200 protein-coding genes, 2 tRNA genes, 2 pseudogenes and 1 riboswitch (1 of these 205 running past the window's edge) are annotated in these 229,984 nt (G+C 70.0%); of the genes and pseudogenes, 118 read left to right on the top strand and 86 right to left on the bottom strand.

What is annotated here, in order from left to right; all coding sequences use genetic code 11:
* The 4 genes from J7357_RS01555 to J7357_RS01540 form a co-directional block, all read right to left on the bottom strand.
* Positions 1–1,286, bottom strand: partial view of a SulP family inorganic anion transporter gene (locus tag J7357_RS01555; protein WP_209244877.1) — the 5' portion only. The gene continues 280 nt to the left of window position 1, outside the view; 1,286 of the gene's 1,566 nt are visible here — the first part of the coding sequence; it begins with the start codon at positions 1,284–1,286; its stop codon lies beyond the left edge, outside the window.
* A gap of 19 nt (positions 1,287–1,305) precedes the next feature.
* Positions 1,306–1,995 (bottom strand): carbonic anhydrase, encoded by a 690-nt coding sequence (locus J7357_RS01550; protein WP_019801843.1) that lies wholly within the window; start codon positions 1,993–1,995, stop codon positions 1,306–1,308.
* A gap of 106 nt (positions 1,996–2,101) precedes the next feature.
* Positions 2,102–2,419, bottom strand: a complete 318-nt coding sequence (locus tag J7357_RS01545) for a hypothetical protein (protein ID WP_209244355.1) — start codon at positions 2,417–2,419, stop codon at positions 2,102–2,104.
* Positions 2,420–2,618: 199 nt separating this feature from the next.
* On the bottom strand, positions 2,619–3,869 hold the full coding sequence (locus J7357_RS01540) for a porin (protein ID WP_209244353.1): 1,251 nt from the start codon (positions 3,867–3,869) through the stop codon (positions 2,619–2,621).
* 258 nt (positions 3,870–4,127) lie between these two features.
* Here J7357_RS01540 and pstS (J7357_RS01535) point away from each other — a divergent pair, with 258 nt between their 5' ends.
* The 13 genes from pstS (J7357_RS01535) to J7357_RS01475 all read left to right on the top strand — a co-directional run bounded on the left by pstS (J7357_RS01535) (position 4,128) and on the right by J7357_RS01475 (position 14,599).
* Complete coding sequence (gene pstS / locus J7357_RS01535) at positions 4,128–5,141, top strand: phosphate ABC transporter substrate-binding protein PstS (RefSeq protein WP_010343974.1); 1,014 nt, start codon at positions 4,128–4,130, stop codon at positions 5,139–5,141.
* A gap of 277 nt (positions 5,142–5,418) precedes the next feature.
* Entirely contained in the window at positions 5,419–6,516 is a 1,098-nt protein-coding gene (pstS, locus tag J7357_RS01530) for a phosphate ABC transporter substrate-binding protein PstS (RefSeq protein ID WP_209244351.1), read from the top strand.
* A gap of 237 nt (positions 6,517–6,753) precedes the next feature.
* Complete coding sequence (gene pstC, locus J7357_RS01525; RefSeq protein ID WP_209244349.1) at positions 6,754–7,728, top strand: phosphate ABC transporter permease subunit PstC; 975 nt, start codon at positions 6,754–6,756, stop codon at positions 7,726–7,728.
* Positions 7,725–8,594, top strand: a complete 870-nt coding sequence (pstA, locus tag J7357_RS01520; protein WP_209244876.1) for a phosphate ABC transporter permease PstA — start codon at positions 7,725–7,727, stop codon at positions 8,592–8,594. Before pstC ends, pstA begins: the two co-directional genes overlap by 4 nt.
* A 19-nt stretch (positions 8,595–8,613) precedes the next feature.
* Positions 8,614–9,441 carry a phosphate ABC transporter ATP-binding protein PstB gene (gene pstB / locus J7357_RS01515; protein WP_209244347.1) on the top strand — a complete coding sequence of 276 codons (828 nt, stop codon included), beginning with the start codon at positions 8,614–8,616 and terminating at the stop codon, positions 9,439–9,441.
* A gap of 130 nt (positions 9,442–9,571) precedes the next feature.
* Positions 9,572–10,282 (top strand): phosphate signaling complex protein PhoU, encoded by a 711-nt coding sequence (gene phoU / locus J7357_RS01510; RefSeq protein ID WP_209244346.1) that lies wholly within the window; start codon positions 9,572–9,574, stop codon positions 10,280–10,282.
* 179 nt (positions 10,283–10,461) lie between these two features.
* On the top strand, positions 10,462–10,836 hold the full coding sequence (locus tag J7357_RS01505) for a hypothetical protein (protein WP_209244344.1): 375 nt from the start codon (positions 10,462–10,464) through the stop codon (positions 10,834–10,836).
* Positions 10,823–11,674 carry a DUF692 domain-containing protein gene (locus tag J7357_RS01500; RefSeq protein ID WP_209244343.1) on the top strand — a complete coding sequence of 284 codons (852 nt, stop codon included), beginning with the start codon at positions 10,823–10,825 and terminating at the stop codon, positions 11,672–11,674. The genes J7357_RS01505 and J7357_RS01500 overlap by 14 nt, the downstream gene beginning before the upstream one ends.
* A complete protein-coding gene (locus tag J7357_RS01495; protein ID WP_209244341.1) occupies positions 11,671–12,417 on the top strand; it encodes a putative DNA-binding domain-containing protein in 747 nt (248 codons plus the stop codon). The genes J7357_RS01500 and J7357_RS01495 overlap by 4 nt, the downstream gene beginning before the upstream one ends.
* 41 nt (positions 12,418–12,458) lie before the next feature.
* Positions 12,459–13,112 carry a ribonuclease T gene (gene rnt / locus J7357_RS01490; RefSeq protein WP_010343983.1) on the top strand — a complete coding sequence of 218 codons (654 nt, stop codon included), beginning with the start codon at positions 12,459–12,461 and terminating at the stop codon, positions 13,110–13,112.
* 105 nt (positions 13,113–13,217) lie between these two features.
* Positions 13,218–13,550, top strand: coding sequence for a low molecular weight protein tyrosine phosphatase family protein (locus tag J7357_RS01485; RefSeq protein WP_209244339.1), 333 nt, complete (start codon positions 13,218–13,220; stop codon positions 13,548–13,550).
* A gap of 94 nt (positions 13,551–13,644) precedes the next feature.
* Positions 13,645–14,154, top strand: a complete 510-nt coding sequence (locus J7357_RS01480; protein WP_209244338.1) for a hypothetical protein — start codon at positions 13,645–13,647, stop codon at positions 14,152–14,154.
* 16 nt (positions 14,155–14,170) lie between these two features.
* Positions 14,171–14,599 carry a hypothetical protein gene (locus J7357_RS01475; RefSeq protein ID WP_209244337.1) on the top strand — a complete coding sequence of 143 codons (429 nt, stop codon included), beginning with the start codon at positions 14,171–14,173 and terminating at the stop codon, positions 14,597–14,599.
* A 69-nt stretch (positions 14,600–14,668) separates the two neighbouring features.
* Here the strand turns inward: J7357_RS01475 and J7357_RS01470 are convergent, their stop codons facing one another.
* The 5 genes from J7357_RS01470 to J7357_RS01450 all read right to left on the bottom strand — a co-directional run bounded on the left by J7357_RS01470 (position 14,669) and on the right by J7357_RS01450 (position 22,799).
* Positions 14,669–17,581: a two-component regulator propeller domain-containing protein gene (locus tag J7357_RS01470; RefSeq protein WP_343237384.1), complete on the bottom strand. Its 2,913-nt coding sequence runs from the start codon at positions 17,579–17,581 to the stop codon at positions 14,669–14,671.
* Between the two features lie 931 nt (positions 17,582–18,512).
* A complete protein-coding gene (gene rlmB, locus J7357_RS01465) occupies positions 18,513–19,259 on the bottom strand; it encodes a 23S rRNA (guanosine(2251)-2'-O)-methyltransferase RlmB (RefSeq protein ID WP_010343988.1) in 747 nt (248 codons plus the stop codon).
* Between the two features lie 339 nt (positions 19,260–19,598).
* On the bottom strand, positions 19,599–20,069 hold the full coding sequence (locus J7357_RS01460) for a GFA family protein (RefSeq protein ID WP_209244334.1): 471 nt from the start codon (positions 20,067–20,069) through the stop codon (positions 19,599–19,601).
* Positions 20,070–20,135: 66 nt separating this feature from the next.
* A complete protein-coding gene (gene rnr / locus J7357_RS01455; protein WP_209244332.1) occupies positions 20,136–22,574 on the bottom strand; it encodes a ribonuclease R in 2,439 nt (812 codons plus the stop codon).
* 140 nt (positions 22,575–22,714) lie between these two features.
* Positions 22,715–22,799: transfer RNA gene (locus J7357_RS01450), tRNA-Leu, on the bottom strand.
* A gap of 318 nt (positions 22,800–23,117) precedes the next feature.
* On the opposite strand from J7357_RS01450, the gene J7357_RS01445 reads away from it, so the two are divergent.
* Both J7357_RS01445 and J7357_RS01440 read left to right on the top strand, forming a co-directional pair.
* Positions 23,118–23,573 carry a VirK family protein gene (locus tag J7357_RS01445; RefSeq protein WP_209244330.1) on the top strand — a complete coding sequence of 152 codons (456 nt, stop codon included), beginning with the start codon at positions 23,118–23,120 and terminating at the stop codon, positions 23,571–23,573.
* A 93-nt stretch (positions 23,574–23,666) separates the two neighbouring features.
* Positions 23,667–23,751 (top strand) — tRNA-Leu (locus tag J7357_RS01440).
* Positions 23,752–23,825: 74 nt separating this feature from the next.
* On the opposite strand, the gene J7357_RS01435 is transcribed toward J7357_RS01440, so the two are convergent.
* Complete coding sequence (locus tag J7357_RS01435; protein WP_010343993.1) at positions 23,826–24,023, bottom strand: hypothetical protein; 198 nt, start codon at positions 24,021–24,023, stop codon at positions 23,826–23,828.
* A 251-nt stretch (positions 24,024–24,274) separates the two neighbouring features.
* Here J7357_RS01435 and J7357_RS01430 point away from each other — a divergent pair, with 251 nt between their 5' ends.
* On the top strand, positions 24,275–24,622 hold the full coding sequence (locus tag J7357_RS01430; RefSeq protein ID WP_029562242.1) for a helix-turn-helix transcriptional regulator: 348 nt from the start codon (positions 24,275–24,277) through the stop codon (positions 24,620–24,622).
* 171 nt (positions 24,623–24,793) lie between these two features.
* Here the strand turns inward: J7357_RS01430 and J7357_RS01425 are convergent, their stop codons facing one another.
* The 5 genes from J7357_RS01425 to J7357_RS01405 form a co-directional block, all read right to left on the bottom strand.
* Entirely contained in the window at positions 24,794–26,326 is a 1,533-nt protein-coding gene (locus J7357_RS01425; RefSeq protein ID WP_209244329.1) for a GDSL-type esterase/lipase family protein, read from the bottom strand.
* 189 nt (positions 26,327–26,515) lie between these two features.
* Positions 26,516–28,093, bottom strand: coding sequence for a DHA2 family efflux MFS transporter permease subunit (locus J7357_RS01420; protein WP_041500323.1), 1,578 nt, complete (start codon positions 28,091–28,093; stop codon positions 26,516–26,518).
* An 8-nt stretch (positions 28,094–28,101) separates the two neighbouring features.
* On the bottom strand, positions 28,102–29,283 hold the full coding sequence (locus J7357_RS01415) for an efflux RND transporter periplasmic adaptor subunit (RefSeq protein WP_209244327.1): 1,182 nt from the start codon (positions 29,281–29,283) through the stop codon (positions 28,102–28,104).
* Between the two features lie 10 nt (positions 29,284–29,293).
* Positions 29,294–30,778 carry an efflux transporter outer membrane subunit gene (locus J7357_RS01410; RefSeq protein WP_209244325.1) on the bottom strand — a complete coding sequence of 495 codons (1,485 nt, stop codon included), beginning with the start codon at positions 30,776–30,778 and terminating at the stop codon, positions 29,294–29,296.
* A gap of 10 nt (positions 30,779–30,788) precedes the next feature.
* Positions 30,789–31,238, bottom strand: a complete 450-nt coding sequence (locus tag J7357_RS01405; RefSeq protein WP_209029804.1) for a MarR family transcriptional regulator — start codon at positions 31,236–31,238, stop codon at positions 30,789–30,791.
* Positions 31,239–31,460: 222 nt separating this feature from the next.
* On the opposite strand from J7357_RS01405, the gene J7357_RS01400 reads away from it, so the two are divergent.
* From J7357_RS01400 to J7357_RS01390, 3 genes are all read left to right on the top strand, one after another.
* Complete coding sequence (locus tag J7357_RS01400; protein ID WP_209244875.1) at positions 31,461–32,264, top strand: helix-turn-helix transcriptional regulator; 804 nt, start codon at positions 31,461–31,463, stop codon at positions 32,262–32,264.
* Positions 32,265–32,321: 57 nt separating this feature from the next.
* On the top strand, positions 32,322–34,565 hold the full coding sequence (gene parC, locus J7357_RS01395) for a DNA topoisomerase IV subunit A (protein ID WP_152245920.1): 2,244 nt from the start codon (positions 32,322–32,324) through the stop codon (positions 34,563–34,565).
* A 63-nt stretch (positions 34,566–34,628) separates the two neighbouring features.
* Entirely contained in the window at positions 34,629–35,522 is an 894-nt protein-coding gene (locus tag J7357_RS01390; RefSeq protein WP_010344002.1) for a hypothetical protein, read from the top strand.
* A 196-nt stretch (positions 35,523–35,718) separates the two neighbouring features.
* Here the strand turns inward: J7357_RS01390 and J7357_RS01385 are convergent, their stop codons facing one another.
* Positions 35,719–36,591, bottom strand: coding sequence for a helix-turn-helix transcriptional regulator (locus tag J7357_RS01385; protein WP_209244323.1), 873 nt, complete (start codon positions 36,589–36,591; stop codon positions 35,719–35,721).
* 97 nt (positions 36,592–36,688) lie between these two features.
* On the opposite strand from J7357_RS01385, the gene J7357_RS01380 reads away from it, so the two are divergent.
* Positions 36,689–37,579: an SDR family oxidoreductase gene (locus J7357_RS01380; protein WP_209244321.1), complete on the top strand. Its 891-nt coding sequence runs from the start codon at positions 36,689–36,691 to the stop codon at positions 37,577–37,579.
* 70 nt (positions 37,580–37,649) lie between these two features.
* Here J7357_RS01380 and J7357_RS01375 read toward each other — a convergent pair whose 3' ends face one another.
* From J7357_RS01375 to bfr, 10 genes are all read right to left on the bottom strand, one after another.
* Positions 37,650–38,354, bottom strand: coding sequence for a TetR/AcrR family transcriptional regulator (locus J7357_RS01375; RefSeq protein ID WP_209244319.1), 705 nt, complete (start codon positions 38,352–38,354; stop codon positions 37,650–37,652).
* A gap of 145 nt (positions 38,355–38,499) precedes the next feature.
* Positions 38,500–39,942 (bottom strand): aldehyde dehydrogenase family protein, encoded by a 1,443-nt coding sequence (locus tag J7357_RS01370; RefSeq protein WP_209244318.1) that lies wholly within the window; start codon positions 39,940–39,942, stop codon positions 38,500–38,502.
* 122 nt (positions 39,943–40,064) lie between these two features.
* Complete coding sequence (locus J7357_RS01365) at positions 40,065–41,216, bottom strand: MFS transporter (RefSeq protein ID WP_209244874.1); 1,152 nt, start codon at positions 41,214–41,216, stop codon at positions 40,065–40,067.
* A gap of 84 nt (positions 41,217–41,300) precedes the next feature.
* Positions 41,301–41,939: a hypothetical protein gene (locus tag J7357_RS01360; protein ID WP_209244316.1), complete on the bottom strand. Its 639-nt coding sequence runs from the start codon at positions 41,937–41,939 to the stop codon at positions 41,301–41,303.
* Positions 41,940–41,942: 3 nt separating this feature from the next.
* Positions 41,943–43,391 (bottom strand): aminotransferase class III-fold pyridoxal phosphate-dependent enzyme, encoded by a 1,449-nt coding sequence (locus tag J7357_RS01355; protein ID WP_209244314.1) that lies wholly within the window; start codon positions 43,389–43,391, stop codon positions 41,943–41,945.
* Positions 43,392–43,434: 43 nt separating this feature from the next.
* Entirely contained in the window at positions 43,435–44,076 is a 642-nt protein-coding gene (locus tag J7357_RS01350) for a class II aldolase/adducin family protein (RefSeq protein ID WP_209244312.1), read from the bottom strand.
* Positions 44,063–45,706, bottom strand: coding sequence for an FGGY-family carbohydrate kinase (locus J7357_RS01345; RefSeq protein ID WP_209244310.1), 1,644 nt, complete (start codon positions 45,704–45,706; stop codon positions 44,063–44,065). The genes J7357_RS01350 and J7357_RS01345 overlap by 14 nt, the downstream gene beginning before the upstream one ends.
* Before the next feature lie 3 nt (positions 45,707–45,709).
* Positions 45,710–46,603, bottom strand: coding sequence for a TorF family putative porin (locus J7357_RS01340; protein ID WP_209244308.1), 894 nt, complete (start codon positions 46,601–46,603; stop codon positions 45,710–45,712).
* 116 nt (positions 46,604–46,719) lie between these two features.
* Positions 46,720–47,163: a DUF2147 domain-containing protein gene (locus J7357_RS01335; protein WP_209244306.1), complete on the bottom strand. Its 444-nt coding sequence runs from the start codon at positions 47,161–47,163 to the stop codon at positions 46,720–46,722.
* Between the two features lie 534 nt (positions 47,164–47,697).
* Positions 47,698–48,189, bottom strand: coding sequence for a bacterioferritin (bfr, locus tag J7357_RS01330; RefSeq protein WP_026143459.1), 492 nt, complete (start codon positions 48,187–48,189; stop codon positions 47,698–47,700).
* Between the two features lie 190 nt (positions 48,190–48,379).
* Here bfr and J7357_RS01325 point away from each other — a divergent pair, with 190 nt between their 5' ends.
* The 3 genes from J7357_RS01325 (at position 48,380) to J7357_RS01315 (ending at position 53,303) form a co-directional block, all read left to right on the top strand.
* A complete protein-coding gene (locus J7357_RS01325) occupies positions 48,380–50,764 on the top strand; it encodes a penicillin acylase family protein (protein ID WP_209244304.1) in 2,385 nt (794 codons plus the stop codon).
* A gap of 81 nt (positions 50,765–50,845) precedes the next feature.
* The gene (locus J7357_RS01320; protein WP_209244296.1) at positions 50,846–51,892 is read left to right on the top strand and encodes a right-handed parallel beta-helix repeat-containing protein; all 1,047 of its coding nucleotides are present in this window, start codon (positions 50,846–50,848) and stop codon (positions 51,890–51,892) included.
* 334 nt (positions 51,893–52,226) lie between these two features.
* The gene (locus tag J7357_RS01315) at positions 52,227–53,303 is read left to right on the top strand and encodes a GGDEF domain-containing protein (protein ID WP_209244294.1); all 1,077 of its coding nucleotides are present in this window, start codon (positions 52,227–52,229) and stop codon (positions 53,301–53,303) included.
* A gap of 150 nt (positions 53,304–53,453) precedes the next feature.
* On the opposite strand, the gene J7357_RS01310 is transcribed toward J7357_RS01315, so the two are convergent.
* From J7357_RS01310 to map, 9 genes are all read right to left on the bottom strand, one after another.
* Positions 53,454–53,699: a hypothetical protein gene (locus J7357_RS01310; RefSeq protein WP_209244292.1), complete on the bottom strand. Its 246-nt coding sequence runs from the start codon at positions 53,697–53,699 to the stop codon at positions 53,454–53,456.
* Entirely contained in the window at positions 53,696–55,387 is a 1,692-nt protein-coding gene (asnB, locus tag J7357_RS01305; RefSeq protein WP_209244291.1) for an asparagine synthase B, read from the bottom strand. Before asnB ends, J7357_RS01310 begins: the two co-directional genes overlap by 4 nt.
* Before the next feature lie 249 nt (positions 55,388–55,636).
* Entirely contained in the window at positions 55,637–56,767 is a 1,131-nt protein-coding gene (gene dapE, locus J7357_RS01300) for a succinyl-diaminopimelate desuccinylase (protein WP_209244290.1), read from the bottom strand.
* A 160-nt stretch (positions 56,768–56,927) separates the two neighbouring features.
* Positions 56,928–57,386, bottom strand: coding sequence for a GNAT family N-acetyltransferase (locus J7357_RS01295; protein WP_209244288.1), 459 nt, complete (start codon positions 57,384–57,386; stop codon positions 56,928–56,930).
* Positions 57,383–57,739 carry an arsenate reductase gene (locus J7357_RS01290; protein ID WP_010344024.1) on the bottom strand — a complete coding sequence of 119 codons (357 nt, stop codon included), beginning with the start codon at positions 57,737–57,739 and terminating at the stop codon, positions 57,383–57,385. Before J7357_RS01290 ends, J7357_RS01295 begins: the two co-directional genes overlap by 4 nt.
* Positions 57,740–57,969: 230 nt before the next feature.
* Positions 57,970–58,491, bottom strand: a complete 522-nt coding sequence (locus J7357_RS01285; RefSeq protein WP_343237380.1) for a hypothetical protein — start codon at positions 58,489–58,491, stop codon at positions 57,970–57,972.
* A gap of 901 nt (positions 58,492–59,392) precedes the next feature.
* Positions 59,393–60,403, bottom strand: a complete 1,011-nt coding sequence (gene dapD, locus J7357_RS01280; protein WP_019802465.1) for a 2,3,4,5-tetrahydropyridine-2,6-dicarboxylate N-succinyltransferase — start codon at positions 60,401–60,403, stop codon at positions 59,393–59,395.
* Entirely contained in the window at positions 60,403–63,003 is a 2,601-nt protein-coding gene (locus J7357_RS01275) for a [protein-PII] uridylyltransferase (RefSeq protein WP_209244872.1), read from the bottom strand. Before J7357_RS01275 ends, dapD begins: the two co-directional genes overlap by 1 nt.
* A gap of 29 nt (positions 63,004–63,032) precedes the next feature.
* Positions 63,033–63,809, bottom strand: coding sequence for a type I methionyl aminopeptidase (gene map / locus J7357_RS01270; protein WP_244667219.1), 777 nt, complete (start codon positions 63,807–63,809; stop codon positions 63,033–63,035).
* 227 nt (positions 63,810–64,036) lie between these two features.
* On the opposite strand from map, the gene J7357_RS01265 reads away from it, so the two are divergent.
* From J7357_RS01265 to J7357_RS01155, 23 genes are all read left to right on the top strand, one after another.
* Positions 64,037–64,540: a spore coat U domain-containing protein gene (locus J7357_RS01265; protein WP_209244285.1), complete on the top strand. Its 504-nt coding sequence runs from the start codon at positions 64,037–64,039 to the stop codon at positions 64,538–64,540.
* Positions 64,541–64,554: 14 nt separating this feature from the next.
* A complete protein-coding gene (locus J7357_RS01260) occupies positions 64,555–65,295 on the top strand; it encodes a molecular chaperone (RefSeq protein WP_209244284.1) in 741 nt (246 codons plus the stop codon).
* Entirely contained in the window at positions 65,246–67,615 is a 2,370-nt protein-coding gene (locus J7357_RS01255) for a fimbria/pilus outer membrane usher protein (RefSeq protein ID WP_209244283.1), read from the top strand. Before J7357_RS01260 ends, J7357_RS01255 begins: the two co-directional genes overlap by 50 nt.
* The gene (locus tag J7357_RS01250; RefSeq protein WP_209244282.1) at positions 67,612–68,634 is read left to right on the top strand and encodes a spore coat U domain-containing protein; all 1,023 of its coding nucleotides are present in this window, start codon (positions 67,612–67,614) and stop codon (positions 68,632–68,634) included. Before J7357_RS01255 ends, J7357_RS01250 begins: the two co-directional genes overlap by 4 nt.
* 82 nt (positions 68,635–68,716) lie before the next feature.
* Positions 68,717–69,037 (top strand): hypothetical protein, encoded by a 321-nt coding sequence (locus tag J7357_RS01245; protein WP_209244281.1) that lies wholly within the window; start codon positions 68,717–68,719, stop codon positions 69,035–69,037.
* A 17-nt stretch (positions 69,038–69,054) separates the two neighbouring features.
* Positions 69,055–69,768 carry a fimbria/pilus periplasmic chaperone gene (locus J7357_RS01240; RefSeq protein ID WP_209244280.1) on the top strand — a complete coding sequence of 238 codons (714 nt, stop codon included), beginning with the start codon at positions 69,055–69,057 and terminating at the stop codon, positions 69,766–69,768.
* A 275-nt stretch (positions 69,769–70,043) separates the two neighbouring features.
* Positions 70,044–70,841, top strand: a complete 798-nt coding sequence (gene rpsB, locus J7357_RS01235; protein ID WP_017908839.1) for a 30S ribosomal protein S2 — start codon at positions 70,044–70,046, stop codon at positions 70,839–70,841.
* Between the two features lie 151 nt (positions 70,842–70,992).
* Entirely contained in the window at positions 70,993–71,871 is an 879-nt protein-coding gene (gene tsf, locus J7357_RS01230; protein WP_019801311.1) for a translation elongation factor Ts, read from the top strand.
* Positions 71,872–71,989: 118 nt separating this feature from the next.
* A complete protein-coding gene (locus tag J7357_RS01225) occupies positions 71,990–73,486 on the top strand; it encodes a GGDEF domain-containing protein (protein ID WP_209244279.1) in 1,497 nt (498 codons plus the stop codon).
* 81 nt (positions 73,487–73,567) lie between these two features.
* Entirely contained in the window at positions 73,568–74,290 is a 723-nt protein-coding gene (pyrH, locus tag J7357_RS01220; protein ID WP_010344040.1) for a UMP kinase, read from the top strand.
* Between the two features lie 190 nt (positions 74,291–74,480).
* Complete coding sequence (frr, locus tag J7357_RS01215; RefSeq protein ID WP_152237379.1) at positions 74,481–75,038, top strand: ribosome recycling factor; 558 nt, start codon at positions 74,481–74,483, stop codon at positions 75,036–75,038.
* Between the two features lie 38 nt (positions 75,039–75,076).
* Positions 75,077–75,817, top strand: coding sequence for a polyprenyl diphosphate synthase (gene uppS, locus J7357_RS01210; RefSeq protein WP_209244278.1), 741 nt, complete (start codon positions 75,077–75,079; stop codon positions 75,815–75,817).
* Positions 75,814–76,638, top strand: coding sequence for a phosphatidate cytidylyltransferase (locus J7357_RS01205; protein ID WP_209244277.1), 825 nt, complete (start codon positions 75,814–75,816; stop codon positions 76,636–76,638). The genes uppS and J7357_RS01205 overlap by 4 nt, the downstream gene beginning before the upstream one ends.
* A 5-nt stretch (positions 76,639–76,643) precedes the next feature.
* The gene (locus J7357_RS01200) at positions 76,644–77,849 is read left to right on the top strand and encodes a 1-deoxy-D-xylulose-5-phosphate reductoisomerase (RefSeq protein ID WP_209244276.1); all 1,206 of its coding nucleotides are present in this window, start codon (positions 76,644–76,646) and stop codon (positions 77,847–77,849) included.
* A 26-nt stretch (positions 77,850–77,875) separates the two neighbouring features.
* Positions 77,876–79,234, top strand: a complete 1,359-nt coding sequence (gene rseP / locus J7357_RS01195; protein WP_209244275.1) for an RIP metalloprotease RseP — start codon at positions 77,876–77,878, stop codon at positions 79,232–79,234.
* An 80-nt stretch (positions 79,235–79,314) separates the two neighbouring features.
* Complete coding sequence (gene bamA, locus J7357_RS01190) at positions 79,315–81,735, top strand: outer membrane protein assembly factor BamA (protein ID WP_209244274.1); 2,421 nt, start codon at positions 79,315–79,317, stop codon at positions 81,733–81,735.
* A 513-nt stretch (positions 81,736–82,248) separates the two neighbouring features.
* Positions 82,249–83,271: a UDP-3-O-(3-hydroxymyristoyl)glucosamine N-acyltransferase gene (lpxD, locus tag J7357_RS01185; protein ID WP_209244273.1), complete on the top strand. Its 1,023-nt coding sequence runs from the start codon at positions 82,249–82,251 to the stop codon at positions 83,269–83,271.
* Positions 83,268–83,738, top strand: coding sequence for a 3-hydroxyacyl-ACP dehydratase FabZ (fabZ, locus tag J7357_RS01180; protein WP_010344048.1), 471 nt, complete (start codon positions 83,268–83,270; stop codon positions 83,736–83,738). Before lpxD ends, fabZ begins: the two co-directional genes overlap by 4 nt.
* 19 nt (positions 83,739–83,757) lie before the next feature.
* Positions 83,758–84,549 (top strand): acyl-ACP--UDP-N-acetylglucosamine O-acyltransferase, encoded by a 792-nt coding sequence (lpxA, locus tag J7357_RS01175; protein ID WP_010344049.1) that lies wholly within the window; start codon positions 83,758–83,760, stop codon positions 84,547–84,549.
* 23 nt (positions 84,550–84,572) lie between these two features.
* Entirely contained in the window at positions 84,573–85,856 is a 1,284-nt protein-coding gene (lpxB, locus tag J7357_RS01170) for a lipid-A-disaccharide synthase (RefSeq protein ID WP_209244272.1), read from the top strand.
* Positions 85,853–86,548 carry a ribonuclease HII gene (locus J7357_RS01165; RefSeq protein WP_209244271.1) on the top strand — a complete coding sequence of 232 codons (696 nt, stop codon included), beginning with the start codon at positions 85,853–85,855 and terminating at the stop codon, positions 86,546–86,548. The genes lpxB and J7357_RS01165 overlap by 4 nt, the downstream gene beginning before the upstream one ends.
* Positions 86,549–86,705: 157 nt before the next feature.
* A complete protein-coding gene (gene dnaE, locus J7357_RS01160) occupies positions 86,706–90,293 on the top strand; it encodes a DNA polymerase III subunit alpha (RefSeq protein ID WP_209244270.1) in 3,588 nt (1,195 codons plus the stop codon).
* Between the two features lie 198 nt (positions 90,294–90,491).
* Positions 90,492–91,451, top strand: a complete 960-nt coding sequence (locus J7357_RS01155) for an acetyl-CoA carboxylase carboxyltransferase subunit alpha (RefSeq protein ID WP_209244269.1) — start codon at positions 90,492–90,494, stop codon at positions 91,449–91,451.
* A 170-nt stretch (positions 91,452–91,621) separates the two neighbouring features.
* Here J7357_RS01155 and J7357_RS01150 read toward each other — a convergent pair whose 3' ends face one another.
* Positions 91,622–92,077 carry a CopD family protein gene (locus J7357_RS01150; protein ID WP_209244268.1) on the bottom strand — a complete coding sequence of 152 codons (456 nt, stop codon included), beginning with the start codon at positions 92,075–92,077 and terminating at the stop codon, positions 91,622–91,624.
* An 81-nt stretch (positions 92,078–92,158) separates the two neighbouring features.
* Here J7357_RS01150 and J7357_RS01145 point away from each other — a divergent pair, with 81 nt between their 5' ends.
* Together J7357_RS01145 and phaZ are read left to right on the top strand one after the other, a co-directional pair.
* On the top strand, positions 92,159–92,764 hold the full coding sequence (locus tag J7357_RS01145; RefSeq protein WP_010344055.1) for a class I SAM-dependent methyltransferase: 606 nt from the start codon (positions 92,159–92,161) through the stop codon (positions 92,762–92,764).
* Between the two features lie 63 nt (positions 92,765–92,827).
* Positions 92,828–94,138 carry a polyhydroxyalkanoate depolymerase gene (gene phaZ / locus J7357_RS01140; RefSeq protein WP_209244267.1) on the top strand — a complete coding sequence of 437 codons (1,311 nt, stop codon included), beginning with the start codon at positions 92,828–92,830 and terminating at the stop codon, positions 94,136–94,138.
* Between the two features lie 51 nt (positions 94,139–94,189).
* Here the strand turns inward: phaZ and J7357_RS01135 are convergent, their stop codons facing one another.
* The gene (locus J7357_RS01135) at positions 94,190–95,119 is read right to left on the bottom strand and encodes a sensor domain-containing protein (RefSeq protein WP_209244266.1); all 930 of its coding nucleotides are present in this window, start codon (positions 95,117–95,119) and stop codon (positions 94,190–94,192) included.
* The gene (locus J7357_RS01130) at positions 95,116–95,481 is read right to left on the bottom strand and encodes a PadR family transcriptional regulator (RefSeq protein ID WP_017908804.1); all 366 of its coding nucleotides are present in this window, start codon (positions 95,479–95,481) and stop codon (positions 95,116–95,118) included. The genes J7357_RS01135 and J7357_RS01130 overlap by 4 nt, the downstream gene beginning before the upstream one ends.
* A 169-nt stretch (positions 95,482–95,650) precedes the next feature.
* On the opposite strand from J7357_RS01130, the gene J7357_RS01125 reads away from it, so the two are divergent.
* Positions 95,651–97,429 carry an XVIPCD domain-containing protein gene (locus J7357_RS01125; RefSeq protein ID WP_209244265.1) on the top strand — a complete coding sequence of 593 codons (1,779 nt, stop codon included), beginning with the start codon at positions 95,651–95,653 and terminating at the stop codon, positions 97,427–97,429.
* 101 nt (positions 97,430–97,530) lie between these two features.
* Entirely contained in the window at positions 97,531–98,451 is a 921-nt protein-coding gene (locus J7357_RS01120; protein WP_244667177.1) for a peptidylprolyl isomerase, read from the top strand.
* Positions 98,452–98,481: 30 nt separating this feature from the next.
* Here the strand turns inward: J7357_RS01120 and J7357_RS01115 are convergent, their stop codons facing one another.
* Together J7357_RS01115 and J7357_RS01110 are read right to left on the bottom strand one after the other, a co-directional pair.
* A complete protein-coding gene (locus J7357_RS01115; protein WP_209244264.1) occupies positions 98,482–98,994 on the bottom strand; it encodes a DinB family protein in 513 nt (170 codons plus the stop codon).
* 92 nt (positions 98,995–99,086) lie between these two features.
* Complete coding sequence (locus tag J7357_RS01110) at positions 99,087–100,013, bottom strand: DMT family transporter (RefSeq protein WP_244667176.1); 927 nt, start codon at positions 100,011–100,013, stop codon at positions 99,087–99,089.
* 213 nt (positions 100,014–100,226) lie between these two features.
* On the opposite strand from J7357_RS01110, the gene J7357_RS01105 reads away from it, so the two are divergent.
* Positions 100,227–101,168 carry a LysR substrate-binding domain-containing protein gene (locus tag J7357_RS01105; protein WP_209244263.1) on the top strand — a complete coding sequence of 314 codons (942 nt, stop codon included), beginning with the start codon at positions 100,227–100,229 and terminating at the stop codon, positions 101,166–101,168.
* Positions 101,169–101,267: 99 nt separating this feature from the next.
* Here the strand turns inward: J7357_RS01105 and J7357_RS01100 are convergent, their stop codons facing one another.
* The gene (locus J7357_RS01100) at positions 101,268–101,612 is read right to left on the bottom strand and encodes a hypothetical protein (RefSeq protein ID WP_209244262.1); all 345 of its coding nucleotides are present in this window, start codon (positions 101,610–101,612) and stop codon (positions 101,268–101,270) included.
* Here J7357_RS01100 and J7357_RS01095 point away from each other — a divergent pair.
* The 5 genes from J7357_RS01095 to J7357_RS01075 all read left to right on the top strand — a co-directional run bounded on the left by J7357_RS01095 (position 101,611) and on the right by J7357_RS01075 (position 106,084).
* Positions 101,611–102,933, top strand: coding sequence for a histidine kinase (locus J7357_RS01095; protein ID WP_244667175.1), 1,323 nt, complete (start codon positions 101,611–101,613; stop codon positions 102,931–102,933). The genes J7357_RS01100 and J7357_RS01095 overlap by 2 nt on opposite strands.
* Entirely contained in the window at positions 102,930–103,709 is a 780-nt protein-coding gene (locus tag J7357_RS01090; RefSeq protein ID WP_209244261.1) for a LytTR family DNA-binding domain-containing protein, read from the top strand. The genes J7357_RS01095 and J7357_RS01090 overlap by 4 nt, the downstream gene beginning before the upstream one ends.
* A gap of 236 nt (positions 103,710–103,945) precedes the next feature.
* Positions 103,946–104,260, top strand: a complete 315-nt coding sequence (locus tag J7357_RS01085; protein WP_209244260.1) for a metalloregulator ArsR/SmtB family transcription factor — start codon at positions 103,946–103,948, stop codon at positions 104,258–104,260.
* A 30-nt stretch (positions 104,261–104,290) separates the two neighbouring features.
* A complete protein-coding gene (locus tag J7357_RS01080) occupies positions 104,291–105,724 on the top strand; it encodes a DUF2867 domain-containing protein (RefSeq protein WP_209244259.1) in 1,434 nt (477 codons plus the stop codon).
* Between the two features lie 66 nt (positions 105,725–105,790).
* Positions 105,791–106,084 carry a hypothetical protein gene (locus J7357_RS01075; protein WP_209244258.1) on the top strand — a complete coding sequence of 98 codons (294 nt, stop codon included), beginning with the start codon at positions 105,791–105,793 and terminating at the stop codon, positions 106,082–106,084.
* A 376-nt stretch (positions 106,085–106,460) separates the two neighbouring features.
* Here the strand turns inward: J7357_RS01075 and J7357_RS01070 are convergent, their stop codons facing one another.
* Positions 106,461–107,288: a DUF4349 domain-containing protein gene (locus tag J7357_RS01070; protein WP_209244257.1), complete on the bottom strand. Its 828-nt coding sequence runs from the start codon at positions 107,286–107,288 to the stop codon at positions 106,461–106,463.
* A 221-nt stretch (positions 107,289–107,509) separates the two neighbouring features.
* Here J7357_RS01070 and J7357_RS01065 point away from each other — a divergent pair, with 221 nt between their 5' ends.
* Positions 107,510–109,324, top strand: a complete 1,815-nt coding sequence (locus J7357_RS01065; protein ID WP_209244256.1) for a DUF885 domain-containing protein — start codon at positions 107,510–107,512, stop codon at positions 109,322–109,324.
* Between the two features lie 186 nt (positions 109,325–109,510).
* On the opposite strand, the gene queA is transcribed toward J7357_RS01065, so the two are convergent.
* Together queA and J7357_RS01055 are read right to left on the bottom strand one after the other, a co-directional pair.
* Entirely contained in the window at positions 109,511–110,560 is a 1,050-nt protein-coding gene (queA, locus tag J7357_RS01060; RefSeq protein WP_209244255.1) for a tRNA preQ1(34) S-adenosylmethionine ribosyltransferase-isomerase QueA, read from the bottom strand.
* Between the two features lie 126 nt (positions 110,561–110,686).
* Complete coding sequence (locus J7357_RS01055; protein WP_010344072.1) at positions 110,687–111,118, bottom strand: Lrp/AsnC family transcriptional regulator; 432 nt, start codon at positions 111,116–111,118, stop codon at positions 110,687–110,689.
* 128 nt (positions 111,119–111,246) lie between these two features.
* Between J7357_RS01055 and J7357_RS01050 the strand changes: the two genes are divergently transcribed.
* The 4 genes from J7357_RS01050 to J7357_RS01035 all read left to right on the top strand — a co-directional run bounded on the left by J7357_RS01050 (position 111,247) and on the right by J7357_RS01035 (position 117,470).
* Positions 111,247–112,743, top strand: coding sequence for an aminotransferase class III-fold pyridoxal phosphate-dependent enzyme (locus J7357_RS01050; protein WP_209244254.1), 1,497 nt, complete (start codon positions 111,247–111,249; stop codon positions 112,741–112,743).
* A gap of 586 nt (positions 112,744–113,329) precedes the next feature.
* On the top strand, positions 113,330–115,624 hold the full coding sequence (locus tag J7357_RS01045; protein ID WP_209244253.1) for a catecholate siderophore receptor Fiu: 2,295 nt from the start codon (positions 113,330–113,332) through the stop codon (positions 115,622–115,624).
* A 63-nt stretch (positions 115,625–115,687) separates the two neighbouring features.
* A complete protein-coding gene (locus tag J7357_RS01040; protein ID WP_209244252.1) occupies positions 115,688–116,380 on the top strand; it encodes a Fe2+-dependent dioxygenase in 693 nt (230 codons plus the stop codon).
* Between the two features lie 169 nt (positions 116,381–116,549).
* Complete coding sequence (locus tag J7357_RS01035) at positions 116,550–117,470, top strand: FAD:protein FMN transferase (protein WP_209244868.1); 921 nt, start codon at positions 116,550–116,552, stop codon at positions 117,468–117,470.
* 303 nt (positions 117,471–117,773) lie between these two features.
* Here J7357_RS01035 and xopAW read toward each other — a convergent pair whose 3' ends face one another.
* From xopAW to J7357_RS01015, 4 genes are all read right to left on the bottom strand, one after another.
* A complete protein-coding gene (xopAW, locus tag J7357_RS01030) occupies positions 117,774–118,520 on the bottom strand; it encodes a XopAW family type III secretion system calcium-binding effector (protein WP_244667173.1) in 747 nt (248 codons plus the stop codon).
* Between the two features lie 334 nt (positions 118,521–118,854).
* Complete coding sequence (locus J7357_RS01025) at positions 118,855–119,562, bottom strand: response regulator transcription factor (protein WP_209244251.1); 708 nt, start codon at positions 119,560–119,562, stop codon at positions 118,855–118,857.
* A 117-nt stretch (positions 119,563–119,679) separates the two neighbouring features.
* The gene (locus tag J7357_RS01020) at positions 119,680–120,288 is read right to left on the bottom strand and encodes a HutD family protein (protein WP_209244250.1); all 609 of its coding nucleotides are present in this window, start codon (positions 120,286–120,288) and stop codon (positions 119,680–119,682) included.
* A 240-nt stretch (positions 120,289–120,528) separates the two neighbouring features.
* Positions 120,529–120,861: a ComEA family DNA-binding protein gene (locus J7357_RS01015; protein WP_010344081.1), complete on the bottom strand. Its 333-nt coding sequence runs from the start codon at positions 120,859–120,861 to the stop codon at positions 120,529–120,531.
* Between the two features lie 205 nt (positions 120,862–121,066).
* On the opposite strand from J7357_RS01015, the gene J7357_RS01010 reads away from it, so the two are divergent.
* The 4 genes from J7357_RS01010 (at position 121,067) to murU (ending at position 124,931) form a co-directional block, all read left to right on the top strand.
* On the top strand, positions 121,067–122,557 hold the full coding sequence (locus J7357_RS01010; RefSeq protein WP_209244249.1) for a M20 family metallopeptidase: 1,491 nt from the start codon (positions 121,067–121,069) through the stop codon (positions 122,555–122,557).
* Between the two features lie 274 nt (positions 122,558–122,831).
* Complete coding sequence (locus J7357_RS01005; RefSeq protein WP_010344083.1) at positions 122,832–123,101, top strand: GlsB/YeaQ/YmgE family stress response membrane protein; 270 nt, start codon at positions 122,832–122,834, stop codon at positions 123,099–123,101.
* A gap of 73 nt (positions 123,102–123,174) precedes the next feature.
* Complete coding sequence (locus J7357_RS01000) at positions 123,175–124,203, top strand: phosphotransferase (RefSeq protein WP_209244248.1); 1,029 nt, start codon at positions 123,175–123,177, stop codon at positions 124,201–124,203.
* Positions 124,200–124,931 (top strand): N-acetylmuramate alpha-1-phosphate uridylyltransferase MurU, encoded by a 732-nt coding sequence (gene murU / locus J7357_RS00995; protein ID WP_209244247.1) that lies wholly within the window; start codon positions 124,200–124,202, stop codon positions 124,929–124,931. Before J7357_RS01000 ends, murU begins: the two co-directional genes overlap by 4 nt.
* Positions 124,932–125,102: 171 nt before the next feature.
* Here the strand turns inward: murU and hda are convergent, their stop codons facing one another.
* Genes hda through J7357_RS00980 form a run of 3 tightly spaced genes read right to left on the bottom strand, consistent with a single transcriptional unit; the run spans position 125,103 to position 128,088 of the window.
* Complete coding sequence (gene hda / locus J7357_RS00990; RefSeq protein ID WP_209244246.1) at positions 125,103–125,822, bottom strand: DnaA regulatory inactivator Hda; 720 nt, start codon at positions 125,820–125,822, stop codon at positions 125,103–125,105.
* Complete coding sequence (locus J7357_RS00985; protein ID WP_209244245.1) at positions 125,819–126,988, bottom strand: AI-2E family transporter; 1,170 nt, start codon at positions 126,986–126,988, stop codon at positions 125,819–125,821. Before J7357_RS00985 ends, hda begins: the two co-directional genes overlap by 4 nt.
* The gene (locus tag J7357_RS00980) at positions 126,985–128,088 is read right to left on the bottom strand and encodes a DUF2066 domain-containing protein (RefSeq protein ID WP_010344088.1); all 1,104 of its coding nucleotides are present in this window, start codon (positions 128,086–128,088) and stop codon (positions 126,985–126,987) included. The genes J7357_RS00985 and J7357_RS00980 overlap by 4 nt, the downstream gene beginning before the upstream one ends.
* A gap of 106 nt (positions 128,089–128,194) precedes the next feature.
* Between J7357_RS00980 and purM the strand changes: the two genes are divergently transcribed.
* The 6 genes from purM to J7357_RS00950 all read left to right on the top strand — a co-directional run bounded on the left by purM (position 128,195) and on the right by J7357_RS00950 (position 132,597).
* On the top strand, positions 128,195–129,253 hold the full coding sequence (gene purM, locus J7357_RS00975; protein WP_209244244.1) for a phosphoribosylformylglycinamidine cyclo-ligase: 1,059 nt from the start codon (positions 128,195–128,197) through the stop codon (positions 129,251–129,253).
* 5 nt (positions 129,254–129,258) lie between these two features.
* Positions 129,259–129,888, top strand: coding sequence for a DUF2238 domain-containing protein (locus tag J7357_RS00970; protein WP_209244243.1), 630 nt, complete (start codon positions 129,259–129,261; stop codon positions 129,886–129,888).
* Positions 129,889–129,896: 8 nt separating this feature from the next.
* Positions 129,897–130,343 carry a hypothetical protein gene (locus tag J7357_RS00965; RefSeq protein WP_209244242.1) on the top strand — a complete coding sequence of 149 codons (447 nt, stop codon included), beginning with the start codon at positions 129,897–129,899 and terminating at the stop codon, positions 130,341–130,343.
* The gene (purN, locus tag J7357_RS00960; RefSeq protein WP_209244241.1) at positions 130,340–130,993 is read left to right on the top strand and encodes a phosphoribosylglycinamide formyltransferase; all 654 of its coding nucleotides are present in this window, start codon (positions 130,340–130,342) and stop codon (positions 130,991–130,993) included. Before J7357_RS00965 ends, purN begins: the two co-directional genes overlap by 4 nt.
* A 63-nt stretch (positions 130,994–131,056) precedes the next feature.
* Positions 131,057–131,911 carry a DUF3108 domain-containing protein gene (locus tag J7357_RS00955; RefSeq protein WP_209244240.1) on the top strand — a complete coding sequence of 285 codons (855 nt, stop codon included), beginning with the start codon at positions 131,057–131,059 and terminating at the stop codon, positions 131,909–131,911.
* 2 nt (positions 131,912–131,913) lie between these two features.
* Positions 131,914–132,597 carry a DUF3108 domain-containing protein gene (locus J7357_RS00950; protein WP_010344095.1) on the top strand — a complete coding sequence of 228 codons (684 nt, stop codon included), beginning with the start codon at positions 131,914–131,916 and terminating at the stop codon, positions 132,595–132,597.
* A 408-nt stretch (positions 132,598–133,005) separates the two neighbouring features.
* Here the strand turns inward: J7357_RS00950 and J7357_RS00945 are convergent, their stop codons facing one another.
* Genes J7357_RS00945 through J7357_RS00935 form a run of 3 tightly spaced genes read right to left on the bottom strand, consistent with a single transcriptional unit; the run spans position 133,006 to position 134,879 of the window.
* On the bottom strand, positions 133,006–133,320 hold the full coding sequence (locus J7357_RS00945; protein WP_019799405.1) for a hypothetical protein: 315 nt from the start codon (positions 133,318–133,320) through the stop codon (positions 133,006–133,008).
* Positions 133,317–134,591 (bottom strand): UDP-N-acetylglucosamine 1-carboxyvinyltransferase, encoded by a 1,275-nt coding sequence (murA, locus tag J7357_RS00940; RefSeq protein ID WP_209244239.1) that lies wholly within the window; start codon positions 134,589–134,591, stop codon positions 133,317–133,319. Before murA ends, J7357_RS00945 begins: the two co-directional genes overlap by 4 nt.
* 45 nt (positions 134,592–134,636) lie before the next feature.
* Positions 134,637–134,879: a BolA/IbaG family iron-sulfur metabolism protein gene (locus J7357_RS00935; protein ID WP_160970872.1), complete on the bottom strand. Its 243-nt coding sequence runs from the start codon at positions 134,877–134,879 to the stop codon at positions 134,637–134,639.
* Positions 134,880–134,931: 52 nt separating this feature from the next.
* Here J7357_RS00935 and J7357_RS00930 point away from each other — a divergent pair, with 52 nt between their 5' ends.
* From J7357_RS00930 to J7357_RS00845, 18 genes are all read left to right on the top strand, one after another.
* On the top strand, positions 134,932–135,933 hold the full coding sequence (locus tag J7357_RS00930; protein ID WP_209244238.1) for a KpsF/GutQ family sugar-phosphate isomerase: 1,002 nt from the start codon (positions 134,932–134,934) through the stop codon (positions 135,931–135,933).
* Between the two features lie 88 nt (positions 135,934–136,021).
* Entirely contained in the window at positions 136,022–136,570 is a 549-nt protein-coding gene (locus J7357_RS00925; RefSeq protein WP_209244237.1) for an HAD hydrolase family protein, read from the top strand.
* Positions 136,567–137,133: an LPS export ABC transporter periplasmic protein LptC gene (gene lptC, locus J7357_RS00920; RefSeq protein WP_019797526.1), complete on the top strand. Its 567-nt coding sequence runs from the start codon at positions 136,567–136,569 to the stop codon at positions 137,131–137,133. Before J7357_RS00925 ends, lptC begins: the two co-directional genes overlap by 4 nt.
* On the top strand, positions 137,111–137,695 hold the full coding sequence (gene lptA, locus J7357_RS00915) for a lipopolysaccharide transport periplasmic protein LptA (protein ID WP_029562261.1): 585 nt from the start codon (positions 137,111–137,113) through the stop codon (positions 137,693–137,695). Before lptC ends, lptA begins: the two co-directional genes overlap by 23 nt.
* Positions 137,695–138,414, top strand: coding sequence for an LPS export ABC transporter ATP-binding protein (gene lptB, locus J7357_RS00910; protein ID WP_019799410.1), 720 nt, complete (start codon positions 137,695–137,697; stop codon positions 138,412–138,414). The genes lptA and lptB overlap by 1 nt, the downstream gene beginning before the upstream one ends.
* 43 nt (positions 138,415–138,457) lie before the next feature.
* Positions 138,458–139,921 (top strand): RNA polymerase factor sigma-54, encoded by a 1,464-nt coding sequence (locus J7357_RS00905; protein ID WP_209244236.1) that lies wholly within the window; start codon positions 138,458–138,460, stop codon positions 139,919–139,921.
* A gap of 47 nt (positions 139,922–139,968) precedes the next feature.
* Positions 139,969–140,286 carry a ribosome-associated translation inhibitor RaiA gene (gene raiA, locus J7357_RS00900; protein ID WP_010344105.1) on the top strand — a complete coding sequence of 106 codons (318 nt, stop codon included), beginning with the start codon at positions 139,969–139,971 and terminating at the stop codon, positions 140,284–140,286.
* Positions 140,287–140,307: 21 nt separating this feature from the next.
* A complete protein-coding gene (locus J7357_RS00895; RefSeq protein ID WP_209244235.1) occupies positions 140,308–140,760 on the top strand; it encodes a PTS sugar transporter subunit IIA in 453 nt (150 codons plus the stop codon).
* Positions 140,757–141,707: an HPr(Ser) kinase/phosphatase gene (gene hprK / locus J7357_RS00890; protein WP_209029729.1), complete on the top strand. Its 951-nt coding sequence runs from the start codon at positions 140,757–140,759 to the stop codon at positions 141,705–141,707. Before J7357_RS00895 ends, hprK begins: the two co-directional genes overlap by 4 nt.
* Entirely contained in the window at positions 141,704–142,582 is an 879-nt protein-coding gene (rapZ, locus tag J7357_RS00885; protein ID WP_209029728.1) for an RNase adapter RapZ, read from the top strand. The genes hprK and rapZ overlap by 4 nt, the downstream gene beginning before the upstream one ends.
* A gap of 145 nt (positions 142,583–142,727) precedes the next feature.
* Positions 142,728–143,120, top strand: coding sequence for a sugar transporter (locus tag J7357_RS00880; RefSeq protein ID WP_010344109.1), 393 nt, complete (start codon positions 142,728–142,730; stop codon positions 143,118–143,120).
* Positions 143,113–143,382: an HPr family phosphocarrier protein gene (locus J7357_RS00875; RefSeq protein ID WP_010344110.1), complete on the top strand. Its 270-nt coding sequence runs from the start codon at positions 143,113–143,115 to the stop codon at positions 143,380–143,382. The genes J7357_RS00880 and J7357_RS00875 overlap by 8 nt, the downstream gene beginning before the upstream one ends.
* 58 nt (positions 143,383–143,440) lie before the next feature.
* The gene (gene ptsP, locus J7357_RS00870) at positions 143,441–145,159 is read left to right on the top strand and encodes a phosphoenolpyruvate--protein phosphotransferase (RefSeq protein ID WP_209244234.1); all 1,719 of its coding nucleotides are present in this window, start codon (positions 143,441–143,443) and stop codon (positions 145,157–145,159) included.
* A gap of 608 nt (positions 145,160–145,767) precedes the next feature.
* A complete protein-coding gene (gene mgtE / locus J7357_RS00865; RefSeq protein ID WP_209244233.1) occupies positions 145,768–147,126 on the top strand; it encodes a magnesium transporter in 1,359 nt (452 codons plus the stop codon).
* A gap of 175 nt (positions 147,127–147,301) precedes the next feature.
* Entirely contained in the window at positions 147,302–148,120 is an 819-nt protein-coding gene (locus J7357_RS00860; RefSeq protein WP_209244232.1) for a prolyl oligopeptidase family serine peptidase, read from the top strand.
* Between the two features lie 92 nt (positions 148,121–148,212).
* Entirely contained in the window at positions 148,213–148,953 is a 741-nt protein-coding gene (locus tag J7357_RS00855; protein WP_244667172.1) for a hypothetical protein, read from the top strand.
* A 315-nt stretch (positions 148,954–149,268) separates the two neighbouring features.
* Positions 149,269–149,721: a hypothetical protein gene (locus J7357_RS00850; protein WP_209244231.1), complete on the top strand. Its 453-nt coding sequence runs from the start codon at positions 149,269–149,271 to the stop codon at positions 149,719–149,721.
* Between the two features lie 259 nt (positions 149,722–149,980).
* Positions 149,981–151,249: an arsenic transporter gene (locus tag J7357_RS00845; protein ID WP_209244230.1), complete on the top strand. Its 1,269-nt coding sequence runs from the start codon at positions 149,981–149,983 to the stop codon at positions 151,247–151,249.
* 383 nt (positions 151,250–151,632) lie between these two features.
* Here J7357_RS00845 and J7357_RS00840 read toward each other — a convergent pair whose 3' ends face one another.
* Entirely contained in the window at positions 151,633–153,009 is a 1,377-nt protein-coding gene (locus J7357_RS00840; protein ID WP_209244229.1) for an amino acid permease, read from the bottom strand.
* A gap of 503 nt (positions 153,010–153,512) precedes the next feature.
* On the opposite strand from J7357_RS00840, the gene J7357_RS00835 reads away from it, so the two are divergent.
* Positions 153,513–153,995 carry a hypothetical protein gene (locus J7357_RS00835; protein ID WP_041500367.1) on the top strand — a complete coding sequence of 161 codons (483 nt, stop codon included), beginning with the start codon at positions 153,513–153,515 and terminating at the stop codon, positions 153,993–153,995.
* A gap of 323 nt (positions 153,996–154,318) precedes the next feature.
* On the opposite strand, the gene J7357_RS00830 is transcribed toward J7357_RS00835, so the two are convergent.
* The 7 genes from J7357_RS00830 to J7357_RS00800 all read right to left on the bottom strand — a co-directional run bounded on the left by J7357_RS00830 (position 154,319) and on the right by J7357_RS00800 (position 165,796).
* Positions 154,319–156,574 (bottom strand): methyl-accepting chemotaxis protein, encoded by a 2,256-nt coding sequence (locus J7357_RS00830; RefSeq protein ID WP_209244228.1) that lies wholly within the window; start codon positions 156,572–156,574, stop codon positions 154,319–154,321.
* A 791-nt stretch (positions 156,575–157,365) separates the two neighbouring features.
* The gene (locus J7357_RS00825) at positions 157,366–159,624 is read right to left on the bottom strand and encodes a methyl-accepting chemotaxis protein (protein WP_209244227.1); all 2,259 of its coding nucleotides are present in this window, start codon (positions 159,622–159,624) and stop codon (positions 157,366–157,368) included.
* 461 nt (positions 159,625–160,085) lie between these two features.
* Positions 160,086–161,150, bottom strand: a complete 1,065-nt coding sequence (locus J7357_RS00820) for a polysaccharide lyase family 1 protein (protein ID WP_010344122.1) — start codon at positions 161,148–161,150, stop codon at positions 160,086–160,088.
* Positions 161,151–161,560: 410 nt separating this feature from the next.
* Positions 161,561–163,561 carry a M1 family metallopeptidase gene (locus J7357_RS00815; RefSeq protein ID WP_209244226.1) on the bottom strand — a complete coding sequence of 667 codons (2,001 nt, stop codon included), beginning with the start codon at positions 163,559–163,561 and terminating at the stop codon, positions 161,561–161,563.
* Between the two features lie 211 nt (positions 163,562–163,772).
* The gene (locus J7357_RS00810) at positions 163,773–164,720 is read right to left on the bottom strand and encodes an aspartate carbamoyltransferase catalytic subunit (protein WP_048490393.1); all 948 of its coding nucleotides are present in this window, start codon (positions 164,718–164,720) and stop codon (positions 163,773–163,775) included.
* A 19-nt stretch (positions 164,721–164,739) separates the two neighbouring features.
* Complete coding sequence (gene ruvX, locus J7357_RS00805; RefSeq protein ID WP_209244865.1) at positions 164,740–165,222, bottom strand: Holliday junction resolvase RuvX; 483 nt, start codon at positions 165,220–165,222, stop codon at positions 164,740–164,742.
* Positions 165,223–165,229: 7 nt separating this feature from the next.
* Positions 165,230–165,796 (bottom strand): YqgE/AlgH family protein, encoded by a 567-nt coding sequence (locus J7357_RS00800; RefSeq protein ID WP_010344126.1) that lies wholly within the window; start codon positions 165,794–165,796, stop codon positions 165,230–165,232.
* A gap of 105 nt (positions 165,797–165,901) precedes the next feature.
* Here J7357_RS00800 and J7357_RS00795 point away from each other — a divergent pair, with 105 nt between their 5' ends.
* The 3 genes from J7357_RS00795 (at position 165,902) to J7357_RS00785 (ending at position 169,243) form a co-directional block, all read left to right on the top strand.
* Complete coding sequence (locus J7357_RS00795; RefSeq protein ID WP_209244225.1) at positions 165,902–167,695, top strand: DUF4153 domain-containing protein; 1,794 nt, start codon at positions 165,902–165,904, stop codon at positions 167,693–167,695.
* 14 nt (positions 167,696–167,709) lie between these two features.
* A complete protein-coding gene (locus tag J7357_RS00790) occupies positions 167,710–168,249 on the top strand; it encodes a DNA-3-methyladenine glycosylase I (RefSeq protein ID WP_209244224.1) in 540 nt (179 codons plus the stop codon).
* A gap of 85 nt (positions 168,250–168,334) precedes the next feature.
* Positions 168,335–169,243 carry a DUF72 domain-containing protein gene (locus J7357_RS00785; RefSeq protein WP_209244223.1) on the top strand — a complete coding sequence of 303 codons (909 nt, stop codon included), beginning with the start codon at positions 168,335–168,337 and terminating at the stop codon, positions 169,241–169,243.
* A gap of 270 nt (positions 169,244–169,513) precedes the next feature.
* Here the strand turns inward: J7357_RS00785 and J7357_RS00780 are convergent, their stop codons facing one another.
* The 9 genes and pseudogenes from J7357_RS00780 to J7357_RS00740 form a co-directional block, all read right to left on the bottom strand.
* Entirely contained in the window at positions 169,514–170,650 is a 1,137-nt protein-coding gene (locus J7357_RS00780; protein WP_244667171.1) for an FAD-dependent oxidoreductase, read from the bottom strand.
* A complete protein-coding gene (locus tag J7357_RS00775; protein WP_209244222.1) occupies positions 170,643–172,754 on the bottom strand; it encodes a LodA/GoxA family CTQ-dependent oxidase in 2,112 nt (703 codons plus the stop codon). The genes J7357_RS00780 and J7357_RS00775 overlap by 8 nt, the downstream gene beginning before the upstream one ends.
* A 37-nt stretch (positions 172,755–172,791) precedes the next feature.
* Positions 172,792–173,952, bottom strand: coding sequence for a hypothetical protein (locus J7357_RS00770; protein ID WP_209244221.1), 1,161 nt, complete (start codon positions 173,950–173,952; stop codon positions 172,792–172,794).
* Between the two features lie 733 nt (positions 173,953–174,685).
* Positions 174,686–175,402 (bottom strand): YitT family protein, encoded by a 717-nt coding sequence (locus tag J7357_RS00765; protein WP_209244220.1) that lies wholly within the window; start codon positions 175,400–175,402, stop codon positions 174,686–174,688.
* Positions 175,403–175,536: 134 nt separating this feature from the next.
* Complete coding sequence (locus J7357_RS00760) at positions 175,537–176,136, bottom strand: MFS transporter permease (RefSeq protein ID WP_209244219.1); 600 nt, start codon at positions 176,134–176,136, stop codon at positions 175,537–175,539.
* 421 nt (positions 176,137–176,557) lie between these two features.
* Positions 176,558–178,057, bottom strand: a complete 1,500-nt coding sequence (locus J7357_RS00755; RefSeq protein WP_209244218.1) for a diguanylate cyclase — start codon at positions 178,055–178,057, stop codon at positions 176,558–176,560.
* Positions 178,054–179,334, bottom strand: a complete 1,281-nt coding sequence (locus J7357_RS00750; protein ID WP_209244217.1) for a PQQ-binding-like beta-propeller repeat protein — start codon at positions 179,332–179,334, stop codon at positions 178,054–178,056. Before J7357_RS00750 ends, J7357_RS00755 begins: the two co-directional genes overlap by 4 nt.
* A gap of 155 nt (positions 179,335–179,489) precedes the next feature.
* A pseudogene (locus J7357_RS00745) lies at positions 179,490–180,620 on the bottom strand (PilT/PilU family type 4a pilus ATPase).
* A gap of 127 nt (positions 180,621–180,747) precedes the next feature.
* The gene (locus J7357_RS00740) at positions 180,748–181,785 is read right to left on the bottom strand and encodes a type IV pilus twitching motility protein PilT (protein WP_010344138.1); all 1,038 of its coding nucleotides are present in this window, start codon (positions 181,783–181,785) and stop codon (positions 180,748–180,750) included.
* An 86-nt stretch (positions 181,786–181,871) separates the two neighbouring features.
* Here J7357_RS00740 and J7357_RS00735 point away from each other — a divergent pair, with 86 nt between their 5' ends.
* The 4 genes from J7357_RS00735 to J7357_RS00720 all read left to right on the top strand — a co-directional run bounded on the left by J7357_RS00735 (position 181,872) and on the right by J7357_RS00720 (position 185,351).
* Positions 181,872–182,564 (top strand): YggS family pyridoxal phosphate-dependent enzyme, encoded by a 693-nt coding sequence (locus J7357_RS00735; protein ID WP_209244216.1) that lies wholly within the window; start codon positions 181,872–181,874, stop codon positions 182,562–182,564.
* Positions 182,565–182,881: 317 nt separating this feature from the next.
* Complete coding sequence (locus tag J7357_RS00730; protein WP_209244863.1) at positions 182,882–183,910, top strand: hypothetical protein; 1,029 nt, start codon at positions 182,882–182,884, stop codon at positions 183,908–183,910.
* Positions 183,911–184,038: 128 nt separating this feature from the next.
* Entirely contained in the window at positions 184,039–184,884 is an 846-nt protein-coding gene (gene proC / locus J7357_RS00725) for a pyrroline-5-carboxylate reductase (protein ID WP_209244215.1), read from the top strand.
* Between the two features lie 14 nt (positions 184,885–184,898).
* A complete protein-coding gene (locus J7357_RS00720) occupies positions 184,899–185,351 on the top strand; it encodes a DUF4426 domain-containing protein (protein ID WP_209244214.1) in 453 nt (150 codons plus the stop codon).
* 440 nt (positions 185,352–185,791) lie between these two features.
* Here J7357_RS00720 and soxR read toward each other — a convergent pair whose 3' ends face one another.
* Positions 185,792–186,229 (bottom strand): redox-sensitive transcriptional activator SoxR, encoded by a 438-nt coding sequence (gene soxR, locus J7357_RS00715; RefSeq protein WP_017909921.1) that lies wholly within the window; start codon positions 186,227–186,229, stop codon positions 185,792–185,794.
* A 101-nt stretch (positions 186,230–186,330) separates the two neighbouring features.
* On the opposite strand from soxR, the gene J7357_RS00710 reads away from it, so the two are divergent.
* On the top strand, positions 186,331–187,716 hold the full coding sequence (locus tag J7357_RS00710; RefSeq protein WP_209244213.1) for an MFS transporter: 1,386 nt from the start codon (positions 186,331–186,333) through the stop codon (positions 187,714–187,716).
* Between the two features lie 166 nt (positions 187,717–187,882).
* On the opposite strand, the gene J7357_RS00705 is transcribed toward J7357_RS00710, so the two are convergent.
* Complete coding sequence (locus J7357_RS00705) at positions 187,883–188,683, bottom strand: cobalamin-binding protein (RefSeq protein ID WP_209244862.1); 801 nt, start codon at positions 188,681–188,683, stop codon at positions 187,883–187,885.
* Between the two features lie 70 nt (positions 188,684–188,753).
* Positions 188,754–189,353 carry a pyridoxamine 5'-phosphate oxidase gene (gene pdxH, locus J7357_RS00700; protein WP_160946412.1) on the bottom strand — a complete coding sequence of 200 codons (600 nt, stop codon included), beginning with the start codon at positions 189,351–189,353 and terminating at the stop codon, positions 188,754–188,756.
* A gap of 133 nt (positions 189,354–189,486) precedes the next feature.
* On the opposite strand from pdxH, the gene J7357_RS00695 reads away from it, so the two are divergent.
* A complete protein-coding gene (locus tag J7357_RS00695) occupies positions 189,487–190,029 on the top strand; it encodes a shikimate kinase (protein WP_010344147.1) in 543 nt (180 codons plus the stop codon).
* Complete coding sequence (gene aroB / locus J7357_RS00690; RefSeq protein WP_209244212.1) at positions 190,026–191,135, top strand: 3-dehydroquinate synthase; 1,110 nt, start codon at positions 190,026–190,028, stop codon at positions 191,133–191,135. The genes J7357_RS00695 and aroB overlap by 4 nt, the downstream gene beginning before the upstream one ends.
* 58 nt (positions 191,136–191,193) lie before the next feature.
* On the opposite strand, the gene J7357_RS00685 is transcribed toward aroB, so the two are convergent.
* On the bottom strand, positions 191,194–192,012 hold the full coding sequence (locus J7357_RS00685; protein WP_209244211.1) for an AraC family transcriptional regulator: 819 nt from the start codon (positions 192,010–192,012) through the stop codon (positions 191,194–191,196).
* 111 nt (positions 192,013–192,123) lie between these two features.
* Here J7357_RS00685 and J7357_RS00680 point away from each other — a divergent pair, with 111 nt between their 5' ends.
* Positions 192,124–193,149, top strand: coding sequence for an alpha/beta hydrolase (locus tag J7357_RS00680; protein WP_209244210.1), 1,026 nt, complete (start codon positions 192,124–192,126; stop codon positions 193,147–193,149).
* A gap of 69 nt (positions 193,150–193,218) precedes the next feature.
* Here J7357_RS00680 and J7357_RS00675 read toward each other — a convergent pair whose 3' ends face one another.
* The 5 genes from J7357_RS00675 to J7357_RS00655 form a co-directional block, all read right to left on the bottom strand.
* The gene (locus J7357_RS00675; protein ID WP_244667169.1) at positions 193,219–194,664 is read right to left on the bottom strand and encodes an efflux transporter outer membrane subunit; all 1,446 of its coding nucleotides are present in this window, start codon (positions 194,662–194,664) and stop codon (positions 193,219–193,221) included.
* Positions 194,664–197,864, bottom strand: coding sequence for an efflux RND transporter permease subunit (locus tag J7357_RS00670; RefSeq protein WP_209244208.1), 3,201 nt, complete (start codon positions 197,862–197,864; stop codon positions 194,664–194,666). The genes J7357_RS00675 and J7357_RS00670 overlap by 1 nt, the downstream gene beginning before the upstream one ends.
* Positions 197,861–199,036, bottom strand: a complete 1,176-nt coding sequence (locus J7357_RS00665) for an efflux RND transporter periplasmic adaptor subunit (RefSeq protein WP_244667168.1) — start codon at positions 199,034–199,036, stop codon at positions 197,861–197,863. The genes J7357_RS00670 and J7357_RS00665 overlap by 4 nt, the downstream gene beginning before the upstream one ends.
* 380 nt (positions 199,037–199,416) lie before the next feature.
* Entirely contained in the window at positions 199,417–199,740 is a 324-nt protein-coding gene (locus J7357_RS00660) for a cupin domain-containing protein (RefSeq protein ID WP_209244207.1), read from the bottom strand.
* Entirely contained in the window at positions 199,737–200,360 is a 624-nt protein-coding gene (locus J7357_RS00655; RefSeq protein ID WP_209244206.1) for a cysteine hydrolase family protein, read from the bottom strand. Before J7357_RS00655 ends, J7357_RS00660 begins: the two co-directional genes overlap by 4 nt.
* 91 nt (positions 200,361–200,451) lie before the next feature.
* Here J7357_RS00655 and J7357_RS00650 point away from each other — a divergent pair, with 91 nt between their 5' ends.
* From J7357_RS00650 to mdtD, 4 genes are all read left to right on the top strand, one after another.
* Entirely contained in the window at positions 200,452–201,405 is a 954-nt protein-coding gene (locus tag J7357_RS00650; RefSeq protein WP_209244205.1) for a helix-turn-helix domain-containing protein, read from the top strand.
* Between the two features lie 63 nt (positions 201,406–201,468).
* Positions 201,469–201,723 carry a WGR domain-containing protein gene (locus tag J7357_RS00645; RefSeq protein ID WP_010344159.1) on the top strand — a complete coding sequence of 85 codons (255 nt, stop codon included), beginning with the start codon at positions 201,469–201,471 and terminating at the stop codon, positions 201,721–201,723.
* 9 nt (positions 201,724–201,732) lie between these two features.
* Positions 201,733–202,800, top strand: coding sequence for a uroporphyrinogen decarboxylase (gene hemE / locus J7357_RS00640; RefSeq protein WP_209244204.1), 1,068 nt, complete (start codon positions 201,733–201,735; stop codon positions 202,798–202,800).
* Positions 202,801–203,106: 306 nt separating this feature from the next.
* The gene (gene mdtD / locus J7357_RS00635) at positions 203,107–204,537 is read left to right on the top strand and encodes a multidrug transporter subunit MdtD (protein ID WP_209244203.1); all 1,431 of its coding nucleotides are present in this window, start codon (positions 203,107–203,109) and stop codon (positions 204,535–204,537) included.
* Between the two features lie 158 nt (positions 204,538–204,695).
* On the opposite strand, the gene J7357_RS00630 is transcribed toward mdtD, so the two are convergent.
* Together J7357_RS00630 and J7357_RS00625 are read right to left on the bottom strand one after the other, a co-directional pair.
* Positions 204,696–208,250 carry an ATP-binding protein gene (locus J7357_RS00630; RefSeq protein ID WP_209244202.1) on the bottom strand — a complete coding sequence of 1,185 codons (3,555 nt, stop codon included), beginning with the start codon at positions 208,248–208,250 and terminating at the stop codon, positions 204,696–204,698.
* A 93-nt stretch (positions 208,251–208,343) separates the two neighbouring features.
* On the bottom strand, positions 208,344–211,907 hold the full coding sequence (locus J7357_RS00625; RefSeq protein ID WP_209244201.1) for an ATP-binding protein: 3,564 nt from the start codon (positions 211,905–211,907) through the stop codon (positions 208,344–208,346).
* A 231-nt stretch (positions 211,908–212,138) separates the two neighbouring features.
* On the opposite strand from J7357_RS00625, the gene J7357_RS00620 reads away from it, so the two are divergent.
* The 3 genes from J7357_RS00620 to J7357_RS00610 are packed head-to-tail and all read left to right on the top strand — an operon-like array spanning position 212,139 to position 213,952.
* On the top strand, positions 212,139–212,807 hold the full coding sequence (locus J7357_RS00620; protein WP_209244200.1) for a YceI family protein: 669 nt from the start codon (positions 212,139–212,141) through the stop codon (positions 212,805–212,807).
* Positions 212,804–213,370: a cytochrome b gene (locus tag J7357_RS00615; protein WP_017907780.1), complete on the top strand. Its 567-nt coding sequence runs from the start codon at positions 212,804–212,806 to the stop codon at positions 213,368–213,370. The genes J7357_RS00620 and J7357_RS00615 overlap by 4 nt, the downstream gene beginning before the upstream one ends.
* 12 nt (positions 213,371–213,382) lie before the next feature.
* Positions 213,383–213,952, top strand: a complete 570-nt coding sequence (locus tag J7357_RS00610; RefSeq protein ID WP_209244199.1) for a YceI family protein — start codon at positions 213,383–213,385, stop codon at positions 213,950–213,952.
* Between the two features lie 77 nt (positions 213,953–214,029).
* Here the strand turns inward: J7357_RS00610 and J7357_RS00605 are convergent, their stop codons facing one another.
* Complete coding sequence (locus J7357_RS00605; RefSeq protein WP_029562272.1) at positions 214,030–214,269, bottom strand: glutaredoxin family protein; 240 nt, start codon at positions 214,267–214,269, stop codon at positions 214,030–214,032.
* An 87-nt stretch (positions 214,270–214,356) separates the two neighbouring features.
* Here J7357_RS00605 and J7357_RS00600 point away from each other — a divergent pair, with 87 nt between their 5' ends.
* The 6 genes and pseudogenes from J7357_RS00600 (at position 214,357) to J7357_RS21485 (ending at position 222,644) form a co-directional block, all read left to right on the top strand.
* Positions 214,357–215,739, top strand: a complete 1,383-nt coding sequence (locus J7357_RS00600) for an L-serine ammonia-lyase (RefSeq protein ID WP_010344168.1) — start codon at positions 214,357–214,359, stop codon at positions 215,737–215,739.
* 195 nt (positions 215,740–215,934) lie between these two features.
* Entirely contained in the window at positions 215,935–218,943 is a 3,009-nt protein-coding gene (locus tag J7357_RS00595; RefSeq protein WP_343237379.1) for a diguanylate cyclase, read from the top strand.
* Between the two features lie 68 nt (positions 218,944–219,011).
* Positions 219,012–220,022 (top strand): alpha/beta hydrolase, encoded by a 1,011-nt coding sequence (locus J7357_RS00590; RefSeq protein ID WP_209244198.1) that lies wholly within the window; start codon positions 219,012–219,014, stop codon positions 220,020–220,022.
* 429 nt (positions 220,023–220,451) lie between these two features.
* A pseudogene (locus tag J7357_RS21290) lies at positions 220,452–220,913 on the top strand (Ig-like domain-containing protein); the annotation flags it as partial.
* A gap of 297 nt (positions 220,914–221,210) precedes the next feature.
* Positions 221,211–222,503 carry a glycoside hydrolase family 18 protein gene (locus J7357_RS21285; RefSeq protein WP_343237383.1) on the top strand — a complete coding sequence of 431 codons (1,293 nt, stop codon included), beginning with the start codon at positions 221,211–221,213 and terminating at the stop codon, positions 222,501–222,503.
* Between the two features lie 6 nt (positions 222,504–222,509).
* The gene (locus J7357_RS21485; RefSeq protein ID WP_019801750.1) at positions 222,510–222,644 is read left to right on the top strand and encodes a hypothetical protein; all 135 of its coding nucleotides are present in this window, start codon (positions 222,510–222,512) and stop codon (positions 222,642–222,644) included.
* A 22-nt stretch (positions 222,645–222,666) separates the two neighbouring features.
* Here J7357_RS21485 and J7357_RS00580 read toward each other — a convergent pair whose 3' ends face one another.
* The 3 genes from J7357_RS00580 to J7357_RS00570 are packed head-to-tail and all read right to left on the bottom strand — an operon-like array spanning position 222,667 to position 226,000.
* Positions 222,667–223,752 carry a homoserine dehydrogenase gene (locus tag J7357_RS00580; protein ID WP_209244197.1) on the bottom strand — a complete coding sequence of 362 codons (1,086 nt, stop codon included), beginning with the start codon at positions 223,750–223,752 and terminating at the stop codon, positions 222,667–222,669.
* Positions 223,749–224,966, bottom strand: coding sequence for an O-succinylhomoserine (thiol)-lyase (locus tag J7357_RS00575; RefSeq protein WP_209244196.1), 1,218 nt, complete (start codon positions 224,964–224,966; stop codon positions 223,749–223,751). Before J7357_RS00575 ends, J7357_RS00580 begins: the two co-directional genes overlap by 4 nt.
* Entirely contained in the window at positions 224,963–226,000 is a 1,038-nt protein-coding gene (locus J7357_RS00570; protein ID WP_209244195.1) for a homoserine O-succinyltransferase, read from the bottom strand. The genes J7357_RS00575 and J7357_RS00570 overlap by 4 nt, the downstream gene beginning before the upstream one ends.
* 70 nt (positions 226,001–226,070) lie before the next feature.
* Positions 226,071–226,189: riboswitch (SAM riboswitch) on the bottom strand.
* Between the two features lie 148 nt (positions 226,190–226,337).
* On the opposite strand from J7357_RS00570, the gene J7357_RS00565 reads away from it, so the two are divergent.
* From J7357_RS00565 to J7357_RS00550, 4 genes are all read left to right on the top strand, one after another.
* Positions 226,338–227,168: a M23 family metallopeptidase gene (locus tag J7357_RS00565; protein WP_209244194.1), complete on the top strand. Its 831-nt coding sequence runs from the start codon at positions 226,338–226,340 to the stop codon at positions 227,166–227,168.
* Positions 227,169–227,235: 67 nt separating this feature from the next.
* The gene (locus J7357_RS00560; protein WP_209229600.1) at positions 227,236–227,631 is read left to right on the top strand and encodes a GntR family transcriptional regulator; all 396 of its coding nucleotides are present in this window, start codon (positions 227,236–227,238) and stop codon (positions 227,629–227,631) included.
* Complete coding sequence (locus J7357_RS00555) at positions 227,624–228,535, top strand: ABC transporter ATP-binding protein (RefSeq protein ID WP_209244193.1); 912 nt, start codon at positions 227,624–227,626, stop codon at positions 228,533–228,535. The genes J7357_RS00560 and J7357_RS00555 overlap by 8 nt, the downstream gene beginning before the upstream one ends.
* Entirely contained in the window at positions 228,532–229,920 is a 1,389-nt protein-coding gene (locus tag J7357_RS00550; RefSeq protein ID WP_209244192.1) for a hypothetical protein, read from the top strand. The genes J7357_RS00555 and J7357_RS00550 overlap by 4 nt, the downstream gene beginning before the upstream one ends.
* Positions 229,921–229,984 lie beyond the last annotated feature (64 nt).

Below are 229,984 nucleotides of genomic sequence, written 5' to 3'. Positions count from 1 at the left end.
TCATGCGCATGCACCCCGACCGTCAGCCGCGACTGCTGCAGCGCCAGCCGCAACAGCGACAACGCAAAGCCGATCAGCACGCCGGTCAGCAGGTCGGTGGCGACGATGGCGAAGGTCGTCGCCAGGTAGATGGCGGCGGTGCCGCGACCGTAGGCGGCCAGTTCGCGCACCTGCCCCAGCTTGACCATCTTCAGCCCGGTGTAGACCAGGATGCCGGCCAGGCACGCCACCGGCGTCATCCGCAGCAGCCACGGCAGCAGCAATGCGAACACCAGCAGCCACCCCGCGTGCAGCATGGTCGACACGCGCGTCGCCGCGCCGGCCTGCACGTTGGCCGCGCTGCGCACGATCACCCCGGTCATCGGCAACGCGCCGAGCAAGCCGCACAGCATGTTGCCCACGCCCTGCGCGGCCAGTTCGCGGTCGTACTGGGTGCGCGGCCCCTGGTGCATGCGGTCCACCGCCGCCGCCGACAGCAGGGTCTCGGCGCTGGCGATGAAGGCGAAGGTGAGCGCCGACAGCAGCAGCGTGGCATCGAGCACGCCGAGCATGTCGTCCAGGCTCGGCACGCGGATCGCCGAGAGCAGGTTGGCGGGCACGTCGACCTTGCGCACGTCCAGCGCCTGCACCTGCACCAGCGCGGTCATCGCCACCACCGCGAGCAAGGCGCCGGGCACGAAGCGCAGGCGCTGCGGACGCAGCCGTTCCCACGCCAGCATGATCGCGATGGTGCCCAGGCCGACCAGCAGGGCGGCGCGGCCCACGCCGGCGTCCAGCGCGCGCCACAGCACCGCCGGCAACGCGGCGAAGTTCTCCAGGCCGCGTGCCTTCGGTGCCGCGTCCAGCAGCACGTGCGCCTGCGAGGCGACGATCAGGATGCCGATACCCGACAGCATGCCGGCGACCACCGCCGGCGAGGTCATGCGGAACCACACGCCGGCGCGGCACAGCCCGGCCAGCAACTGGATCGCGCCGGCCAGCAGGATCACCGGCCCCAGCGCCGCCACGCCGTGCGCGCGGACCAGTTCGAACACCAGCACCGCCAGCCCCGCCGCCGGGCCGCTGACCTGCAGCGGCGAGCCAGCGATCAACCCGACCACCAGGCCGCCGACGATGCCGGTGATCAGGCCGGCAGCCGGCGGCATGCCCGAGGCGATCGCGATGCCCATGCACAGCGGCAAGGCGACCAGGAAGACCACCACCGAGGCCAGCAGGTCGCGGCCGAAGGCGCCGCCGCGCAGGTAACGGGCCAGCGCGGAGGCGCCGGCCGGAGCGTGCTCTGTCATGGTGTGCATGGGCGGCTCCTCAGACGGCGACGTTGCGCAGGACCGGCGCCAGGCGCGGCGGCGGCGTGGCATCGGGCGGACGTCGGCCGGCCTCCGGCAGCAGCGGCAGGAACCGCCCCTGCTCGGCGTCGAAGGCGCGGATCTCGCCATGGCCGATGTCGTAGATCCAGCCGTGGATGCGCAGCGCGCCACGCGCCAGCCGCGCCGCCACCACCGGCTGCGTGCGCAGGTGGTCCAGCTGCGCGACCACGTTCTCCTCGGTCAGGCAGTGCAGCGCGTCCTCGGCATGGGCAGCATGGCCGTGCTGCGCGGCGACCTGGCGCGCGCTGTCGGTGTGCTTGAGCCAGGCCGCCACGGTCGGCACGTCCTGCAGCGACGCGGGATTGAGCACCGCCTTCATCGCGCCGCAATCGGTATGGCCGCAGATCACGATGTGCTCGACCTGCAGCACCGCCACGGCGTACTCGATCGCCGCGACCACGCCGCTGACGTGCTGCGAGTACGGCGGCACCACGTTGCCGATGTTGCGGTAGACGAACAGCTCGCCGGGCTGCGCGGCGAACATCAGTTCCGGCATCACCCGCGAATCGGCGCAGGTGATGAACAGCGTGTGCGGGGTCTGGCCGGCGGCGAGTTGCCGGAACAGCCCGCGCTGGCGCGGATAGACCTCGTTGCGGAAGTGGCGAAAACCGTCGAGCAGACGTTGCATGGGGATATCTCCAGGCACGGGGGGAGAGAGGCCGCACCGCAGTAGGTACGACGCAGACGCAAGCAGCAGAAGCGAAGGATCGGCATCGCCAGCGGCTATGCGGGCGTCAGACGACGGCGGGAGGACGCAGCGCGGGACGGCGATAGCTGCGGCAAGGCGCGGCCGCGCGCACGGGCAAGACCGGCCCGATCCGCAGAGCCGGCGGAAACAACGCGGATGCGACCGCGAGCGGTGCGTCGTGCGGATCGGGATCGGCGGCCGGCGCCTCCAGTTCGGGCGGCACCCCATCGAGGTCGGCGTCGACATCGCTGGCGCAGACGCTCGCGCACAGCGCTGCCGGTGCCGCCGCTGCAACCGATCCTGCACGGATCGCGGACAGCGCCAGCAACGCGGTCAACATCAACATGGACAGACGGGCGAGCATGGGTCGACAGTAGGAAGGCGCATCGGCGATGACAAGTGCTGCGCCGCACAATTCATCGCATCGTCCACGGCTGTCGACGCGAACCGTGAAGGGCACCCCGGCATGCGCCCCATCGCGTGGGCCTTGGCGAGCATGCCGCAAAAAAAAAGAAGGCGGCGCAATGCGCCGCCTTCCGTACACCGTGCGGAACGTCCGCGAATCAGAACGACAGGTCGCCCCAGACGCCGAATTCCTTGGTTTCCACGTCGGTCTTCTTGCTGGCGTTGTCCTGGTGCGTGTACTTGTACACGGTGGCCAGCTTCAGGTTCTTCAGCACCGGGAACTCGACGCCGACGTTCCAGTACTTGTCGGCCAGGGTCGGGTCGATGGTCTTGCTCAGGTCGGTCTTGTCGTAGCGGGCGAAGGCGTTGATGCCGCCGTCGGTCAGCGCCACGCTGCCCCACACCGACCAGCCGCTGGACTTGTCGGTGGCCGGCGTCAGCACGTTGTTGAGGTTCTTGGCCTGGAAGTACTCGCCGCCCAGACGGAAGTTGGAATCGGCGTAGGCGACCATCGCATCGGCGCGGGTGTAGTCGTGCTGCGCGTCGAGGATGTCGGTTTCCTTGCCCAGCTTGCCCGAGTAGGCGCCGACGGCGATGGCCAGGTTCTGCATCGGCATGTAGGCCACGCGGCCTTCCACGTCCATGCCCTTGCCGCGCGTCGGGTTCTTGTAGCCGGCGCCGTTGACCACCGACATCGCGTAGTTGACCTGCGAACCCAGGTCGCCGAAGGCGTGCAGGCCCCAGTCGGAGGAGTTGGCGTACTTCAGGCGGTCGGTCAGGGTGTTCTCGACGTAGCGGTAGCCGTAGAACTTCTCGACGAACGGCACCCACGGCATGTCGGCGGCACCGATGCGCAGCGCGAAGGCGTCGTCGAACTTGCCCTGCACGTAGGCCTTCTTGACGAACAGCTGGGTGTTGGACAGCGCCGAGCTGTACTGGAAGTCGGTGGTCAGGTTGGCCGACCAGATCTCGTTGAAGCTGTGGTCGACGGTCAGGTAGAAGCGCTTGACGTCCAGGCCGGTGCCGCTGGCCGCGGTCTTGGCGCCGCCGCTGGTGCGGTCGATGTTGGTCAGGTCGAAGAACATGCGGCCGCCGATCTTGTTGTCGTTGACCAGCTTGGCGAGCTTGTCGACCTTGGCGGCGCTGGCCTGCGCCGTTTCGGTCGCCTGGGCCTGCACGACATTCACTTCCGACTGCGCGTCGGACTGCGCCTGCAAGGCCTCCGACTGCGCCTGCAGTTGCTGGACCTGGGTCTGCAGCGCTTCGATCTGGGCCTGCAGCTGCTGCAACTGGGCAGCGCTGACGGCGGGCGGGTTGCTGCTGGCCTTGGCCTTCGCCGCGAACGCCTGCGGCGCGGCCGCCAGGCCGAGGCTGGCGAGGATCGCCGTGGCGAGAACATGAGAACGCATTAGGATGTCTCCGATGGGTGGTGGCAGGGTGGGATGGGTGCGGTGCGGCCCCAGTGCGACGGCCCGACCATTTGTAAAGATTCCGTCAAAGACATGACGGTTTTGAGTCAGCTTCGTGTCGGAACGAAGGCATCCGCGCCCGGTAAGGCTGTCACCGGACTGACATCTGTTTTTCTTCAGACGTTCATGAAAAAGTCTTGGAATGCACTCGATGCCGGCAGGGGTGCCGGCTTCCCACCTATTCCAGGAGTTCTCCCGATGCGTTCCCTCAAGCTCCGACTGCTGGCAGCCGCCGCGGTCGCTACGTTTTCGCTCGCGGCGCAAGCCACCGATGTCACCGGCGCAGGCTCCAGCTTCGTCTATCCGGTGCTGTCGAAGTGGTCGGCTGCCTATGCCGAGAAAAGCGGCAACCGCGTCAACTACCAGTCGATCGGTTCCGGCGGCGGCATCGCGCAGATCCAGGCGGCCACGGTCGATTTCGGCGCTTCCGACAAGCCGCTCAGCGGCGCGGAGCTGGACAAGTTCGGCCTGGGCCAGTTCCCGGTCGTGATCGGCGGCATCGTGCCGGTGTTCAACGTGGCGGGCGTGGCCCCGGGCGCGATGAAGCTCGACGGCACCACGCTGGCCAACATCTTCCTGGGCAAGATCAGCAAGTGGAACGACCCGGCGATCGCCGCGCTGAACCCGGGCCTGGCCCTGCCCGACCTGAAGATCACCATCGTGCACCGCTCCGACGGTTCGGGCACCAGCTTCAACTTCACCAACTACCTGTCCAAGGTCAGCCCGGAGTGGAAGAGCAAGGTCGGCGAAGGCACCGCCGTGCAGTGGCCGGCCGGCATCGGCGGCAAGGGCAACGAGGGCGTGGCCGCCTACGTCAAGCAGATCCGCGGCGGCATCGGCTACGTCGAGTACGCCTACGCGCTGCAGAACAAGCTCAGCTACGCCGGCATGAAGAACGCCGCCGGCCGTTTCGTGATGCCGGACGACAAGACCTTCTCCGCTGCCGCCGCCACCGCGGACTGGAAGTCGGCCAAGGACTTCAACCTGATCATGACCAACGCGCCGGGCCAGGACGCGTGGCCGATCACCGCCACCACCTGGGCCATCATGTACAAGAAGGCCAAGAAGCCGGCGTCGTCGAAGGCCGCGCTGGACTTCTTCAAGTGGTCGTTCGAGCAGGGCCAGGCGCAGGCCAAGGCGCTGGACTACGTGCCGCTGCCGGAACCGCTGGTCAAGCAGATCGAAGCCTATTGGGCGCAGAACATGAAGTAAGCCGGCGTCTCGCCCGTGCCGGCGCGCGCCGGCACGGCGACACCCCGAAGGCGCGGACCGCAGGGTCCGCGCCTTTTTTGTTCCCCGCTCGCGTGGTCATGGCCTGCCGGCAGCCGGACCGGCGAGCCGCCTGGCGCGGCCTTGCGAGACGGCGTGCCCACCGCAACCCGTGATGGCGTCCGCAACCAGCGCCCAAGTCATGTGGCTGTAACAAAAATATCATTTCATAGCGAGCACCCGCCGGATGTCCCGGCGCTCTTCGCTACGGAGTGACCCCATGAAACTGCAGCCGGCGCGCATTGCCGTCCTGTCCCTCGCCCTGGCCTTCGCCGTCACCGCCTGCCAGCCCGGCAACGGCGACAAGCAGGGTGCCGCCGACGCGGCAGGCGGGTCGTCCGCCGCCGCCCCGGCCGCTGGCGCCAAGACCGCCGCGGAGATTGCCGGTGCGGGCGCTTCCTTCATCTATCCGCTGATCTCCAAGTGGTCGGCCGACTACAACGCGGCCACCGGCAACAAGATCAACTACCAGTCGATCGGCTCCGGCGGCGGCATCGCCCAGATCAAGGCCGGCACGGTCGATTTCGGCTCCTCCGACAAGCCGCTGGACAGCGCCGAACTGGCCGCGACCGGTCTCGGCCAGTTCCCCTCGGCGATTGGGGGGGTGGTGCCGGTGGTCAACCTGGACGGCATGGACGCGGGCAAGCTGCGCCTGACCGGCCCGGTGCTGGCCGACATCTTCCTGGGCAAGATCAGCAAGTGGAACGACCCGGCGCTGACCGCGCTGAACCCGGGCGTGACCCTGCCCGACACCAAGATCAACCTGGTGCACCGCTCCGACGGCTCGGGCACCAGCTTCAACTTCACCAACTACCTGTCCAAGGTCAGCCCGGAGTGGAAGGGCAAGGTCGGCGAAGGCACCTCGGTGCAGTGGCCGGGCGGCGTCGGCGGCAAGGGCAACGAGGGCGTGGCCTCGTACGTGCAGCAGATCAAGGGCTCGATCGGCTACGTCGAACTGGCCTACGCGCTGCAGAACAAGATGCCGTACGCGTCGATGCAGAACGCCGCCGGCAACTGGGTGCAGCCCAATGCCGAGAGCTTCGCCGCGGCCGCCGCGTCGGCCGACTGGGCCAACGCCAAGGACTTCAACCTGGTCATCACCAACGCCGCGGGCGCGCAGGCCTGGCCGATCACCGCCACCAACTTCATGCTGATGCACAAGCAGGCCAAGGATCCGGCGCGCAGCAAGGCGACCCTGGAGTTCTTCAAGTGGGCGTTCGAGAAGGGCCAGCCGCAGGCCGACGCCCTGCACTACGTGCCGCTGCCGCCGGAACTGGTGCAGCAGATCGAGACCTACTGGAGCAAGGAGTTCAAGTAAGCGCGACACCGCTTCCGCCCTCGCCGGCGGAAGCACGCACGCGGACGCGCAAGGCCTCTCGCGCGCCCCCGCACCGGCGCCGCACAGTGCAGCGCCGGTCGCCGTATCGGCATCACGTACTTCGGACTTTCGGGTTCCCGCCTTGCGGGAGCGACGCAGCCACCCACCGCGCGCGGCCACCCCCGCCGCGGCCACGATCGGAGCGCGCCGCCGCGCGCTCCGACACATACCGAGCCCATGAACGCCACCGTCATTCCCGAAGCGATCAACGCGCCCCGCGGACGCGACCTGCGCGACGCCCGTGCCGACCGTCTGTTCCGCTGGATCCTCACCGCCACCGTCGTGTTCGTCCTCGTCGCCCTGGCCAGCGCGGCGCTGTCGATGCTGTGGGGCGGCCGCCACGCCCTGCAGATGCAGGGGCTGAGCTTCTTCTATTCCACCGAATGGAATCCGGTCGAGAACAAGTACGGCGCGCTGGCGCCGATCTACGGCACCCTGGTCACCGCCCTGATCGCGATGCTGATCGCGGTGCCGGTGAGCTACGGCATCGCCTTCTTCCTCACCGAGGTGTCGCCACGCTGGCTGCGCGGCCCGATCGGGACCGCGATCGAACTGCTGGCCGGCATTCCCTCGATCATCTACGGCATGTGGGGCCTGTTCGTGCTGGTGCCGGTGATGACCGAGTACGGCACGCCGTGGCTCAACGACCACCTGGGCACCCTGCCGCTGATCGGCCCGATGTTCCAGGGCCCGCCCTTGGGCATCGGCCTGCTCACCGCCGGTTTCGTGCTGGCGATCATGGTGATCCCGTTCATCTCCTCGGTGATGCGCGAAGTGTTCCTGACCGTGCCGACGCGCCTGAAGGAATCGGCCTATGCGCTGGGTTCGACCAAATGGGAAGTGAGCTGGGACATCGTGCTGCCCTACACCCGCTCGGCGGTGATCGGCGGCATCTTCCTGGGCCTGGGCCGCGCGCTCGGCGAGACCATGGCGGTGGCCTTCGTGGTCGGCAACACGGTGCGCCTGTCGCCGTCGCTGCTGGAGCCGGGCACCACCATCGCCGCGCTGATCGCCAACGACTTCGGCGAAGCCACCGAGACCTACCGCTCGGCGCTGCTGCTGCTGGGCTTCGTCCTGTTCATCGTGACCTTCATCGTGCTGGCGATCGCCCGCCTGATGCTGGCGCAACTGTCGCGCAAGGAGGGCAACTGATGGCCGCCGACGTCGCCCACCGCCTGTACACCCGCCGCCGCGTGGTCAACGTGTTCGCGCTGCTGTTGTCCTGCCTCACCGCGCTGTTCGGGCTGGTGTTCCTGGGCTGGATCCTGTGGACGCTGCTGGCCAAGGGCATCGCCGGCATCAACCTCGACCTGTTCACGCGCATGACCCCGCCGCCCGGCGAAGAAGGCGGCCTGGCCAACGCGTTCTTCGGCAGCGCGGTGATGTGCGGCCTGGCGCTGCTGATCGGCACCCCGCTGGGCGTGGCCGCCGGCACCTGGCTGGCCGAATACGGCAACGCGCGCAAGACCGGCCAGGTGGTGCGCTTCGTCAACGACATCCTGCTGTCGGCGCCATCGATCGTGCTCGGCCTGTTCGTGTACACGCTGTATGTGATGCAGACCGGCGGGCGCTTCTCGGCCATGGCCGGTGCGCTGTCGCTGGCCTTCATCGTGCTGCCGGTGGTGGTGCGCACCACCGACGAGATGCTGCGGCTGGTGCCGGCGCAGATGCGCGAAGCGGCGCTGTCGTTGGGCATTCCGCAATGGAAGGTGACCGTCCAGGTGCTGTACCGCAGCGCCTCGGCCGGCATCGTCACCGGCGTGCTGCTGGCGCTGGCGCGCATCAGCGGCGAGACCGCGCCGCTGCTGTTCACCGCCTTCGGCAACCAGTACTGGAACAACAACATCATGCAGCCGATGGCGAGCGTCCCGGTGGTGATGAACTCCTTCGCCGGCAGCCCCTACCCCACCTGGCAGCAATTGGCCTGGTCGGGCGCGCTGGTGCTGACCGTGTTCGTGCTGCTGGTCAGCCTCGGCGCGCGCGGCATTCTGCGGCGCTACAAGACATCCAACGATTGAGCCCCCTATGGACCCGGCCATGAACGATCATCACAACGCCGCACCGATGCACCGCATCGCCATGCCCAACGGGCACACCGCACTGGCGCCGTCGCCGGTCAAGATCGCCGCGCGCGGCCTGGACTTCTACTACGACAAGTACCACGCGCTGAAGGGCATCAACCTGGAAGTGCCGGAGAAGCGCGTCACCGCGCTGATCGGCCCCTCCGGCTGCGGCAAGTCCACCCTGCTGCGCATCTTCAACCGCATCTACGCGCTGTATCCGAAGCTGGAGGCGCGCGGCGAAGTGCTGCTGGACGGCGAGAACATCCTGTCGCCGAAGTATCCGATGAACCGCCTGCGCAGCAAGGTCGGCATGGTGTTCCAGAAGCCGGTGCCGTTCCCGATGACCATCTTCGAGAACGTCGCCTACGGCATCCGCCACCACGAGAAGCTGTCCAAGGCGGACATGGCCGACCGCGTCGAGCACGCGCTGCGCCAGGGCGCGCTGTGGGACGAGGTCAAGGACAAGCTCGGGCAGAGCGCCCTGGGACTGTCCGGCGGCCAGCAGCAACGCCTGTGCATCGCCCGCGCGGTGGCGCTGCGCCCGGACGTGCTGCTGCTCGACGAGCCGACCTCGGCGCTGGACCCGATCTCCACCAGCCGCATCGAGCAACTGGTGGAAGAACTGAAGAACGACTACACCATCCTCATCGTCACCCACAACATGCAGCAGGCCGCGCGCGTGTCCGACTACACCGCCTTCATGTACCTGGGCGACCTGATCGAGCACGACCGCACCGAAATCATCTTCTCGCAGCCGAACAAGCAACAGACCGAAGACTACATCACCGGCCGTTTCGGCTGAGCCGCCGCGGCCGCCGCTGTCTCGCCGCAGCGGCTGCGCCCGTCGCCCTTCGGGCGGGCGCCCGGCGACGCCAGCACCGCAACGCCAGGCATGGCCGCGGCGACACCAACGCACTTATTGGACCTACGACATGAACACTCAGCCCAACGAGCACATCGTGAAGAGCTACGACGAAGAACAGCATCGCCTCGCCGCCGAGATCGTGCGCATGGGCGAAACCGCGGTGGCGCAGTTGGAGGCGGCACTGGACGTGGTCGAACGCCGCGACGACAACGCCGCGCTGCGCATCGTCGTCAACGACGAAGCGATCGACGCGCTGGAACACTCCATCAGCCATGACGTGATGCGCCTGGCGCTGCGCGGGCCGATGGCGCGCGACCTGCGCGAGATCCTGGCCGGCCTGCGCATCCCCGCCGATGTCGAACGCATCGGCGACTACGCCGCCAACGTGGCCAAGCGCTCGATCGCGCTGAACATGTCGCCGCCGATGCCGCAGACCCTGGGCCTGCGCCAGCTCGGCAAGCTGGCCGCCCAGCAGGTGCGCGCCGCGCTGGCCGCCTACCAGAACAACGACGCCGACGCCGCGCTGCGGGTGCGCCAGGGCGACGCGCAGCTCGATGCGCAGTACACCGCGCTGTTCCGCGAGTTGCTGACCTACATGATGGAAGACCCGCGCAACATCACCCCGTGCACGCATCTGCTGTTCATGGCCAAGAACCTGGAGCGGATCGGCGACCACGCCACCAACATCGCCGAGAACGTGTGGTTCCTGGTGCATGGCGACGAGCCGTTGCCGCCGCGCGACAAGCGCGACGAAACCAGCTCCACCAGCGGCCTCTGACCCCTGCCCTGCGGACCGGCCCTGCGCCGTTCCGCGGTCGCGGCATCCCCGGGGCTCCGTGCGCAGCGGAGCCTTTTTGTCGCCACGCACTGCCGCATGCAGCGCCGTGCGCCAGCGAGTAGGCTTGGCGCAGCGCCGGCCACCACGGCCGGCGTCCGCCCATCGCCAGGAGCCTGCGCATGTCCAACGCGTCCCGTTCGTCTTCTGTCCTCGTCGGTGCGGTCCTGCTCGGCGGGATCGGCCTGTCCACCTCCGCCCTGGCCATGACCGACCTCGCCCAGGGCTATGCGCTGGGCGCACAGGCTGCCGTCCCCCCGCCACAGGACACCGGATCGACCACGCCGGCAACGCCGACGCCCGCGCCGACGGCACACACCGGGCAGGCTGCCGACCCGGCCAAGGCCAGCGAAGGTGGCTGCGGCGCCAAGGCCGGCGACGGCAGCTGCGGTGCGCACGCCCCGGCGGCGACGCCGGCCAAGCCCGCGGCCAAGCACGACGACAAGGCCATGGCCGAAGGCAAGTGCGGCGAGGGCAAATGCGGTGGCAGCCTCTGAACCGAGGCCGCTGGCCGCGGCCAGTGCCGGCCTCGGACTGCGTCGCGGCCTGCTGCAGGACCTGCTGCAGGCGCCGGCGGATGCGTTCGACTTCCTCGAATGCGCGCCGGACAACTGGATCGGCGTCGGCGGCCGCCCCGGGGAATTGCTGCAGACGCTGAGCGCGCGCCATCCGCTCAGCTGCCACGGCCTGTCCTTGTCGCTGGGCGGCGTAGCGGCGCTGGACACCACCCTGCTGCAGCAGACCCGCCAGTTCCTCGACCGGCACCGGATCGCGTTGTACAGCGAACACCTCAGCTACAGCGCCGACGACGGCCAGCTCTACGAACTGCTGCCGCTGCCATTCACCGACGAGGCAGTGCGCCACGTCGGCGCGCGCATCGCCCAGGTGCAGGACATGCTGGGCCGGCGCATCGCGGTGGAGAACGTCTCCTACTACGCCGCCCCGGGCCAGGCGATGAGCGAAGCCGCGTTCGTGGCCGCGGTGCTGGACGAGGCCGATTGCGACCTGCTGCTGGACGTCAACAACGTGCACGTCAACGCCAGCAACCATGGCGACGACGCGCTGACCTTCCTCGCCGCCATGCCCAGCGCGCGCATCGCCTCCTACCACGTCGCCGGCCACCGCGACGATGCCGCCAGCGGGCTGAAGATCGACACCCACGCTGCGCCGGTGGCCGACCCGGTGTGGGACCTGCTCGCCGCCGCCTACCGCCTGCACGGCGTGCGCCCCACCGTGCTCGAGCGCGACGGCCAGTTCCCGCCGCTGCGCGAACTGCTGGACGAAGTGCAGTGCATCCGCACCACGCAGGCACACGCGCCGTCTTCGCCTGCATGAGCGAGACCCTGCGCGCGCAGCAATTCGCCCTGACCCGGCACCTGCGCGATCCGCAGCGCTACCAGGCGCCGGCAGATATACCGCCGCAGCGCCTGGCGGTGTATCGCGCCCTGTTCTTCGACAACCTGGCGCAGTTGCTGAGCGGCCAGTTCCCGGTGCTGCGCGCCACCCTTGGCGACGCCGACTGGACGGCGCTGCTGCGCGCGTTCTGCGCCGAGCACCGCGCCCGCACGCCGCTGTTCCCGCGCCTGGGCGAGGAACTGGTGGCGTTCCTGCAGCAGCGCGCAGCCGATCCGCAGCGTCCCTGGCTGGCCGAACTGGCGCATTACGAAACCGTGGAACTGCAGGTGCAGATCGACGACGCCGTGCTGCCGCCGCACGATCCGCGCGGTGACCTGCTCGACGGCATCCCGCTGCTGTCGCCGTGGCTGCGGCTGCTGCGCTACCGCTGGCCGGTGCAGCGCATCGGCCCGGCCTGGCAACCGGACACGGCCCCGGCGCAGCCGACCTGCCTGCTGGCGCGGCGCGAGCCCGACGGCCAGGTCCGCTTCGCCGAACTGGCGCCGCTGGCCTACGCCGTGCTGGCGGCGCTGCAGCCCGGCACGCGCAGCGGATGGGCGCTGCTGCTGGAGCTGGCCGCCGCGCACGGCCTTGCGCCGGACGCCCTGCTGCACGAGGGCGCGGCCCTGCTGGAACGGCTGCGCGCGCAGGGCAGCGTGCTCGGTACACGCCTGCCTGCGTAACGCCGCGGCGGCCGGCGGCCGCGCTCTGCTAACCTTGGCGGATGAACGATTCGGTCGACAGCCCCTCGCAACCCCTGGTCATCACCCCGATGTCGCGGCGTTTCCGCGGCTACCTGCCGGTGGTGGTGGACGTGGAAACCGGCGGTTTCGACTGGAACAAGCATGCGCTGCTGGAGATCGCGGTGGTGCCGATCGAGATGGACGATTTCGGCCAGCTGTATCCCGGCGTCACCGCCAGCGCGCACGTGGTGCCGGCGCCCGGCACCCTGATCGATCCCAAGTCGCTGGAAGTCACCGGCATCGTCCTGGACCACCCGTTCCGCTTCGCCAAGCCCGAGCGAGAGGCGCTGGACCACGTGTTCGCGCCGGTGCGCGCGGCGGTGAAGAAGTACGGGTGCCAGCGCGCCATCCTGGTCGGCCACAACGCCCATTTCGACCTCAACTTCCTCAACGCCACGGTCGCCCGCTGCGGCCACAAGCGCAATCCGTTCCACCCCTTCAGCGTATTCGACACCGTCACCCTGGCCGGCATCGCCTACGGCCAGACCGTGCTGGCGCGCGCGGTGCAGGCCGCCGGCTTCGACTGGAACGCCGCCGACGCGCACAGCGCGGTCTACGACACCGAGCAGACCGCGCGCCTGTTCTGCAAGATCGCCAACGCCTGGCCGGCGCCGCAGGTCGGCGTGGCGCCGTAGCAGAGGCATGTCTTGCACGAGACGCGCGCCGCCGTCGCGTTGGCCCGGCGGCATTGCGGCCGAACGCCCCGAGGTAGCGCCGCGCACTCGCCGGCAGCGGCTCGCATGACCCGCCACCTGCTGTTCGTCTGCAGCCGCAACCGGCTGCGCAGCCCCACCGCCGAACAGGTGTTCGCCACCTGGCCCGGCGTGGAAACCGCATCGGCCGGCGTCGACCACGACGCGGACACCCCGGTCACCCCGGAATTGCTGGAGTGGGCGGACATCGTCTTCGTCATGGAACCGATGCATCGCGCCAAGCTGTCGCGCCGCTTCAAGCGCCACCTCGGCCGCGCACGCATCGTCTGCCTCGACATCCCCGACGACTACGGCTACATGGATCCGGCGCTGGTGCAGGTGCTGACCGCGAAGGTGTCGCGGCACCTGCCTGCGCGCTGATCCTGGTCCTCGACCACCCTTCCGAGACACGCCGGCACACGTGCTACGCTCGCCGCCGCGCCGGCCAAGGCGCCTGTCCCAGGACGACCGCCTCATGCAAGCATGGAAGCGCCGAAGCATCGGCATTCTGGATATTGGCGGAGCCGGCGTGGGCATCATCGCCATCGTCAGCCAGTTTCCGAACCTGCGACAGCCAGCCGATTGGATCATTTGCGCCGCGTTCGTCGCGCTCTATGCCTGGGGCATCCACTGCGGCACGCAATTGCTGGAAGGTCGCCGCAACGCAGTGCACGCCAATCTGGCGTTCTGGCTGGCGCAGGTGCCGACCTTCAGCACGCCCCTGGTGAGCTACGTATTCAATTGCGGCTTCCACTTCACTGCTGGCGTGCAGTTCGCGCCGTTCAAGTTCGGCGCGAACTTCTTGTTCGGCAGCCGCTTCGCGTTCACCCTGTTTCCGTCGGAGACCGCGACGTTCTTCGGCCTGAATCTGTTTGCCCTGGCGGTCGTCTTCGTCCTTGCGCAACACCTGCGCCGCGGCGCCGACGCAACGACGGAAGCAGGCGCTGCGCCAGCACACGAGAGCGCGCATCATGGCGAGCCATGACGACAAATGCGCTCCAGTGAACAAAACCGACGCGATGGTCTTCCTGCGCGCGCAGCAACCGCTGCCAGACGACGACCAACTCACCCAGGACCTGATCGACGCCTACGACGCGGCGAGACGGCTGTTTGTCGCCGATCCCGATCGCGCCGCGCTCCCGCTGTTCCTGCGCTCCTTCGGCACCGGCGACGGCTGGGGCGTCTATCCGTTGGTCGAGGACGTGTTACATGCCTGCGACCGCAGCGACACCGTCGCCGCGATCCGCGAGGCGCTGGAAGATCCCACGCTGCCCGACGGGAGCCGCTACTGGGTCACGCAGCTGGCGGCGGCCTTTCCGGACTCGACCTTGCGCGAGGGCCTGGCGCAGTCGTTGCGGTCGGTGCATCCGGACATCCGTGAGGCAGCGGAGATGGCGTTGGAGATGCTGGATCGCCACGCCACACGCTGAACCGCGTGCGCCTGCGATGCACGCTGCAAGGTAGAACGACAGCACCGAGCGGCATGCCCGGACGCGTGCTCAGCCCACGCACACCCGATCGCGCCCCAGCCCCTTGGCGCGGTAAAGCGCCCCGTCGGCGCGCTCCAGCCACTGGCTCGGCGTCTCGTCCGCGCGCAATGCGACCAGGCCGCCGCTGAAGGTGACGCGCAGCGCCGGGGCCTCGGCTGCCCACTGCAGGCGCGCATGGAACAGGTCGCGCAGGCGCGTGGCCAGGCGCTCGGCCTCGGCCAACGGCGTGTCGCCGAGCAGGATCGCGAATTCTTCGCCGCCCAGGCGCGCCGGCAGGTCGGTGGTGCGGCAGGCGCCCAGCAGCAGTTGCCCGACCTCGCGCAGCACCGCATCGCCGGTGGCATGCGAGTAACCGTCGTTGATCTGCTTGAAGCGGTCGATGTCCATCACCAGCAGGCACAGCGGCGCGCCGCTGCGCTGCGCACGCTGCATGCTGCGCTCCAGCACCTCGTCGAAGTGCCGCCGGTTCGGCAAGCCGGTCAATGCGTCCTCGTGCGCCAAGCGCTCGAACGCGGTGGCCTGGCGCTGCAGTTCCGCCAGCAACTGGCTCTTTTCGGCATCGGCCTGCAGCAGGCGTTCGGTCTGCAGCCGCAGCGCGCTGGTGCGCCGCTCCACCAGCCGCTCCAGGCGCAGCGCGCGCCGCTTGTAGCGCGCGATCAGGTAGCGGTACAGCAGCACCAACGCCAGCACCAGCACCGCCACGGCCGCCGCATGCACGCTGTGCCGCTGCCACCACAGCGGCGCCACGCTGAAGCGCCACACCGCCTCGCGGGTGCTCCAGGCGCCGTCCGGATGCGCCGCGGCCACGTGCAGGGTGTAGTCGCCCGGCGGCAGGCCGATGAACTCCACGCTGCGCTGGTTGCCGCGGTCGATCCATCCGCTGTCCAGGCCGTCGAGGCGGGTGCGGTAGCGGATGCGCTCGGGCAGCAGATAGCTCAGGCCAACGTAAGACACGCTGATGCGCTTGGCGCCAGGAAGTTCCGTCCTGGTCTGCCACGGGAAGGGCTGACCGTCCAGCAACACGCTCTCGATCGCCGCCGGCGGCGGCAGGCGATCGCGAAAGCGCGCCAGGCGCCGCGGGTCGACCATGCTGACGCCGCCGGCGGTGACCAGCCACACCGTGCCGTCGTGGCGCAGGATCATCGACGGCCCGGAGCTGCCGTTGCCCTGCGCGTTGGACATGCCGTCGATCTCGTCGTAGCGGCTCACCTGCAGCCGCGGCTGGCGGCCGTCGGCGACCGCGTCCAGCGCCGCCGCGGTGGTGCGCAGAACGCCGCGGTTGCTGCTGATCCAGACGTTGCCGAGGCGGTCGCGGACCAGTTGGAACACCGTATCCACCGGCATGCCCTGCTCCAGTCCCACCCGTGCCAGTTGGCCATCGCGGTCGCGATGCAGGCCGCGATCGGTGGAGATCCACATGTCGCGGCCCAACGCCTGGAACCCGAACACGGTGCGCGCGCCGCCCAGCGGCTCCAGCGCCAGCGTCCGCACCCGGCCGCCGCGCAGCACCGCCGCGCCCTCCACAGAACCGATCCACAGCGCGCCGTCGACGCTGGCCAGCGCGGTGATCAGGCCGTGCGGCAGACCGGGCACGTCCGGCGCCGACAGCCGGTCGCCGTCGATGCGCCTCACCCCGCTGCGGGTGCCGATCCACACGGTGCCGGCGGCATCGACGCTGAGCGCGCGCACCTGCCCGCTGGGCAAGCCCTCGCGCGTCCCGTAGTGGCACACCACCCGACCATCGCGCAGGCGGAGCACGCCATCGGCATAGGTGCCGACCCACAGGTCGCCGTCGCTGCCGCGCGCCAGGCTCAGCACCGAGGGCGCATCGTGCAGCGCGACCGGGGCGATGCGGCCGTCCGGCGCCATCCGGTCCAGCCCGGCGGCGCTGCCGATCCACAGCGCGCCGTCCGGCGTCTCCAGCAGCGCGCGCACGTAGTCGCCGCTGAGTCCGTCGCGGCGGGTGTAGCCGGCGAACAGGGTCTCGCGCAGGCGGAACAGGCCGCCGTTGGCGCCGATCCAGATGCTGCCCTCGGCGTCCTGCAGCAGGCTGACGATGCGCCCGTTGGGCAGCACATCGCCCGGCAGCATGCGCTCGATGCCGTGCGCACTGATCCGCAGCAGCCCCTGGTTCTCGGTGCCGAGCCAGATCGCGCCATCGCGATCGCGCAGCATCGAGGTGAAATGGCCGTAGCCCGGCAGGTGCTGCACCAGCACCGCGCGCTCGCCCTGCATCCGGTACAGGTTCTCTCCCGCCACCAGCCACAGCGAGCCGTCCGGTGCCCGATACGGCCATGCCAGCCCGGGCGGCAGGCCGAACGCGGCCGGCGCGCGACGCAGCACGCCTTGCGGGTCGCGATACAGCAAGCCGTCGAGACTGCCGATCCAGACCCGCCCCTGGTCGTCGGCGGCCAGGTGCGGGAAGCTCGCCGCCAACGGCAGGTCGCGCGGCGCCGGCTGGTAATCGAAACGGCCGTCGGGCCACAGGCAGCCCAGGCCGTTGCCTTCGAACAGCAGCCACATGCGGCCGTCGCGGTCCTGGGTCATCGCGTGGATCAGCGCATGCGGCCAGCCCGGTGGCTGTCGCCAGAACCGCCAGTGGCCGGCGGGATCGTGGCGGCCGAGATTGCCGCGCGAATCGCTGAGCCACAGTGCGCCGGCACGGTCCACGTACAGCGAGCCGACCCCGTTGTCGGGCAGGCCCGGGCGGGTGCTGCGGTCGATGACGGTGAAGTCCAGGCCGTTGTAGCGCACCAGTCCTTCCCAGGTGGCGAACCACAGGCGGCCATCCGGGGTCTGCGCCAGATCGCGCAAGGAGTTGTGCGGCAGGCCGTTGCGCGAGGTCCAGGAATCGACGGCGTAATCGCGCAGCGGGGGCACGCCGTCTGCGGCGCCGTCGGCGGCAACCGCGCGCCACGCCACGCCCAGTACCAGCGACAGGATCAGCAACACCGGCCATGCAGGCGGCCACGCACGCCCGCGTTCGCGTACGAGCGCCGCTTCCCCCTTCCCCCTGGCGACGTTCACTGTCCCGACCCGATCCGACGCAGACGGGGCGCGACAGGACCCTGGCGCGGGGGGCCAGCGTCAAAGGGACGGGGGCGACGCAGACTCATTACCGGAACAGAACACGGGACGAGCGCCCATGGTAGGCAAAAATGCGGCGCTGCGGGTGCAGGCGCTAGCAGGCCGCCGAAAAAGAACGCGTGAAGATTGCGCGGCGGTTAAGCCGGGCTGTCCCTGGCAAGCGCAGCGCCCCCTTCTCCCACCGGAAGAAGGTGCCCCGCAGGGGCGGATGAGGGTACGGGCGCAGCCTGGGGAAACGTCGATTGCAGTGGCGGATGAGGGTGAAGGGCGAAAGCTTGGTGTCGCCCTGATGCGCGAGGGGCTTCGCCCCGCACCCTCACCCCAACCCCTCTCCCGGGGGGAGAGGGGCTCTGGTGCGACGCGCCTCCCTTCTCCCACCGGGAGAAGGTGCCCCGCAGGGGCGGATGAGGGTACGGGCGCAGCCTGGGGAAACGTCGATTGCAGCGGCGGTTGAGGGTAAAGGGCGAAGCTTTGCGTCGTCCTGATGCGCGAGGGGCTTCGCCCCGTACCCTCACCCCAACCCCTCTCGCGGGGGGAGAGGGGCTCTGTGCGACGCGCCTCCCTTCTCCCACCGGGAGAAGGTGCCCCGAAGGGGCGGATGAGGGTGCGGCGAAGCCTAGGGAAACGTCGATTGCAGTGGCGGATGAGGGTGAAGGGCGAAGCTTGGTGTCACCCTGATGCGGCGAAGGGCTTCGCCCCCGGACCCTCACCCCAACCCCTCCTTCTCCCGGGGGGAGAGGGGCTTTTGCTTCTGACGAAGGGGCGCTCAGCCCATGCGCTGCCGTACCGCCTCGAACAGGGTCACGCCGGCGGCGACGGAGACGTTGAGGCTCTCGATCTCGCCAGGCATCGGGATGCGGACCAGGCCGTCGCAATGCTCGCGGGTCAGCCGGCGCAGGCCGTCGGACTCGCCGCCCAGCACCAGCGCCACGTTGCCGCGCAGGTCCTGCGCGTACAGCGAGGTCTCGGCCTCGCCGGCCAGGCCGTAGATCCACACGCCCTGCTTCTGCAGGTCGCGCAGGCAGCGCGCGAGGTTGGTCACCGCCACGATCGGCAGGCGGTCGGCGGCGCCGGCCGAGGTCTTGCGCACGGTGGCGTTGACCGGCGCCGACTTGTCCTTGGGAATCACCACCGCCGTCACCCCGGCCGCGGCCGCGCTGCGCAGGCAGGCGCCAAGGTTGTGCGGGTCCTGCACGCCATCCAGCACCAGCAGCAGGGCGCGGCCTTCGGCGGCGCTGACCAGGCCTTCCAGCTCGTTCTCCGACCAGGTCCGCGCCGCGGCGTAGCGCGCGGCCACGCCCTGGTGGCGCACCGCGCCGCCGACGCCATCCAGCGCCTGCGTGTTCACCCGCCGCACGTCGATACCCTTGCGCCGCGCGTTCTCCTCGATCTCCTGCAGGCGCGGATTCTTGCTGCCCGCCTCCACCAGTACCTCGCGCACGTTGTCCGCGTCGTTCTCGATCGACGAGGCAACGGCATTGACGCCGACGATCCACTGGTTCTGCTTGCTCATGAGGCGGGACTACGCGAAAGGAAAGCGGGCATGGTAGGGGTTGTGGCCGCTGGCGTCATGCCTGAGGGGCCGGGATTGGGGATTGGGGATTCGGGATTGGCAGAAGCGGCTTGGCTGGGACGTTCTGCTTCCTGCGAGGCTCGCGGCATGCTGTCGCGGCCGCAGGGTCGCCGATGCAACGCCATCCAGACGGGTCGCGGCGCGGTTTTGTGGGAGGGACTTCAGTCCCGACGCGATGACGTCGGGCACACCGGCCCGCCGCTTGCCGCGACCGATTCCCGAGGTCGCCAGCGAGCTCCCAACGACGCTACGCGCGACGTCGGCACCGCCGGTCTTACCTCAAGCCGGCCAGTGCTCGGTGTCGTGATCCGGATGCTGGCGCGAAACGACGTCGGCCAGGAACGACGCAGCGGCCAGATCGCCTTCGGTGCGGATCGCCGACAGGCGATGCAGGTCGTCCACGAACGGCAGCTTCGCTTCGATGCCGTACTGGATGGTCGGCGGCAGCGCCTCCGGATGGTCGAAGGCGCCGGCGGCGATGGCGATGCCATCCGGGGCCTCGTAGGTCAGCGGCGTGCCGCAGTCGGCACAGAAGCCGCGCTGCACCACGTTGGACGAGGCGAAGCGCCTGGGCGTGCCACGGGTCCAGGTGAGTTCCGCGCCGCGGGTGGAGACCAGCGGCGCGTAGTAGGCGCCAAACGCCTTCTGGCACATCCGGCAATGGCAGATCGAGGCGTCGTGCAGGCGCCCACGTACCCGGAAGCGCACCGCCCCGCACTGGCAACCGCCGCTGTAATGGTCCTGCTCCATGGCCACTCCTCCCGTGCATGCGGGGCGGCGCAGCGGCGGTCGTCACGACCGCCGCGACGCACGCCGTCAGTACTTCTTTTTCTTGCGCTTGGCCGGCTGCCCACGCGGCGGCGGCGGCGGCAACTCGTCGTGCGCCGATGAGCCCTCCTCGACCAGCCGGAAGTCGATCTTGCGCTCTTCCATGCTCGCCTTCAGCACCACGATACGCACGCGGTCGCCCAGGCGGAACTCGCGCCCGCGGCGCTCGCCGGTCAGGGTCTTGCGGGTGGCGTCGAACTGGTAATAGTCCTGCGGCAACTGGGTCACGTGGATCAGGCCGTTGACCTTGGACTGGTCCAGCTCGACGAACAGGCCGAAGCTGGTCACGCCGCTGACCACGCCGTCGAACTGCCCGCCGACATGCTTCTCCATCCACGCGGCGCGATAACGCTCGTCGACCTCGCGCTCGGCCTCGTCGGCGCGGCGCTCGCGCTCGGAGCACTGCAACGCCAGCGCCGCCATCGCGCGCGGCGCGTACAGGTACTTGTCCGGCGCGCCGCGGGTCAGCGCGTACTTGATCGCACGGTGCACCAGCAGATCCGGATAGCGGCGGATCGGCGAGGTGAAGTGCGCGTAGGCCTCCAGCGCCAGGCCGAAGTGACCGGCGTTGTCGGGCGAGTAGACGGCCATGCTCTGGCTGCGCAGCAGCACCGATTCGAGCAACGCCGCGTCCGGGCGCTCGCGCACCTTCTTCAGCAGCCTGGTGTAGTCGCCCGGCACCACCTTGCTCCACGCCGGCAGGCTCAGCTTGAACTCCTTGAGGAACTCCAGCAGGTCGGCGTACTTGGATTCCGGCGGGCGCTCGTGCACGCGGAACGGGGCCGGAACATGCGTCTCCAGCAGGTAGCGCGCCGCGGCCACGTTGGCGGCGATCATGCATTCCTCGATCAGCTTGTGCGCGTCGTTGCGCACCAGCATGCCGGCCTGGGTCACCTCGCCGGTGTTGTCGAGCACGAAGCGCACTTCCGCGGTCTCGAACTCGATGGCGCCGCGGCGCGCGCGCGCCTTGGCCAGGATCTGGTACAGCTGGTGCAGCCGCTCCAGCTGCGGCAGCACCGCCGCCACGTCCTTGCGCACCTGTTCGTCCTTCTCGCCCACCGCCTGCCACACCTGTTCGTAGGTGAGCCGCGCGTGCGAGTTCATCACCGCCTCGTAGAAGCGCGCACCGGCCACCTCGCCCTGGCGATCGATCTGCATGTCGCAGACGAAGCACATGCGGTCGACCTTGGGGTTGAGCGAGCAGATGCCGTTGGACAGCGTCTCCGGCAGCATCGGCACCACGAAGCCGGGGAAATACACCGAGGTCGCACGCTTGACCGCCTCGGTATCCAGCGGCGTGCCCGGACGCACGTAGTGCGACACGTCGGCGATCGCCACCACCAGGCGGAACCCGTCGGCGTTGGGCTCGCAGAACACCGCGTCGTCGAAGTCCTTGGCGTCGGCACCGTCGATGGTCACCAGCGGCGTCTGCCGCAGGTCCACGCGGCCCTTGATCGCCGCCGGTTCCACCGTCAGCGGCACCGCCGCGGCTTCGTCCAGCACCTCTTGCGGGAACTCGTAGGGCAGCTCGTGGCCGTGGATCGCCGCTTCCACCAGCAGCGACGGGGTCAGCTTGTCGCCCAGCACGGCGATGATCTTGCCGATCGGCGGGCGCCGCGCATCCGGCGCGGAGGTGAGTTCGCACACCACCAGTTGCCCGTCGCGGGCCTCGCCGACGGCGTCGGCGGGGATCTGCACGTTGCGCTGGATGCGCTTGTCGTCGGGCACCACGAAGGCGATGCCCGCTTCCAGGCTGAAGCGACCGATCATCCGGGTCAGGCCGCGCTCGAGCACGCGCGCGATGCTGCCTTCGCGGCGGCCGCGGCGGTCGATGCCGGTGACGTTGGCCAGGGCGCGGTCGCCGTGCAGCACCTTGCGCATCTCGTACGGCGGCAGGAACAGGTCGTCGCCGCCCTCGTCCGGGCGCAGGAAGCCGAAGCCATCGGGATTGGCGATCACCACGCCGGGGATCAGGTTGGTCTGCTGCAGCGGCGCATAGCCGCCACGGCGGTTCTGCACCAGTTGCGCCTCGCGCAGCATCGCGCCCAGGCGCTTGCTCAGCGCTTCCTTGCGCGTCGGCTCGGTCAGGCCGAGCTGTTCGGCCAGTTCGTCCAGGGTCTGTGGGCCGTCGCAGCGTTCGAGCAATTGCAGGATCGCCTCGCGGCTGGCGATCGGCTGCGCATAGCGCTCGGCCTCGCGCGCGGCGTAGGGGTCCTGGATCGGCGCGGCGGCCGGGGGTGCGGCCTCAGGGGTGCCACCCCGCGGCGGTGACGGCGGGTGCAGCGGTTGCAGCGGCGGCTTGGGGCCGCGGCGCAGGAAGCTGGGCATCCAGGCGGGCAGACGCGATTTCTTCGGCGTGTCGGGGGTGGAAGCGTCGCTGGAGGCGGATTTGCCGGGCTTGCCGGACTTGCTTTTGCGGGTTGTCATCCGGGCATGGTACTCCCATGCGGGTGGTCACCACCCGAACCTGGCGGTACGAGCCCCGCGAGCGCGCCCCCCAGAAACGACGAAGCCCGCGTCAGCGGGCCGGTCGGTGCGAGAGTTCAGCGCTCTCGCGGTCTTGCTTTTGGTGCCCAGGAGAGGACTCGAACCTCCACGGTTTTACCCGCTAGTACCTGAAACTAGTGCGTCTACCAATTCCGCCACCTGGGCGCTGAAGGCCGCGAATTCTGCGGTGCCGGCGCGACCTTGTCAACGCCTATTTCGCATCCGCTCGCGATCGCCTGCGCCGATGCCACGACCCCATCGGGGCAAGCAGCCGCACCGCGCGCGCGTCGGCGGCGCACGCATTCGGCGGAAAGCCGCATGAGCACTGCGGATTCCGACACGGCGCTGTCACAAGCGGACCCGCTTCGAAGATCCGGCGTGACGGCAGCGGAAGTTCGCGATTTTGTCGGTTGACCCGGTTCGGCGCCCCGCTAGTTTGCATCCGGCAATCCGTCGCCCTCCCCCACGCTCCGGAGCATCCCCATGCACAGCCTGTCCGCCGCCCTGCTCGCCGCCGCCCTGTTCGCCAGCGCCACCAGCGCCTCCGCCGCCACCGCCGGCGCCGACGACGCCACGCTCAATTCCCTCACCGAGATCCAGCGCGCCCTGGACAGCGGCGCCTCGGTCGCCGTGGCGCTCGACCTGAGCCAGTGCACGCCCACTTCCGGCGGCGCCACGCCCAGCCAGACCCGCGGCGGCCTGCGCATCGGCGCCTACCGCGTCACCGCCGACGGCACCCTGTCCTTCGCCGACGAGCACGTGACCGTCGGCCGCGACGGCAAGCCGATCCAGCAGTTCCTGCGCTACCAGGTGCATCCGGACAACAGCATCGACTTCACCATGTTCGTGTTCGCCCTGCCCAGCTACCAGCAGACCGGCAGCACCCTCGGCTATCGCTGCGCGATCAACCAGGGCCTGCGCTTCAACGTCGGTTACTGACGTTGCGATCGATTGCACGACAGCGGCGCAACGCCGCTGTCGCAAAGCGCTTGACAGCGTCCGCCGCCACGCGCACAATTCTCGTTCTGAGTTGCCCAGGTGGCGGAATTGGTAGACGCACTAGTTTCAGGTACTAGCGGGTAAAACCGTGGAGGTTCGAGTCCTCTCCTGGGCACCACGACCGACAGGTCGAGCATGATCTCAAAACCCGCTTCGGCGGGTTTTTTGTTGGCTGCATGCAGGCCGCGACGCTTAGCGCTGCGGCGGACGCAACGGACCGATGTCCACACGCACGCCCTTCACCCACACCGCCACCTTGTAGGCACGGTAGCCCGGGTTGTGGCGCTCGGCCGCACGCGCGGCCAGGTAGGCATTGGCGGCATGTACCAGCACCTGCAAGGACGGCTCCAGTTGCGCGACGCGCCGGAGTCTCACTTCGTAGGTGGCCATGCGCCCTCCCCCACGCACCGGCGGGCGCCGTGTCGTGCCGCTGTCGGCCGGCACATCGCGGCGGCGCACCGCTGTGCCGACACCCTCGTGTCCATGACGTCCTTGTGCTGCATGCGCATCCTCGCGCGTCCGTGCGTTCCGCACCGCGTGAGTATTGTATTTCCGAACAATTCGAGTCAAGCGCAGCTGTACGACAAGCCGGCGGATGCTCCATATCTTGGTAGGCCCGCCGTCCCCCAAGGCCCACCGCGATGAATAGCTTCGGCGAGCGCTTGCGCGAAGCCAGAAGAGCCGCAGGGCTCACCCAGGAGCAGTTGGGCTTCGCGCTGGACGTCACCAAGTCGTCGGTCTCGGCCTGGGAGAACGACCGCGAAACGCCCAGCTTCCGCCTGCTGCCGACGCTGCGCAGCGTGCTGAACCGCTCGCTCGACGAGCTGGTGTGCGGCGTGGGCCCGGGCAAGCGCGTGCAGGACCTGCCTTCCGACTATCCGTTGCTGGCGCAGGATGCGCAGGAACGCGCACTGCTGGCGCGCTATCGCAACGCGCCGCCGGGCCACCGCGAAGCGGTACTGCAACTGCTCAAGCCCAGCAGCGGCTGAGGTCGCACTCGCGGCCGTTGCCCTCGCGTAATGCCGGAAAGCCACGCGCAGGCGCGGCTTCAGCCGCGACGAGGCGCGTCGGTAGTGCCTCGTCGCGGCTGAAGCCGCTCCTACCAGAGCAACGACATCTGCCGCCGAGTGGCAGCAAAAGCGCGCCGTTCGACGCGACCTTCAGCCGCCGACGCCGATCTCGCGCAAGGCGTCGCCCCAGATGCGGTAGCCGGCTTCGCTGGGATGGGTGCTGTCCGGCATCAGTGCCGCCGGCAGCGTGCCGTCCGGCTGCAGGAACCGCGCGCCGATGTCGAGCCAGCGCACCTGCGGATCGTGGCCGAAGCGCGCGGCCAGCAGGCGGTTGGTCTGCAGGATCGGCGCGCGCTGCGGCGCATCGGCGGCGAAGCCGCGCGGGAAGATGCCCATCAGCACGATCCGACTGCGCGGCAGGCGTCGCCGGACCTCGGCGACCACCGCGGCGACGCCGTCGGCGGTCTCCTGCGGCGTGTTGGCGCGCGCATGCTCAGTGCCGGTGAGATTGTTGGTGCCGAGGTTGATCACCACCCAGCGCGGCGCCAGGCCATCGACCTCGCCCTGGCGCAGCCGCCACAGCACGTTCTGGGTGCGATCCCAGCCGAAGCCCAGGTTCAGCACGCGCGCACCACCGAAGGTGCGCTGCCAGGCCTGCGCGCCGTTCACCCTGATCGCCTGCGGCGCGCCCGCCCAGAAATGCGTGATCGAGTCGCCGAGCATCACCACCTGCGGCTGCAGCTGGCGCGCGGCATCCAGCGCGGCATGGTGGCGGCCGTACCAGTCGTAGGAATCCTGCTCCAGCCAGGGCACCGCGATGCGCGCGGTGTCGACGTCGGTCATCGCCTCCAGCGGCACCCGTGGCGCCTCGTCGAGCAGCCGCGCCAGGGTCGGCTCGATGGCCTCGGCCATGCGCCGCTGCCCGCGCGTGTCCGGATGCAGCGCGCCGCTGCCCGGCCGCTGCCGCGGATCGTAGAACAGGCCCTGATCCAGCGTGCCGTCCGCGCGCTGGAACGCGGTGCCGATGTCCAGGTAATTCACCCGCGGGTTGTCGCCGTAGCGCACCGCCAGTGCGCGATTGACCTCGGCATCGCGTGCGCTCTTATGCGCCGACAGCGCACTGGGCAGCAGGCCCAGCAACAGGATGCGCGTGTGCGGCAGGCGCTGCTCCAGCGTGGCGACCACCGCCTCGATGCCGCGCACCGTATCCGCCGCGCCCTGCCCCTCGTGGCCGGTGTTGTTGGTGCCGATCAGCACCAGCGCGACCTTGGGCCGCAGGCCATCGACTTCGCCGTGCTGCAGGCGCCACAGCACGTGCTCGGTGGCGTCGCCGCTGAAGCCGAGGTTCAGTGCGCCACGGCTGCCGTAGAAGGTCTGCCAGGTCGGCTGGAAGTCCTGGTCCGGCGCCTGCGCCTTTTCGTAGTTCTGGGTGATCGAATCGCCGATCAGCAGCAGCGGCGCCTCCGGCTGCGCACGCACCTGCGCCAGCACCTGCTGGTGGCGCTCGGCCCACCAGACCTCGTGCAGGCGATCGGCCGGGGTCACCGGCACCGGTGAAGCGGCCGGCGGCGCCGCGGCCTGCGCATGCGCCGGAGGCGCGCCGAGACACAGCAGCGCGAAGACGGTCGCGCCTGCAGACGCGGTGACGAAGCGGGCGCCGAGGGCGCGGAGAAGACGCTGCATGGGCGGGGCTGCCGAAGCCTGCGGAGCGCCGATTCTGGTGCGCGGGCCGCGGCGGCGGCAAGCGGCGCGACACCGGAGCGCGACGCCGGGCACGCAGGTCGCGTCGCGGCGGCGTGCCGGGACGACACGCCGCCGCACAAGGGACACTGCATGACCGGCCGGCGAACGACGGCGCCGGCCGTGACGGCCTCAGTGGCCGCCGGCGGCCGCCGCGCCGCCACCGCCGCCGAACGGCGGCTTGGCCAGCCACAGGAAGAAGATGATCCCGAGGAAGGTCCAGCCCAGCAGATAGAAGATGTCGTTGAAGCCCATCTGCGAGGCCTGGTGGTTGATGGTGTTGTTGAGCAGCGCCGCGCCGTTCTGCAGGCTGCCGTTGCCCATCATCTGCACCTGTTCCTGCATGCCCGGCGTGTAGGTGGAAATGTGTTCGGTCAGGTGCGCATGGTGCAGCTGCGTGCGCTTGGCCCACAGGTAGGTGGTCAGCGAGGCGGCGAAGCTGCCGCCCAGCGTGCGCAGGAACGTGGCCAGGCCGGAACCGGCGGCGATCTCGCGCCCGTCCAGGTCCGACAGCAGGATCTGCAGCACCGGCATGAAGAACAGCGCCACGCCCACGCCCATCAGCAACTGCACGCCGGCCACGTGCGGGAAATCCACCTGCAGGTTGAAGTCCGAGCGCATGAAGCTGGTGGTGGCCATGAAGATGAAGGCGATGCTGGCCAGCAGCCGCAGGTCGAAGCGCGAGGCGTACTTGCCGACGAACGGGGTCATGATCACCGGCAGGATGCCGATCGGCGCGGTGGCCAGGCCGGCCCAGATCGCGGTGTAGCCCATGTCGCGCTGCAGCCACTGCGGGATCAGCAGCGACACGCTGAAGAACGCCGCATAGGCCACGATCAGCGCCATGGTGCCGGCGCGGAAGTTGCGGTGGCGGAACAGGCGCAGGTCGACGATCGGATCCTTGTCGGTCAGTTCCCAGATCAGGAACACCGCCAGCGCCACCGCCGAGATCGCGGCCAGCACGACGATCTTGGTCGAATTGAACCAGTCCTCGTCGTTGCCCAGGTCCAGCACCACCTGCAGGCAGCCCACGCCGATGATCAGGGTGATCAGGCCGACGTAGTCCATGCGCGGGCGCTCGGTCGGCTCGGGACGGTCGCGCAACTGCGAGCCGACCACGGTCGCGGCGATGATGCCCAGCGGCACGTTGATCAGGAAGATCCATTCCCAGCTGTAGTTGTCGGTGATCCAGCCGCCGAGGATCGGCCCGGCGATGGGCGCGACCACGGTGATCATCGCCAGCAGCGCCAGCGCCTGGCCGCGTTTCTCGCGCGGGTAGATCGACACCAGCAGGCTCTGGGTGATCGGGTACATCGGGCCGCAGACGAAGCCCTGCAGCGCGCGCGACACCACCAGCATGCCCATGCTCTGGGCCAGGCCGCACAGCAGCGAGGCCGCGGTGAAGGCCAGCGTGGCCCACACGAACAGCTTGGTCTCGCCGAAGCGGCGGCTGAGGAAGCCGGTCAGCGGCAGCGCGATGGCGTTGCTGACCGCGAACGAGGTGATGACCCAGGTGGCCTGCTGCGAACTGGCGCCGAGGTTGCCGGCGATGGTGGGCAGCGACACGTTGGCGATGGTGGTGTCGAGCACCTGCATGAACGAGGCCATCGCCAGGCCCACCGTGCACAACGCCACACTGGCCGGGCGGAACCCGGCGGCCGGTGCGCCCGGAGCCCCGGGCGCGGCGGGAGCGGCAGCTTGGTTGGACATGACCGGGCTCAGTTCGCCTTGGCGGCGTCGGGCAGGTTGGCGTGGATGATCTGCTTCACGGCCGCGTCGGCCTGCTGCAGCTGCTGCGCATAGACGTCGGTATCCAGCAGCGTGCCGCTGGCCGGCTTGGTGGGCAGCACCCCGCCGTTCTGGTCATGCAGGTTGACGTCGGCCTTCATCGACAGGCCGATGCGCAGCGGGTGCTGCTCCAGTTGCTTGGCGTCGATGGCGATGCGCACCGGCACGCGCTGCACGATCTTGATCCAGTTGCCGCTGGCGTTCTGCGCCGGCAGCAGCGAGAACGCGCTGCCGGTACCGATGCCCAGGCTCTGCACGGTGCCGCGGTAGGTCACCGCGCTTCCGTACACGTCCGACTCCAGCTCCACCGGCTGGCCCAGGCGCATGTGCTTGAGCTGGGTTTCCTTGAAGTTGGCGTCCACCCACACCTGGTTCAGCGGCACCACCGCCATCAGCGCGGTGCCGGGCTGCACGCGCTGGCCGACCTGCACCGAGCGTCGTGCCACGTAGCCGGACACCGGCGCGACGATGGCGCTGCGGGCGTTGTTGAGGAAGGCCTGGCGCACCTGCGCGGCGGCGCCCTGCACGTCGGGCTGGTCGGCCACGCCGTTCTCGTCGATCAAGGCGCGGTTGCGCGCCAGGGTCTCGCGCGAGCCGCTGACCGCGGCCTCGGCGGCGGCCAGTTGGTCGCGGGCATGCGCCAGCTCTTCGGCGGAGATCGCGCCGGTGGCGACCAGGCTGGCGCGGCGGGCGACGTCGGCGCGGGCGCGCTGCAGGGTCACCTGCTGCGCGGACAGTTCGGCCTGGGCGCCCTCGACCGAGCGGTACAGACCGCGCACCTGGCGCACGGTGCGCGCCAGATTGGCCTCGGCCTGCTGCAGCGCGACCTCGGTATCGGCCGGGTCGAGCTTGACCAGCGGCTGGCCGCGCTCCACGCGCATGCCGTCGTCGGCGTCGATGCGCACCACGGTGCCGGCCACCATCGGGGTGATCTGCACCAGGTTGCCCTGCACGTAGGCGTCGTCGGTGTCCTCGTGCCAGCGGCCGACCAGGAAGTACCAGATCGCCAGCGCGATCAGCACCAGCACCACTACCACGGCCAGGCCGCGCAGCAGCTTGCCGCGCCGGCTGGGGGCGGGAGCGGAGGAAGCGGGGGTCGTTGTCTGATTCATTGCAGCGATCTCAGGAATGCGAAGGTGCGGAAGAAGAGCTCGGCGCGTCGGCGGCGGAGGTGGCGTCGTAGCCGCCGCCCAGCGCCTGATTCAGGCGCACCGAGACCAGGATCTGATTGGCTTGCAGGGACGCCAGGCGCTGCTGCGCGTCGAGCAACTGCTGCTGCGCGCTGAGCACGTCCAGGTAGTTGCCGATGCCGGCGCGGTAGCGCTGCTGCGACAGGTCGAAGGCGGCCTGCGCGGTCTCCAGCGCCTGCGCCTGCTGCTGCGCCTGCTCGGCCAGCGAGCGCGCCGCGTTGACCTGGTCGGCCACCTCGCGCAGCGCCGCCACCAGGGTCTGGTTGTAGTTGGCCACCGCCAGGTCGTACTGCGCGTCGCGCTCGGCCAGCTGGCTGCGCAGCCGCCCGCTGTCGAACAGCGGCAGGCTCACGCCCGGGCTGAGCAGGCCCAGCACCGAGGAACTCTTGAACAGGTCGTCCGGGTTGGTGGCGGCGACGCCACCCAGCAGGCTCAGGTTGATGCTGGGATAGAACTGCGCCTTGGCCGCATGGATGCCCTGCGAGGCGGCTTCCACGCGCCAGCGCGCGGCGACCACGTCGGGCCGGCGGCCGAGCAGGTCGCTGGGCAGCACCGACGGCACCCGCGCGGCCTGCGGGTCGAGCAGGCGCGGCCGCTCGATCTGCAGCCCGCGGTCCGGGCCGCGGCCGAGCAAGGCCGCCAGCGCGGTGCGCGCTTCGTCGATCTGCTGCTGCGCGGCGGCCTGCTGCTGGCGCGCCGCCGGCACCCGCGACTCGGCCTGGCGCAGTTGCAGGTTGCTGTCGATGCCGGCATCGCGACGCTGCCGCACCAGCTTCAGGCTGTTCTCCGAGCGCGCCAGTTCGGCGCCGGCCAGGTCGTACAGATGCCAGGCGTAGCCCAGCTGCGCGTAGGCACGGGCGACGCCGGCCGACAGGTCCAGGCGCGCGGCCTGCGCGTCGACCTCGGCCGCATGCGCCTGGTCCACCGCCGCCTCCCACGACGCGCGCTTGCCGCCCCACAGGTCGAAGCCGTAGCTGAAGTTCAGCAGCGCCTGTTCGTTGTGGATGTACTTGCCGCCGATCTCGTCGCCGACCAGGCCCTTGGGCAGTTGCAGGCCGGTGTAGCCGGCCGACAGCGACAGCTTGGCGCCGCGGTCGGCGTCGGCCGCGCCGGCCTGCGCCTGCGCCAGGCGCAGCCGCGCATCGGCGGCGTCCAGGCTGGGCGTGCCCTGCAGGGCTTCGGCGATCAGCGCGTCGAGCTGCGGATCGCCCAGCGCCTTCCACCAGTCCTGCTGCGGCCACGGTGCCGGCGCCAGGGCGTCGGCGGCCAGGGTCTTGTCGATGTGCAACTGGCGGTCGGCATCGAGTCGGCGCCCCTGCGGTTCCAGGCCACGGCTGCTGGCGCAGGCCGCCAGCGCCAGGGTGAGGGCCGCGACCGCGAATGGACGCAGGCGGGAAGGAGAAGAAGACAGAGTCATGTGGGCGGGTTCAGTGCGAATTGAGGGAGTCGCGGACGCGGGCCAACAACGAGAACAGCTGCTCGCGCTCTTCGGCGGACAGATCGCGCAGCGCGTCGGCGATGGCGTCGTCGCCGCGCTGCTTGAGTTGCTGCCACAGCGCGCGGCCGTCGTCGGTGAGCACGATCTGCAGCGCGCGGCGGTCCTGCGCATGCGCCTCGCGGCGCACCCAGCCCAGGTCTTCCAGCTTGTCCAGCAGGCGCGTCACCGCGCTGGGGTTCTGGTCGATGGCCTGGGCCAGTTCGTTGGCGGTGCATGGCGCCATGTAGGCCAGGGCCTTCATGCCGAGGTAGTGGCTGAAGCCCAGGTCCGGCTCCAGCCCGGTCATGGCCTGGTCGAGCCGGCGCATCAGGCCGTCACGCACCTGGCGCAGGAGCAGGCCGAACGAGGGCGGGCCAGGCAGGGAGGGAGCGCAGTTCATGGGCGCCTATTATTTTCATTTAGAAATATATGTCAAGAAAATATCCCCATGGAAATTAGATGCTGCGTTGCAAAAGGAGAACGCTGTCGGGGAGCGCACTGTAGCGGCGGGCGGCCGTGGCTCGGTATTACAATCCGGACAATGGATATCGAAATCGCGCCAACCACGTCTGCCATCGCCGCGCCCGCGGTCGCTTCCGAGAGCGCCCTGGATCCGCGCGCCATGGAGTGGTTCGAACGTGCCGACGGCCCGCCGGCGCTGGCGTTCATGGCGCATTCGCCGGTATCGCTGCGACGCGAGGTGGACTGGCACCGCCACGTACGCGGCCAGTTGATCTACGTGGAGGACGGCGTGCTGGGCACGCGTACCGCGCACGGCCAGTGGTCGCTGCCGCCGGGCTGCGCCGGCTGGATGCCGCCGCAGGAACTGCATACCGTGCAGGTGTCCGGCCGGGTGCGCAGCTACCTGGTGCTGATCCGTCCCGACGTCTGCACCGACCTTCCGCCGCGGGCCTGCGTGATCGGCATGAACGGCCTGTTCCGTGAGGTGCTGCGGCGGATGACCCAGTGGGGTGTGCCGCCGGCACTGGAGGCCGAGCAGCAGCGCCTGTGCGCGGTGTTGCTGGACGAGGTGCGCAACGCCCCGGTCGAGCACCTGCACCTGCCGATGCCGCGCGACCGGCGCCTGCTGCGCATCGCCACCCAGTTGCTGGAGACCCCTGCCGACGACCGCTCGCTGGCGCAGTGGGCGCACTGGGCCGGGCTGTCGCCGCGCAGCCTGAGCCGGCACTTCCGCGACGAGACCGGGTTCGGCTTCGCCGGCTGGCGCCAGCAGGCGCGGCTGGCCGAGGCGCTGCGCCGGCTCAGCGACGGCGCCAGCGTCGCCGACACCGCCTTCCGCCTGGGCTACAGCAGCCCCAGCGCCTTCGTCACCGCCTTTCGCGGCCGCTTCGGTCATCCTCCGGCCCGTTACCTGGCCAGCGCCGGCGGTACGCGCGGCTTGGCATCGCCAGCCGCATCCGGATAATCGACCGGCTGACCTGCGGCGCCTGGCGCCGCGTTCCCCTATAGGTACTTCCTGCGCATGACCGATCTCGCCCGCCCCGCCTTCCATGGTTTCGAGCAGCTGCCGCTGCGCGAATACGCCGAACGCGCCTACCTCGACTACTCCATGTACGTGGTGCTGGACCGCGCCCTGCCGTTCCTCGGCGACGGGCTCAAACCGGTGCAGCGGCGCATCATCTATGCGATGAGCGAGCTGGGCCTGAACGCGACGGCCAAGCCGAAGAAGTCCGCGCGCACCGTCGGCGACGTGATCGGCAAATACCACCCGCACGGCGACAGCGCCTGCTACGAAGCGCTGGTGCTGATGGCGCAGCCGTTCTCCTACCGCTACCCGCTGATCGAAGGCCAGGGCAACTTCGGCTCCACCGACGACCCGAAGTCGTTCGCGGCGATGCGCTACACCGAGTCCAAGCTGACCCCGATCGCCGAAGTGCTGCTGGGCGAACTGGGCCAGGGCACGGTGGACTGGTCGCCGAACTTCGACGGCACCCTGGACGAGCCGACCTGGATGCCGGCGCGGCTGCCGCACCTGCTGCTCAACGGCACCACCGGCATCGCCGTGGGCATGGCCACCGACGTGCCGCCGCACAACCTCAACGAGATCGTCAGCGCGCTGATCCGCCTGCTCGACGACCCCGATGCCAGCGTCGCCGACCTGTGCGAACACGTGCGCGGCCCGGACTACCCGACCACCGCCGAGATCATCACCCCGGCCGCCGACCTGCGCACCATTTACGAAACCGGCCATGGCAGCGTGCGCGCCCGCGCCACCTACCAGAAGGAAAACGCCAACATCGTGGTCACGGCGCTGCCCTACCAGGTGTCGCCGTCGAAGGTGATCGAGCAGATCGCGCAGCAGATGCGCGCCAAGAAGCTGCCGTGGCTGGAAGACATCCGTGACGAGTCCGATCACGCCAACCCGGTGCGGGTGGTGCTGGTGCCGCGCTCCAACCGGGTCGACGCCGAGCAGTTGATGGGCCACCTGTTCGCCACCACCGACCTGGAGCGCAGCTACCGGGTCAACCTCAACGTGATCGGCCTGGACGGCCGCCCGCAGGTCAAGAACCTCAAGACCCTGCTCGAGGAGTGGCTGCGCTTCCGCAGCGACACCGTGGTGCGCCGCCTCAACCACCGGCTGGAGAAGGTCGAGCGCCGCCTGCACCTGTTGGAAGGGTTGCTGACCGCGTTCCTCAACCTGGACGAAGTGATCCGCATCATCCGCACCGAGGACGAGCCGAAGCCGGCGCTGATCGCGCGCTTCGGACTCAGCGAGGAACAGGCCGACTACATCCTGGAGACGCGCCTGCGCCAGCTCGCGCGGCTGGAAGAGATGAAGATCCGCGGCGAGCAGGACGCGCTGGCCAAGGAACGCGAGCAGTTGCAGGCGCTGCTGGCCAGCAAGACCAAGCTGAAGAAGCTGATCAAGGACGAACTGACGGCCGACGCCAAGAAGTTCGGCGATGCGCGGCGTTCGCCGCTGGTGCAGCGCGGCGCGGCCCAGGCCATCGACGAGACCGAGCTGGTGCCGAGCGAGCCGATGACCGTGGTGATGTCGGAGAAGGGCTGGATCCGCGCGGCCAAGGGCCACGACGTGGACCCGGCGGCGCTGTCCTACCGCGACGGCGACGGCCTGCTGGCGGCGGTACGTGGGCGCAGCACGCAGCAGGTGGCGTTCCTGGATTCGGAAGGCCGCGCCTATTCGACCCTGGTCCACACCCTGCCCTCGGCGCGCGGCAACGGCGAGCCGCTGACCGGACGCTTCTCGCCCGCGGCCGGTGCGTCGTTCCAGGCCATCGCCAGCGGCGAGAACGACAGCCGCCTGGTGCTGGCGTCCTCGCACGGCTACGGCTTCGTCACCCGCTTCGAGAACCTGACCAGCCGCAACAAGGCCGGCAAGGCCATGCTCAACCTGACCCCGAACGCCAAGGTGCTGCCGCCCGCGCCGGTGAGCGGCGCCGGCAGCGACCGCATCGTCGCGGTCACCAGCGCCGGCCACCTGCTGGCGTTCCCGGTCGCCGACCTGCCCGAGCTGGACAAGGGCAAGGGCAACAAGATCATCGACATCCCCAAGGCCAAGCTCAGCACCGAACGGGTGGTGGCGATCGCCGCGGTGGCGCCGGGCAACACGCTGCTGGTCAAGAGCGGCCAGCGCACCATGTCGCTGTCGTTCAAGGACCTGGACGCGTACCTCGGCGCCCGCGCCAGCCGCGGCGGACTGCTGCCGCGCGGCTGGCAGAAGGTCGACGATCTGGCGGTGGAGTAAGCACGCGTCGCTGGGCAAGTGCCAGCGCCGGCATCGCAGTCATCTCAACGAAGGACCGCAACCATGAACGAGAATGTGAGCAACGCCGGCAACGATGCTTCCTTGATGGCCAGGGTGGAGAGGCTGGAGCAACAGCTCCAGGCCAAGGACCAACGCCTGCGCCGCGCCGTGACGGTCAACCGGGTGCTGCTGTTCGGCGTCGCCGCCCTGGTGGTCGCCAGCGCCGGCGCCATCACCAGCGTCGGCGAACAACTGAGCCAGTACATGGATTTCTCCAGCACGCCGGTGTCCGCGCCGGCGCTGGACACCTCGGTGCGCTGGGGCCGGCGCGATGCGTCCAACGTCGGCCCGGGCTACACCAATGAGATTCTGTCGCTGATCTCCGAGTCCGACCAGCAGAACTCCTTCAGTTGGCCGCTCTACATCCAGCTCAACGCGACCAAACATCCCAACGCGACCCAGGACAGTTCGCAAAGCGTGGGCGCCACGGTCCGTGCGTTCCAGCGCAGCACCGGTTCGCCGTGGCTGGCGGGTTTCCACAGCGAACTGTTCCACGGCTACGACGGAATCGCGGGGCAAAACGTCGCAACGCACGGCACCAGCATCCTGTTCAACGGCGAACTGACCTCCTACACCAACGGCGGTTCGACCATCGGCCTCAATCTGCTCAACACCCCGGGTTCAAGCACCGCCGGCACGCATGCCATCCAGATCCAGCCAGGCACGCGCGGCTGGCAGAACGGCATCCACTTCGACAGCGGCGCGCTCGGCAACATCGGCATCAACTTCGACCAGTCCAACTACAACATGGGCATCGACCTTGGCGACAACAGCCTGAGAATGAATGCCAATCAGCGCATCATCCTCGAGAAGTACGGCAGCGTGTATCTGCGCTACAACAGCTCCAGCGACAAGGTGGAACTGGTCAAGAAGGGCAGCGTCGTCGCCTCCTGGTGAGGCCTTGGGCGATCGAAACTGTCCACCTCGGCCAGCAGATCCACCTTCTTTATCGTAGGAACGGCTTCACCGCGACAGCTCACGAGGTCGCGGCTGAAGCCGCTCCTACGGCACCAGACTCCAGGTCGCCAACGTTGTTCTCAAGCGCAAGGATGGCGCGACGAAGCGCGCGCCAGTTCTCCCAGGTCTCCGCTGTTCAACCTGGCGCCAGCGCCGTCTCCTCCCGCGCGCCCCCGGCCGCACCATGCGCGGCCGCCAGCGCGCGAATGCGCGCGGCCACGCCGGCATCGACGGGCGTGTAGACGATCATGCCCAGGTCCGGTCGGCCGTCCACGGCGAAAGCCGAGTACTCCAGCGCGATCTCGCCGAGCAGCGGATGCCTGAGACGCTTTTCGCCATCGCCCTCGCCGTGGCTCAACACCTCGTGGTCGTGCCACAGGGCCGCGAATTCGGCGCTGCGCGCGCACAGTTCGGTCACCAGGGCCGCCGCGTCCGACGCGATGCCCGCACGCACCACGTCGGCGCGAAACGCGCCCACCACGAAGCGTGCCACCCTCGCCCAATCGTGCTGCTTGGCACGCGTGGCGGGATGGCAGAACAGGAAGCGCAGGATGTTGCGCTCGCCGACGGGGAGCTGGCCGTAGTCGGTCAGCACCACCGCCGCCGCGCGATTCCAGGCCACCACGTCCCAGGTCGGCGTCTTGACGATGGCCGGGCTCGTTTCCAGCGCATCGAGGACGCGCTGCAGCCGCGGGTCGACCCCCGCCACTGCGCGGTAGCGCATCTCCGGCCGGCGCCCCAGCGCGACCATGAACAGGTGGTCGCGTTCGGCCTCGGTCAGCAGCAGCGCGCCGGCGATGCGCTCCAGCACCTGCGCCGACGGCGCGCCCCCACGCCCCTGTTCCAGCCAGGTGTACCAGGTCGGGCTGATGTTGGCGCGCTGCGCGACCTCCTCGCGGCGCAGGCCCGGCGTGCGCCGACGGCCGGAGAAGCCGAAGCTGGCGGGATCGAGCCGGGTCCGCCGGCTGCGCAGGAAGTCCCCCAGGGAATGGGCTGGATCGGAATGCATGGCGAGCCTGTTAGTCGCTTTACTACGATGACGTCACTACTTTAACGGGATACGCCGATGCCGGAGAGTCGCTCGCACCGACACAACGGAGTGCACCATGCGTATCTTTCTGACCGGCGCGACCGGTTTCATCGGCTCGGCGCTGGTTCCCGAACTGCTCCAGGCCGGCCATCGCGTGCTCGGCATGACCCGCTCGGAAGCCGGCGCACAGGCGCTGCGCGCGGCCGGCGCCGAGGTCCACCACGGCACGCTCGAGGATCCGGACAGCCTGGCGCGTGGCGCCGCGCAGGCCGATGCGGTGATCCACGCGGCGTTCGATCATGACTTCAGCCACTTCGCCGCCAACTGCGAAAAGGACAGACGCGCGATCGCGGCCCTCGGCGCGGCGCTGCGCGGCTCCGATCGCCCGCTGCTGATCACCTCGGGCACCGGCGTGGGCAGCGGCGAACACGGCGCGCCGGCCAGCGAGGACGTGTTCAACGCCACCCATCCGAATCCGCGCATCGCCTCCGAGCAGGCCGGCAACGCGTTGCTCGAGGCCGGGGTCAATGTCTCGGTGATGCGGCTGCCGCAGGTCCATACCCCGTTTCGGCAAGGGCTGGTCACCCCGCTGGTGGCGATCGCGCGAGAAAAGGGCGTGGTCGCCTATGTCGGCGACGGCCGCAACCGCTGGCCGGCCGGCCATCTGTCCGACGTGGTGCGGCTGTATCGTCTTGCGATCGAGAGGGCGCAGCCGGGCGCGCGTTATCACGCGGTGGGCGAGGAAGGCATCCGTAGCCGCGAGATCGCCGAGGCGCTGGGGCGCGGCCTGAGGCTGCCGGTGGTGTCGATCGCACCGGGCGAGGCGGCCGCGCATTTCGGCTGGATGGCGATGTTCGTGCAACTCGACATGCCGGCCTCGAGCGCGCTGACCCAGGCCAGGCTCGGCTGGACGCCGACCGGCCCGACGTTGATCGCGGATCTCGACACAGGCAAGTTCGCCGCCTAGCCGCGCGGTCGGGGCGGCGCGTGCAGCGCTGCGGGTGCCGCGCCGTGTCTGCGGACGCGTCGCTGCTTCCTCAAGCGGCGTCTGTCGACGCCTGCTCCGCGCTGTCATCGGCCGCCGCGCCGTCGCGCAGTTGCTCGATATGGCTGGCGATCATCGCCGCCACCGTATCGGCCACCGCGCGGGCGCTCAGGCGGGTGTCGAACAGCAACTCCACGGTCGCATAGATCAGATCGACCACGATGCGGCTGACCAGGCGCAGTTGGCGCGGGTCGGCGTCGGGGAAGGCCTCGCTGAGGAAGCGCACCTGGCCCTTGGTCACCTGCGCATGCGAATCCAGGCGCACCTGCTGCAGCGCCGGCACCGCGCGCAACGCGCGCAGCACCCAGACACCGCCCTCGGTCGCCTTGGTGACGCGGTAGGTATCCAGCACCAGTCCGGCCAGCGCGCGCTGCAGTTCCTCGCGCGTGCCGCTCATCGCCTGCAGGGTGATCCACTTGGGGATGAGCTGGTTCTGCCGCTCCATCAGGCGCCGGCCCAGTTCCGACAGCAGCGCGTACTTGTTGGGGAAATAGCGGTACAGCGCCGGCGGCGTCAGCCCGGCCCGCGCGCACACCAGGTTGGTGGACAGCCGCTCCACGCCGACGTCGCCGAGCAGTTGCGCGGTGACCGAGAGGATCTGTTCGTAGGTCTCGGTGGCGCGATGCTGGGCCGGCACCTTGTTCCCGGTCAGGCGCGGGCGGTGCGGTGCGGGGGAACGCGGCGTGTCGGCGGGCATGGGATCTCGATGGTGGTGGAGCGGCAGAGGCCGCGTGGCGGCGCGCATCGCCGTGGCCCTGCGCGCGCGGACGGCGCCGCAGCGCCGCTGCACGCGCCGACATCGCATCTTACCGCGCGCGTCCCTGGCCCATCGGCAACGACGCTCAGCGCCGCGCCAGCCAGCCGCTGAGGCCGGTCGCCAAGCGCTGCTGCAGGGCGGTGTACGGAGGAAAGAACGCCTTGACGATCGGCAGGCGCCCACCGTGCAGCAGCGCGCGCTCGTGCGAGAAGGTGCGAAAGCCGTGCACGCCGTGCGCACTGCCGAATCCCGAGGCGCCGACCCCGCCGAACGGCAGGCCGCTGTGCACGAACTGCTGCAGGCAGTGGTTGACCACCGCACTACCGGAACTGGTGCGCGCCAACACCCGCGCGATGCCGGCGCGGTCGCGACTCCACAGGTACAGCGCCAGCGGCTTGGGCGCGGCATCGAGTCGGTCGAGCACCTCCTCCAGGTGCTCGAACTCGATCACCGGCAGCACCGGGCCGAAGATCTCTTCCTGCGCGATGCGCGCCTGCGCCGGCACCTGCCCCAGCAGCGTCGGCGCCACGTAGCGCCGTGCCGCGTCGTGCTCGCCACCGGCCAGCAGTTGCGCCCCACTGGCGCGCGCCTCGTCGATCAGCGCAGCCACGCGCGCGGCATGGGCCGGGTGGATCATGCGCGCCAGGTGCGGGCTGGCGGCGACCGCCGGCGCGTCGCCACCGTAGCGCTGCACCAGCAGGGCGCGGCAGTGTTCGAGCAGGCGCGCGCTGACGTCGCGATGCACGAACAAGGTATCCGGGGCGATGCAGGTCTGACCGGCATTGACCAGCTTGGCCCAGACGATCACTTCGGCCGCGCGGCGCAGGTCGGCGCTGCGGTCGACGATCACCGGCGACTTGCCACCCAGTTCCAGCGTCACCGGCGTCAACTGCCGCGCCGCCGCGGCCATCACCTGCCGGCCCACCGCCGCCGAGCCGGTGAAGAACACATGGTCGAACGGACAGGCCAGCAAGGCCTGCGCGGTCGCCGCACCGCCCTGCACCAGGGCCACCTCTTCCGGCGCGAATGCCTCCTCCAGCACCGCCTGCAGCACCGCGTTGACCTGGGGGGTGAATTCGGAGGGCTTGATCAGCGCCGTGTTGCCTGCGGCCAACGCCGACACCAGCGGCCCCAGCACGGTGACGACCGGGTAGTTCCAGGGTCCGATGATCAGGCAGCGACCCTTGGGCTGGAACGCGATGCGCGCGCGCGTACCCAGGGCGAGCAAGGTGGGCGAGACCTTGCGCGGACGCATCCAGCGTGGCAACTGCGCGATCGCGGTGGCGATCTCGTCGACCACCGGCAGCACTTCGGTCAACTCCACTTCCAGCGCCGGCTTGGCGAAATCGGCGGCGAAGGCGGCGACCAGCGCCTGCCGCCGCGCCAGCAACGCATCGCGCAGCGCACGCAGGCGGGCGCGTCGCGCGTTCGCCGAGGCGCCGCGCCAGGCCAGCGCGGTGGCCTGATGCGCGGCGAACAGCGCCGCGATCGTCTCCGGCGCGGTGTCCTGCACGGGCTCAGGCGACATCGCCATTCTCCTGCCTGGCGGAGGTCGGCGACCCCGCTGCGCGTGGCAGTGCCCTGCACTGCGTCACGCGCGGCATGCCGGCACGCATCGCAGCGGCGATCAGCGCGCGCGCATGGCGCCCCTCACCCTGCATGCGAGCCGGCCTGCAAGGCAGTCGCATGGCGTTGCCGCCGGCCGATCCACAACGCCAGCAGCGCCGCGGCGAAAGCAAAGCCCAGGCCCACCAGCGGTACCGGCGCCGGATCGTCGGCGTGCAGCAGCAGCGAGGCCAGCAACGGCCCGCAGGCCGATCCGATCAATTGCGCGGCCGGCACCAGCACCGCCACCCGCCCCTGCGCATCGGCGCGCAGCGCCAGGCCGACATGGAACGGCATCAGGAACATCCAGGCGAAGCCGAACGCCACGCATACCGCCGCGAACCCGAGTGCCGGCGCGCCGGGAACCCGGTACATCGCCGCGGCCACCAGGCACAGCGCCAGGCTGCCGAGGGTCAGGGTCGCCGTCACCGACAGCCGCCGCACCCAGTAGATCGCCGCCAGCCCGCCGGCGATCTGCATGCCCAGCACCCACGAAGTCTGTAGTTGCGCCGCGTGCGCATCCAGCCCGGCGCGCAGCGCCAGCGGCTCCAGGTAGGCCCACAACGCGCCGATCGCCGACATCTGCAGGAACGCCACCAGCAGCGGCGCCAGCGTCGCCGGCGACCAGCGCAGCCTGGCGGTGACGGTCGCCGCGCACTGGATGCCGGCAGCGGGGGCCTGGCTCGCCGCTGCCGGCAGGGCCGCCGCCAGCGGCAGCACCAGCAGGCAGGTCGCGGCCATGGCGACGAAGCCACCCTGCCAGCCGGCCGCCGGCAACACCCACAGTGCCAGCGCCGCCGCCAGCGCGATCTGCGCCAAGGCCTGCAGCACCATGAACACCGCGGTGACCCGGTCCGGGCTGGCCGCGCGCACGATGCTGATCGTGGCCACCCAGACCAACACCCCTTCGGCCAGGCCGGCGGCCGCACGCAGCGCGACGAAGGCCGCATCGCCCTGCGCCTGCACCGTGGCCAGGTTCAGCGCTGCGGCCAGCAGCGCCGCGACGACCGCCGTGGCGCGCTGCCAGGACACCGGCAGCAGCGCATCGCCCAACGCCACGCCGATGCCCAGGGCGATGATCTCACCCATCGCCACCACGCCCACGCCGGGCAGCGTGATCAGGTGTTGCTCGACCAGCGCGCCGAGCACGATCGGCTGTACGCCGAGGATCAGCAGCGCGATGGCGCCGATCGACAGCGCCGCCGCGAGCGGACGCGTGGCCTGGACGGCGCTTGCCGCGCTGGAGGATGGGGATGGCATGGCGGTCATCGCAGTGGACCCTCAGTAGCCTTTGCTTTCGGCCGGCAATTCGCCCGCGGCAAAGGCCGCGGCGGCACGCCGCTGGTCCTTGCGCAGCCGCCCGTTGGCGATGCGCCGCACCCACCATGGCAGTTCCCGCACCCGCCCACCGGTGGCCGCGGCAAGCACATAGGCCTTGGCGCATTTTTCGAACAATTCCACGTTCAACGCCAGCCGCTGCGCGGTGATGCCCAGACACAGCGGGCGTGCGCCGAACAGCAGGACGCTGCCGCTGCCCGGCGCGGCCGTCGCCAACGCGTCGACCGCAGGAAACGGCGCCGGCATCGCCCCGATGTGCCGGGCCTGCTCGTCGAACACCTGCGGCAGCACGCCGCCAACGTCGCCCAGGCGCAGGCCGAACACGCCGGCCGACCAGGCGCTGGCGCCGACATCCGGACGCCGCGCGTACACCTGCGCGTGCACCTGCGCCGCGGCCGGCAGCGCCGGGTCGCGCCAGTCCAGCCACTGCGGCCGCTCCGCATCGAGCGCGCCGCAGCACATCGCCGTGGTGCCAGGGCAACGCAGCGCCAGCGCCGCCGCGTCGGCGCCGAGCAGGCGCTTGGCGGCGAGCCGCTCGCGGGTCTGCAGCCACAGCGCTTCGATGTGCGAGAGGGTGGGCATGCGCTACACCAGCTTGAACACGTCGTCGAAGCGATTCAGCGCCTCATCCACCACCGCGTCGGTATCGGCGCGGCTGGTGTAGATGCGGCTGCCGGCCAGGGTGATCAGCCCGTGCGCGGAATACGCCGCGCCCATCTCCTCCATCATGTGCTTGCGCTCCTTGGCCTCGTTGCGCACGCGCCACAGCTTGTACAGGTTGCCGGTGTCCAGCAGCAGCACGCCGGAGGTCTGCAGGTGCACGATCGAGCCCATGTTGTAGACCACGTACGGCAGGCCGAGACGGCGGATGATCGCCTCCAGGCCCTGCCGCAGGCGATCGCCGGCGCGGCCGGCCTGGCCGGCGGCGTCGCTGCGCTGGGCCTCCAGCAAGGCGTGGTAGCCGGCCACGCAGGACAGCGGATTGGCCGACAGCGTGCCGCCGACGAAGGCCCGCCGCGCGGTGGTGCCGATGCCACCGACCAGGCTCATCATCACCTCGCGGCGGCCACCGATCGCCCCGGCCATCGGATAGCCGCCGGCCAGGCATTTGCCGAGCACGGTGATGTCCGGCATGACCCCGAAGTAGCCCTGCGCACCGCCCGGGCCGAGCCGGAAGCCGGTGACCACCTCGTCGAAGATCAGCAGCGCGCCGAACTCGTCGCAGAGCCTGCGCACCTGCCGGTTGTAGTCGTGCTGCACCGGCCGCGTGCCGCTCTCCGGCCCCAGCGGTTCCAGCAGCACCGCCGCGGTGCCGCCGCGCAGGCGGTTGAACTGCAGCTTGCGGCGCAGTGCCTCCAGATCGTTGGGGTGGCATTCCTGGGTGTAGGCGGTGGCGCCGCGCGGGATGCCGATCGCCTCCATGCGCCCGGTGCCCGGCAGGCGCATGCCGTACACCAACTGGTCGCTCCAGCCGTGGTAGGCGCCGCCGATCTTGATGATCCATTTCTTGCGGGTGTGGGTGCGGGCCAGGCGCACCGCGCCCATCACCGCCTCGGTGCCGGAGCCGAGCAGGCGCAGCATCTCCACCGCCGGCATGCTGGCGCAGACCAGTTCGGCCAGCTTGACCTCGTACTCGTGCAGCAGGCCGGTCACCGGACCGCACTGGTCCAGCACCGCCTGCACGTGTTCGCGCAGTTCCGGCGGATTGGACCCGAGCAGGGTCGGACCACCGGCCTGCAGGAAGTCGATGTAGCGGTTGCCGTCGACGTCGGTCAGGTGCGCGCCCTCGGCGCTGTGCATCGCCAGCGGGAACGGATGGTTGAACGCCAGGTTGTGCTGCACGCCGCCGGGGATCACCTGCTTGGCCGCCTCGCCCAGGCGTTTGGAGCCCTGGCAACGTTCGTCGAAATAGCGCATCACCTTGGCCATGCCGGCGGCACCGATCGGCCGCATCGGCTGGTTCACCAGCGCATGGAAGCGCGCGTACAACTGGTCCACATCGGGCCATTGCGAAATGGCGGGGGTCTGGCTCATGGTCGGTGCCGGGCTCGGGGGAACGGAAAGGGCGTGCATGCGCTCAGGACTCCAGGGCGGAAAGGATGGCGCGCAACGGCGCAGCCAGGCCGGTGTCGTGCAGGGCGCGGCGTTCGATGCGGCGCGCCAGGTGCACGCGCGCCACCTGCTCCAGTGCATCCACCGCCGCCACCGCCTGCTCCAGGCTGCGGCCGCAGCACAGCACGCCGTGGTTGCGCATCAGATAGGCATTGCGCGAGGGGCGCAGTTGCCGCGCCAGCAGCCAGGCCAACAGCCCGGTGCCGGACGGGAAGTAACCGACCATCGGCACGCGCATGCCGATCGCCGCCTGCAATGCCGGCTCCTCCACCGGCAGCGCCGCACCGAGCAGCGCGCAGGCGCTGGCCACCGGCTGATGGGTGTGGATGCTGCAGGCCACGTCGGGCCGGCGGCGCAGCACCTGCGCATGCAGCCCGGTCTCCACCGACGGCGTCGCGGCGCCCTCCAGTTGCCGCAGGTCGGCCAGGCGCACCACGCAGATGTCTTCGGCGCGCATGGCCAGGTAATCGATGGCCGATGGCGTCACCGCGAAGCGCTCGGCGTCCAGGCGCAAGGCGACGTTGCCGCCGGTGCCGGCCAGATAGCCGCGCCGCGACAGGTCCACGCACAGCGCGACCACGCGCGCGCGTTGTTCATGGGCAAACATGCTGGGGAACCTCCGGCACGCACTCGGGAACGGGATTCATGCGCCGGTAGATCGGCGCCAGCGTGCGCTGCAACTCGCGGAACATCGCATAGCGGTCGTCGTACAGCGCGCGGTTGCGCGGCGACGGCTCGTATACCCGGCGTGCGCGTTGCAGCGCCGGCAGGTCGGCGAAGCGCAGCCGGCCCAGGCCCACGCCGGCAATGAAGGTGGCGCCGATCGCATTGGCCTGGATCGGGTTGTGCAGTTGCCGGATCGGCTGGCCGCTGACGTCGGCGATGATCTGGCACCACAGGTCCGACTGCGCGCCGCCGCCGACCGCGGCGATCACGCCCGGATCGCGACCGAGCAGCCGCGCAAACGGCTCCATCATCCAGCGCGTGTTCAACGCCACCCCTTCCATGAAGGCGCGGATGATGTCCTCGCGGGTGTGCATCAGCGACAGGTTGACCAAGCCGGCGCGCAGGCTGTGGTCCTCCACCGGGGTGCGCTCGCCGAACAGCCACGGCATGTAGACCAGGCCATTGGCGCCGGGCGGCACCCGCGCGGCGATGACGTTGAGCACCTCGTACACGTCGGGGCGTTCTTCGTCGCGCAGCAGTTCGTCGGGATGGAACAGGATGCGGTCGCGCAGGAACGACAGGTTGGCGCCGGCGGTGGACTGCAGCGCGGTGGCCAGGTAGCGCCCGCTCACCGCGCACGGCACGGCGGCGATGTTGCTGAACACATCGGTCTTCATCCGTGGCACGTGCGCGCCCAGCCACGACGAAGTGCCCAGGTACAGATGCGCGGCGTAGTCCTCGACCGCCGCGGCCACCGCCACCGCCGAGTTGTCGATGGCGCCGGCGATCACCCGGGTCTGCGGCGACAGCCCCAGCTGTGCCGCCACCTGCGGCAGCAGCGGCCCCAGCACTTCGGTGGAGGCCACCAGGTCCGGCAGCTTGTCGCGTTCGATGCCGAGCAGCCGCAGCAGGCCGTCGTCGTAGCGGATGCGCATCGGGTCGCGGTTGTCGGTGACCCAGGTGGTGAGCACCGAATCGGCGGTGGCGCAGAAGCGCCCGGTCAGGCGCAGGTTGAGATAGTCCAGCGCGTTGAGGAACTTGTACGTGCGCTGGTAGCGCTGCGGCTCGTGGTCGCGCAGGTAGGCGATGTGGCCGGCGCAATCCTTGCCGCTGCCGGCCGGCGCGCCGCCGCTCAGGCGCAGCCAGCGCAGCAGTTTCAGCGGCGCATAGCCGCGCACGTTGAGCCAGCGCCCGCGCAGGCGCCGCGCGATCGCCGCCTGCCCGCGCATGTCCAGCCACAGCATCGCGTTGCCCAGCGCGCGGCCGTCGCGGTCCACGCACACGGTGCACTCGCCCTGGGTCGAGCAGCACACCGCGGTCACCCGCCGGCGCAGCGCCTCGCCGCCCTGCAGCACCGCCGCGGCGGTGACCAGCAGCGCGTTCCACCAGTCGCGCGGATCCTGCTCGGCGCACACGCCATGCACGTGCAGCGGCACCGGCTCGAACGCCCAGGCGATCACCTGGCCGTCCAGGGTGACCAGCGCGCATTTGCAGCCGGAGGTTCCCAGGTCCACCGCCAGCACCAGTGGCTGGTCGCCGCCCCGGTCGGCATCGAGCAGTTCGCTGCGCATCGGTCAGAACGTGTAGCCGATCGAGGCCACCAGGGTGTCGCCATCGGTCTTGCGGATGCGCGCGCCATCCTGCACCCAGTACAGCTCGTGCGCATTGACCCGGGTGCTGACCCAGTCCAGGTTCCAGTCCAGGCCCCAACGCTTGTGGGTGACGCCGATCTGGTAGTCGGCGAAGCTGCCCTCGCTGAAATTGCGCAGCTTCTGGTAGCCGGCGTGCAGGCGCAGCGTGGTCGACGGCAATACCGACGGCAGCAGCGGCGTCTGGTAGTTGAGATCGCCCAGCAAGGTGCCGCGCGAGTCGTGCTCGCCACGGGCGAAGCAGCGCAGCGCCGTCGTCGGGTCGGTGGCGAACTGCAGGATCTGCGCGCATACGCCGCCGGTATCGGCACCGCGGTAGGTCTTGGAGAACACGTACAGCAGGCGGCCCTCGACCGCGCCGTAGCCGAGTTCGAGCACGCCGAAATTGCTGTCGTAGTCGGTGCGGCGGATGTCCTCGGGCGTTCCGGTCTCCAGGTCGATCCGGTGCGGGGCCAGGAAGCTGGCGCCGGGGAAGCGCTCCGTCGCCAGACCCACGCCCGCATGCCAGGCATCGGGATTGCCGAAGCGGTAGCCGGCCGCGGCGGTGATGCCCAGGCCGTCGCCATCGAGGAACTGTTTCTTGCTGACCTTGGCCACCTCCAGCAGCGCGACGAACCCGCTGGCGTGCACGAACTGGGTGGTCCACTTCAGCGACGGACGCATCAGCGAGTCGGACACGCCGCGCGTGCGCTGCTCGCTCATCAGCCTGATCTGGTTCTGGAATTCGTAGTTGACCATGCCATCGGCGTCGGCCTGCTGGGCATGGGCCTGGGCGCAACACGCGCCGTGCAGGGCCAGTGCGCCCGCGAGGGTCGCCATGAAGCGGACTGCAGTCATCTCAATCTCCCCTGTTCGCTCAGGAAGGTGGGACGCGCGGCGGCCATCGCGGGCCCCGCACGTCGAGGGTGCCGGCGCATTGCGCGCGCGGCGGGTGACTACCTGGCGCAGACCGGCGTGCTGGGCAGCGCCTGTACGCGGGTGAAGCGCTCGGTCTCGCCGAGCACTTCCACACCGACGAAGGCGCGCAGGTCCAGCGATTTGCCGCTGGCGCGCAGCGTCGCCTTGTAGCGCTTGCCGCTGCGCGGATCGAAGGCCCAGCCGTCGCGCCAGGTGTCGCCGTCCTCGCGCGCCAGACGTGCGATCTGCACGCCGCAGGTATCGGTGGCGGTGCCGGCGTCCTTGTCCCAGACGATGCGTCCGCACAAGGCGGTAGCCGCATCCGCGCACGGCGCGAACTCCACCACTGCGTCCTTGGCCGCGGTCAGCCACAGCCCCTGCGCCGCAGCCGGTGCGGCGCCAGCCGCAGCAGGCGCCAGCAACCACCCCGCAACGACCACACCGACCACGCCGTACCGCCTGATTCCCGGACTCGCCTGCATCGAACGCCCCCTCGCCATCGCGCAATTAAGTAGTGAAAACTACCGTATAGCGATCACTACCGTTTTGCAAGCATTGTCCGCACGGCGTTCGCCGCGGGCGCGACGAAGCGCGCAACCGCTTGGATTTGAAGGGATTACCTGAGCGGCGCCATGCGTGCGCCGGCCGATCTTTGCGGCATCGCAACAGCCGACAGCCAACACAGCGGCCACGCATGGGCGAACGCGCGGGCCACACCGGCCAACGCCACAGCCGAGCGCGGCGCGCCGCCCGACTCGATCGGCAGTTTCAAAAAACGAGGAGGACAGAACGCTGGTCGGCGCTTGCGGCCAGCAGACGGCGGCGGCAACCGCCACGGCATCGAGAATGGGGCCGCCGCACATGCGGGGCGGCACTGCCGATGCAGGCCAGTGCGAGAGGTGGCGACCGGCACGAGCGGCCGGTCGCAGGCAGCCGGCGATGGCACGGCCGCGGTGGCGGGAAAGTCCCCGCTCAGCGCATCAGCGCCTCCGGCTGATGGGAGGCGCGCGTCTGGATCAGGCGTCCTTGCCGGACACGTGCCCGTCGATCTTCGAGGTCTGGTACAGCGCCATGCCGATGCGCTTGATCAGGCCGAGCTGCTGTTCCAGCCACCAGGCATGGTCTTCTTCGGTGTCGCGCAACTGCGCCAGCAGCACGTCGCGGCTGACGTAGTCGCCGTGCTGCTCGCACAGCTTCATGCCCGCGGCCAGGTTGGCGCGCACTTCGTACTCGACCTTCAGGTCCTTCTCCAGCATTTCCTCGACCGTGCGCCCGGGCTCGAAGGCATGCGGGCGCATGTCCGGGTCACCTTCCAGGAACAGGATGCGCCGCAGCAGCGCATCGGCGTGCTCGGTTTCCTCTTCCATCTCGTGGTTGATGCGTTCGTACAGCGCCAGCAGGCCCTGGTCCTCGTAACGCCGCGAGTGGATGAAATACTGGTCGCGCGCGGCCAGTTCGCCGCGCAGCAGCTCCTTGAGGCATTGCACAACGTCGGGGTGTCCCTTCATGGGCGGGCTCCGTGGGGTCGACTGAGGGCGCCATAGTGCCCGATGCCGCCACGCCGCGTTCCAATCGGAATCATTCACATCCCGAGTCGCACCACCCGGGATGCGTGACCCCGCGCACAGCGCGCCGCGCCTACGCGGGAACGACACGCATGCGTGTCTAGAATCGGAGACTTGTCACCGGAGAGAGACGATGCGCGGTCGATGGAAACGCCTGCTGCTGGGCACGCTGCTGCTGGCAGTCGCCATTGTATTGGGCGTCTGGCTGCTGCTGCGCGGCAGCCTGGCCACGCTGGACGGCAAGGCGCCGCTGCAAGGCCTGCGGGCGCCGGTGAGTATCCAGCGCGACGCACTGGGCACGGTCACCATCGAGGCCGCCGACGAAGCCGATGCGATGCGCGCGCTCGGCTACGTGCATGCGCAGGAGCGCTTCTTCGAGATGGACCTGCTGCGTCGCGCCGCCGCCGGCGAACTGTCCGAACTGGTCGGCCCGCATGCGCTGGGCGTGGACAAGGCGCGCCGCGCGCAGCGCCTGCGTGCCCGCAGCAGCGCGCAACTGGCTGCGTTCGCCGACACGCACGCGGCGGCACTGCAGGCCTACAGCGCCGGCGTCAACCAGGGCCTGCACGCGTTGCGCGTGCGGCCATGGCCGTATCTGGTGCTGTTCGCCGCGCCGCGCGACTGGCAGCCGGTGGATTCGGCGCTGGCCGGCCAGGCGATGTACTTCGATCTGCAGGGCAAGCAGCTCGATCGCAAGCTGGAGCTGTACCGGCTGCAGCAGCGCTTGCCCGCGCCGCTGTACGCCCTGCTGCGCCACGAAGGCAGCAGTTGGGACGCCGCGCTGGACGGCAGCGCGGTCGGCGACGCGATGTTGCCCGACGCCGGTCAGGTCGATCTGCGCAGGCTGCCGGATGGGACCGCGCAGGCCAACGCCGACGCGGTGGCTCCTACCGCGCCCGGCAGCAACAACTGGGCGATTGCCGGCAGCCGCACCGCCGACGGCCGCGCCATCGTCGCCAACGACATGCACCTGGCCCTGCGCGCGCCCAGCCTGTGGTTCCGGGTACGCCTGCGCTATGCCGATGCGCAGGCGCCGGGCGGCCGCGTGGACGTGTCGGGGTTCTCCCTGCCCGGTCTGCCGGCGGTGATCGTCGGCAGCAACGGCCACATCGCCTGGGGCTTCACCAACAGCTATGCCGATACCGCCGACTGGTACCGGCTCACGCCCTGCGCCGCGACGCCGCAGCCCGGCTGCACGCCGGTCACCGTGCACAACGAACGGATCCGGGTATCGGGCGCGCCCGACACCGTGCTGCAGGTGGAAGACACCGCCTACGGTCCGATCCTGCAGCATGAACCCGACGGCAGCGCCCTCGCATTGCGTTGGGCGGCGCAACTGCCGGGCGCGCTGAATCTGGGCCTGGCCGACTTCGCCCGCGCCACGTCCCTTGCCGATGCCTTCGCCCGCGCGCAACGCATCGCCACGCCGGCGCAGAACCTGGTGCTGGCCGACCGCGACGGCCACATCGGCTGGCGCGTGCTCGGCCCGCTGCCGCTGCGCGGCCCGCATTGCGCCGCCGATGCGGTGATGCACGACGTGCGCGCGTCGGTGCCGGCGGATGCGCGCTGCGCGCCGTGGCCGCTGTCCACCACACAGTCGCCGCAGCGCATCGACCCCGCCGACGGGCAACTGTGGACCGCCAATGCCCGCGTGGTCGGCGGCGCCGAACTGGCACCGCTCGGCGACGGCGGCTACGCGCTGGGCGCGCGCGCCCAGCAGATCCGCGACGACCTGCGCCTGCATCCGCACCTCGACGAACGGCAGTTGCTGGCGATCCAGCTCGACGACCGCGCCCTGTTCCTGCAGCGCTGGTGGGCGCTGCTGCAGCAACGCGATGCCGGCACGGCGACGCCGGAGCTGCACGCTGTCTCGCAAGCGGCCAGGCACTGGGAAGGCCGCGCCAGCACCGGTTCGGTGAGCTACACCCTGGTGCGTGCCTGGCGCCTGGCGGTGCTGACCCGGATCCGCGACGGCCTGATCGCACCGGCGCGTACAGGATCGGAGACCGATGCCGCGCCCCCGGCGCTGCCGCAACTGGAAGGCGTGGCCTGGCCGCTGTTGCAGCAACAGCCGCTGCACCTGCTGCCGCGCCGCTACGGCAGCTGGCAGGCGCTGCTGGAAGACGCCGCCGCCGAGGTGCGCACGCACCTGCAAGCCGAAGGCCCGCTGGACGCGCGCCGCTGGGGCCTGGAGAACCGCGCGGCGATCTGCCATCCGCTGGCGCAGGGCCTGCCCGGGCCGCTGCGCGGCTGGCTGTGCATGCCGGACACCCCGCTTCCCGGCGACGACAACATGCCGCGGGTGCAGCGCCCGGAATTCGGCGCCTCCGAACGCATGGTGGTGGCGCCCGGCCACGAGGCCGACGGCATCGTGCACATGCCGGGCGGCCAGAGCGGCCACCCGCTGTCGCCGTTCTGGGGCGCGGGCCACGCCGACTGGGTGCAGGGCCGTGCCACAAAGTTCCTGCCCGGCCCGACCCGGTACACGCTGACATTAAGCCCGACCGCACCACAATGACCTGATCTCGGTCCGCGCTAGCGTCTGTCCGCCTGCGCTGGCCTGCCGCCTTCCCTCCCCCACTGCCGAGTCTGCCTACCGATGAAGCGCCCTCCCCTGCTCGCCCTGTTGCTGCCGCTCGCCGCGGCCGTGTCGTTCTCCGCCAGCGCCGCGCCGGCCGCCGACGCGCCCACTGCCGCCGCCGACTGCAGCGTGCGCGCCGAACCCGGCGACGATCTGCAGGCCGCGATCGACCGCGTCCCCAACGACGGCAAGCCCGCCACCGTGTGCCTGAGCGCGGGCGAGTTCCCGGTGAGCAAGCTGATCTCGATCCAGCGCGACGGCCTGCGCCTGCGCGGCCAGGGCGACAGCACCGTGCTGCGCATGCGCGACCACGTGCAGCAACCCACCATCGTCATCGGCGACTACCAGAACGAGCGCCCGATCCGGCCGATCCGCGACGTGCGCGTGGAACAGTTGCAGATCGTCGGCGGCACCATCGACAAGGAATTCATGCCCGAACGCCCGTACCTGAGCAACAGCCTGGTGGTGGTGCGCAACGGCCAGAACATCCAGCTGACCCACCTGCGGGTGAGCAAGTGCCGCAGCGCCTGCCTGCTCAGCGAGTTCGACAGCCGCGACCTGCTGATCGCGCACAACGACGTGTCCGGCGCGACCTGGGACGGGGTGTCGTTCAACCGCACCGCCAAGGTCAAGCTGATCGACAACGTGATCCACGACAACGTCGCCGCCGGCATCACCACCGAGCACCTGGAAGACAGCGAGATCCGCGACAACCGCCTGGAGCGCAATGGCAGCCAGGGCGTGTACCTGGCCGACGCACGCCGCAACCTGTTCGCGGGCAACCAGTTCATCGACAACAAGGGCGCCGGGCTCTACCTGACCTGCTCGATCCGCCAGCGCACGCCGCAGATCCTGTGCTGGGACAACAGCATGAGCCAGGACAACACCTTCGAGAACAACACCTTCCGCGGCAATCCCTACACCTACACCATCGGCGTGGACAGCGCGGCCAACTGCACCGGCCCGGACTTCCGCCCCAACCTGTGGCGCAAGAACAACCAGGCCGATGCCTCGGGCATCGACATCCAGCCCGAACGCTACGGCCACTGCGTGCGCTTCGAGTAGGCGCACGCGACCGCCGTACCTGCGGCACGCCACTGCTGCCTCGGCAGGGTGGCGTGGCGGGCTGGCGCGGCAGGCGACCGCCAGGCTTCGCGCCTGCGCATGACGGCGCCCGGGTCTGTGCGCCCGGCATCCCCTGCTTCGCCCGCCCGACGCCGGACGCCTGCCCCACGCTGACCACGGCGGGTGCGCCGGCGAACGCGGCAAGTCGCTCAAGCTCTCCCTGCAGCGGCCGCTAACCGGTGACGACGCCCCAGCGACCGACGGACCGCGCTGGACCACCGATCGGCCGTGCCGCGCAGACGCTGAAGTGCCGCGGCGCGCTCTGGGAGAGCAGATGAACTACCACCTTCATGTCCGCCGCACCCTCGACCGGCCGATCCTGGCGATCCAGGGCCTGACCCTGTGCGTGTGGCTGGCGCTGCTGCTGTGCAACCCTTACCTGCGCCATCCGCTGGACCCGCGCTACGCGCTGGCGTTCGTCGCCATGCTCGGCAGCGGCCTGGTCATGCGCATGGCCAGGCAATCCTGGCAATGGCGGCTGGGCGCCTTCCTGTCGGTGATCGCATTCGATGCCGCGTTCCGGCTGCAACTGCATCACATGGGCGGCGCCAGCGTGAGCTGGATGCTGCCGGTGGCGGTGACCCTGAGCCTGGGCTACAGCGTGCTGTTCAGCCACGCGCGCGACTATCTGCTGGCCCTGGCCTGCACCTGGGCGATCATGCTCGGCTGGCACGACAGCCTGGTGCCGACCGCGGCCGACCTGCCGCTGCTGGAACTCCTGGTGGCGGCGGTGACGATCATCGGACTGGCCATGAACCACGTCGTGGTCACCGCCCTGCGCAGCAACTACGCGCATCGGGAAAACGATCGACGCCTGGCCGCCACCGATGCGCTGACCGGCCTTCCCAACCGGCGCGCGCTCATCGCCGAGCTGGAGGCAGCGATCGGCGCCCGGCACGCCGTGCAGCTGGCCATGCTGGAGATCGACGACTTCGAGCGGATCGGCGCCGAGCACGGCCACCACGTCGGCGATGCGGTGCTGCAGGCGCTGGCGACGGAGCTGGTGCGGCTGGATCCGCGCTGCCGTGTCGGCCGCCTCGGCGGCGAGGAATTCGGCCTGCTGTTCGAGGGCGTGTCGCAGGCCAAGGCGAGCGAACGGCTGCAGCGCCTGCAGCAGCGCATCCGCAACCTGCGCGTGGACGGGGCCGCGTTCACCTGCAGCGTCGGCCTGGCCTCGCTGCCGGCCGGCGGCGAGGTGTCGGACCTGCTCGCACGCGCCGACCGCGCGCTGTCCGCCGCCCGCCACGCAGGCAAGGGCAGCCTTTGCCTGGACGGTGCCATGCCGGCCTCGGCCGACACGCCCGCAGCGTTCGCGAACGATCCCAGCCTGCCCGCGGCCACGCCGCTGTAGCACGCAACGCCGGCAGACATTGGGGCGACGACTTCGTCGCCCCTGCTGCGCGCACGTCGGTCGTCGCGCGACACTCCCCAGACCGACGCCGCTGCCCGCGGCAGGCTTCCCGCTCGCTCCGGCTGCAGCGGCGCGCGCGCGACTCTGCGCCTACCCGCCCCTGCGCACCGCGCCTTCTTCGCACCCGGCATGGCGTCGCTCCCCCGCCCGCCACAGCAGGCGCGGGCCCAATCCGCTCATCAGCACCGCACTGAACGTGCCCAGTGCCGCGGCGAACCCGGAAGCGCGCGAACGTGCGGCCGCCAGCCGCGCTACCCGCAAAAAGCTCGCACCTGGGCTGATCGCACCCAGCGTCAGCACCCCGCCGGCGATCGCCAGCAGGCTGGCAGCGGTCATCCCAGCGCCTGCGCGTGCACCCCGGCCACCGCGCGGCCGGAGGGATCGGCCATTGCCGCGAAGCTGGCGTCCCAGGCGATCGCCGCCGGCGAGGAGCAGGCGATCGACTTGCCGCCAGGCACGGTCTCGGCGGCGGCCGGGGTCGGGAACACGCGCTCGAACAGGCTGCGGTAGTAATAGGCTTCCTTGGTCTGCGGCGGGTTCACCGGGAAGCGCTTGTCGGCTGCGGCCAATTCGCGGTCGCTCACCTGCGCCTCGGCATGCGCCTTCAGCCCATCGATCCAGCCGTAGCCGACGCCGTCGCTGAACTGCTCCTTCTGCCGCCACAGGATCGACTCGGGCAGGTAGCCCTCGAAGGCTTCGCGCAGCACCGCCTTCTCGATGCGCTTGCTGCCGTCGGCGCGGGTGCCGGCCATCTTGTACTGGGCGTCCATGCGCATGGCCACGTCCAGGAACTCCACGTCCAGGAACGGCACGCGCGGCTCCACGCCCCAGGCCATCATCGACTTGTTGGCGCGCAGGCAGTCGTAGTTGTACAGCGCGTCGAGCTTGCGGATCAATTCTTCGTGGAATTCGCGCGCGTTCGGCGCCTTGTGGAAGTACAGGTAGCCGCCGAAGATCTCGTCGCTGCCTTCGCCGGAGAGCACCATCTTCACCCCCATCGCCTTGATCCGCCGCGCCAGCAGGAACATCGGCGTGGAGGCGCGGATGGTGGTGACGTCGTAGGTCTCGATGTGCCGGATCACTTCCGGCAGCGCGTCCAGGCCTTCCTCGAAGGTGTATTCGAACCCGTGGTGCACGGTGCCCAGCGCCTCGGCGGCGATCGCCGCGGCGGCCAGGTCCGGCGACCCCTTCAGGCCGATCGCGAACGAGTGCAGGCGCGGCCACCAGGCCTCGGCCTCGTCGTTCTCCTCGATGCGCTTGCGCGCGAAGCGCGCCGCCACCGCCGCCACCAGCGACGAATCCAGCCCACCGGAGAGCAGCACGCCGTACGGCACGTCGGTCATCAGCTGGCGATGCACGGCGCGCTCGAAGGCTTCGCGCAGTTCCTGCTTGCTGACCTCCACGCCCTGCACCGCCGCGTAGTCGCGCCACGGCTTGCGGTAGTACTGCACCAATGCGCCGCTGGCGCTGTCGTAGTAGTGGCCCGGCGGAAACTGGGCGACGTCGGCGCAGCTGTCGGCCAGCGACTTCATCTCCGAGGCCACGCGCAGCCGGCCCTGCGCGTCATGACCCCAGTACAGCGGGCACACGCCCATCGGATCGCGCGCGATCAGCACGCGGCCGGCGGCCTTGTCCCACAGCGCGAAAGCGAAGATGCCGTTGAGGCGGTTCAGCAGCGCATCCGGCGTGGTTTCGCGATACAGCGCGTTGATCACCTCGCAGTCCGAGCCGGTCTGGAAGGCATACGGCTGGGCGAGTTGCTTCTTCAGTTCGCGATGGTTGTAGATCTCGCCGTTGACCGCCAGCGCCAGTTGTCCGTCGTCGGAGAGCAGCGGCTGCGAGCCGCCGGCCGGGTCGACGATGGCCAGGCGCTCGTGGACCAGGATCGCGCCGTCGTCGACATACACGCCGCTCCAGTCCGGGCCGCGGTGGCGCTGCCGCTGCGAGCAGTCCAGCGCCTGCCGACGCAGCGCCTGCAGGTCGTCGCCCGGTTGCAGGCCGAAGATGCCGAAGATCGAACACATGGGAAAGCTCCTGATCGTGGGGTGGTGGTTGCGGAGGGGAACACCCAGGCACAAAAAAACCCGCATCGGCCGATGCGGGTTTTCTGGTGCCTGGGCGTGGTGTTTCTGGTAGCGCCTAGTCGCAGACCCGCATCGGCCGCGCACGATTATTCGCCAGCGCATTATTGCGGCCGTTGGCGTTGCTCGAGCGGAGGACGGACAGCGAGGTCATGGGACGACCGTAACCCGGCACGCGCGCCGGCGCAACTGTTACCGCAGCAACCGTTCGATCAGGCGCAGGTACAGGCCCGGCAGCGCCTCCAGGTCGGCCACGCGCACGTGCTCGTCGACCTGGTGGATGCTGGCGTTGACCGGGCCCACCTCGATGCACTGCGCGCCCAGTGGCGCGATGAAGCGCGCATCGGAGGTGCCGCCGCCGGTGCTCTCCTCCGGCGGCGCGCCGGCGACCTCGCCCAGCACCTCGCGCGCCACCCGGCGCAGCGTGCCTTCGGGGGTGTAGAACGGTTCGCCGCTGCGGTGCCAGCGCAGCGCGTAGTCCAGGCCATGGCGTTCGAACAGCGCGGCGATCTCCGCTTCCAGCCGCGGCGCATCCCAGTGCGGGGTGTATCGCAGGTTGAAGGCGACCTGCAGTTCGCCGGGGATTACGTTGTTGGCACCGGTACCGGCATGGATGTTGGAGAGTTGCAGACTGGTCGGCGGGAAGCTCTCGTAGCCGTCGTCCCAGTGCCGCGCGACCAGCTCGGCCAGCGCCGGCGCGGCCAGGTGGATCGGGTTGCGCGCCTTGTGCGGATAGGCCACGTGCCCCTGCACGCCGCGCACGCTGAGCGCACCGGAGAGGCTGCCGCGGCGGCCGACCCGCAGCAGGTCGCCGAGCCGCTCGGTGGACGAGGGTTCGCCGGTGATGCACCAGTCGATGCGCTCGCCACGCTCGGCGAACACGCGCGCCACATGGCGCACGCCGTCGATCGCATCGCCTTCCTCGTCGCTGGTCAGCAGCAGCGCCAGCGTGCCCGGGTGCTGCGGCTGCGCGGCCACGAACCGCTCGGCAGCGACAACGAAGGCGGCCACGCTGCCCTTCATGTCGGCAGCGCCGCGCCCGTACAGCACGCCATCGCGGACCTGCGGCGCGAACGGATCGCTGCTCCAGGCCTCGCGCGGCCCCGGCGGCACCACGTCGGTATGCCCGAGCAGCGCCAGCACCGGACCGTCGCCGCCGCGATGGGTGGCCCACAGGTTATCGACCTCGCCGCAGCGCAGCCGCTCGATGGCGAAACCGGCGCGCTGCAGCCGCTGCGCGATCAACTCCTGGCAGCCGGCATCGTCGGGGGTGACCGACGGGCGGGCGATCAGGTCGCAGGCGAGTTCAAGGACATCGGACATGCAAGGACACCGTTGGAAGACACGAGAGAGACGCGATGCGGATCGCCAGCGGCAGCGTCGCGTGCGGGCCGCGCCGGCAACGCAGTGTACGAGCGGTGCTGTCGGATTCGAAGCGCCGGCCAGTGTCGCCTGGCAGGCGCGCGGCGTGGTCGCGGCTTCGCTACGGCGCCACGCCCGGCCAGCGCATGCACTGCACGCGCACCGCGAAAGCCTCGTTGCCAGGCATGCGCCCACGTTGCAGGCCGGTTTCGACGAAGCCACAGGCGCGATAGAACGCCAGCGCCGCGGCATTGCCCTCCAGCAATTCCAGGGTCAGGCCGGCCGGACTGGCGTCCTGCACCGCGGCCACCAGCGCCTGGCCGACGCCGCGCCGGCGCGCGGCCGGATCCACGTACAGCCAAGCCAGTTCCTCGCCATCGTCGGCGACGAAGCCGAGCACCTGGCCATCGCACTCGGCGACCTGCACGCGGTAGTCGAACAGGCCTTCGCGCTCGGCCGCGATCGGCAGCGGCAGAAACGCCTCCACCAGCCCCGCCGCCTGCAATTCCTCCAGGCGCGCGGCGTCGTGGATGGCGCGCAGGCGGGCCCAGTCCTCGGCCCGGTACGGGCGGACGGTCACGCCACCCCGAACCGCTGCTTGAAGCCGTTGTCGGAGAAGCCCTGGCTGAGCTTGCCGTCGTCGGTCACCACCACCGGGCGGCGGATCAGTTGCGGATATTCGCGCAGCAGCAGCTTCCACTCGGCATCGGAGCCGGGTGTCTTCTTGTTGTCGGGCAACTGCCGCCAGGTGGTGGAGGACTTGTTGACCAGCGCGTCGAACCCGCCGGCCTGGCCGGCCCACTCCAGCAGGGTCTCCGGGGTCGGCTTGTGCTCGCGGTAATCGACGAAAGTGTAAGCCACGCCGAAGCGATCCAGCCACTTCGTCGCCTTCTTGCAGGTGTCGCAGTTCTTCAATCCGTACAACGTCGTCATCGAAACATCCCTTCAAGCGAATAAAGCCCCTCTCCCACCGGGAGAGGGGTTGGGGTGAGGGTCGGTCGGCCCCGGACAGATCGCCGCCCAAGGCGCCGCGCACCGCCTTTCGGCGGGCGATGCCATCAGGAGACGAACCGGGCACTCCGTCATCGACAGGCCGCAGCGCGCGTGATCTTACCCGCCGCGCGCGCCATCGGCCTCCCGGCGCAAGAAGAAGCCGTCATGCCTCACTGAGCCGACACTTCCTGGAGCTTGGCCGAGTCGATTCGCCAGTGCAGTTGCGCCGCCGAGGCGCCATCGACGCCGTTGACCCGGCGCAGCACGTAGTCGCCGCGGAAGCGTTGCCGCGTGCCGTCGGCCAGCGTCGCCTCCACGGTGACCGGGACTGGTTGATACACCGAGCCGGCGGCGCCGTCGCTGCGGCCCAGCGTGCCGATCGTCGCCTTCACCGCGCGCGTCTGCGCGAAGCCGGCCTTGAACGCGGCGTAGGACTGCCCCGGGCGCCCGTCCTCGCCCCACTGCTGCCAGGCCGTGGCGTAGTCGCGCGCGTTGATCGCCGCGTAATAGCGCCGCACCACGTCGGCCGCCGCCTGCGGGCTGTCGGCGGCCGGGCCGCAGCCGGCCGTGGTCGGTCCGTCGCGGCCGAGCAGCGCGCAACTGCGGGCGATCTCGTCGTCGATCATCGCGCAGCTATTGGCGGCATTGCAGGGCGGATGCGTGGCCGGCGACACCGCGCGGCAGGTGTCCACGCGCGCCGCCGCGGCGTCGGCGCCGATCTCGTCGGCACAGGACAGCGGCTCGCCTGCGGCGCTGGCGCTCTGCGCCGTCGTTGCAGGCGCTTGCGCAGGCGCAGGTGTCGCGGACGAAGCGGGATTTGGCGCAGCGGCCGCCGCCGCTGGCGTGTCGCCATCCTTAGGCGCCGTCGGTGCCGGCGCGCCCTCACGGCCGCACCCTGACAAGGCGAACGCTGCCGTCATCCAGCAAGCCCATTTCATCTTTCGCACCAGTGTCTCCTGTCGTCGCAGCGGCCGCGCCCGAAGACGCTCTGCGCCGGGCATCTAGTCCAATGCGCACCGCCGCAAAAAGCGCCCGGACCTGCGTGTGGCAGCGTATCCCGCCACCGATGTACGCTGGGTGTGCACCCTGCCCTGGCCGCGAGATCGCGGGTCCTGCGAGGCACACGCGTTGCACCGTGCGACGACCCTATGGTGTGCCCGGGCTACCCGCAGATGGCGCACTGGCCTTGGATTCGCGGGGGGTTCGGCACCCCAGCGTGCCGATGACAACGAAAGCCACAATGTGCTTTTCCGCCGTTGCGCTTGCTTTTGATCTACCGGGTTCCCTTCCGCAGCGGCGGATGGACCGGGGAAACACCCGAAGGGCGGCGCACATGGATGTGCGCCGTCCGCGGCAGGGGCAGGATGCCCCTTCCGCGGATCCCCGGTGCATCCGCGAACCCGGAGCGCGCAGCGCGGAGGGCGCGTAGGCAGGGTGTGCTTTCTTTTGGTTACTTTTCTTTGCACAAGCAAAGAAAAGTAACTCGCCGCAAGGCGAAAGCCCTTGCTGTTGCCTTGAGCTCAAGGCTATGTAGCGTCAATTGAGGAAGCAGCACACCAAAGCGAGACCGGGCTGAGCCCGGTCCCACCATCCTCAGTCGGCCAGCCCGCGCAGCAGATCGTTGACGCTGGTCTTGCTGCGGGTCTTGGCGTCGACCTGCTTGACGATCACCGCGCAGTACAGCGAGTGCGAACCGTCCTTGGACGGCAACTGCCCGGACACCACCACGCTGTACGGCGGCACGTAACCGTAGGAGATCTCGCCGGTGGCGCGGTTGTAGATGCGCGTGCTCTGGCCCAGGAACACGCCCATGCCGATCACGCTGTGATGGCCGACCACCACGCCCTCCACCACCTCCGAGCGCGCACCGATGAAGCAGTGGTCCTCGATGATGGTGGGGCTGGCCTGCAGCGGTTCGAGCACGCCGCCGATGCCGGCGCCGCCGGACAGGTGGCAGTGCTTGCCGATCTGCGCGCAGGAGCCGACCGTGGCCCAGGTGTCGACCATGGTGCCCTCGCCGACGTGCGCGCCGATGTTGGTGAAGCTCGGCATCAGCACCACGTCCTTGCCGAAGTAGCTGCCGCGACGCGCCACCGCGCCCGGCACCACGCGCACCCCGGCCTTGCGGAACTCGGCTTCGTGATAGCCGGCGAAGCGCGCCTCCACCTTGTCCCAGAACGGCGCCGGCTGCGCTTCCACCACGGCCATCTCGTTGACCCGGAAGTACAGCAGCACCGCCTTCTTCAGCCACTCGTTGACCTTCCAGCCGCCGTGCCCGTCCGGCTCGGCGACGCGGAACTCGCCGCTTTCCAGGCCGTCGATGACGCGGTTGACCACCGGCCGGGTGGATCCCTCGATCTCGTCCAGGGTCAGCGTGGCGCGGCGCTCGAAGGCGCTGTCGATGGTGAACTTCAGTTCGTCGGCGCTGGGCACGGCGACCGGCTTGGCGCGCAGCGGCTTCGGCGCGGGCTTGGCCGGCTTGGCTGCCGCGGTGGGCGTCGCCGGCTTGGCGGCGGCGGGCTTGGCGGTCTTCTTCGGGGCCGTCTTCTCGGGCGCCGCCGGCTTGGCAGCGGACTTCTTGGCGGCAGGCTTCTTGGTGGCCATCAGCGGGGGTCTCCAGGCGGGGTATCGGGGTCCAGGCATGCCTGCAGCGCCGCCTGCAGCGCCTGGCGGGCGGCCTCGGGCAACGGCAGGTTGTGCTCGTCGGTGATGTGGAACAGATCCTCGGCGCGCTCGCCGAAGGTGGCGATGCGCGCGTCGTGCACGCGCAGGTGGTGCCGGCGCAGCACCTGGGCCACGTCCGCCAGCAGTCCCGGGCGGTCCGGCGCGACCAGACCGAGCCGGGTCAGGCGGCCGTCGAGGCTCTCGCGGAACTCGATGCGCGGCGCGAAGCGGAAATGCCGCAGCTGGCGTGGCACCACCCGTCGCGCCGGGCGCAGGCGCGCCAGGTCGCCGGCCAGCGCCTCGCGCAGCCCCGCCTGCAACTGTGCCAGGTCGCCGCTGGCGAAGGCATCGGCGGGCATCACTTCGAAGGTGTCGAAAATCGCGTTGTGCGGGGCGTCGAGCACCCGCGCGCGATGGATGCCGTAGCCGAGCCGGTCCAGGGTCATCACGATCGCGGCGAACAGGCCGTCTCGGTCCGGCGAGTACACGAACACTTCCAGCGCCGCATCGTCGGGCGTGACTGGGCGCACCTTGACCAGGGTGCCGCCCAGTTCCACCTCCATCAGCGAGGTCGCCTGCCAGGCCAGTTGCTCGGGACGGAAGCGCAGGAAGCTCTCGTCCGGCATGCCGGCGAACTGGCGGTCGATGGTGACGTCGTCGTGGCCCTGGATGTGCATCAGCGCGCGCGTGGCCTCGCGTGCTTCCTGCAGGCGCTCGGCCACCGGCAACGGGTGCTCCAGGCCTTCGCGCAGGGCGCGGCGCGCAGCGAAGTACAGGTCGGCCAGCAGCCGGTCCTTCCAGGCGTTCCACAGCTTGGGGCTGGTGCCGGCGATGTCGGCGCAGGTCAGCAGGTACAGGTAGTCCAGCCGCTCGCGGTCGCCGACCAGGCTGGCGAAGCGATGGATCACCTCCGGATCGGCGATGTCCTGCTTCTGCGCGGTCACCGACATGCGCAGGTGCTGCTCGACCAGCCAGGCGACCAGGTCGGTGTCGGCGGCGCTGAGCGCATGCGCGGCGCAGAACGCGCGCGCATCCACCGCGCCCAGTTCCGAATGGTCGCCGCCGCGGCCCTTGGCGATGTCGTGGAACAGGCCGGCCAGCAGCAGCAGTTCCGGCTTGCGCAGCCGCGGCCACACTTCATGCGCGATCGAGAAGCGCTCGTCGGCGCGCGCGTTGGCGAACACCGCCATGTTCTTCAGCACCATCAGCGTGTGCTGGTCGACCGTGTACACATGGAACAGGTCGAACTGCATGCGCCCGGACACCTGCGCGAACGCCGGGATCCACTGCCCGAGCACGCCCAGCCGCGCCATGCGGGTCAGCGTCTGCACCGCGCGCGGGCCGCGCAGCAGCGCCAGGAAGCGCTCGCGCGCGGTGATCGTGGCGTCGGCGTAGGCCGGCAGGTGCGGCAGCGCCTCGGCCAGCGCGCGCGCGGTCAGCGAATGCAGGCCGCGGATCTCGCCGTGCGCGGCCCAGGTGGCGAACAACGCGAACACCTGCACCGGGTCGGCCTGCGGCCAGCGCTCGTCGTCGGCGGCCAGGTAGCCGCGGCGCAGCGAGAAGCCGCCGTGCAGCGGCTGCGGCTGCGCCTCGCCGTCGAACTGTTCCTCGAAGCGTTGCAGCAGGCGGTCGCTGAGCCGGCGCACGATGGCTGCGCTGCGGTAGAAGCGCTGCATCATCTTCTCCACGCCCAGGCTCTCGGGGTCGTCGGAGAAGCCCAGGCGCTGCGCCAGCGCCTTCTGGTAATCGAAGCGCAAGCGCTCTTCCGGGCGGTTGGCGACCAGGTGCAGTCCGTAGCGCAAGCGCGCCAGTTCGCGACGCTCGCGGCGCAGCGCCGCGGCTTCGTCGCCGCCGACGTGGCCCAGCCCGATCAGCGGCTCCAGGTCGCGCACGCCGAACGCGCGCAGCGCCATCCAGCCGAGCGTGTGCAGGTCGCGCAGGCCGCCGGGGCCGTCCTTGATGTCCGGCTCCAGGTTGTCGGCGGTGTCGCCGAAGCGCTGGTGGCGGGCCTGCAACTCCTCGCGCTTGGCCATGAAGAATTCGCGCGGCGGCCACACCCGCTGCGGGGCAATGGCCGCCGCCAGCGCCGCCTTGGCCGTGGCGTCGGCCTGCAGCGGGCGCGCCTCGATCAAGGCGGTCAGCACGGTCTGGTCGGCGCAGGCCGCGGTGCACTGCGCGGCCGAGCGCACCGCATGGCTCACCGGCACGCCGGCATCCCACAGCAGCGGGAACAGCCGCGCCAGCGCCGCTTCGTGCGCCGGGTCGAGCTCGCCGAACACGAGCAGGTCGATGTCCGAGCGCGGGAACAGTTCGCCACGGCCATAGCCGCCGACCGCAAACAGGGCCAGCCCGGCCTCGCGCGGCACGCAGCGGCTCCAGGCATGGCGGATCAACTGGTCCAGGGCGCGGGCGCGCAGCGCCAGCAGGCGGTCGATATCGTCGCCCTGGTCGAAGCGCTTGCTCAGCCGCGCATCGGTCTGCGCCAGCAGTTGCCGGACCGCGGCCGCCCAGCCGGCGTCGTCGACACCGGCGCCGGGCATGCCGGCATCGGCACCGGCCGGCAGCAGGCTCACGGCTCGCCGAGGCCGCCCGGCGACAGGGTCAGGACTTCCACCCCATCGTCGGTGACGGCGACCATGTGCTCCCATTGCGCGGACAGCTTGCGGTCCTTGGTCACCACGGTCCAGCCGTCCGGCAGCACGCGGGTGTAGCGCGTGCCCTCGTTGATCATCGGCTCGATGGTGAAGGTCATGCCCGGCTTCAGTACCAGGCCGTCGCCTGGCCGGCCGTAGTGCAGCACCTGCGGTTCGTCGTGGTAGACCTTGCCGATGCCGTGGCCGCAGTACTCGCGCACCACGCTGAAGCGCTCGCTCTCGGCATACTGCTGGATGGCATGGCCGACGTCGCCGAGCGTGGCGCCCGGCTTCACCGCGCGGATGCCGCGCCACATCGCCTCGTAGGTGGCCTCGATCAGGCGCCGCGCCATCACCGAGGGGGTACCCGCGCAGTACATGCGGCTGGTGTCGCCGTGCCAGCCGTCCTTGATCACGGTGACGTCGATGTTGACGATGTCGCCGTCCTTCAGGACCTTGCTCTCACTGGGGATGCCGTGGCAGATGACGTTGTTCACCGACGTGCACACGGTCTTCGGGAAGCCGCGGTAGCCGACGTTGGCCGGCACCGCCCCCTGCACCTTGACGATGTGGTCGTGGCAAATGCGGTCCAGCTCGGCGGTGGTGACGCCGGGCTTCACGTACGGGCCAATCAGGTCCAGTACCTCGGCGGCCAGGCGGCCGGCCACGCGCATCTTCTCGATGTCCTGCGGAGTTTTCAGATTGACGGTCATGGCCGTCATTATCGCTCATCCCGGCCCTGGCTGAACGCGCCGGGCGGCTCGGCGGCTTTTTGGCACGCTTCCGTGACCATCCCCGCCTTCACCGTGATGAACGCGGCGCGGCGTGGTGGTCATCTCATGTGAAAGCTGGATGGCGATCCAAGATAGTGTGAACTGGCCCGCATTTTGCACTGGCAGCGGCACCGGCGGTTGTCCGCCATTTCCGAAGAAACCCTGCCATGTACCTCTTCCACCGCGTTCTCGCCTTCCTCGTGCTGTTCGCCGCCGGGACCGGCCTGGCCTGGGCCCAGTCCGACTCGCGCACCTTCAACGTCAAGATCCAGATCACCAGCGTCTGCGACATCCAGACCGCGCCCACCGACGTCGATTTCGGCAGCGTCAATTCCACACAGACCTCGATCAACAGCACCGGCACCTTGAACGTGCGCTGCACCTCCGGCACGCCGTACAACATCGCGCTCAATGCCGGTTCCGGCTCCGGCGCTACGGTCACCACCCGCACCATGGGCAGCGCCGACGCCAGCAATACCGCACGCGTGCCGTACGCGCTGTACCGCAACGCCGCGCGCACCCAGAACTGGGGCTCGACCATCGGCACCGACACCCAGGCCGGCACGGGCAATGGTGCAGTGCAACCGATCACCGTCTACGGCCAGGTCGCCAGCACCAACTACCCTGCCGGTTCGTACAGCGACGTGGTCACCGCCACCGTCACCTGGTAACCGGAGCCGCCTGCATGCGTTCGCGACTGCCTTCCTTCCTGCGCCTGCCGGCGCTCGCCGCGCTGTGGCTGGCGGCGGCCGGCGCGGCTGTCGCCGCGAGTCTGCAGGTGGCGCCGACCTCGGTATCGCTGCGTGCCGAGGAGACCGCGCAGGGCCTGTGGCTGAGCAACAGCGGCGACGTGCCGCTGCGCGCGCAGGTGCGCGTGTTCCGCTGGCAGCAGCGCGATGGCGAGGATGTGCTCGACCCCAGCGACCGCATCGCGCTCAGCCCGCCGATGCTGGAACTGGCGCCGCACTCGCGGCAGCTGGTCCGCGTGATCCGCCTGGATCCGGCACCCGGCGCCGGCGAGGACGCCTACCGCATCCTGGTCGACGAGTTGCCCAGCCAGGATCCCGCCAGCGGCGCCAGCGCCGGGTTGCAGTTCGTGCTGCGCTATTCGGTGCCGGTGTTCCTGCAGCCCGCCGTCGCCACCGCGCCGACGCTGCGCGCGCGACTGGTCCGCGACGGCGCCGCCGCGGCGCTGGAAGTGGCAAACCAGGGCAACGGCCACGCGCAACTGGTGGACCTGCAGTTCGTCGCTGGCGACGGCCGGCGCACCGCGATCGCCGAAGGCCTGGCCGGCTACGTGCTGCCTGGCCAGCGCAAGCGCTGGCCGCTGCCGGCGGCGCTGCTGCAGACACAGGGAACGTTCGAGGCAAGGATCAATGGCGAGCCACGCGCACAGTCGCTGGTTGTGGACACCGCGGCGCCTTGAACTGCTGCTCGCGCTGTGGGCCGGCACTGCCGCGCTCGCCGTCGCCCAGCCGCAGGTCCTGCCCCAGCCCCAGGTCGCGGCGCCGTCGCAGGAGACCCTGTACCTGGAGGTCACCCTGAACCAGACCCGCCAGCCCGGCCTGTTCCAGTTCCAGCGCGACGGCGAGCAACTGCGCGCCAGTGCCGCCACCCTGCGCCAGCTCGGCCTGCGCGTGGACGGCGGCGACGCCAGCGCGGCGATCGCCCTGGGCGACCTGGACGGCGTGCGCTTCCGCTACGACGCCAGCCTGCAGCAAGTGACGATCGACGCACCGGTGGCGCTGCTGGACGTCGCCACCACCCGGATCGACGCGCGCGGCGGCATGCCGTCGCTGCCGGCGACCAGTTCCCCAGGCGCCCTGCTCGACTACGACCTCTACGCCAGCCGCCAGGGCGGCGCCAGCAATCTCACCGCCAGCGGCGAACTGCGCGTGTTCGGCCTGGGCGCGGGCCTGCTGCGGCAGTCCTTCGTCGGCCGCCTGTACCGCGAGCCGCAACGCGACTGGCGTGCCCAGGCGATCCGCCTGGATACGCAATGGCAATGGTCGCTGCCCGAGCGCATGACCAGCGTGGTGCTGGGCGACACCTTCAGCAGCAGCACCAGTTGGAGCCGCACCGTGCGCCTGGGCGGCGTCCGGGTGGGCAGCGACTTCGGCCTGCAGCCGTATCGCGCGATCACCCCCTTGCCGGAGTTCCTCGGCGAGGTGGCGGTGCCGTCCAGCGTGGACCTGTACGTCAATGGCATCCGCCAGTACGGCGCGCAGTTGCCGGCCGGGCCGTTCCAGCTGTCCGCCGCGCCAGGCGTGGACGGCGCCGGCAATGCCCAGGTGGTGATCACCGACGCCTACGGTCGCACCCGCTCGCTGGCCTTTCCGTTCTATGCGACCCAGGACTTGCTGGCCAGCGGGCTGACCGACTGGTCGCTGGCGCTGGGCCGGGTACGTGAGGAGTACGGCGTCGCCGATTTCGCCTATGCCGGCGACACCGTCGGCAGCGCCAGCTGGCGGCGCGGCCTCGGCCCGCGCTTCACGGCCGAGGCCCACGCCGAGGCCGGGGCCGGCGTGCGCAATGCCGGGGTCGGCGGCCTGTGGCTGCTGCCGCGCGCCGGCGTGTTCGGCGCCTCGCTGGCGCACGGCGGCGCTGCCGGCCAGGACGGCCTGCAGTACGCGCTGAGCTACCGCTGGAACAACGGCCGCTTCAACCTGGCCATGGACACCCAGCGCGCGCAGGCCGGCTACCGCGACGTGGCCGCGCGCTACGGCGCCGCGCCGCCGCGGGTCAGCGAACGCGCCCTGTTCGGCAGCACTTGGGACGGGGTCGGCAACATCGCCCTGAGCTATGTGCGCCTGGCCTACCCCGACAGCGGCGACCAGCGCTACGCCAGCCTGTTCTGGACCCGGACCCTGCCGCGGCAATCGTCCTTGAACCTGAGCGTCAACCAGAATCTGGATCAGGCCAGCGACCGCAGCGTGTACCTGGGCTGGTCGATCGCCCTGGACGGCCGCCGCCAGGCAGGCGTGGCGATGCAGCGCATCGGCGCGCGCACCAGTGCGACGGCGGACCTCAGCCAGGCGGCAGCCGCCGACGGCGGCAGCGGCTGGCGGCTGCAGGCGCGCGGTGGGCAGGACGGCGGCGGCGGCCTGGCCGAAGCCAGCTGGCGCGGCGCCAGCGCCCGCTACGCCGGCGGCATCGCCAGCGCCGGCGGCCAGACCTACGGCTATGCCGAAGCCTCGGGCGGCCTGGCCTGGATCGGCGGCGGCTGGTTCCGCGGCCGCGACCTCGACCAGGCCTTCGCCCTGGTCTCCACCGGCGGTGTCGCCGACGTGCCGGTGCTGCTGGAGAACCGGCCGATCGGCCGCACCGACGCGCGCGGCTTCCTGCTGGTCACGCCGCTGCTGGCCTGGCAGCACAACCGCCTGTCGATCGACCCGATGCGCCTGCCGCCCGAGTTGCGGCCGGAGCAGGTCGACCAGATCGTGGTACCGCGCGACCGCACCGGGGTGGTGGTGGCGTTCCCGATCCGCCGCAGCGACGGTGTGCTGGTGCAACTGCACGACGCCGCCGACCTCCCGCTGCCGGTCGGCAGCCGGGTGCGCGGACCGGGCGTCGACACGGTGGTGGGCTACGATGGCCAGGCCTATGTGGAAGGGCTCGCGCCCGGCCGCAACGACCTGGAGGTAGACATGCAAGGACGCCGTTGCCGGCTGCGGATCGAGCGCCCGACCCAGGCGCCGCCCACCCGGCTGGGCCCGCTGCGCTGCATGCCGGAGACGACGCCATGAGCGCGCGTGCCTGGCCGCTGGCGCTGACGGCGCTGCTGCTGGCGGCCGTGGCGCTGCTGCCGCAGCGCGCCGCGGCCACCACCACCTGTACTGCGCAGGCGACAGCGGCGAGCTTCGGCACCCTCTCCGACACCGCCGCCACCGACACCACCGCGCAGATCCTGGTGACCTGCCAGACCGGCGCGATCAGCGTGCTGGGCACGATCTACGTGCGCATGTGCCTGAACATCGGCGAGGGCACGCAGGGCGCCGGCTTCGGCATCACCCCGCGGCGCATGCTCAACCCGCTCAACGACATCCTGGGCTTCCAGCTCTACCGCGACAGCGCGCGCAGCCTGATCTGGGGCAGCGCCCTGAGCGGCTCCACGCCACTGCAGGTGGACCTGACCTACGCGTCGCTGGCGACCGGCGGCACCGGCACCGCCACCTACACCATCTATGCGCGCGTCCCGCTGCAGAGCGGCATCGCCACCGGGACCTACCAGAACAGCTTCAGCGGCGTGTACACCAACCTGCAGTACCGCTACGACGAGCCATTGATCGGCAACCCCGCGGTGATTCCTGCCTCCTGCACCACCGGCGGCAAGGGCGGCGGCACCTCGGTGCAGTTCCCGTTCGTGGCCAGCGCCACCGCCGCGCCGACCTGCACCATCGCCAGCATCGCCGACCTGGATTTCGGTACCCAATCGGGCCTGATCGACAATGCGCTGAACTACACCACCACGCTCAGCATGAACTGCCGCGCACGCACCGCCTGGCAGGTGAGCCTGGACAACGGCCAGAACGCCAGCGGCAACGTGCGACGCATGCGCAGCGCCAGCGGCCAGTACCTGACCTACGAGCTGTACCGCGACGCCGCACGCACCCAGCGCTGGGGAAGCACCCTGAATACGGATACCCTGACCGGCATCGGGACCGGCATCGCACAGTCGCTGACCCTGCATGGTCGGGTGCCGGCCCAGCAGACTCCGGCCCCGGGCAGCTACAGCGACGTGGTCAAGGTCACCGTCACCTACTGAGGCCTGAACGGCGCCGTGGCGCCGGTCAAGTTGCCGGGGGGGCGGGCCGCTATTGGCTGTGTCCTCCTGGGAGTCCCGCTTGATGACCGTGCCGTTCCTGCGACCGCTGTTGTTGGCGAGCCTGTGCGTGGCCGGCGTCGACGCGGCGGCGCAACCAGGGGCCGGTAGCGGCGCCGCCATGCTGCGGATCGGCATCCGCATCGAGCGCAGTTGCGAAATCGGCGCGGCGGCGCGTGCGCAGCCCGGGGCGCTGCCGACGGTCGCCTGCAACCGCCCGCTGGCCTACCAGGTCAGCATCGACGGCATGCCCGCGCACGACGCCGCCACCGCCCTGGCCTTGAGCCTGCCCGCGGCCGGCGCCACGCTGGGCATCCCGGCGCGCTACGCCACGGTCGCGTTCTAGTGGGCGGCGCCCGCCGCATGCGCGCGCGCCTGCTGCCGGCGCTGCTGCTGGCGCTTGCCGGCAGTGCCGACGCGGCCGGGGTGCGGATCAGCCCGACCCTGGTGCAACTGGCCCCGGGCGAGACCAGCACCGAGATCTGGCTGAGCAACACCCAGGACCGCCCCTGGCAGGCCCAGGTCCAGGTGTACCGGTGGCGGCAGACCGACGGGATGGACGACCTGGAGAGCACCGACGAGGTCCGCACCAGCCCGCAATCGATCGACATCCCGGCGCAGGGGCGGCAACTGCTGCGGCTGGTGCGTCCCAGACCGGCCAGCGCCGACGAAAGCGCCTACCGCCTGGTGCTGGAGGAACGTCCCGCCCCAGCCGACCCGGCCGCACCGGCACCCGCCACGCCGGCCCCACCCTTGCTGCTGCGCTATTCGACCCCGGTGTTCCTGAGCCCGGCGGACCCGGCAGCCGCGCCGCGCCTCAGCGCCCACCTGAGCGCAGGCGCGCGCGGGCCGGAGCTGGTGGTGCACAACCGCGGCAGCGCCCACGCCAGGCTCAGCGACCTGAGCTTCGTCGGCGCCGACGGCCGCACCCTGCCGCTGTTCCCCAGTCTCTCCGGCTATGTCCTGGCCGGCGCCTACAAACGCTGGCCGCTGCCGGCCGCCGCGACCGCGCCCGGCGGCCACTTCGCGGCCAGGCTCGACGACGAGGCGCCGCTGCAGGCGCTGCCCGCCGAGTGAACCGCCCGGCGCATTGCGCCAGCGGCCCCCGCCAGGTATAGTGCGCGGCTTCGTCGTGCCCGTCATGGGCCGATGGACCGTCCACGCCGGACGCACCGGCGAATTCACACCTGCCGCCATCGCCCGTGCCGGGGTGCTCCGCAAGGAGTTCGGCCACGGAGGCAGCAGGGAGGCCCAACCCCGGAATCGTCGTGCGGCCCGCAAGGCCGTCGTCATGCGCGCGCTTCACCCATTCCTGCCCGCGCACGGCCGGTTCCCCATCAGGAGTCACTGCAATGCCCCAGGTCACCATGCGTCAGATGCTGGAAGCCGGCGTCCACTTCGGCCACCAGACCCGCTACTGGAACCCCAAGATGGCGCCGTACATCTTCGGCGCGCGCGGCAAGATCCATATCATCAACCTCGAGAAGACGGTTCCGCTGTTCAACGACGCGATGAACTTCATCTCCAGCGTCGCGCAGAAGCGCGGCACCATCCTGTTCCTGGGCACCAAGCGCAGCGCCCGCGACGCGGTGAAGGAAGAAGCCGAGCGTTGCGGCCAGCCGTTCATGACCCAGCGCTGGCTGGGCGGCACGCTGACCAACTTCCGCACCGTCAAGCAGTCGGTGGCGCGCCTGAAGGAGCTGGAAGCGGCCGAGACCGACGGCACCTTCGACAAGCTGGTCAAGCACGAAGTGCTGACCCTGCGCCGCGAGCGCGACAAGCTGGAAGCCTCGCTGGGCGGCATCAAGGAAATGAACCGCCTGCCCGACGCCCTGTTCGTCATCGACATCGGCCATGAAGACATCGCCATCAAGGAAGCCAAGAAGCTCGGCATCCCGGTGATCGCGGTGGTCGACACCAACTACAACCCGGACCTGGTGGACTACGCCATCCCGGGCAACGACGACGCCATCCGCGCCGTGCAGCTGTACGCCCGTGCCGCCGCCGACGCCGTGCTGGAAGGCAAGGCCGCTGCGCCGAACGCCGCCAGCGTGCGCGAGGAAGAGTTCGCCGAGGGCGGCGACGACAAGGGCCGCGGCCCGCGCAAGAACGGCAAGAAGGCCGAAGAGACCGCTCCCGCCGCCGAGTAACCGGCGCGCCATGCGGCTGCGCGATCATGCGCAGCCGCCACCCGGCGCGTTCGGCGCGCCCGGCTTCGCGAGCGCCGCCTGCGGCGCCCGCTTCCCAGATCTACCGGCCGGCCGCAAGCCGGCCTTTTCCCACCTTTCGTGAGGACATCCCGTGGAAATCACTGCTTCCCTGGTCAAGGAACTGCGCGAGCGCACCGGCGCCGGCATGATGGAGTGCAAGAAGGCGCTCACCGAGAACGCCGGCAACATCGACAACGCCGCCGAGTGGCTGCGCAAGTCGGGCCTGGCCAAGGCCGACAAGAAGGCCGACCGCGTCGCCGCCGAAGGCCGCATCGCGATGGCCCAGGACGGCGGCAAGGCGGTCCTGGTCGAAATCAACTCCGAGACCGACTTCGTCGCCAAGGACAACAACTTCCTGGCCTTCACCGACGCCGTCGTCCAGGCCGCCCTGGCCTCCGGCGCCGCCGACGTGGAAGCGCTGAAGAGCGCCAAGCTGCCCAGCGGCGAGACCGTCGAGGAAGCCCGTGCCGCGGTCATCGCCAAGGTCGGCGAGAACGTGCAGGTGCGCCGCCTGGTGCGCATCGACAGCGCCAACAACGTCGCCGCCTACGTGCACGGCGGCCGCATCGGCGTGCTGGTCGAGGTCAAGGGCGGCGACGCCGACCTGGCCCGCGGCATCGCCATGCACATCGCGGCGATGAACCCGCCGCACATCAAGGCGTCCGACGTCCCGGCCGAGTTCGTGGCCAAGGAAAAGGAAATCGAGCTGGCCAAGATGTCGGAGAAGGACAAGGCCAAGCCGGCCGACATCCTGGAGAAGATCATCAGCGGCAAGATCGCCAAGATCGTCAACGAAGTCACCCTGTACGGCCAGCCCTACGTGCTGAACACCGACCAGACCGTGGAGCAGGCGGTGAAGGCCGCCGGCGCCGACGTGGTCGGTTTCCAGCGCCTGGCCGTGGGCGAAGGCATCGAGAAGGTGGTGGAAGACTACGCCGCCGAAGTGATGAAGCAGGCCGGCCTGGCCTGATCCCGCGCCCGGGAAGAAAAGAGCCGCGCATTGTCGCGGCTTTTTTTTTACGGGTGTACGCTGCGCAGGCCAGGACAGGCCCCTCCCCATCTCTCATTCCACGCCGTATCGGAAGTGCATGCATCCTGAACTCGAAGCGATCCTGAGCCACTCCCGCGACCTGCCCTCGCCGCCCGGCGTGGCCCTGCGCATCATCGAACTGGCACAGGATGCGGACGTGGATCTGGCCGCCACCGCCGATGCCATCGCCATGGACATGGCGCTGAGCGCGCGCATGCTGCGCATCGCCAATTCCCCGCTGTACGCCAGCCGCCGCCGCGTCGACAACCTGGGCCAGGCGCTGACCATGCTCGGCCTGAACGCCGCGCTGAGCCTGGCGCTGGGCTTCTCGATGGTGCAGAGCCTGCGCGGCGGCAGCGGCGAGCCGCAGGAACGGCTGTGGCGACGCAGCGTGCTGGCAGCGCTGGCCAGCCGCCTGCTCGGCCAGGCCGCGGGGCTGCGCAAGCACGAGGAACTGATGCTGGCCGGGCTGTTGCAGGACATGGGCGCACTGGCCCTGCTGCACGTCTGCCACGACCGCTACGCCGCCCTGCTGCACGAGGCCGCCGGCGATCCGCAGCAACTGAGCGCGCTGGAGCGCGAGCACCTGGGCGCCGATCGCGCCGAGGTCGGCGCCTGGCTGGCGCACAAGTGGAAGCTGCCCACCTACCTGCAGCGCAGTATCGGCAACGGCGGCGATACCCGCCCCGCGACCGAGCCCTTCGACATCTGCGTGCGGCTGTCCGGCCCCATCGCCGACATCTGGCTCGGCGACGATCCCGAAGCCGCGCGCACCCACGCCATGCAGTGCGCCTATCGCGACCTGCAACTGGACAGCCGCCGCTTCGACGAGGTGGTGGGCCACATCGCCGAGGCGCTACCGGCGGTCAGCCCGATCTTCGATGTGCGCATCGCCCAGCCGGAGCGGGTCGACGCGATCATCAGCCATGCCCGCGAACTGATGGTGCTGCGCAACCTGCGCGAAGTGCAGGAAGCCAACCGCGTGCGCCAGCGCGCCGACGAGTACGAGCAGCACGCACGGCGCCTGGCCGAACAGGCCAGCCGCGATGCCCTCACCGGCGTGTTCAACCGGCACCAGCTGGACACCTTGCTCAAGCAGCAGTTCGAGCTGGCCAATCGCCACGACTGGCCGCTGTCGGTGGCCTTCATCGACCTGGACGATTTCAAGAAGATCAACGACGCGCACGGGCATCTGGTCGGCGACCAGGTCCTGCGCGCATTCGCGCAGACCCTGCAGCCGATGCTGCGCGCCAGCGACACCGTGGCGCGCTTCGGCGGCGAGGAGTTCCTGGTGCTGTTGCCCAACACCGGCGAAGAGGCCGCGCTGGGCGTGATGCGGCGCATCCTCGCCGAGATCGCGCAGCGGCCGATGGCCGACACCAAGCAGGGGCCGTTGCACATCAGCTTCTCCGCGGGCGTGGCCACCCAGGGCGGCCGCGAGCGTTTCAACAGCGCGCAGGAACTGCTGCAGGCGGCCGACGACATGCTGTACAGCGCCAAGCACGGCGGTCGCAATCGCGTCACCGCGCGCTCGTGCGGCGAGGCGCAACGCTGAAGCATCGCCGACGGCGCAGACGCGCTGGCGCGCATCGGCTAAAATCGTGTGGTTTGCCCGTCATCCCCCAACGAGGTCGCCATGTCCCAGCTCGCCTATCGCCGTATCCTGTTGAAACTGTCCGGCGAAGCGCTGATGGGAGACGGGGACTACGGCATCGACCCCAAGATCATCAATCGCCTCGCCCATGAGGTGATCGAGGCGCAGCAGGCCGGCGCGGAAGTGGCGCTGGTGATCGGCGGCGGCAACATCTTCCGCGGCGCCGGCCTTGCCGCCAACGGCATGGACCGGGTCACCGGCGACCACATGGGCATGCTCGCCACCGTCATCAACGCGCTGGCGATGCAGGACGCGCTGGAAAAGCTCGGCGCCAAGGTGCGGGTGATGAGCGCGATCAAGATCAACGACGTGTGCGAGGACTTCATCCGCCGCCGTGCGATCCGCCACCTCGAAAAGGGCCGCATCGCGATCTTCGCCGCCGGCACCGGCAACCCCTTCTTCACCACCGACTCCGGCGCGGCACTGCGCGCGATCGAGATCGGCGCCGACCTGCTGCTGAAGGCGACCAAGGTCGACGGCGTATACGACAAGGACCCGAAGAAGCACGCCGACGCCGTGCGCTTCGACAGCCTGACCTACGACGAGGTCATCGCCCGTAACCTGGAAGTGATGGACACCGCCGCCTTCGCCCTGGCCCGCGACAGCGACCTGCCGCTGCGCATCTTCAACATGGGCCAGCCCGGCGAACTGCTGAAGATCCTCCGCGGCGCCGAGATCGGCACGTTGGTGAAGGGAAGGGGCTGAAGCCCCGGGAATAGGGAATCGGGAGTGGGGAATCGCAGAGCGTTGCGCACCGCAGCATAGCGCGCATCCAATCGCCACCCGCCTCCGTTCAGGCAATCGCGCTGGAATCCGCCTTGCCATTCCCCATTCCCGATTCCCCACTCCCAGCAGGCTATAATCGTCCGATTCAGATTCAGCACGGACACCGGCGATGCTCAACGAAATCAAGCAAGACGCACAGACCCGCATGGCCAAGAGCATCGACGCGCTGCGTCATACGCTCATCAAGGTGCGCACCGGGCGCGCGTCGACCGCCCTGGTCGAGCACCTGAAGGTCAACTACTACGGCTCGGAGATGCCGCTGAGCCAGGTCGCCAGCGTCGCCGTCGCCGACGCCCGCTCGCTGACCATCACCCCGTGGGAAAAGCAGATGGTCGGCGCGGTCGAGAAGGCGATCCTGGCCTCGGACCTGGGCCTGACCCCGAACACCGCCGGCACCACCATCCGCCTCAACCTGCCCGCGCTCACCGAGGAGCGCCGCCGCGAGCTGTCGAAGGTCGTGCATGGCGAAGGCGAGGACACCAAGGTCGCGATCCGCAACATCCGCCGCGACGCCAACCAGCAGGTCAAGGATCTGCTGAAGGACAAGAAGGTCACCGAGGACGAGGCCCGCGCCAGCGAGGACGACATCCAGAAACTGACCGACAAGGCGATCAAGGACGTGGACGACGTGGTCAAGGGCAAGGAACAGGAACTGATGGCGGTCTGAGCCTGCGCCTGCCGGCCATGCCTTCCGACCCCATCCCCATGTCCCTGCCCCGCCACCTGGCCATCATCATGGATGGCAACGGCCGCTGGGCGCAGCGCCGGCGCCGGCCGCGCGTGATCGGCCACCGCGCCGGCGCGCGTGCGGTCAACCGCACCATCGACTTCTGCCTGGAGCGCGGCATCGGCGCGCTGACCCTGTTCGCGTTCTCCAGCGAGAACTGGGGGCGCCCGCAGGAGGAAGTGGACGCGCTGATGAAGCTGTTCCTGCACGCGCTCGACCGCGAGGTCGACGAGCTGCAGCGGCGCGGCGTGCGCGTGCGCTTCATCGGCGACCGCTCGCGCTTCGCGCCGTCGCTGTGCGAGCGCATGGCCCAGGCCGAGGCGCGCACCCGCGACAACCAGGCCCTGCACCTGTCGATCGCCGCCAGTTACGGCGGCCGCCAGGACATCGCCCTGGCCGCGCGCGCGCTGGCCGAGGACGTCGCCGCCGGGCGCCTGCGCCCGGAGCAGATCGACGAGGACGCGCTGTCGGCGCGCATGGCGCTGGCCGACCTGCCGCCGCCGGACCTGTTCATCCGCACCGGCGGCGACCTGCGCATCAGCAACTTCCTGCTGTGGCAGCTGGCCTACACCGAACTGTGGTTCACCGAGACCCTCTGGCCCGAGTTCGGCCCCGAGGTGCTGCAACAAGCCCTGGACGACTACGCCCGCCGCGAGCGGCGTTTCGGCCTCACCAGCGCGCAGGTCGCCGAAGCGGCGACGGAGAACGTTTCCGCATGACCCGTACCCGCGTCATCGCCGCGCTGATCATGGCCCCGCTGGCCATCTGCGCCATCCTGCTGCTGCCGACCCAGTGGCTGGTCGCGCTGGCCGCGTTGATCTTCCTGATCGGCCTGTGGGAATGGCTGAAGCTGGCCGAGGTCGACGACACCTTGCCGCGCACCATCCTGCTGATGCTCAACCTGCTGCTGATGGTGCTGCTGGTGTGGGCCTCGGCCGGCTCGCTGGTGCTGTTCCAGCTGACCACCCTGATCGGCGCCGGCTGGTGGTGCGTGGCCTTGCTGTGGCTGGGCTTCTACCGCTTCGGCTCCGACCACGCCACCTACGCGCGGGTATTCAAGCTCGCCGCCGGCACCCTGGCGATCGTGCCGGCCTGGGCCGCGCTGGGCCTGATCCACGCCAGCGAGCCGAACGGCCACCGCTGGCTGCTGACCGCGCTGGCGACGGTGTGGGCCGCCGATTCCGGCGCCTATTTCGCCGGCCGCCAGTTCGGCAAGCACAAGCTGGCGCCGCGGGTCAGCCCCAACAAGACCGTGGAGGGCCTGGTCGGCGGCTTGCTGGCCGGCCTGCTGGTGGCCGCCGGCTTCGGCTGGCTGGCCGGGGTGACCCTGCCGCACCTGCCCGGGCTGCTGATCGTGGCCGCGGTCACCGTGCTGGCCTCGGTGATCGGCGACCTGTTCGAGAGCCTGCTCAAGCGCCATGTCGGCGCCAAGGACTCGGGCAACGTGATTCCCGGCCACGGCGGCGTGCTGGACCGGATCGACGGCGTGCTGGCGGCGCTGCCGATCTTCGCGCTGGGCAAGGACATCTTCGGGTTCTGAGGCCAGTGAACACGCAACACAGCAAGGACCCGGCGGTCCGCACCATCGCCGTGCTCGGCGCCACCGGCTCGATCGGCGCCTCGGCGCTGGACGTGATCGCGCGCCATCCGCAGCGCCTGCGCGCCGGCGTGCTGGCGGCCGGGCGCAACGTCGACGCGCTGCTGGCGCTGTGCGCCACGCACCGGCCCGCGCATGCGGTGATCGCCGATCAGGCGCTGTACCCGGCGCTGCGCGACGGCCTGCGCGCGGCCGGGCTGTCGACCCAGGCGCATGCCGGCGACGCCGCACTGGACCAACTGGTGGCCAGCGACGCCTGCGACAGCGTGGTCGCCGCGATCGTCGGCGCCGCCGGCCTGGCCTCGACCCTGGCCGCCGCCCGCGCCGGCAAGCGCCTGCTGCTGGCCAACAAGGAAGCGCTGGTGCTGGCCGGCGAACTGGTCACCGCCGCCGCCGCGGCGGCCGGCGCCGAGATCATCCCGATCGACAGCGAGCACAACGCCATCTTCCAGTGCCTGCGCTCGCGCCAGACCGGCGCCGAGGTGCGGCGGGTGCTGCTGACCGCCTCCGGCGGCCCGTTCCGCGGCTGGGACCGCGCGCGCCTGCAGGCGGTGACCCCGGCGCAGGCCGTGGCGCACCCGAAGTGGTCGATGGGGCCGAAGATCTCGGTCGATTCGGCGACGTTGATGAACAAGGGCCTGGAAGTGATCGAGGCCCACCACCTGTTCGCGCTGGCGCCCGAGCGCATCGAGGTGCTGGTGCACCCGCAGAGCCTGGTGCACTCGCTGGTCGAATTCATCGACGGTTCGACCCTGGCACAGATGGGCCTGCCGGACATGCGCACCACCCTGGCGGTGGGGCTGGGCTGGCCGGAGCGCATCGCCTCCGGGGTCGCCGGGCTGGACCTGCTGGCGCAGGGACGGCTGGACTTCGAGGCGCCGGACCTGGACGCCTTCCCCTGCCTGGCCCTGGCCTGGCGCGCGATGCAGGCCGGCGGCAGCGCCCCGGCGATCCTGAATGCGGCCAACGAAGTGGCTGTTTCAGCCTTTCTTCAGGGCCGAATCGGTTTCCTATCGATTCCTGCGCTGGTCGAGAACGCCCTGACCGAGCTGCCTGCGGTCGCGGCCGATTCCCTGGACGCATTGCTGGCGGCGGATGCGCACTCGCGCAAGATCACCGAACTCGCCATTGCCCGCCACTTCGCCCATGCTTGATGCCCACGCCGCCATGAGCCACGCGCATGGGTAATTTCGTTGGCTCCATCTGGTGGATGCTGGTCAGCCTGGGCATCCTGGTGACATTCCACGAGTTCGGGCATTTCTGGGTGGCCCGCCGCTGCGGGGTCAAGGTGCTGCGCTTCTCGGTGGGCTTCGGCAAGCCGCTGTGGTCGCGCTACGACCGCCACGGCACCGAGTTCGCGATCGCCGCGATCCCGCTCGGCGGCTACGTGAAGATGCTCGACGAACGCGAGGCCGAGGTCGACCCGGCCGAGCGCGCGCAGGCCTTCAACAACAAGAGCGTGTGGCAGCGCATCGCCATCGTCGCCGCCGGCCCCATCGCCAACCTGATCCTGTGCGTGGCGTTCCTTTGGGCGATGTTCGTCATCGGCAAGCAGGACTACGCGCCCATCGTCGGCCGCGCCGAGGGCCTGGCGCAGCAGGCCGGGTTCCAGGCCGGCGAGCGCATCGTCCGCGTCGGCGACCGCGACGTCGCGACCTGGAGCGAGGCCGCCATGCAGTTGACCGTCGCCGCCATGGACCGCGCGGACGTGCCGGTGCAGACCGAGGACGCGCAGGACGGCGCCAGCCATACCCGGACCCTGCGCCTGTCGCAGCTCCCGGTCGGTTTCGACGAGCGGCAGGTGCCAGCCCTGGCCGGCCTGACCTGGCGCTTCACCCTGCAGCCGGCGGTCATCGCCAACGTCGCCCCCGGCTCGGCCGCCGACGGCGTGCTGCGCCCGGGCGACCGTGTGCTGGCGGTGGACGGCAGCCCGATCACCAGCGCCGACCAAGTCGCGCCACGGGTGCAGGCGCTGGGCCGCGAGGGCGGCAACGGCCTGATCGAGGTCGAGCGCAACGGCGAGCGGCTGGCGCTGGAGGTCCATCTCAAGCAGACCGCCGGCAAGGGCGTGCCGACCTGGCAATTGGGCGTCGGCATCGGCGAGCAGCGCCGGCCCGCCTACGACGCCACCCTGCGCTACGGCCCGCTGGCGGCGATCCCGATGGCCTTCGGCGAGACCGGCCGGCTGGCCGGCGACACCCTGGGCATCCTGCGCCGCATGCTGACCGGCGAGGCCTCGCTGAAGAACGTGTCCGGCCCGATCACCATCGCCAAGGTCGCCAACATCTCGGCCAAGGAAGGGCCGGACGGGTTCCTGAATTTCCTGGCGCTGCTGTCGCTGAGCCTGGCGATCATGAACCTGCTGCCGATCCCGATCTTGGACGGCGGGCACTTGCTGTATTACCTTATCGAGTTGGTCAAGGGCAGCCCGCTGAGCGAGCGCGCCATGGCGGCGGGGCAGTTCGTGGGCCTGACGTTGCTGGCAGGACTGATGGGGTTGGCGTTCTACAACGACCTCTTCGGGCAGGCCCTGCGATGACCCGCGCCGATCCACTCGACCCGCTGTCGTCTTGCGCCGGCGCCCATGCAACAACGATATCGACCTCTACCGGACGTGACATGACGAGATTTCCCACTCGCCGCCTGCTTGCCCTCGCCCTCGCCGCCAGCCTCAGCCTGCCGGCCCTGGCCCAGGTAGCGGAGCCCTTCACCGCCAGCGACATCCGCGTCGACGGGCTGCAACGCATTTCGTCCGGCACCGTGTTCACCTACCTGCCGGTAGAGCGCGGCGACACCGTGGACGAGGCCAAGGTCGCCGAGGCGATCCGCGCGCTGTACCGCACCGGCTTCTTCGAGGACGTGCGCGTCGACCGCCAGGGCAACATCCTGGTGGTCACGGTCAAGGAACGTCCGGCGATCAACAAGCTGACCGTCACCGGCAACAAGGACATCAAGAGCGAGGAACTGCTCAAGGGCCTGTCCGACATCGGCCTCAGCGAGGGCGGCACCTTCGACCGGCTGAGCCTGGACCGGGTGACCCAGGAGCTGACCCGCCAGTACAACAACCGCGGCAAGTACAACGTCGAGATCACCCCGACGGTGAGCCCGCTGGACCGCAACCGCGTCGACGTGGCCATCGCGATCAAGGAAGGCAAGGCGGCCAAGATCCGCCACGTCAACCTGATCGGCACCGAGAAGTTCCTCAACAAGGACATCCTGGAGAACTGGGAGTCGCGCGAGCACAACTGGCTGTCGTGGTACCGCCGCGACGACCAGTACTCCAAGGAAAAGCTCTCCGGCGACCTGGAAAAGCTCAACTCCTGGTACCTGGACCGCGGCTATGTCGACTTCAGCGTCGACTCCACCCAGGTCGCGATCAGCCCCGACAAGCGCGACATGTACCTGACCGCCGGCATCACCGAAGGCGAGCAGTACAAGATCTCCGACATCAAGGTCACCGGCGACACCATCCTGCCGCAGGAAGAGATCGAGAAGCTGGTGATCCCCAAGGCCGGCGACACCTTCTCGCGCGCGCTGCTGGAATACAGCTCCGACGCGATCACCAACACCCTGAGCAACATCGGCTACGCCTTCGCCAAGGTCACCCCGATCCCGACCACCGACCGCGAGAAGCGCACGGTGGCGGTGAACCTGCAGGTGACCCCGGGCCCGCGCGTGTCGGTACGACGCATCGTGTTCCGCGGCAACACCCGCACCTCCGACGAAGTGCTGCGCCGCGAAATGCGCCAGTTCGAGGACACCTGGTACTCGCAGGCGGCGATCGACCGTTCCAAGATCCGCCTGCAGCGCCTGGGCTACTTCGAGTCGGTGGACGTGGAAACGCCGCCGGTGCCGGGCAGCAACGACAAGGTCGACGTGGTCTACAACGTCAAGGAGACCACCTCGGGCAGCTTCACCTTCGGCCTGGGCTACTCGCAGACCTACGGCGTCACCACCTCGGTGCAGCTGTCGCAGAACAACTTCCTCGGCGGCGGCAACCGCGTCGCGGTGGACGCCTCGCGCAGCAGCTACCAGGAGCGCTACGCGTTCTCCTACACCAACCCGTTCTTCACCGACGACGGCGTGTCGCTGGGCTACAACCTGTCGTGGCGCAAGCTGGACTACTCCGACTTCGGCACCGCGCAGTACAACAGCACCAACGGCGCGGCGCAGGTGATCTTCGGCGTGCCGATCACCGAGACCGACAGCGTCTCGCTGATGTTCGGCATCGACAGCAACCAGATCACCACCTACCCCGGCTATACCCCGCAGGCGATCATCAACTACATCGATGCGATGGGGACCAAGACCTTCCACGCCTGGCGCAGCGAACTGGGCTGGGCCCGCGACACCCGCAACGACTACTTCATGCCGACCCGCGGCATGTACCAGCGCGTGGGTCTGGAAGCCACCCTGCCCGGCTCGACCGTGGAGTACTGGAAGCTCAACTACCAGATCTCCAAGTACTGGCCGATCTCGCCGGCACTGGTGCTCAATACGCGTGCCGAATTCGGCTACGGCGACAGCTACGGCAGCGACGTGTCGCGCGATATCTGCGGCACCACCACCACCAACAGCTCCGGCACGCCGGTGTACACGGCGCAGGCCTGCGACGGCACCAACCTGGTCCGCCGCGTGACGGCGTCCGGCCTGCCGTTCTACGAGAACTTCTACGCCGGCGGCACCAACTCGGTGCGCGGCTTCGAGGACAACACCCTCGGCCCGCGCTCGGAGGCCACCGCCTCGTACAGCCGCGGCCAGCCGCTGGGTGGCTCGTTCAAGACCGTGGGCTCGGCGGAAATGTACTTCCCGAAGCTGTTCGACAGCCCGTCGGCGCGCATTTCGGCGTTCGTGGACGTCGGCAACGTGTTCAACGGCGTGGACAACTTCAAGTCCAATCAGCTGCGTGCCTCCACCGGCATCGCGTTGCTGTGGCGCGCGCCGGTCGGCCCGATCTCGATCAGCTACGCGATTCCGCTGAAGAAGGAAGACAACGACGAGATCGAGCGTCTGCAGTTCACGTTCGGCGGTCAGTTCTAAAGAACTGCCCGCCCGCTGCCAGGGTTTCACCCTGGCAGCCCAGGTTTTCGCTACACGAAAACCTGGCCGGGGCTTGGCCTTCCGAATCCCCGCGCCTTCGGCGCGCCCCCTTTACCAAAGGGGGCTTTGCTCCAGTCGGTTGATCGCTCCCGACAGGTGGTCGTGGCCTGTTGCGCGGCCGCATGCGATCGCCCTACGCGGCCGTCCGACTGCCCACCAGATGCCGGGCCTTGGCCTTCCACATCACTGCGCCTGTCGGCGCGCGCCTCGCCCTGCGAATCGCAAGCCATGGTTCATTGCCTTCCGAATCCAGCGCCTGGGAGTCTGTCGCTTGTGGCCGCACCCTCACCCCAACCCCTCTCCCGGTGGGAGAGGGGCTGACGCGACTCCCTTCTCCCACCGGGAGAAGGTGCCCCGTAGGGGCGGATGAGGGTCGGGCAGCGCATGCTGTGCCAGCGCGCCCTACGCGGGCGTACGTATGACCGTGTTGATGGCACACGGTAGAATCTCCCGGTGAATACTTCGACCTATACCGCTGACGAGATCGCCGAGCGATTCGGCCTGCAGGTGCATGGCGACGGCAGCGTCGCGGTGCATGGCGTGGCCACGCTGGCGCAAGCCGGCCCGGGACAGCTCAGCTTCCTGGCCAATCCCCGCTACCGCGCGCAACTGGCCGACAGCACCGCGGCGATCGTGGTGCTGCGCGCCGACGACGCCGAGGCCGCGCCGGGCACCGCGCTGATCGCGCGCGACCCGTATGTCGCCTTCGCCAAGATCGCCGCGCTGTTCGACGTGGCGCCGCTGCGGCCGCCCGGCATCCATCCCAGCGCCAGCATCGATCCCAGCGCGCAGGTCGCTGCGAGCGCGCACGTCGGCGCGTTCGTCAGCATCGGCGCGCGCAGCGTGATCGGCGAGGGCTGCGTGATCGGCCCCGGCTGCGTGATCGGCGAAGACTGCCAGGTCGGCGCCGGCAGCGAACTGATCGCCCGCGTCACCCTGGTCACCCGGGTGCGCCTGGGCCAGCGCGTGCGCGTGCATCCCGGCGCGGTGCTCGGTGCCGACGGGTTCGGCCTGGCGATGGACGCCGGCCGCTGGATCAAGGTGCCGCAGCTGGGCGGCGTCCGCATCGGCGACGATTGCGAGATCGGCGCCAACACCTGCGTGGACCGCGGTGCGCTGGAAGACACCACCCTCGAAGAAGACGTGCGCCTGGACAACCTGGTGCAGGTCGCGCACAACGTGCACATCGGCGCGCACAGCGCCATCGCCGGCTGCACCGGCATCGCCGGCAGCGCCAGGATCGGCCGCTACGTGATGCTCGGCGGCGCGGTCGGCGTGGTCGGCCACCTGGAGATCTGCGACAAGGTCGTGGTCACCGGCAAGTCGGTCGTACGCAACTCCATCCACGAGCCGGGCGAGTACTCGTCCGGCACCCCATTGACCGACAACCGCACGTGGCGCAAGAACGCCGCGCGCTTCAAACAGCTCGATGCCCTGGCCCGTCGCATCCTGTCTGTCAGCAAGGAGAAGGAATGAGCCACGATCAGCCCCTGCCGGACGCCACCCTGCCGGACATCAACCAGATCCGCGCACTGCTTCCGCATCGCTATCCGTTCCTGCTGGTGGACAAGGTGGTCTCGCTGGATTTCGAGAACCGCCGGATCGTCGCGCACAAGAACGTCAGCATCAACGAGCCGTATTTCCAGGGCCATTTCCCCGGCCAGCCGATCATGCCGGGCGTGCTGATCATCGAGGCGCTGGCGCAGGCCGGCGGCATCCTGACCCAGCTGGCGATGGGCCGCGACGCGCAGTCCAAGCTGTTCTACATGGTCAAGGTCGACAACGCCCGCTTCAACAGTCAGGTGGTGCCCGGCGACGTGCTGGAGTTGCACGTGGAGATCAAGCGGGTGATCCGCAACATGGCGGTGTACTACGGCGAGGCCAAGGTCAACGGCAAGGTCGTGGCCTGCGCCGAAGTGCTGTGCGCCGGCACCCGCGAATGACCCTGGCAGGAGACCTGCAATGAGCGCCAACGCTCCCCTGATTCACCCTTCCGCGATCATCGACCCGGGCGCGACACTCGCCGCCGACGTGCGCGTCGGCGCCTTCACCGTGATCGGCGCCGAGGTGGAGATCGGCGAAGGCTGCGAGATCGGCTCGCATTGCAGCATCGTCGGCCCGACCCGGCTGGGCCGCGACAACCGCCTGGTCGGTCACGTCGCGCTCGGCGGCGACCCGCAGGACAAGAAGTTCGCCGGCGAACGCACCGAACTGGTGATCGGCGACCGCAACGTGATCCGCGAGTTCGTCACCGTCAGCCGCGGCACCGGCAGCGGCGGCGGCATCACCCGGGTCGGCAGCGACAACTGGTTCCTCGCCTACACCCACGTCGCCCACGACTGCATCGTCGGCAACCACTGCGTGTTCTCCAACAACACCACCCTGGCCGGGCATGTGGAAGTGGGCGATCACGTCATCATCAGCGGCTTCGCCGGCGCGCACCAGTTCTGCCGCATCGGCGATCACGCCTTCCTCGGCATGGGCGCGCTGATCAACGGCGACGTGCCGCCGTTCACCATGGTCGGCGGCAATTCGCTGGGCCGCCCGCGCGGCATCAACAGCGAAGGGCTGAAGCGCCGCGGCTTCGATCCCGAGCGCGTGGCCGCGATCAAGCGCGCCTACCGCGCACTGTACGTGGCCGGCCTGCCGCTGGCCGAAGCCAAGCACCAGTTGGCGGTGCTGGCCGAAGGCAGCGAGGACGTGCGCGCGATGCTGGAGTTCATCGAATCCAGCGAGCGGCCGTTGTTGCGATGACTGCCGGGAATGGGGAATCGGGAATGGGGAATGGGAAGAGCGGTCGCCCGCCCGGCCCCGGCTCCGCTGTTGCTTCAACCATTCCCCATTCCCCATTCCCCACTCCCCGCGCAGCGAAGCTGCGCATCGCCCTCGTCGCCGGCGAAGCCTCCGGCGACCTGCTGGGCGCGGGGCTGATCGAGGCGCTGCGCGCGCGCTATCCCGACGCCGAGTTCGCCGGGGTCGGGGGCGAGGCGATGCGCCAGGCCGGGTGCCAGACCTGGTTCGACGCCAGCGAGCTGGCGGTGATGGGTCTGCTGGAAGTGCTGCGGCACCTGCCGCGCCTGCTGAAGCTGCGCCGCGCGCTGCGCGAGCGGCTGCTGGCCTGGCGCCCGGACGTGTTCGTCGGCATCGACGCCCCCGATTTCAATCTCGGCGTGGAGCGCTGGCTGAAGCAGCGCGGGCTGCGCACCGTGCATTACGTCAGCCCGTCGGTGTGGGCCTGGCGCGAGCAGCGCGCGGCCAAGATCGGCGCCAGCGCCGACCGGGTGCTGTGCCTGTTCCCGATGGAGCCGCCGATCTACGCCAGGCACGGCGTGGACGCGCGCTTCGTCGGCCACCCCATGGCCGATGCGATCGCGCTGCACGAAGACCGCGGCGCGGCGCGTGCGTCCCTGGGCGTGGCCGCCGACGTGCCGGTGCTGGCGGTGTTGCCGGGCAGCCGCCTGGGCGAGATCGGCAAGCTCGGCGACACCTTCTTCGCCGCCGCCGCGCAGGTGCTGCAGCAGCTTCCGCATGCGCGCGTGTTAGTGCCGGCCGCCAATGCCGCGTGCAAGGCGCTGATCGAAGCGCAACTCGCGCGTTCGGCCTTGCCGCCATCCGCCACCCAGGTGCTGGACGGCCGCGCGCGCGCCGCGCTGCTCGCCGCCGATGCGGTGCTGCTGGCCTCCGGCACCGCGACCCTGGAAGCCATGCTGGTGAAGCGGCCGATGGTGGTCGGCTACAAGGTCGCTCCGCTGACCTACCGCATCGTCAAGGCGCTGGGCCTGCTGAAGGTCGACCGCTACGCCCTGCCCAACATCCTGGCCGGCCACGACCTGGCGCCGGAACTGATGCAGGACGCCTGCACCCCCGACGCCCTGGCCGCCGCGCTGCTGCACTGGCTGCGCAACCCGCAGGCGGTGGCGGCGCTGCAGCCCGAGTACGAACGCCTGCACCTGCTGCTGCGCCAGGACGCGTCGGCGCGGGCGGCCGATGCGGTGCTCGAATTGCTTGGGAGCCGGGAATCGGGAATCGGGAATCGGGAATCGACAGGAGCAACGGCATGAAGCGCTCCCTTCCCCCGCCGTCGCCGCAGCAGTCGCTTTTGTCCCATTCCCCATTCCCCACTCCCGATTCCCGGCTCTACGCCGGCGTCGACGAAGCCGGGCGCGGTCCGCTGGCCGGGCCGGTGGCGGTGGCGGCGGTGGTGTTCGATCCGGCGCGCACCCGCATCAATGGGCTGGACGATTCCAAGCAGCTGACCGCGGCGCGCCGCGAAACGCTGTATGCGCGCATCGTCGAACGGGCGCTGGCCTGGCAGGTGGTGCTGATCGAGGCCGAGGAGATCGACCGGCTGAACATCTACCAGGCGACCATGCTGGGCATGCGCCGTGCGGTCGAAGGCGTGGCCCACGTGGCCGGCTTCGCCCGCATCGACGGCAACCGCGTGCCCAAGGGCCTGCCCTGCGCCGCCGAGGCGCTGGTCGGCGGCGACGCCCGCGACCGCGCGATCATGGCCGCCTCGATCGTGGCCAAGGTCACCCGCGACCGGATCATGCAACGCCTGCACGACGAACACCCGCACTACGGTTTCGACCTGCACAAGGGCTACGCCACCCCGGCGCACCTGGCCGCGCTGGCCGCGCACGGCCCCTGCATCCAGCACCGGCGCAGCTTCGCGCCCGTGCGGATGGCCCTGGCGGGCCGGGAGCCGGCCGTGGAAATTCGGGATTCGCTGGAGTCGCTGCAGCTCGCGTAGACGCGCGCACGGCACCGTCAGCATCGCGTGCGGCTCAGGAATCAGTGAGAACGCCGCGAATCCCAAATCCCGAATCCCCAATCCCCGCCCGTCGCTGTCAAGCCTTGCCCGGCTCGCCCCCCGCCGCTACCCTGCCCGGGCATCGCTCTGGTTCCGCATGTCCACTTCCCGCTTCGCCCATCTGCACATCCACACCGAGTTCTCGCTGGCGGATTCGACCATCCGTGTGCCCGAGAAACCGGATCAGGCTGACCCGAAGAAAGCCAAGCAGGCCAACCTGCTCAGCCGCGCGGTGGAACTGGACCTGCCCGCGCTGGCGGTCACCGACCTCAACAACCTGTTCGCGCTGGTCAAGTTCTACAAGGCCGCCGAAGGCGTGGGCATCAAGCCGATCGCGGGCGCCGACCTGCTGATCGCCGACGGCACCCAGGCGCCGTGGCGGCTGACCGTGCTGTGCCGCAATCGCGACGGCTACCTCAGCCTGTCGCGGCTGCTGACCCGCGCCTGGCTGGAAGGCCACCGCAACGAAGGCGGCGTGGCGCTGCGCCCGGAATGGCTGCAGACCGGCAGCGACAACCTGTTCGCCCTGGCCGGCCGCGAGAGCCTGGCCGGGCGCCTGGCCAGCGAAGGCCGCCACGACCTGGCCGAGCAGCAACTGGCCGACTGGCAGCGCATCTTCGGCGACGGCCTGCACCTGGAACTGACCCGCACCGGCCGCGACGGCGAGGAGGCGTTCAACCAGTTCGCCCTGCACGCCGCCGGCACCCGCGGCCTGCCGGTGATCGCCAGCAACGACGTGCGCTTCCTGTACGCCAGCGACTTCGCCGCGCACGAGGCGCGCGTGTGCATCTCCTCCGGCCGCGTGCTCGACGACCCCAAGCGCCCGCGCGACTACAGCGACCAGCAGTACCTGAAGTCGGCCGAGGAGATGGCCGCGCTGTTCGCCGACATCCCCGACGCGATCGACAACACCCTGGCGCTGGCGCAACGCTGCAACATCGAGATGCAGCTGGGCACCTACTTCCTGCCCGCCTACCCGGTGCCCGACGACGAGACGCTGGACAGCTGGATCCGCAGCCAGTCGCGCGACGGCCTGGCCGCGCGCCTGGAGAAGAACCCGCTGGCGCCCGGCAAGACCCGCCAGGACTACGTGGACCGGCTCGAGTTCGAGCTGGACACCATCATCAAGATGGGCTTCCCCGGCTACTTCCTGATCGTGGCCGACTTCATCCAGTGGGGCAAGAACCAGGGCATCCCGATCGGCCCGGGCCGCGGTTCCGGCGCCGGCTCGCTGGTGGCGTGGGCGCTGCAGATCACCGACCTGGATCCGCTGCCGTACAACCTGCTGTTCGAGCGCTTCCTCAACCCGGAACGCGTGTCGATGCCCGACTTCGACATCGACTTCTGCATGGATCGCCGCGACGAGGTGATCGACTACGTGGCGCGCAAGTACGGCCGCGACCGGGTCAGCCAGATCATCACCTACGGCACCATGGCCGCCAAGGCGGTGGTACGCGACTGCGGTCGCGTGCTCGGCTTCCCGTACGGCCTGGTCGACGGCGTCGCCAAGCTGATCCCCAACATCCTCGGCATCACCCTGAAGGATGCGATGGGCGAAGGCAAGGACAGCGAGATGGCCTCGCCGGAGCTGATCCAGCGCTACCAGGCCGAGGACGACGTCCGCGACCTGATGGACCTGGCGCGGCAGCTCGAGGACCTGACCCGCAACGCCGGCAAGCACGCCGGCGGCGTGGTGATCGCGCCGACGCCGCTGTCCGACTTCTGCCCGCTGTTCGCCGAACACGACGTCGACAACTTCGGCAAGAACCCGGTCACCCAGTTCGACAAGGACGACGTCGAGCAGGTCGGCCTGGTCAAGTTCGACTTCCTCGGCCTGCGCACCCTGACCATCATCGACTGGGCGGTGAAGGCGATCAACGTGCGCCACGCGCGCGCCGGCATCCCGCCGGTGGAGATCGCCGCGATCCCGCTCGACGACGCGCCGACCTACAAGGGCATCTTCGCCTCGGGCAACACCGGCGCGGTGTTCCAGTTCGAATCCTCGGGCATGCGCCGGCTGCTGAAGGACGCCCGCCCCGACCGCTTCGAGGATCTGATCGCGCTGGTGTCGCTGTACCGCCCCGGCCCGATGGACCTGATTCCCTCGTTCAACGCGCGCAAGCACGGGCAGGAGGAGATCGTCTATCCCGATCCGCGCACCGAAGCGATCCTGCAGGACACCTACGGCATCATGGTGTACCAGGAGCAGGTGATGCAGATGGCGCAGATCGTCGGCGGCTACTCGCTGGGCGGCGCCGACCTGCTGCGCCGCGCGATGGGCAAGAAGGTGCCGGCGGAAATGGCCAAGCACCGCGAGATCTTCCGCGAGGGTGCGGCCAAGGGCGGCGTCGGCGAGGCCAAGGCCGACGAAATCTTCGACCTGATGGAGAAGTTCGCCGGCTACGGCTTCAACAAGTCGCACGCCGCGGCCTACGCGCTGGTCAGCTACCAGACCGCGTGGCTGAAACGCCACTATCCGGCCGAGTTCATGGCGGCCACGCTGTCCTCGGACATGGACAACACCGACAAGGTGGTCGGCTTCCTCGACGAGGTGCGCAACCTCGGCCTGACCGTGCTGCCGCCGCGCATCAACGCCTCGGCCTACATGTTCGAGGCGGCCACCCCGGACACCATCCAGTACGGCCTGGGCGCGATCAAGGGCGTGGGCCGCGGCGCCTGCGAGGCGATCGTGGCCGAGCGCGAGCGCGGCGGCGAGTACGCCTCGCTGCTGGATTTCTGCACACGCGTGGAATCGGCCAAGCTCAACAAGCGCACCCTCGAGGCGATGATCAACGCCGGCGCGATGGACGGGCTGGGCGCCAACCGCGCCACGCTGATGCTGCAGTTGCCGGAGGTGATGAAGGCCACCGAGCAGATGGCGCGCGAGCGCGCCTCCGGGCAGAACTCGCTGTTCGGCGGCGCCGACACCAGCGCCCCGGCGCTGCGCCTGGACCTGCCGGAAAGCAAGGAATGGCCGCTGGGCCAGTTGCTGGCCGGCGAGCGCGAGACGCTGGGCTTCTACCTCAGCGGCCATCCGTTCGATCCGTACCGCGACGAAGTGCGCGAGCTGGTCGGCTGCGACCTGAGCGCGCTGGAGAAGATCTGCGCGCAATCCGGCGGCGGCCGCGGTGGCGGCGGCGATGGCGAGAAGCGCGCCTGGCGCCCGGAGGTCAGCGCGATCCTCGCCGGCCAGGTGGTCGGCGTGCGCCGCAAGGGCGACAGCCAGGTGTTCGTGCAACTGGAGGACGGCCGCGGCCGCATCGAGTGCAGCGCGTTCTCCGACGCCATCGCCGAGTTCGGCCACCTGCTGACCCGCGACCGCATCCTCATCGTCAAGGGCGGCGTGCGCGAGGACGAATTCAACGGCGGCTACGCGATGCGCATCCGCCAGTGCTGGGACTACGAACAGATCTGCACGCATCACGCGCAGCGCCTGTCGCTGCGCCTGGACCTGCGCCAGCGCAGCGCCTGGCCGCGCATCGACGGCCTGCTGGCCCGCCACCGCCCGGGCAAGACCCCCCTGCGCCTGGACCTGCTGCTGCAGTCGGCGCAGGGCGGCATCGCCGGCATGCTCGACCTCAACGGCAGCCATTCGGTGCGCGTGGACCCGCAGCTGCTGGACGCCCTGCGCGGCGACCCGGCGGTGCGCGCGGTGAAGGTCAAGTACAGCCCGCCATGGGCGTAAGCCGGGAATCGAGAATCGGGAGTCGGGAATCGGAAAAGCCGGCCTCCCGGCAGTGGTGAGGATCGCAAGGAACCGCCCCGCTCTTCCGATTCCCCATTCCCGATTCCCCATTCACGGCCTTATCCCCGTCCCCCCCCGTACGGGCCACACCCCCGCATTCGGCTAAACTCCTCCGCTTCACGTTCTCCACGGCTTCCAATGAACCCGAACTACCTCGACTTCGAGCAACCCATCGCCGATCTGGAAGCCAAGATCCAGGAACTGCGCAGTGCCAGCACCGGTCCGGCGGTCAACGTCGATGCCGAGGTCAGCGCGCTGGAAGACAAGCTGCGGGTGCGCACTGCGCAGATCTTCCGCGACCTGTCCTCGTGGCAGATTTCGCAGTTGGCGCGGCATCCGCAGCGCCCGTACACGCTGGACTACATCAACGTGTTCTGCGACGAGTTCCAGGAGCTGGCCGGCGACCGCGCGTTCGCCGACGACAAGGCCATCGTCGGCGGCCTGGGCCGCATCGACGGCCGCGCGGTGGTGATCATCGGCCACCAGAAGGGCCGCGACACCAAGAGCAAGATCGCGCGCAATTTCGGCATGCCGCGTCCGGAGGGCTATCGCAAGGCGCTGCGCCTGATGAAGCTGGCCGAGCGCTTCAAGCTGCCGCTGCTGACCTTCATCGACACCCCGGGCGCCTACCCCGGCATCGGCGCCGAAGAGCGCGGCCAGAGCGAGGCGATCGCGCGCAACCTGCTGGAAATGGCCGAACTGAAGGTGCCGGTGATCTGCACCGTGATCGGCGAAGGCGGCTCCGGCGGCGCGCTGGCGATCGGCGTGGGCGACCGCACCCTGATGCTGGAATACGGCACCTACTCGGTGATCTCGCCGGAAGGCTGCGCCTCGATCCTGTGGAAGGACGCCTCCAAGGCCAAGGACGCTGCCGAGCAACTCGGCCTGACCGCCAAGCGCCTGTCCGCGCTGGGCCTGGTCGACAAGGTGATCCGCGAACCGATCGGCGGCGCCCACCGCAACCCCACGCAGATGGCCAAGCGCCTGAAGGCGGTCCTGCTCAACGAACTGGACGCCCTGGAACAGCTGCCGATCGCGCAACTGCTGGAGAAGCGCTACGCGCGCCTGCGCAGCTACGGCGCGTACGAGACGGCGTGATCGCGCAGCGGCGCTGCCGCTGCGGGGGAATCGGGAAACGGGAATGGGGAATGGGAAAAGCCGGCCGCCTCGGCTGTGACACGTGGGGGCGAATCCGGCTCGCGCGCTAACAGCTAGCGTTGCGCTGCTTTACCGATTCCCGCCTCCCCATTCCCCATTCCCGGCTCCAATCAAAACGGCTTCGCCAGCACCAACCAGATCACCACCAGCAGCGCCAGCACCGGCAGCTCGTTGAACAGACGCAGGGCGCGCGAGGACGGCAGCGCGCCGGCCTGGCCGACGCGCTTGAGCCAGCGGCCGGTGAAGATGTAATAGGCCAGCATCAGCGCCACCAGGCCGAGCTTGGCGTGCAGCCAGCCGCTGTGGCCGGGGGCGACCATGGTCGGGAAGTCCGGCAACACCTTGTAGCCCAGCCACAGGGTCAGCCCCAGCAGCAGCGCCAGGCCGAACATGCTGTGGCCGAAGCGGTACAGGCGCCGCCCCATCAGCGCCAGGCGCTCCTGCACCTGCGGCTGGCCCGCGCTCTCGGCGATGTTGACCAGGATCCGCGGCAGGTAGAACACCGCCGCCATCCATGCGATCACGAACAGCAGATGCAGGGACTTGATCCACAGGTAGAGTTGCATGCGCTGGCTCCGGGTCGCTGGCGTAGGATGTGCGGCCATTTTCGCCGATTCGTCCGGCGCCCGCACGGACCACACGCCCGCATGGACAAACAGTACGACGCCGACTACTTCCAGCGCTGGTATCGCCGCGACGGCATCGGCGACGCCGCGCGCCTGGCGCGCAAGGTCGCACTCGCCGTGGCCCAGGCCGAGTACTACCTGGAACGGCCGATCCGCAGCGTGCTCGACATCGGCTGCGGCGAAGGCGCCTGGCGCGCGCCACTGCTGAAGCTGCGGCCGAAGCTGCGCTATCTCGGCTTCGACAGCAGCGACTACGCCGTCGCCCGCTATGGCCGCCACCGCAATCTGCACCCGGCGCGCTTCGGCGATTTCGCCTGGCTGCGGCCGTGCGCGCCGGTGGACCTGCTGGTGTGTTCGGACGTGCTGCACTACGTGCCCAGCCGCGAATTGCGCCAGGGCCTGCCCGGCCTGGTGGAGCTGTGCGGCGGCGTGGCGTTCCTGGAGACCTTCGCCGCCGAAGACGACTTCGACGGCGACCACGCCGGCTTCCAGCCCCGCGCGGCACGCTGGTACCGGCGCCAGTTCGGTGCGCTCGGGCTGCGCCCGGTGGGCAGTCATTGCTGGCTGGCGCCAGCGCTGGCGGGCGATGCGGCGGCGCTGGAGACGATTGGTCTGGTGCCCCATTAAGGTGCAAACCGCGCGGATGCGTTATGCTGCACGGCAGCATACGCTCAGGATGGAAACACCGGCATGCTCTACCAGTGGCACGAACTGACCCGTAACCTGCTCGCCCCCTGGGTGCACCAGGCCGAAGCCAACGCCAAGATCTTCTCCGATCCCAACAGCCTGTGGTCGACGTTGCCCGGCGCCGAGCGCCTGGCCGCGAGCAACGAGCTGATGCACCGCCTGGGCAAGGACTACGAGAAGCCGGCCTGGGCGCTGGACCATGTCGAGGTCGACGGCCACGCGCTGCCGATCGTCGAGCAGGAAGTGCTGCGCAAGCCGTTCTGCCGCCTGCTGCGCTTCAAGCGCTTCAGCGACGACGCCAAGGTCGTGGACGGACTCAAGAAGCAGCCGGCCGTGCTGGTGGTGGCGCCGCTGTCCGGCCACCACGCCACGCTGCTGCGCGACACCGTGCGCACCCTGCTGCGCGACCACAAGGTCTACGTCACCGACTGGATCGATGCGCGCATGGTGCCGCAGTCCGAAGGCGACTTCGGCCTGGACGACTACGTGCGCTACGTGCAGGACTTCATCCGCCACATCGGCGCCGAGTCGCTGCACGTGATGAGCGTGTGCCAGCCGACCGTGCCGGTGCTGGCGGCGGTGTCGCTGATGGCCGGGCGCGGCGAGACCACGCCGCGCTCGCTGGTGATGATGGGCGGGCCGATCGACGCGCGGCGCAGCCCCACCGAGGTCAACAACCTGGCCACGCGCAATCCGCTGTCCTGGTTCGAGCACAACGTCATCCACACCGTGCCGCCGGCCTACCCCGGCCACGGCCGCGAGGTCTACCCGGGCTTCCTGCAGCACATCGGCTTCCTGGCGATGAACCCCAGTCGGCACTTCATGTCGCACTGGGATTTCTACGCCAACCTGGTCAAGGGCGACCTGCAGGACGCCGAGGCGCACCGCCGCTTCTACGACGAGTACAACGCGGTGCTGGACATGCCGGCCACCTACTACCTGGACACCATCCGCGTGGTGTTCCAGGAGTTCCTGCTGCCGCGCGGCGAATGGGTGATCGACGGCGAACGGGTCGACCCGGCCGCGATCCGCGACACCGCGCTGCTCAGCATCGAAGGCGAACTGGACGACATCTCCGGCCTGGGCCAGACCGCCGCCGCGCAGGACCTGTGCACCGGCATCCCCGCCGCGCGCCGCCAGCATCTGGAAGTGCAAGGCGCCGGCCACTACGGCATCTTCAGCGGCCGCCGCTGGCGCGACATCGTGTATCCGCAGGTGCGCAGCTTCATCGCCGCCAATGCCGGCGCCAGCCGCGCGCCGGCGGCCGGCAACGTCACCCCGCTCAAGCGCCGCGGCAGCCGCAAGGCCGGCTGAGCGGCATCTCGCCCGCGGCAACCCCGCCGCGGGCAATCGTGCATCAGGGCATCAGGCCTCTGCGCTGCGCACCAGCAGGTGCTTGGCCAGCAGGCCATGCGCCTTGCCGAAGCCGCGCGACAGATGCAGGGTGACGAAGAACAGCGCTGCGCCCAGCACGCTGGCCAGCAGCAACGGCAGCCACGCCTCGCTGCCGATCCAGTGCAACGGACCGACATGAACGGTCAGATCCGCGACGTCCGGGGCAAACAGCGCGGCAGGCGCCAGCAGCATCAGCAGCGACGTACTCAGCAAGGCCGTAAATACCGTGAAGTAGAAGATCCCCAGCGGCAGCATCAGCAGGAAATACAGCATCGTGGTCCAGGTGCGCGCATCGGTGAACATCTGCCCGATGCGCTGCAGCCACGGCTGTTCGGGTGCGCTGTACAGCGGCCGGCGCGGCATGCGCTCGCCCAGCAGCACCTCCACCACGCGGCCCTCCACCAGCGACAGCAGCCGCACCGAACCGAAGAACAGCACCAGCAGCGGCACCCCGACGATCAGGATCAGCAAGCCCGCCGACACGCTGACGCCGGTCACCAGCCAGGTGAAGTAGAAGATGCCGGTGACCAGCGACAGCAGCATGTAGAACAGGCTGCCGTAGGCGCGCGGGTCGGCGATCACGCCGAAGAAGCGGCCGGACAGCGACTTGCGCTTGGGCGGCGCTGGCGGCTTCAGCGCGCGGCTGACCGTGACCTCGGTATCGCGGTAGATCTCGGCCACTTCCTCCGGCGCGCCGTAGCTGCCGGCGACGCCGGCGATGACCTCGGCCTCGCTCTTGCCCGGCTGCTCGGCCAGCTCCGAACGCAGGTATTCCTCCGCGTCGTACAGCGCGTCCTGGACCAGCGCGGGGTCGGCGCCGGCCAGTGCCGCGCGCAGTTGCGCGAGGTAGTCGGGAATGGTGGTCGGCAAGGGCCGCGGTGCGGTGTGTGCGCTGCTCATTCTGAAATCCCCTTCAGCACGGAATCGACGGAATCGCGGGTGGCGCGCCACGCCGCGGCCCATTGCCGCAGCGTGGAAAGACCCGCCGCGGTGATGCGGTAGTAACGCCGTGGCGGCCCGGCCACCGACGGCTCGACATGGCTGGACAGCAGGCCGGCCGCCTCCAGGTTGCGCAGTACCGGGTACAGCGCGCTCTGCTTGCCGCTGAGCACGCCCTCGCCCACCTGCTCCAAGCGCTTGGCGATCAGGTAGCCGTACAGCGGCGCCTCGGCCGCAGCCAGTACCGCCAGCAGGGCCAACGACACGGTGCCGGCGCTCAGCTCCTTCTGGAATTTCTTCAGCTGTGCATCCGGCTCGACCATGACGCCCCCGCTAGGTTGAGGTGGATACTAGTGCAGAGTTCGACATAGTCCCTGTGCCGTTGGTCATGTGCGCCGCCCTGCCCGGCGCTGCGGCGGCAAACGTTTCGACAACGTCGCGCTGGCTACACTGCGGGACCTTCCTTCGTGCATGCCATCCAGGAGGTCACGCATGAGTTCGACGCCCGCTACCCCACAGCCCGGGGAGGCCACCGAGGCCAGCTTCGCCAGTTCCGGCAACCAGTTCTCGACCGGCGCGTTCAAGCGCGATCCAGAGGCTGGTTCGGCCTCGGTCGAGTACAGCCGCACGGCCGCACAAGCCAAGTACGGCCCGCTGGAGTACGCGGCGGTACACACCGGCAAGGTCGGCGCCGGCCGCAAGGAAGAAGACGGCAAGACCGTGTTCAACGTCGAGATGGAGTTCACCCAGGGCCATCGCATCCAGGGCGACTTCAAGGCCGGGCGCCTGGCCGCCGACGGCAGCCTGACCCAGGCCACCGGCGAGCGTGGCCGCTACGAGGTCCGGCTGCGCGGCGAGGCCACGGCCGACGCCGCTGCGCGGGTGAACCCCTTCGACCCAGGCACCATCCCGGAAGGCGGCAGCGTCAAGCTCGACGGCCAGGTGTTCGCCAAGACCTCGATGGAGGCCGCGTTCCGCGGCATCGCTACGTCCAGCGAGCGCACCGACGCGGCCGGCATGAGCTATGCGGTGCAACGCGTGGATGCCGACCACGTGCGCGTCGCGGTCGGCCCGACCCAGGCGGTGGAGCGGCTGGAGGCCGTGGGCCTGAAGACCGACGTCGCCCAGGCCATGCTCGGCCGCCAGGATGCGCTGGGCCAGGCGACCATGCGCACCGCCACCTTCGACCTGCGCGAGCCGCAGGCGCAGGCCGCCTATCGCGATTTCCTGGCCAGCGGCCGACTCGCCGCAAACGCGCCAGGGGTCACCGACGTGCAGAAGGTCGACAGCCTGACCATGAGTTCGGAGACCCGCGCGCAACTCGGCCTGGGTCCGTTCAAGGCCGACCTGGGCGGCCAGCGCAACACTGGCGAGAACGTGCGCACCACCTATGCCGACGGCAGTTCCAGCGTGGTCGGCAAGGTGCAGTACGCCGGCAACGTGCCGATGACCCTGACCCGTCAGTTCGACCCGGCGGGCAAGGAGCGCGTGGACGAGCGCAGCTATCAGTTCACCTTCGACAAGGTCGACCACAACCAGGCGCAACTGCTCAACGCCGCGCTCACCGGCAAGGACACCGCCTCGGCCGATACGCCGATCGCGGCCGGCCAGAACGCCACCCTGCGCTTCTCCGAGCAGCAGATGGACGCGTTGCGCCAGCAGTACCAGCGCGCCGCCCAGGCCAGTCCGATGACCGCGCATGAGGCTGCCGAGTATGCAAAGCAGAGTCCGCAGGACTTCGCGATCGGCCTGGCGCGCAACCTGGGCAATTCCCAGTACGGGCTGAGCGAGCGCCTGTTCCACGTGTCCAGCAGCGCCGGCGGCACGCCGGGCGGCGACCTGGCGCGCATCGACGCGCAGGTCGACCGCGCCGACCCGCCATCACCGTCAGCGCCCACGCGCGCCACCCCGACCACCGGCGCCGCGCCCGATGCGCGCGCCTCCGCCGATCCGCAACAGCAGGCCATGCAGCAGGCGATCGAGCGCAAGCTCACGCCCTACGACGCCAACGTCGCGAGCGGCCTGCTGCTGGCGGCGCGGCGCGATGGCCTGACCCAGGTCGATCACGTCCTACGCAACGAGAACGGCCGCGTGTTCGCGGTGCAGGGCGACCCGATGTCCGCCGACAAGCGCGTGGCCTACGTGGACGCCGCGCAGGCGGCGACCATCCCGGCCGCCGAAAGCGCCAGGCAACTGGCCGCACTGCCCCCGACGCCGACCCAGGCGCCGGTGCAGGAGGCGCAGGAACCGCAGAAGCGCGCGCTGTCGTAAGCGGACCTGTCGTCGGCACGGCGATCGCGCCGTGCCGCCGGCGCATTGGCAGCGGCCACTGCTTCGGTGAGAATCGAGCGCTCACCGATCGGGCCGCCCTCATGCCGCTGCGCACTTCCCTGCTCGCCCTCGCGTTGTCGCTGTCCGCCTCCGCCGCATGGGCTGGGGCACCACCGCCGGCCGTGCCGTACCGCAGCCCGCAACAGATCCTCGACGCGTCCAAGCCCAGCGACTGGCGCACGCTGGATCCGGCCAACACGCTGTACCTGGAGCTGGACACCGGCCGGGTGATCATCGAGCTGGCACCCGCGTTCGCGCCGCAGCACGTCGGCAACATCCGTACCCTGGCCCACGAGCACTTCTGGGATGGCCTGAGCATCTACCGCTCGCAGGACAATTTCGTGGTGCAGTTCGGCGATCCCGATGGCGAGGAACCGGGCAAGGCCAAGTCGCTGGGCAGCGCCAAGACCCACCTGCCCGCCGAATTCCAGCGCCCGGCCGCGGGCCTGGCGTTCCAGCCCCTGCCCGACCGCGACGGCTGGGCGCCGCAGGTGGGCTTCGTCGACGGCTTTCCGGTGGCGCGCGATCCCAAGGACGGCACCGCCTGGCTGGCGCATTGCTACGGCACCGTGGGTGCCGGCCGCAACAACGACGAAGACAGCAGCATCGGCGCCGAACTGTACGTGGTCACCGGGCAGTCGCCGCGGCAACTGGACCGCAACATCACCGTGGTCGGCCGCGTGGTCAAGGGCATGGAACTGCTCAGCGTGATCCCACGCGGGCCGGACCCGATGGGCTTTTACGAAAAACCCGAGCAGCGCACGCCGATTCGCGCGATCCGCCTGGCCAGCGACGTGCCGGACGCCGAGCGTACCCCGCTGCAACTGCTGCGCACCGATAGCCGCACCTTCCGCGAGGTGGCCGAGGCGCGGCGCAACCGCCGCGACGATTTCTACAAGCGTCCGGCCGGGCACATCGACCTGTGCAACGTGCCGCTGCCGGTGCGTACGCCGCCGAAGTGACGCGTCATGCGCGCGCCGGGCGGCGCGCGCTCAGGCGCCGCCGACGCTGCGCCGCTGCGGCTGCTGCGCGTGCAGGAAGCGAGTGAACAGTTCGCGCGGCTGCTCCACGGCGCATTCGGTCAGCAGCATGGCGATGTTGCCGCGATGGAAGACGCCATGCGCGAGCACGTGGAACAGCATTTCCTGCCGGCTCATGCGGCCGGCATCGCCATCGGTGAAACGGAACGACAGCGTCTGCTGCAAGGCGGGCGCGTCGAGCCGGGCGACATAGTCGGCATACCAGCGGTCCGATTCGGCCACCGCCGCGCCCAGCACCTCAAGCTCCGGCGTCTGCGGCGTGTTGCTCGCGGTGTATGCGTGCGTGCCGCCGTCCAGGTGCGCGGCGAAGATCCGGTCCACCACGTAGGTGTGGTTCAACAGCCGGATCGCGCGCTGCCGCTGCGCCGGATACGCGACCGCATCGATCTGCTCCAGCGCCTGCAGCATCTCGGCGTTGGCCCAGGCCTTGAACGCGAACTGCGATGCGAGCAGGGAATCGGTCATTGCGTCGTTCTCCAGGCCAAGGGAATGTGCCGCACGGCAGGTGCGGCGCACACCAGCATCGGCATCCTCGCGCACGCCTGCAAGCTGCGCTGCTAGCGTGCGCGCTGGCTGAAGGCGACGCTGCCCAGGATCAGCATGCCCGCCAGGAGCATGGTCCAGGTCAGCGGCTCGCCGAGGATGGCCCAGGCCAGCAGCGCGCCGAACACCGGGACCAGGTAGGTCACCGTCGATGCGCGGGCCGGGCCGATGCGCTGGATCAGGCGGTAGTACATCAGGAACGCCAGCCCGGTGCAGAGCACGCCCAGGCCGCCGGCGCAGGCCCAGGCGGCGGCTGGCACCGGCGCGGCCGGCCAATGCGTCCACGCCAGCGGCGCCAGCAGCACCGCGCTGCAGCCCAGCGTGGACGCGGCGGCGGCAGCCGGCGGCAGGTCGCTCATGTGCCGCTTCACCAGGCTGTAGCCGATGCCGTACAGCAGCGAGGCGGTGGTGCCGGCCAGCGCGGCCGGGCCCACACTGATCCCGGCCGACTTGCCGGTGGCCAGCACCACGATCCCGGCGAAGCCGATCAACAGCGCCAGCGCGCGGCGCGTGCCGATCCTCTCACCGAAGAACAGGAAGGCGATCAACGCGGTGAACAGCACGGTCATCGCATTGCATATCGCACCGATCGCGGCCGGCGCGTGTTGCGCGCCCCAGGCGAACAACAGGAACGGCAGCGCGGAGTTGAGCAAGCCGATCGCCGCCAGGGTGGGCCAGCGCCGCAGCGGGAAGCGCGCCCGTGCCAGCCACAGGAACGGCAGCAGCACCGCCGCGCCCAGCGCCAGGCGCAGTTCCACCAGCGCATACGCGCCGAATTGCGGCGCGGCCACGCGCATGAACAGGAACGAGCAGCCCCACACAACGCCGAGGAACCCCAGCTCCAGCGGCGTGCGCCAGTCGCGCGGTACTGCAGGGTCGGACACGGGCGTGGGAGAGGCCGAGGCGATGGCCGGCTGCAGGGAGGGTTCGGCGGTAGGCATGGAGGAGGCTCGCGGTCGATCGGCAACGCGCCGCAGCGCTCGTGCGACGCCACGCATCCGCTGTCGGCGGCGGATGCCGGTCGGCGCCTCTGCACCGACCTCGCATCGCCCCGGGCCGCGCATGTCGTGTTCGGCTGCCAGCATCGCCCCGCGCCGTGGGGCCGACAAGCGCGTAGTATCGTCCCAAGCCACAAATCTGCCGCGTGTCTGACCGTGCAACTGCGCCCGTCCCTGCTGCCCGCGCTTGGCGTGTTCGCCGCCGCGGCGCGCCACCAGAACTTCGCCCATGCCGCGGAGGAACTGCATCTCACTGCCAGTGCGGTCAGCCACCATGTGCGCCGCCTGGAAGCCCTGCTCGGCGCCACGCTGTTCCAGCGCCACGCGCGCGGAGTCAAGCTGACCGCCGAAGGCCGGCAACTGGCAGATGCCGCCAGCGCGGCGCTGGCCGACATCGCCGCGGTGGCCGGCAACCTGCATCCGCAGGCCGACACCGCGCCGCTGCGCATCACCACGCTGCGCTCGCTCTCGTACTGCTGGCTGCTGCCGCGCCTGCCGCGCTTCTGCCAGGCCTACCCGCACGTGCGCCTGGACATCCAGACCGATGCGGCGTTCTCGCGCTTCGAGGAGGGCGGCCCGGATCTGGGCATCCGCTACGGCCAGGGCGCCTGGCCGGGCCTGACCTCGCACCACCTGATGGACGATGCGTTGTTTCCGGTGGCCTCGCCGGCCCTGCCGCAACTGGCGACGTTGCACCGGCCCGAACAGATCGCACAGTTGCCGCTGCTCACCGACATGTCGCCGCAGGGCTGGCGCGACTGGTTCCGCGCCGCCGGCGTGCGCGGCCTGGCCCTGCCGCCGATGCACACCTTCAACGACAGCACCGACGCGATGCGCGCGGCGGTCTACGGCGTGGGCGCGGTGCTGGCGCGCAAGCACATCGCCCAGCCCTACCTGCAACGCTACGAACTGGTGCGCCTGCCCGGGCCGGCGCTGACCGCGCGCTATTCCTACTACATCGTGCATCCCACCCACCGCCTGCTCAGCCCGGCCGCCAGCCACTTCGTCGACTGGCTCAAGCGCGAGGCGCTGGACGAACGCACGCCGCTGCCGGCGCTGCCGGCGGAACTGCTCGGGTTGCCGCCGAAGATCAGTTAGCTCCCCTGGTCATATGCGTTCCTAGACGCGGCTTCAGGGCTCCTCCAATAGCCACAGAACGTCATGTGCAGGAGCGACGACATGTCCCGCTGAGCCGCGCTATTCAAGGCGCGGCAGCGGCCGGATGCGCACGCGGTGCGCGCAGACGTCCACATCCGGATACAGCATCGAACGTCCATTGCGAAAGGTGAAGCGAAGATCGTAGCGGCAGGCCTTACCTGCGAGCGGAAAGGTCGCTGCGTCGCCGCCGCCTCGCAACGGCGCGCCGAGCGCGACGTCACGGAACGCTCCAGTACCCGGCGCAGCGACCGCCAGCGCTGTCAGCGCGTCATAGGCGCGGTTGCTCAGTTCCAGATAGCGAACCGGCTCGGCGGCGGCAGCCGGTGCGGTCGCGAGCGACAGGGAAAGGGACAGGGTCAAGGCAAGGATGCGGATCGAGTGCATGACGGAATCTCCGATGGGAAGGATTCGCCAGCCGCCAGGGGAGCAGATTCCCTCGTGGCTGGCGTGCCCATCAGGCCGCGTGGCCGCACGGCTGCAAATCGATTCGGGACGAATCGTCGCCAGTGCACTCCCAATCGTAGTGCGCGCGCGCCGGCGCTTTGCAGGGCATGCCGCTGCGCCTAGGATGCCCTCGTCACCCCTCGACCACCCCTGGATGAACGTCCGACTCGGCAATACCGAAATCAGCCTGTCGCGCTATCTCGCGCTGTGGACGCTGGTGGCCATGGTGTTCATGCTCCAGAACATCATCAACAACGGTGCGCCTGCCGGCAGGTGGCCTCTGGAGGTGCTCATCCGATGGTCGCTGATCCAGTGGTACAGCTGGGCACTCCTGGCGCCCACCGTCTTCCGGCTCGCCGAACGCTTCCCTGTCCGCGGCGCCCAGCGCTTCCATGGACTTGGCGCGCAGGCGGTCGCCAGCCTGTGCGTGACGTTTGCCGCGATGGTCATCGGCGCGCTGTTCTCCACCCTGTTTGAGCCCAGCGGTTTCGCTGAACAACTGGGGTATTTCCTGGAGCAGCACTTCGCCATCGGGTTGCTGACCTACTGGACCTTGTTCGCGATCCAGCAAGCGCTGCACTTCCACGCCGAGAAGGCCCGGCGCGAGGTGGAAGCCAGCCGTCTGGCCGCCGAACTCGCGCAGTCGCGCCTGCAAGCGCTGAAGAGCCAGCTGCAACCGCACTTCCTGTTCAACACGCTGCATGCCATCGTCACCCTGCTGGACGAAGACACCGTCGCCGCCGAGGACATGCTGCTGCGGTTGAGCGAACTGCTGCGCGCGTTCCTGGAAGAATACGACGGCCAGGAAATCACCCTGGAACGCGAACTGGCCCTGATCGATCTGTATCTCGGCATCCAGCGCAAACGGTATGGCGACCGCCTGAGCACGCAGATCTATGTCGCCCCCGGCACCCTGCACTGCGCGGTGCCCAGCCTGATCCTGCAACCGCTGGTGGAGAATGCGATCCGCCATGGCATCGGCCAGCGTGTCGGCAGCGACCGCATCGAGATCGAAAGCCGGCGCGAAGGCGAAACGCTGTCCATCGAAGTACGCAACGGCAACAGCACGCTGGAGGAGAACAGCAATGCGGCCGGACACGGCATCGGTTTCTCCAATACCCGCCTGCGGCTGAAGGAACTCTACGGCGACAACGCCGACATCCGGCTCGACATGCTCTATCCGCAAGGAGTCGCCTGCCGCATCCGGCTGCCGTTCCGCGAACTGGACGCCGAGGAAGCACCGGAGCACGTGGTCGCATGAACTTCACCGCGCTGGTGATCGACGACGAGCCGATCGCACGCCACGCCATCGTGCGGCTGCTGCGCGCCGATCCGGACATCGAACTGCTCGGCGAATGCGGCGATGGCGCCTCTGCGGTGATCGCGATCCGCAGCCAGTCGCCCGACCTGGTGTTCCTGGACATCCAGATGCCGGCCATGACCGGCATGGACGTCCTGGCCACGATCGGGGCGGCCAACATGCCGGCGACGATCTTCGTCACCGCCTACGAGCAATACGCGGTCCGTGCATTCGAGGCCAATGCGGTGGACTACCTGGTCAAACCCTTCAGCCGCGAACGCTTCGCCGAGACATTGCAGCGCGCGAAGCGGCGCATGTCTGCCGGCAGCGGCCTTGCTTCCGCTGCCGAGGCCCGCATTCTGCAGACCCTGGATGCCCTGCGCCAGCGCGACGACTACCTGCAACGGATTCCGGTGCGCGTCGACGAAGCGGTGGTGCTGGTCGCGGTAGAGGACATCGTCTGGATCAAAGCCAGTCGCAACACGGTGCTGATCCACCTGGCCGACCGTACCCATGAGCTGCGCGAGACCATGGCCACGCTGGCCGCGCGGCTGGACCCGCGCCACTTCGCCCGCGTGCATCGCTCGGCGATCATCAACCTGCGCCGGGTCAGGGCGATCCACCCCTGGTTCAACGGCCACCACGTGGTCACCATGGATACGGGACAGCAATTGCGCATGAGCCGCTACCAGCACGAAGCCTTCCTGCGCCTGGTGACGACACGCAAGGAAAGCTGAGCGAAACGCGGGTGCTGCGCCCGTCACTTCTTGCAACACGGTGGCGTTCTTCATGGATGACGAACGCTCTTGGAGGAAACCGCGTCATGCCACAGCGCGCCCATTCGCGGCCGAGCGCTGCAACCACGATGCATCGTATGCAACGCCACCGCTGGATCGGCGGCGCCGCTTCGGCACTTGACAGACGCCCGGCAACACGTCATTAATTAACTAATTCGTTAATTAGATAAACCCCAATGTCCGTCGATCGCGTCTTCGAAGCTCTCGCCTCGCGGCCACGCCGCGAGATCCTCGCCTACCTGTCCGCGCAGGAACTCAGCGCAGGCGAGATCGGGCAGCGTTTCGCGATGAGCGCGCCGGCGATCTCACGGCACCTGTCGGTGCTGGAAGCGGCCGGACTGGTGACGAGCGAGCGCCGCGGCCAGTTCGTGGTGTACCGGCTCACCCCCGACAACCTGGTCAACACGCTCAGCGGGTTTGCCTTCGAAATCTGCCCCAGCGCCGGCCCGCTCAAGCGCGAGTCGCGCCGGCAGGCCAAGCGCACCGCCTGATCCTTCCACCACGGCAACAGGAGTCCGCCGATGACCGCCGCACCGCTCAGCGAACACGCCGCCGCGCAAACCGGATTTCCCTCGGTGCGCCTGCCCTCCTACAGCGGCGGCCTGCCGGTGGAGGTCATCCTGATCGCCCAGCTCGGTGTCGGCGCCGGCGATCCGCTGATCGCCCAGGCCTGCCTGCGGCAGCGCGCGCATCCGCAATTCCGGGACGCCCTGGACGAACCCTCGGCACGCCTGGCCGGCACCGATTTCGGCAGCGGCGAGTCCACCGCGCTGTACTCGTTCGCGGTCGGCAGCGGTGGCCATCCGTTCCATTGCCATGCCGGGCATCGCATGTTCACCGCGATCACCGGCAGCGGCGGCGCGCTGCTGCGTTTCAGCACTGCCTCGCCGGCGCAGCTGGCGCAGGATCCGCAACATTTCCTCGCCGCGCTGCGCCATGTCGAATTGCCCGCCGACTGCCTGTTCAGCGTGCGCTTCGGCGGCGGCACCTGGCACCAGTTCGCGCCGCTGCGCGCGCAGTCCGAGCACCCGGCGTTCTTTGCCCTGTCCTGCCACAGCGACGAAGCCGGCGGCGCGCTGGCCGACGTCGTGCGCGCGCAGGTGCTGGCCGGCACCGCCGACATCGCCACCCTCACCGAACTGCTGCCGGCCCCGGTGGCGGAGCTGCTGGCGTCGCCACAAGCGCAGGCGCTGCCCGTACCGACCGTGCGACTGTCGCTGGCGGCCTCGCCTGGCAGCCGTCGCCTGGCATGGTGTGCCGGTCTACGCGCCCTCAGCGGACGCCTGCGACAGCGGCTGGGCGCATGGCGGCATCCGGCCGGCTTCGCCGCGCTGGCGCCACGCTTGCCTCGCGCGCGGGTGACGCCGCAATTGCTGCCCGGCTCCCTGCTCGAACAGCAACTGCCCACGCACCATCATCAGGACAGCGTGCGGCTGGAGGTACCGGCGCAGGCGCTGCGGCCGCTGGGCGCGCACGCGCTGATGGCGGCGTTGCTGGACGGCTTCCTGCAGCACCCGCCGCGTGGCGTGACCTGGCTGATGCGCCTGCGCAACGTGCTGGTGGCGCCGCTGCGGCTGCGCACCTCGCCGCTGGGCTGTCCGGTGTCCTCGCTGCTGTCGCCGCAGCGCGAGCAACTGTTCGCCGGGCGCTTCCCGGTGCTGGCGCAGGATTCATCAGCGCAGGCGCGGCGCGTGCAGGTGCTGCTCGGTGCCGACGACCGCCACCTGGTGTTCCGCAGTTGCGTCGGCGTGACGCTGCGCGACGACGGCAGCGCCGAGCTGAGCCTGGAGACGCGCGTGGCCTGCCGCAATCGCTTCGGCCACCTGTACATGGCGCTGATCGCTGCCGCGCATCGCCGCTACATCGCCCCGACCATGCTGCGCGCGGCCGCCGAGGCGCTGCTGCTGCCGGTGGCCGAGCATGCCGGCCCGGACGTGGTGGCAACGGTGCGCTGAGCGCGTCATCACCCCGCCTTAGCCGATGCCTGCCTAGCCTGCGCCTTCCCCCAAAGAGGAAGGCCCATGCCCCAGGTCCGCATCCGCATCACTGGCAGCGAGGACGACGCCCGCGCCATCATCAACCTGCTGTCGAGCCTGGACGGCATCGAACACGTCGAGGAAATCGACGACCTGATGCCGCACATGGACGACGACGATTCCAGCTCCGCCGGCCTGCCCGACGACCAGGGCCCGGGCACCCACGAAGTGGAAGTGGACGCCGGCAACGCCGCCACCGCGCAGAAGGTGCGCGAGGCGGTGGAAGCGCTGGCGTTCGAGCTGGACGTGGTCGTGGAGTTCGAGCAGGACGAAGGCTGAGGCCTGCATCCGGGGCGTTGCGCCGCGTGGCGCTGCGTCCTGGATGCCTATTGCCAGCATCCTTGCTTTGCAGCGGCGCGCGCCGTGCCTCAGGCACCCGACTTCAAGGCGTCGGGACTGAAGTCCCTCCCACAGTGCAGCCAGCCAATGTATCGCGAGCCCCAGCAGGAGTCGTTTTGCTGTCGCTCAAGCTTGGGTGTCAGACGAGAAGAACGGCAGGAGCGGCTCCAGCCGCGACCCGCAACCCCTCATCGTCCACGGCTGCTGGACGACGTGCCACCGTTCCGTCGGCAACGCGTGGCAACACTGCGCTCACGCATCACCTCCATCCGTGCCCGCCCGACCCCGTCGGACGGGAACCGCCTCTTCCGCTTCGCTAGGCCGAACGGCGCCGACGCCGGCGCCAGGCGATCAGCCGCCACAGCGCATAGCCGAGCAGCACGAACGGGGCCAGCCCCACCACCGCGCGAATCGCCCAGGCGATCGATCCGGCGAAGATTTCGCCGCTGTCGTGCAGCGCCTCGCCGATGTCGCTGCGGCTCCGCTCGGCGGTCGGCGCCGAGAACGTCAGGGTCACCCGCTGCGTATCCAGGCGCCGGCGCTGCTGCGCGGCTTCCTGGCTGGTGGCGAGCAGTTGCGTCTCCACCGCGGCCAGCTTCTCCGACAGCGCGATCATGTCGGCCACGCTGAGATCGCGGCGCTGCTGGAACTCCTGCAGGCGCCGCTGCTCGGCCTGCAGGCGCTGGCGCTGCGCGTCGTTGTCCTGCACCGCCTGCGCCAGGTCCTCGGCGTGGGTGGTACGGCTCTCGATCTGGCCGCCCTGGCCCGCCTGCGCGATCAACGGCTCGACCCCGGTGGGCGCGATCCGCACGCTGAGTTCGCCGCGCGGCCGCTCGCCGCCGCGCTGTTCGACCTGCAACACCGTGCACGCGCCGAAACTGGATTTCAGGCAGCTTTCCTGGAGTTGTTTGAGGCGTGCGGGAATCTGCGCCACCGGCAATGCCACATCGACCTCGTGCTCATAGGCCAGGGACGGCATGGCGAAAGCGCCGGGACTCGGCGGCGGCGCTGCGACGGCGGCCTCTGCCGCCTGCGCTGCGGCCTCGGCGGCACTGGCCGCGCTACTGGCGGCATCGGCGGAATAGAGATGGGCGGCCGGCAGCGCCGCGCTCTCGCCGCCGCGGCTGCAGGCAGCGATCGACACCGCCAGCGCCAGGGAAGCGCCCCAGCGACACCAGCGCCGACGCGCAGGCGCTACGACATCGAGCGTGCCAGCCGCTGCTGCGACATGGCCATGATGGCGACGTCCCTTGTCCTGCATTGCGGTGCTCCTGAATGGCGAAGGCGTCCAGGGTAATCCAATGGCAGGGGCGCCGGCAGCACGGCGCGGCTACCCTGGTGGATCGACCCACTCCAGGAACCCCGATGCGCAAGCACCTGCTCGCCGCCGCCCTGCTCGCCGCCCTCGCCGGCTGCCAGAAACCCGCCGACGCGCCCGCCGCCAGCAACGCAGCCCCCGGCCAGGCCGCGGCCGCGCCCGATGCAGCCGCCGACGCCAGCTTCGCCGCGCTGTCCAAGCGCGCCGTCGACACCTGGATGCAGCTCTCCCCGGTCGGCGCCACGCAGACCGGCGACCATCGCTACGACAGCGAACTGGACGACCTCAGCGCCGCCGGCCGGCAGAAGAGCCTGGACGCGAGCAAGCAGTTGCTGGCCGAACTGGACAAGCTCGACGTGGCCAAGCTCTCGCGCGAGAACCAGGTGGACGCGGCGATCCTGCGCAACCAGTTGCAGTCGGACATCTGGAACAGCGAGGTGGCACAAGGCTGGGCGACCGATCCGCAGGTCTACAACGGCCTGGCCGGCGGCGCGATCTACGGACTGATGGCGCGCGAGTTCGCGCCGCTGCCGGAGCGGCTGAAGTCGGCCACCGCGCGCATGGAGAAGATCCCGGCGCTGTTCGCGCAGGCGCGCGCCAACCTCGACCCGGCCCGCGTGTCGGAGATCAGCGCCAGGACCGTGGCCAAGCAGAACCGCGGCATCCTCAGCATCGTCGACAGCTTCATCGTCCCGCACATCCAGGAACTGCCGCAGGCCGACGCGCAGCGCCTGCAGGCGGCGATCGAGGGCCTGAAGAAGGCCGTGGCCGAACAGCAGACCTGGCTGGACCAGACCCTGGTGCCCAACGCCAAGGGCGACTTCCGCCTCGGCGCGGAGAAGTACGACCAGAAGCTGAAGTTCGCGCTCAATTCCTCGCTGTCGCGCGCCGAGATCAAGCAGCGCGCCGAGGCCGAGCTCACGCGCGTGCGCCAGGACATGTACGGCATCGCCCGCACCGTGCTCAAGGACAAACCCGGCGCGCCGGCGCTGGTGGATGCGCCAAGCGACGAACAGCAGCAGAAGGCGATCGAGGCGGCGCTGGAGCTGGCCTATGCGCAGCATCCGGCGCGCGACAAGGTGGTCGAGGCCGCCAAGGCCTCGCTGGCCGATGCCACCGACTTCGTGCGCAAGAAGGATCTGGTGACCCTGCCCGACGCGCCGGTGGACATCATCCTGATGCCCGAATTCCAGCGCGGCGTGGCGGTGGCGTACTGCGATTCGCCCGGTCCGCTGGACAAGAACCTGAAGACCTTCTACGCGGTGTCGCCGATTCCCGACGACTGGACCGCGCAGCAGGCCGACTCGTTCCTGCGCGAATACAACAGCCGCATGATCCACCTGCTGAGCATCCATGAGGGCGTGCCCGGGCATTACGTGGAAGGCTGGCATTCGGCCAAGTTCCCGTCCACGCTGCGCGGCGTGCTGCGCTCGGGCGTGTTCGCCGAAGGCTGGGCGGTGTACACCGAGCGGATGATGCAGGAGCAGGGCTACCTGGACAACGATCCGCTGTTCCACCTGGTGCAGCTGAAGTTCTACCTGCGCAGCATCGCCAACGCCCTGCTCGACCAGGGCGTGCACGTGGACGGCTGGAGCAAGGAACAGGCGCTGCACCTGATGGTCCACGACACCTTCCAGCAGCAGAGCGAGGCCGAGGGCAAGTGGGTGCGCGCGCAGTTGACCTCGGCGCAGCTGCCGACCTACTTCGTCGGCGTGCAGGAGCACCTGGATCTGCGCAAGGCGATGCAGGACAAGCTCGGCGACAAGTTCAACCTCAAGGCCTACCACGACCAGGTGCTGTCCTACGGCGCGCCGCCGGTGCGGTTCGTGCGCGAACTGATGCTGGACGAGCCGATCAAGTAGTCGGGATTGGGGAGTGGAGATTCGGGACTGGCAAGAGCACCTGGGTCCCTCGGCAACGTCCCCAGTGCAGGGCGTTGCCGGCTTTGAAGCATGGCGTTTCGCGCTGTGGATGCGCGGTTCGCGCAGCGGGGCATGCATGCAGGTCATGCCACACCCGCTGCGCGTGATCGCGACGCACCCTGCGAATCAGACAGCGCGCTCTGCCGACGTCTCGCTGCTCCACAGCAGCATCGCGTCGCCGTAGCTGAAGAAGCGGTAGCGTTGGGCGATGGCGTGGCGGTAGGCGGCGAAGATGCGGTCGCGGCCGGCGAAGGCCGAGACCATCATCAGCAGCGTGCTCTCGGGCAGATGGAAGTTGGTCACCATCGCGTCGACACTGCGGATGCGGTAGCCGGGCAGGATGAAGATCTGCGTCTCGCCAGCGAACGGATGCAGTTCGCCGTCCTTGGAGGCGCTCTCCAGCGCGCGCACCACCGTGGTCCCGACCGCGATCACGCGGCCGCCGGCCGCACGCGTGCGCCGTACCTGCTCGACCAGGCTGGCACCGACGTTGAGCCACTCGCGGTGCATCTGGTGCTGCTCCAGCGCTTCCACCCGCACCGGCTGGAAGGTGCCGGCGCCCACATGCAGGGTCACGTGCCCGACCTCGACTCCGCGCTGCTGCAGCGCCTGCAGCAGTGGCGCGTCGAAATGCAGCCCGGCGGTCGGCGCGGCGACCGCACCGGCCTCGCGCGCGAACACGGTCTGGTAGCGCTCGCGGTCGTCCAGGCCCGGCTCGCGGCGGATGTACGGCGGCAACGGCAAGCGTCCTGCCTGCTGCAGCCAGTGTTCCAGCGCGCCGTCCACATGGAACTGCAACTGGTAGAACTCGCCATCGCGGCCCAGCACCTCGGCCTCGCCGCCGGCATCCAGGGCGATGCGTGCGCCGGCCTTGGGCGACTTGCTCACGCCCAGTTGCGCCCGTGCGCGCTGGCCGCCGAGCAGCCGCTCGATCAGGATCTCGACCCGCCCGCCGGTGCTCTTCTGCCCGAACAGCCGCGCCGGGATCACCCGCGTGTCGTTGAAGATCAGCAGATCGCCGGCACGCAGCAACTCGGGCAGGTCGCGCACATGCCGATCGGCGAAGGGTGCCGGCGCCGGCGGCACCAGCAGCAGCCGGCTGGCCGAGCGCTCGGCCAGCGGCTCCTGCGCGATCAGGTCTTCAGGCAGGTCGTAGTGGAAATCGGACTTTTTCAAGGCGCCGTGGGGAGATCGGGAATGGGGCCAAGCATTGTAGCGGCGCCGGGATTGGGGATTCGGGATTGGGGATTCGTTGAAGCAAAAGCGGGATCGCGCTCTTGCCAATCCCCAAATCCCGGCCTCTCACCGCTCGAACTTGGTGGACAGAATGATCGACGAAGTGGTGCGCTCCACCCCGTCCAGCGCGCCGATGCGGTCGGTCAGTTCGTCCATGTCGTTGACGCCCGGCACCACGCCGAGCGCGATCAGGTCGAAGGAGCCGCTGACCGAATGCAGCACGCGCACCGCATCGATCTCGCGCAACGCCTTGACCACCGAGGTCATCTTCTTCGGCAGCACGGTGATCAGGATGTGCGCGCGGATGTGGCCCTGTTCGTAGTCGTCGCGGGTGCGCACGGTGTAGCCGCAGATCACCCCCTCGCGCTCCAGCCGCTCGATCCGGCTCTGCACGGTGGTACGCGACAGACCGAGGCGGCGGGCGATCTGGGCGGTGGAGGCGCGCGCATCCTCGCGCAGCAGCGACAGCAGGGCGTCGTCGGAGGCGGTGATCTTCATGACCGGCGATTTTCGTCGAATCGACGAAATCGCGTCAATTCCTGCACGGATTCACGCTGCCATTCGACGATCCTGTCCCGATAATAGACAGGATCGTCACCAGACAGCCCGCCTTCAGGAGATCGCCCATGACCGTACTCGGCCCCCTCGCCCCGCTCCGTGCCCATGCCGGCGACCGCCTGACCCATGGCCTGGACGACGCCAGCATCGAACGCCTGGCGGCCTCGCATCCGGCGCTGCGCGCGGCGATCGAGGCGGCGGGCGACGACTACGCGCGCATCGCTGCCGAATTCGGCGAATTGCTGGAACTGGACGAAGCCGAGCAGATCCGCCACCTGCAGGCCGGGTTCGTCAATTTCTACGCCGACGACGCGGTGACCCCCTACGTGGCGCTGAGCGCGCGCGGCCCGTGGGTGGTCACGCTCAAGGGCGCCGTTCTGTACGACGCCGGCGGCTACGGCATGCTCGGCTTCGGCCACACCCCGGAAGCGGTGCTGGAGGCGATGGCGCGGCCGCAGGTGATGGCCAACGTGATGACCCCCAACCTGTCGCAATTGCGCTTCGAGCGCGCCCTGCGCGCAGAGATCGGCCACCGCCGCGGCGGCTGTCCGTATGCCCGCTTCATGTGCCTCAACTCCGGTTCCGAAGCGGTGGGCCTGGCCGCGCGCATCGTCGACATCAACGCCAAGCTGCAGACCGATCCGGGCGCGCGCCACGCCGGCGCCAAGATCAAGCGGCTGGTGGTCAAGGGCAGCTTCCACGGCCGCACCGACCGGCCCGGCATGTATTCCGACTCCAGCCGCAAGACCTATCTGCAGCACCTGGCCAGCTACCGCGGCGACGATGCGCTGATCGCCATCGCGCCCTACGACGTGGAGGCGCTGCGCCGCGCCTTCGCCGAGGCCGAGCAGCACAATTGCTTCATCGAGGCGGTGTTCCTGGAGCCGGTGATGGGCGAAGGCGACCCCGGCCGCGCGCTGCCGCCGGCGTTCTACGCCGCCGCGCGCGAACTGACCCGCAACCACGGCAGCCTGCTGCTGGTCGACTCGATCCAGGCCGGCCTGCGCGCGCACGGCGTGCTGTCGGTGGTGGACTATCCCGGCTTCGAGCAACTCGACGTGCCGGACCTGGAAACCTATTCGAAGGCGCTCAACGCCGCGCAGTACCCGCTGTCGGTGCTGGCGGTGACCGAGCACGCGGCGCAGGTGTATCGCAAGGGCACCTACGGCAACACCATGACCAGCAACCCGCGCGCGCTGGACGTGGCCACCGCGACCCTGGCGCAACTGACCCCGCAGGTACGCGCCAACATCCGCGAGCGCGGCGCCGAGGCGGTGCAGAAGCTGGAGAAGCTCAAGGCCGAGCTCGGCGGCGCCATCACCCAGGTGCAGGGCACCGGCCTGCTGTTCTCCTGCGCGCTGGCCCCGCAGTACAAGTGCTACGGCGCCGGCTCCACCGAGGAGTGGCTGCGCCAGCACGGCGTCAACGTGATCCACGGCGGCGAGAATTCGCTGCGCTTCACCCCGCACTTCGCGATGGACAGCGAAGAGCTCGACCTGCTGGTCGGGCTGATCGGCCGCGCCCTGCGCGAAGGCCCGCGCCTGGCCCAGGCCGCGGCAGCCTGAAGCCTGCGCGTGCGGCGCCGCAGGACGGCGCCGCACGCGGTCCATCCCAAGCGCTCAGGCGCATGCTGCCACCTGCACGGCCGGCGTGCAGCGGCCTAAAGACTGGTCGCCGGCACTGACACCCCCTGGTGACGCGCAAGATGGTCCACGACCTGTTCCGTCGCCGCAGCGTCCCGCAGCGACGATTCCGCCGCCTGCCGCGATAGCCTCCAGGCAGCATCGGCCGCCTGACGCCCACGCACCTCTCCCGTTTGCCCGGGACGTTCCCACATCCGCAGCGCCGTGCCTCACAGGCGCCCGGCGGCACGCGCCACAGCACCCACGCCCCGTCCTCGCGCAGGCCTAGCCCCTTGGCCGCTGTGTCCGCGTGGTCTGGCAACGTCCGGGATCCGAGCAGTACCGGACCGGCAGCGATGACAAAGATATTGCAAACAATTCGCATTTGCATGGAAAATGAACGCCCTGCCTGCAGCGCATCCGCGGCAGACACCCCTTCGGCCAACGGCCCGACCGAGCCGTCGTCGCTCCCAGCAAGGACGACGGCGCACGCGATCGGGCCGCCCTTCATCCTGCCACCGAACCGCCCATGACCTCTCCGATCAAGCGCCGCAAACACACCGTGACCCGCCAGGCCGCCGCACCGACCCTCAGCACCGCCGTGCTGCTCGGCGGGCTGAGCCTGCTCTCCCCCGCGCATGCGGAGACCGGCGACCAGCCCACCACCCTGGACAAGGTCGACGTGCAGGCGCAGCGCGCCAAGCGCTACCTGGTGGAGGCGCCGGACTCGCCGAAGTTCACCCAGCCGCTGATCGACACCCCGCAGACCCTCAACATCATCGGCAAGGACCTGTTCAACGAACAGGGCGCCACCACCCTCACCGAAGCGCTGCGCAACAGCCCGGGCGTGGGCACGTTCTACGTCGGCGAGAACGGCAACACCAGCACCGGCGATGCGATCTACATGCGCGGTTTCGACAGCTCCAGCAGCATCTTCGTCGACGGGCTGCGCGACCTCGGTTCGATCTCGCGCGACGTGTTCAACATCGAGCAGATCGAGGTCGAGAAAGGCCCGGCCGGCACCGACAACGGCCGCAGTGCGCCGACCGGCGCGATCAACCTGGTCAGCAAGCAGGCGCACCTGGACAACGCCAGCAGCGCCACGCTGTCCGGCGGCGACCATGGCCAGCGCCGCGCGACCGCGGACTGGAACCAGGCCCTGGGCGCCAGCAGCGCGCTGCGGGTCAACGTGATGGGCCAGGACAGCGACGCCATCGGCCGCGACCATGTCGCCAACAAGCGCTGGGGCCTGGCCTCGTCGCTGGCGTTCGGCCTGGGCACCGACACGCGCTACCTGCTCGACCTGCTGTATGTGAAGCAGGACAACGTCCCCGATGGCGGCGTGCCGACCATCGGCCTGCCCGGCTACAGTTCGCCGGATCCCACACGGCCGTGGCTCGGCAGCGCGGCGCGCGTGGATAGCCGCAACTTCTACGGCACCCGCGCCGACCACGACGACGTGACCGCGAAGATGGCCACCTTCCGCATCGAGCACGACGTCTCCGACACGGTCAAGCTGACCAACACCGCGCGCTGGGGCCGCAACGAACAGGATTACCTGCTGTTCGCGTTCATGCCCAACGCCGCCAACCTGCGCACGCCGAATCCGGCCGATGCATCGACCTGGACGGTGCTGCGCAGCCTGCCGACCTTCAAGGACCAGCAGTACACCATCCTCGCCGACCAGTTGAACCTGCGCGTGGACTTCGCCACCGGTGCGGTACGGCACACCCTCAGCACCGGCGTGGAAGCCTCGCGCGAGGAACTGCGCAGCTGGGGCCACAACCTCGTCGACCGCGCCGCCTGGCTGGCGGCCAATCCGGCCAACCTGTATGCGCCGGACTGGAACACCACGCCACTGCGCTCCGCGCGCAATGGCGCGCGCAGCCACGGCACCACCACCACCTACTCGGCCTACGCCTTCGACACGCTGAAGTTCGGCGAGAGTTTCCTGGTCACCGCCGGGGTGCGCGCGGACCGCTACAAGACCGACTTCGACAGCCTGGTGTGCACCTCCGCCACCTCCACCGCCGCGCCCTGCACCACCGTGGTCGGCCTGGACACCGACATCGCCGACACGTTGTTCAGCTGGAAACTCGGCGCGGTCTACAAGGCCAACGAGGACGTGAGCGTGTACGCCAACTTCGCCACCTCGCAGCAGCCGCCCGGCGGCAGCACGCTGGAACTGAGCGCCTCGGCCAACAACGCCAACAATCCGCGCTTCGATCCGCAGAAGGCCAAGACCGCCGAAGTCGGCACGAAGTGGAATTTCCTCGACGATGCGCTGTTCGCGACGCTGGCGCTGTTCCGCACCGACGTGAACAACGAGATCGTGCAGGGCAGCGACGGGCTGTACTACCAGAGCGGCGCAAAGCGCGTGCAAGGCATCGAGCTGTCGGCGGTCGGCAAGCTGACCGAGCGCTGGTCCGTGTCCAGCGGCTACACCAAGCTGGATGCGCGGGTGCGGCAAGGCACGACAGTTTCGCAGGACGGCAGCCAGGATCTCGCCTATACCCCGGACAGCGCGTTCACCGCCTGGACCACCTACACCCTGCCGTTCGGGCTGACCGTCGGCGGCGGCGTGCGCTACTCGGGCGAGATGCAGCGCGGCCGCGACAGCGCGGTCGGCACGCCGGCGTTCGTGAAGTCATACACGGTGTGGGACGCGGTGCTGAGCTACCCAGTCAACGACCACCTGGCGCTGCGCCTGAACGCCTACAACCTGTTCGACAAGGACTACGTCGCCGCGATCAACAAGAGCGGCTTCCGCTACACACCCGGCGCGCCACGCTCGGTGCTGCTGACCGCCGAGGTCCGGTTCTGACCGACCGCGCCTGCCAATGCGCGGTGGACGCCCTATCCTGGGCGTCCACCACCGGAGCGCCGCATGCTGTTGCACATTCCCGACATCCTCAGCGCCGATGAGGTCGCACGGTTCCGCCAGGCACTGGAGACCGCCGACTGGGTGGACGGCCGCGAAACCGTCGGCACGCAGGGCGCGCAGGTCAAGCGCAACCTGCAACTGGCCGATGCCTCGCCGCTGAAGCAGGAACTCGGCCAGGCAGTGCTGAGCGCGCTGGCGCGCAGCCCGCTGTACTTCGCCGCGGCGCTGCCGCTGCGCACCATCCCACCGCGCTTCAATCGCTATGCCGGCGGTGGCAGCTACGGCCTGCACGTCGATGGCGCGGTGATGACCCAGGCCGCCACCGCCGCGCAGCCGGCGCTGACCGTGCGCAGCGACCTGTCCTGCACGCTGTTCCTCAGTGCGCCGGAGGAGTACGAAGGCGGCGAACTGCTGATCCACGACACCTACGGCGAGCACGAGGTCAAGCTGCCCGCCGGCGACCTGATCCTGTATCCGTCCAGCAGCCTGCACCGGGTCGCGCCGGTGGCGCGCGGCGCGCGGCTGGCCTCGTTCTTCTGGGTGCAGAGCCTGGTACGCGACGCCGCCCGCCGGCAGACCCTGTTCGACCTGGACACCGCGATCCAGGCGCTGACCGCCAGCGGCGCGGACGCAGCGGCGCTGCTGCGCCTGACCAACGTCTACCACAACCTGCTGCGCGACTGGTCGGAGACCTGAGCGTGCGCGGCCACGCGGACGCGGCCCGCACCGCCAACGTGGGTTCGCGCAGCGCCGGGTGCGGGCGTCCGGGCAATACACCATTGCACGTGGTCGACGCGTGAGCCGCCCAGACTCACCCGCCGCATCCCGCCCCAATGCCGGAATCGCCACCCTGCACGGCCGCAGCATGGGCACGCACTGGAGCGCCAGACTGGTCGCACCGCGCGAGCATGACCTACCGACGCTGCGCGACGCGATCCAGGCCCGGCTCGATCTGGTGGTCGCGCAGATGAGCACCTGGGACGCGCAGTCTGATCTCGTCCGCTACAACCGCGCCGACGCCGACAGCTGGCACGCCTTGCCGGCCGCGTTGGACACGGTGCTGCGCTGCGCGCTGGAGGTGGCGCAGCGCAGCGACGGCGCCTTCGACCCCACCATCGGCGCCGTGGTCGGCCTGTGGGGGTTCGGCGCCGAGGCCGGCGATCGACGGGTGCCGGGCGCCGCGGCACTGCAACAGGCCCGCGCCGCCGGCGACTGGCACCGGCTGCACGTCGACGGCGCTGGCCGCTGGCAGCAGCCGGGCGGGCTGCAGTTGGATCTGTCGGCGATCGCCAAGGGCTACGGTGTCGACCTGGCGGCGGCGGCACTGCGTGCGCATGGCGTGGACAGCGCATTGGTCGAGGTCGGCGGCGACCTCTACGGCTACGGTCGCAAGCCGGATGGTCAGGCGTGGCGCGTGCTGATCGAGGCTGCGCCTGCAGAGGAACGGCGCGGCGACGTGGCGCCACGCGCGCTCGCGGTCGATGGCCTGGCGGTGGCCACGTCCGGCGATCGCTGGCACCACTTCGAGCAGGACGGCCGCCGCTACGGACACCTGCTGGACCCGCGCAGCGGCCGCCCGATCGCCGCGACGCTGGCCGCGGTCACGGTGGCGGCTGCCGATGCGATGCGCGCCGACGCCTGGGCCACGGCATTGGGCGTGCTTGGGGTCGAGGCCGGACTGGCCTGCGCCGAGCGCGAGGGGCTGGCAGTGCGCTTCCTGCTGCGCCACGCCGGCGGTGTGCGGGAACGGCTCAGCAGCGCCTTCGCCGCATTGCGCGACGCATGAGCGTGCGCCGCTCGCGGTGGCCGCTTTCGTGCGGGCACGCTGAACCCCGCTGCCTGCCGTCGCTGCCTGCAGTGACGCCCCGACCACACCGATCGCATCCCACCACCATTGCGCGATGCTCGAAGGCGTGATCGCGCAACATCGGGTACAGCGCAGGCAGCGCACAGTGTTGGGCCGTCGCATGCGGGCCGGATGCGCATATGGCGGGAGGCGTGGCAGCGATTCCCGCCTTGCGCCGCGCGCGGCGCGGGGACGCGTCGCGCGCCGATGGCCACGGTCCGCCGCGAAGGCGGACCGTCGCGGTTACGCGGCGACCGAGAACGAGGTCGACGCGCTGGCGTTGCTGCCGTAGCTGCGATACTGGTCCGACGCCAACTTGAGCAGCAATGCGTAGGCATCCTGCGCGCTGCTGGTACTGGAGGCGGAGCTGGAATCGGAACTGCTGGCAGAACTGGAACTCGAACTGCTGGTGGCGCTGGCATCGGCACTGCTTGCACCGGCACCGGCACCGCCCTCGCCACCCCGCGGCGGCGGCGGCCCCATCGGGCGCATGCCGCTCTTCAGTTCCTGCAGGCTGATGCCGCCGTCCTTGTCGCTGTCGAGCTTGGCGAACAGGTCGCTGCTGTCGCTGCCATTGGCGGCGGCGCTCAGTTCCTTGCTGCTGATGACGCCGTCGCCATCGGTATCCAGGCTGCTCAGGATCGACTTGGCGTCCTTGTCGGCACCGCCCTGCGGCGGCGGCGGCGGCGCCAGGGCCTGGGAGAACTCGCTCTCGCTGACGGTACCGCCACCGTCCTGGTCCAGCATGCTCATCAGGCCATCGATGTCGATGCTGGAACTGCTGTCGCTCTCGCTGGACTTCAGCGCCGCGCTCAGCTCGGAACTGCTGAGGCTGCCGTCATTGTCGCTGTCGATGCTCTTGAACAACTTCTGGAGCGGATTCTGCTCCGCGGTTTGCGTGGTTTGCGTCGTCTGTGCGGACGCACTGCTGGCCGTACTGAAGCGGCTGGCAGCATAGGCCGAACTGCCACTGCTGATGCTGCTGATCATGCGAACCCCCTAGTGTCATGAAGTGCAGTCGTGGAATGCAGCGATCGCTGCGGTCATGGCTGCTCCGACGGGTCAACCCGACATCGGCAGTGTCGAGGCATGGCTTGTCAGCAAGATATCGGCTTTGTATCAGAACTGAAACACACGCTGAATTCACATCTAGCGTGCCGAAGGGCCTGCCAGCGGCTGGTGTCGCGCGACACCCGCGCACCGGCGCATGCCCGGGCCAGACGAGGCCGGCCATCGGTGAGGCAGCAACGCTGCGAGGCGGAAAAGACGCAGGTCCGGCAGGACCGGGCACGCCGCTGTGGGCACGCGGCCAGGCCGGCCCCGCTCAGCGGGCGGCGGGCACCCCCACCTGATGCGGCTCGAACAGATACCCCTTGCCGCGCACGGTGCGGATCCATTGCGGCACCAGCGGGTCGTCGCCGAGCTTCTGGCGCAACCGCGAGACCTGCAGATCGATGCCGCGGCTGCCCGCCGCGGCGCTGGCCTCGCCATCGCCGAGTGCGGTGCGCAGCGTCTCGCGCGTGAGCACCTCGCCGGGCTGCTCGAGGAACACCGCCATCAACCGCAGTTCGCCAGGCGACAGCGGAATCGTCCGCCCGTCCGGCGCCACCGCCTGGTGACGCGCAGCATCGACCTGCCAGCCGCCCTGCGCCGCCGGCGGCGGCTGCGTGGCACGAACCCGGCGCAACACCGCATTGAGCCGCGCCACCAGTTCGCGCAGGTCGGGCGGCCGCACCAGGAAATCGTCCGCCCCCAGATCCAACCCGATCACCCGGTCCACCGGCTCGGCGCGATCGGCCATCATCACGATGGCGATGTCGCCGCGGTCGCGCAGATGCCGGCACAGGCGCAGACCCTCGGCGCCGTCGAGGCCGGCATCGAGCACCACGGCGTCGTAATGCCCAGCCGCCAGTTGCGCCTGCAGCTGCGGCGCACTGTCGGCGTCGTGGGTCTGCAGATTGAAACAGGCCAGGTAACCGCGGATCCGGTCGCGCAAGGCCGCGTCCGCGTCCGCCACCAGAATTTTCGCCATCCACCTGTTATCCGAGACCACCTGTCGGCTTCCGCTGTTCGGCCCGGGTGGCCGCGTCCGCGCATTGGACGCGGTCAGCGCCGACGCCGCAAGAGCCGCGCGCACGGCGTCGCAGGCTCAATCGGCGGGGGTCGCCAAGGCCTCGATGCGTATCGCCAGCAACTCCCCACCCCCGCTCAAAGCAAAGCGGCGCCTGGCATCGGCGGCCAACCAGGCGCTGTCGCCGACCGCCAACGGCGGCAGTCCGCTGGCCGCATCGAACTGCGCTTGCCCTGCCAGAAGATGAACGGCCCAGGCGACACCGGGTTCGGCGAAGAACAGCATCGGCCCGACCAGCGGCCGGTGCAGCAGTTGCGTGCGCAGCCGGTCGCGTCGCCACATGAGGTTGAAATCGTGGGTCGGCCCGTCCAGCAACTCGCCGCGCAGCGGCCGCTCGCCGGCGAAGCGCAGGCGCGCGCACGGGTCATGCAGCACCTGCTCCTCGCCGTCGTCGAAGCGCAGGCGTACGCCGTTGCCGCGCAGCAGGACCAGTTCGCGGTCGATCCCGGGAAAGGGCGAAAAGGCCGCGTCCTGCTCGATCTCGGCGATGGACAGACGCAGCAGCCAGTCGTCGCCGACAGTCGGCAGCCGCAGGATCTCCCGGGTCCAGCCCAGGCCGTTGCGCCAGCGTTCGCGGCGATACTCGTTGGCGGGAATGACCCGCGCAGGCAGCGTGCACCCATCCATCCGCGCATTCTGCACGATCGCGGCAACGGCGCCGGCCTCCTGGCCCGCCCGCGGGGATGCGGGGGCAACGCAAGACGCGCCATGGCCCCAAAAAAAACATCGCCCGGCTGCACGTCACTGTGCAACGCCGGGCGACGATGTACCTCCCTGTCGGCGTCCTGCCTTCCCCCTTCGCGTCCTGCTCAGTGAGGCTGCGGCCGCGCATCCAGCGCCGGCCCTATCCTTTCGTTGCAAATCCCTTTAACGCCTTTCCACCGGCTTGGCAGCTGCCTGCTTGGCGGCTGTCGGCGCGGGTGCCTTCGTGGCGCCCACATCGATCCGGTCGCGGTTCCGTTCGACCGTCTTGAGTCCGATGCCCTTCACCAGTGCCAGTTCCTCGGCGCTCTTGAAGGGTCCGTGCGCCTGCCGGTAGTCGACGATCGCCTGAGCCTTGGCGGCTCCCACGTTCACCAACACCTGGTCGATTTCCTCCGCTCCAGCGGAGTTGATGTTGACCTTGTCCGCGGCGAGCGCGGAACCGGACAGCATCAGGGCAACGACCAGCGACTTCAGGACCACGATAAAAGACTGCATGGCAACGCTCCTTGTGACTTGGATGGGGACTTCGCCGGCCTTTCCTGCCGGCGTGGTCAGCATCGCTCGCCACATGGGTACAGCCTATCGTCGGAGCGCGTCACAAACAGCAGGTAAACGGCGCGTCGCCGTGTAGGAAAAACCCTACAAGGGCACCGGGGCGTAGAATGGCTGCACACGTGTGCAATCATTTCGGAGCTTTTTCATGGACAGTGCCAAGATCGACCGTTTCCTGAGCGAAAAGTGGGATGACGACATCGTCCCGCAACTGGTCGATTACATCCGCATCCCCAACAAATCGCCGATGTTCGACGCCGATTGGGTCGCGCACGGCTATATGGCCGATGCGGTGGCGCTGATGGAGCGCTGGGCGCGGGCGCAGGCGATCCCAGGCCTGCAGGTGGAGGTGGTGCAACTGGAAGGCCGCACGCCGTTGATCTACCTGGAAGTCCCGGCCAGCAGCGACGTCACCGGCGAGGACACCGTGCTGCTGTACGGGCACCTGGACAAGCAGCCGGAAATGACCGGCTGGGACGCCGACCTCGGCCCGTGGACCCCGGTGCTCAAGGGCGACCGCCTGTACGGCCGCGGCGGCGCCGACGACGGTTATGCCCTGTTCGGTTCGCTGGCGGCGATCCAGGCGCTGCAGGACCAGGGCATCCCGCACGCGCGCTGCGTGGTGCTGATCGAGGCCTGCGAGGAATCGGGCAGCTACGACCTGCCCGCCTACGTCGACCACCTGGCGGCGCGGATCGGCAAGCCCTCGCTGGTGGTGTGCCTGGATTCGGGCTGCGGCAACTACGAGCAGCTGTGGTGCACGACCTCGCTGCGCGGCCTGGCCGGCGGCAACTTCAGCGTCAAGGTGCTCAGCGAAGGCGTGCACTCGGGCGACGCCTCCGGCGTGGTGCCGTCGAGCTTCCGCGTACTGCGCGACCTGCTGTCGCGGCTGGAGGACGAAGCCACCGGCAAGATCAAGGTCGACGGCCTGTACGCCGACATCCCCGAGGAGCGGCTGGCGCAGGCGCGCAAGGTCGCCGAGGTGCTGGGCGACGAGGTCTACAGCAAGTTCCCGTTCCTGCCCGGCATGCGGCCGATGCAGGAGGATCTGTCCGAACTGGTGCTCAACCGCACCTGGCGCCCGGCGCTGTCGGTGACCGGTGCCGACGGCCTGCCGCCGCTGGCCTCGGCCGGCAACGTGCTGCGCCCGGAGACCGCGGTGAAGCTGTCGCTGCGCCTGCCGCCGACGCTGGACGGCAAGCGCGCCGGCGAACTGCTCAAGGAAGTGCTGCTGCGCGACCCGCCGTATGGCGCCGAGGTGTCGCTGGCGCTGGAGAAGTCCTCCTCCGGCTGGAACGCGCCGGCGCAGTCGCCGTGGCTGACCGATGCGATCGAAGCGGCCTCGCAGGCGGCGTTCGGCAAGCCGGCGATGTACATGGGCGAAGGCGGCTCGATCCCGTTCATGGGCATGCTCGGCGAGAAGTTCCCCGGCGCGCAGTTCATGATCACCGGCGTGCTCGGCCCGCATTCCAACGCGCACGGCCCCAACGAGTTCCTGCACATCCCGATGGGCAAGCGGGTCACCGCCTGCGTGTCGCGGGTGATCGCCGCCCACCATGCCGCCAGCCTGCGCGGCGAGACCACCGGCAGCGCGGCGGTGGCCGGCGGCGAGCAGCATGGCGGACATGGCTGTTGTTGAGGGACCGGGATGACCAGCCATTCGGCTGTGTAAAAGCGGGGATTCGGGATTGGGGATTGGCGAAGCCGGTTCCTGAGTGACTGATCCGTCCCCGGTTTGCGGTGGGAGAGGCGTCGGCTCCGACGCGGCGCCTTTCCGATAGTGTCATCCGTGCGGCGCGGGCGGCCGCCTTCCATGGGCGTGCCGCCTGCGCGGCGCACGCAAGCATCGACGCCATCACCGTCGATCTGGCACGATCCGACGCTGATTCCCTTCCGCGTCCGGAACGCTTCCCATTCACACTCTGTTCGGCAGCGACAGCTGGCTCTACATCATCCTGGTGGGCTTCGTGGTCGGCCTGCTGGCGCGTTTCCTCGGCCCCAGCAGCGGGCGCTCCGGCTGCCTGTTCACCGTGTTGCTGGGCATCGCCGGTGCGTTGCTGGCCGGCTGGTTCGGCCACTACATGGGTTGGTACAGCCGCGGCGAGCCGGCGGGCTTCCTCGGTGCGCTGCTCGGCGCCATCGCCCTGCTCGCGTTGTTGCGGCTGTTCTCCAGCAAGCGCTGAGGCGCGGCGCGCCGCTCGCCACGGCGGCGGCGCCCGTTTACGCTGTGCGGCTCGTTTCCGCCGCAGCCTGCCGATGAGCGCCAGCCCAACCGTTCCCGATGTCCTTGCGGCACGCGCCGCACACCGCCTGGCCTGGGCGCGCACGGCGCTGGGCGATGCACAGGCGACGCTGGAGCGCGCCTCGGTGGATGCCGGCCAGCGCAGCTACTGGCGCAGCCACGGCCACGGCGTCAGCCGCATCGTGATGGATTCGCCGCCGGACCTGGAAGACGTGCGGCCGTGGCTGCGCATGCACGCCCTGCTGCACGGCGGCGGCGTGCGGGTCCCGGAAATCCTGGCGCAGGACGCGGAGGCCGGCTTCCTGCTGCTGGAAGACCTGGGGCAACCGACCCTGGCGCAACGCCTGGACGCGACCACCGCGGACGCGCACTTCGATGCTGCGCTCGGCCAGTTACTGCGCCTGCAGGCGATCGCGCCGCCGCCAGGCATGGGCGTGTTCGGCGAGGCGCTGCTGCAGCGCGATGCCGGGCTGTTCGAGGAGTGGTTCCTGCAACGCCATCTCGGGATCGGCCTGGACGACGACGAGTGCGCGGCCCTGCACGCAGTGCAGCGCCAGCTCATGGACAACGCGCTGGCCCAGCCGCAGGTGCTGGTGCATCGCGACTTCATGCCGCGCAACCTGATGCCGGCGGCCGCTGGTCCGGCGGTGCTGGATTTCCAGGACTGCGTGATCGGGCCGGTGGCCTACGACCCGGTCAGCCTGTTCAAGGACACCACGGTTAGCTGGCCGCTGGCACGGGTGGATGCCTGGCTGGCCGGCTACCACGCACGCGCGCTGCAGGCCGGCATTCCGGTGCCGCCGCTGGCGCAGTTCCTGCGCGACGCCGAGTGGATGGGCATCCAGCGCCATCTGAAGAACCTGGGCATCTTCGCGCGGTTGAACTATCGCGACGGCAAGGCCTGGTACCTGGACAACGTGCCGCGCTTCATCGCCTACCTCGACGAGGCGTTGCCGCGGCACTCCACCTTGCAGCCGCTGGCGCAACTGCTGCAGACGCGGATCAAGCCGGCCCTGGCGCAGCGCGCGGCGGCTGGCGCATGAAGGCACTGATCTTCGCCGCCGGCCTCGGCGAGCGCATGCGGCCGCTGACCGCGCACACGCCCAAGCCACTGCTGGCGGTGGGCGGCACGCCGCTGATCGTCTGGCACCTGCGCAAGCTCGCTGCGCTGGGCGTACACGAGGTGGTGATCAACACGTCCTGGCTGGCCGAGCAGTTCCCGCAGACGCTCGGCGACGGCAGCGCGTTCGGGCTGCATATCGCCTATTCCTACGAAGGCGCCACGCCGCTGGAAACCGGCGGCGGCATGCTGCACGCACTGCCGCTGCTCGGCGAGGCGCCGTTCCTGCTGGTCAACGGCGACATCTGGACCGACTTCGATTTCGCCCGGCTGGCGCCCGAGCCGCCCGGCCTGGCGCAACTGGTGCTGGTGGATCCGCCGGCCTATGCCGCGCATGGCGATTTCGCCCTGCAGGACGACGGGCACGTGCACAACGCCGGCGAACCGCTGCTCACCTACGCCGGCATCGGCATGTACCGCCCTGCCCTGCTGCGCGACTGGCAGACCATCGCCGCCCCGGCGCCGACCGCGCCGGGCGTGCCGCCCCGCTTCTCGGTGGTGCCGCTGCTGCGCGCGCATGCAGACCAGGGGCAACTCCATGGGCTGCGGCACCACGGACGCTGGACGGACGTGGGGACGCCGCAGCGGTTGGCAGAGTTGGATGAAGTGCTGGGAATGGGGAAACGGGAATCGGGAATGGGGAAAAGCTGAGTCCCCTCGAGCTTCGGCAACCTCAACCACCGCAGACGTCCTCGCCCACCACAGGCGGCAGGTTCAAATCCCGCCCCGCTACATCTTTGTTAGCTGCGGCAACCGGTGCATCGATTGCATGCTGCTTTTTTTGCTATTCCGGCTTCTGCGTACCGCGTGAGTTATCGCGCTTCAGCTTTTACCCATTCCCGATTCCCCATTCCCGATTCCCACCCTCCGCAAAAACGGCACCGTCACCCGCCGCTGCGCGGCCAGCGATTCGCGGTCCAGGCGTTCCAGCAGACCGATCAGGCCGGCCAGGTCGCGGCCGGCGTGCGTCAGCAGCCAGTCGATCGCCGCATCCTCCAGCACCAGGCCACGGCGCTGGGCGCGCTCGCGCAGCACCGCGGCGCGGCCGGCGTCGTCAAGCGGCGCCAGGGCGATGCGGGTGCACTGCGACAGCCGCGAGCGCAGGTCGGGCAGGCTGAGCGCCAGGCCGTCGGGCATGGCCTGCGCGGTGTACAGCAGGGTCACCCCGGCGCTGCGCGCACGGTTGTGGAAATCGAACAGCGCCACCTCGTCCTCGCGCTGCCCGGCGATCGCGTCCAGGCCGTCGAGGGCGACCAGATCGCGGCCCTCCAGTGCTTCCAACGCATCGCGCAGGCGGCCGGCGGCGGCCTGCAGCGGCAGGTAGGCGGCGCTGCGCCCCGCCTGTTCGGTGGCCGCGCACAGCGCCAGGGCCAGGTGGGTCTTGCCGGTGCCGGCGGGGCCGGACAGGTACACCCAGTCGTCGGCGGCGCCGTCGGCGACTGCCTGCAGCTGAGCCAGCAGCCCATCCGGCGCGCCCAGATAGCGGTCCAGGCGCTGCTCCGGCGGATAGCGCAGGGCCAGCGGCAGTTGCGGCACGCTCACGGTTGATCGGGGCTGCGCGGCGGCAGTTCGATGATGGTGGTGCGCTCGGTGGCGGTGTCCAGCAGGATCGCCGACTTCTCGCCCGCATACAGGTCGCTCTGCCGGTACTGCTCGTGCAGGTAGTGCAGCAGCACGTTGGCCACCGCCGCCACCGGCAACGCCAGCAGCATGCCGAGGAAGCCGAACAGCTGGCCACCGGCCATCACCGCGAAGATCACCGCCACCGGGTGCAGGCCGATCTTGTCGCCGACGATGCGCGGGGTCAGCACGTAGCTCTCCAGCAACTGGCCGACGGTGAACACCACGCCGACCAGGATCAGCAACTGCAGGTCGAAGCCCTTGGCCTGCACCAGCGCGGCCAGTACCGCCAGCAGGATGCCGGTGGTCGCGCCCAGGTAGGGAATGAAGCTGATCAGGCCGGCGACGATGCCGATCAACAGGCCGAGCTTGAGCCCGACCAGGGTCAGGCCGCCGGCGTAGATCACGCCCAGCGCCAGCATCACCAGGAACTGGCCACGGATGAACGCGCCCAGCACCTCGTTGGACTGCAGTGCCAGGCGGGTGATCGTGGCGACGTGGTTGCGCGGGATGGTGGCGGCCACGCGCGCGACCAGCAGGTCCCAGTCGCGCAGGAAGTAGAAGGTCAGGATCGGCAGCAGCACCAGGTTGACCACCCAGGTCACCATCGCGAAGCCCGAGCGCGACAGGTAGCCGAAGAAGGTCGCGGCGACGCCGCCGGCCTGCTGCCAGTGCCCGCGGATCCAGTCGATCAGCCGCTCCGGGTCCAGCCAGCCCATCAGCTCCAGCCCGGTCTTGTGTTCGGCCCAGGGGATCGCGGTGCCCATGAACCAGTCGCGCGCCTGCGGCAGCACGTCGATGAAGGTGACGATCTGCCGCTCCAGCATCGGCACCAGGATCACCAGCGCCAGCACCAGCAGCAGCACCATCAGCACGAACACCAGGGTCACCGCCATGTTGCGCGAGCGCCCGGCGCGTTCCAGGCGGTCCACCAGCGGGTCGCCGAGCCAGCCGAGCAGCAGCGCCAGCACGAACGGGGTCAGGATCGGCGCCAGCAGCCACACCACCCACAGCACGCCGACGATCACCGCCGTCCATTTCAGGCGGCGCAGGAACAGCGCGATCTCGGCTTCGGGCGACAACGTCATTTCAGGCGGTACTCCGTCGGCTCGCTGTTGAGGATCACCGGACCCTCGACCGGCGCGACCACCGGCTGCAGCGCGGCGTCCGGGCCGAGCATGCGGTTCAGCCCGGACACGCCGCTGAGCAGGTCCAGATCCAGTTCCAGGCGATCGCCATCGGCGCGGATCGGCACGATGCGCCGCACCACCGAGGCGTTCTGCAGCGCGGCGGAGGCGCGCAGGTAGTCGTCGGCGCTGCGGATGCCGGTGATCACCACCCGGTAGATCCCGGCCGGGCCGGCGCTGACCGCCTTGGCGTAGCGCTTGACCAGGGCGTCGGCGGCACCGTCGGCACCGCTGGCCATGGCGCGGCGGGCATCGGCGTCGCTGGCCGACCAGGTCGACAGCACCTTGCCGCCATCGACGAAGGTCCAGTCCGCGGTCCAGCCGCCGGCCTTGCCGCGGTACAGCTTGCCGATCAGCTGCATCGGCGGGCTGTAGCGCGACGAGGCGCTGGCCACCGCGGCGGTGTCCTGGCGCCAGATCGCGCCGGCCAGGGCCTGCTCGGCGGCGTTGCCGGTGGGCAGGCCGAGGCGGAAGCCGCGCTCGATCGCGCGATCGAGCAGGCTGCGCGCGGCATTGGACTGTTGCACGCCGACCAGGCGCGGGCCGCTGCCGTCGTCGATGGCCAGCCACACCACCGGCTTGGGCCGCGGCTGCGGCCACACCGGCAGCCCCAGCGCCGCGGCCAGGCCGTCCACGTCCTGCGGGCGGAAGCGCGCCACCAGGATGGTGCGGAAGGTGGGCGCACCGCTCGGCGAGGTGCCCTGGTCCTGGCGGTAGTCGAAGGTGTCGACCAGGTTCTTGGCGTTGCGCAGCGCCTGGGTCACCCCGGGCCGCGACATCACGCCCTTGTCGCCGGAGATCTTGCCCAGCACCACGCCGAGCGCACGGGACAGGGCGCCGTTGCGGTCGGCCTCGCTCTGGCTGTTGACCGGCACTTCGGCGTCGTAGGGGCCGGTGGCGCCGGCCACGTCGCCCTCGGTGCGCAGCTCGGCCTGGGCCAGGGCGCTCACGGCAGGCAGGCACAGCGCGAAAGACAGAAGGAAGGCAAGGCTGCGGCGCATGAAGGGTCCAGTACTCGACGTATCCGGGGCGAATTGTTGCCCGAATGCGGGCCTAGCGCCAATGCGGCCTGTTAAAATCGCCGTCTTTCCGCCGACCCCGCCGCCCGTGACCACTTCCCAGCCCCCCGCCGCCGCCCCGTTGACCTACCGCGACGCCGGCGTCGACATCGATGCCGGCAATGCCGTCGTCGAACGCATCAAGCCCCTGGTCAAGCGCAGTTTCCGCCCCGAGGTGATGGGCGGGCTGGGCGGCTTCGGCGCGCTGTTCGACCTGTCCGGCAAGTACCGCGAGCCGGTCCTGGTGTCCGGCACCGACGGCGTCGGCACCAAGCTGAAACTGGCGCAGCAGCTCGGCCGCCACGACACCATCGGCATCGACCTGGTCGGCATGTGCGTCAACGACGTGCTGGTGCAGGGCGCCGAGCCGCTGTTCTTCCTGGACTACTTCGCCACCGGCAAGCTCGACGTGGAGACCACCGTGGCGGTGGTCGGCGGCATCGCCCGCGGCTGCGAACTGGCCGGCTGCGCGCTGATCGGCGGCGAGACCGCGGAAATGCCCGACATGTACCCGCCGGGCGAGTACGACCTGGCCGGTTTCACCGTCGGCGCGGTGGAGAAGTCGCAGCTGCTCGACGGCGCCCGGGTGCGCCAGGGCGACGTGCTGATCGGCATCGCCTCCTCCGGCCCGCATTCCAACGGCTATTCGCTGATCCGCCGCATCTACGACCGCGCCGGGCGCCCGGCCGACCTGCAGGTCGGCGGCGTGGCCCTGGCCGACGCGCTGATGGCGCCGACCGCGCTGTACGTCAAGCCGATCCTGTCGCTGCTGCGCGAACAGGGCGAAGGCATCCATGCCATGGCGCACATCACCGGCGGCGGCCTGACCGAGAACATCATTCGCGTCATCCCCGACGGCCTGGGCCTGGACATCCGCGCCAGCGCCTGGACCCTGCCGCCGGTGTTCGAGTGGCTGCAGCGCGAAGGCGCGGTGGCCGACAGCGAGATGTGGCGCACCTTCAACTGCGGCATCGGCTTCGTGCTGGTCGCCGCGCCGGAGCAGGTGGCCGCGCTGGAGCGCAGCCTGGACACCCTGGGTCTGGCGCACTGGCAGATCGGCGCGGTGGTCGCCGCCGCGGACGCTGGCGAACGCGTCCACATCGGCTGAGCCGCATGGCGGCGGCCAAGCGCGCCTGGCTGACGCTGGCGCTGGCGGTGTTCGCCGCCAGTTGGCTGCGGCCGCTGTGGCCGGCGGAACAGGCCATGCACAGCTCCCTGGCGGTGCTGGGCCTGGCCTGGCTGGTCTGGCACGACCGGCGCTGGCCGCTGCGCACCGGCCATTTCGCCGCCATCTGCCTCTTCATCAGCGTGCACAACGTCGCCGCGCACTGGCTGTATTCCAATGTGCCCTACGACCAATGGCTGCGCACATTGACCGGCGGTTGGTCGCCGAGCGCGGCGTTCGGCTGGCAGCGCAATCACACCGACCGGCTGATCCACCTGCTGTTCGGGGTGTGCTTCGCGCCGGCGCTGCGCGACCACGCGCGCCAGCGCTGGCCGGCGCTGTCGGCGCGGCAGGCCTTCGTGCTGGCGACGATGACGATCATGTGCGCCAGCCTGGTCTACGAATGGCTGGAGTGGCTGATCGCGCTGCTGCTGTCGCCGCAGCAGGCCGAGTCCTACAACGGCCAGCAGGGCGATCCCTGGGATGCGCACATGGACATGCTGCTGGCCACGCTGGGCTGCGCCAGCGCCTGGCCATGGCGACGTGCCGCGCCGTCGCTCCCCTCCACGCCGCGCTGAGACCGACGATGTCGCTGCCACCGCCTCTTCCCGCACGCGGCCACTCCGACACCGAGGTGGCGCGCGCCAACTTCGACTTGAACACGCTGTCGACCTTGTATGGCGTGATGGCGGGGATGCAGATCGTGGCGATGCTGCTGGTGAGTGCCGTCCTGGCCTACGGCGTGCACGAGGAGGCGCAGCTCAACGCCGTCGGCCAGAGCCCGGACGAGGCCCAGGGCGGCGTCATCGCGATCGCGATGCTGTCGTTCCTGCTGGGCGTCATCCTGCTTTCCCTGGTCCTCAACATCCTGGTAGCGCAGGCCTTGCGCCAACGTCGCCGGTTGGGGCTGTGCTACGCCGGCGCCGCGATCACCTGCTTCGGCTTCCCGCTTGGCACTGCGCTGGGCATCGCCACCTTGCTGACGCTGCAACGCCCCGCGGTGGGCGCCCTGTTCCGGAACCCTGTCCGATGACGCTTCGCCTCGCCGTGCTCGCCTCCGGCCGCGGCTCCAACCTGCAGGCCATCCTCGCTGCGATCGCCGCCGGCACCCTCGATGCCGAGGTGGTCGGCGTATTCGGCGACCGTCCCGAGGCGCCGGCGCTGGCGATGGTGGCGCCGGACCGACGCTGGGCGGCCCAGCCCAAGACCTTCCCCGACCGCGCCGCGTTCGACCAGGCGCTGGGCGACGCCGTCGCCGCGGCGCAGCCGGACTGGGTGGTCTGCGCCGGCTACATGCGCATCCTCGGTGCCGGCATCGTGCAGCGTTTCGGCGGACGCCTGCTCAACATCCACCCCTCGCTGCTGCCCAAGTACCGCGGGCTGCACACCCACGCCCAGGCCTTGGCGGCCGGCGACGCCGAGCACGGCGCCAGCGTGCATTTCGTGGTGCCGGAACTGGATGCCGGTGCGGTGATCGCGCAGGTACGGGTGCCGGTGCAGGCCGGCGACGGCCCGGACGACCTGGCGCAGCGCCTGCTGCCGCGCGAGCACCGGCTGCTGTGCGCGGTGCTGCGGCTGGCGGCAGCAGGCCGCCTGGCTGAACGGGACGGCAAGGTGTGGCTGGACGGTCAGTGCCGGTTTAGTCCGATGCGCCTAGATTGCGACGACGTGCTGCTTCCCTGAATGCGCTGCCGCACCTGTCCGCGGCCCCTCCCCTCTTCCCTCCCGCTCACGCCAGCCGATCCCATGAAGCTCGCTCCGCGTCCGTTCGCCCTCCTCGTCGCGTCCGGCCTCGGCCTGCTGGCGCCCATCGTCGCTGCGCAGGTCGCGCCGGCACCCGTCGCGCAGCCGGTGCCGCAGACCGCTCCTGCTCCGACACCGCCCGCCACCGCCGCGCCCGCACCGGCCACCGCAGCGGCGCCGGCGCTGCCGGCGGAGGCATGGACGCCGCCGCCGCTGCAGCCCTTCGTCGCCACCTACGACGCGCTATACAAGGGCAAGCCGGCCGGCGACGCGCGCATGGACGTGGTGCATACCGGCGGCGACCAGTGGCGGGTCGACCTGGGCGTGCACGGCCGCAGCGGCTTCGCCAGCATCCTTGGGCTGAACATCGAGCAGAGCACGGTGTTCACCGTGCAAGACGGCCGCTACGTCCCGCAGAGCCAGAGCACGGTCAAGAAGGCGGTGTTCTTCGGCAAGAAGGTCACCGGGGTGTACGACTGGAAGCAGGGCGTGGCGCGCTGGGACGGCGACCTGAAGAAGGACCGGCAGGCGCCGATCCCGCTGCAGCCCGGCGACCAGAGCGCGCTGCTGCTCAACCTCTCGCTGATGCGCGACGCGCAGCCCGGCAAGACCATGACCTATCGTTTCGTCGACGTCGGCCGGGTACGCGAACATGTGTACCGCGCCGCCGACCAGACCGAGACCGTGCAGGTCGGCGACATCAGCTACGACGCATTGCGGGTGTCGCGCACCAACGGCGGCCGCAATGAGACCATCCTGTGGATCGCCAACGGCGTGCCGACGCCGGTGCGCATCCTGCAGCGCGAAGACGGCGAAGACCGCATCGACCTGCGCCTGACCGAATACCAAGGAGCCTGACCATGACCCGCATCGCCCGCCCGCTGACCGCCCTCGCCGCTGCCCTGCTGGCCACCGCCAGCCTGCCCGCCCTGGCCCTGGAGCCGTTCACCGCGGACTACCAGGCCAGCTACATGGGCATGCAGGCCAACGGCGTGATGACCCTGGCCAAGCAAGGCGGCGACCGCTGGCGCTACAGCCTGGCGATCAAGAACCAGGTCGCCGACCTCAGCCAGAGCACCGTGTTCGAGGAAAAAGGCGGGCAGTTGCGTCCGCTCAGCAGCGACGACCGCTCGGTGTTCCTGATCAAGAAGAAGGCGGTGACCGCCAACTACGACTGGAGCACCGGCCAGGCGACCTGGGGCGGCGACCTCAAGGCCGACCGCCGCGGCCCGGTGAAACTGCAGCCGGGCGACATGGACGCGCTGCTGATCAACCTGGCGATCGCGCGCGACGTCAACGCCGGCAAGACCCCGAGCTACCGCATGGTCGACGAGGGCCGCGCCAAGCCGATGACCTACCGCATCGCCGGCAAGGAAGCGGTCACCGTCAACGGCAAGACCGAGCAGGCGACCAAGGTCAGCCGCACCGACGGCTCCAAGGAAATCGTGGCCTGGATCGTGCCGGACATGCCGGTGCCGGTGCGCATCCTGCAGCGCGAGAACGGCCAGGACGCGCTGGACCTGACGATCAAGGCGTTGCGCTGAAGAGCCGGGAATGGGGAATTGGGAATGGGGAATCGTGAAAGCGGTTCCCCGCGCGTGATCGTTCCCGTGTGGGGGCTGGGATTGGGGAGCCGGGATTGGGGAATCGAACAGCGGCCCCCCGCCCGGGTTTTTCCCATGTAGGAGCGGCTTCAGCCGCGACGCGGTGAGCCTGGATTCGGGATTCGCAACAGCAACTCCCTGCCCATGGTGCTTCCCATGTGGGAGGGGCTTCAGCCCCGACGCGCGGATGCGAATCGTCTTGCGGAAACCAGCTGGCGACTTGCGGCAGACCCCAAGCGGCGCACGTCGACTGCTAACCACGGCACATGGATCGTAACGACCGGCCGTGCCTTTCCCCACCGCACTCCCAACGCGGGCGCCGACTGGGCAGCGCCCTGCCCCACGCCGCTACTTCTTCTCCGCCGGCGCGGCCTTGAAGGTGGTGCGGCAATCCACGCGGATCTGCGCGCCGGTGCTGCGCCAGTAGAACGTGCTGCACTCGCGCGGGCCGTTGTGGGTGCGGCTGACGCCGACCGCGTAGAACGACTGCCAGATCTCGTCGCGGGTGACCTGGCCGTCGCCGTTCCAGTCCATGTCGCGCTCCTCGATGCCCTGGGTGATGGCGATGCCGGTGTACCAGGCATAGCCGACCCAGGCCAGCAGCACCACCACGATCGCCAGCAACACCTTGCGCCGGCGGCTGAAGCGGCCGCTGAGGATCATGCGACGCGCCGGATGGACGCGCCCAGCGCCCCCAGCTTCTCCTCGATGTTCTCGTACCCCCGGTCCAGGTGGTAGATGCGGTCGATGGTGGTGTCGCCGTCGGCAACCAGGCCGGCCAGGATCAGCGAGGCCGAGGCGCGCAGGTCGGTGGCCATCACCGGCGCGCCGCTGAGCCGCTCGGCGCCGCGCACGATCGCGGTGTGCCCTTCGATCTGGATGTCCGCGCCCAGCCGCAGCAGTTCGTTGACGTGCATGAAACGGTTCTCGAAGATCGTTTCGTTGATCACGCCGACGCCGTCGGCCACGCAGTTGAGCGCCATGAACTGCGCCTGCATGTCGGTGGGGAATGCCGGATACGGCGCGGTGGTCAGGCTGACCGCGCGCGGGCGCTTGCCGTGCATGTCCAGGCGGATCCAGTCCTCGCCGGTCTCGATGCTGGCGCCGGCCTCGGTGAGCTTGTCCAGCACCGCGTCGAGGGTGTCGGCGCGCGCGCGGCGCACGGTGACGCTGCCGCCGGTCATCGCCGCGGCGACCAGGAAGGTGCCGGTCTCGATGCGATCCGGCAGCACCGCGTGGCGACCGCCGGACAGGCGCTCCACGCCGTGCACGACGATGCGCGAGGTGCCGGCGCCTTCGATCTTCGCGCCCAGCGCGATCAGGCAGTCGGCCAGGTCGCTGACCTCCGGCTCCATCGCCGCGTTCTCCAGCACGGTGGTGCCCTCGGCCAGGGCCGCGGCCATCAGCACGTTCTCGGTGCCGGTGACGCTGACCATGTCGAACACGTAGCGGCCGCCCTTGAGCCGGCCGTTGCTGCTGGCCTTGATGTAGCCGTTCTCGACGCTGATCTCCGCGCCCAGCGCCTGCAGGCCCTTGATGTGCTGGTCGACCGGCCGCGAACCGATCGCGCAGCCGCCCGGCAGCGACACTTCGGCCGCGCCGAACTTGGCCAGCAGCGGGCCCAGCACCAGGATCGAGGCGCGCATGGTGCGCACCAGCTCGTACGGGGCGACGTGCTGGTCGACCTTGCGCGGGTCGACGGTGATCGCGCTGCCGCGCGCCAGCGTGCCTTCGTCGATGGTGACTTCCGCGCCAAGCTCGCCGAGCAGCTTCACCGTGGTGATCACGTCGTGCAGTTGCGGCACGTTGGTGATCTCCACCGGCGCATCGGCCAGCAAGGTCGCGCAGAGGATCGGCAGCACGGCGTTCTTGGCGCCGGAAATGTTCACTTCACCGTGCAGCGCGTTGCCGCCGGTCACTACGATTTTGGCCATGGGTCTCGTGGGGGAAGGGAAAAAGGGAAAAACGGGCGCGGCGGCTCAGCCGGCGGCGCGCCCGGCCTGCTCGGGGGTCAGGGTATTCAGGGCCAGCGCGTGGATCGCCCCGCCCATCAGATCGCCCAGGGTGGCGTAGACCATGCGGTGGCGGGCCAGCGGCAGCTTGCCGGCGAAGGCGGCGCTGACCACGGTGGCCTCGAAGTGCACGCCGTCGTCGCCCTGCACCTGCACCTGCGCGTCCGGCAGGCCGGCCTCGATGAGTTTACGGATGGTTTCGGCGTCCACCGGGCTTTCCTAATAAAATGATCGGCCATTCTACCCTCCGACCGGCACCCGCATGGATGTATCGCCCCTGTCTCCCACGATGCCCGACGACGCCGGCCTGGTCGCCAGCGGCCGTCGCGTGGTCGAGATCGAACAGGCCGCGCTGGCGGCGGTCGGCGCGCGCATCGGTGCCGACTTCGCCGCCGCCTGCCGATTGATCCTGGGTTCGCGCGGCCGCGTGGTCGCCACCGGCATGGGCAAGTCCGGCCACGTGGCGCGCAAGATCGCCGCCACTCTCGCCTCCACCGGCACTCCCGCGTTCTTCGTGCACCCGGGCGAGGCCGGGCACGGCGACCTGGGCATGATCACCGATGCCGACGTGGTCCTGGCGCTGTCATACTCCGGCGAGTCCGACGAGATCCTGATGCTGCTGCCGGTGCTCAAGCGCCAGGGCAACGCGGTGATCGCGATGACCGGACGCGCGCAGTCCACGCTGGCGCGCGAGGCCGACCTGCACCTGGACGTCAGCGTGCCGGCCGAGGCCTGCCCGCTGGACCTGGCGCCGACCTCCAGCACCACCGCCTCGCTGGCGCTGGGCGATGCGCTGGCGGTGGCGCTGCTGGACGCGCGCGGCTTCACCGCCGACGACTTCGCCCGCTCGCACCCGGCCGGCAGCCTCGGCCGCCGCCTGCTGCTGCACATCACCGACGTCATGCACCGCGGCGACGAATTGCCCAAGGTGCGCGAGGACGCCAGCCTCAGCGAGGCGCTGGTGGAGATGAGCCGCAAGCGCCTGGGCATGACCGCGGTGGTGGACGCCGAGGATCGCCTGCTCGGGCTGTTCACCGACGGCGACCTGCGCCGCGCCCTGGACAGCGCGCTGGACGTGCGCCAGACCCGCATCGCCGAGGTGATGACCCGGCAGCCACGTACCATCGGCGCCGACCAGCTCGCCGCGGAGGCCGCACGGCTGATGGAGACCCACCAGATCAACGGCCTGATCGTGGTCGACGCGGCCGGCCGCGCGGTCGGCGCGCTCAACATTCACGACCTGTTGCGCGCCAGAGTGGTTTAACAGGCTGAACCCGTTCACTGCCCGCGGTGCCCCACGCCGCTGGCCCTGGCCGCTGGAAAGCCGGCCTCCCCGCCCCGATATCCCGAACATGCCCTATTCCCCGCTGGCCGACCTTCCCGCCGACCTGATCGACCGCGCCGCCCGGATCCGCCTGGCGTGCTTCGACGTCGACGGCACGCTGACCGACGGCCGCCTGTACTACGACCGCGACGGCAACGAGAGCAAGGCCTTCAACGTGCTCGACGGCCAGGGCCTGGTGCAGTTGCGCCGGCACGGCATCGAGGTGGCGCTGATCACCGCGCGGCCGAGCCTGGCCGCGGAGAAGCGCGGCCAGGAACTGGGCCTGCTGGTGCAGATCGGCGTCAAGGACAAGCGTGCCGGCGTGCAGGCCCTGTGCGACGAGCGCGGCATCAGCCTGGAGCAGGTCTGCTTCATGGGCGACGACCTGCCCGACCTGGCGCCGCTGCGCATGGTCGGCCTGGCCGTCGCCCCGGCCAACGCGCATCCCTGGACGGCCGAACACGTGCACTGGACCACCCGCGCCCGCGGCGGCGAAGGCGCCGCCCGCGAACTGTGCGACGTTCTGCTGGCCGCCCAGGGCCACGTCCCCTCACTGCTGCAGGAGCACGGCGCATGAACTGGCGCACCACCCTCGGCGGCCTGCTGCTGGTCGGGGCGCTGATCAGCGGCTGGTCGGCCTGGAACCAACGCAGCAAGCCGAGCCGCAATCCTTCCGACGAAGCCAGCGTGGACTACATCGCCCGCGACTTCGAGATCGTCAGCCTGGACAAGCAGGGCAAGGAAGCGATGACCCTGCGCGCGCCGCAGATGGAGCGCAGCCGCGCCGACCAGACGATGTCGATCGTGACCCCGCTGTTCCTGCTGCCCGACGCCAACGGCCAGCACTGGGAAATGCGCAGCAAGACCGGCTGGGTCAGCGCCGACGGCGACGAACTGCGCCTGCGCGGCGACGTCGCCGGCGACAGCCCCAAGGTGCCCAGCATCCCGCCCACTACTTTCCGTACCCAGAGCCTGGACGTCTTCCCGCAGACCAACAGCGCGCGCACCGCCGACCCGGTCACGATGACCCGGCCCGGTATGATGCAGACCGGCGTCGGCTTCCAGGTCGACCTGAAATCCCGGCAGTACAAGCTCCTTTCACAGGTCAAGTCCCGTTATGAACCGAATGCTGCCCGCTAAGCTCGCCCTGCTCGCCCTGCTGCTGCCGACCCTGGCGCTGGCCAAGTCGACCGACCGCAACCAGCCGATGGACATCAAGTCCGATGCGCAGGACGGCAACATGATGGCCGACGACGGCAAGGTCCGCTTCTTCGGCAATGTCGTCATCATCCAGGGCACGCTGGAGATCCATGCCGATACCGCCGACCTGTTCCGCAAGAACGGCGACATCGATCGCGTCGTGCTGACCGGCAAGCAGGCCACCCTGAAGCAGGAACTGGACGACGGCTCGCCGATGGACGCGGTCGCCGACAACATCGACTACAAGGTGCCCACCGACACGGTGATCCTCACCGGCAACTACCGCATGACCTCGCCCAAGGGCACCAATGCCGGGCAGCGCATGGTCTACAACACCAAGACCGGCGACATGCAGGGCGGTGGCGACGGCACGCGCGTGCATACGGTGATCCAGCCGAAGAACGCCGGCGCTGCTCCGGGCGCCACGCCTGCCAACGGCGCCAAGCCCGCCGCCAAGCCGGCCGCGGCACCCGCCAAGCCGGCCAAGCAAGGAGGCCAGTGATGCTGCTCGCCGAAGGCCTGCGCAAGCGCTACAAGCAGCGCGAAGTGGTGCGCGACTTCGCACTGACCCTGGAGGCCGGCGAAGTGGTCGGCCTGCTCGGCCCCAACGGCGCCGGCAAGACCACCTGCTTCTACATGATCGTCGGCCTGGTCGACGCCGATGCCGGGCGCATCGTGCTCGACGGCAACGACATCACCGCGTTGCCGATGTACAAGCGCGCCAAGCTCGGCGTCGGCTACCTGCCGCAGGAACCGTCGGTGTTCCGCAAGCTCAGCGTCGCCGACAACATCCGCCTGGTGCTGGAACTGCGCGAGGACCTGGACGCCGCCGGCCAGGAACGCGAGCTGGTGGCGCTGCTGGACGAACTGCAGATCAGCCACGTCGCCGACCAGCTCGGCGCCAGCCTCTCCGGCGGCGAGCGCCGTCGCTGCGAGATCGCCCGCGCGCTGGCGGCCAAGCCGCGTCTGATGCTGCTCGACGAGCCCTTCGCCGGCGTCGACCCGATCTCGGTCGGCGAAATCCAGCGCATCGTCACCCACCTCAAGCAGCGCGGCATCGGCGTGTTGATCACCGACCACAACGTGCGCGAAACCTTGGGAATCTGCGACCGGGCGTATATCCTCAACGAGGGCAGCGTGTTGGCGCAGGGGGCGCCGGAAGCGCTGCTGGCCAACAGCGACGTGCGCCGCGTCTACCTCGGGGAAACCTTCAGGCTCTGACCGCGCACGCGCCGGCTACGCTCCTTCCGCGCTCGGTACAGGCATGAAAGCACGGCTGCAGACATCGCTGGGACAGCACCTGGTCATGACGCCGCAGTTGCGGCAGGCGATCAAGCTGTTGCAGATGTCCAGCGCCGAACTGGAAGTGGAGATCGCCGAGGCGGTGGAGAGCAATCCGCTGCTGGAATGGTCCGAGGACGCCGCACCGGCGTTCGAACGCGGCGACGGCGCCGATCATGGCCATGAGCTCGACCACGCGACAGGCGACACACGCAGCGATGGCGATGGCGACCGCGGCGAATCCGCGCCGGTCAGCGACGGCGCCGACTGGGCCGACGCCGAGCCGGCCTGGGCCGGCGGCAGCGGCGGTTCGTTCGACGACGACGACCTCGGCAGCGCGGCCGAGCGCGTGGCCGAGCCGGACACCCTGATCGATCACCTGCTGTGGCAGTTGCACCTGTCGCCGCTGTCGGCGCGCGACCGCAGCATCGGCGCGGCGCTGATCGACGCGCTCGACGACGACGGCTACCTGCGCGAGCCGCTGGCCGCGATCGCCGAGACCCTGCGCCCGGACATCGCCGCCGAGGAGGACGAGATCCTCACCGTGCTGCACCAGATCCAGCGCTTCGACCCGGCCGGCATCGCCGCGCGCACCCTCGGCGAGTGCCTGACCCTGCAGTTGGACACCCTGCCCGAGGACACGCCGGGCTTGGCCCTGGCACGCACCATCGCCCATGGCCCGCTGGAACGCCTGCCACGCAGTGGCGTGGCCGGACTGGCCCACGAACTCAAGCGGCCGACGGCGGAGGTCGACACCGCGGTCACGCTGCTGCGCTCGCTGGACCCGCGCCCGGGCAAGCAGATCGGCGAACTGGGCAGCGACACCTACGTGGTGCCGGACTGCGTGGTCTGGCGCCAGCGTGGCGTCTGGCATGCGGCGCTGTCGGCGCATGCCCAGCCCAAGGTCACCATCCACCGCGGCTACGAGCGGCTGATCCGCCAGTGCGGCGAAAGCGACGCCGGCTACCTGCGCGGGCAACTGCAGGAAGCGCGCTGGCTGCTGAAGAGCCTGGAGGCGCGCGGCGAGACCTTGCTCAAGGTGACCCGGTGCCTGCTCAAGCAGCAGGCCGGCTTCCTGGAGTTCGGCGAACAGGCGCTGCGGCCGCTGACCCTGCGCGAGATCGCCGGCGAACTGGGCCTGCACGAAAGCACCATCTCGCGCGCCATCGCCCGCAAATACGTGCGCACCCCGCGCGGCACCATCCCGCTGCGCGCCTTCTTCGCCTCGGGCATCGACACCGACAGCGGCGGCGAAGCCTCCAGCACTGCGATCCAGGCGATGATCCGCCGGCTGATCGATGCGGAGAATCCGCGCAAGCCGCTTTCTGACGCCAAGCTGGCCGACCTGCTGAAAAGTGCCGGCGTGCCTGTAGCGCGCCGCACCGTGGCGAAGTATCGTGAGGCCATGAACATCTCCGCCTCCCACGAACGCGTTCGAATCGGCTAGCGGCGGCGATGGTTCATAGGTGTGAAACCCGAACCAAGGAGTATCCGATGCGTATCGAGACCTACGGCCAGCAGATCGAAGTCACCCCCGCCCTGCGCGAGTATGTGGAGACCAAGCTGCAACGGCTGAAGCGACACTACGAGGAAACCATCGAGGTCCGCGCCCAACTGGCGCTGCGCAAGCCCGACCATCACGTCGAGGCCACCGTCAATGTCCCCGGCCGCACCCTGCACGCCGACGCCAGCGCACAGACCATGTACGCGGCCATCGACCTGCTCGCCGACAAGCTGGACCGGCTGATCATCAAGCACAAGGAAAAGAAGCACGACCATCATGCGGCCGAGGTGCGCGACAATCTCGCGTGATCCTCTCCACGTTGCGCCGCCATGCCCTTGACCGATCTGATGGCGGCCGTCAGCACCCAGGTGCTTCCGGCCGCCGATCGCGACACCCTGCTGCACACCGCCGCCGGTCTGCTGGCCTGCCAGCAGGCCGGCGGCGATGAACTCTTCGCCAGCCTGCGCGAGCGCGAGCAGCTCGGCAGCACCGCCATTGGCCATGGGATCGCCATCCCGCACGGCCGCGCGCCGGACCTGGACGCCCCACGCGGCGCACTGCTGCGCCTGCAACAGCCGATCGATTTCGACGGCCAGGGCACCCTGGTCGACCTGATCTTCGCCATGGCCGTGCCGGCGCACTACACCCACCAACACCTGATGCTGCTGTCCGAACTGGCCGAGCAGTTCTCCATCGAGGAATTCCGCGACGCCCTGCGCAACGCGCCGGACGCCGCCGCACTGTATGCGCTGCTCGGCGGCGCGCCACGGGCCGCCGCATGAACACCAGCATCGACGCACGCGAGCTGTTCGACCAGCAGCGCGACCGCCTCGGCCTGCGCTGGCTGGCCGGGCACAAGGGCGAGCACCGGGTGCTGGAGGCCGGCAATGCGGTCTCGCGGCGGCCGTCGCTGGCCGGCTACCTCAACACCATCTACCCCAACAAGGTGCAGATCCTCGGCACCGAGGAACTGGCCTGGCTGGACTCGCTGGACGCACGCCAGCGCTGGGAGACCATCGAGAAGATCGTGCAGGTGCGGCCGCTGGCGCTGGTGGTCACCAAGAACCAGTCGTGCCCGGAGGACCTGCGCGCGGCCGCCGACGAATCCGATACGCCGCTGTGGGTCTCGCCCAAGCGCGGCCACGAACTGCTCAATCACCTCTCCTACCACCTGGCACGCACGCTGGCGCCGCGGGTGATCCTGCATGGCGTGTTCATGGAGATCTACTCGATCGGCGTGCTGATCACCGGCGAGGCCGGCTCGGGCAAGAGCGAACTGGCGTTGGAACTGCTCAGCCGCGGCCACCGCCTGGTCGCCGACGACGCGCCCGAATTCACCCAGATCGCCCCCGACGTGCTCGACGGTACCTGCCCGGAACTGCTGCAGGACCTGCTGGAAGTGCGCGGGCTGGGCGTGCTGAACGTGCGTGAGATGTTCGGCGACACGGCTGTAAAGAAGAACAAGTACCTTCGGCTCATCGTGCATCTGACCCGGCCCATGACCGAGCCCACGCCCCACGGCTACGAGCGCCTCACCGGCGATTCCGGCACCCGCCACGTGCTGGACCTGGACGTGCCGCTGATCACCCTGCCGGTGATGCCCGGCCGCAACTTGGCGGTGCTGACCGAGGCCGCCACGCGCCTGCACATCCTGCGCACCAAGGGCATCGATCCGGCAGCGATGTTCATCGCCCGCCACAGCAACCTGCTGGAGCGGCGCACCCCATGACCGCCGGCGCCAACACCTCCACCCTGGTCATCGTCAGCGGCCTGTCCGGCTCCGGCAAGTCGGTGGCGCTGAAGACCTTCGAGGACCTGGACTACTACTGCGTCGACAATCTGCCGGTGGAATTGCTGCCGGCCTTCGTCAAAAGCCTGGTGCGCGAGGATGCCGGCCCCAGCAAGCTGGCGGTGGGCATCGACGTGCGCAGCCGCCACAGCGACCTGACCCAGCTCTCGCGCTGGCGCGAGGCGGTGGCGCAGTTCGGCCTGGATGCGCGGCTGCTGTTCTTCGACGCCAACGACGAGGCGCTGATCAAGCGCTACGCCGACACCCGCCGGCGCCATCCGTTGTCGCGCCAGGGTCTGTCGCTGCCGGAGGCGATCGAGCGCGAGCGTGCCCTGACCGAGCCGCTGCGCGAGGCGGCCGATGCGGTGATCGACACCAGCACGCTCAACGTGCACCAGTTGCGCCGGCGGGTCACCACCGAGTTCGCTCTGTCCGCCGAGAACACCTTGTCGCTGCTGTTCGAGTCCTTCGCCTACAAGCGCGGGGTGCCGGCCGAGGCGGATTTCGTGTTCGATGCGCGGGTGCTGCCGAATCCGCACTGGGACCCGGAACTGCGCCCGATGACCGGCCGCGACAGCGGCGTGCGCGAGTACCTGGACGCGCAGCCGGACGTGCAGCGCTACACCGCGCAGCTGATCGACTTCCTCGACACCTGGCTGCCGCGGCTGCGCAACGACACCCGCAGCTACGTGACCATCGCCTTCGGCTGTACCGGCGGCAAGCACCGCTCGGTCTACCTGGCCGAACGCCTGGCCCGCCACGCCCGCGAACAGGGCTGGCCGGAAGTGGCGACCTTCCATCGCGAGCAGGATTGATCGAAAAGCCGGGATTCGGGATCGGGGATTCGGGATTGGCAAAAGCGGCATTGCTCTGGCTCTTGCGAATCCCCAATCCCGAATCCCCAATCTCCGCTCCCCACAGGCATTCCCTGCGCCCTGCCTGACCTGTTAACGTTCTCCCATGGCCTGTGGCATTCTCCTCATCACCCACCCTGGGATCGGCGCCGCGCTGCTGAGCGTGGCGACCCGGCTGTTGCGGCAATTGCCGCTGAAAACCGAAGCGTTCGACGTGCCGTTCGATGCCGACCTCGACGCGCTGCTGCCGCAGGCGTCTGCGGCGTTGCGGCGGGTGGACGATGGCGATGGCGTGCTGGTGGTGACGGATCTGTACGGGGCCAGCCCGAGCAACCTCGCCGCGCGGCTGGCGCGCCTGGGCACGCCGGTGCGGCGCGTCTCCGCGCTGAGCCTGCCGATGCTGCTGCGGATCATGAACTACCCCGAACAAGGACTGGAGCAGTTGCCCGCGACCGCCGCCGCCGGCTCGCGCAACGGCGTGGTGATCGACGATGCTTGAACGCGAACTGCTGGTCTCCAACCGCCTCGGCCTGCATGCCCGCGCCACTGCCAAGCTGGTGCAGACGCTGTCCTCGTTCCGCTGCAATGCCACGCTCGCGGCCAAGGGCCGCGAGGTCAACGCCAAGAGCATCATGGGCGTGATGCTGCTGGCCGCCGCGCAAGGCACGCCGGTGACGGTGCGGGTGGACGGGGCCGACGAAGCCGAGGCGCTCAAGGCCGTGGTCGACCTGTTCGAGCGGCGCTTCGACGAGGACAGCTGAGCATGCGCCGCCGGCGGCCGCAGGCAGGGACGCGGTGCCGCCGCACGGGGCACGCGCGGTGAGCGTGCGCATCGCCGGCCATGGCGCCTCGCGCGGCAATGCCCTGGGCCGGGCGCGGGTGCGCCTGCCGCATGCGCTGGATGTGGCCGAGCAACGCATCGGCGCAGCGCAGATCCCCGAAGAACTCGATCGCCTGCACCGCGCGGTGGACGCCGCGCGCGAGGAGATGCACGGCCTACGCCAGCGCCTGCACGGCGCCCTGGCCAAGGAGGTCGGCGAGTTCCTCGACCTGCACGCGCTGCTGCTGGACGACCCGGAACTGCTGCACGGCCTGGACGAACTGATCCGCACCGGCCGCTACAGCGCCGACTACGCGCTGCGCCTGCAGCGCGACCGCCTGGCGACCGTGTTCGACGACATGGAAGACGCCTACCTCAAGAGCCGCATGGACGATCTGGACCATGTGATCGGGCGGATCCATGCGTTCCTGCAGAAGCGCCAGCCGGACAGCGAAGGCCTGGCCGGCGAGATCCTGGTGTGCGAGAACGTGGCACCGTCGGAACTGGCGCAACTGCAGGCGCAGGGCGTGGTCGGCATCGTCACCAGCGCCGGCAGCACGCTGTCGCACAGCGCGATCCTGGCGCGCAGCCTGCACCTGCCCCTGGTGGTCGGCGTCGCCGACGCGCTGCAGAAGATCAACGACGGCGACGTGCTGATCGTCGACGGCACCCAGGGCGCGGTGCTGGTCGACCCGACCCCGGACGACCTGCGCGACTACCGCAGCCGCGTACGCGAGCAGGCCAGGCTGCAGCGCGGCCTGAGCAAGCTGCGCTCCAAGCCCAGCCGCACCCGCGACGGCGTGGACATCACCCTGCTGGCCAACGCCGAGTCGCGCGACGACGTCACCCGCGCGCATGCCCTCGGCGCCGACGGCCTGGGCCTGTACCGCACCGAATTCCTGTTCCTGCAGCGCGACGCCCTGCCCGACGAGGAAGAACAGTTCCACACCTACCGTGACGCGGTGCTGGGCATGAGCGGGCGGCCGGTCACCATCCGCACCCTGGACCTGGGCGCGGACAAGGCCGATCGCACCGGCCTGACCATGAGCAATGAAGAAAACCCGGCACTGGGGCTGCGCGGCGTGCGCCTGTCGCTGGCCCGGCCGAAGGTCTCCGACACGCAGTTGCGTGCGCTGCTGCGCGCCTCCGCCTACGGGCCGGTGCGGGTGCTGGTGCCGATGGTCAGCGCGCGCGAGGAACTGCTGGCGATGCGCCGCCATCTCAAGCGCATCGCCGCGCAGTTGCGCCGCGACGGTCATGCCATCGCCGAGCAGGTGCAACTCGGCGCGATGATCGAGGTGCCGGCGGCGGCGCTCGCGCTGGACACCTTCATCGACGTCATCGACTTCCTGTCGATCGGCACCAACGACCTGGTGCAGTACCTGCTTGCCGCCGACCGCAACAACGAGGCGGTGGCCGAGCTGTATTCGCCGCTGCATCCGGCGGTGCTGCGCCTGATCGCGCAGGTGATCGCCACCGGCCAGGCCCACGGCAAGCCGGTGGCGGTGTGTGGCGAAATCGCCGGCGACCCGACATTGACGCCGATGCTGCTGGCGCTGGGGCTGCGCGAGTTCAGCCTGCACCCGGCGACGATGCTGGAAGTGCGCCAGGTGATCCGCGACACCGACCTGCAGGCCCTGCGCCAGCGCGGCACCAAACTGCTGCAGGCCCGCGACCGCAAGGGCATCGAGCGTTGGCTGGGCTGCGCGATCGGGTAGTTCCCGTGCGTGTGCTGCGTTGCATTTCGTAGGAGCGGCTTCAGCCGCGACAAACCTGGTCGGCACCACCGTCGCGGCTGAAGCCGCTCCTACAGAACACCGGGCCGCCGCACGCGCAGGCACGCATCGCGATCTCCGCCTTCGACTCCTTCAGCCTGTATCGCATCCTTGTGGGAGGGACTTCAGTCCCGACGCCTGGCCCCCTATCGCGTCGGGACTGAAGTCCCTCCCACAAAAAGCCGCCGCCCGCGTGTCTGCGTAGATGCGCCATCTCCCGTCAGCATCCCTCTCCCCAACTTTCTGACTTCTGTTTCCTGCCTTCTGTTCCCGCTCTCTGCCCTGCTCTCTACTTCCTCCTCAGTGCTCCCTGCTCCCCACCTACCCTTTGCCTCTCACCCACGTCCCCAAAAGCAAGCTGATCGCTCCCTACTCCCTCGCCTTTCTCCGAGCGCACTGACCCTGCTTCGCTCTGCACTTGCGATTCCCGATTCCCCACTCCCGGCTCCACCAACACTGTGCTTCCCGCAACATGCAGGCGATAATGTTGGGATGAACATCTGACCGACCGCGTTTCTCCGGAGCGCGGCCTCTACCGAAGGGAGCAGCGCATGGCCGACGCCGTCCGCCACGACAAGACCGCGCGGCAGCTGCGCATGCTGTCCGATGCGCTGGACAGCGGGCGCCTGGGCCCGGTGCGGCGCTTGGTCAATACGCTGGCGCCGGCCGAGATCGGCAACCTGCTGGAGTCGCTGCCGCCGGGCAAGCGCGAGGTGGTGTGGGGGCTGGTCGATCCGGAGGACGACGGCGAGGTGCTGCTCCACGTCGGCGAGGAAGTGCGCGAAAGCCTGCTCGCGGACATGGACCCGGACGAAATCGTCGCCGCGGTCGAAGACCTGGACATCGACGACCTCGCCAACCTGGTCGAGGACCTGCCGGACACGGTCATCGACGAAGTGCTCAAGTCGATGGACCGCGAGAACCGCGAGCGGCTCGAGCAGGTGCTTTCGTATCCCGAGGACAGCGCCGGGCGCTTGATGAACCCGGACGTGGTCACCGTGCGCGCCGACGTCAACGTCGATGTGGTGCTGCGCTACCTGCGTCTGCGCGGCGAGCTGCCCGACCACACCGACCACCTGTTCGTGGTCAGCCGCCGCCACCAGTACCTGGGGCGGGTGTCGCTGGCGGCGCTGGTGACCCACGAGGATTCCACCCCGATCAACCGGCTGATCGACGACGAGCAGCCAGCCATCGACGTCGGCGAGGGCGCCGACGAGGTCGCGCGGCAGTTCTCCGACCACGACTGGATCTCCGCGCCGGTGGTGGACGACAACAACATCCTGCTCGGCCGCATCACCATCGACGACGTGGTCGACATCATCCGCGACCAGGCCGAGCACCAGGCGATGAGCGCGGCCGGCCTGGACGAGGACGAGGACCTGTTCAGCCCGGTGCGGCGCGCGTTCCGGCGCCGCCTGCTGTGGCTGACGATCAACCTCGGCACCGCCTTCATCGCCTCCAGCGTGGTCGGCCAGTTCGAGGGCACCATCGCCAAGCTGGTGGCGCTGGCCGCGCTGATGCCGATCGTGGCCGGTATGGGCGGCAACGCCGGCACCCAGGTGCTGGCGCTGATGGTGCGCGGCCTGGCCCTGGGCCAGATCGGCGCCTCCAACGTGATCGTGCTGCTGCGCAAGGAACTGGCGGTGGCGCTGATCAATGGCCTGGCGCTGGGCATCGGCCTGGGCCTGATCGTGCTGCTGTGGTTCAAGCAGCCGCTGCTGTCGCTGGTGATCGGCTCGGCCCTGACCATCAACCTGCTCACCGCCGCGCTGGGCGGCGTGCTGGTGCCGCTGACGCTCAAGCGCCTGGGCTTCGACCCGGCGCTGGCAGGCGGGGTGATCCTGACCACGCTGACCGACGTGATGGGCTTCCTCAGCTTCCTCGGCCTGGCCACCCTGGTCCTGCTGTAGAACGTGCGCGTGCGCGGCGACTGCACGCGTCGCCGCAGCCACCCCGGCACGACGCGCACACCGCCGGCACGCGCCTTGGCCGGCGGCTGACTGGCGCATGTCCGCCGCCGCTGTCCGGGTTGTCGGAAAGACGCCAAGGCCACGATACTGCGGGCTCACCACCCGAGGGCCAGCCATGTCGATGCGTTCGTTGCTGCTTCTGCTGTGCCTGTCGATGGTCGGCTGCAGCAGCTTGCCCAGCGACCCCGCCACCGGCCACTTCGTCAGCCGCCAGCTCACCCTCGACGGACGCATCTACCGCTACCAGGTGTTCGTGCCGGCGCCGGCGCATCGCCAGGGCCCGGTACCGGTGGTGCTGTTCCTGCACGGCTCCGGCGAGCGCGGCGACGACGGCCGCGACCAGACCACGTCCGGCCTGGGGCCCTATCTGCGTCGCCACCTGGCCGACTTCCCGGCCCTGGTGGTGATGCCGCAGGCGCCCGACGGCGAGGAATGGAACGGCGCCAACGCGACCATGGCGCTGCAGGCGCTGGACGACAGCAGCGCCGAGTTCAACGGCGACCCGCAACGCACCTATCTGACCGGCATGTCGATGGGCGGCTACGGCACCTGGGAGATCGCCCTCAAGCAGCCGCAGCGCTTCGCCGCGCTGGTGCCGATCTGCGGCGCGATCCTGTCCCCGCACGAGGACCGCGAGTACCTGGTGGTGACGCCGGTGGCCTATCTGGCCGATCCCTACAGCGCGCTGGCGCAGCGCCTGCGGCACGTGCCGGTGTGGATCTTCCACGGCGCCCAGGACGACGTGGTGCTGCCGCACGACGACCGCAAGATCGTGCGTGCGTTCAAGAACCTCGACGCCGACGTGCGCTACACCGAATACCCGCAGGGCAACCACAACGCCTGGGATGCCACCTACCGCGATCCGAAGATGTGGCAGTGGCTGTTCGCGCAGAAGCGCAGCGACGCCGCCACGCCGACCACCGCCGACAACTGAGTGCGGCGGCCATGCGTTGCGCGCTTGCCTTGGTGTAACCGGGGTGCTTACCTGACAGCGACTTTCCACCACCGTTCGATGCAGGGGGATGCATGCGACACAAGGGGATGCTGCGCGCCACAGTGTGCGCGCTGTTGGCCTGCGCCGGCCATGGCGCGGCGGCACAGGCGCTGACCGAGCCGGTCACCACCTACCTGCAAGGCAAGGCGGCGACCGCACGCCCAGGCGTGGAGTACCGCAAGGACATCGCCACGCTGCAGACACGCCTGGACAGCATGGATGCGGCGGACATCGCCCTGCTGGACCGGATCATCGCCCATTGCAGCAGCTGGCAACGGCCCGGCCTGCGCGTGATCAGCGTCGCCGACGTGCACGAGTACGAGGCCTACATGGCCGCCCATGACGACGGCCAGCCGACCGAATGGATCGACCTCAGTTGCGCCAACGCGCTGCAGATGCGCGGCTTTGCCGCCGCCGCACAACGGCAGTGGTCGGAGGCGCTGGCATGGCTCGACCAAGCGATCGCGCTCGGGCCGTATCTGTTCTCCGCCTATACCGAACGCGGCTATGCATTGCGCAACCTCAAGCGCACGGACGAAGCGCTCGCCAGCTATCGGCAGGCGCTGGCGCTGGCCGACGTTTCGCCACGGGCGCGCGCAGGCCGCGCGATCGCGCTGCGTGGCATCGGCTCGCTGTTGATCGACACACCGGACAAGGCCGGCGCCCGCGCGGCCCTGCAGCAGTCGCTGGAGCTGGAACCCGGCAATGCCGTCGCCCTGCACGAACTGCAGTATCTCGACCGGATGGAGGCGGCAGCGTCGCCACCGCATTAGGGCCCGCTCGCACTACCGCGCATGTCGCGCTATGAGCTTGCATGCCTGCAGCGAACGCAACGACGCAGATCTATGCGCGCCAATGCGCCACGGCCAGGCCTGTCGGCTTCCGCCAGCCCCAGACGCGCGGCATGCGTCGGCGGCCAGCAACATGAGGGTGCGATCGGGCGCGACGCGGCAAACATGGAGCGCGGCGCTGCAGGCAGGGCGCAGCGGTCCTGCGGTGACGCAGGACAATCCCCAGCGCGCGACGCCATCACCTGTCGGCGATGCGCCAAAGCGCGTACAGTCCGCGCTTTCGCGCACAGGGCCGGCATGGCGACCATTCCTTCCGCATCGCAGACCGCCTTCCACGCCCGCCTGCGCGCCCTGGATCCAGGTGCGGCGACGATCCCCGGTGCGGCGATTCCACCGCTGCTGCTGCCGGCATGCGACGACGATGCCTCTCCCCTGCAGCTCAGCGACAGCGGACGCTGGCTGTTGCAGGTGCTGGACGCACTGGACGCCCTGCATCAGGCCGCGCAGGCCAGCCGCCTGTCCGCCGATGCGCTGCGTCGCGACCAGAAGTTCGCCCCGCCCGGGCGGCCGTCGCTGCACCTGGTGCAGTTGCGCCAGCAGCAGGCGGCCGCGCAGCAGGCCGTGCGTCGCGCCAACCAGGCACTGGCCCAGGCCGCCACCGGCTTCGTGCGCAGCGCCGGGCTGACGCCGCCGCCAAGGACCGGACCCGTGGCGTTCGTGCAAGGGTGGATCGCACGCCATCTGGGGTAGCGGCACCGCGGCGCCGCGCGGTCCTGGCGTGCAGGGATGTGCGGAACGCCCCGCTGCGCGTGTCTACGCAAGCTAAACCGCGGGCGCCGAAGCCCCCATGTCGGCCCGGCCTGCACCTGCCCCGCTGCTATCCTGCACGCCCCTCGGACTGCGCTGCCCGCCGCCCCATGCCCGTGCCCTCTCCCATCGCCCTCCCCTGCCTCGCCCCAGCGGCCTGTTCGCGCGCGCGCCTCGGCGCCCGTGCCACGGCAGCGGCGGCATGAGCATGCCCGTCGCGCACACGGCCAATCTCGCCACCTGGAGCATCTGCGCGCTGGCCACGGCCGGCGTGATCGCGCGGCCGTTCAAGCTGCCCGAGGCGTGCTGGGCGGTGGGCGGCGCGCTGCTGCTGATGGTGGTGGGCTTGATGCCCGGCGGTGAGGCCTGGCAGGCGGTACTCAAGGGCCTGGACGTGTACCTGTTCCTGATCGGCATGATGCTGCTGTCGGAGACCGCGCGCGCCGAAGGCCTGTTCGACTGGGTGGCGATGCATGCGGTGAACCTGGCCAAGGGCTCGACCCAGCGCCTGTTCGCGCTGGTGTTCGGCGTCGGCATCGTGGTCACCGCGTTCCTGTCCAACGACGCCACCGCGGTGGTGCTGACCCCGGCGGTGTACGCGGCCGCGCGCAAGGCCGGCGCCAAGCCGCTGCCGCTGCTGTTCGCCTGCGCGCTGATCGCCAACGCCGCCAGCTTCGTGCTGCCGATCTCCAACCCCGCCAACCTGGTGCTGTACGGCGGCAAGATGCCGACCCTGGGCGCGTGGATGGCCGCGTTCGCGCTGCCGTCGCTGCTGGCGATCGGGGTGACCTTCGTGATGCTGCGCTGGGCCGAGCGCAAGGACCTGACCGGCCATTGCGCCGCGCGCGTGGACACGGTGCCGCTGACCCGCGGCGGCACCTTCGCCCTGGTCGGCATCCTCGCCACCGCAGTGCTGCTGGTCGGCGTCTCCGCGCTGGGCCTGGACCTGGGCCTGCCGACCTGCCTGGCCGGCCTGGCGACGCTGGGCGTGGTGTGCCTGGGCGGCCGGCAGTCGCCGCTGCCGATGGCCAAGGCGGTGTCGTGGTCGGTGCTGCCGCTGGTGGCCGGCCTGTTCGTGCTGGTGGAGGCGCTGTCGCGCACCGGCGTGATCGGCCTGCTCGCGCGCACCCTGACCGACGCTGCCGCACACTCGCCGCAGGCCACCGCCGGCATCGCCGGCACCCTGCTGGCGTTCGGCTCGAACCTGATGAACAACCTGCCGGCCGGCCTGATCGCCAGCACCACCGTGGCCCAGGCGCAGCCACCGCAACTGGTGGTGGACGCGCTGCTGATCGGCGTGGACCTGGGGCCGAACCTGTCGATCACCGGCTCGCTGGCGACCATCCTGTGGCTGACCGCGATCCGCCGCGAAGGCGAGGACGTGGGCTTCTGGCGCTTCCTCAAGGTCGGTGCGCTGGTGATGCCGCCGGCGCTGCTGTGCGCCCTGGGTGCGCGCCTGCTGCTGGGCTGAGCGGCACGCGTGCACGTGGTGGATCGCCCATGGCGATCAAGCCCGCGGGATGGGCACCCAGTCCGCGCATGCAGCGATCGCGGGTCGGTCGCGGTGTCGTCCATCGCAGCGCGTCGCGGCTGAAGCCGCTCCTACGAGGGCATCGGGCAGCTCGCAGAATTCCCCTGTAGGAGCGGCTTCAGCCGCGACAGGCCTTGCCGCGGACACCTGCCGCGGTTGCTCCATGAAAAGCAACACGCGCCGCCGCTGCGGCGACACACATGACGCGCGCGAAGCGCTGTCATGCAGCCGCGACGAACGAAGCAAACGCCGTCCGACACCCTCACGCGTCGGGACTGAAGTCCCTCCCACAACGGCATGCCGCCACCGCTGGAGCGCGCGCCCTACCCCGCGCGCAGCCGCCGCGCCACGCCGCTGACCACGGCAATCACCGCGGTCAGCGCCGCCATCGACAGGAACTGCGTGCGGGTGTCCGGCGAGGCCACCAGCAGGCCGAAGATCAGCGCCAGGATCGCCAGCGCCAGCACGGTGAGCACCGGATAGCCGCGCATGCGAAACGGCAGGCGGGTGCCGGCGCGGTCGGCGCGCGCGCGCAGGATCAGTTGCGACAGCAGCGAGATCGTCCACACCAGCAGGCAGGTGGCGCCGACGATGTTCAGCAGCACCGGCAGCACCCGGTTGGGATACAGCAGTTCCAGCACCGCGGCGACGAAGCCGAACAGCACGCTGGCCAGCACCGCCAGCCACGGCACCTGCTGCCGACTGGATGCGGCCAGCGCGCGCGGCGCTTCGCCGCGCTGGGCCAGCGAGAAGATCATCCGCGAGGCGCCGTACAGATTGGCGTTGAGCGCCGACAGCAACGCGATCACCGCGATCAGGGTGATGCCGGTGGCGGCGCCGGGAATGTTGGCCACCTGCAGCACCGCGGCGAACGGCGAACTCAGCGCCTTGCTCTGCCATGGCACTACCGCGATGATCACGCTCAGCGAGCCGATGTAGAACACCAGGATGCGCCAGGCGACGGTACGGATGGCACGGGCGATGCTGCGCTCCGGGTCGGCGGTCTCGGCCGCGGCCACCGCCACGATCTCGGTGCCGCCGAAGGCGAACACCACCACCAGCAGCGCCGCGCCGATGCCGGCCAGGCCCTTCGGCGCGAAGCCGCCGTTGCCGGTAACGTTGGACAGGCCCGGCGAGGGAACACCAGGCAGCCAGCCGGCCAGCAAGGCGATGCCGACCAGGATGAAACCGACGATCGCCGCCACCTTGAGGATGGCGAACCAGAATTCGAACTCGCCGAAGTTGCGCACGCCCAACAGGTTGATCGCGGTGAACGCGGCCATGAACGCGATCGCGGCCATCGGCACCGGCAAGCCCGGCCACACCGTCGCCAGCAGGCCGGCCGCGCCCACCGCCTCGGCGGCGATCACGATCACCAGTTGCAGCCACCACAGCCAGCCCACGGTGGCGCCGGCGGTCGGCCCCATCGCGTCGGCGGCATAGACCGAGAACGCGCCGCTGGCCGGCTTGGCCGCGGCCATCTCGCCCAGCGCGTTCATCACGATGATCACCAGCGCGCCGGCGACCAGGTAGGAGATCAACACCGCCGGCCCTGCCGCGTGCACGCCGACGCCGGAGCCCAGGAACAGGCCGGCGCCGATCGCGCTGCCCAATCCCATCATGATCAGTTGCCGTGGTTTCAGCGCGTGGCGCAGGGCGGGAGCGGCGGCAGGCGGGACAGGCGCGGACGGATGCGGCATCGGCTCGGTCGGGTGCGGAAAACGCGACACGATACAGGCTGACGGCGACGACGTGCGGCTGCGCACGCGTTTGGCCGCTTGCGGCCGCGGATCGGCCCGCCGCAGCGGGATGGCTGCTGCAACGCAGCGCGGATCCGCGCACGTGGGCACCAACAACGCCGCGCACGCGATGCCGACGGCCACCCTTCCCTGGAAACGACACGGCGGAACGAACCGACGCCACCAATATACGGAATTACCTTACATGCGGCGCCAACGTCATTTCGGCTCATATGGTTGATTTTGCTTGTTGACAGCAATGCTAACGTCAGAAATACTGAACTCAACGCTTGAAAAGTCTCCTATTTCCGCACCTGCCGATGAGGGCGAACGCGGAACCGGGAGGACCGCAGGCGACGACGGACCGGGAGACGGCCCGTTGCGGGCGCTCCGGCCGGAAAGGACCACGGCTGTCGCTCGTCCCATGGCGTACAGGTCCGTACATCCAGACAAGGAGAGACACCATGATCAAACCGCTGCTGACCCTCACCATGCTGGCGGCCGCGCTGGCCGCGCCCTGCCTGCAGGCCGCCCAGCGCGCGCCGCTCAACGCCGCCGACGCGATCCAGGGCATGGGCGAACGCCTGCCCATCGGCAAGCAGAACGTCAGCCTGTCGCCGCTGTTCAAGGTCTACACGTTCGAGAAGGCCGGCCTGCGCTTCGTGCAGATCAACTCGCTGCAGGACGAGGTCATCACCGTGCTCAGCGCCACGCCGGGCACCGACACGCGGCTGCCGATCGGCAGCGCCGCCGAGGAGCAGATGATCGCGGTCAACGATGCGAAGAACCAGCCGCTGGGCATGGTGACCGCCGCGGCCAGCTGCCCGTGCAACGCCACCGTGGTCTACCGCGACGCCACCACCACCATCGTGGTGGTCTACGGCTCCAACGGCGAATACATCACCTCGTACGTGATCAAGACCCCGCAGACCAAGCCGCCGCAGTAAGCGCCACCTGGGCGCCGCGGCCGCCCACTGCGGCCGCGGCGCTATTTGAGTGCGGGCGTCGATGACCTCGGCCGCCCGATCGGGAGCGGCCGCCGCAGCGCCCGGCGAGGGCGATGTCCTCCGCATTCGCGCCGCTTCTTCTTACTGCAGAGGGCAATTCGCCAGCGGCAAGGCGAGGCGTCGCCTCGCACTTCGCACCGGCCTCCGCCTGCTCGCATCCAGCGGCCGAATCGCGCACATCGCGCAGCGACGCACAAACGCAAGCGGCCGCCTTCCCAGGAAGACGGCCGCACGCGCGATCCGGGACACCGGACCGCGTCGGCTCAGAACTCCTGCCAGTCCTTGTCCAGCGCCACCGCCGCGGCGAACGCCGGCGCGCGCCGTGCCGGTGCGGCCGCGGCCAGCGGGCGCGGGCTGCGGGTAGCTGTCGGCACGACAGTCCTGGCGCGTGGCTGCATCGGTGCCGGCGACGGCGCTGCAGCGGGCGCGCCCTCCAGCTTGAACAGCGCCACCGCCTGGGTCAGCTCCACCGACTGCTGCTCCATCGAACGCGCGGCCGCGGTGGCTTCTTCCACCAGCGCCGCATTCTGCTGCGTGCTTTCGTCCATCTGGGTGACGGTCTGGTTGACCTGCTCGATGCCGGCCGACTGCTCCTGCGAGGCCGCGGAGATCTCGCCCATGATGTCGGTGACGCGCTGCACCGAGGCCACGATCTCCTGCATGGTGCTGCCGGCGCGATCGACCAGCGCCGAGCCCTCAGCGACACGGGTCACCGAGTCGTCGATCAGACCCTTGATCTCCTTGGCGGCGTTGGCCGAACGCTGCGCCAGGGTCCGCACTTCGCTGGCGACCACGGCGAAGCCGCGGCCCTGTTCGCCGGCACGCGCCGCTTCCACCGCGGCATTGAGCGCCAGGATATTGGTCTGGAACGCGATGCCGTCGATCACGCCGATGATGTCGACGATCTTCTTCGAGGACGCCTCGATGCCGCTCATGGTCTCGACCACCTGGCCCACCACCACGCCGCCCTGCGAGGCCACCGAGGCCGCGCCGCTGGCGAGCTGGTTGGCCTGGCGCGCGTGTTCGGCGTTCTGCTTCACCGTGGAGGTCAGCTCTTCCATCGAGGCCGCGGTCTCCTCCAGGCTGGCGGCCTGCTGCTCGGTGCGGCGCGACAGATCGTCGTTGCCGGTGGCGATCTCGGTGGCGGCAGCATTGATGCTGACCGCGGCGGTCTGGATGCGGCCGACGATACCGGTCAACTGGTCGGCGGTGGCGTTGGCATCGTCGCGCATCCGCGCGAACACCCCGTGGAACTCGCCGTGCATGCGCGCGGTGAGATCGCCGGCGGCGATGGCCTGCAGCAGGGACGACAGCTTGCCCAGGTTGCGGTCGCTGACCTCCATCATCGCGTTGAGGTCCTGCACCATCAGCCGGAAGTCGTGCTGGAAGTGCGCGGCATCGCCGCGGGCGCTGAAGTCGCCGGCCGCGGCCGCGGCCGCCAGGCGCTTGATCTCGGTATTGATCGCCAGCAGGCTGGTCTTGGCCGCATCCATCGACTCGTGCAGCACCGCACGGCTGCCGGGCAGGCGACGCGCGTCGCGGCGCAGGTCGCCGTTGGCGTACTCGTTGAGGATCTCCACCGCCTCGACGATGGCATCCAGGTGCTCGAACATCATGGTGTTGATGCCCTTGCTCAGCTCGCCGTACACACCCGGGAAATCCTGTGGCATGCGGTGGCTGATGTCCTTGTCGGCATGCAGTTCGATCATCAACGCGGTTTCGCGGGAGAAGCGCTGCAACTGCGTCTGCATTCCGCCCATCGCCAGCAGCAGGCGGCCAGGTTCGTCACGCGCGTCGGTGGCCACGTCGTTGTCCAGGCGGCCGGCCGCGATGGCCTCGGCGGCACGGGTGGCACGATTCAACGGCACGGTCAGGCTGCGGGTGATCAGCCAGGCCAGCACGCTGCTGACCAGCACCACCGCCAGGCCGCCGGCGATGAGCATGGCACGCCCACGCGCCATCGCCGCCGTCGCGGCCGCATAGGCCTCGTTGCTGCGGGTGGCCTGCAGATCGGCGTAGCGGGCGATCGCATCCTGCCATTTCTGTGTCAGCGGCGCAGACTTCCCCATCAGCAGGGCCAGCGCCTCATCCGGCTTGTAGTGCATGCCCAGGTCGATGACGCGGTTGTTGACGTCCACGGTCACCGCGCGGGCGCGATCGACCTCCTCCAGCACGGCCTGGCTCTGCGCACCACTGGGAATGGCACCCGCCCGATTGCGTGCCGCCTGATAGCGCGCGCGCTGCTCGGTGATGACCTTGGCGAAGCGGATGTTGTCTTCCTGGGACGTCGGCAACACGATGTTGCGGACATTGATCGCCACGGCAGAGCTCGCGTTGAGCATCTCGCTGGAGGCACGGATCGCGGCGATATTGCGCTGGACGATGCCGTCCAGCCGCTCGCGCGCCTGGAACAGGGTGAACAGCCCGGCGACGACCAGCGCCGAAGACAGCAGGATGAGAAGGCCGAACGCGGTGGCGAGCCGGGCACCGACGTTGTAGCGCTGAAGGAATGCAATCATGGAATGGCCTGTTTGGGGGAATTTGAAAGGGGCGATCGGTTGCCCCGGACCGCGCACGCCGACCAGTCGCCGTTGTGCACGCCCGCATCGAATCAGGATGAAGAACCCGTGAAAAAGCGTTTCGAATCAAACGCTTGATGACGCATCCCGCTCAATGTGCGGGCGATGTAACGGCCCCCCGTGGCCGGACTTGAGAGGCGATTGCAAAGAATTTATTGAACACCCTCAGGCATATGACAGGGATGTGGAGGGCCCATGCGCGCAACGCGCGAAGCGGCAGTTTTGCGTGAAAGGCGTGTGCATTTCTTATTGCAACAAGCGGCGTGACGTTTGCGCGCAGCACACGCGCGCGGCGAACGGAAAATGGGGGGATCCGATGGCGCACACCCCCATCCGGATGCGCGGCACAGGCGAAGAATGCGATCGCGTTCGCATTGCCGCATCGGTCGGAGAAGGAGTTACGCGACGGCGCTAGGCGCATGCGCGACATGGAGGCACGTCGACGGTGAAGCGCGATGAATGCAGGGATGACGGCGACGCATGGAGGACGCATGGAGCAGGCTACGCGCGCACCTGCACAGGGAAGCAACGTGACAGCGATGCACGGCGCAAAGGCACGCGGTGGCGACGCCCTCCGGCCAGTCGCCCATCGACACGGGTGCGGTCGCTCGGCCGCCGCGCGCGGCGCCCGGATCGACCTGACACGACACCGGCGGCACCAGGGCCGCCGGCCTTCGACAGAGCGAGCGGCGCGCACTGCGCCGCCCGCCCGATGACACACCTCGTGCGGCTCAGAACTCCTGCCAGTCCTTGTCCAGCGCCATCGCCGCTGCCGGCTGCGCCGCACGTCGTGCGGGCAAGGCCTTCACGACTGCCGGACCGACGCTGCGCTTGCCTGCGGGCGCCGGAGCGGCGTGCTGACGCGGCGCCTGGACCACCGGCGTGGCCGCCGAGGCGTCCAGCTTGAACAGCGCCACTGCCTGGCTCAGCTCCACCGCCTGCTGCTCCATCGAGCGCGCCGCCGCACTGGCCTCTTCCACCAACGCGGCGTTCTGCTGGGTGCTCTCGTCCATCTGCGTCACGGTCTGGTTGACCTGCTCGATGCCGGCGGATTGCTCCTGCGAAGCCGCGGAAATCTCGCCCATGATGTCGGTGACGCGTTGCACCGAGCTCACGATCTCGGTCATGGTCTTGCCGGCCTGGTCGACCAGCGCCGAGCCCTCGGCGACACGGCTCACCGAGTCGTCGATCAGGCCCTTGATCTCCTTGGCGGCGCTGGCCGAGCGTTGCGCCAGGGTGCGCACCTCGCTGGCGACGACGGCGAAGCCGCGGCCCTGGTCGCCGGCGCGTGCCGCTTCCACCGCGGCATTCAAGGCCAGGATGTTGGTCTGGAAGGCGATGCCGTCGATGACGCTGATGATGTCGGCGATGCGCCGCGACGCATCCTCGATGCCGCTCATGGTGGTCACCACCTGGCCGACCACCGCCCCGCCCTGCGAGGCGACCGACGCCGCGCCCACCGCCAGTTGATTGGCCTGGCGGGCATGCTCGGCGTTCTGGCGCACGGTGGAGGTCAACTCCTCCATGGAGGCAGCGGTTTCTTCCAGGCTGGCGGCCTGCTGTTCGGTGCGGCGCGACAGGTCGTCGTTGCCGGCGGCGATCTCGGTGGCCGCGGCATTGATCGACACCGCCGAATGCTTGATGCGGCCGACGATGCCGGCCAGTTGTTCGGCGGTGGCGTTGGCGTCGTCGCGCATCTGCGCGAACACGCCGCGGAAGTCGCCGTGCATGCGCGCGGTCAGGTCGCCCGCGGCGATGGACTGCAGCAAGGCCGACAGCGCCTGCAGGTTGCCGTCGGCAGTGGCCATCAGCTGGTTCAGGCTCTCCACCATCACCCGGAAGTCGTACTGGAAGCGTTCGGCATCGCCGCGTGCGCTGAAATCGCCATCGGCGGCGGAGGTCGCCAGTTGCTTGATCTGCCCGTTCATCGCCGACAGGTTGGCCTTGACCTCGTCCATGGTCTGGCTCAGCACCGCTTCCTCGCCCGGCAGGCGGTCCATGTCCTGCGACAGGTCGCCGATCGCGTAGCGGCCCATGATCTGCGCCAGGCGCGTCTTCACCGCCAGGTGCGAGGCGACGAGCGCGTTGGTCTCGGCGGCCATGCGGCCGTAGTCGCCGGGGAAGGCCTGCGCTTCGATGCGATGGCTGACCTCGCCCGCGTCGTGGCGCTTGGCCATCTCCAGCTGCGCGCCGATCAGGTTGCTGACCTGCTGCTGCATGCCCTGCATCGCGACCAGCAGGCGCCCGGTCTCGTCGCGGGCGTCGGTGCGCACGTCGTTGTCCAGCTTGCCGCTGGCGATGGCCTCGGCAACGCGCGTGGCGCGGGTCAGCGGCACGGTCAGGCTGCGCGTGATCAGCCAGGCCAGCAGGCCGCTGGCCAGCACCACCAGGACGCCGCCGGTCACCAGCAGGCCGCGGCCGCGATCCATCGCCACGTTGGCGCTGGCGTAGGCCTCGGCGCCGCGCGTGCGCTGCCGGTTGGCATAGGTATTGATCGCCTCCTGCCACTGCTGGGTCGCCGGCCCGGCCTCCGCCATGAGTACTTTCAATGCCTCATCGGCCTTGTTGGCCATGCCCAGGTCCAGGACCTTCTGGTTGGCGAGGCGGGTCCGCTCGTAGGCGTCGTCGATGGCCTTGCGCATCTGCGCGCCGGTGGCGTCGCTGACCGGAATCGCGTAGAGCTTGTCGTGGATCTCGCTGTAGTAGCGGCGCTGCTGGTCGACGACCTTGGCGAACCGCTCGTTCTCTTCCTGCGTGGTCGGCAGCACGATGTTGCGCAGATTGACCGCTACCTGCGCGCTGGCGTTACGCATCTCGCCGGTGTAATCGAGGATCTGCATGCGCCGATTGACGATGGTGTCCATCATCTCGCGCGCCTGTTTCAACGTCAGCAAGCCGGCGACCACGAGCGCACAGGACAGCAGGATGAGGACGCCGAAGGCGGACGCGAGCCGCGTCCCGACGTTGTAGCGCTGAAGGAATCCGATCATGAGGGGCCACCAAGTAAGGAAAGGAGAGGAGCCCGCGCCACGACCGGGATCGCGCAGGACAGCGACAGGCCTGTGGCCCGACGCGATGCGACGGAGAGGAAGACAAAGCCACTTCCAGCCCCGACCGCATCGGCAGATGTCACCTGCGGGCACTCGTTTCAGGTAACGGCGGCGGCGCGCCATTCTTGATGCGCAACCAAGCACACTCTTCAGGACTTCCTCAGCATCGTGACCATGGCGTGCACGATGCTGCGCGCGCACGGCGAAAGCCGCTAATCGCGTCAAACCCATGTGAAACAACGATAAATTTGGCACCTTCAGGTGCAAGCGCGCCACAGCCACGCACCAATTTGGGGATTTCGATTCGAAGCATAAGATGCTGCAAACGGCACAAATGCGACGTTTTCATGACGCGTCCGGCGACGGCCTCCGCTCGCTGCGGCAAGCGGAGGCGGTGTTTTTCACTCGGCCAGGTTGGTGCCGGCACCGGCGGTAGCGATGACCTTGGCCTTGACCTGCGCGGCGGGAATCGCCGTGTACAGATAGCCCAGCGGCTCCGGATAGGTCTTGGACGAAATCCAGGTGGTGGCGTTGGCGTAGGGCTTGCTGGTGCTCTCCGGCACGGTCCAGGTGATGCCGCTGCCGACGTAGTTGTTGATCAGGTCCCAGTAGCCGATCTCGCTGCTGTCGCGCGAGGTGACCGGGTTCTTGATGTTCTCGAAGTAGTTGGCCTCGATCAGCGCCACGCCGCCCATGCGCACGTTGATGCCGGAGGTGAAGACGTTGTTGAAGTAGTTGTTGTAGATGTGGCTCAAGCCGCGCCGCTGCAGCGGCAGGCGCGATTCCACGTTCTCGAAGCGGTTGTGGTGGTAGGTGGTACGCGCGGCGGCGTTCTGGGTGTCGCTGTCGCTGTAGCCGTTGAGCGCGACCTTCTGGTAGTCGTGGATGTAGTTGTAGGACACGGTGACGTGGTTGACGCCCTTCTTCATGTCGATGCCGCCGTCGAAGGAGGCGTCGCCTGCGCCGGCGCACTTGGTCAGCGAGGCGAAGATGGTGTTGTGGTCCACCCAGATGTTGGACGGCTGGCCGCTGGAATTGCCTTCCAGCGCAATCGAATCGGCATCCTCGCCGCCCGGCAGCAGGCCGATGGTCATGTTGCGGATGATGACGTTGTGCGCGTTGCCGACCACACGCACACCGAAGTTGGCCGACGAGCCATTCGCGCCCTTGATGGTGATGTCGCGCTTGTTCTTGATCTGCACGGTCTTGGCCGGCAGCTTCCATTGCGTGCACACGTCGGTGATGCTGGCGAAGTTGAAGCTGCCGGTGTAGTTGAGCACCAGGCCGCCGGAGCCGGCATAGTTGTCGATCGCCGCCTGCATCGCCTCCATCGTGGCGACGTTGACCGGGATGGCACTGCCGCCGCCGGTGGTGTTGGCCCCATAACCGACCGGGCCGGCGAAGGCCGGAGCGGCGCACAAGGCCAGAGCGAGCGCCAATGCGCCCTTGCGGAACTGCTGCTGCATGATGTCTCTCCCATCTGTCGCGATGAGTGCAGGCCGCATGGCAGTGCGCGCATGCGCCGGCACGGGGGCGTGGGGGCCGGCGCATTCTTGGAATGCGCGCGGCGGCCCACGCAATCGCCGCGACGCCGAACTGGAATCCCACACTCCGTTCGCCGCACAGGACAGGACAAGCGGACACGCACGGTCCGCAGGAGACAGACAGCGACAGGCGGAGACAGGCCGTCCGCACCCGCGCCACGGTGGGCGCCGGCCGCCGGCAACGACGGCGAACGCACGCGCATCGCACGCAACGCCAACGCCACCGGCGCGCCGCACAGGGACAAGCGTGCGCCGATGGCCGGCGGCCGCGAATGTTGCGGCCGCAGCACGTTTGCGCGGGCGTGGCGGTGCTGCAGCCCGCCGCGCGCGGCTCAGCTCACCGTGTCGAGGCGGTTGTCGCTGCGGTCGGCGTCGGGCAGCACGTGGTCCGGATCCAGGGTCACGTGCAGCACCTTCTGCGTGCTGGGCACGCGGATCTGCGGTTGGGTCTGCTGCATCCAGGTCTCCACCGGCACGCGCTGGTCGAGGTGGCTGCCGTCGGCGAAGTCGATGCGCAGGGTCGCCGGCATCACCAGCTTCTGGCGGCTGCGCAGGGTCACCAGCAGGCCCTTGGCCGGGTCGTGGTCGACGTAGGCCGCCGCGCGCACGCCCATGTCCAGCTGCCAGTTGTTGAAGTACCAGCCGCGCCACCACCAGCTCAGGTCCTCGCCCGATTCGCTCTCCATCAACCGGAAGAAGTCCGACGGCGTCGGGTGCTTGTAGGCCCAGGTGGCGATGTACTTGCGGAACGCCGGATCGAAGCGCGCCGGCCCGAGGATCTGTTCGCGCAGCAGCACCAGGCCCAGCGCGCCCTTGAAGTAGGTCAGCGGATGCCGGTAGGTCTCGCTGGTGGCATCGGCGCGATCGAGCAGGGTCGGCGCTTTCGCGTCGGCCAGCAGCGGCAGGATCTCGTCCACCGGGTTGCCGCCGCCGGGCGCATATTCGCCATCGCGCTTGGGCGCGAATTCGCCATGGTTGATCGCGTCGGAGGCGTAGACGTCGATGAAGGTGTTGAAGCCTTCGTCCATGAACGCATGCCGGCGCTCGTTGGAGCCGACGATCATCGGGAACCAGCCGTGGCCCAGTTCGTGCGCGGTGATCCAGAACAGTTGCTTGCCGCCGTCCTCCATGTCGTCGAAGACGATGCCCGGGTACTCCATGCCGGCGCCGTGGCCGCCCAGGTTCACCGCCGCCGGCCACGGGTACGGATACCACTGCGAGAAGTGCTCGATCGAGGCCTTCACGAACTCGGTGGAGCGGCCCCACTTGTCGCTGCCGACCGCGCTGCGCGGATACACCGACATCGCCAGCGCATGCTTGCCCGCGGGCAGGTTGATCCGCGCCGCATCCCAGACGAAGGCCGGCGAGGCGGCGAACGCGACGTCACGGGTGTGGTCCATGTGGAAGCGCCAGGTCTGGGTGCCGCTGGCGCTGGGCCGGCTGGCCGGCGTGCCCACTTCATCGGTGCCGCGGATGGTCACGGTGCTGTCGCTGGCGGCCGCCTGCGCCAGACGCTGGCGCTGGGTGGCGGTGAGCACCTGCGCCGGGTTCACCAGTTCGCCGGACCCGGCGACCAGGTAGTCCCACGGCACCGTCACCGCGTAGTCGAAATCGCCGTACTCCAGGTAGAACTCCGCGCCCAGGTAGGGCTGGGTGTCCCAGCCGCGCAGGTCGTCGTACACGGCCATGCGCGGATACCACTGCGCGATCTCGTAGATGTCGCCATCGGCGGTGGGCGTGACCGCGGTGCGGCCGCCCCAGGTGCCGGGCACGGTATAGGCGTAGTCGATGTGCAGCTTCAGCGCCTTGCCGCTGGCCAGCGGCTGCGGCAGGTCCACGCGCATGCGCGTGTCGTCGATCAGGAAGGTGGCCGGCACGCGCTTGCCGCCCTGCTCCAGTTCGACCTTGGCGATGCGGTAGCCGTCGGTGCTCTGCGGTGCAGGCCGGTCGGCGCGCGCGGCGCGCAGGGTGCGGGCACGGGCATCGGCGCGGTACAGGTTCTGGTCCAGCTGCAGCCACAACACGTCCAGCGTGTCCGGGCTGCGGTTGCTGTAGGTGATGGTCTCCTGGCCGCGCAGCGTGTGCGTGGCCGGTTCCAGGGTGGCGTGCAGGTCGTAGTCGGCGCGGTTCTGCCAGTACTGCGGGCCGGGCACGCCGCCGCCGCTGCGGTAGGCATTGGCCGGCTGCGGCAACTGCAGCGGTGCGAACAGCGCCTGCGGATCGTAGGTGCCGGCGCCATCCGCGGCGGCGGCAGTGGCGGCATCGGCCTGGGCGGCGGCGACAAGGGAAACACAGGCCGCGGCGAACGCAGCGCGGCGCAGGACAAGGATCATGGTGGCGTCCGTGGGGAGGATCGCCGCCGATGGTAGGCCGAATCGCGGTGGCGCGAATGTGCCGATCGCCACCTTCGGCAGCGGATGCCTGGCAGGACGGGGTAGGAGCGGCACTTGTCCCCTTTTCGGGGATCAGCCGCGACAGGCTTTACCGGGAATGCCTGTCGCGGCTGGAGCCGCTCCTACGACGGCAGGGTGACGCTCGCCACGCTCAGCCCAGCAGCGTCTCCAGCACCGCCATGCGCACCGCCACGCCGTTGGCGACCTGGCGCAGGATGCACGACTGCGCGCCGTCGGCGACCTCGTCGGTGATCTCCACGCCGCGGTTGATCGGGCCCGGATGCAGCACCACCGCGTCCTTCGACGCGCGGCGCAGCCGCTCGGCGGTGAGGCCGTACTGGCCGTGGTAGTCCTCCAGCGAGGACACCAGGCCTTCCTCCATGCGTTCGCGCTGCAGGCGCAGCATCATCACCGCGTCCACGCCGTCGAGCATGGCGTCGAAGTCCTCGCCGACCACGCAGCCGTCGAGGGTGCCGTCGTCGGGCAGCAGCGCGCGCGGGCCGCAGACGCGCACTTCGCCGGCACCGAGGGTGCGCAGCGCGTGCAGGTCCGAGCGCGCGACCCGCGAGTGCTTGACGTCGCCGACGATGACCAGCTTGAGCTTGGAGAAATCGCCGCCCTTGGCGTGGCGCAGGGTCAGCATGTCGAGCAGGCCCTGGGTCGGATGCGCGCTGCGGCCATCGCCGGCGTTGATCAGCGCGGTGCCCTCGCCCGCCGCCTCGGCCAGGCGCTCCACCGCGCCGTCCTCGGGGTGGCGCACGACGAAGCCGCGCACGCCCATCGCTTCCAGGTTCTTCAGCGTGTCGCGCGCGGTCTCGCCCTTGCGCGTGGACGAGGTGGAGGCGTCGAAGTTCAGCACGTCGGCGCCGAGCCGCTGCGCGGCCAGGTGGAACGAGCTGCGGGTGCGCGTGGACGGTTCGAAGAACAGCGTGCACACCGCGGTGCCGGCCAGCACGCTGCGCTTGCCGACCCGGCCCACCGCCGCGTCGCGGATCTGCCCGGCGCGGTCCAGCAGTTGCAGCAGGGTCGCGCGCGGCAGGCCTTCGAGGGTCAGCAGGTGGCGCAGGCGCCCGTTCGAATCGAGTTGCGGATCAGTCATGGCGAGTCCGGGCAGGGGATCAGGAAAGGGGAGTGGCGTCGTCGGGCGCGGCCAACCAGCGCTCCACGATCACCGCGGCGGCCACCGCGTCCAGCGCGGCGGCATCGCGGCGGCGCTTGCGGCCGGCGGCGCGGTCCACCGCGAAGCGTTGCGCGGCCTCGACCGAACTGGAACGCTCGTCGACCAGCACCACCGGCAGGCGGTAGCGCGTGCCGAGTTCGCGGGCGAAGGCATGCGCGCGCTTGCGGTTGGGCTGGTCGGCGCCGTCGAGGGTGAGCGGATCGCCGACCACCAGGCCGTGCGGCCGCCATTCGGCGTGCAGGCGGTCCAGCGCCGGCCAGTCCGGCCCCTGCGCGTGCACGTCGATCACCGCCAGCGCGCGCGCGCCGGTGCCGAACGGGCTGCCGACCGCCACGCCGATGCGGCGGTGGCCGACGTCGAAGCCGAGCACGGTGCCGTCGCGGCGGATCGTCGCGGGCGCCGGCGCACCAGCCTCAGGCAGGCCGGACTCAGGCATGCCCGCTGTAGTCGGTGAGGCGGAACAGGTCCACGCCGATGCGCCCGGCCGCGGTCTGCCAGCGCCGCTCCAGCGGCAGCTCGAACAGCAGTTCGGCATCGGCCGGTGCGGTCAGCCAGCTGTTCTCGCCCAGTTCGTACTCCAGTTGGCCGGCGCCCCAGCCGGCGCAGCCCAGCGCGACCACCGCGTTGCGCGGGCCTTCGCCGCGCGCCATCGCCTCGAGCACGTCGCGCGAGGTGGTCAGGTACAGGCCGTCGGCGAACGCCAGGCTGGAATCCCAGCCGTGCGCGCCGTCGTGGATGACGAAGCCGCGCTCCGGATGCACCGGGCCGCCGCTGAGCACCACCTGCTCGCGCAGCGTGGCGTCGATGGTCTCGATGCCCATCTGCTCCAGCACTTCGCCCAGGGTGTATTCGGAGGCGCGGTTGACCACCACGCCCATCGCGCCGTTTTCGTCGTGCTGACAGATCAGCGCCACGCTGCGGGCGAAGTTGGGATCGGACAGCGCCGGCAGCGCGATCAGCAGTTGGTTGGCCAGAGGCGTGGGCAAAGCGGACATGGCCCCATTCTATCGTCCCTCCCGCGTGCGCGCTGCCCGGGCGGCGGCGGGCTGCCATAATCCGGCCGACCGCGGCCGCGACCGGTCGCCCAGGAGCACGCACGCATGGACACGCCCCCCGACCTGCCACGCCAGACCCGCGCCTTCATCGTGCTGGTGGCCCTGCTGCAGGGCGCGCTGCTGTACCTGGCGCAGCGCGGCGCCGAGCGCGGCCTGTGGCCGTTCGGCTCCCTCGGCGGACAGGTGTGCTGGTACACCCTGGTACTGACCGTGCCGACCATGACCCTGCTGTCGGTGCGGCACCTGGGCGCGCTGCGCCTGTGGCAGCACACCATCGCAGTGGCGGTGCTGGTGGCGGCCCTCTCCGCCTGGGCGGTGTGGAACGCCACCGGCGCGCCTGGCCTGCGCCCCGGCGAGGTGCTGGGCCCGTTCGGCGCGACCCTGGCGCTGGCGATGTTCGTGCTGCTGCCGTGGCTGCAGTGCCGGCTGCAGCACGGGCGCTGGCAGGCGCCGTACCGCGACCTGTTCGAGCACGCCTGGCAGAACGCGCTGACCCTGGCGCTGGCGCTGCTGTTCGTGGGGATCTGCTGGCTGGTGCTGTGGCTGTGGGGCGCGCTGTTCGCGCTGGTCAAGCTGACCCTGTTCCGCGACCTGTTCCGGCAGACCGCCTTCGTCTACCTGGCCACCGGCACCATGTTCGGCCTGGGCATCCTGATCGGCCGCACCCAGCAGCGCGCGGTGCAGGTGATGCGGCAGATCCTGTTCGCGATCTGCACCGGGCTGCTGCCGCTGCTGGCGTTCGTGGCGGTGCTGTTCGCGCTGAGCCTGCCGTTCACCGGCCTGCAGCCGCTGTGGGAAACGCGTGCGGCGGCCAGCATCCTGGCCGCCGTGGTGGTCACGCTGGTGGTGTTCGTCAATGCGGTGTACCAGGACGGCACCGCCGACGCGCCCTACCCGGCCTGGCTGCAACGGGTGATCGACGCTGGACTGCTGAGCCTGCCGCTGTACGCAGGGCTGGCGCTGTACGCGCTGTGGCTGCGCATCGCGCAGTACGGCTGGAGTACCGAGCGCTTTGCCGGCGTGCTGGTCGCGGTGGTCGCCTGCGGCTACGCATGCGGTTACGCCTGGGCGGTGCTGCGCCCGGGCGCGCGCTGGCTGCAGTCGCTGGCGCCGGTGAACCGGGTGTTGTCGTGGGTGGTGATCGGCCTGGCGCTGGCGACCAGTTCGCCGCTGCTGGACCCCTACCGCCTGGTCGTCGGCGACCAACTGCAGCGCCTGGCCGATGGCCGCACCAGCGCCGCGCAACTGGATCTGGCCTACCTGCGCTTCGACAGCGGCCGCCGTGGCTACCGCGCGGTGCAGGCGCTGCGCGAGGTGCCGGCGTTCGCCGACGATCCGGTGCAGCGCGAGCGCCTGCAGCGGATGCTGCAGCGCCAGAAGCGCTGGGGCGACGAGGACGACGAAACGCCGCGCAGCGACGATCCGCTGCAGGTGCGCCAGCGCATCGTGTTGGCCGCCGGCAGCGCCGATCCCGACGCCGCGTGGTGGCAGGCGCTGCTGGCCGGACGCATCGAGGACGCCAACTGTCGGCGCGGGCACGCGCACTGCGTGGCGCTGCGCCGCGACCTGGACGGCGATGGCCACGACGAGGTGCTGCTGTGCAATGCCAGCGTCGGCTATGGCGTCGAATGCCGCATCCACACCGACCCGGGCAGCGGCTGGCGCGACGTGGCGCGGACGCATTTCTTCCCGCGTCGTGGCGACAACGCCGAGGCGCTGTACCAGGCACTGCGCGACGGCAAGCTGCAGGTGCTGCCGCGGCGCTGGCCCGACCTGCAACTGCCCGGCACCCAGCGGACCGAGCTGTACCCCGCCGACCCCAACGACCAGATCGACTGACGGACACCCGCCGCATGAGCAGCTATTGCGATATCGCCCCTGGCCATCCGGTGCACGGCCACTACCACGACCACGAGTATGGCGTCCCGCAACGCGCCGAAGCCGACCTGTTCGAGCGGCTGGTGCTGGAGATCAATCAGGCCGGGCTGAGCTGGGAGCTGATGTTGAAGAAGCGCGCCGGTTTCCGCGCCGCCTACGCCGGCTTCGACGTGGACACGGTGGCGGCCTTCGGCGAGGCCGACGTGCTGCGCCTGCTCGGCGATGCCGGCATCATCCGCAACCGGCTCAAGGTGCAGGCAGCGATCCACAACGCGCAGGTGATCCAGGGGCTGCGGGTCAGCCACGGCAGCTTCGCCGCGTGGCTGGACGCGCAGCATCCGCGCAGCAAGGCCGAGTGGATCAAGCTGTTCAAGCGCACTTTCCGCTTCACCGGCGGCGAGATCACCGGCGAGTTCCTGATGAGCCTGGGCTACCTGCCCGGCGCGCACCGCGAAGACTGCCCGGCGTTCGCGCGCATCGCGCAACTGGACCCGCCGTGGATGCGCGCCGGCTGAGGCCGCCGGCACGCGAGAACCGGCACGACGCTGCCTTGGCGCAGCCTGCACGAGCGCTGCACGACAGCGACGGCATGGTCGGCGCATGGCCTTGTGCATCGGCATTTCCGGCTGGCGCTACCCGCGCTGGCGTGGCGTCTTCTACCCGTCCGAGCTGACCCAGCGGCGGGAGCTGGAATATGCTGCGCGATGCTTCCGCTCGGTGGAACTCAACGGCTCGTTCTATTCGCTGCAGACCCCGAAGAGCTACGCCGCCTGGCACGACGCCACGCCGCGCGGCTTCGTGTTCGCGGTCAAGGGGCCGCGCTTCGTCACCCACCTGAAGCGGCTGCGCGACTGCGAGCAGCCGCTGGCCAATTTCTTCGCCTCCGGCCTGCTCGCATTGGGCCCGAAACTGGGTCCGCTGCTGTGGCAACTGCCGCCGTCGCTGGCCTTCGATCACGACCTGCTGGACGCGTTCCTTTCGCTGCTGCCGCGCACCAGCGAGGCCGCCCTGGCGCTGGCGCGCAAACGCGACACTGCGCGCATGCGCGAGCGCAGCGTGCTGCGGATCGACCGCAACCGGCGCCTGCGCCATGCGCTGGAAGTGCGCCACCCCAGCTTCGCCACGCCGGAGGCGGTGGCCTTGCTTCGGAAACATCGGGTGGCGCTGGTGCAGGCCGATACCGCCGGCAAGTGGCCGTACCTGGAAGACGTGACCGCCGATTTCCTGTACCTGCGCCTGCACGGCGATGCGCAGCTCTACGCCAGCGGCTACGACGACAAGGCGCTCGACGCCTGGGCCAGGCGCATCGACGCCTGGCACCGCGGCGGCGAGCCGGCCGATGCGCAGCGCGTCGGCCCGCCTGCGCCGACGCGGGCGCGGCGCGACGTGTACTGCTATTTCGACAACGACATGAAGGTGCACGCGCCGTTCGACGCGCGGCGCCTGGCGCAACGGCTGGGCGTGCCGACGCCGTGTCCGGCGCGCGGCGACGGCAACAGCGACGATTGAGCGGCCCGCTGTGCCGGGACTGAGCGTCACACCACGGCGCTGTCCCACCGCTATCGCGTAGGAGCGGCTCTTGTCCCCTGTTTGGGATCAGCCGCGACGCGGCGTTACCGGCCATGCCCGTCGCGGCTGAGCCGCTCCTGCGCACTGCCTTTCGTCGTGATGAAAGGATCGCTGGCGTCACGCCTACGCGTGCCTGCCTCTCCCATCGTGCTCAAAGACGCGCTGCCGACGCACCGGGCAAGCCAGGCGCCTTGCTCCAGCGCCGCCGCATCACCCCGCCAGCCGCGCCTGCCAGAACGGCGCCTGCGCCCAGCGCCGCTCGCGCGCGTACAAGGCCCCGCGTTCGTGCAGGTAGGCGCGGAAACGCGCGAACACGCCGTCCTGGTAAGCCGCCAGCGGTGCCGGGCCAGCACCTTGCAGATGCGCCGCCAGCGCGTGCGCGGCCGCCTCGCCGTCCTGCAAGGCCTTGACGATGCCGTGGGCGGTCAGCGGATCGTAGGCGCTGGCCGCGTCGCCCACTGCCAGCCAGTCCTCACCCACCACGCGGCTGAGAATCGCCGACGGCCCCAGCGCCGCGATCAGGCCATCGGCCTCGGGCGCGCGCGCCGCGCCCTGCAAAAACCACTGCGCGACGTGCCGGGTCTGCTGCGCCGCCGCCAGCCACACGTCGCGGTCCAGGAAGTGCCGTTGCCGGCGCGGCTCCATCGCCAGGGCCAGCATCAGGCGCTGGTCCGGCAACTTCGCCGCATACCACCAGCCGTCGGCGCAGGCCTCCAGCAAGGCCTGCGACGGAATCGCCTCGGCCTGCTCCAGCGCGAACACGCCAGCGACGAAGGCCAGGCAGTCCACCTCGTTGCGGGCAACGCCCAGCCGCCGCACAGCTGCGGCGGCGATGCCGCTGGCATCCACCAGGAACCCGGCGCGCAGCCGGCGCACGTCGCCCTGCTCGCCGTGCAGCTCCAGCACGTGATCGCCATCGGCGGCGCGGCCGACCGCGCCCAGGCGCAGGCCGCGCAGCAGCGTGCCGCCCTGCGCCGGCACCGCCGCGGCCAGCATCGCGTCGAAGGCGGCGCGGTCCACGTGCCAGCCCTTGCCCTGGCCGGCGACGATGAAATCGTTGTAGCCCAGCTCCGGCCGGCCCCAACTGGCGCAACTGCCGGCCGAGGCCAGCGGCCGCTGCGCGAGGAACGCCTCCCACACGCCCAGCCGCTGCAGCGCCGCGCTGGCGGTCGGCGCCAGCGCCTCGCCCAGCCGCCAGCCCGCGGCGCGGCCCATGTCCACCACCACCACGTCCTCGACCCCGCGCGCGGCCAGCGCCAGCGCGGTGGCGCAGCCGGCGGCGCCGCCGCCGACGATCACCACGGCGTGGCGAGCGTCGTCGGCGACCGCGTCAACCGGACTAAGCAAGCCCTTCGGCCTCGGTATTGGGGCACTTCGGCTTCGCCGCGGACGTGAAGGCGGGTACGTCCGCCATCGGCCAGGGCGCCACGAATTCCTTGCCCGGGTCAAACCCGCTCGCCACTTCCAGGAACATATCCGGCGGATAGTCGGGCATGCCGTTCGGTGCGGCGATCTGGTTGCCGCTGATCAGGAAGCCGACCTTGGCCCAGTTGGCGACGAAATCCTCGTAGCACTGGAAACGCCCGGCCTGCGCCGGATAGTCGCTGTCGGTGCCGGCGCCGCGCACCGAGTAGACCTGTGGCCCCAGGTACCAGGTGTCGTCGTCCGGATCGACCTGGCACAGCGCCGCCGGGTACACGGCGAACGGCCGCTCCGCCGGCCACGACCAGAACAGGGTGTTGTTCGGATTGACCGTCTGCTGCCCCGGATTGGGATCGGGCAGATGGGTGGCACAGGAGTTGTAGTCGGTGTGCCAGGGCACCGACATGAACTTGGACAGATCGCCCGGCTCCACCGGATGCGTTTGCAGTGGCACATAGCCGAAGCTCAGGAACGCGCTGTCCTTGCTCGCCTTGCTGTAGTCCAGCGGCGCCTGGTTGATGCGGAACGGGCCGCAATCCTTGGCCTGCCAGTCCTGCACGTAGAGATTGACGTCGCGGATCGGGAACGACACCTCGATGCCCGGGCTGTAGCGGCCGCCCAGGCAGTTCTGCAGGGTGACCCGGTCCAGCGCTTCGCCAGGGCCCAGCGTCGACGCGCCCATCTGCACGTAGTTGTTGCCGTGCCACTGGCTCAGCAGGAAATACTGGGTGGAACTGACGCTGAGGAAGCTCTTCTGCGCATCGCCCAGCGACAGCGGCATCATCGGCGAGCCGGTCTCGGTGTCCGCGGCGGAAGCCGGATCGCGGATCAGCGTCTTCAGGTTGGGAATCTTGGCGCTCGGATCGTCGGTCGGCAGGATCTGCCCGATCGTGTCGTGGCCCTTGACCGCCCCCGACGGCAGGTTGGTGTTCCAGCGCTGCAGCATCGCCGCGTGGAAGATCGGCTGGATGTCGTCGCTGAAGGACGGCTGATAGGTCGGCAGGAACCCGCCGTTGGCGTACAGCGACGGCACCAGGCCCAGTGTACGTACCCACACGTCGTAGACGTCGTCCCAGGTGGAGACCACGTTGCGGGTCTGCGGCGCATAGCCCGGGTCGCCGGTGACGTACCAGGCGCCCTGCACGCTGGCGGTGGTGCCGTCGTTGAAGATCAGCACGGCATTGACCGGGCCGTCGGCGGCATCGTCGTACCAGAGGCCGTTTTCGGTCGCGTCCTCCAGCGGCGGATAGCTGCCCTTGGCCCCGATCACCGCCGAGGTCCGGGCGAAGCCGCCGGCCACGATCAGCGCGCCGTTGGCCTCCACGCGCATGTCGCCCAACGAATCGAGCTTGCCGAGCGGTTCGTGCAGCGTATGGAACATCGAGGGGAAGCTGACCGGATAGGCCGGCTGCTGCTGGATCGTGCCCCCGGCATCTGCGTAGCTGGCGGTGGTGGTCATGTCGAAGGCGACCACGCTGCTGCCCGCGGCGGCGGCGCTGAGCGCGCGCGGACCCGCATCGATCACCAACTGCCGCAACCGTGTCGGATCGTTGGGATCGCTGGGATTTGCGGCATCGGGATAGTTCGGGTTGCGCAGTTCCAGCAGCCCGGGCGACTCGTAGGCGCCGATACCACGGAACTGGCCGCCCTGGCTTACCGTCGAATAGTTGTTGAGCTTCTTGTTGGCCAGATGCACGGTCCAGACGATGTCCTTGACCGTCTTGCCGTCGATCGTGCTGCCCACGTCCACACGCACGCCGCCGCCGTTGGGATAGGTGCCGGAACTACCGCTGGGGTAGGCGTAGATGTGGAAGCGCGCGGCCTGGCGCTTGACGTTGCCGTCGGCGTCGCGGAACTGCGCGGCGGTGATCGGCGTGGATTCGGTCTCCGGCTGCACCGGTAGTCCGCCGAACAGGCCGTCGGCATCGCGGGTACCGGCCGCGGTGACCGGCGCGAGATAGAACTCCTGGCTGTCGCCGACGCGGCCGATGCCGATCGCCGGATGCACGCGAAACACGTTGCTGGTCATGATGACTTGCTCCTGATCCGGGTGAGAGGGACGCGCCTCAGCGCGGCGTGGCCGGCCGCGCCGCCGGCGGTGCCTTCTGCGGCACCTGCGCCTGGAAGTAGTCGTTGATCACCACGTGGCTGATGTTGACGTTCAGCCCCGGCAACGACTGTGCGCGCGGATCGGGCGAGATCACCTGGGTGGTGTTGTGGCAGGCGAAACAGTTGTTCTGCGTGCTTTGCACCTGGGTGAAGGTCTCGATGGTGGAGTTGGACAGCTTGATCGAGCCGGTGAGCAGCGGCGGCGCACCATCGGGTGTCGGCGTGGGAATGCATTCCAGAGCCGAACCCGGTTGGAACGTGCAGTTGGGCGCCAGCGCATCCTCGGCGACGAACCAGATCGCGCCGACCTCGAAGTAGTTCTTCCACACGTCGTTCAACTGGCCCTGCACCGACGCGTTGATCGACTGGATGTTGGCGATGTTGCAGTCCTGACCGCTCGGACACGGCTTCTGCCCGCCAAACGGCACCATGCGGCACACCTGCGTGACCGGGCTCAGGGTCTGCGTCTGCACGTTCAAGGTCAGCGCACCGGCACCGGCCGCGTTGACGTTGCATTGCTTCATCGGCGTACCTGCCTGGTAGAACGTCCAGTCCTTTGCGGAAACGACGTCGTTGGGCAGCATCTCCTCCGCCGGCTTCGGCAGGTCCGGCGCGTTGTCCTGGTGCTCGAACGTGGCCCAGATCATCTCCGGATGGCCGTTGACCGTGCCGCCGATGTGGAAACCGACCAGCGCCACGGTCTGGATTTCGGTATCGCTGGTGGCGACGATCTTGCCCTTGCGCATGGCCAGCTTGGCGATCGTGGCCTGCCGGGTATAGAACGTGGACACGTCCTCGCCCGGCTGCACCACCTTCCATGCCGCCTTCAGGGTCATGCTGCCGACCGGGAAGGGCGTCTTCGGATCGAAGGCACGCAACGCCTTGGGATCCTGCAGGTGATTGCTGGCCATGAACTGGCCGAACACGTCGTTGGAATGGATCGAGTAATAGACCGCGCGCCCATGCCGATCCACCAGCACGCCATCCGGGCCTGCCTGGTCGATCAGTTCCACCGTGCGCGCCTGCTGCGAGCGACCGATCAGCGGATCGAGCACGCCGTCGGCGACGCCACCGATGCCGTCGCTGGGCATGGTCAGGAAACGCGGCTGCCCGCCCACGTCCTGGGTCAGCCACAGGAAGGCGTTCCACGACCACTGATGGAAAGCGCAGTTGCTGCTGGACTGGAAGCCCGCAGAATCCGGTGCCGGCGTCTGCGCATGTGGGAACCATGATGGCGCTGGCGCCGTAGGTGGCGCGCACGCCGCTGCGCTCGGCGCCGGACCTGGCGCGGGCCCCGGCGTGGGCGTACCGACACCGCTGCCGGGCTTCGGGCCCGACCCGGGATTCACGGCAGAGCATGCCGCGACCACCACACAGACCAATGCCGCGAATCCCATCGCACGTTTCATCGCACTGTCCTCGTTCCGTGGAAAAGCTGTAGGCGCCGGCATCCGCCGCAGTGCGCCGGACAGGCAGCACCGCGCCGCCGCGCAGGCGCGGCGTCGAACATCGTGGTCATGTCGTGCAGGTGGATCGCGCTCCCCCGCGATCGCATACGCCGTCTGTGCGCACTCACCCTTTCTGCAAAGTCAGCATGCGCTGCGTCACACTCGGGCGGCAAGACCATTCCGTAGACACCGCGGAGATTCCGTAGACAGTTGCCGTGCAGCGCGGTGGCTGTCGCGCGCAGCAAGGCGCGACAGTGCGCCGTTGGCCTGCAGCCGGTGCATGGATGTCATGCGTGACCAGATGCGGTGCGTGCAGACCGCGAGACGTTCGCGCATCCGCGAGGAACACCTGCGTGCGGCGATGCGCACATCGCCGATCGCGCGACGGCGACCGGCCGTGGACTCACACGCCCATGTAGCGGCCAGCGCGATGGTTGAACATGAGCACCAGGCTCAGCACCACTGCGCCGATCGCCGAGTACAGCACCTGTTGCGGCGCCAGCAGCCAGAACGCCACCGCCATCAGCGCCGCGTCGAAGCTCATCTGCACCTTGCCCGCGCTCCAGCCGCGGCTGCGCTGCAGGTAGACCGCGAGGATGCCGACGCCGCCCAGGCTGGCGCGGTGGCGGATGAAGAACAGGATGCCGAGCCCGACCAGCGCACCGCCGACCAGCGCCGAGAACAGCGGCGTCATCCTCGCCCACTGCGCCCAGCGCGGCAGCAGATCGGTGAGCAGGCCGCAGGCGGCAACCGCGACGAAGGTCTTGAGGGTGAATTCCCAGCCCATGCGCCGCACCGCCAGCCAATAGAACGGCAGGTTGACCAGCACGAACATCAGGCCGAAGTTCCAGCCCAGCGCGTAGTGCAGCAGGAAGGCTACGCCGGCCATGCCGCCGATCATCAGGCCGCCATGGGCGAACACCGCCAGCCCCAGCGAGGCCACCAGGGTCGCCAGCAGCATGCCCTGCACGTCCTCGGCCACGCTGTGGCGCAGCGCGCGAGCATCCTGCACGGTGCCGGCCGAATCCGGCGGCGGCGTCAGCGGTCCGGCGGTGACGACGGTGCCGTCGTCGGGCAATGGGTCCAGGTCCGGACGCAGATCGGAATCGGGAAGGCTCACGGGAGGGGCACAGCGTGGGGGGCGGTATTAGACACCAGCCAGGAGGTGGTTGCACATGAAACTTTGATGGCGACCTGCATGCGTGCAGAGGAATGGACAAACGCGCAGCCAGCCCCCGCCGGCGCACCGCCGTCCTATCGAGCCGGCAAGTCGACCTCAATGTGATGCGGCGACCCCACGATCGCCATCACCATTCCAACCACCACCAGCAACGCCACCGGCCCGGCGATGGCCAGCCACGTCCACGTCCAGGCGTTGAACCGCTCCGCCGCGCTGCGCGGCAGCCCACGCGCCTGCTTGAACCGCGCCAGGCGCTGGTTGACCAGCAGGACCGGCGTCCACGTCAGCAGCGTCAACAGCGACAACGCGGAGGGCCACGCGCCCAGCAGGCTCAGGCAGACATAGGCCAGCGCCGGCCCGAGCCAGCCGACCAGCGCGCCGCGCTGCGCGCCGACGGTGCGTTCAAGCCCGCGAAAGCAGGCGAACACCCAGATCAACGAGAACACCGAGCGCCACACCGGGGAGATGCGCCGGCGCCCGGACAGCAGGCGCAAGGCGCGCCAGTTGCGGTAGAACCAGTACAGCGCATACCAGCCGAAGCTGGTCGCGCACAGCAACGCCAGCTTGGCCGTCGAGGGCGCGAACAGCATGGACAAGGGGTCGGCGGTTGCCGCAGCGCTCTCGGTGTCGGGCAGCGTGGCAACGGGAGCGGCGTAGGGGTTGTCTGTTTGCATGAGTGGCATTCTGGCTCACCGTACCCTCATCCGCCCCTGCGGGGCACCTTCTCCCGGCGGGAGAAGGAACGGCTAAAGCCCCTCTCCCGGTGGGGCGACAGGGTGCGGCTTGCGCGTCACTGACGCGCGCACCCTGGAGCGCCCGCGCCGCAAGCGCGGGCCGGGGCGCGGAGCGGGGGTTGGGGTGAGGGTGCGGCGCGAACGCGTCCCGCCGAACCAAACCACGAGGCTCCGCCCGTACCCTCATCCGCCCCTTCGGGGCACCTTCTCCCGAGGGGAGAAGGAACGGCTAAAGCCCCTCTCCCACCGGGAGAGGGGTTGGGGTGAGGGTACGGCGCGAACGCGGCCCGCCGAAACAAGAACACGAGGCTCCGCACCACCCCTCATTCGCCCCTGCCGGGGCACCTTCTAAGCGGAACCCTCAGCGCACCGCCACGGTGCGGCGCTGCCGCTTGTCCGCGTACATCTCCGCATCCGCGCGTGCGAGCAGTTCCTCCAGCGCTTCCGCATCCAGATCCCGCAGGCTGCACAGGGCCAGGCCGAAGCTGGCCGACAGTCCGGTCGCGAAGCCGTCGTCGTCGCCGGGTTTGGCCAGCGCCCCGCGCAGCGCGTCGATCAGCGCGTACGCCCGCTCCGGCGTGGTCAGCGGCAGGTACAGCGCGAATTCGTCGCCCCCACGGCGCCCCAGCAACTGGCCCGGCCGCAGGCAGCGCCGGCAGCGCTTGACGAAGGCGCGCAAGGCGGCATCGCCGGCGGCGTGTCCGAACTGGTCGTTGATCGCCTTGAGGTTGTCCATGTCGGCGACGATCACCGCCAGCGGACGCGGGTCCTGCGCGGCCACTTGCAAATCGTTGAGCACCTGCTCCAGGAATCCGGTCCGCGACAGCGCCCCGGTCACCGGATCGCGTACCAGCGCATGGCGCAACCGCGTGTTGTCGGCGTAGAGCCCCGGGACCGCCAGCCCGAAGTAGCTGTTCGCCGCCAGGCTGATCATGGCGAACTGCAGCGCCAGCGCCTGCGCCTCGAGCCGCAGCAAGGGCGTGGCCAGGGCGATCAGCAGGCTGAAGGCGGCGATCGCCACCAGCGCCTGCAGCATCCCGTGGGTATGCACGATCCACAACTGGATGACCACCACCACGAACAGCGCGAACACCACCGCCGGCTGCCGCGGCAACGCAGCCGCCAGCCCCATCACCGCCAGGGTGACGCCGAGCAGCAGCGCCAGCTTGACCAGATAGCCGGACACGCTGCCGGTGGGCGCGATCATCCCCGAGAAGCGCGGGATGCCCGGCTGCGGCACGATCCGCAGCGCCTCGGCCAGGCGCAGCACCGCCACGATCGCCAGCGGGCCGAGCGCCAGCAGGCCGGCGTAGTCGCCGATCGCCCAGGGGATCGACTGGGCAAGCAGGGTCGGCAGATCGATGGCGCCGGTGACGGCCAGCCCGGCCCCGCCCAGGCAGGCGGACAGCAGCGCCGCCACGCCGCCGCCCAGGATGAAGGAGGTGACCACGCGCGGCAGGCTGGTCGAGGACACGCCACGGCCGACGCGGCGCAGCAGCCAGGCCAGCCCACCCCAGATGCAGAACTGTTGCGCGGTGAACAGCAGCGCATAGGCCAGCACCGCACGATCGGGGACGGCCGCGTGGTCGCTCGCGCGATAGAAACTGAGCAGCGTGGCCAGCACGCAGGCCATGGCGATCGCCGGCGCGCCGCGCCAGCCCAGCACCATGAACGTGGCCAGCGTCACCGCGACCGGCGGGAACCACAGGCTGGTGTGCGGCTGATAACCCAGCACCCGCGCCAGGTCGAAGACCGCCAGCCACGCCACCACCAGCACCGCCGACAGCAGCACCAGCGCGCCAGGGCGGCGCGGCGCCGCGGCGCGCGTGCGAAACGGCGCCTCGGCGTCCCTGCCTGTCATCCATCCGACTCCGCGCGGCCACGGCCGATGGCCGAACCGGGGCCGACGAAGGCGGTGACCGTGCTGTCGTCGCTGCCGCCCACCACCACCGTGGCACCGCTGTTCAGACGGATCGGCCAGCTCATGTTGTCCGTGCCATAGGACCATTGCTGCGTGCCGTCGTTCGCGTTCCAGAGGGTGAACGCGCCGGGCGTGCCGTCGGGATGGCCATCGGCCAGCCCCAGCCACCGTCCGTCCGGGTCGAACGCCAGGTCGTTGGGCGAGTGCGCGCTGTGCGCGGTCCACTGCAGCGTCGCGGCGGTGCCGGCATCGGCGTACACGGCAACGACGCCACCGCCGCTGAGATTGCCGGCGATCGCGACCTTGTCGCCGGCACGATCGCAGGCCACCCCGTAGATGGTCGTGGCGCCTTCGGGCACCGTCTGGGTCCAGGCCGGCGCAGGGGTTTTCTGGAACGCCGCCACGTCGAACGCGTACAGCGTGCCGTCGCTGGCACCGGCATAGGCCCGGCGCCCATCGCCCGACAGCGCCGCGGCATGCACGCGGGCCTGCTTGGGCAACTGCCAGCGCGTCAGCGTCCCCGGTTGTCCCGCCGCGATCGGGAACAGGATGATCTCGCCCTGCGCGCTGGCCACCAGCCCGACCGTGCCATCGGCGGCGATGCCGGTGGCGATGACGCTGTCGGCGCTGTCGCCGGTGCCCCCGGCGGTCAGCGCGATGCACGCGGGCGTGGCGGAGAATGCTGCATCGCCCTCGCGGTAGAACAGATAGCCCTGCTCGGCGCCGGCCAGCAAGGTCCGCCCGCCCGCGTCCATCGCCACCATGTTGCCGCGGACGGGGAGCGCAAAGGACAGCAGCTCGTCGCCGCCGGGAACCGCCCAGGCACCGACGAAGCCCGCATACGGCGACTGGCTCTTCCAGCCGCAGCTGGCCATGGTGCCACCGTCCGCCGCAACGTCGACCCAGTACACGCCCTGCCAGCCGTCGAACTCCTTCGTCAGCAGACGGTTGCCGGCGCGATCCCAGGCATAGGTGCCGAAGCATCCCTGCTGGTTGCCGCCCACGTCGCTGCGCGTGGCCGCAGGCGCGATACGCTCGAAGATCTTGCGTTGCTCGACCGGCACTGCCTCCAGCCCGGGAATCTGCGACAAGCCGCCGTACTGGTGGAAAAAGGTGCCGGCGACGATGACATTGCCATCGTCGGACACCGCCACCGAGTTGATGTAGTAGCCGGCATGCGGCTGGGTCGACCAGAGCAGTTCAGGCACGTCGTTCATCGCGGCTTTCTCCCTTCGGCTGAAGCGTCCGTCCTCCATCGACGGAAAGCAGACGCTGGACTGAAACACGACACCCGTGACCGACGCCGAGCGTGCCGCCGCGACGTGGGGCCCTCAACCGCCCCGGGCGCCGACGCGCGCGCCTGCCGGACGGCTCAGCGCACCTCGGCGATCTCGACCCCGTCCAGGCCCTGCGCCAGGGTGCGTGCGTCGCCGCCCTGGGCCAGCTTGATGCGCAGGCGCACCTCGTTCTGCGAATCGGCGTGGCGCAGTGCATCCTCGTAGCTGATCTCGCCGGCCTGGTACAGCTCGAACAGGCTCTGGTCGAAGGTCTTCATGCCCAGATTGGTGGACTCCTTCATCACGTCCTTGAGCTTGTGGATCTCGCCCTCGCGGATGTAGTCCTGCACCAGCGGCGTGCCGAGCATGATCTCCATGGCCACGCGGCGGCCCTTGCCGTCCGGGGTCGGGATCAGCTGCTGCGCGACCACGCCGCGCAGGTTCAGCGACAGATCCATCAGCAACTGGCTGCGGCGGTCTTCGGGGAAGAAGTTGATCACGCGGTCCATCGCCTGGTTGGCGTTGTTGGCGTGCAGGGTGCACAGCACCAGGTGGCCGGTCTCGGCGAAGGAGATGGCGTGGTCCATGCCCTCGCGGGTGCGCACCTCGCCGATCATGATCACGTCCGGCGCCTGACGCAGGGTGTTCTTCAGCGCGTTCTCCTAGCTGTCGGTGTCGATGCCGACCTCGCGCTGGGTGATGATGCAGCCCTCGTGCTTGTGCACGAACTCGATCGGGTCCTCGATGGTGATGATGTGCCCGGTGGAGTTCTGGTTGCGGTAGCCGATCATCGCCGCCAGCGAGGTCGACTTGCCGGTGCCGGTGGCGCCGACGAAGATGATGATGCCGCGCTTGGTCATCGCCAGGGTCTTGATCACCGGCGGCAGGTTCAGCTCGTCCACGCTGGGAATGCGCGTCTCGATCCGGCGCAGCACCATGCCGACCTGGTTGCGCTGGTAGAAGCAACTGACACGGAAGCGCCCGACCCCGGCCACGCCGATGGCGAAGTTGCACTCGTGGGTCTTCTCGAACTCCTCGCGCTGCGACGGCGTCATCACGTTCAGCACCAGGTCGCGGCTCTGCTGCGGCGTCAGCGGCGTCTGCGTGATCGGGGTGATCTTGCCGTGCACCTTGATCGCCGGCGGCATGCCCGAGGTGATGAACAGGTCCGACGCCTTCTGGTGCGCCATCAGTTTCAGGAAGGAGGTGAAGTCGATGGTGCTCATGGTCGGCTCCTTCGGAGCTGAGAATCGGGAATGGAGAATCGGGAATCGCAACAGCGGGCATCCGGAAGCGGGAAGGATGGGGCCGTTGCTCTTCCCATTCCCGATTCCCTATTCCCGATTCCCGGCCTCACTCGAACAACCGCTTGTCCTTGGCGTACTCGCGGGCCTGGTTGCGGGTGATCAGGCTGCGCTTGACCAGGTCCTGCAGGTGCTGGTCCAGGGTCTGCATGCCGTTCTGCTGGCCGGTCTGGATCGCCGAGTACATCTGCGCCACCTTGTCCTCGCGGATCAGGTTGCGGATGGCGGGGGTGCCGACCATGATTTCCCAGGCCGCGGTGCGGCCGCCGCCGACCTTCTTCAGCAGCGCCTGCGAGATCACCGCGCGCAGCGATTCGGACAGCATCGAGCGCACCATCGGCTTTTCGCCGGCAGGGAACACGTCGATGATGCGGTCGATGGTCTTGGCCGCCGAGCTGGTGTGCAGGGTGCCGAACACCAGGTGGCCGGTCTCCGCCGCGGTCAGCGCCAGGCGGATGGTTTCCAGGTCGCGCAACTCGCCGACCAGGATGATGTCCGGGTCTTCGCGCAGCGCCGAGCGCAGCGCCTCGTTGAAGCCGTGGGTGTCGCGGTGCACCTCGCGCTGGTTGATCAGGCACTTCTGCGAGGTGTGCACGAATTCGATCGGATCCTCGACGGTGAGGATGTGGCCGTATTCGTTCTTGTTGATGTAGTCGATCATGCCGGCGAGCGTGGTCGACTTGCCCGAGCCGGTCGGCCCGGTGACCAGGATCAGGCCCTGCGGCTGGTCGATCAGTTGGCGGAAGATCGGCGGGCAGCCCAGGTCTTCCAGGGTCAGCACTTCCGAGGGAATGGTGCGGAACACCGCGCCGGCGCCGCGGTTCTGGTTGAACGCGTTGACGCGGAAGCGCGCCAGGCTGGGAATCTCGAAGGAGAAGTCGACCTCGAGGAATTCCTCGTAGTCGCGGCGCTGCTTGTCCGACATGATGTCGTAGACAAGCGCGTGCACCTGCTTGTGGTCCAGCGCCGGAATGTTGATGCGGCGGACGTCGCCATCGACCCGGATCATCGGCGGCAGGCCCGCGGACAGGTGCAGGTCGGACGCCTTGTTCTTGACCGAGAACGCCAATAGTTCAGCGATATCCATACGCTGCTTTTCCCCTTGGGCTGCGACTGGAAGGATGATTCCCCGGTCGGCAGTATAGCGCCCTTCCCTTTGCCGGAACGCCGCCCGTGCCCCTCTCGCCGCTGCAACAGATCCGCCTGGACATGGACCGCGCCGCCGACGCCGCAGGGCGCCCGCACGCGCATTTGCTGGCGGTGTCCAAGACCCAGCCGGCCGAGGCCGTGGCGGCGCTGGCCGCACAGGGACAGCGCGCCTTCGGCGAGAACTACGTGCAGGAAGCGGCGGCCAAGATCGCCGCGCTGGCCGAGGCCGGACTGGAGTGGCATCTGATCGGCCACCTGCAGTCGAACAAGGCCGAACAGGCGGCGACGCTGTTCGACTGGGTGCAGACGGTGGACCGGCCGAAGCTGGTCGCCGCCCTGGCCAAGGGCCGTGCGGCTGCGCCCGCGCGCGCGCCGCTGAATGTGTTGATCCAGGTCAACATTGACGACGAGGCCAGCAAGCATGGCTGCCAGCCCAACGCCGTGGACACCCTGGCCGCGGCCATCGCCGCACAGCCGGCGCTGGCCCTGCGCGGGCTGATGGCCATTCCCGCACCGTGGCCGGAGACCGAGCGCCGCATCGATGCATTCGCGCGCATGCATGCGCTGTTCGTGCGGCTGCGCGCCGCCCATCCGCAGGTCGACACCTTGTCGATGGGCATGAGCGGCGACTTCGCCGACGCCATCGCCGCCGGCGCCACCATGGTGCGGGTCGGCACGGCCCTGTTCGGCGCACGCGGCCCGCGCGTTTCCGGCTGAACCGGCTGCTGCCGTGCCGCATTACCGCATCGCCCGTGACATCGTGATGATTTGTCTACGACACCTTCAAAAACGATTCACCAACATCGGAATTTTGTCGTAGCCGATCTTATTGAAAAACATAAGTTTTCAGGATGAATGAAAGGTTCGCGCCGACAGCGCTTCCTGGACCATGCGACACGGTTGCGAACCGTTAATTCAGTCACGTTTCAGACGCAGGCGCTTCGCTTCACATGGCGGCCGACCGCGGGTCCTCCGCAGTCCATCGCCGAATGCGCTCGGCTCGAACGAGGTCACAGATGCAAGCATCCACCCGATTGCTGTTCGCTTCCTGCTTCATCGGTCTGCTGCACGTCCCCGCGGCCATGGCCGCGCCGACGGCGACGCCGGCCTGGACCAACGAAGAAGCGATGATGTCGCCGGCGGAAGTCCAGGCGCGCACCGCCTGGCGCGAAACCATGGCGCATCAACCGACGCCGGCGGAAGGCTGCTTCCATGCCAGCTACCCCGACACGCAGTGGCAAACGGACGTCTGCAAGACCCTGACCCGCCACCTGCATCCGGTGCCGCACAAGATCCGCTTCGGCGCCACCGAAACCACCGGCAACGGCTACGACTACGCGCTGCGCTCCAGCACCCTGATCAGCAAGGCCGTGGGCAGCTTTCCGCAGGTCACCGGCGTGACGTCGGAGCAAGGCGTCGGCGTGGCGGCCTTCGGCGGTGGCGGCATCCTCGGCCCGAACGAGTACTCGCTGCAGATCAACTCCAATTACAACGCCACCACCAGCGTCTGCGGCGGCCGCTCCGGCTGCACCGTGTGGCAGCAGTTCGTCTACGCCACCGACTACGAGACCCAGGGCCAGGCCGCGGTGTTCATGCAGTACTGGCTGATCGGCTACGGCAGCAGCTGCCCGAGCGGCTGGATGAGCGGCGGCGGCTCGGACTGCTACCGCAACAGCAACGCGGTCAGCGCGCCGGACGTGCCGGCCACGCAGCTGGCCAACCTCAAGCTGACCGGTTCGGCCACCGCCAACGGCAACGACACCATCACCTTCACCAACAACGGCACCGCCTACAGCGTCAGCGCCAAGGACAGCGTGGTCAAGCTGGCCACGGTGTGGAAGGACGCCGAGTTCAACGTGGTCGGCAACGCCGGCGGTTCCAGCGCCAACTTCAACTCCGGCTCGTCGATCACGGTGAAGGTGGCCGCCACCAACGGCTCCACCGCCGCCCCGACCTGTGCGGCCAACGCCGGCAGCACCGGCGAGACCAACAACCTCAACCTGGGCAGCTGCTCGACGGCCGGCGGCAGCACGCCGTCGATCACCTTCACCGAGTCCAACTGAGTCCGTCGCGCCGGTCCGCATGGCGGCCGGCGCGTTTTTCCGCAGCGTGATCCGGGCCGCGCCGCACCGCAGCAACGCGGCGCAGCGCAGCCGCTACCATGGCGCTCCCTCTTCGCGACGGTGCGCACATGGCTTCCGCTTCCCCCGATTCCCACGCGGCCGATATCGCCTTCATCGGCGGCGGCAACATGGCGCGCAGCCTGATCGCCGGGCTGGTCCGGCAAGGCACCGATCCGCACCGCATCCGCGTGGCCGAGCCGGTGGCGGCGCTGCGCGAGGCGCTGGTCGCCGACTACGGCGTCCACGCGGTCGCCTCCGCGGCCGAGGCCGCCGACGGCGCGGCGCTGTGGATGTTCGCGGTCAAGCCGCAGGTGCTGCGCGGGGTCTGCAGCGAACTGGCCACGCTGGCGCAGGCGCAGCGGCCGCTGCTGGTATCCATCGCCGCCGGCATCACCACCGCGCAACTGGACCGCTGGCTCGGCGGCGGCCACGCCCTGGTCCGCGCGATGCCCAACACCCCTGCCCTGCTCGGCGCCGGCGTCACCGGCCTGTTCGCCAGCGCCGGCGTCGATGCCGGCCAGCGCGCCCACGCCGAGCGCGTGCTGGCCGCGGCCGGCGTCACCGTGTGGGTCGCGGACGAAGCGCTGATCGATGCGGTCACCGCGGTCTCCGGCAGCGGGCCTGCCTACGTGTTCCTGCTCGCCGAGGCGATGGAAGCGGCCGGCATCGCCCAGGGCCTGCCCGCCGACACCGCGCGCACCCTGACCCTGCAGACCGTGCTCGGCGCGGCGCGCATGCTCACCGAGTCCGGCGAGGCGCCGAGCGAACTGCGCCGCCGCGTGACCTCGCCCAACGGCACCACCCAGGCCGCGATCGAGACCTTCCAGCACGGCGGCTTCGAGACGCTGACCGCGGCCGCGATTGCCGCGGCGGCCGCGCGCGGCCGCGCCCTGTCCGCCGCCAACGACGACTGATCCGGAGAACGCCGATGCGTGTCCTGCCCGCTGCGCTGCTGTGCCTGGCCCTGGCCGCCTGCTCGGACCAGGACACCCCACGTCCGGCGACACTGCTCGCCGCCACCCCAGCGCAGGCGGATTTCGGCGCGCTGCGCGTGCACTACAACGCCTTGCCCACATTGGCGATGAGCGACGACGTGGCGCGCCGCTACGGCATCGCCCGCGAAGCCGACACCGCCCTGGTGATGATCGCGCTGCGCACCCTGCACGGCGGCGAGGAAGCGCCGGCGTTGGGCACGGTGGAGGCGGTGGCGACCGACCTCAGCGGCCAGCGCCAGCCGGTGGCGCTGCGCGCGGTCCGCACCGACGCCTACACCGACTACGTCGGCACCGTCCGCAGCAGCGCCCACGACCAGTTGCGCTTCGTGGTGCAGGTGCGCAGCGCCGACGGCAGCGGCACGGTGCGCTTCACCCGTAATTTCTAGCCGGCGCCCACGCTGCGCAGGCAACACAAGCCGCCGTAGGAGCGACAGAACGACCAACGCACAACGAGCGCTGTCCATTGTGGGAGGGACTTCAGTCCCGACGCGGTAGCGGTGGACATCGCGGCATTGCCGCTTGTGTGCGATCAGATGATGCGCCGCACGCGGCATGCAGTCGGGACTGAAGTCCCTCCCACAGCGTCTCGATCGCACATCATGGCGCCGTCGGGTGTCGTAAGCGCAGGTCTGGTCCCCTGCTTGGGATCAGCCGCGACTGGCATTACCGGGAACACCCGATCGCGGCTGAAGCCGCGCCTGCGGAAAGATCGACAGACCGACCGACGTACAGCGAGCGCGGTCAGTTGTGGGAGGGACTTCAGTCCCGACGCGGCAGCGGTGGACGTGGCGGCATTGCACGCGGCTGCTGCGCGCGGACGCAGCGCTTACTCCTCCGTCCAGCGCTGCGGGCCGTCGCCGTGCGCGGCCAGGGTATCGGCCGGGTTGCTCAGCCGGCAGCGGCGCAGCGACAGGCAGCCGCAGCCGATGCAGTCGGTGAGTTGGTGGCGCAGGCGGGTCAACTGCAGGATGCGTGCGTCCAGTTCCTCGCGCCACACCGCCGACATCCGTGCCCACTCGGCACGGGTCGGGGTGCGCGCGTCGGGCAACTGCGCGAAGGCGGCCTTGACGCTGTCCAGCGGCACGCCGACGCGTTGCGCCACGCGGATCACCGCCAGCCGGCGCAGCACGTCGCGGGTGTAGCGGCGCTGGTTACCGGCGGTGCGCATGCTGCGGATCAGCCCCTTGCTCTCGTAGAAATGCAGCGCCGACACGGCCACGCCGCTGCGCGCGGCAACCTGCCCCACGCTCAGTTCTTCCTGCATCGCTTGACCTCGAGTCCGGTTGAGGTTGCATGCTGCATGGCCTGCAGGCGCCCACGCAAGTCGCCACCGGCAGCCATCCAACCGCTTTTCCAGGTATCCCGATGCAAGACCACGCCACCGCCGCCGCTGCCCCACCCGCCCCTGTCGCTGCCGGCTCCGTGCTGGCGCCGGCCTATCGCGCCACCACCATCGGCATGGTCGCGCTGGTCTCGCTGATCGCTTTCGAGGCGCTGGCGGTGGCCGCGGCGATGCCGACCGTGGCGCGCGAACTGGACGGCCTGCGGCTGTACGCGCTGGCCTTCGGCGGCACCCTGGCCACCAGCGTGATCGGCATGACCGTGGCCGGGCGCTGGAGCGACCTGCACGGGCCGGCGGCGCCGCTGTGGGCCGGGCTGGCCTGCTTCGTGTTCGGCCTGCTGCTGGCCGGCTTCGCTCCGTCGATGACGCTGCTGCTGGCCGGTCGATTGGTGCAGGGCCTGGGCGCCGGCGCGATCTCGGTGGTGCTGTACGTGCTGGTCGCGCGGTTGTATCCGCAGGCGATCCGCCCGCGCATGTTCGCTGCGTTCTCCGCCGGCTGGGTGGTGCCGTCGCTGATCGGCCCCAGCATCAGCGGGCTGATCGTCGAACACGTCGGCTGGCGCTGGGTGTTCCTGGCGGTGCCGCTGCTGGCACTGCCGGCGGCGGCGCTGCTGTGGCCGGCATTGCGGCGCCTGCCGCCCGCCGCCAGCACCGACGGTGCCAGCGGCGCGTCGCGGCTGTGGTCGTTGGGCGCGGCGGCCGGCGTCTGCCTGCTGTACCTGGGCGGCCAGCAACGCGGGCTGTGGGCGGCACTGCTGTTGCCATCGGCATTGGCGCTGCTGGTGCTGTGCGCCTGGCGGCTGCTGCCTGCGGGCACGCTACGCGCCGCGCGCGGCCTGCCCAGCGTGATCGCGCTGCGTGGCGTCGCCGGGTCGGCGTTCTTCGGCTGCGAGGCGTTCCTGCCGCTGCTGCTGTCGCGCGAACGCGGGCTGTCGCCGGTGTGGGCGGGCGTGGCGCTGAGCGCTGGCGCGCTGGGCTGGTTCGCCGGCTCCTGGTACCAGGGCCACTACGGCCGCGACGCCACCCGCCTGCGGCGGCTGCGGCTGGGCTGCACGCTGATGGCGCTGGGCATCGCGACCACCACGCTGGCACTGCTGCCGGCGGTGCCCGCCGCGCTGGCGATCGGCGGCTGGACCGCCACCGGCCTCGGCATGGGCCTGATCTATCCGACCCTGGCGGTGCTGACCCTGACCCTGTCGCCGCCGGCGCGACAGGGCCGCAACAGTTCGGCGCTGCAGTTGAGCGAGGCGATCGCGGTGGCCACCACGCTGGCGGTCGGCGGTTCGCTGTTCGCCGCGCTGCTGGCGTACTCGGCCAATGCGGCTTACCTGTCGACCTTCGCCGTCGCCGCGCTCATGGCCCTGCTCGGCCTGGGCATCGCCGGCCGTACCCAGCCGGCGTCTGGCTAGAGGCATCATCGCGCCCGGTCGCTGCCGCGTCGTCGTGACGGGCGCATCGCAAGAGGATGCGAAACGGCCAAGAGGATGCGAAGCGGCCGTTCGTCCGCGACACACGATGCCGCGGCCACGGACGCATCGCGACCGCTTCGACTGCGGCTTGGCAGGCAGGCCCGCCCTAGCGCGCGCCAACGCCCCTGGCCCAGGCCTGGATGATGTCGGCGATGGCGCGCACGCCGTCGGTGAGCGCGGCCGGCCCCGGCTGCAGGATCAGCGGCGACTTGATCTCGAACAGTTGCCCGTCGCGCACCGCTGGAATCGCCGCCCAGCCCGGCCGCGCGGCGACGCGCTCGGGGCGGAAGCGCTTGCCGCACCAGGAGCCGAGGATGATGTCCGGCGCGCGCCGCACCACCTCGTCGCCGTTGGCAAGGATCCGCGCCTTGGCCAGCGGCTGCACCGACAGTTCCGGGAACACGTCCTCGCCGCCGGCGATGCCGACCAATTCGGCCACCCAGCGGATGCCGGTGATGATGGGCTCGTCCCATTCCTCCAGGTACACGCGCGGCCGCCGCGGCAGGGTGGCGGCCTGCGCGGCGATGGCGTCGAGGCCGCGTTGCAGGTCGTCGGCGTAGGCATCGGCGCGCGGCCCGGCGCCGACCAACGCACCGAGCCGGCGCACGTAGTCGAGAATGCCGTCGACGCTACGGTGGTTGGCGATCCACACCTCCACGCCATGCCGTACCAGTTCGGCGGCGATGTCGGCCTGGATGTCGGAGAAGCCGATCACCAGGTCCGGCTGCAGCTTGAGGATCTCGCCGATCTTGGCGCTGGTGAAGGCGCTGACCTTGGGCTTGTCGCGGCGCGCCTGCGGCGGGCGCACGGTGAAGCCGCTGATGCCGACGATGCGCTGCTGCTCGCCGAGCGCGTACAGCGTCTCGGTCGGCTCTTCGGTGAGGCAGACGATGCGCTGCGGGCCCATGCTCACCGCGCCTCGTGCGGGCACGGGTCGACCGCGGCGGCGGCGCCGCGGCAGGCCGGGCCGGTCCCCCTCACGGAAACAGCATCCGCTTGCTCCAGTGACCGGCGGCGTCGGCTTCGTAGCGCCAGCGCTCGTGCAGGCGGTACTTGGCGCCGTACCAGAACTCGACACTGCGCGGCACCACGCGGAACCCGCCCCAGCCGTCCGGGCGCGGCACTTCGCGGCCCTCGAAGGTGGCCTCGGCCTTGGCCACGCGTTCCTCGAACTCCTCGCGCGAGGCCAGCGTGCGCGACTGCGCCGAGGCCCAGGCGCCGATCTGGCTCATGCGCGGGCGCGAGGCGAAATAGGCGTCGGCCTCGGCCGCGGCGACCAGTTGCACCTCGCCATCGATGCGTACCTGCACCCCGTCCTCGCGCATGCGCCGCCACAGGAACAGCAGCGAGGCCTGCGGATTGGCCTGCAGCTCACGGCCCTTCTGGCTGTCCAGGTGGGTGTAGAACACGAAACCGCGCGCGTCGTAGGCCTTCAGCAGCACCACCCGCGACGAGGGGCGCGCCTCCAGCGTGGCCGAGGACACGACCATGGCGTTGTATTCGGCCTCGTCGCTGGTGCGCGCCTCGGCGAACAGGTCGGCGAACGTGGACAGGGCTTCGGCGTAGAGATCGGGCATGGCGACAGGCACTCGGCGGACGATGCGCCATTGTCGCGCCATGCACCGCGCGACGCACGCTTCGCCGCGCAAGGCCCCGCGCACGCGCCTGCGCAGCGCGCGGGGCGGCACCGGTGTCTGCTAGCATCGGCGGATGAATCCCGCCCCCAACCTGGTGCTGGTCGGCCCGATGGGCGCCGGCAAGAGCGTCATCGGTCGCCGCCTGGCCGAGCGCTTCGGCCTGGTCTTCGTCGACAGCGACCAGACCATCGTCGAGCGCACCGGCGCCAGCATCGCCTCGCTGTTCGAGCACGCCGGCGAAGCCGGTTTCCGCGAACACGAGCGCGCGGTGCTGGAAAGCATCCTGAGCACGCCCGGCCACCTGATCTCCACCGGCGGCGGCGCCGTGCTCAACGCCGACAGCCGCCGCGAGATGCGCGAGCACGGCTTCGTGGTGTACCTGCGGGTGGGCGTGGCCGCGCAACTGCAGCGCCTGCACCGCGACCGCAGCCGCCCGCTGCTGCAGCGTGGCGACCGCGAGCAGGTGCTGCGCGACCTGCACGCGGTGCGCGAACCGCTGTACCGCGAGGTCGCCGACCTGATCCTGGACACCGACCACCTCACCCCGGCCGAGGCCACCGCGCAACTGGTCGTGCGCCTGGCCGCGTCGTGGAAACTTCCGGAACCCACTGCATGACCGCAACATCGCGCACGGTCGAGGTCGCTGGCGACCCGGCCTACACCATCCGCATCGGCCCCGGCCTGCTCGACGACGGCACCGCCCTCGCCGCGCAGGTGCGCGGCCGCCACGTGCTGCTGCTCAGCGACAGTCAGGTGGCGCCGCTGTACGCCGCGCAGGTCCGCAGCGCGCTGCTGGCGACACGCCCGGAATTGCAGATCGGCGCGTTCGTGATTCCCGCCGGCGAGGCCTCCAAGACCCTGGACAACTTCGCCGCGGCGATCGCCGCGCTGGCCGCACTCGGCGCCACCCGCGACGCCTGCGTGCTGGCCCTGGGCGGCGGCGTGGTCGGCGACCTGGCCGGGTTCGCCGCCGCCTGCTGGATGCGCGGCGTGGACTGCGTGCAACTGCCGACCACGCTGCTGGCGATGGTCGACTCCTCGGTCGGCGGCAAGACCGCGGTGGACATCCCGCAGGGCAAGAACCTGGTCGGCGCCTTCCATCCGCCGCGCGCGGTGCTGGCCGACACCGCCACGCTGCGCAGCCTGCCGCCGCGCGAACTGCGCGCCGGGCTGGCCGAGGTGATCAAGTACGGCGCCATCCGCGACCCGCTGTTCTTCGAATGGCTGCATGCCGAACGCCGCGCGCTGCTGGCCGGCGAGCCGGCGGCGCTGGCGCAGGCGATCGCGCGCAGCTGCGAGCACAAGGCCGAGATCGTCGCCCGCGATCCGCTGGAAAAAGGCGAGCGCGCCCTGCTCAATCTCGGCCACACCTTCGGCCACGCCATCGAGACCGAACAGGGCTACGGCGCCCCGGACAACGCCAACCTCAACCACGGCGAAGCGGTGGCGGTGGGCATGGTGCTGGCCGCGGAACTGTCGGTCCGGCTGGGCATGGCCAGCGCGCAGGACACGGAGAAACTGCGCGCGCTGCTGCAGGACTTCGGCCTGCCCACCGCGCTGCCGGCCGGGCTGGCGCCGGAGGCGCTGCTGGCGCGTATGCGCCTGGACAAGAAGAACCTGGCCGGGCGTCTGCGGCTGGTGCTGTGGCGCGGCATCGGCCACGCCGAGATCGTGCCCGACGTGGACGATGCCGAAGTGCTGGCGGTGCTGGCCGCCGGCTGAGCGAGCAGGCCGCCGGGCGCGTGTCCGCGCGCGCCCGGCTACCCGCGACTGCCCCCGCTCAGCGTGCCTGCCGCCACGCGCGCGGGGTCTGCCCGACCTGCGCCTTGAACACACGCGACACCGCGGCCTCGCTGCCGTAACCCACCTCGTCGGCAAGCTGCTTCAGCGGCCGTCCCTCGCGCAGGCCGCGCTGTACCAGGGCGATGCGCCAGTCCTGCAGGTACTGGCCCGGCGTGCAGCCGAGGGTTTCGCGAAAACTGCGCGCGAACGCGCTGCGCGACATGCCGGCACGCGCGGCCAGGCTCTCCAGCGTCCACGGCTGCGCCGGGGCGTCGTGGATACCGGTCAGCGCCAGCCGCAGCCGCGCATCGGCCATCCCGGCGAGCATGCCGCCGTCGGTGAGCCCCTGCTCCATCAGTTCGCGGATCACGTGCACCAGCACCACCTCGAACAAGCGATTCAACACCGCCTGGCGCCCGCAATGCTGCGCGAACGCTTCCTCGAACAGCAGGTGCAGCAGCGTCTCACCCTGGCGCAGCGCGTCCAGCGGCAGGCAGATGGAGGCCGGCAAGGCGCGCACCAGCGGATTGGCCGCGCCGCCGCCGAAGCGCAGGTGCGCGCAGGCGAAATCCGCGCCGCGGTGCGCATCGGTCTCGAAATGATGCGGAAGTGGCTGCGGATACAGCAGCAGGCTGGGCCGGTCGATCCGCAGCACGCTGCCATCGCCGTTGTGCACGACCACGTGGCCCTGGCGCAGCAGGTGCAGTTGCCCGCGGTCGCCGTCGTCGAGCCGGTGCAGCCCGCACAGCGTGCCAGCGTGGAAGACCTCGGCGCTGACCGAGAAGTGGGTCAGCAAGGCGGCCAGGCGGTCGGCCATTTTGGACTCCGGGCAAAGTTTTATGGACGATTCGCCACCTATCGTATCGTCTTGGCGCGCAAAGTCACTCCTGTCGCCGGCACACCGCCCGGCATGCCACAGGAAACCGCCATGAAGACCCTGCTTCCCTTGCTCGCCACCTCGCTGCTGGCCGGTGCGATCGGCACCGCCACCGCCGCGACGCCGGCCGACCAGCCCGCGCCGCTGCGCCCGGTCGCGACGTTCCTCGATGCGCTCAACGGCAGCGGCGGCAAGCCGATCGAGCAGCTCACGCCGGCGCAGGCACGGCAGGTGCTGCGCGATGCCCAGGCCAATACGCCGTTGCCGCCGGCCGAGGTCAGCCGCACCACCATCCAGGCCGACGGCAAGCCGCTGAACCTGGTGATCGTGCGGCCGCCGCACACGGCCGGCCAGGTGTTGCCGGCCTTCATGTTCTTCCACGGCGGCGGCTGGGTGCTGGGCGACTTCCCGACCCACGAACGCCTGATCCGCGACCTGGTCAACGCGTCAGGCGCGGTGGCCGTCTATGTGGACTACACGCCGTCGCCGGAAGCGCAGTATCCGGTCGCCATCCACCAGGCCTACGCCGCCACCCGCTGGGTCGCCGAGCACGGCGCGCAGATCGGCGTGGACGGCAAGCGCCTGGCGCTGGCGGGCAACAGCGTCGGCGGCAACATGGTGGCGGCCGTGGCGCTGCAGGCCAAGGCCGCGGGGACGCCGGCGCTGCGCTACGACCTGATGCTGTGGCCGGTGACCGACGCCCGCTTCGACGATGGCTCGTACCAGCAGTTCCAGAGCGGCTACTTCCTCACCCGCAACATGATGACCTGGTTCTGGGACAACTACACCACCGACCCCAAGGCCCGCGCCGAGATCACCGCCTCGCCGCTGCGCGCCACCCCGGCGCAACTGGCCGGCCTGCCGCCGACGCTGATCCAGACCGCCGAACTGGACGTGCTGCGCGACGAGGGCGAAGCCTTCGGCCGCAAGCTGGACCAGGCCGGCGTGACGGTCACGGTGACCCGCTACAACGGGCTGATCCACGATTTCGGCCTGCTCAATGCCCTGCGCGACGTGCCCGCGGTGCGAACCGCGATCCAGCAGGCGGGCGACGGCCTGCGCGAGCACCTGAAGTAAGCGCACGTTGGGCGGCACGCCCTGCAGCGCTCCCGGCTGCAGCGTGCTGCCCACCCTCGCCGAGCGCACTCAGGGCTGGGCCACCTCCAGCGACGCATCCCCGCCCAAGGTGCGGTACAGCGTCACCCGATTGGTGGCCGCGGTCAGTTCCACCGCAACCAGACTGCGCTGCGCGGCGTAGTAGCTGCGCTGCGCATCCAGGTTGGACAGCGCGCTTTCCACGCCCTCGCGGTAGCGCTGTGCGCTGGCGTCGTAGGTGTTGGCGGCATCGGCGAGGAGCGCGCGCTGCGCCTGCAACTGCGCATCGATGGTGCCGCGCCGGGCCAGGGCATCGGCCACTTCACTGAAGGCGGTCTGCACGGTCTTTTCGTAGCCGGCTACCGCGGCATCGCGCTGCGCCTCGGTGTAGCGCACATTGGCGCGCGCCGCGCCGCCATCGAACACGGTGTAGGCGACGCCGGCGCCCACCGATGCGGTGCGCGCGTCGTGGGTGAACAGCTGCGACAGCGCGGTGCTGGTCAGGCCCAGCAGGCCGCTCAGGCTGATGCTGGGAAACAACGCCGCGCGCGCCGCACCGATCTGGGCATTGACCGCGCGCAATTCATACTCGGCCTGCACCACGTCGGGCCGACGCAGCAGCACGCTGGTGTCCAGGCCGGCCGGCGGGTTGCCGATGCTGGCCGCGACCTCCTCGATCGAACCCGGCAACAGCGCCGGATCGACCGGAGCGCCCACCAGCAACTGCAGCGCATTGGCGTCCTGCGCCAGCGCCGTGGTCTGCGCGGCCAGGTCGGCCTGCGCGGCATGCAGCACCTGGTTGGCCTGGTCCAGGTCCGAGTGCGGCACGATGCCGCCATCCACCCGCTGCGCGGTCAGCGCCACGCTGGCGCCGGCGCTGCGTTCGGTGTCCTGCGCGAGCGTCAGTAGGCTGCGGTCGCTGGCGTAGTTCAGCCAGGTTGTGGCGATGTCGCCGACCAGGGTCAGGCGCGTGGCCCGGGCCGCGGCTTCCTGTTCCAGGTAGCGCTGCTGCGCGGCCGTGCTCAGCGCGTGCAGACGGCCGAACAGATCCAGTTCGAACGCGGTGACGCCCACGCCCAGGTCGTAGTTGCTGGCATAACCGGCAGCCGGCGCGGCCGCTGCGTTGCCGCCCTGCGTGGCGTCGTTGGCCGGCGCCGCGCCCTTGCCGCGATAGGAGCGCGTGTAGGTCGCGCTGGTCCCCACCTCCGGCAGCAGGGCCGCGCGTTGGATCCGGTACTGCGCCCGCGCCTGGGCGATGTCGGCAAGCGCGATCCGCAGGTCACGGTTGTGGTCCAGCGCCTGCGCGACGAGCGCCTGCAGCCGCGGGTCGGCGAACACCTGCCGGTAGCTCAGCGACGGCAGCGTGGCCTCGTGCTGCGCCAGGTAGGCATCGCCCACCGGCCACGACGGTGGGATCGGTGCGGCGGGACGCACGTAGGCCGGCGTCAGGCTGCACGCCGACAGCAGGCACGCGGCGCCAAGTGCGAGCGCGCGCATCAGGCCGGCTCCGGCCGCGTCGGCGCCGACGGCGGGGCGGCGCCGTTGCGACGTGCGCGGCGGCGCGCCAGCCACTCGGCCATCGCGATGTGGAAGGCCGGCGTCAGGTACAGGGTCAACGCCTGCGAGAACAGCAGGCCGCCGACCACCGCGATGCCGAGCGGGCGCCGCGCCTCGGCGCCGGCGCCGAAACCCAGCGCGATCGGCAACGACCCCAGCACCGCTGCCAGGGTGGTCATCATGATCGGGCGGAAGCGCACCGTGGCCGCTTCCAGCATCGCCGCACGCGGCTGCTGCCAGCGTTCCTCGCCCGAGCGCTCCAGGTCCAATGCGTAGTCCACCATCATGATGCCGTTCTTCTTGACCAGCCCGACCAGCAGGATCAGGCCGACGAAGCTGAAGAGATTGAGCTCCTGGCGGAACAGCACCAGCATGAGGATGGCGCCGAACCCGGCCAGCGGCAGCGAGGTCAGGATGGTGATCGGGTGCAGCGCGTTCTCGTACAGGATCGCCAGCACGCCATAGATCAGCAGCACGGTGATCAGCAGCAGCATCGGCAGCGTCTTCATCGAATTCTCGAAGGCCTGCGCCGAGCCGGCGAACTGGCCGCTGATGGCGCGGGCGTCGTCCTTGCCCAGGGTCTGCGCCATCAGGTTGCCGATGCCGGCGGCGGCCTCGCCCAGCGACACGCCCGGCGCCAGGTTCATCGACAGGGTCACCGCCGGCAGGCCGGCGTAATGGTTGATCGCCACCGGCCCCACGCCCATGCGCACGTCGGCCACCGCGCGCAGCGGCACCATCGGGCCGCCGGCCGCGGTCAGCACCGCGCTGGTGCCGGAGCTGCTGTTGGAGGTCTGCGTGCCGATCGCGGTGATGCCTGGGTTCTGGTTGCCGTTGAACGACAGCGCATCCAGGCCGTTGAGGTCGGCCTGCGCCGCGGGATCGACCTGCAGCAGCACTTCGTACTGATCGGTGTCGCCGTAGATGGTGCTGATCTTGCGGCCGCCGTAGGCGCTGGCCAGGGTGTCCTGCAGGCCGGCGGCGGTGACGCCCAGCGCGGCGGCCTGCTCGCGGTGCAGCACCACCTCGATCTCCGGGTTCTTGAGTTGCAGGTCGCTCTGCGGATCCTGCACGTCGCGCAGTTGCCGCAGGCGCTGCAGGATGGTGTCGGACTGGGCGTACAGCGCCTTCTGGTCGGTGGACTGCAGCACGTACTGCAGCGATCCGTTCGAGGCGGTCGGCCCCATGTCGATCGCCGGCGGATTGCGCATGTTGAGGGTGATGCCCTGGATCGCGGCGACCTGCTTGCGCACGTCCTGGATCACCTCCTCGGCGCTGCCGCTGCGCTCGGACAGCGGCTTGAGCCCGATCAGCAGGCGCCCGCTGTTGCTGAGCGAATTGTCCGAACCGATCACCGATTCGACGTTGGCCACGTTGGGATTGCGCTGGATGATCTTCACCACCGCCGCCTGCTTGGCGACGAAGTCGGCGAAGGCGGTGCCCTCGGGCACGCGGGTGTCGCCGTCGATCTTTCCCGAATCCACCTGCGGGATGAAGCCCTTCTCGACCACGGCGTAGACGCCGGCGGTGCCGACCAGGGTGGCCACGCCGATGACGCACATCAGGCCGATGCGCTCGGTCGCCCAGGCCAGCGAGCGCGCGTAGCCGCGTTCGCTGGCATCGACCAGCCGGTCGAAGCGCTCGAACACCCAGCCCGTGCTCTTCTTCGGGTCCAGCCAGCGGCTGGCGAGCATCGGGGTGAGGGTCAGCGAGACGATGCCGGACAGGATCACCGCGATCGCGATCACCATGCCGAACTCGGAGAACAACCGCCCCACCAGTCCGCCCATGAACACGATCGGCAGGAACACCGCCGACAGCGACACCGTCATCGACAGCACGGTGAAGCCGATCTCGCGCGAGGCGGCGATGGCCGCATCCATCCGGCTGGCGCCCTGCTCGGCGTGGCGGACGATGTTCTCGATGACCACGATGGCGTCGTCGACGACGAAGCCGACCGACAGGGTCAGCGCCAGCATCGAGATGTTGTCCAGGCTGAAGTGCAGCAGGCGCATCACCGCAAAGGTGCCGATCAGCGAGGTCGGCAGCACCAGCGCCACGATCAGGGTCGCCATCCAGCTGCGCAGGAACAGCAGAATCACCACGATCACCAGCACCAGCGAGCCGAACAGGGTCCACTCCACGTCCTCCACCGAGGCGCCGATGTAGTCGCCGCGGTCGTAGAGCACGTCGAGCTGGGCGTCGCCGGGCAACTGCGCACGGATCCCCGGCAGCGCCGCCTGGATGCCCTGGGTCACCGACAGCGTGTTGGCGCCCGGCTGGCGGTGGATGTTGATCTCGATCGCGCGCTGGCCGTTGAGCGAGGCGGCGGTCTGCAGGTTCTCGACGCTGTCCTCGGCATGGCCGACGTCGCGCAGGCGCACCGGCGCACCGTCCGCATAGCTCAGCACCATGGCGTCGAAATCGGCCGCGCGCTTGAGCTGCCCGTCGGCGCGCACGGTGTAGGACCGCGCGCGCCCCATCAGCGTGCCGGCCGGCGCGTTGCTGTTGCCCGCCTGCACCGCCGAGACCACCTGGTCGAAGCCCAGGTGGCGGGCGGCGAGCAGGTGCGGATTGACGAACAGGCGCACCGCGTACTTCTGCGCGCCGTTGACGTCGATCTGGCCGGCGCCCGGCACCGAGGCCAGGCGCAGCGCCACGCGGTCCTTGGCGAACTGGTTGAGCAGCGGCAGCGCGATGGTTTTGGAACGCAGGATCAGGTGCATGATCGGCGCGGCGCTGGGATCCTCCTTCTGGATCTGCGCCGGATTGATCTCGCGCGGCAGCAGGCCGGCCGCCTGCGACACCGCGTTCTGCACGTCCTGCGCGGCGGCATCGACATTGCGGCTCAACGCGAACTGCAACACGATGCGGGTGCTGCCGACGCTACTGGTCGAGCTCATCGTGTCCAGCCCGGGCAGGCCGCTGAACTGGCGCTCCAGCGGCGTCGCCACGGCCGCGGCCATGGTCTCGGGATTGGCGCCGGGCAGCGACATGTTGACAGTGATGGTCGGGAAGCTGACGTCGGGCAGCTCGCTCACCGGCAGCGCGAAGTAGGCCATGCCGCCGGCCAGCACCAGCCCGATCATCAGCACCGAGGTCATCACCGCGCGGCGGATGAACAGCGCCGACAGGTTCACGCATGCCGTCCCGTCGCCGCCGCGTTCGGCGTGGCGTGCGGGTTGCCGGATTGCACCGCGCTGCCGTCGCGCAGTTCGTTGGGCACAGTGAGGATGACGCGGTCGCCCGCGCGCAGGCCCTTGGCGATCACCGCCTGCCCGTCGACCATCCGCGCCACGCTGAGCGGCCGCGCCGCAGCGTGGCCATCGACCACGCAGTACACGTACGGCCCCTGCTGTCCCTGCTGCAGGGCGCTCTCGGGCACCGACAGCGCCTGCGGGTCCTCCGCCAGGATCACCCGCACGGTGACGAACTGCCCTGGCCACAGCGTGGCGCCGGCGTTGGCGAAGCGTGCGCGCAACTCCAACGTACCGCTGCTGGTGTCGAAGGCGTTGTCGAGAAACGCCACCTCGCCGCGATCGAGCAGCGTGCCGCTCACCGCATCCAGCGCCAGCACCGGCAGCCCCAGGCCCTGATGCCCCAGCGGCGCGGCGCGCACGGCATCGACCTGCACATGCGCCAGCGCGAAACGCACCTCGATCGGGGTGCTGACGTTGAGCGTGACCAGCGCGGTGCTGGAACCGCTGGACACCAGGTTGCCCGGCTTGACCGCGATGGCGCCGGCGCGGCCGTCGATGGGCGCGCGGACCTGGGTGTAGGCCAGCGACAGCCGCGTCTGCTCGACCTGGGCCTGGTCGGCGGCGACGGTGCCGCGCAGCGAGCGTAGCGTGTCGGCGGCGGTGGTGTAGGTCTTGGGATCGACCGCGCCGGTCCTGGACAGCTTGGCGTAGCGCGCCTCGGTATCGGCCGCATCCGCCGCCAGCGCCTGGTCGCGGGCCAGGGTGGCGCGCGCCTGCGCCAACGCCGCGCGCAGCGGCCGCGGATCGATGGTGAACAGCAATTGCCCGGCGTGGACCTGTTCGCCGTCATGGATCAGCACCGACTGCAGCACCCCGTCGGCCTGCGCGCGCACCTCCACGGTCTGCGGCGACAGCAGGGTGCCGGAGGTCTCGATGATGTCCGGCACCCGGTGCGGGGCGACGATCAGGGTCTGCACGCGCAAGGGTTCGGGCGCCGGCGCAGGTTGCTGGCGATGTGCGCGCCAGACCCACACGCCGAGGATCAGCAGGCTGACTGCGACGAGGCCTGCCAGCAGCGCCACCCGGCCCACACCGCGCGCAGCGTGTGGCATCGCGTATCCCGTCGCACGCAGGCGTGCTGCGCGCGGCGCCGCACTGTCTTCGTGGATGGCAGCGTGGCGCGCGGCGTGATCGCGTTCCGCGCCGACGTTTGGGTGCTGCCCAGGGAACCGCCCATCGCTCTGGCTTCGCATGCAGGCCGCGTCCGCACTCGTGGTGATTGGCGATGCCGTGACACCAGGATCTCTGTGCGCACGCAGCGGCATAGCCTGTCCCAATGACGCCAGATCGACAGTGATGGCTCCGTGATAGAACGCACATGCTTAGATGCGGTTTGTGTCGCGCCGTGCACACGTCATCGACAGACCCATGTCTCCGCCCACCGCGTGGGCGAGGACCGTGGCGCAGGCCGGCCAGGGGTGTGCCCGAACGCTCACGGACTGCCGTCGCGCTCCACCACCAGTACCCGCGCCGGGCCCTGCGGGTGCGCCACGTGCTCGGTGCCCTCCGGCGCATGGAACACGTCGCCGGCCTGCAGCAGCGCCACCTGCTCGGTGCCGTGCACGCGCCAGCGCATCCGCACCTGCCCGTCCAGCACCACGAATACTTCCGCCCCATCGTTGACGTGCCAAACGTACGGTTGGTCGGTCCAATGGATGCGCACGCCGATCCCGTCCAGCAGCGCCACCGGCAGCGCCTCCCAGGCGCGGGTGCCGGTGAAGTCGCGCGCACGCAGCACCCGCGGCACGCCGCTCATGCCAGGCCCCGCGCGCGGCGGTTGGACTGCAGCACGTTGTCGCACGGCAGCGGCTGCCCTGCCTGCACTGCCGCGATCCACTGCGCGGTGTCGGCGACCGCGGCGAAGTTGCTGTGGAACACCACCCCGAACACCCGGTGGATCTCCTCGGCGCTGGCCTGGCCGGCGGCGTTGGTGTACTGCAGCGCGCCGCTGGCGTCGCCCAGCACTTCCACCGCCAGCCCGCGATGGAAGGCCTCGTACACGGTGGAGGCATTGCAGTTGTGGGTCATGTAGCCGGCCACGGTCAGCGTGTCGATCGCGTGCTGCTGCAGCCAGTCGGCCAGGTCGGTGTCGGCGAACACGCTGGGCCAGGTCTTGCGCAGCAGGCGCGCATGCGGCCGCGCGGCGACCTGCGGGTGCAACGCCCAACCGGCGCTGCCGTCGGCGAACACTGGCGCCTGCGCCGGCGCGGTGTGCTGCACCACCAGCACCGGCACGCCGTGCGCCTGTGCGGCATCCATCGCCTGCAGGATGTTGGGCAACGACTGCGCCACGGGCGGATGGGCGATGGGCAGCGCGCCCTCGAAGTAGTCGTTCTGGACATCGATGACCAGCAGGGCGCGGCGGGGAGAGGACATGCGGTGGCTCCGGGGCGAAGGAGCGGCCAGTGTGGCCGCCGCACCCGCACCGACGAGTGGCCCGAAACACCATTTTCGCTAGAATCGGGCCATGTCGCCGCATCGCATCGCCGTGGTCGCCTTCGACCGCATCAGCCCCTTTCACCTGGCGGTGCCCTGCCAGGTGTTCGAAGCGCGGCCCGACCCCGGTCTGCCGGCCTTCGAGCTGCGCGTGTGCGCCGCCGACCCGGGTCCGCTGCGCACCGACGCCGGCTTCGCCATCCAGGTGCAGCACGGCCTGGAGGCGCTCGAGGGTGCCGACACGGTGATCGTGCCGTCCTGGCGCGATGCCGCCGAGCCGGCACCGGCGGCGCTGTGCCAGGCGCTGCGCCGCGCCCACGCCGCCGGCGCGCAGGTGGTCGGGCTGTGCCTGGGCACCTTCGTGCTGGCCGATGCCGGCCTGCTCGACGGCCGCCCCGCCACCACCCACTGGGCGGCGCTGGCGCGCTTCGCGCAGCGCCATCCGCAGGTGCGGCTGCAGCCGGACGTGCTGTACGTGGACGACGGCGACGTGCTGACCTCGGCCGGCACCGTGGCCGGCATCGATTGCTGCCTGCACCTGGTGCGGCGCCGCCACGGCGCCGACGTCGCCAACCGCATCGCCCGGCGCCTGGTGGTGGCGCCGCATCGCCAGGGCGGGCAGGCGCAATACATCGAACAGCCGCTGCCGGCCAGCCGCCGCGACGCCCAGTTGGGCCCGACCCTGGACTGGATGCTGCAGCGCCTGGACCAGCCGCAACGGCTGGATGCGCTGGCCGCGCACGCGCGGATGAGCCGGCGCAGCTTCACCCGGCAGTTCCGCCAGGTGACCGGGACCACCGTGGTGCAGTGGCTGGCGCACCAGCGGCTGGTGCGCGCCCAGCAGTTGCTGGAGCGCACCGACCTGCCGCTGGAGCGCATCGCCGCCGACTGCGGCTTCGGCAGCGCCGGCGCGCTGCGCCTGCATTTCACGCGCGACCTGGGGTTGCCGCCGTCGGCCTACCGGCGCGGCTTCCGTGCCGGCTGAGCGGCCGCTGCGTTCCGCCGATCGGGCCACGTCGCCTGCACCGGCACCCGCTACAATCGGCGCATGCGCGTCTTCCTCCAGCAACGCCCCGACGGCAACGAGCCGCCACGCTACCTGCAGCTGACCCTGCAGCCGGACCTGCTCGGCGGCTGGGAACTGTTGCGCGAAAGCGGCCAGATCGGCGGCCGCGCACAGCTGCGGCGCGAACTCTACCTGCAGCAGGAAGACGCCAACGCCGCCTTCGAGAAAGCCCGCGACGCCCAGCTCAAGCGCGGCTTCCAGGTCATGTTCACTCGTGGCGCCGACGCGCCGCGCTAAGGAATCCCCATGCTCAAGAACGACCGCCTGCTGCGCGCGCTGCGCCGCGAGCCCGTGGACCAGACCCCCGTGTGGCTGATGCGCCAGGCCGGGCGCTACCTTCCCGAGTACCGCGCCACCCGCGCCCGCGCCGGCAGCTTCCTGGCCATGGCCAAGACCCCGGAACTGGCCTGCGAGGTGACCCTGCAGCCGCTGGCGCGGTTCCCGCTGGACGCGGCGATCCTGTTCTCGGACATCCTCACCATTCCCGATGCGATGGGCCTGGAGCTGTACTTCGTCGAAGGCGAAGGCCCCAAGTTCCGCCACCCCGTGCGCGACGCCGCGGCGATCGCCAGGCTCGGCGTGCCGGACATGGAGACCGAGCTGCGCTACGTGATGGACGCGGTGCGGGTGATCCGCCGCGAACTGGATGGCAGCGTGCCGCTGATCGGCTTCTCCGGCAGCCCCTGGACCCTGGCCTGCTACATGGTCGAGGGCGGCGGCAGCGACAACTACGCGCGGATCAAGGCGCTGGCGCTGAACGACCCCGCGGCGCTGCACGCACTGCTGTCGGTCAACACCGACGCGGTGATCGCCTACCTGGCGGCCCAGCGCGCGGCCGGCGCGCAGGCGCTGCAGGTGTTCGACACCTGGGGTGGCGTGCTGAGCCCGGCGATGTACCGCGAGTTCTCCCTGCCCTACCTGCAGCGCATCGCCCGCGAACTGGCGCGCGGCGACGGCGCCGAACGCACCCCGCTGATCCTGTTCGGCAAGGGCAACGCACCCTACCTGGAAGAGCTGGCCGGCTCCGGCGCCGAAGGCGTGGGCGTGGACTGGACCATCGACCTGGCCGACGCCGCGCGCCGCACCGGCGGCCGCGTCGCCCTGCAGGGCAACCTGGACCCGGCGATGCTGTACGGCGCGCCGGAGGCGATCGACCACGAAGTGCAGCGCGTGCTGCGCAGCTATGCCGACGGCAACGGCGGTTCGCTGGACGGCCATGTGTTCAACCTCGGCCATGGGCTGTCGCCGGACATGCAGCCCGAACATGTCGGCGCGCTGGTGGAGGCGGTGCAGCGGCATAGCCGGCGTGGTTGAACGCCGGGATTCGGGATTCGGGATTCGGGATTGCAGTCTCGCGCACGGTCGGCGATCTGACTGTGCGCTCGATCTCTTGCGCTTTTGCGTAGGAGCGGCTTCAGCCGCGACAGGACGTTTTGGGAATGCCCGTCGCGGCTGAAGCCGCTCCTACGTGGGTGCCTGCAAGGCGTCGTCCACCCCTGCGTCGACAGCGCTGATCGCTGAGCGCGCGCTGCATCGTCAACGCGTCACGCGCGCGACTGCACGGCACGGCGACGCGATCTGCGCGATCCTAGTGTTCCCCCCGCGTCACCCTGCGTGCCGATGTCCGCGCCCTCCTCCGATCCGATCGCCGTTCCCAACGCGCGCAGCTTCCGTCCGCTGCTGTGGCTGGTCTCGCTGGCCATCTTCATGCAGATGCTCGATGCCACCATCGTCAACACCGCGTTGCCGGCGATGGCGCGCAGCCTGGGCGAGAGCCCGCTGCAGATGCAGTCGGTGGTCTTCAGCTACGCGCTGGCGGTGGCGATGTTCATCCCCGCCTCCGGCTGGATCGCCGACCGCTACGGCACGCGCCGCACCTTCCTGACCGCGATCGTGCTGTTCACCCTCGGCTCGCTGCTGTGCGCGGCGGCGCCGCGGCTGCCGTACCTGGTGGCCGCGCGGGTGCTGCAGGGCATCGGCGGCGCGATGCTGCTGCCGGTGGGCCGGCTGGCAGTGATGCGCTCGGTGTCGCGCGCGCAGTTCCTCAGCGCGATGAGCTTCATCGCCATCCCCGCGCTAATCGGGCCGCTGGTCGGACCGACCCTGGGCGGCTGGCTGGTGCAGGTGGCGTCCTGGCACTGGGTGTTCCTGATCAACCTGCCGATCGGCGCGATCGGCTTCGCCGCCGCGCTGAAGATCATGCCGGACTTCTACGGCGAGCAGCGCACCCGCTTCGACCTGGTCGGCTACGCGATGCTGGCCTTCGGCATGGTCGCACTGTCGCTGGCGCTGGACGGCATCTCCGAGCTGGGCCTGCGCCACGCCTTCGTGATGCTGCTGGCGATCGCCGGGCTGGCGGCGCTGATCGGCTACTGGCTGCACGCGGCCAACGCGGCGGCGCCGCTGTTCCCGCTGCATCTGTTCAAGGTCACCAGCTTCCGCATCGGCATCCTCGGCAACCTGTTCTCGCGGGTGGGCAGCGGCAGCATGCCGTTCCTGATCCCGCTGCTGCTGCAGGTGGGCCTGGGCATGAGTCCGATGAACGCCGGGCTGATGATGATCCCGGTGGCGCTGGCCGGCATGGCCTCCAAGCGCGCGGCGGTGAAACTGGTGGAGCGCTTCGGCTACCGCCGCGTGCTGATGACCAACACCGTGCTGGTCGGCACGGCGATGGCCAGCTTCCTGCTGTTCGACGCCGGCCAGCCGCTGGGCTGGCGGCTGCTGCAGCTGGCGCTGTTCGGCGCGGTCAACTCGCTGCAGTTCACCGTCATGAACACGGTGACCCTGCGCGACCTGGACCGCGACCAGGCCAGTGCGGGCAACAGCCTGCTGTCGATGGTGATGATGCTGGCCACCGGCTTCGGCGCTGCGGCCGCCGGCAGCCTGCTGGCCGCGTTCAACACTCATCTCGGCGACACCCACGGCGCCACCGCGGCGCTGCATGCGACCTTCGTCTGCGTCGGCGCGATCACCCTGACCTCGACGCTGATCTTCTGGCAGTTGCCGGATACGCGGCCGCTGCCGAAGCAGGTGGAGGAAGTGGCGGAGTAGCCGAAAAGCAGGGATTGGGGAGTCGGGATTGGGGAGTCGTAGGAGCGGGATGCGCAACCTGCCCCATGTGGGAGGGACTTCAGTCCCGACTGCATGCGGCCTGGAAGGCACCTGCCCTCTGCTGGTCACACCTGCTGCGGATACCGGACGGGTGTGACTTACCCGTCCTCCTCGCTCCTGCTGCCTTCTCCATCTTCTGGCGCCTCCACCGCCTTCGCCAACATCTCGCCCGTCACCGGCTTGCGCAGGAACCCGCTGAAACCGGCGGCACGCGCCTGCGGTTCGGCGTCGGCGTCGGCGCGGGCGGTGACCGCGATTAGCGGCATGGCGTAGCCGAAGGCGCGCAACTGCCGCGCCAGCGCCAGGCCGTCCAGGCCGGGCAGATCCAGGTCCAGCAGGGCGATGTCGAAGTGGCTGGCCGCCGCTTCGGTCAGCGCGGCCAGCGCGTGCGCGGCGTGGGTGACGTGGTGGCCGCGCGCGCGCAGCAGGCCGCCGACCACTTCGGCCACGGTCGGGTCGTCTTCGACCAGCAGGATCCGCCGCGGCGCTGCGGCGCCGGCGGACGCGCTGGCGTCGCGCGGTGCCTGCGGCAGCGGCACCGGCGCCCACGGCAACGGCAGATCGACCACGAAGCGTGTGCCGGCACCGAGCCGGCTGCTCAGGTGGATGCGCCCGCCCATCGCCACCGCCAGTTCCTGGCTGATCGCCAGGCCCAGGCCGCTGCCGCCGTAGCGCGCGGCGGTGCGCGGCCCGTCGGCCTGCTCGAAGCGCTGGAACAATCGCGCCTGCTGTTCGGCATTGATGCCCGGCCCGGTGTCGGCGACCTCGAAACGCACGCCCTGCTGCGGCTGCAACGGCGCCACCCGCAACTGCACGCTGCCGTGCTCGGTGAACTTGATGGCGTTGTTGAGCAGGTTCAGCAGGATCTGCCGCACCCGCGTGGCGTCGCCGCGCGCGGTGACCTGCGGCGGCATGGCGTTGTCCAGGGCGAAGACCAGCCCGCGGCTGCGCGCCATCGGCCCCATCATCGCCTCGAGTTCGGCGATCAGCCGGCCCAGGTCGAACGGCTGCTGCTCCAGTTCCAGGCGCCCGGCCTCGATCCGCGCCAGGTCCAGCGCATCGTTGACCAGACGCAGCAGATGCGAGCCGGCGTCGTGGATCGATTCGGTGTAGCGGCGCTGCTTGGCATCCAGCGAGGTGGCCAGCAGCAGTTCGCTCATGCCCAGCACCCCGGTCATCGGCGTGCGCACCTCGTGGCCGAGCGTGGCCAGGAAGCGGGTCTTGGCCAGCGAGGCCTGCTCGGCCACCTCCTGCTTGTGCACCGCCAGTTGCCAGGCGGCGCGTCGGCGCAGGCGCCGCCGGTACAGGTAGGCGAGCAGCCACAGCGCCAGGGCGGCCAGCGCCGCCAGCCCGGCCATGCCCCAGGGGCTGCGCCACCACGGCGGCAGCACGCGGAAGCGCAGCGTGACCACCTTCGACCACACCTTGTCGGCAGTACGCGCCTGCATCTCCAGGGTGTAGTGGCCCGACGGCAGCCGCGAGAACAAGCGCTCGCCGCTGGCCCCCACGTCGACCCAGTCCGGGTCGTAGCCGCTGAGGCGGAAGCGGTAGGTGTTGGCGTCGGTGTCGGAGAACGACAGCAGGCGCGCGACCACGTGCAGATCGCGGTCGCCTTCCTGCAGCACGATGCGGTCGGCATGCAACAGATCCAGCCCGCGCTCGCCGCGGCGCACGCCGATGCGCTCGATCACCAGCGGCGGCTGCCGCTGCGACGGCACCACCTGCGACGGCTCGAACAGCACCACCCCGTCCGGGGTGCCGCCGAGGATCTGCCCGCTGCGCGCCTGCACCAGGCTGCGGGTCTGGAACTCCTGGTTGGGCAGGCCGTCGTGCACGCCATAGGAGCGGATCGCCTTGCTCGCCGGATCGACCCGGATCAGGCCGCGCATGCTGCTCAGCCAGGCCACGCCACTGGCATCGACCACCAGGCCGTTCGGCGCCAGCGCCGGAAACTCCTGTTCGGCGTCGATGCGGTCGAGCAGGCTCAGCCGGCCGCCCTCCCACAGATAGCGCTCCAGGCAGCCGACGCTGGCCAGCCAGACCACGTTGCCGTCGCTGATCGCCATGGCGCTCAGGGGCCTCTGCGGCGCGCCGGGCACCGGTTCGAACCGCGCGCGCTCCGGGTTCCAGGCGAGCAGGCCGTGCTGCCCCAGCAGCCAGGGCTGGCCCTGCGGCCCGAGGCTGGCCTCCTGCACGGTCAGATCCGCGGGCAACCCGGCGCTTCCCGGCGCCATGTTGCGCAGCACGTGGCCATCCAGGTCGCGCACCTGCACGCCGCTGATCTCGCTGAAGATCCAGAGGTGGCGGTCGCTGCTGAAGACGATCCGTTCCACCTGGTCCAGCATCGCCGCATCGGCGCCGGCGTCCTTTTCCCAACGCCGCACCTCGCCACTGGCCGGGTCGTAGCGCAGCACCGCCCCCCCAGTCGCCGCCCACAGCCGGCCCTGCGGGTCTTCGGCGATCGCGCGCGCCCAGTCCAGACCGAACATCGCCCGCATGTGGCGATGCACGGCGCCGGTGGCCGGATCCAGCTTGTCCAGCACCCCGCGCGTGCCGGCCAGCCACACGCCGCCGTCGCGGGAGGCGGCGGTGGCCAGCACGTAGGGATTGCCCATCGACTCCGGGTCGTCCACCCGGTAGGACAGCACCGAGAACTGCTGCCAGTTGGCCGGCAGGTGCCACAGGCCGGCGTTGGTGCTGGCGAACCACAGGCCGCCTTCGCGGTCCTCGAAGGCCAGCGACCAGTTCGGCTTGACCAGCCCGTGCGCGGAATTGCTGTACAGCGGCACGTTGCGGATCACCCCGGACTCGCTCTCGCGACCCAGCCCGTCCCGGGTGTCGAACCAGCGCGTGCCGTGGCGGTCGTGGATCAGCATGCCCAGGACGCTTTCGCCGGGCATGTTGCGCCAGTACGGCTCCACCACGCTGGCGTCGGCGCGCACCAGGCGCACCCCGCCCAGGGTGGAGACCCACAGCGTGTCGTCGCGCTCCGGGGTCAGCCCCTGCACCTCCGGCCGCGGCAATGCGTCGGCGGCAACGCGCTGGAAATCGTGGCCGGTCCAGCGCGCCAGACCGCCGCGGGTGCCCACCCACAAGGTGCCGTCCGGCGTGGTCGCCAGATGGGTGACGCTGGCCGAGGGCAGACTGCGCGCATCGCCGGGGATCGGCATGAAGCGGCGCAGGCGGCCGTCCGGCTGCAACTGGTGCAGGCCGCCGGAGGAGGTCCCGAACCAGACGCTGCCGTCCGGCGTGGAGGCGATGGTCCACACGGTGGTGGAACCGATCTGCGGATAGGTGCTGCGATCGTAGTAGCGGAATTGGCGGCGATCGGCCGAGAGCATGCCCATGCCGGCGCCGTCGGTGCCGAACCAGACCCGGTTCTGCGCGTCGACGTGGACCGACCAGATCTTGTTGTGGTGCAGGCCGTCCTCGATGCGCCAGATGCGATAGCCGCGTCCGTCGAAGCGGGCCAGGCCGTCGCTGCTGGCCAGCCACAGATAGCCGAGCTTGTCCTCGGCGAAGCCATTGATGCTGTTGGACGGCAGGCCGTCGGCCACGGTCAGCTGGCGCGGCTGCGGGGTCGGCGGCACTGCTGCGCCGGCGACTGCGGACCACGCCAGCAGCAGCCATCCCAAGATCCGTCTCGACCGCATCGCCTCTGTCTCCCCCGACGGGCATCCGTCCCGCGTCACCGGCGCCATCGTCGGCGATAAACGCCGGCGCTGGCAACCGCGGCCTGCATCGGCTCAGAACGGCGGTGGCGCGCCGTCCAGCACCGCGTCGATGGCCGCTTCCAGCATCTGCCCGGTGACCGGCTTGCGCACGAATGCGGCGAATCCGGCAGCGCGCGCGGCGGCCTCGGCCTCACCGTCGGAGCGCGCGGTCACCGCCACCAGCGGGAAGCCATGGCCCATGGCGCGCAACTGCCGCGCCAGCGCCAGGCCGTCGAGCGCGGGCAGGTCCAGGTCGAGCAGGCCGATGTCGAAGCTGCCCTGGCTGGCTTCGGTGAGCGCCTCCAGGCCGTGCGCGGCCCAGGCCACCTGGTGGCCGCGGCCCCGCAGCAATTCGATCATCACCTGCGCCACGGTCGGTTCGTCCTCGACCAGCAGGATGCGCAGCGCGGTGCGCGCGCGCGGCGCCACCGCTGGCGCCGCCGGCTCCTGCGCCAGGCGCCAGCGCAGCGGCAGACCCACGCGGAAACGCGCGCCATGCCCGAGCCGGCTCTCGACCTGGATGCGCCCACCCATCGCCATCGCCAGCTCCTGGCTGATCGCCAGACCCAGGCCGCTGCCGCCCTGGCGCACCGCGGTGCGCGGGCCATCGCCCTGCTCGAAGCGCTGGAACAGCCGCGCCTGTTGTTCGACGCCGATGCCCGGGCCGGTGTCGGCCACCTCGATGCACAACCCGTGGCCGTCCTGCGTCGGCGCGACCGTCAGCGCCACCGAGCCGCTGCTGGTGAACTTGATCGCGTTGCCGAGCAGGTTCAGCAGGATCTGCCGCACCCGCAGCGCATCGCCCTCCACCGTGGTCGGGCCGGGCATGGCGTCGTGCAGATCGAAGCGCAGCCCGCGCGCCTGCGCCAACGGCGCCATCAGGTTGACCACTTCGGCGATCAGCGTCTGCAATGCGAACGGCTGCGACTCCAGGCGCAGGCGCCCGGCCTCGATCCGCGCCAGGTCCAGCGCGTCGTTGACCAGGTGCAGCAGGTGCGTGCCGGCGCGGCGGATCGACTCGGTATAGCCGCGCTGCTTGGGGTCCAGCGGCGTGGCCAGCAGCAGTTCGCTCATGCCCAGCACCCCGGTCAGCGGCGTGCGCACCTCGTGGCCGAGCGTGGCCAGGAAGCGGGTCTTGGCAAGCGAGGCCTGCTCGGCCAGTTCCTGCTTGTGCAGGGCCAGTTCCCAGGCGTGCTGGCGGCCCAGGCGGCGCCGGTAGGCGCGCAGCGACACCAGCAGCAGCAGGCCGGCCGCGGCGAGCAGCCCGACGATGCCCCAGACGCTGCGCCACCACGGCGGCTGCACCTGGAACGGCAGGCGCAGCGTCGGCGACCACGCGCCATTGCGGGTGCGCGCCTGGATCTCCAGCACCTGCGCGCCGTCGGGCAGTTGCGGCAGGGTGCGTTCGCCGCTGGCGCCGGTGCTGACCCAGTCGCGGTCGTAGCCCGGCAGGCGGAACCGGTAGACGATGTGTTCGGGATCGATGTACGACAGCAACCGCACCGCCACGCGCAGGTCGCGATCGTCCGAGCGCAGGGTGAAGTCGCCGCGCGTCGGCAGGCTCAGCAGGCGCGGGCCGCGCCGCACCTGCACGCTCTCCATGCTCAGCGCCAGCGGCACCGGCACCGGATCCGCCTGCTGGGTGTCCAGCAGCGCCACGCTGCCGTCGGCGGCCGCGGCCACCAATACCCCGTCGGCCGTCATCAGCAGGCCGCGCCGGACCAGCTCCTGGCTGCCGAGCCCGTCGCGGGTACCGAACGCGCGCACCGCCGGGGTGCGCCGCGGATCGACCCGGAACAGGCCGCGGCGCATGCCCAGCCACGCGCGCCCCTGCGGATCGGCGACCAGTGCGCTGGACTCGGTGGCCGGCAGCCCGTCGGCCACCGCGTAGCGCTGGCTGCGCTGCCACCTGCTGCCGGTGCGCCGCCACAGTTCCAGCCCGGACAGCCGGTGCACCCACAGCGTGCGCGCGTCGGCGAAGGCGAACGACTGCACTTTCTCACCGGCCAGTTCCGGCGGCGTGCGGAACTGGCCGGCCGCGTCGTCCCACTGCTGGAACTGTTCGGCGGCCACCCACGGCGTGCCGTCCGGCGCCATCGCCAACGCCGCGATGTCGGTGCCGGCCAGGCCGTGCTGGCCGCCGGGAATGTTCTGCAGCACGCGGCCGTCGCCATCGCGCACCTGCACGCCGTAGCCCGGCGCGCCGATCCACAGCCGCTGGCGCGCGTCCAGTTGCAGCCAGGCGAGCGTGCCGTCCGGGATCGCATCGGCCTCGCCGGCAGTGCGGGCCCAGCGCTGCAGCGGGCCGCCGTCCAGCGGGCCACGCAACAGCACGCTGCTGCCACCGATCCACAACGCGCCGCGCGGGTCGTCCAGCACCGACAGCGTGCGTCCGCTGGGCGCGCCATTGGACCAGTGCGGCGCGCTCAGCGCACCGCTGGTGGTATCGAGGCGGAACACGCTGGCGCCGGCGCCGAGCAGCCACACCCCGCCCGCGCGCGCCGGCGCCAGGCCGACGTATTGGTCGGCGGGCAGCCCCTGCGCGGTGCCCAGCACCGCCAGCCGGCGCCAGTCCGGACGCAGGTAGCCCAGGCCGCGGGTCGGCAGCGGCACCCACAGGCCACCCTCGCGGTCGCGCAGCAGCGTCTCCACCACGCTGGCGCCGGACACCGCCGCGCCGCCGGTGTCCACCCGCCGCGCCGGCCCGTCGGCCGGCTTGTGCCACAGGCCTTCGCCGTTGCCGAGCCAGTAGCCGCCGGCACCGTCCTCGGCGATCGCGTTGGCGGCGCGGTGCAGCGCGCCGATCCAGTCCGCACGCAACCAGCGCCCGGCACGGTCGCGCCGGAACAGCCCGGTGTTGCCGCTGAACCACAGGCCATCGCTGAGCCGGGTGATCGACATGATCACCTGCTCCTCCTGCGGCATGCCGTCGTCGATGCGGTAGGCGCTGGCGTGGCGGCCGTCGTAGCGCACCAGGCCCTTGAAGGTGCCCACCCACAACACCCCGGCGTCGTCGAAGGCCAGGGTCAGCACCGCGCTGTCGAGCAGCGCGTCCACCTTCGGGTCGCCGGCGCGGATGCGCTGCACCCGGCCATCGTCGCCCAGCCGGTACAGGCCGCCGCGGTAGGTGCCGAAGAACACCGCATCGCCGCGGCTGGCGATGGCGAACACCTCGTCGCTGCGCATCGCCGGCTGCGTGGCCATGTTGAAGTGGCGGAAGCCGCGCCGGTCCGCGCCGAGCATGCTGAGGCCGCCGCCCTCGCAGGCCACCCAGATGCGGTCGCGCGCGTCGATGTGCAGGTCCTGCACGTAGTTGCAGCGCAGCGAGGCCGGATCGGCCGGGTCGTGGCGCCAGACCCGGAACTCGCGCCCGTCGTAGCGGGCCAGGCCGTCGCCGCTGGCGATCCACAGATACCCGTCGCGGTCCAGCTGCAGCCCCGAGATGTCGCTGGACGGCAGCCCCTGCTCGCTGGAGAACACCCGGAAGCGCGGCAGTTGCGGCACCCCGGCCCAGGCGTCGGCGCAGACGCCGGCCAACGCCAACAGGCAGGCCAGCCCCCAGCAGCGCCACCGGCGTGGGGGATGCGGGATGGGCATGGACATCGGCTCCGGCAAAGGACGTCGGCGGATGAACACCGGCGCACTGCCGGGGCCGGACGCGCGGGGCGGCCGCTCCGTGTGCCGCTCGCCGCGGCAGCGTTCTTATACCGCGCGGCCGCGGAAAAATCACACCTGTCGCGGCGTGCAACGAACCGTTACGTGGCGCAGGTACGCAGCCGGGCCGGACTGTGACTAGAATCCGGCGACCCTCCCAGCGCGGCCCGCTTCATGCTCAAACCCTCTCTCGTGGCGCTCCTGCTGGCCTTGCCGGGCGCCGCCCTGGCCGCGCCGGCGCAGTACGCGCTGGACCCGGTACACACGCGGGTGCTGTTCGCGATCGAGCACGCCGGCTTCTCCAAGGCGCTGGGCACCGTGTCCGGCAGCACCGGCACCCTGGTGTTCGACCCGGACGACTGGCGCAGCGCGCGGCTGCAGGCGCGGGTGCCGTTGCAGCGGCTGGACCTGGGCGATGCCAAGTGGAACCGCGCCGCGCTGGCGCACAACCTGCTCGACGGCGACCGCTACCCCGAGGCGCAGTTCGTCTCCACGCGCGTGGAGCCGATCGACGCGCAGCACGCCAAGGTGATCGGGCAACTGACCCTGCACGGCGTCACCCGCGAGGTGACCCTGGACGTGACCCTGAACGCGGTCAAGCGCCATCCGCTGCCGCCGTTCCGCCGCACCGCCGGCTTCTCCGCCACCACGACCCTGCAGCGCGCCGACTTCGGCATCAGTGCCTGGCCGTCGGTGATCGGCGGCACGGTCGAGTTGCGCATCGAGGCCGAAGCCACCCGCGAAGGCGGCGCCAAGGCCGAGCCGGATCCGGCACCGGGCACCGCGCCCGCCACTCCCACCGACACCACCACCGCGCCGAATGCGCAGGACGGCACGCCATGAGCGCCCGCAACACCCCCGACCGCTGGGGCAGCGTCAGCCAGACCCTGCACTGGCTGATCGCCGCCCTGATCCTGCTGCTAGGCGTGGTCGGCCTGACCATGGGCGAGCTGCCGAAGACGCCCAAGTATTTCTGGGTCTACACCGCGCACAAGTCGCTGGGCCTGACCGTGCTGGCGCTGGTGATCGTGCGGCTGGGCTGGCGCCTGTACGCCGGTGCGCCCAAGCCGGTGCCGGGCACGCCCGGCTGGCAGGAGCGCATCGCCGACGCCACCCACGCCTTGCTGTACGTGATGATCTTCGCCATCCCGCTGTCCGGCTGGCTGTACGACTCGGCCAGCGGCCTGCGCCCGTTCCGCTGGTTCGGCCTGGTCGCCGTGCCCAAGCTCAGCGCCCCGAACGAGCATCTGCGCGACCTGTCGCACACGGTGCACGAATGGGGCTTCTGGCTGCTGATCGCGGTGGTCCTGGCGCATGCCGGCGCCGCCTTCTACCACCACCTGTTCCAACGCGATGCCACCCTGGCGCGGATGTTGCCGCGCGGCTGGCTCACCCCCAAGTCCTGAGGAGCTGTTTCGATGTCCACCCGTTTCGCGTCCCCCGCCGCCGTCGCCGCCAGCCTGGTGGCCCTGCTCGCCGCCGCCCCCGCGGTACGGGCCGCCGACTATGTGCAGGCCCCCGGCTCCACCCTCGTGTTCGCCAGCAAGTACGACGGCGAAGTGTTCACCGGCCAGTTCCCCGGCTTCGACACCAAGCTCAGCTTCGACCCGGCCAACCTGGCCGGCGCCAAGCTCGACGTCACCATCCCCCTGGCCGGCGCCAAGAGCGGCAACAACGACCGCGACTCCACCCTGCAGGGCGCCGACTTCTTCGACGTGGCCAAGTTCGCCACCGCGCACTACCGCGCCGACAAGTTCCGCGCGCTGGGCAACAACCAGTACGCCGCCGACGGCACCCTGGAACTGCGCGGCGTGTCCAAGCCGGTGACCCTGACCTTCACCTGGACCCCGGGCGCGCAGCCGGTGCTGGCCGGCAAGGCCACGGTCAAGCGCCTGGACTTCGGCGTGGGCGGCGGCGACTGGGCCGACACCAAGACCATTCCCAACGAAACCGCGATCAGCACCAAGGTGGTGTTCAAGGCGAAGTGATTCGCCACAGGCCGCGGGCGCGCGGCCGCTGAGCGGCGGATTTCCTCGTCGGGTCCGCCGCTTTTTTTATGCGCGTCTTACACGCGTTCGGCCGCAGCCGCCAACCAGGCACGCACGCCGTCCGCATCGAACGGCCAGTCCAGTTCGCGCCCGTCTGCGGCGCGCAGCACCGGCACGCGCACGCCGTAGCGCGCCTCCAGCGCGTCGTCGTCGTCGATGAAAACGCTTTCCAGGTCGGCCACGCGCGCCTGCGCCAGCACCTGCAGGGCCTGGTCGCACAGATGGCAGTCGTCGCGCTGGTACAGGGTGAGGGACATGCTCGCGTCCAATGCTGCGCTGCGGACCTGTGCCGCGCGCCGGAAGCATAGAATAGACGGTCTTTCGCCCACCCCCTCGGCACGCGCATGGCTGTCAGTACCTTCGACCTGTTCAAGATCGGCATCGGGCCGAGTTCCTCGCACACCGTGGGGCCGATGCGCGCCGCCGAACGCTTCGTGCACCGCTGGCTGTTCGACCAGGGCCGTCTGCAGGACGTGGTGCGGGTGCGTGCCGAAGTGTTCGGCTCGCTGGCCCTGACCGGGCGCGGCCACGGCACCGACAAGGCGGTGCTGCTGGGCCTGGAAGGCCAGCGCCCGAACCTGATCGATCCGGACATCATCCCCGGCGCGCTGGAGCGCATCCGCGGCAGCAAGCGCATCAACCTGCTCGGCCAGCACGAGATCGCCTTCGACGAGAAGCGCGACCTGGCGATGAACAAGCGGCAGAAGCTGCCGTACCACACCAACGGCATGCGCTTCACCGCCTATGCGGCCAACGACGAAGTCGTCGCCACGCGCGACTACTACTCGGTCGGCGGCGGCTTCGTGGTCAACCAGGACGACGCCGCCGACGACCGCATCGTCGCCGACGAGACGCCGCTGCCCTACCCGTTCAAGAGCGGCGACGAACTGCTGGCGCAGGCCGCGCGCAGCGGCCTGAGCATCGCCGCGCTGATGTTCGAGAACGAGAAGTGCTGGCGCAGCGAGGACGAGATCCGCGCCGGCCTGCGCGAGATCTGGGGCGCGATGCAGGCCTGCGTGACGCGCGGCATCCGCGAGGAAGGCACGCTGCCGGGCGGCCTGCACGTGTCGCGGCGCGCACCGGCGCTGTACCGCGAGCTGTCGTCCAAGCCGGAAGCGGCGATGCGCGATCCGCTGACCACGCTGGACTGGGTCAACCTGTACGCGCTGGCGGTCAACGAAGAGAACGCCGCCGGCGGCCGCGTGGTCACCGCGCCCACCAACGGCGCGGCCGGGATCATTCCGGCGGTGCTGCACTACTTCGACCGGTTCTGCCCGGGCGCCGACGAACAGCGCGTGTTCGACTTCCTGCTCACCGCCGCGGCGATCGGCATCCTGTACAAGGAAAACGCCTCGATCTCCGGCGCAGAAGTCGGCTGCCAGGGCGAGGTCGGCGTGGCCTGCTCGATGGCCGCCGGCGGCCTGGTCGCCGCGCTCGGCGGCAAGCCAGGGCAGATCGAGAACGCCGCCGAGATCGGCATGGAGCACAACCTCGGCCTGACCTGCGACCCGATCGGCGGCCTTGTGCAGATCCCGTGCATCGAGCGCAATGCGATGGGCGCGGTCAAGGCGATCAACGCCAGCCGCATGGCGATGCGCGGCGACGGCAAGCACAAGGTGTCGCTGGACAAGGTCATCCGCACCATGCGCGACACCGGCCGCGACATGCAGGACAAGTACAAGGAAACCAGCCGCGGCGGGCTGGCGGTGAACGTCATCGAGTGCTGAGCCATCCCGATGGACGCTGGCCCACCCGATCACCAGCGTCCTGACTGCCGCGCGCATCAAGATCCGCGCGGCGTTGCCGCTAACGACAGAGACGTCGGCCGATCCGGCATTGGCATGCTCTTGCGGTTTCCATACGCCTCCTGGCGCCTGCTGGCGCTACAGCTGGCCATGCTCTCGACAGCGTGGAGCGCGTGTGTGCCGCAGGCGCGGGCATTGCAGCCGGACAAGCAGTTCAACCACTACGAGCGCGAAGGCTGGGGCCTGGACCAGGGCCTGCCGCAGTTGAGCGTGCAGGCGTTCGCGCAGGACCGCCAGGGCTATCTGTGGATCGGCACGATGGGCGGGCTGACCCGCTTCGACGGCGTGCGCATGACCTCGTTCAACGAGGGCGCGCCGGCGCACCTGCCGGGCAACCTGATCAAGGCGCTGCACGTCGACCCCGCCGGCACGCTGTGGGTCGGCACCTACCGCGGCCTGTCGCGCTACCGCGACGGGCGCTTCGCCACGCTGCTGCCACAGGATCCGCAGGCGCCACTGCTCAACATCGAGGCGATCGCGACCGATGCGCACGGCACCGTGCTGGTCGCGGCGCAGGATGGCGTGTACGCGGTGCAGGGCGATCGCCTGCAACTGCGCCACCGCATCGCCGGCGGCGCCTCTGCGCTGTTGCCGCGCGCCGACGCAATATGGGTGGGCACGCGCGGCGAAGTGCTGCGCTTCGTCGCCGGCCAGGACGCGCCGGTGTCGCTGCCGTTGCCGCAGGAGGCCGCCACGCTGCCGGTGCAGCATCTGCTGGAGGCGCAAGGCACGCTCTGGGCCGGCACCCGCGACGGCCTGCTGCTGCGCCGCGACGGGCGCTGGCAATGGCTGCCCGACCCCGCCGGGACCAGCCGGCGCGCCGTGCTGGCCCTGTTCGAGGACAGCGACCGCAACCTGTGGGTGGGACAGCCCGGCGCGCTGCTGCGCGTGCGCGATGGCGCCATCGTCGAACGCACCCCGGAAAACAAGCCGAACGTCGGCGTCAACGCGATCTTCGAGGATCGCGAGCGCAACCTGTGGCTGGGCAGCAGCTGGAACGGCGCCACGCGGCTGTGGAACGGCTGGACCCGTCGCTACAGCACGCACGAGGGCCTGGACGATGCGCTGGTGTGGACCCTGGCGCGCGATCCGGACGGATCGCTGTGGGCCGGCACCGACAGCGGCCTGTCGCAACTGCGCGATGGCCGCTACCAGCCGGTGCTGACCCTGGCGCAATTGCACAACGAAGCGCCCTACACCTTGCTGGCCGAGCCCGGACAGCTGTGGATCGGCACCCGTCACGGCGCCGCCCTGTACCGCGACGGCCGGCTCGGCCAGCCGGCCTGGCTGGCGCCGCTGCGCGACCTGCAGATCAGCGGGATCGTCCGCGATCGCGCGCAGCGGCTGTGGCTCGCCAGCACCGACGGCCTGTTCCGCGCCGACGGCACGCGGCTGCGCCGCTACGGCACGGCCGAGGGCCTGCGCGATCCGCGCGTGCGGCTGATCCACGAGACCCGCGACGGGCGCCTGTTGATCGGCGCGCAGTCGGGCCTGTACGAACTGCGCGGCGAGCGCCTGGTCGCACTGGCGCCGCCGGGCTCGGCGCTGGCCAGCGCCGACATCACCGCGATCCACGAACTGCCCGGCGGGCAATGGCTGGTCGGCGCCCTCAACGAGCAGCTGTGGCTGTTCGACGGCACGCACTGGTACGCGTTCGGCGAGCAGGACGGGCTGCCGGTGAACGCCGCGTTCTTCATCGCCGACGACGGCCGCGGCGCGATCTGGGTGGCCGGCCTGCGCGGGGTCTACCGCGTGCGCCTGGCCGACCTGCAGCGCCACGCAGCCTCGCCGCAGGCGCCGCTGAATGCCGAACTGATGCTCACCGAACGCGCGCAGCGCCACGGCGGCGTGCAGGGCATGTGCTGCAACGGCGCCGGCAACGGCAAGGGCTTCATCGAGCACGGCACGCTGTGGCTGCCCAGCCGCGATGGGGTGGTCGCGCTGGACACCGCCGGCATCGTCAAGAATCCGGTGGCGCCGCAGCCGGTGGTGGAGCGGGTACGTGCGCTGGGCCTGTGGCTGACGCCGCAGGCGCTGCCCACCCCGCTGCCGGACGCCGCGCGCGACCTCGACTTCGAGTTCACCGCCGCCTCGTTCCAGGCGCCGCAGAACGTCGAACTGCGCTACCGCCTGCGCGGCTACGACCGCGGCTGGCGCAGCCTCGACGACATCCGCCAGCGCTCGGTCAGCTACACCAACCTGCCCGGCGGCGACTACGTGTTCGAAGTCACCGGCAGCAACAACGCCGGCGTGTGGGCGGCAGCGCCGGCGCAGTTGCCGCTGCGGATCGCGCTGCGCTTCCAGGAAACGCCGTTCTACAGGCTGCTGCTGACGCTGGGCGCGTTCGCCCTGCTGCTGTGCGCGGTGGCACTGGCGCGGCTGCACAACCGGCGCCAGCGCGACATCCTCGAACGCCAGGTGCGCGAGCGCACCCAGGCATTGCAGGCCGCCAACCAGCGCCTGCAGGAGGCCAGCTTCACCGACGAGCTGACCCAGTTGCGCAACCGCCGCTACCTGTCGCTGCACATCCCCAGCGACATCGCGCTGTACCGGCGCATGGCCGCCACCGACGAGGACATGCTGTCCTCGGGCATGCTGTTCGCGCTGATCGACATCGACCATTTCAAGTCGATCAACGACAGCGGCGGGCACCACACCGGCGACGCGGTGCTGCAGCAGATGGCGCAGCTGCTGGTGCGGCTGACCCGCGAGAGCGACTACGTGGTGCGCTGGGGCGGCGAGGAATTCCTGCTGGTGCTGCGCTCGGCGCCGCGCGAAAACCTCACCATGGCCGCCGAACGGCTGTGCCGCTCGGTCGCCGCGCACCCGTTCGTGTTCGACCACGGGCGCCAGGGCCGGGTCACCTGCTCGATCGGGCTGGCCGAATTCCCGTTCGTGCACGACCCCGACAATCTGCTCGGCTGGGAGCAGTTGCTGGTGCTGGCCGACCGCGCGCTGTACCAGGCCAAGGCCAAGGGCCGCAACGGCTGGGCCGCGTACCGGCCGGTGCTGGGCGCGCAGGCCGAACAGGTGTTGGCGGCGCTGCAGGAGCCGCTGGCGCAGATGCAGCGCCACGCCTGCCTGACCCTGGTGCACAACGGCGGCAGCCTGCCGCCGCCCGCCTGACGCGTTGACGCCTGGCAAGCGCGCGCCGGGCTAAGGTCGTGGTCCTTCACGTCTGCCGTCCCGCTCCCATGCGCCACTGCCTGCTGCTCGCCGCCCTCGCCCTGTCTCCGCCCGCCTCCGCCGCGGCCACCGACGCACCGCCGCGCTACGGCGCGCAACTGGAAGGCTTCGCCTATCCCTACCCGGTGCACTGGTACCGCTTCGACTCGCAGCGCCAGCCGCTGCAGATGGCCTACATGGACGTGGCCCCGACCGGCACGCCAAACGGCCGCACCGTGGTGCTGCTGCACGGCAAGAACTTCTGCGCCGCGACCTGGGAATCGACCATCGCCGCGCTGGTGGCACAGGGCTACCGGGTGCTGGCGCCGGACCAGATCGGCTTCTGCAAGTCGAGCAAGCCGCAGGCCTACCAGTTCACCTTCGCGCAACTGGCGGCCAATACCCATGCATTGCTGCAGCAGGCCGGCGTGCGCCGCGCCGCGATCGTCGGCCATTCGATGGGCGGCATGCTCGCCGCGCACTACGCGCTGCAGTACCCGCAGGACGTGAGTCAGTTGCTGCTGGTGAACCCGATCGGGCTGGAGGACTGGAAGGCCGCCGGCGTGCCGTGGCGTAGCGTCGATGCCTGGTACGCCAAGGAGCGCAAGACCGATGCGGCCTCGATCAAGCAGTACCAGTTGAACGCCTACTACGGCGGACAGTGGAAGCCCGAGTACGACCGCTGGGTGAGCATGCAGGCCGGCCTCTATGCCGGCCCCGGCGGCGATCGCGTGGCCTGGAACCAGGCGCTGACCTCGGACATGGTATTCAACCAGCCAGTGGTGCAGCGCTTCCCGCAACTGCGCGTGCCGACCACGCTGTTCATCGGCCAGCGCGACCGGACCGCGATCGGCAAGGACCTGGCACCGCCGGCGCTGGCAGCGACCCTGGGCGACTACCCGGCCCTGGGCAAGCGCGCCGCCGCGGCGATTCCCGGCGCGCATCTGGTCGCCTTCGACGACCTCGGCCATTCGCCGCAGGTGGAAGCGCCGCAGCGCTTCAACGCCGCGCTGCTCGAGGCGCTGGGCAAGGCGCCCTGATCCCACGTCGCCACGCCATCGTGCCTGCACGGCGGCACGAACGCGTCTTGCCACGCAGCCTGGGTGATCGGGGCGGCGTGCCGGCGGCGACAGCACGTCGCCTGGGCGCTGCACGAACCTGGCCGCCATGCGCCATGCCAGCCCCGCGCCGCGCAAACGCGGATGCACCCGACGCTGCAGCCATTGCGCTGCAGCATCGGTCGTCCATGAAAACGTTGTCATCGCAGTGATTCTGGATACATCTCGCATTCGCCCGAATTGTCTGTTGACAACGTTGTCTCCTGGCCAGAACCCTGCGCCTGCCCGGTCCGCGCACGAACGCCACACGACGTCGGCGCCGAACGCTCCCGGGTGATCGGATCCAAGGAACCAGACAGCGGCGAACCGCCGCTCCTCAGTCGCGTTACCTACCGCATCGGAGGCGTCACCATGAACACGAAATCCGCTGGATCGTGGTTGCTGTTCTGTTGTCTCGTCCTCGCCGGCCTCGTGCCCGGCCAAGCCTCGGCCGCCGCGTGCAGCGGCGTCGCCGCCTGGAACCCGGCCACCATCTACGCCGCCGGCGACACCATGACCTACGCCGGCCACCTGTACCGCGCCAACGGTCCGATCTGGAACACCGCGCCGACCTACTGCACCAGTTGCGGCTGGTACCAGGACCTGGGCACCTGCGACGGCAGCTCCAGCAACCAGCCGCCGAGCGTGGCGCTGACCGCGCCCACGAGCGGCACCCGCTTCGTGGTCGGCACCACCATCAGCTTGCAGGCGTCGGCCAGCGATCCCGACGGCAGCGTGACGCGGGTCGAATTCTTCCGCGGCAGCACCTCGCTCGGCAGCGTCAGCGGCGCGCCGTACACGCTGTCCTGGAGCGGCGCGGCGGCCGGCGACTACAGCCTCACCGCCGTGGCCACCGACAACGCCGGCGCCCGCACCACCTCGGCCGCTGTCGCAATCAGTATCGCGGCGGCGTCGACCGACACCACCGCGCCGAGCGTGCCGACCGGCCTGGCCGCGGCCACGCGCGCCAGCAACGCCATCACCCTGAGCTGGAACGCGGCCTCCGACAACGCCGGCGGCAGCGGCCTGGCCGGCTACGACATCCTTCGCGACGGCAATCGCGTGGGCACGTCCACCACCACCGGCTACACCGATTCGGCGCTGACCGCCGACACCGCGTACGCCTACACGGTGCGCGCCCGCGACAACGCCGGCAACGTCTCGGCCAGCAGCGCCACGTTGAACGTGCGCACCCTGCCCGCCAGCGCCGGCGGCGGCAAGCGTGTGATCGGCTACTTCACCCAGTGGGGCATCTATGGCCGCAACTACCAGGTCCGCGACATCCAGACCAGCGGCGCCGCCGGCTACCTGACCCACATCAACTACGCCTTCGGCAACGTCCGCAACAACCGCTGCGAAGTCGGCGTGACCCAGCCGTCGGACAGCAGCACCGGCGCCGGCGGCGACGCCTTCGCCGACTACACCAAGGCGTTCTCCGCCGCGCAGAGCGTGGACGGCGTGGGCGACACCTGGGACCAGCCGCTGCGCGGCAACTGGAACCAGTTGAAGAAGCTCAAGGCCGCACACCCGGGGCTGAAGGTGCTGATTTCGCTGGGCGGCTGGACCTGGTCGCGCGGCTTCTCCAGCGCTGCACGTGCCGAGAATCGCCAGGCGTTTGTCGCCTCGTGCATCGACGCCTACATCCGCGGCAACCTGCCGGTCACCGACGGCGCCGGCGGCAGCGCGGCCGCGGCCGGCGTGTTCGACGGCATCGACATCGACTGGGAATATCCGGTGGCGTGCGGCATCGCCTGCGGCAGCGCCGAGGACCGGCAGAACTTCACCGCGCTGCTGGCCGAATTCCGCCGCCAGCTCGACCAGGTACGGCCGGGGCTGCTGTTGACCGTGGCGGTCGGCGCCGGCATCGACAAGATCCGCGTCACCGACCCGAACCTGTACGCGCAATACCTGGACTACCTCAACGTGATGACCTACGACTTCCACGGCGCCTGGGATCCGCAGACCAACCACCACTCCGCCCTGTTCGAGTCGTCGGCCGATCCGTCCAGCGGCGACCAGCGCTACTACAACAGCAACGATGCCATCCAGGCCTTCCTCGACCGTGGCGTGCCGGCCGCCAAGCTCAACCTCGGCATCGGCTTCTACGGGCGTGGCTGGACCAACGTGCCCAACGTCAACCACGGCCTGTACCAGAGCGGCAGCGCCGCGGCAGGCACCTACGAAGCCGGCATCGAGGACTACAAGGTGTTGCGCGGCCGCAGCGGCACCGACTACGTCGACGCCCAGGCGCACGCGCACTGGAAGTACGACGGCAGCACCTTCTGGAGCTACGACAACCCGGCACTGGTCACCGAGAAGATGCAGTACGTCAAGACCCAGGGCCTGGGCGGCGCGTTCTTCTGGGAATTCAGCGGCGACTACCAGGGCGAGTTGCTGAAGACCATGGGCCAGGGCCTGCAATGAGCTGAGGTGCCGGCCGTCGCGCAACGCGCGACGGCCGCGCTGCAGCACATGGCGTGCCCGCATCGCATCGGCTTTGCGGGCGATGCCGGCACCACGCTGGTGGGTATCGACGCCAGTCCGAACCGCGACGCCCGCACGTGATGGCGGGCGTCGTTGGCTTCGCTCAGCGCACCGCGATCCGCAGCACGTCGTCGAGCAAGGCCGCCGCGGTGACATCGGCACCGGCGCCCGGCCCCTGGATCAGCAGCGGCTGCTGCAGATAGCGGTCGCTGTGGATGGCGACGCGGTTGTCGGTGCCGGCGCCGCTGGCCAGCGGATGCGTCAGCGGCAGCGCGCGCAGGCCCACCGAGGCACCGTGCGCATCGAAGCGACCGACGAAGCGCAGGCAGGCACCAGCGGCCTGCGCCTGTGCCAGGCGCGCCGCCAGCGGCGCGTCCAATTGTTCGAGTGCGGCATCCAGTTGCGCCAGCGGCACCGTGGCCAGTTCGGCCGGCACCAGCGACTTCACCTGCACCTGCTCGGCGCGCAACGGCAGGCCGGCGGCGCGGGCCAGGATCAGCAGCTTGCGCCGCACGTCCTCGCCGGACAGGTCCTCGCGCGGATCGGGTTCGGTGTAGCCGGCGGCCGCGGCCTCGCGCACGCACGCGGAGAAGGCATGGCGGCCGTCGTAGCGATGCAGCAACCAGGCCAGGGACCCGGACAGCACGCCTTCCACCGCGTGGATGTGGTCGCCGCCAGCGACCAGCGCGCGCAGGCTGCTCAGCAACGGCAGCCCGGCACCGACCGTGGCGCTGTCGCCGTAGTGGGTGCTGGCGGCATGCCGTGCGGCCTGGATCTGTTCGGCCCGCGCCAGCGCGGCGCCCTGGCCGAGCTTGTTGGCGGTGACCACGTGCACGCCGCGGCGCAGCCACTCGGCATGGCGCTGCGCCACCGCCTCGCTGGCGGTGGCGTCGACCACGATGTCGCCACGGCCCAGGTCCTCCGGCAGCGTCACCGCCTGCGCTGTGCGCGCGGCGGCATTGGCCGCGGCCAGCGCCTGCGCCGGCGTCACCGCGCAATCGGCAACGGTGCGCGAATTGGCCAGCCAGGCGAAGGTCGGCAGGCCGGGGCGGCGCTGCTGCAGCGCCTGGTAGCGCGCGACGAAGGCGCGGCCGACGGTGCCGGTACCGAGCAGGCCCAGCCGTGCGGTGGCCGCGACGGGCGCCGCACGCAGCGGCGCCGATGGCGCATCGGCCAGGCCGCTGCTCACGCGTCCACCCGTTTGCGTGCCAGCGCCTCGCCGGCGCGCTGCGCGCGCTGCAGGCCCGCCTGCAGGTCGGCGACCAGGTCCGCGCTGGATTCGATGCCCACCGACAGGCGCAACAGGCCGTCGGAAATCCCGGCCTTGGCGCGCGCCTCGGCGGTCATCGCCGCATGGGTCATGGTCGCCGGATGCGCGACCAGGCTCTCCACGCCGCCCAGCGATTCGGCCAGGGTGAAGTAGCGCAGGCCGTCGACGAAGGCGCGCACCTCGGCCTCGCCGCCGGCCAGTTCGAAACTGATCATCGCGCCGAAGCCGCGCTGCTGCCGCGCCGCCACCGCGTGGCCCGGGTGCGAGGCCAGGCCGGGGTAGTACACCTGGCGCACCGCGGCATGCGTGGTCAGCAATTCCACCACCGCCTGCGCGTTCTCCTGGTGCGCGCGCAGGCGCGCGTCCAGCGTGCGCAGGCCGCGCAGGGTCAGGAACGCATCGAACGGCGAGCCGGTGAGGCCCAGCGCATTGGCCCACCACACCAGTTGCTGGTGCAGTTCGGCATTGGCGGCGATCACCGCGCCACCAACCACGTCGCTGTGGCCATTGACGTATTTGGTGGTGGAGTGGATCACCAGGTCGGCGCCGAAGGCGATCGGGGTCTGCAGCGCCGGCGACAGGAAGGTGTTGTCGACCACCGCCAGCGCACCGGCCTTGTGCGTGGCGTCGATGACGAAACGCAGGTCGGTGATGCGCAGCAGCGGGTTGGACGGGGTCTCGATCAGCACCAGCCGCGGTGCCTGCGCCAGCGCATCGGCCAGCGAGCGCGGATCGGTCAGGTCGGCGGTGATCAGCTCGAAGTGGCCCTTCTTGGCCAGCGCGTTGAACAGCCGCCAGCTGCCGCCGTACGCATCGTGCGGCACCACCAGCTTGTCGCCGGGCTGCAGCAGCGCGTTGAGCACCAGGTTGATCGCGCCCATGCCGGTGGCGGTGATCACGCCGCCGGCGCCACCTTCCAGTTCCGCCAGCGCTTCGCCGAGCAGGTCGCGGGTGGGGTTGCCGCTGCGGGTGTAGTCGTACTGGCGCTTGTTGCCGAAGCCGTCGAAGCTGAAGTTCGACGACAGCACGATCGGCGGAGTCACCGCGCCGTAGGCGGCATCGCGGTCGATGCCGGCGCGGACCGCGGCGGTGGCGGCACTACAGGGCAGATCGGTGTCGTGGGCAGTGCTCATGCGGCAACTCCGGTGGGGCGAAGGGCGGTGGCGAGGATCGCGTCGATGCGATCGGTTTCTTTCAGGAAGGCGTCGTGGCCGTAGGGCGAACGCAGCACGCGCAGGCTGCCGCGCGGGCCCAGGCCTTCGACCAGGGTGACCAGGTCCGACAGCGGCACCAGGCGGTCGCCTTCGACCGCCACCACCACCGTGGGCACGGCGACAGCGGCCGGATCGATGCGGTGCAGGTCGATGGATTCGGACAGGCGCAGGTAGGCGTTGACCTGGGTGCGCGCGACGTACTGCGCGCCGGCGGCGTCCAGGTAGTCTTCGGCGGCGACGCGGACGCGGCCGTTGATCACTTCCGGCGCCGCGTCGAAGCGTTCGCCGAATTCCTCGGGCGTGCGGTAGCTGAGCATCGCGAACTGCCGCGCCAGCGACAGCCCGTGGCTCTCGGCGCACTGCAGTTGGCCCAGGGCCACGGCGCGGCGCTGCAGCGCGCGCCAGGCCGCGGCATACGGATGCGCGCGGTGCGCGCCGCTGACCGCGATCAGCTTCTGCAGGCGCTGCGGATGCCGCACCGCCAGTTGCAGGCCGACCAGCGCGCCGTAGGAATAGCCGACGAACCCATGCAACTGCGCGATGTCCAGCGCGTCCAGCAGCGCGGCGATGGCATCGGCCTGGTCGGCACTGTCGATCGGCGCGTCCAGGCTGCCGTCGGCGCCGACGAAATCGAACGCCAGCAGCCGCCGCTGGGCGGGGTCCAGCGCCCGCCCCGGCCCGACCAGGCCTTCGGCCCAGCCCTTCTCGGGAAAGCTGGCGTTGGCGGCGAGATGGCGGTGCGCGGAGATGCCGCCGGCGACGAACACCACCGGCGCGGCAGCCGGCCCGCTCAGTTCGTAGCGCAGGCGCAGCAGTTGCACGCCGGCGTGGCGCAGCGGCAACGCGACGGCGATCTCGCCACGCATCGCATGCACGCCGTCGGCCGGCGCGGCAACGCGGTCGTGGGACGGAATGGCGGAGGTGGGGCGATCAGGCGAGTTCACGAGGCGCATGGCGGTATCCAGGGAGGAACGGCCATCGAGCTTCGCGGAGCTCGCGTTCGCCATGCAGAAGGCATGGATCGAACCATCTTTCGGCGGACGCGGTGGTCCCCGCAGGATTTGGCACCTACACGAACGCTTGCGCGTCCGCTGGCTGCCCCGGCATCAAAGGGCCTGTCCCTCCGCCGGTCTCGATGGTGGAGCCACGATGCCAGCGATTTTCGGCAATGTCAATCTCTTTATTCGGATGAAGCGATATGATTTTTCGATCCCTGGCCTCGGCCATACTCCGCTTCCCCCATCGCTGCCCCTGCTCGTGCGCCGACGCCGCCCCCGCCGCTGGCTTGCCGTGGTCCTGTCGCTGGCGGCAGCGACCGGCGCGCCCGCGCAGCCGCTGCTGCGCTGGAATGCACCGCGACCCGTGCCGCCACCGCCCCCGGCATGGCTGGAGGTGCAGGCCCGCGACAACGGCCTGCGCGAGGTGGTGCTGGGCAATCCGCTCGGCGGCGCGGTGCAGATCCGCCTGTTCGGCGACAGCGCCGGCTTCACCGCCATCCCCGCGCTGCCGTTGACCACGGAGCTGGCCGCCGGCGAGCGCCGCGTGGTCGCGCGCCTGTATCCACCCGGTGACCTCGCCGAGACGGGCGGCGACGGCGCCCGGCTGCGCATCGAGGCGGTGCCAGGTTCGCCGCGCGCCCATGCCGACGCGGCGCTGTACGCCCTGCCTTTCGCCGATCGCCCGGTGCGCATCGACCAAGGCTTCGGCGGCGCCTTCAGCCATCGCGATCCCGCCAACGCCTATGCGCTGGACTTCGCCCTGCCCGAAGGCACGCCGGTGCTGGCCGCACGCGAGGGCGTGGTGATGGAGGTGCGCGACGACTTCCGCGAGTCCGGCACCGACCCGCGCCTGGGCCAGGCCGCCAACCTGGTGCGGGTCCTGCACGCCGACGGCAGCATGGCGATCTACGCGCACCTGGCCGCCGGCGGCGTGCAGGTGCGGGTCGGCCAGGCGGTGCGGCGCGGCGAGCGCCTGGGCCTGTCCGGGAATACGGGCCTGAGCAGCGGCCCGCACCTGCATTTCGCCCTCCAGCTCAACCGCGGCCTGCGCCTGGAATCGGTGCCGTTCCGGATGACCGGCCCACTCGGCGAACTGCGCTTCGCCCACCCCACCCCACCCTGAGCGCGCCGCCTACCGTTCGTCGGCAAACGCATTGACATCCGCCAAGTGTATTGATGTATTAATACACATGGATGCAACCCACCTCCACGTCCAACCCAGCGCCCCCGAGCCGATCTACCGGCAGATCGCCGAGCAGATCCGCCGCCTGGTCGCCGCCGGGCAATTGCGCCCAGGCGATGGCCTGCCCTCGGTTCGCGAGGTCGCCGCCGCCCACGCAGTGAACCCGATGACGGTGTCGCGCGCCTACAGCCAGCTCGAGGCCGAGGGCGTGCTGGAACGCCTGCGCGGCCGCGGCATGGCGGTGGCCGCGACCGCCGCCGCACCGCAGCGGCAAGGGCAGCGCCTGGAGCTGATCGAGCCGCGCCTGCAGGAACTGGTCCGGCATTGCCGCGAACTGGGCCTGCCGTCGCCTCCCGTGATCGAACGTCTTGAACAGTTGTTTGGAGAACCTGGCGATGAATAGCGTGGTACTGCAGAGCGCAATCCAGACCGACCTGGACATGGACCTGCCGCTGGCGGCGCACGACCTGCACCTGGCCTTCGGCGCCCGCGCCGTGCTGCAGGGCGTGGACCTGCAGGTGGCGCGCGGCGAGGTGGTCGGCCTGATCGGCCGCAATGGCGCCGGCAAGAGCACCCTGCTGGCCTGCCTGCTGGGCCTGCTGCAGCCGCAGCGCGGCCAGGCGCGGGTATTCGGCGGCCCGGCGCTGCACTTGGACGATGCCCGCAAGGCGCAGTTGGGCTTCGTGCCGCAGCAGCCGCAGGCCTTCGGCTGGATGCGCGTGGAGGAATTGTTGGCCTTCGCCGCGCAGCTCTATCCGCACTGGGACGCGCAGCGCGCGGACACGCTGCTGCGCCGCTGGGAACTGGACCGCACCCAGAGCATCGGCAAGCTCTCGCCCGGCCAGGCCCAGCGTCTGGCCCTGGTCCGTGCACTGGCCGCAAGGCCGGCGCTGCTGGTGCTGGACGAACCCGCCTCGGCGCTGGATCCGGTCGCGCGTCGCGACCTGATGCGCGAGATCGTCACCGAAACCTGCGACGCCGGCACCACCGTGTTGTTCTCCAGCCACATCGTCAGCGACCTGGAACGCGTGGCCTCGCGCGTGGCCTTCCTCAACCAGGGCCGGCTGCTGCTGGACCAGCCGCTGGACGAGCTCAAGGACCGGGTCCTGCGCATCGGCATCCCGGCGTCGGCAGCCGCGACGCTGGACGCGCCGTTGCGCGGCGAACTGGCGCGCCGCCACGCCGCCGACGGCGGTGTCGTGGTGGTGCTGCATGCCACCGAGCTGCCGTCCGCGCTATTGACCGTCCCCGGCATCCGCATCGACCGGCTGGGCCTGGAAGACCTGTTCATCGAGGTGGTCGGATGAATCGTCTTCCTGCAGATCTGCGCTTGGTCTGCCGCGCATCGGGCGTGACCGGATGGCTGTATCCGCCAGCCCTCGCCGCCGCCTTCGCCTGCACCTGGCTGCCTCAAAAAGCCGCCAACCTGCTGCCACCGATCCTCACGGCGATCATGGCGATGTTCGTCTGGATGCTGCTCGGCGCTCGTTTGCTGAGTCTGCTCGAACAAGGGCGCCAACTCCGTCTGCCGTCCATGGCAGCGCGCTTCGTCACTCTGTTCGGTGCCGCACTGGCCTTGACGGTGCTGCTGCCGACGCTGCTGTTCGCCGTGCGCGGTGTCGATCCCGTTCTCTCGCTCTCCATCCTGCTGCTCAGCGCAAGCTTCGGCATGTTGGTCGCCACCCTGCCGGCCTGGTGCGCCCCCTTGATCGGCATCTTGCCGGGGACGCTGGGCGGCTTTTTGCCCGAGGGCAGCTTCGTGCCGCTGACCCTGCATCCACGCGCCAGCATGCTGCTCGCTGCGCTCGCCTGCGCGCTGATCAGCCTGTGGTCGTACCGGCATTTGCGCGGTCGCCCCGCCGATGCGCTGTCGGCATGGTCGCGCCCGATGTGGATCGGCCTGCAGCAACGCCAGCCCGGCGACGGCACCACCAAGCAGGCCGTCGAATCGCAGAGCGGGCGTCTGGGGTGGATTCAGGGCATCGCGCGTCCCGCCTTTCCCACCGAGCTGCGCCATCAACCGGAGCGCGCCATGCGCTATGCCCTCGGCCCCGGCTTCGCGCCTGGCAACGCCGTCGGCACGGCGTTGGCCACGGTGGCCATGCCGGCCCTGGTCCTGCTGCTGTGGACACCGCTGCTGCTGCATTCGCGCTCGCCAGCGATGCCCCTGATCCTGGCCAACGTCATGGCCAACATGTCCAGCGTGAAGTTCCTGCAGCGGCTATGGCTGTGGCGCAAACACGGCAACCAGGGACTGATGGAAAGCGCGCTGTTGCCGGGCCTGGGCGCGCCCGGACAGGCCGGCAAGCTGTTCAACCAGGTCATCCTGAAACGCGCACTCGCCGCAGCGCTGCCCTGGCTGGGCCTGTCCTGCCTGCTCGGGGTGGTGAAGCACGCACCATCGGCTTACTACCCGCTCGTTGTGTCGATCACCCTAACCGCAACCCTGACAGCCAGCACGCTGCTCCTGGTGTGCATGCGCTGGCCTCGCGGCGGCTTGGCGCTGAGCATGGCGCAATTCCTCCTGACGGTCCTGGCCGCCATCAGCATCGGCCAGGTCGGCCTGCCCGGCGCGGTGGCACCGCACTGGCTGGCGCCGGCCTGGAGCCTGCTGCTGCTCGGCATGGTCATCGTCTACAACCTGGTGGCGCGCCAGTCCAGCAGGCGCCCGCATCCCTGGCTGCTGAACTGAACGGGCCTTGCGGGAAGCCCGCTATAATCGGCGGCTTCCTCCGTTGCCGATGACGCCCCTTGCG

The sequence above is a fragment of the Xanthomonas sp. D-109 genome (assembly GCF_017746095.1).
In the GTDB taxonomy this organism is placed as follows: Bacteria; Pseudomonadota; Gammaproteobacteria; order Xanthomonadales; family Xanthomonadaceae; genus Xanthomonas_A; species Xanthomonas_A sacchari.
The sequence above is the reverse complement of the archived record's forward strand: the minus strand, read 5'-3'. Positions and strand labels throughout refer to the sequence as shown.

Bases quoted from the DNA above. Each gene is read 5' to 3' on its own strand.
- dapD (WP_019802465.1), bottom strand. From the start codon at position 60,403: ATGGCCACCAAGAAGCCTGCCGCCAAGAAGTCCGCTGCCAAGCCGGCG.
- J7357_RS00775 (WP_209244222.1), bottom strand. From the start codon at position 172,754: ATGACCAGCAACGTGTTTCGCGTGCATCCGGCGATCGGCATCGGCCGC.
- J7357_RS00675 (WP_244667169.1), bottom strand. From the start codon at position 194,664: ATGCGCGCGCTCGCACTTGGCGCCGCGTGCCTGCTGTCGGCGTGCAGC.
- J7357_RS00905 (WP_209244236.1), top strand. From the start codon at position 138,458: ATGAAAGCACGGCTGCAGACATCGCTGGGACAGCACCTGGTCATGACG.
- J7357_RS01240 (WP_209244280.1), top strand. From the start codon at position 69,055: ATGCGCGCGCGCCTGCTGCCGGCGCTGCTGCTGGCGCTTGCCGGCAGT.
- J7357_RS00665 (WP_244667168.1), bottom strand. From the start codon at position 199,036: ATGCCACACGCTGCGCGCGGTGTGGGCCGGGTGGCGCTGCTGGCAGGC.
- J7357_RS00600 (WP_010344168.1), top strand. From the start codon at position 214,357: ATGGCTGTCAGTACCTTCGACCTGTTCAAGATCGGCATCGGGCCGAGT.
- hprK (WP_209029729.1), top strand. From the start codon at position 140,757: ATGAACACCAGCATCGACGCACGCGAGCTGTTCGACCAGCAGCGCGAC.
- uppS (WP_209244278.1), top strand. From the start codon at position 75,077: ATGTCCCTGCCCCGCCACCTGGCCATCATCATGGATGGCAACGGCCGC.
- dnaE (WP_209244270.1), top strand. From the start codon at position 86,706: ATGTCCACTTCCCGCTTCGCCCATCTGCACATCCACACCGAGTTCTCG.
- J7357_RS00795 (WP_209244225.1), top strand. From the start codon at position 165,902: ATGGACACGCCCCCCGACCTGCCACGCCAGACCCGCGCCTTCATCGTG.
- parC (WP_152245920.1), top strand. From the start codon at position 32,322: ATGACCGATCTCGCCCGCCCCGCCTTCCATGGTTTCGAGCAGCTGCCG.
- J7357_RS01050 (WP_209244254.1), top strand. From the start codon at position 111,247: ATGACCGTACTCGGCCCCCTCGCCCCGCTCCGTGCCCATGCCGGCGAC.
- J7357_RS01540 (WP_209244353.1), bottom strand. From the start codon at position 3,869: ATGCGTTCTCATGTTCTCGCCACGGCGATCCTCGCCAGCCTCGGCCTG.
- J7357_RS01400 (WP_209244875.1), top strand. From the start codon at position 31,461: ATGGAGTGGTTCGAACGTGCCGACGGCCCGCCGGCGCTGGCGTTCATG.
- lptA (WP_029562261.1), top strand. From the start codon at position 137,111: ATGAACCGAATGCTGCCCGCTAAGCTCGCCCTGCTCGCCCTGCTGCTG.
- J7357_RS01020 (WP_209244250.1), bottom strand. From the start codon at position 120,288: ATGGATGGGTGCACGCTGCCTGCGCGGGTCATTCCCGCCAACGAGTAT.
- J7357_RS01125 (WP_209244265.1), top strand. From the start codon at position 95,651: ATGAGTTCGACGCCCGCTACCCCACAGCCCGGGGAGGCCACCGAGGCC.
- lptC (WP_019797526.1), top strand. From the start codon at position 136,567: ATGAACTGGCGCACCACCCTCGGCGGCCTGCTGCTGGTCGGGGCGCTG.
- pdxH (WP_160946412.1), bottom strand. From the start codon at position 189,353: ATGCCCGATCTCTACGCCGAAGCCCTGTCCACGTTCGCCGACCTGTTC.
- J7357_RS01360 (WP_209244316.1), bottom strand. From the start codon at position 41,939: ATGCCCACCCTCTCGCACATCGAAGCGCTGTGGCTGCAGACCCGCGAG.
- proC (WP_209244215.1), top strand. From the start codon at position 184,039: ATGGCTTCCGCTTCCCCCGATTCCCACGCGGCCGATATCGCCTTCATC.
- J7357_RS00925 (WP_209244237.1), top strand. From the start codon at position 136,022: ATGCCCTATTCCCCGCTGGCCGACCTTCCCGCCGACCTGATCGACCGC.
- J7357_RS01355 (WP_209244314.1), bottom strand. From the start codon at position 43,391: ATGAGCCAGACCCCCGCCATTTCGCAATGGCCCGATGTGGACCAGTTG.
- J7357_RS01495 (WP_209244341.1), top strand. From the start codon at position 11,671: ATGAGCGAGACCCTGCGCGCGCAGCAATTCGCCCTGACCCGGCACCTG.
- J7357_RS01085 (WP_209244260.1), top strand. From the start codon at position 103,946: ATGTCCGTCGATCGCGTCTTCGAAGCTCTCGCCTCGCGGCCACGCCGC.
- J7357_RS00945 (WP_019799405.1), bottom strand. From the start codon at position 133,320: ATGATCCTCAGCGGCCGCTTCAGCCGCCGGCGCAAGGTGTTGCTGGCG.
- J7357_RS01100 (WP_209244262.1), bottom strand. From the start codon at position 101,612: ATGCACTCGATCCGCATCCTTGCCTTGACCCTGTCCCTTTCCCTGTCG.
- J7357_RS00555 (WP_209244193.1), top strand. From the start codon at position 227,624: ATGAATAGCGTGGTACTGCAGAGCGCAATCCAGACCGACCTGGACATG.
- pyrH (WP_010344040.1), top strand. From the start codon at position 73,568: ATGTCCCAGCTCGCCTATCGCCGTATCCTGTTGAAACTGTCCGGCGAA.
- aroB (WP_209244212.1), top strand. From the start codon at position 190,026: ATGACCGCAACATCGCGCACGGTCGAGGTCGCTGGCGACCCGGCCTAC.
- J7357_RS01390 (WP_010344002.1), top strand. From the start codon at position 34,629: ATGAACGAGAATGTGAGCAACGCCGGCAACGATGCTTCCTTGATGGCC.
- J7357_RS00615 (WP_017907780.1), top strand. From the start codon at position 212,804: ATGAGCGCCCGCAACACCCCCGACCGCTGGGGCAGCGTCAGCCAGACC.
- J7357_RS00685 (WP_209244211.1), bottom strand. From the start codon at position 192,012: ATGGCCGACCGCCTGGCCGCCTTGCTGACCCACTTCTCGGTCAGCGCC.
- J7357_RS01120 (WP_244667177.1), top strand. From the start codon at position 97,531: ATGCCGCTGCGCACTTCCCTGCTCGCCCTCGCGTTGTCGCTGTCCGCC.
- phoU (WP_209244346.1), top strand. From the start codon at position 9,572: ATGAACACTCAGCCCAACGAGCACATCGTGAAGAGCTACGACGAAGAA.
- J7357_RS00710 (WP_209244213.1), top strand. From the start codon at position 186,331: ATGCAAGACCACGCCACCGCCGCCGCTGCCCCACCCGCCCCTGTCGCT.
- lpxB (WP_209244272.1), top strand. From the start codon at position 84,573: ATGGGGAATGGGAAGAGCGGTCGCCCGCCCGGCCCCGGCTCCGCTGTT.
- rapZ (WP_209029728.1), top strand. From the start codon at position 141,704: ATGACCGCCGGCGCCAACACCTCCACCCTGGTCATCGTCAGCGGCCTG.
- pstS (WP_010343974.1), top strand. From the start codon at position 4,128: ATGCGTTCCCTCAAGCTCCGACTGCTGGCAGCCGCCGCGGTCGCTACG.
- hemE (WP_209244204.1), top strand. From the start codon at position 201,733: ATGCTCAAGAACGACCGCCTGCTGCGCGCGCTGCGCCGCGAGCCCGTG.
- pstS (WP_209244351.1), top strand. From the start codon at position 5,419: ATGAAACTGCAGCCGGCGCGCATTGCCGTCCTGTCCCTCGCCCTGGCC.
- phaZ (WP_209244267.1), top strand. From the start codon at position 92,828: ATGCTCTACCAGTGGCACGAACTGACCCGTAACCTGCTCGCCCCCTGG.
- J7357_RS01405 (WP_209029804.1), bottom strand. From the start codon at position 31,238: ATGAACTGCGCTCCCTCCCTGCCTGGCCCGCCCTCGTTCGGCCTGCTC.
- J7357_RS00965 (WP_209244242.1), top strand. From the start codon at position 129,897: ATGTCGCTGCCACCGCCTCTTCCCGCACGCGGCCACTCCGACACCGAG.
- J7357_RS01130 (WP_017908804.1), bottom strand. From the start codon at position 95,481: ATGGTCGAGCCGGATGCACAGCTGAAGAAATTCCAGAAGGAGCTGAGC.
- J7357_RS01150 (WP_209244268.1), bottom strand. From the start codon at position 92,077: ATGCAACTCTACCTGTGGATCAAGTCCCTGCATCTGCTGTTCGTGATC.
- J7357_RS01310 (WP_209244292.1), bottom strand. From the start codon at position 53,699: ATGACCGCTGCCAGCCTGCTGGCGATCGCCGGCGGGGTGCTGACGCTG.
- J7357_RS01045 (WP_209244253.1), top strand. From the start codon at position 113,330: ATGACCTCTCCGATCAAGCGCCGCAAACACACCGTGACCCGCCAGGCC.
- J7357_RS00835 (WP_041500367.1), top strand. From the start codon at position 153,513: ATGATCAAACCGCTGCTGACCCTCACCATGCTGGCGGCCGCGCTGGCC.
- raiA (WP_010344105.1), top strand. From the start codon at position 139,969: ATGCGTATCGAGACCTACGGCCAGCAGATCGAAGTCACCCCCGCCCTG.
- J7357_RS01110 (WP_244667176.1), bottom strand. From the start codon at position 100,013: ATGCCTACCGCCGAACCCTCCCTGCAGCCGGCCATCGCCTCGGCCTCT.
- J7357_RS01225 (WP_209244279.1), top strand. From the start codon at position 71,990: ATGCATCCTGAACTCGAAGCGATCCTGAGCCACTCCCGCGACCTGCCC.
- J7357_RS01460 (WP_209244334.1), bottom strand. From the start codon at position 20,069: ATGGAGCAGGACCATTACAGCGGCGGTTGCCAGTGCGGGGCGGTGCGC.
- J7357_RS01165 (WP_209244271.1), top strand. From the start codon at position 85,853: ATGAAGCGCTCCCTTCCCCCGCCGTCGCCGCAGCAGTCGCTTTTGTCC.
- J7357_RS00875 (WP_010344110.1), top strand. From the start codon at position 143,113: ATGCTTGAACGCGAACTGCTGGTCTCCAACCGCCTCGGCCTGCATGCC.
- J7357_RS01000 (WP_209244248.1), top strand. From the start codon at position 123,175: ATGAGCGCCAGCCCAACCGTTCCCGATGTCCTTGCGGCACGCGCCGCA.
- rseP (WP_209244275.1), top strand. From the start codon at position 77,876: ATGGGTAATTTCGTTGGCTCCATCTGGTGGATGCTGGTCAGCCTGGGC.
- J7357_RS01255 (WP_209244283.1), top strand. From the start codon at position 65,246: ATGGCGAGCCACGCGCACAGTCGCTGGTTGTGGACACCGCGGCGCCTT.
- J7357_RS00825 (WP_209244227.1), bottom strand. From the start codon at position 159,624: ATGATCGGATTCCTTCAGCGCTACAACGTCGGGACGCGGCTCGCGTCC.
- J7357_RS00695 (WP_010344147.1), top strand. From the start codon at position 189,487: ATGAATCCCGCCCCCAACCTGGTGCTGGTCGGCCCGATGGGCGCCGGC.
- lpxA (WP_010344049.1), top strand. From the start codon at position 83,758: ATGAGCGCCAACGCTCCCCTGATTCACCCTTCCGCGATCATCGACCCG.
- J7357_RS00840 (WP_209244229.1), bottom strand. From the start codon at position 153,009: ATGCCGCATCCGTCCGCGCCTGTCCCGCCTGCCGCCGCTCCCGCCCTG.
- J7357_RS01040 (WP_209244252.1), top strand. From the start codon at position 115,688: ATGCTGTTGCACATTCCCGACATCCTCAGCGCCGATGAGGTCGCACGG.
- J7357_RS01325 (WP_209244304.1), top strand. From the start codon at position 48,380: ATGCGCGGTCGATGGAAACGCCTGCTGCTGGGCACGCTGCTGCTGGCA.
- J7357_RS01275 (WP_209244872.1), bottom strand. From the start codon at position 63,003: ATGCCCGGCGCCGGTGTCGACGACGCCGGCTGGGCGGCCGCGGTCCGG.
- J7357_RS01320 (WP_209244296.1), top strand. From the start codon at position 50,846: ATGAAGCGCCCTCCCCTGCTCGCCCTGTTGCTGCCGCTCGCCGCGGCC.
- J7357_RS01370 (WP_209244318.1), bottom strand. From the start codon at position 39,942: ATGTCGCCTGAGCCCGTGCAGGACACCGCGCCGGAGACGATCGCGGCG.
- J7357_RS01415 (WP_209244327.1), bottom strand. From the start codon at position 29,283: ATGAATCAGACAACGACCCCCGCTTCCTCCGCTCCCGCCCCCAGCCGG.
- rnt (WP_010343983.1), top strand. From the start codon at position 12,459: ATGAACGATTCGGTCGACAGCCCCTCGCAACCCCTGGTCATCACCCCG.
- asnB (WP_209244291.1), bottom strand. From the start codon at position 55,387: ATGTGTTCGATCTTCGGCATCTTCGGCCTGCAACCGGGCGACGACCTG.
- J7357_RS01545 (WP_209244355.1), bottom strand. From the start codon at position 2,419: ATGCTCGCCCGTCTGTCCATGTTGATGTTGACCGCGTTGCTGGCGCTG.
- bamA (WP_209244274.1), top strand. From the start codon at position 79,315: ATGACGAGATTTCCCACTCGCCGCCTGCTTGCCCTCGCCCTCGCCGCC.
- J7357_RS00850 (WP_209244231.1), top strand. From the start codon at position 149,269: ATGGCGACCATTCCTTCCGCATCGCAGACCGCCTTCCACGCCCGCCTG.
- J7357_RS01250 (WP_209244282.1), top strand. From the start codon at position 67,612: ATGAGCGCGCGTGCCTGGCCGCTGGCGCTGACGGCGCTGCTGCTGGCG.
- J7357_RS00550 (WP_209244192.1), top strand. From the start codon at position 228,532: ATGAATCGTCTTCCTGCAGATCTGCGCTTGGTCTGCCGCGCATCGGGC.
- J7357_RS01480 (WP_209244338.1), top strand. From the start codon at position 13,645: ATGCAAGCATGGAAGCGCCGAAGCATCGGCATTCTGGATATTGGCGGA.
- J7357_RS01335 (WP_209244306.1), bottom strand. From the start codon at position 47,163: ATGCAGGCGAGTCCGGGAATCAGGCGGTACGGCGTGGTCGGTGTGGTC.
- J7357_RS01380 (WP_209244321.1), top strand. From the start codon at position 36,689: ATGCGTATCTTTCTGACCGGCGCGACCGGTTTCATCGGCTCGGCGCTG.
- J7357_RS00760 (WP_209244219.1), bottom strand. From the start codon at position 176,136: ATGCAAACAGACAACCCCTACGCCGCTCCCGTTGCCACGCTGCCCGAC.
- J7357_RS00815 (WP_209244226.1), bottom strand. From the start codon at position 163,561: ATGATCCTTGTCCTGCGCCGCGCTGCGTTCGCCGCGGCCTGTGTTTCC.
- fabZ (WP_010344048.1), top strand. From the start codon at position 83,268: ATGAGCCACGATCAGCCCCTGCCGGACGCCACCCTGCCGGACATCAAC.
- J7357_RS00980 (WP_010344088.1), bottom strand. From the start codon at position 128,088: ATGCGCCGCAGCCTTGCCTTCCTTCTGTCTTTCGCGCTGTGCCTGCCT.
- J7357_RS00590 (WP_209244198.1), top strand. From the start codon at position 219,012: ATGCGCCACTGCCTGCTGCTCGCCGCCCTCGCCCTGTCTCCGCCCGCC.
- lptB (WP_019799410.1), top strand. From the start codon at position 137,695: ATGCTGCTCGCCGAAGGCCTGCGCAAGCGCTACAAGCAGCGCGAAGTG.
- murU (WP_209244247.1), top strand. From the start codon at position 124,200: ATGAAGGCACTGATCTTCGCCGCCGGCCTCGGCGAGCGCATGCGGCCG.
- dapE (WP_209244290.1), bottom strand. From the start codon at position 56,767: ATGTCCGATGTCCTTGAACTCGCCTGCGACCTGATCGCCCGCCCGTCG.
- J7357_RS01315 (WP_209244294.1), top strand. From the start codon at position 52,227: ATGAACTACCACCTTCATGTCCGCCGCACCCTCGACCGGCCGATCCTG.
- J7357_RS01410 (WP_209244325.1), bottom strand. From the start codon at position 30,778: ATGACTCTGTCTTCTTCTCCTTCCCGCCTGCGTCCATTCGCGGTCGCG.
- murA (WP_209244239.1), bottom strand. From the start codon at position 134,591: ATGGCCAAAATCGTAGTGACCGGCGGCAACGCGCTGCACGGTGAAGTG.
- pstB (WP_209244347.1), top strand. From the start codon at position 8,614: ATGAACGATCATCACAACGCCGCACCGATGCACCGCATCGCCATGCCC.
- J7357_RS01075 (WP_209244258.1), top strand. From the start codon at position 105,791: ATGCCCCAGGTCCGCATCCGCATCACTGGCAGCGAGGACGACGCCCGC.
- xopAW (WP_244667173.1), bottom strand. From the start codon at position 118,520: ATGATCAGCAGCATCAGCAGTGGCAGTTCGGCCTATGCTGCCAGCCGC.
- J7357_RS00880 (WP_010344109.1), top strand. From the start codon at position 142,728: ATGGCCTGTGGCATTCTCCTCATCACCCACCCTGGGATCGGCGCCGCG.
- J7357_RS00970 (WP_209244243.1), top strand. From the start codon at position 129,259: ATGGCGGCGGCCAAGCGCGCCTGGCTGACGCTGGCGCTGGCGGTGTTC.
- J7357_RS00655 (WP_209244206.1), bottom strand. From the start codon at position 200,360: ATGTCCTCTCCCCGCCGCGCCCTGCTGGTCATCGATGTCCAGAACGAC.
- frr (WP_152237379.1), top strand. From the start codon at position 74,481: ATGCTCAACGAAATCAAGCAAGACGCACAGACCCGCATGGCCAAGAGC.
- J7357_RS01430 (WP_029562242.1), top strand. From the start codon at position 24,275: ATGAATAGCTTCGGCGAGCGCTTGCGCGAAGCCAGAAGAGCCGCAGGG.
- pstC (WP_209244349.1), top strand. From the start codon at position 6,754: ATGAACGCCACCGTCATTCCCGAAGCGATCAACGCGCCCCGCGGACGC.
- mdtD (WP_209244203.1), top strand. From the start codon at position 203,107: ATGTCCGCGCCCTCCTCCGATCCGATCGCCGTTCCCAACGCGCGCAGC.
- J7357_RS01385 (WP_209244323.1), bottom strand. From the start codon at position 36,591: ATGCATTCCGATCCAGCCCATTCCCTGGGGGACTTCCTGCGCAGCCGG.
- J7357_RS00930 (WP_209244238.1), top strand. From the start codon at position 134,932: ATGGATGTATCGCCCCTGTCTCCCACGATGCCCGACGACGCCGGCCTG.
- rnr (WP_209244332.1), bottom strand. From the start codon at position 22,574: ATGACAACCCGCAAAAGCAAGTCCGGCAAGCCCGGCAAATCCGCCTCC.
- soxR (WP_017909921.1), bottom strand. From the start codon at position 186,229: ATGCAGGAAGAACTGAGCGTGGGGCAGGTTGCCGCGCGCAGCGGCGTG.
- J7357_RS00705 (WP_209244862.1), bottom strand. From the start codon at position 188,683: ATGGGCCCGCAGCGCATCGTCTGCCTCACCGAAGAGCCGACCGAGACG.
- J7357_RS01015 (WP_010344081.1), bottom strand. From the start codon at position 120,861: ATGCAGTCTTTTATCGTGGTCCTGAAGTCGCTGGTCGTTGCCCTGATG.
- J7357_RS00650 (WP_209244205.1), top strand. From the start codon at position 200,452: ATGTCGCCGCATCGCATCGCCGTGGTCGCCTTCGACCGCATCAGCCCC.
- rlmB (WP_010343988.1), bottom strand. From the start codon at position 19,259: ATGAGCAAGCAGAACCAGTGGATCGTCGGCGTCAATGCCGTTGCCTCG.
- J7357_RS00950 (WP_010344095.1), top strand. From the start codon at position 131,914: ATGACCCGCATCGCCCGCCCGCTGACCGCCCTCGCCGCTGCCCTGCTG.
- J7357_RS00570 (WP_209244195.1), bottom strand. From the start codon at position 226,000: ATGCGCCTCGTGAACTCGCCTGATCGCCCCACCTCCGCCATTCCGTCC.
- rpsB (WP_017908839.1), top strand. From the start codon at position 70,044: ATGCCCCAGGTCACCATGCGTCAGATGCTGGAAGCCGGCGTCCACTTC.
- bfr (WP_026143459.1), bottom strand. From the start codon at position 48,189: ATGAAGGGACACCCCGACGTTGTGCAATGCCTCAAGGAGCTGCTGCGC.
- J7357_RS01375 (WP_209244319.1), bottom strand. From the start codon at position 38,354: ATGCCCGCCGACACGCCGCGTTCCCCCGCACCGCACCGCCCGCGCCTG.
- J7357_RS00895 (WP_209244235.1), top strand. From the start codon at position 140,308: ATGCCCTTGACCGATCTGATGGCGGCCGTCAGCACCCAGGTGCTTCCG.
- J7357_RS01095 (WP_244667175.1), top strand. From the start codon at position 101,611: ATGACGGAATCTCCGATGGGAAGGATTCGCCAGCCGCCAGGGGAGCAG.
- J7357_RS00955 (WP_209244240.1), top strand. From the start codon at position 131,057: ATGAAGCTCGCTCCGCGTCCGTTCGCCCTCCTCGTCGCGTCCGGCCTC.
- J7357_RS00790 (WP_209244224.1), top strand. From the start codon at position 167,710: ATGAGCAGCTATTGCGATATCGCCCCTGGCCATCCGGTGCACGGCCAC.
- J7357_RS00645 (WP_010344159.1), top strand. From the start codon at position 201,469: ATGCGCGTCTTCCTCCAGCAACGCCCCGACGGCAACGAGCCGCCACGC.
- J7357_RS01340 (WP_209244308.1), bottom strand. From the start codon at position 46,603: ATGGCGACCCTCGCGGGCGCACTGGCCCTGCACGGCGCGTGTTGCGCC.
- J7357_RS01155 (WP_209244269.1), top strand. From the start codon at position 90,492: ATGAACCCGAACTACCTCGACTTCGAGCAACCCATCGCCGATCTGGAA.
- J7357_RS01505 (WP_209244344.1), top strand. From the start codon at position 10,462: ATGTCCAACGCGTCCCGTTCGTCTTCTGTCCTCGTCGGTGCGGTCCTG.
- J7357_RS01245 (WP_209244281.1), top strand. From the start codon at position 68,717: ATGACCGTGCCGTTCCTGCGACCGCTGTTGTTGGCGAGCCTGTGCGTG.
- J7357_RS00605 (WP_029562272.1), bottom strand. From the start codon at position 214,269: ATGTCCCTCACCCTGTACCAGCGCGACGACTGCCATCTGTGCGACCAG.
- J7357_RS00720 (WP_209244214.1), top strand. From the start codon at position 184,899: ATGCGTGTCCTGCCCGCTGCGCTGCTGTGCCTGGCCCTGGCCGCCTGC.
- J7357_RS00820 (WP_010344122.1), bottom strand. From the start codon at position 161,150: ATGCAGCAGCAGTTCCGCAAGGGCGCATTGGCGCTCGCTCTGGCCTTG.
- J7357_RS01035 (WP_209244868.1), top strand. From the start codon at position 116,550: ATGGGCACGCACTGGAGCGCCAGACTGGTCGCACCGCGCGAGCATGAC.
- J7357_RS01345 (WP_209244310.1), bottom strand. From the start codon at position 45,706: ATGCGCAGCGAACTGCTCGATGCCGACCGGGGCGGCGACCAGCCACTG.
- J7357_RS00855 (WP_244667172.1), top strand. From the start codon at position 148,213: ATGCGACACAAGGGGATGCTGCGCGCCACAGTGTGCGCGCTGTTGGCC.
- J7357_RS01445 (WP_209244330.1), top strand. From the start codon at position 23,118: ATGCACAGCCTGTCCGCCGCCCTGCTCGCCGCCGCCCTGTTCGCCAGC.
- J7357_RS01420 (WP_041500323.1), bottom strand. From the start codon at position 28,093: ATGTCCAACCAAGCTGCCGCTCCCGCCGCGCCCGGGGCTCCGGGCGCA.
- J7357_RS00845 (WP_209244230.1), top strand. From the start codon at position 149,981: ATGAGCATGCCCGTCGCGCACACGGCCAATCTCGCCACCTGGAGCATC.
- J7357_RS00830 (WP_209244228.1), bottom strand. From the start codon at position 156,574: ATGATTGCATTCCTTCAGCGCTACAACGTCGGTGCCCGGCTCGCCACC.
- J7357_RS01290 (WP_010344024.1), bottom strand. From the start codon at position 57,739: ATGACGACGTTGTACGGATTGAAGAACTGCGACACCTGCAAGAAGGCG.
- J7357_RS00810 (WP_048490393.1), bottom strand. From the start codon at position 164,720: ATGACTGATCCGCAACTCGATTCGAACGGGCGCCTGCGCCACCTGCTG.
- J7357_RS01090 (WP_209244261.1), top strand. From the start codon at position 102,930: ATGAACTTCACCGCGCTGGTGATCGACGACGAGCCGATCGCACGCCAC.
- J7357_RS00785 (WP_209244223.1), top strand. From the start codon at position 168,335: ATGGCCTTGTGCATCGGCATTTCCGGCTGGCGCTACCCGCGCTGGCGT.
- J7357_RS01350 (WP_209244312.1), bottom strand. From the start codon at position 44,076: ATGTTTGCCCATGAACAACGCGCGCGCGTGGTCGCGCTGTGCGTGGAC.
- J7357_RS00620 (WP_209244200.1), top strand. From the start codon at position 212,139: ATGCTCAAACCCTCTCTCGTGGCGCTCCTGCTGGCCTTGCCGGGCGCC.
- J7357_RS01425 (WP_209244329.1), bottom strand. From the start codon at position 26,326: ATGCAGCGTCTTCTCCGCGCCCTCGGCGCCCGCTTCGTCACCGCGTCT.
- J7357_RS01080 (WP_209244259.1), top strand. From the start codon at position 104,291: ATGACCGCCGCACCGCTCAGCGAACACGCCGCCGCGCAAACCGGATTT.
- J7357_RS01265 (WP_209244285.1), top strand. From the start codon at position 64,037: ATGTACCTCTTCCACCGCGTTCTCGCCTTCCTCGTGCTGTTCGCCGCC.
- J7357_RS00560 (WP_209229600.1), top strand. From the start codon at position 227,236: ATGGATGCAACCCACCTCCACGTCCAACCCAGCGCCCCCGAGCCGATC.
- J7357_RS01055 (WP_010344072.1), bottom strand. From the start codon at position 111,118: ATGAAGATCACCGCCTCCGACGACGCCCTGCTGTCGCTGCTGCGCGAG.
- J7357_RS00800 (WP_010344126.1), bottom strand. From the start codon at position 165,796: ATGTCCGCTTTGCCCACGCCTCTGGCCAACCAACTGCTGATCGCGCTG.
- J7357_RS00660 (WP_209244207.1), bottom strand. From the start codon at position 199,740: ATGAGCGGCGTGCCGCGGGTGCTGCGTGCGCGCGACTTCACCGGCACC.
- J7357_RS01010 (WP_209244249.1), top strand. From the start codon at position 121,067: ATGGACAGTGCCAAGATCGACCGTTTCCTGAGCGAAAAGTGGGATGAC.
- J7357_RS00755 (WP_209244218.1), bottom strand. From the start codon at position 178,057: ATGACAGGCAGGGACGCCGAGGCGCCGTTTCGCACGCGCGCCGCGGCG.
- J7357_RS01260 (WP_209244284.1), top strand. From the start codon at position 64,555: ATGCGTTCGCGACTGCCTTCCTTCCTGCGCCTGCCGGCGCTCGCCGCG.
- J7357_RS00740 (WP_010344138.1), bottom strand. From the start codon at position 181,785: ATGGATATCGCTGAACTATTGGCGTTCTCGGTCAAGAACAAGGCGTCC.
- J7357_RS00625 (WP_209244201.1), bottom strand. From the start codon at position 211,907: ATGCCCATCCCGCATCCCCCACGCCGGTGGCGCTGCTGGGGGCTGGCC.
- J7357_RS00680 (WP_209244210.1), top strand. From the start codon at position 192,124: ATGAAGACCCTGCTTCCCTTGCTCGCCACCTCGCTGCTGGCCGGTGCG.
- J7357_RS01485 (WP_209244339.1), top strand. From the start codon at position 13,218: ATGACCCGCCACCTGCTGTTCGTCTGCAGCCGCAACCGGCTGCGCAGC.
- purN (WP_209244241.1), top strand. From the start codon at position 130,340: ATGACGCTTCGCCTCGCCGTGCTCGCCTCCGGCCGCGGCTCCAACCTG.
- J7357_RS00575 (WP_209244196.1), bottom strand. From the start codon at position 224,966: ATGAGCACTGCCCACGACACCGATCTGCCCTGTAGTGCCGCCACCGCC.
- J7357_RS01025 (WP_209244251.1), bottom strand. From the start codon at position 119,562: ATGGCGAAAATTCTGGTGGCGGACGCGGACGCGGCCTTGCGCGACCGG.
- J7357_RS01205 (WP_209244277.1), top strand. From the start codon at position 75,814: ATGACCCGTACCCGCGTCATCGCCGCGCTGATCATGGCCCCGCTGGCC.
- J7357_RS00750 (WP_209244217.1), bottom strand. From the start codon at position 179,334: ATGAACGACGTGCCTGAACTGCTCTGGTCGACCCAGCCGCATGCCGGC.
- mgtE (WP_209244233.1), top strand. From the start codon at position 145,768: ATGGCCGACGCCGTCCGCCACGACAAGACCGCGCGGCAGCTGCGCATG.
- J7357_RS01115 (WP_209244264.1), bottom strand. From the start codon at position 98,994: ATGACCGATTCCCTGCTCGCATCGCAGTTCGCGTTCAAGGCCTGGGCC.
- J7357_RS01145 (WP_010344055.1), top strand. From the start codon at position 92,159: ATGGACAAACAGTACGACGCCGACTACTTCCAGCGCTGGTATCGCCGC.
- J7357_RS00610 (WP_209244199.1), top strand. From the start codon at position 213,383: ATGTCCACCCGTTTCGCGTCCCCCGCCGCCGTCGCCGCCAGCCTGGTG.
- J7357_RS01550 (WP_019801843.1), bottom strand. From the start codon at position 1,995: ATGCAACGTCTGCTCGACGGTTTTCGCCACTTCCGCAACGAGGTCTAT.
- J7357_RS01435 (WP_010343993.1), bottom strand. From the start codon at position 24,023: ATGGCCACCTACGAAGTGAGACTCCGGCGCGTCGCGCAACTGGAGCCG.
- J7357_RS01135 (WP_209244266.1), bottom strand. From the start codon at position 95,119: ATGAGCAGCGCACACACCGCACCGCGGCCCTTGCCGACCACCATTCCC.
- J7357_RS00985 (WP_209244245.1), bottom strand. From the start codon at position 126,988: ATGACGTTGTCGCCCGAAGCCGAGATCGCGCTGTTCCTGCGCCGCCTG.
- J7357_RS01065 (WP_209244256.1), top strand. From the start codon at position 107,510: ATGCGCAAGCACCTGCTCGCCGCCGCCCTGCTCGCCGCCCTCGCCGGC.
- map (WP_244667219.1), bottom strand. From the start codon at position 63,809: ATGACCGTCAATCTGAAAACTCCGCAGGACATCGAGAAGATGCGCGTG.
- J7357_RS00860 (WP_209244232.1), top strand. From the start codon at position 147,302: ATGTCGATGCGTTCGTTGCTGCTTCTGCTGTGCCTGTCGATGGTCGGC.
- J7357_RS00630 (WP_209244202.1), bottom strand. From the start codon at position 208,250: ATGCGGTCGAGACGGATCTTGGGATGGCTGCTGCTGGCGTGGTCCGCA.